This is a genomic window from Mycobacterium sp. M23085, from assembly GCF_045343915.1.
GTDB lineage: Bacteria > Actinomycetota > Actinomycetes > Mycobacteriales > Mycobacteriaceae > Mycobacterium.
In genome coordinates this window covers 748,009-978,694 of record NZ_CP174280.1, presented here as the reverse complement: position 1 = coordinate 978,694, position 230,686 = coordinate 748,009, and the positions used below count along the sequence as shown (strand labels likewise).

Annotated in this window: 167 protein-coding genes, 1 tRNA gene, 11 pseudogenes and 1 riboswitch (2 of these 180 running past the window's edge); of the genes and pseudogenes, 107 read left to right on the top strand and 72 right to left on the bottom strand. The window is 67.1% G+C overall.

The window, feature by feature from the left end:
* On the bottom strand, window positions 1-249 hold the beginning of the coding sequence (gene mptB / locus ACIUM1_RS04000; protein WP_406815984.1) for a polyprenol phosphomannose-dependent alpha 1,6 mannosyltransferase MptB. It extends 1,458 nt beyond the left edge of the window; the window shows 249 of its 1,707 coding nt (coding positions 1-249); its start codon is at window positions 247-249; the stop codon falls past the left edge of the window.
* Window positions 250-329: 80 nt separating this feature from the next.
* On the opposite strand from mptB, the gene ACIUM1_RS03995 reads away from it, so the two are divergent.
* The 7 genes from ACIUM1_RS03995 to ACIUM1_RS03965 are packed head-to-tail and all read left to right on the top strand — an operon-like array spanning window position 330 to window position 6,702.
* Complete coding sequence (locus ACIUM1_RS03995; protein WP_406815983.1) at window positions 330-1,148, top strand: helix-turn-helix transcriptional regulator; 819 nt, start codon at window positions 330-332, stop codon at window positions 1,146-1,148.
* A complete protein-coding gene (sufB, locus tag ACIUM1_RS03990) occupies window positions 1,145-2,593 on the top strand; it encodes a Fe-S cluster assembly protein SufB (protein ID WP_406815982.1) in 1,449 nt (482 codons plus the stop codon). Before ACIUM1_RS03995 ends, sufB begins: the two co-directional genes overlap by 4 nt.
* A complete protein-coding gene (sufD, locus tag ACIUM1_RS03985) occupies window positions 2,593-3,786 on the top strand; it encodes a Fe-S cluster assembly protein SufD (RefSeq protein ID WP_406815981.1) in 1,194 nt (397 codons plus the stop codon). The genes sufB and sufD overlap by 1 nt, the downstream gene beginning before the upstream one ends.
* On the top strand, window positions 3,783-4,565 hold the full coding sequence (gene sufC, locus ACIUM1_RS03980; protein ID WP_406815980.1) for a Fe-S cluster assembly ATPase SufC: 783 nt from the start codon (window positions 3,783-3,785) through the stop codon (window positions 4,563-4,565). The genes sufD and sufC overlap by 4 nt, the downstream gene beginning before the upstream one ends.
* A gap of 1 nt (window position 4,566) precedes the next feature.
* A complete protein-coding gene (locus ACIUM1_RS03975; protein ID WP_406815979.1) occupies window positions 4,567-5,883 on the top strand; it encodes a cysteine desulfurase in 1,317 nt (438 codons plus the stop codon).
* Complete coding sequence (gene sufU / locus ACIUM1_RS03970; RefSeq protein ID WP_406817521.1) at window positions 5,880-6,380, top strand: Fe-S cluster assembly sulfur transfer protein SufU; 501 nt, start codon at window positions 5,880-5,882, stop codon at window positions 6,378-6,380. Before ACIUM1_RS03975 ends, sufU begins: the two co-directional genes overlap by 4 nt.
* Window positions 6,355-6,702 carry a metal-sulfur cluster assembly factor gene (locus ACIUM1_RS03965; RefSeq protein WP_406815978.1) on the top strand — a complete coding sequence of 116 codons (348 nt, stop codon included), beginning with the start codon at window positions 6,355-6,357 and terminating at the stop codon, window positions 6,700-6,702. Before sufU ends, ACIUM1_RS03965 begins: the two co-directional genes overlap by 26 nt.
* 45 nt (window positions 6,703-6,747) lie before the next feature.
* Here the strand turns inward: ACIUM1_RS03965 and ACIUM1_RS03960 are convergent, their stop codons facing one another.
* The 3 genes from ACIUM1_RS03960 to ACIUM1_RS03950 form a co-directional block, all read right to left on the bottom strand.
* The gene (locus ACIUM1_RS03960; protein WP_406817520.1) at window positions 6,748-7,503 is read right to left on the bottom strand and encodes a DUF5666 domain-containing protein; all 756 of its coding nucleotides are present in this window, start codon (window positions 7,501-7,503) and stop codon (window positions 6,748-6,750) included.
* A gap of 128 nt (window positions 7,504-7,631) precedes the next feature.
* Window positions 7,632-8,420 carry a DUF5666 domain-containing protein gene (locus tag ACIUM1_RS03955; protein ID WP_406815977.1) on the bottom strand — a complete coding sequence of 263 codons (789 nt, stop codon included), beginning with the start codon at window positions 8,418-8,420 and terminating at the stop codon, window positions 7,632-7,634.
* 80 nt (window positions 8,421-8,500) lie between these two features.
* Complete coding sequence (locus tag ACIUM1_RS03950) at window positions 8,501-10,327, bottom strand: acyl-CoA dehydrogenase (RefSeq protein ID WP_406815976.1); 1,827 nt, start codon at window positions 10,325-10,327, stop codon at window positions 8,501-8,503.
* 196 nt (window positions 10,328-10,523) lie between these two features.
* Here ACIUM1_RS03950 and trxA point away from each other — a divergent pair, with 196 nt between their 5' ends.
* From trxA to ACIUM1_RS03930, 4 genes are all read left to right on the top strand, one after another.
* Complete coding sequence (gene trxA / locus ACIUM1_RS03945) at window positions 10,524-10,877, top strand: thioredoxin (RefSeq protein ID WP_406815975.1); 354 nt, start codon at window positions 10,524-10,526, stop codon at window positions 10,875-10,877.
* Between the two features lie 55 nt (window positions 10,878-10,932).
* Complete coding sequence (locus ACIUM1_RS03940) at window positions 10,933-11,742, top strand: enoyl-CoA hydratase (protein WP_406815974.1); 810 nt, start codon at window positions 10,933-10,935, stop codon at window positions 11,740-11,742.
* A 36-nt stretch (window positions 11,743-11,778) separates the two neighbouring features.
* Complete coding sequence (locus ACIUM1_RS03935) at window positions 11,779-13,416, top strand: ABC-F family ATP-binding cassette domain-containing protein (RefSeq protein ID WP_406815973.1); 1,638 nt, start codon at window positions 11,779-11,781, stop codon at window positions 13,414-13,416.
* Between the two features lie 220 nt (window positions 13,417-13,636).
* Window positions 13,637-13,846 carry a helix-turn-helix domain-containing protein gene (locus ACIUM1_RS03930; RefSeq protein ID WP_406815972.1) on the top strand — a complete coding sequence of 70 codons (210 nt, stop codon included), beginning with the start codon at window positions 13,637-13,639 and terminating at the stop codon, window positions 13,844-13,846.
* 38 nt (window positions 13,847-13,884) lie between these two features.
* On the opposite strand, the gene ACIUM1_RS03925 is transcribed toward ACIUM1_RS03930, so the two are convergent.
* Together ACIUM1_RS03925 and ACIUM1_RS03920 are read right to left on the bottom strand one after the other, a co-directional pair.
* A complete protein-coding gene (locus ACIUM1_RS03925; RefSeq protein WP_406815971.1) occupies window positions 13,885-14,466 on the bottom strand; it encodes a TetR/AcrR family transcriptional regulator in 582 nt (193 codons plus the stop codon).
* A 23-nt stretch (window positions 14,467-14,489) separates the two neighbouring features.
* The gene (locus ACIUM1_RS03920) at window positions 14,490-17,321 is read right to left on the bottom strand and encodes an aconitate hydratase (RefSeq protein WP_406815970.1); all 2,832 of its coding nucleotides are present in this window, start codon (window positions 17,319-17,321) and stop codon (window positions 14,490-14,492) included.
* A gap of 282 nt (window positions 17,322-17,603) precedes the next feature.
* On the opposite strand from ACIUM1_RS03920, the gene ACIUM1_RS03915 reads away from it, so the two are divergent.
* The 6 genes from ACIUM1_RS03915 to ACIUM1_RS03890 all read left to right on the top strand — a co-directional run bounded on the left by ACIUM1_RS03915 (window position 17,604) and on the right by ACIUM1_RS03890 (window position 23,802).
* Window positions 17,604-18,098: a DUF6676 family protein gene (locus ACIUM1_RS03915; protein WP_406817519.1), complete on the top strand. Its 495-nt coding sequence runs from the start codon at window positions 17,604-17,606 to the stop codon at window positions 18,096-18,098.
* Between the two features lie 238 nt (window positions 18,099-18,336).
* Window positions 18,337-19,785 (top strand): NlpC/P60 family peptidoglycan endopeptidase RipA, encoded by a 1,449-nt coding sequence (ripA, locus tag ACIUM1_RS03910; protein WP_406815969.1) that lies wholly within the window; start codon window positions 18,337-18,339, stop codon window positions 19,783-19,785.
* Between the two features lie 88 nt (window positions 19,786-19,873).
* Entirely contained in the window at window positions 19,874-20,545 is a 672-nt protein-coding gene (gene ripB / locus ACIUM1_RS03905; protein WP_406817518.1) for an NlpC/P60 family peptidoglycan endopeptidase RipB, read from the top strand.
* A 172-nt stretch (window positions 20,546-20,717) separates the two neighbouring features.
* Window positions 20,718-21,848: an AAA family ATPase gene (locus ACIUM1_RS03900; protein WP_406815968.1), complete on the top strand. Its 1,131-nt coding sequence runs from the start codon at window positions 20,718-20,720 to the stop codon at window positions 21,846-21,848.
* A complete protein-coding gene (locus ACIUM1_RS03895; protein ID WP_406815967.1) occupies window positions 21,845-22,798 on the top strand; it encodes a DUF58 domain-containing protein in 954 nt (317 codons plus the stop codon). Before ACIUM1_RS03900 ends, ACIUM1_RS03895 begins: the two co-directional genes overlap by 4 nt.
* Window positions 22,795-23,802 (top strand): VWA domain-containing protein, encoded by a 1,008-nt coding sequence (locus ACIUM1_RS03890; protein ID WP_406815966.1) that lies wholly within the window; start codon window positions 22,795-22,797, stop codon window positions 23,800-23,802. The genes ACIUM1_RS03895 and ACIUM1_RS03890 overlap by 4 nt, the downstream gene beginning before the upstream one ends.
* An 87-nt stretch (window positions 23,803-23,889) precedes the next feature.
* Here ACIUM1_RS03890 and ACIUM1_RS03885 read toward each other — a convergent pair whose 3' ends face one another.
* Entirely contained in the window at window positions 23,890-24,729 is an 840-nt protein-coding gene (locus tag ACIUM1_RS03885) for a DUF559 domain-containing protein (protein WP_406815965.1), read from the bottom strand.
* Window positions 24,730-24,953: 224 nt separating this feature from the next.
* On the opposite strand from ACIUM1_RS03885, the gene fabG1 reads away from it, so the two are divergent.
* The 3 genes from fabG1 to ACIUM1_RS03870 are packed head-to-tail and all read left to right on the top strand — an operon-like array spanning window position 24,954 to window position 27,603.
* The gene (gene fabG1 / locus ACIUM1_RS03880; RefSeq protein WP_406815964.1) at window positions 24,954-25,721 is read left to right on the top strand and encodes a 3-oxoacyl-ACP reductase FabG1; all 768 of its coding nucleotides are present in this window, start codon (window positions 24,954-24,956) and stop codon (window positions 25,719-25,721) included.
* Window positions 25,722-25,755: 34 nt separating this feature from the next.
* On the top strand, window positions 25,756-26,565 hold the full coding sequence (gene inhA / locus ACIUM1_RS03875; RefSeq protein ID WP_406815963.1) for an NADH-dependent enoyl-ACP reductase InhA: 810 nt from the start codon (window positions 25,756-25,758) through the stop codon (window positions 26,563-26,565).
* Window positions 26,566-26,571: 6 nt separating this feature from the next.
* Window positions 26,572-27,603 (top strand): ferrochelatase, encoded by a 1,032-nt coding sequence (locus ACIUM1_RS03870; RefSeq protein ID WP_406815962.1) that lies wholly within the window; start codon window positions 26,572-26,574, stop codon window positions 27,601-27,603.
* Window positions 27,604-27,607: 4 nt separating this feature from the next.
* Here ACIUM1_RS03870 and ACIUM1_RS03865 read toward each other — a convergent pair whose 3' ends face one another.
* A complete protein-coding gene (locus ACIUM1_RS03865; RefSeq protein ID WP_406815961.1) occupies window positions 27,608-28,552 on the bottom strand; it encodes a hypothetical protein in 945 nt (314 codons plus the stop codon).
* 57 nt (window positions 28,553-28,609) lie between these two features.
* Between ACIUM1_RS03865 and ACIUM1_RS03860 the strand changes: the two genes are divergently transcribed.
* The 3 genes from ACIUM1_RS03860 to ACIUM1_RS03850 are packed head-to-tail and all read left to right on the top strand — an operon-like array spanning window position 28,610 to window position 30,584.
* A complete protein-coding gene (locus ACIUM1_RS03860) occupies window positions 28,610-29,047 on the top strand; it encodes an NfeD family protein (protein WP_406815960.1) in 438 nt (145 codons plus the stop codon).
* A gap of 37 nt (window positions 29,048-29,084) precedes the next feature.
* Window positions 29,085-30,218 (top strand): SPFH domain-containing protein, encoded by a 1,134-nt coding sequence (locus tag ACIUM1_RS03855; protein ID WP_406815959.1) that lies wholly within the window; start codon window positions 29,085-29,087, stop codon window positions 30,216-30,218.
* A 9-nt stretch (window positions 30,219-30,227) separates the two neighbouring features.
* Window positions 30,228-30,584 carry a DoxX family protein gene (locus tag ACIUM1_RS03850; RefSeq protein WP_406815958.1) on the top strand — a complete coding sequence of 119 codons (357 nt, stop codon included), beginning with the start codon at window positions 30,228-30,230 and terminating at the stop codon, window positions 30,582-30,584.
* Here the strand turns inward: ACIUM1_RS03850 and ACIUM1_RS03845 are convergent.
* From ACIUM1_RS03845 to ACIUM1_RS03835, 3 genes and pseudogenes are all read right to left on the bottom strand, one after another.
* Window positions 30,581-30,862 (bottom strand): annotated as a pseudogene (locus ACIUM1_RS03845) (nitroreductase family deazaflavin-dependent oxidoreductase); the annotation flags it as partial. The gene ACIUM1_RS03850 and the pseudogene ACIUM1_RS03845 sit on opposite strands and share 4 nt — an antisense overlap.
* Window positions 30,863-30,976: 114 nt before the next feature.
* Entirely contained in the window at window positions 30,977-41,254 is a 10,278-nt protein-coding gene (locus tag ACIUM1_RS03840; RefSeq protein ID WP_406815957.1) for an amino acid adenylation domain-containing protein, read from the bottom strand.
* A 36-nt stretch (window positions 41,255-41,290) separates the two neighbouring features.
* A pseudogene (locus tag ACIUM1_RS03835) lies at window positions 41,291-41,554 on the bottom strand (MbtH family protein).
* A 188-nt stretch (window positions 41,555-41,742) separates the two neighbouring features.
* On the opposite strand from ACIUM1_RS03835, the gene ACIUM1_RS03830 reads away from it, so the two are divergent.
* The 3 genes from ACIUM1_RS03830 (at window position 41,743) to ACIUM1_RS03820 (ending at window position 44,402) form a co-directional block, all read left to right on the top strand.
* A complete protein-coding gene (locus ACIUM1_RS03830) occupies window positions 41,743-42,000 on the top strand; it encodes a hypothetical protein (RefSeq protein WP_406815956.1) in 258 nt (85 codons plus the stop codon).
* A 54-nt stretch (window positions 42,001-42,054) separates the two neighbouring features.
* Entirely contained in the window at window positions 42,055-42,804 is a 750-nt protein-coding gene (locus ACIUM1_RS03825) for a 1-aminocyclopropane-1-carboxylate synthase (RefSeq protein WP_406815955.1), read from the top strand.
* A gap of 602 nt (window positions 42,805-43,406) precedes the next feature.
* Window positions 43,407-44,402, top strand: coding sequence for a fatty acid desaturase (locus tag ACIUM1_RS03820; protein WP_406815954.1), 996 nt, complete (start codon window positions 43,407-43,409; stop codon window positions 44,400-44,402).
* Here ACIUM1_RS03820 and ACIUM1_RS03815 read toward each other — a convergent pair.
* Window positions 44,285-45,274 (bottom strand): endopeptidase, encoded by a 990-nt coding sequence (locus ACIUM1_RS03815; RefSeq protein ID WP_406815953.1) that lies wholly within the window; start codon window positions 45,272-45,274, stop codon window positions 44,285-44,287. The genes ACIUM1_RS03820 and ACIUM1_RS03815 overlap by 118 nt on opposite strands.
* A gap of 48 nt (window positions 45,275-45,322) precedes the next feature.
* Complete coding sequence (locus tag ACIUM1_RS03810; RefSeq protein ID WP_406815952.1) at window positions 45,323-46,090, bottom strand: TVP38/TMEM64 family protein; 768 nt, start codon at window positions 46,088-46,090, stop codon at window positions 45,323-45,325.
* A gap of 180 nt (window positions 46,091-46,270) precedes the next feature.
* On the opposite strand from ACIUM1_RS03810, the gene mutA reads away from it, so the two are divergent.
* From mutA to ACIUM1_RS03750, 12 genes and pseudogenes are all read left to right on the top strand, one after another.
* The gene (mutA, locus tag ACIUM1_RS03805) at window positions 46,271-48,148 is read left to right on the top strand and encodes a methylmalonyl-CoA mutase small subunit (protein WP_406815951.1); all 1,878 of its coding nucleotides are present in this window, start codon (window positions 46,271-46,273) and stop codon (window positions 48,146-48,148) included.
* Window positions 48,149-48,153: 5 nt separating this feature from the next.
* The gene (gene scpA, locus ACIUM1_RS03800) at window positions 48,154-50,415 is read left to right on the top strand and encodes a methylmalonyl-CoA mutase (protein WP_406815950.1); all 2,262 of its coding nucleotides are present in this window, start codon (window positions 48,154-48,156) and stop codon (window positions 50,413-50,415) included.
* A 96-nt stretch (window positions 50,416-50,511) separates the two neighbouring features.
* Window positions 50,512-51,491: pseudogene (meaB, locus tag ACIUM1_RS03795) on the top strand (methylmalonyl Co-A mutase-associated GTPase MeaB).
* A 51-nt stretch (window positions 51,492-51,542) separates the two neighbouring features.
* On the top strand, window positions 51,543-52,829 hold the full coding sequence (locus ACIUM1_RS03790; RefSeq protein WP_406815949.1) for a serine hydrolase domain-containing protein: 1,287 nt from the start codon (window positions 51,543-51,545) through the stop codon (window positions 52,827-52,829).
* Window positions 52,830-53,104: 275 nt separating this feature from the next.
* A complete protein-coding gene (locus ACIUM1_RS03785) occupies window positions 53,105-54,154 on the top strand; it encodes an acyltransferase family protein (RefSeq protein WP_406817517.1) in 1,050 nt (349 codons plus the stop codon).
* A 610-nt stretch (window positions 54,155-54,764) separates the two neighbouring features.
* Window positions 54,765-55,763, top strand: coding sequence for a sulfotransferase family protein (locus ACIUM1_RS03780; RefSeq protein ID WP_406815948.1), 999 nt, complete (start codon window positions 54,765-54,767; stop codon window positions 55,761-55,763).
* Between the two features lie 177 nt (window positions 55,764-55,940).
* Window positions 55,941-57,050 (top strand): NAD-dependent epimerase/dehydratase family protein, encoded by a 1,110-nt coding sequence (locus tag ACIUM1_RS03775; RefSeq protein WP_406817516.1) that lies wholly within the window; start codon window positions 55,941-55,943, stop codon window positions 57,048-57,050.
* 234 nt (window positions 57,051-57,284) lie between these two features.
* Window positions 57,285-58,088 (top strand): TylF/MycF/NovP-related O-methyltransferase, encoded by an 804-nt coding sequence (locus ACIUM1_RS03770; protein WP_406815947.1) that lies wholly within the window; start codon window positions 57,285-57,287, stop codon window positions 58,086-58,088.
* A gap of 123 nt (window positions 58,089-58,211) precedes the next feature.
* A complete protein-coding gene (locus ACIUM1_RS03765; protein WP_406815946.1) occupies window positions 58,212-59,489 on the top strand; it encodes a glycosyltransferase in 1,278 nt (425 codons plus the stop codon).
* Window positions 59,490-59,894: 405 nt separating this feature from the next.
* Window positions 59,895-61,181, top strand: coding sequence for a glycosyltransferase (locus tag ACIUM1_RS03760; RefSeq protein ID WP_406815945.1), 1,287 nt, complete (start codon window positions 59,895-59,897; stop codon window positions 61,179-61,181).
* 92 nt (window positions 61,182-61,273) lie between these two features.
* The gene (locus ACIUM1_RS03755) at window positions 61,274-62,089 is read left to right on the top strand and encodes a TylF/MycF family methyltransferase (RefSeq protein WP_406815944.1); all 816 of its coding nucleotides are present in this window, start codon (window positions 61,274-61,276) and stop codon (window positions 62,087-62,089) included.
* Window positions 62,090-62,237: 148 nt separating this feature from the next.
* A complete protein-coding gene (locus ACIUM1_RS03750) occupies window positions 62,238-62,993 on the top strand; it encodes a class I SAM-dependent methyltransferase (protein WP_406815943.1) in 756 nt (251 codons plus the stop codon).
* A gap of 29 nt (window positions 62,994-63,022) precedes the next feature.
* On the opposite strand, the gene ACIUM1_RS03745 is transcribed toward ACIUM1_RS03750, so the two are convergent.
* The 6 genes and pseudogenes from ACIUM1_RS03745 to ACIUM1_RS03720 all read right to left on the bottom strand — a co-directional run bounded on the left by ACIUM1_RS03745 (window position 63,023) and on the right by ACIUM1_RS03720 (window position 69,741).
* Complete coding sequence (locus tag ACIUM1_RS03745) at window positions 63,023-64,279, bottom strand: glycosyltransferase (RefSeq protein WP_406815942.1); 1,257 nt, start codon at window positions 64,277-64,279, stop codon at window positions 63,023-63,025.
* 112 nt (window positions 64,280-64,391) lie between these two features.
* A complete protein-coding gene (locus ACIUM1_RS03740; RefSeq protein WP_406815941.1) occupies window positions 64,392-65,069 on the bottom strand; it encodes a class I SAM-dependent methyltransferase in 678 nt (225 codons plus the stop codon).
* Window positions 65,066-66,115, bottom strand: a complete 1,050-nt coding sequence (locus ACIUM1_RS03735) for a polysaccharide pyruvyl transferase family protein (RefSeq protein WP_406815940.1) — start codon at window positions 66,113-66,115, stop codon at window positions 65,066-65,068. The genes ACIUM1_RS03740 and ACIUM1_RS03735 overlap by 4 nt, the downstream gene beginning before the upstream one ends.
* 2 nt (window positions 66,116-66,117) lie before the next feature.
* The gene (locus ACIUM1_RS03730) at window positions 66,118-67,182 is read right to left on the bottom strand and encodes a glycosyltransferase (RefSeq protein WP_406815939.1); all 1,065 of its coding nucleotides are present in this window, start codon (window positions 67,180-67,182) and stop codon (window positions 66,118-66,120) included.
* Window positions 67,183-67,514: 332 nt separating this feature from the next.
* A complete protein-coding gene (locus ACIUM1_RS03725) occupies window positions 67,515-68,753 on the bottom strand; it encodes a glycosyltransferase (RefSeq protein ID WP_406815938.1) in 1,239 nt (412 codons plus the stop codon).
* Window positions 68,754-68,908: 155 nt separating this feature from the next.
* A pseudogene (locus ACIUM1_RS03720) lies at window positions 68,909-69,741 on the bottom strand (class I SAM-dependent methyltransferase).
* 461 nt (window positions 69,742-70,202) lie between these two features.
* Here ACIUM1_RS03720 and ACIUM1_RS03715 point away from each other — a divergent pair.
* From ACIUM1_RS03715 to ACIUM1_RS03705, 3 genes are read left to right on the top strand one after another with little or no spacing between them, the layout of a single operon-like run.
* Complete coding sequence (locus ACIUM1_RS03715; RefSeq protein ID WP_406815937.1) at window positions 70,203-70,649, top strand: sugar 3,4-ketoisomerase; 447 nt, start codon at window positions 70,203-70,205, stop codon at window positions 70,647-70,649.
* Window positions 70,646-71,080, top strand: a complete 435-nt coding sequence (locus ACIUM1_RS03710; RefSeq protein ID WP_406815936.1) for a sugar 3,4-ketoisomerase — start codon at window positions 70,646-70,648, stop codon at window positions 71,078-71,080. Before ACIUM1_RS03715 ends, ACIUM1_RS03710 begins: the two co-directional genes overlap by 4 nt.
* A gap of 44 nt (window positions 71,081-71,124) precedes the next feature.
* Window positions 71,125-72,243, top strand: a complete 1,119-nt coding sequence (locus tag ACIUM1_RS03705) for a DegT/DnrJ/EryC1/StrS family aminotransferase (RefSeq protein WP_406815935.1) — start codon at window positions 71,125-71,127, stop codon at window positions 72,241-72,243.
* A 62-nt stretch (window positions 72,244-72,305) separates the two neighbouring features.
* Here the strand turns inward: ACIUM1_RS03705 and ACIUM1_RS03700 are convergent, their stop codons facing one another.
* The 10 genes from ACIUM1_RS03700 to ACIUM1_RS03655 form a co-directional block, all read right to left on the bottom strand.
* Window positions 72,306-73,322, bottom strand: coding sequence for a class I SAM-dependent methyltransferase (locus tag ACIUM1_RS03700; RefSeq protein ID WP_406815934.1), 1,017 nt, complete (start codon window positions 73,320-73,322; stop codon window positions 72,306-72,308).
* 83 nt (window positions 73,323-73,405) lie between these two features.
* Window positions 73,406-73,927 (bottom strand): acyltransferase, encoded by a 522-nt coding sequence (locus ACIUM1_RS03695; RefSeq protein WP_406815933.1) that lies wholly within the window; start codon window positions 73,925-73,927, stop codon window positions 73,406-73,408.
* A gap of 176 nt (window positions 73,928-74,103) precedes the next feature.
* Window positions 74,104-74,979, bottom strand: coding sequence for a glycosyltransferase family 2 protein (locus tag ACIUM1_RS03690; protein WP_406815932.1), 876 nt, complete (start codon window positions 74,977-74,979; stop codon window positions 74,104-74,106).
* A 66-nt stretch (window positions 74,980-75,045) separates the two neighbouring features.
* On the bottom strand, window positions 75,046-75,972 hold the full coding sequence (locus tag ACIUM1_RS03685; protein ID WP_406817515.1) for a glycosyltransferase family 2 protein: 927 nt from the start codon (window positions 75,970-75,972) through the stop codon (window positions 75,046-75,048).
* A gap of 50 nt (window positions 75,973-76,022) precedes the next feature.
* Window positions 76,023-76,814, bottom strand: coding sequence for an ABC transporter permease (locus ACIUM1_RS03680; RefSeq protein WP_406815931.1), 792 nt, complete (start codon window positions 76,812-76,814; stop codon window positions 76,023-76,025).
* Window positions 76,814-77,554: an ABC transporter permease gene (locus ACIUM1_RS03675; protein WP_406815930.1), complete on the bottom strand. Its 741-nt coding sequence runs from the start codon at window positions 77,552-77,554 to the stop codon at window positions 76,814-76,816. Before ACIUM1_RS03675 ends, ACIUM1_RS03680 begins: the two co-directional genes overlap by 1 nt.
* Window positions 77,551-78,498 carry an ATP-binding cassette domain-containing protein gene (locus ACIUM1_RS03670; protein ID WP_406815929.1) on the bottom strand — a complete coding sequence of 316 codons (948 nt, stop codon included), beginning with the start codon at window positions 78,496-78,498 and terminating at the stop codon, window positions 77,551-77,553. The genes ACIUM1_RS03675 and ACIUM1_RS03670 overlap by 4 nt, the downstream gene beginning before the upstream one ends.
* Before the next feature lie 177 nt (window positions 78,499-78,675).
* Complete coding sequence (locus ACIUM1_RS03665) at window positions 78,676-81,594, bottom strand: RND family transporter (protein ID WP_406815928.1); 2,919 nt, start codon at window positions 81,592-81,594, stop codon at window positions 78,676-78,678.
* Between the two features lie 90 nt (window positions 81,595-81,684).
* The gene (locus ACIUM1_RS03660; RefSeq protein ID WP_406815927.1) at window positions 81,685-84,576 is read right to left on the bottom strand and encodes an RND family transporter; all 2,892 of its coding nucleotides are present in this window, start codon (window positions 84,574-84,576) and stop codon (window positions 81,685-81,687) included.
* A complete protein-coding gene (locus ACIUM1_RS03655) occupies window positions 84,573-84,938 on the bottom strand; it encodes an MmpS family protein (RefSeq protein WP_406817514.1) in 366 nt (121 codons plus the stop codon). Before ACIUM1_RS03655 ends, ACIUM1_RS03660 begins: the two co-directional genes overlap by 4 nt.
* Window positions 84,939-85,865: 927 nt before the next feature.
* Here ACIUM1_RS03655 and ACIUM1_RS03650 point away from each other — a divergent pair.
* The 7 genes and pseudogenes from ACIUM1_RS03650 (at window position 85,866) to ileS (ending at window position 111,156) form a co-directional block, all read left to right on the top strand.
* Complete coding sequence (locus ACIUM1_RS03650; protein WP_003877688.1) at window positions 85,866-86,096, top strand: MbtH family protein; 231 nt, start codon at window positions 85,866-85,868, stop codon at window positions 86,094-86,096.
* A gap of 43 nt (window positions 86,097-86,139) precedes the next feature.
* The gene (locus tag ACIUM1_RS03645; protein ID WP_406815926.1) at window positions 86,140-96,399 is read left to right on the top strand and encodes an amino acid adenylation domain-containing protein; all 10,260 of its coding nucleotides are present in this window, start codon (window positions 86,140-86,142) and stop codon (window positions 96,397-96,399) included.
* Window positions 96,396-104,046, top strand: a pseudogene (locus ACIUM1_RS03640) (amino acid adenylation domain-containing protein). Before ACIUM1_RS03645 ends, ACIUM1_RS03640 begins: the two are co-directional and overlap by 4 nt.
* A 1,001-nt stretch (window positions 104,047-105,047) precedes the next feature.
* Window positions 105,048-105,620: a carboxymuconolactone decarboxylase family protein gene (locus ACIUM1_RS03635; protein ID WP_406815925.1), complete on the top strand. Its 573-nt coding sequence runs from the start codon at window positions 105,048-105,050 to the stop codon at window positions 105,618-105,620.
* Between the two features lie 127 nt (window positions 105,621-105,747).
* Window positions 105,748-106,871 (top strand): annotated as a pseudogene (locus ACIUM1_RS03630) (NAD(P)H-dependent flavin oxidoreductase).
* 138 nt (window positions 106,872-107,009) lie between these two features.
* Window positions 107,010-107,196, top strand: a riboswitch (M-box (ykoK) riboswitch).
* Window positions 107,197-107,480: 284 nt separating this feature from the next.
* Window positions 107,481-107,726, top strand: a complete 246-nt coding sequence (locus tag ACIUM1_RS03625) for an Rv1535 family protein (RefSeq protein ID WP_406815924.1) — start codon at window positions 107,481-107,483, stop codon at window positions 107,724-107,726.
* 313 nt (window positions 107,727-108,039) lie between these two features.
* Complete coding sequence (ileS, locus tag ACIUM1_RS03620) at window positions 108,040-111,156, top strand: isoleucine--tRNA ligase (RefSeq protein ID WP_406817513.1); 3,117 nt, start codon at window positions 108,040-108,042, stop codon at window positions 111,154-111,156.
* Window positions 111,157-111,163: 7 nt separating this feature from the next.
* Here the strand turns inward: ileS and ACIUM1_RS03615 are convergent, their stop codons facing one another.
* Complete coding sequence (locus ACIUM1_RS03615; protein WP_406815923.1) at window positions 111,164-111,685, bottom strand: hypothetical protein; 522 nt, start codon at window positions 111,683-111,685, stop codon at window positions 111,164-111,166.
* A 137-nt stretch (window positions 111,686-111,822) separates the two neighbouring features.
* On the opposite strand from ACIUM1_RS03615, the gene ACIUM1_RS03610 reads away from it, so the two are divergent.
* Window positions 111,823-113,217 (top strand): DNA polymerase IV, encoded by a 1,395-nt coding sequence (locus ACIUM1_RS03610; protein ID WP_406817512.1) that lies wholly within the window; start codon window positions 111,823-111,825, stop codon window positions 113,215-113,217.
* Here ACIUM1_RS03610 and ACIUM1_RS03605 read toward each other — a convergent pair.
* Window positions 113,182-114,138: an asparaginase gene (locus ACIUM1_RS03605; protein ID WP_406815922.1), complete on the bottom strand. Its 957-nt coding sequence runs from the start codon at window positions 114,136-114,138 to the stop codon at window positions 113,182-113,184. The genes ACIUM1_RS03610 and ACIUM1_RS03605 overlap by 36 nt on opposite strands.
* A 54-nt stretch (window positions 114,139-114,192) precedes the next feature.
* Here ACIUM1_RS03605 and lspA point away from each other — a divergent pair, with 54 nt between their 5' ends.
* Together lspA and ACIUM1_RS03595 are read left to right on the top strand one after the other, a co-directional pair.
* A complete protein-coding gene (gene lspA / locus ACIUM1_RS03600; protein WP_406815921.1) occupies window positions 114,193-114,843 on the top strand; it encodes a signal peptidase II in 651 nt (216 codons plus the stop codon).
* Window positions 114,836-115,762 (top strand): RluA family pseudouridine synthase, encoded by a 927-nt coding sequence (locus ACIUM1_RS03595; protein ID WP_406815920.1) that lies wholly within the window; start codon window positions 114,836-114,838, stop codon window positions 115,760-115,762. Before lspA ends, ACIUM1_RS03595 begins: the two co-directional genes overlap by 8 nt.
* 1 nt (window position 115,763) lies before the next feature.
* On the opposite strand, the gene ACIUM1_RS03590 is transcribed toward ACIUM1_RS03595, so the two are convergent.
* Both ACIUM1_RS03590 and ACIUM1_RS03585 read right to left on the bottom strand, forming a co-directional pair.
* Window positions 115,764-116,522: a class I SAM-dependent methyltransferase gene (locus ACIUM1_RS03590; RefSeq protein ID WP_406815919.1), complete on the bottom strand. Its 759-nt coding sequence runs from the start codon at window positions 116,520-116,522 to the stop codon at window positions 115,764-115,766.
* Window positions 116,523-116,612: 90 nt separating this feature from the next.
* A pseudogene (locus tag ACIUM1_RS03585) lies at window positions 116,613-116,720 on the bottom strand (group 1 truncated hemoglobin); the annotation flags it as partial.
* 305 nt (window positions 116,721-117,025) lie between these two features.
* Here ACIUM1_RS03585 and ACIUM1_RS03580 point away from each other — a divergent pair.
* From ACIUM1_RS03580 to dnaE, 5 genes are all read left to right on the top strand, one after another.
* On the top strand, window positions 117,026-118,066 hold the full coding sequence (locus tag ACIUM1_RS03580) for an SDR family NAD(P)-dependent oxidoreductase (RefSeq protein WP_406815918.1): 1,041 nt from the start codon (window positions 117,026-117,028) through the stop codon (window positions 118,064-118,066).
* Between the two features lie 4 nt (window positions 118,067-118,070).
* Window positions 118,071-118,874, top strand: coding sequence for an SDR family NAD(P)-dependent oxidoreductase (locus tag ACIUM1_RS03575; RefSeq protein WP_406815917.1), 804 nt, complete (start codon window positions 118,071-118,073; stop codon window positions 118,872-118,874).
* A gap of 26 nt (window positions 118,875-118,900) precedes the next feature.
* Entirely contained in the window at window positions 118,901-121,153 is a 2,253-nt protein-coding gene (locus ACIUM1_RS03570) for an MMPL family transporter (RefSeq protein WP_406815916.1), read from the top strand.
* A gap of 69 nt (window positions 121,154-121,222) precedes the next feature.
* Entirely contained in the window at window positions 121,223-121,654 is a 432-nt protein-coding gene (locus ACIUM1_RS03565; RefSeq protein ID WP_406815915.1) for an SRPBCC family protein, read from the top strand.
* Window positions 121,655-121,777: 123 nt separating this feature from the next.
* On the top strand, window positions 121,778-125,311 hold the full coding sequence (gene dnaE / locus ACIUM1_RS03560) for a DNA polymerase III subunit alpha (RefSeq protein WP_406815914.1): 3,534 nt from the start codon (window positions 121,778-121,780) through the stop codon (window positions 125,309-125,311).
* Between the two features lie 85 nt (window positions 125,312-125,396).
* Here the strand turns inward: dnaE and ACIUM1_RS03555 are convergent, their stop codons facing one another.
* A complete protein-coding gene (locus ACIUM1_RS03555; RefSeq protein WP_406815913.1) occupies window positions 125,397-126,338 on the bottom strand; it encodes an MBL fold metallo-hydrolase in 942 nt (313 codons plus the stop codon).
* Between the two features lie 120 nt (window positions 126,339-126,458).
* Between ACIUM1_RS03555 and ACIUM1_RS03550 the strand changes: the two genes are divergently transcribed.
* The 5 genes from ACIUM1_RS03550 to ACIUM1_RS03530 all read left to right on the top strand — a co-directional run bounded on the left by ACIUM1_RS03550 (window position 126,459) and on the right by ACIUM1_RS03530 (window position 132,044).
* Window positions 126,459-126,860 carry a helix-turn-helix domain-containing protein gene (locus tag ACIUM1_RS03550; protein WP_406815912.1) on the top strand — a complete coding sequence of 134 codons (402 nt, stop codon included), beginning with the start codon at window positions 126,459-126,461 and terminating at the stop codon, window positions 126,858-126,860.
* Window positions 126,857-127,297 carry a VOC family protein gene (locus ACIUM1_RS03545; protein WP_406815911.1) on the top strand — a complete coding sequence of 147 codons (441 nt, stop codon included), beginning with the start codon at window positions 126,857-126,859 and terminating at the stop codon, window positions 127,295-127,297. Before ACIUM1_RS03550 ends, ACIUM1_RS03545 begins: the two co-directional genes overlap by 4 nt.
* 136 nt (window positions 127,298-127,433) lie before the next feature.
* Complete coding sequence (gene fadD11, locus ACIUM1_RS03540; RefSeq protein ID WP_406815910.1) at window positions 127,434-129,260, top strand: fatty acid--CoA ligase FadD11; 1,827 nt, start codon at window positions 127,434-127,436, stop codon at window positions 129,258-129,260.
* Entirely contained in the window at window positions 129,257-131,149 is a 1,893-nt protein-coding gene (locus ACIUM1_RS03535) for a lysophospholipid acyltransferase (RefSeq protein ID WP_406815909.1), read from the top strand. The genes fadD11 and ACIUM1_RS03535 overlap by 4 nt, the downstream gene beginning before the upstream one ends.
* Before the next feature lie 109 nt (window positions 131,150-131,258).
* Window positions 131,259-132,044 carry a DUF6065 family protein gene (locus ACIUM1_RS03530; protein WP_406815908.1) on the top strand — a complete coding sequence of 262 codons (786 nt, stop codon included), beginning with the start codon at window positions 131,259-131,261 and terminating at the stop codon, window positions 132,042-132,044.
* Window positions 132,045-132,051: 7 nt separating this feature from the next.
* On the opposite strand, the gene ACIUM1_RS03525 is transcribed toward ACIUM1_RS03530, so the two are convergent.
* Entirely contained in the window at window positions 132,052-133,515 is a 1,464-nt protein-coding gene (locus ACIUM1_RS03525) for an FAD-dependent oxidoreductase (protein ID WP_406815907.1), read from the bottom strand.
* Window positions 133,516-133,611: 96 nt separating this feature from the next.
* Here ACIUM1_RS03525 and ACIUM1_RS03520 point away from each other — a divergent pair, with 96 nt between their 5' ends.
* From ACIUM1_RS03520 to ilvA, 3 genes are all read left to right on the top strand, one after another.
* The gene (locus ACIUM1_RS03520) at window positions 133,612-134,169 is read left to right on the top strand and encodes a TetR family transcriptional regulator (RefSeq protein ID WP_406815906.1); all 558 of its coding nucleotides are present in this window, start codon (window positions 133,612-133,614) and stop codon (window positions 134,167-134,169) included.
* 76 nt (window positions 134,170-134,245) lie between these two features.
* Window positions 134,246-134,683, top strand: a complete 438-nt coding sequence (locus tag ACIUM1_RS03515; protein ID WP_406815905.1) for a nitroreductase family deazaflavin-dependent oxidoreductase — start codon at window positions 134,246-134,248, stop codon at window positions 134,681-134,683.
* A 38-nt stretch (window positions 134,684-134,721) separates the two neighbouring features.
* Window positions 134,722-136,005, top strand: coding sequence for a threonine ammonia-lyase (ilvA, locus tag ACIUM1_RS03510; protein WP_406815904.1), 1,284 nt, complete (start codon window positions 134,722-134,724; stop codon window positions 136,003-136,005).
* On the opposite strand, the gene ACIUM1_RS03505 is transcribed toward ilvA, so the two are convergent.
* Window positions 136,002-136,664, bottom strand: a complete 663-nt coding sequence (locus ACIUM1_RS03505) for a pyridoxamine 5'-phosphate oxidase family protein (protein ID WP_406815903.1) — start codon at window positions 136,662-136,664, stop codon at window positions 136,002-136,004. The genes ilvA and ACIUM1_RS03505 overlap by 4 nt on opposite strands.
* 40 nt (window positions 136,665-136,704) lie before the next feature.
* Between ACIUM1_RS03505 and ACIUM1_RS03500 the strand changes: the two genes are divergently transcribed.
* A complete protein-coding gene (locus tag ACIUM1_RS03500) occupies window positions 136,705-138,033 on the top strand; it encodes an aminotransferase class I/II-fold pyridoxal phosphate-dependent enzyme (protein WP_406815902.1) in 1,329 nt (442 codons plus the stop codon).
* Window positions 138,034-138,040: 7 nt separating this feature from the next.
* Here ACIUM1_RS03500 and ACIUM1_RS03495 read toward each other — a convergent pair whose 3' ends face one another.
* From ACIUM1_RS03495 to ACIUM1_RS03460, 8 genes and pseudogenes are all read right to left on the bottom strand, one after another.
* Complete coding sequence (locus tag ACIUM1_RS03495) at window positions 138,041-138,229, bottom strand: hypothetical protein (RefSeq protein WP_406815901.1); 189 nt, start codon at window positions 138,227-138,229, stop codon at window positions 138,041-138,043.
* A 73-nt stretch (window positions 138,230-138,302) separates the two neighbouring features.
* On the bottom strand, window positions 138,303-138,911 hold the full coding sequence (gene mug, locus ACIUM1_RS03490; RefSeq protein ID WP_406815900.1) for a G/U mismatch-specific DNA glycosylase: 609 nt from the start codon (window positions 138,909-138,911) through the stop codon (window positions 138,303-138,305).
* Between the two features lie 37 nt (window positions 138,912-138,948).
* Entirely contained in the window at window positions 138,949-140,682 is a 1,734-nt protein-coding gene (gene treZ / locus ACIUM1_RS03485) for a malto-oligosyltrehalose trehalohydrolase (protein WP_406815899.1), read from the bottom strand.
* Window positions 140,675-142,972: a malto-oligosyltrehalose synthase gene (gene treY, locus ACIUM1_RS03480; protein WP_406815898.1), complete on the bottom strand. Its 2,298-nt coding sequence runs from the start codon at window positions 142,970-142,972 to the stop codon at window positions 140,675-140,677. The genes treZ and treY overlap by 8 nt, the downstream gene beginning before the upstream one ends.
* 3 nt (window positions 142,973-142,975) lie before the next feature.
* The gene (gene glgX, locus ACIUM1_RS03475; protein WP_406815897.1) at window positions 142,976-145,177 is read right to left on the bottom strand and encodes a glycogen debranching protein GlgX; all 2,202 of its coding nucleotides are present in this window, start codon (window positions 145,175-145,177) and stop codon (window positions 142,976-142,978) included.
* A 61-nt stretch (window positions 145,178-145,238) separates the two neighbouring features.
* Entirely contained in the window at window positions 145,239-147,416 is a 2,178-nt protein-coding gene (locus ACIUM1_RS03470; RefSeq protein WP_406815896.1) for an acyltransferase family protein, read from the bottom strand.
* Window positions 147,417-147,714: 298 nt separating this feature from the next.
* Window positions 147,715-148,362 (bottom strand): annotated as a pseudogene (gene ripD / locus ACIUM1_RS03465) (NlpC/P60 family peptidoglycan-binding protein RipD); the annotation flags it as partial.
* Between the two features lie 329 nt (window positions 148,363-148,691).
* Window positions 148,692-149,168: a hypothetical protein gene (locus ACIUM1_RS03460; RefSeq protein WP_406815895.1), complete on the bottom strand. Its 477-nt coding sequence runs from the start codon at window positions 149,166-149,168 to the stop codon at window positions 148,692-148,694.
* Between the two features lie 62 nt (window positions 149,169-149,230).
* On the opposite strand from ACIUM1_RS03460, the gene ACIUM1_RS03455 reads away from it, so the two are divergent.
* The 4 genes from ACIUM1_RS03455 (at window position 149,231) to ACIUM1_RS03440 (ending at window position 153,026) form a co-directional block, all read left to right on the top strand.
* The gene (locus tag ACIUM1_RS03455; protein ID WP_406815894.1) at window positions 149,231-150,541 is read left to right on the top strand and encodes an adenosylmethionine--8-amino-7-oxononanoate transaminase; all 1,311 of its coding nucleotides are present in this window, start codon (window positions 149,231-149,233) and stop codon (window positions 150,539-150,541) included.
* A 143-nt stretch (window positions 150,542-150,684) separates the two neighbouring features.
* Complete coding sequence (locus tag ACIUM1_RS03450; protein WP_406815893.1) at window positions 150,685-151,827, top strand: 8-amino-7-oxononanoate synthase; 1,143 nt, start codon at window positions 150,685-150,687, stop codon at window positions 151,825-151,827.
* A gap of 9 nt (window positions 151,828-151,836) precedes the next feature.
* Complete coding sequence (gene bioD / locus ACIUM1_RS03445; protein ID WP_406815892.1) at window positions 151,837-152,517, top strand: dethiobiotin synthase; 681 nt, start codon at window positions 151,837-151,839, stop codon at window positions 152,515-152,517.
* The gene (locus ACIUM1_RS03440; RefSeq protein ID WP_406815891.1) at window positions 152,517-153,026 is read left to right on the top strand and encodes a 2'-5' RNA ligase family protein; all 510 of its coding nucleotides are present in this window, start codon (window positions 152,517-152,519) and stop codon (window positions 153,024-153,026) included. The genes bioD and ACIUM1_RS03440 overlap by 1 nt, the downstream gene beginning before the upstream one ends.
* Window positions 153,027-153,102: 76 nt before the next feature.
* Here the strand turns inward: ACIUM1_RS03440 and ACIUM1_RS03435 are convergent, their stop codons facing one another.
* The 4 genes from ACIUM1_RS03435 to ACIUM1_RS03420 form a co-directional block, all read right to left on the bottom strand.
* Window positions 153,103-154,467, bottom strand: a complete 1,365-nt coding sequence (locus ACIUM1_RS03435; RefSeq protein WP_406815890.1) for a hypothetical protein — start codon at window positions 154,465-154,467, stop codon at window positions 153,103-153,105.
* On the bottom strand, window positions 154,464-154,829 hold the full coding sequence (locus tag ACIUM1_RS03430; protein ID WP_406815889.1) for a hypothetical protein: 366 nt from the start codon (window positions 154,827-154,829) through the stop codon (window positions 154,464-154,466). Before ACIUM1_RS03430 ends, ACIUM1_RS03435 begins: the two co-directional genes overlap by 4 nt.
* A 4-nt stretch (window positions 154,830-154,833) precedes the next feature.
* Window positions 154,834-156,666, bottom strand: a complete 1,833-nt coding sequence (locus ACIUM1_RS03425; protein ID WP_406815888.1) for a hypothetical protein — start codon at window positions 156,664-156,666, stop codon at window positions 154,834-154,836.
* A 112-nt stretch (window positions 156,667-156,778) separates the two neighbouring features.
* A complete protein-coding gene (locus tag ACIUM1_RS03420; protein WP_406815887.1) occupies window positions 156,779-156,967 on the bottom strand; it encodes a hypothetical protein in 189 nt (62 codons plus the stop codon).
* A gap of 148 nt (window positions 156,968-157,115) precedes the next feature.
* Between ACIUM1_RS03420 and bioB the strand changes: the two genes are divergently transcribed.
* Genes bioB through ACIUM1_RS03405 form a run of 3 tightly spaced genes read left to right on the top strand, consistent with a single transcriptional unit; the run spans window position 157,116 to window position 159,068 of the window.
* Complete coding sequence (bioB, locus tag ACIUM1_RS03415) at window positions 157,116-158,153, top strand: biotin synthase BioB (RefSeq protein WP_406815886.1); 1,038 nt, start codon at window positions 157,116-157,118, stop codon at window positions 158,151-158,153.
* Window positions 158,140-158,406, top strand: a complete 267-nt coding sequence (locus ACIUM1_RS03410; protein WP_406815885.1) for a hypothetical protein — start codon at window positions 158,140-158,142, stop codon at window positions 158,404-158,406. Before bioB ends, ACIUM1_RS03410 begins: the two co-directional genes overlap by 14 nt.
* 59 nt (window positions 158,407-158,465) lie before the next feature.
* A complete protein-coding gene (locus ACIUM1_RS03405) occupies window positions 158,466-159,068 on the top strand; it encodes a DUF2567 domain-containing protein (protein ID WP_406817511.1) in 603 nt (200 codons plus the stop codon).
* On the opposite strand, the gene ACIUM1_RS03400 is transcribed toward ACIUM1_RS03405, so the two are convergent.
* Both ACIUM1_RS03400 and ACIUM1_RS03395 read right to left on the bottom strand, forming a co-directional pair.
* Window positions 159,063-160,403 (bottom strand): lipase family protein, encoded by a 1,341-nt coding sequence (locus ACIUM1_RS03400; protein ID WP_406815884.1) that lies wholly within the window; start codon window positions 160,401-160,403, stop codon window positions 159,063-159,065. The genes ACIUM1_RS03405 and ACIUM1_RS03400 overlap by 6 nt on opposite strands.
* Window positions 160,404-160,562: 159 nt before the next feature.
* Window positions 160,563-161,288, bottom strand: coding sequence for an NUDIX domain-containing protein (locus ACIUM1_RS03395; RefSeq protein WP_406815883.1), 726 nt, complete (start codon window positions 161,286-161,288; stop codon window positions 160,563-160,565).
* A 46-nt stretch (window positions 161,289-161,334) separates the two neighbouring features.
* Here ACIUM1_RS03395 and nadA point away from each other — a divergent pair, with 46 nt between their 5' ends.
* The 3 genes from nadA to nadC are packed head-to-tail and all read left to right on the top strand — an operon-like array spanning window position 161,335 to window position 164,818.
* Window positions 161,335-162,384, top strand: coding sequence for a quinolinate synthase NadA (gene nadA / locus ACIUM1_RS03390; RefSeq protein ID WP_406815882.1), 1,050 nt, complete (start codon window positions 161,335-161,337; stop codon window positions 162,382-162,384).
* The gene (locus tag ACIUM1_RS03385; protein WP_406815881.1) at window positions 162,381-163,961 is read left to right on the top strand and encodes an L-aspartate oxidase; all 1,581 of its coding nucleotides are present in this window, start codon (window positions 162,381-162,383) and stop codon (window positions 163,959-163,961) included. Before nadA ends, ACIUM1_RS03385 begins: the two co-directional genes overlap by 4 nt.
* Window positions 163,958-164,818: a carboxylating nicotinate-nucleotide diphosphorylase gene (gene nadC, locus ACIUM1_RS03380; protein WP_406815880.1), complete on the top strand. Its 861-nt coding sequence runs from the start codon at window positions 163,958-163,960 to the stop codon at window positions 164,816-164,818. The genes ACIUM1_RS03385 and nadC overlap by 4 nt, the downstream gene beginning before the upstream one ends.
* Window positions 164,819-164,948: 130 nt before the next feature.
* Here nadC and ACIUM1_RS03375 read toward each other — a convergent pair whose 3' ends face one another.
* Window positions 164,949-165,362 carry a nitroreductase family deazaflavin-dependent oxidoreductase gene (locus ACIUM1_RS03375; protein ID WP_406815879.1) on the bottom strand — a complete coding sequence of 138 codons (414 nt, stop codon included), beginning with the start codon at window positions 165,360-165,362 and terminating at the stop codon, window positions 164,949-164,951.
* A gap of 86 nt (window positions 165,363-165,448) precedes the next feature.
* Between ACIUM1_RS03375 and hisD the strand changes: the two genes are divergently transcribed.
* The 9 genes and pseudogenes from hisD (at window position 165,449) to ACIUM1_RS03330 (ending at window position 173,585) form a co-directional block, all read left to right on the top strand.
* Window positions 165,449-166,795: a histidinol dehydrogenase gene (hisD, locus tag ACIUM1_RS03370; protein ID WP_406815878.1), complete on the top strand. Its 1,347-nt coding sequence runs from the start codon at window positions 165,449-165,451 to the stop codon at window positions 166,793-166,795.
* Window positions 166,792-167,928, top strand: a pseudogene (locus ACIUM1_RS03365) (histidinol-phosphate transaminase); the annotation flags it as partial. The gene hisD and the pseudogene ACIUM1_RS03365, both read left to right, overlap by 4 nt.
* A gap of 434 nt (window positions 167,929-168,362) precedes the next feature.
* Entirely contained in the window at window positions 168,363-168,983 is a 621-nt protein-coding gene (hisB, locus tag ACIUM1_RS03360; protein ID WP_406815877.1) for an imidazoleglycerol-phosphate dehydratase HisB, read from the top strand.
* Window positions 168,980-169,600 carry an imidazole glycerol phosphate synthase subunit HisH gene (gene hisH / locus ACIUM1_RS03355; protein WP_406815876.1) on the top strand — a complete coding sequence of 207 codons (621 nt, stop codon included), beginning with the start codon at window positions 168,980-168,982 and terminating at the stop codon, window positions 169,598-169,600. Before hisB ends, hisH begins: the two co-directional genes overlap by 4 nt.
* An 82-nt stretch (window positions 169,601-169,682) precedes the next feature.
* The gene (gene priA / locus ACIUM1_RS03350; RefSeq protein WP_406815875.1) at window positions 169,683-170,414 is read left to right on the top strand and encodes a bifunctional 1-(5-phosphoribosyl)-5-((5-phosphoribosylamino)methylideneamino)imidazole-4-carboxamide isomerase/phosphoribosylanthranilate isomerase PriA; all 732 of its coding nucleotides are present in this window, start codon (window positions 169,683-169,685) and stop codon (window positions 170,412-170,414) included.
* Window positions 170,415-170,421: 7 nt separating this feature from the next.
* Window positions 170,422-171,222 (top strand): inositol monophosphatase family protein, encoded by an 801-nt coding sequence (locus tag ACIUM1_RS03345; protein WP_406815874.1) that lies wholly within the window; start codon window positions 170,422-170,424, stop codon window positions 171,220-171,222.
* A gap of 1 nt (window position 171,223) precedes the next feature.
* Entirely contained in the window at window positions 171,224-172,012 is a 789-nt protein-coding gene (gene hisF, locus ACIUM1_RS03340) for an imidazole glycerol phosphate synthase subunit HisF (protein WP_406815873.1), read from the top strand.
* Complete coding sequence (gene hisI, locus ACIUM1_RS03335; RefSeq protein WP_406815872.1) at window positions 172,009-172,356, top strand: phosphoribosyl-AMP cyclohydrolase; 348 nt, start codon at window positions 172,009-172,011, stop codon at window positions 172,354-172,356. The genes hisF and hisI overlap by 4 nt, the downstream gene beginning before the upstream one ends.
* Before the next feature lie 137 nt (window positions 172,357-172,493).
* Entirely contained in the window at window positions 172,494-173,585 is a 1,092-nt protein-coding gene (locus ACIUM1_RS03330; protein ID WP_406815871.1) for a calcium:proton antiporter, read from the top strand.
* 3 nt (window positions 173,586-173,588) lie between these two features.
* Here ACIUM1_RS03330 and ACIUM1_RS03325 read toward each other — a convergent pair whose 3' ends face one another.
* On the bottom strand, window positions 173,589-174,047 hold the full coding sequence (locus tag ACIUM1_RS03325) for a peroxiredoxin (protein ID WP_406815870.1): 459 nt from the start codon (window positions 174,045-174,047) through the stop codon (window positions 173,589-173,591).
* Between the two features lie 129 nt (window positions 174,048-174,176).
* On the opposite strand from ACIUM1_RS03325, the gene ACIUM1_RS03320 reads away from it, so the two are divergent.
* The 10 genes from ACIUM1_RS03320 to ACIUM1_RS03275 all read left to right on the top strand — a co-directional run bounded on the left by ACIUM1_RS03320 (window position 174,177) and on the right by ACIUM1_RS03275 (window position 185,690).
* Entirely contained in the window at window positions 174,177-175,715 is a 1,539-nt protein-coding gene (locus tag ACIUM1_RS03320; RefSeq protein ID WP_406815869.1) for an anthranilate synthase component I, read from the top strand.
* Window positions 175,708-176,394, top strand: a complete 687-nt coding sequence (locus ACIUM1_RS03315; protein ID WP_406815868.1) for a TIGR02234 family membrane protein — start codon at window positions 175,708-175,710, stop codon at window positions 176,392-176,394. The genes ACIUM1_RS03320 and ACIUM1_RS03315 overlap by 8 nt, the downstream gene beginning before the upstream one ends.
* 112 nt (window positions 176,395-176,506) lie before the next feature.
* Window positions 176,507-177,325: an indole-3-glycerol phosphate synthase TrpC gene (gene trpC / locus ACIUM1_RS03310; protein ID WP_066989568.1), complete on the top strand. Its 819-nt coding sequence runs from the start codon at window positions 176,507-176,509 to the stop codon at window positions 177,323-177,325.
* A 69-nt stretch (window positions 177,326-177,394) separates the two neighbouring features.
* Window positions 177,395-178,666: a tryptophan synthase subunit beta gene (trpB, locus tag ACIUM1_RS03305; RefSeq protein ID WP_406815867.1), complete on the top strand. Its 1,272-nt coding sequence runs from the start codon at window positions 177,395-177,397 to the stop codon at window positions 178,664-178,666.
* Window positions 178,663-179,478, top strand: a complete 816-nt coding sequence (gene trpA / locus ACIUM1_RS03300; RefSeq protein WP_406815866.1) for a tryptophan synthase subunit alpha — start codon at window positions 178,663-178,665, stop codon at window positions 179,476-179,478. Before trpB ends, trpA begins: the two co-directional genes overlap by 4 nt.
* Window positions 179,475-181,187 (top strand): prolipoprotein diacylglyceryl transferase, encoded by a 1,713-nt coding sequence (locus ACIUM1_RS03295; protein WP_406815865.1) that lies wholly within the window; start codon window positions 179,475-179,477, stop codon window positions 181,185-181,187. Before trpA ends, ACIUM1_RS03295 begins: the two co-directional genes overlap by 4 nt.
* A gap of 177 nt (window positions 181,188-181,364) precedes the next feature.
* The gene (locus tag ACIUM1_RS03290) at window positions 181,365-181,718 is read left to right on the top strand and encodes a DUF2752 domain-containing protein (protein ID WP_406817510.1); all 354 of its coding nucleotides are present in this window, start codon (window positions 181,365-181,367) and stop codon (window positions 181,716-181,718) included.
* Window positions 181,719-181,784: 66 nt separating this feature from the next.
* Entirely contained in the window at window positions 181,785-183,203 is a 1,419-nt protein-coding gene (gene pyk, locus ACIUM1_RS03285; RefSeq protein WP_406815864.1) for a pyruvate kinase, read from the top strand.
* A gap of 50 nt (window positions 183,204-183,253) precedes the next feature.
* Window positions 183,254-184,144: an acyl-CoA thioesterase II gene (locus ACIUM1_RS03280; RefSeq protein ID WP_406817509.1), complete on the top strand. Its 891-nt coding sequence runs from the start codon at window positions 183,254-183,256 to the stop codon at window positions 184,142-184,144.
* A 145-nt stretch (window positions 184,145-184,289) separates the two neighbouring features.
* Entirely contained in the window at window positions 184,290-185,690 is a 1,401-nt protein-coding gene (locus tag ACIUM1_RS03275; RefSeq protein ID WP_406815863.1) for a bifunctional lysylphosphatidylglycerol flippase/synthetase MprF, read from the top strand.
* Here ACIUM1_RS03275 and cydC read toward each other — a convergent pair.
* From cydC to ACIUM1_RS03240, 7 genes and pseudogenes are all read right to left on the bottom strand, one after another.
* A pseudogene (gene cydC, locus ACIUM1_RS03270) lies at window positions 185,603-187,347 on the bottom strand (thiol reductant ABC exporter subunit CydC). The gene ACIUM1_RS03275 and the pseudogene cydC overlap by 88 nt on opposite strands.
* Window positions 187,334-188,947, bottom strand: coding sequence for a thiol reductant ABC exporter subunit CydD (gene cydD / locus ACIUM1_RS03265; protein WP_406815861.1), 1,614 nt, complete (start codon window positions 188,945-188,947; stop codon window positions 187,334-187,336). Before cydD ends, cydC begins: the two are co-directional and overlap by 14 nt.
* Window positions 188,948-189,009: 62 nt before the next feature.
* Complete coding sequence (gene cydB, locus ACIUM1_RS03260) at window positions 189,010-190,050, bottom strand: cytochrome d ubiquinol oxidase subunit II (protein ID WP_406815860.1); 1,041 nt, start codon at window positions 190,048-190,050, stop codon at window positions 189,010-189,012.
* A gap of 35 nt (window positions 190,051-190,085) precedes the next feature.
* Window positions 190,086-191,558, bottom strand: a complete 1,473-nt coding sequence (locus ACIUM1_RS03255) for a cytochrome ubiquinol oxidase subunit I (RefSeq protein WP_406815859.1) — start codon at window positions 191,556-191,558, stop codon at window positions 190,086-190,088.
* 73 nt (window positions 191,559-191,631) lie between these two features.
* On the bottom strand, window positions 191,632-192,234 hold the full coding sequence (locus ACIUM1_RS03250; protein WP_406815858.1) for an HdeD family acid-resistance protein: 603 nt from the start codon (window positions 192,232-192,234) through the stop codon (window positions 191,632-191,634).
* Window positions 192,235-192,279: 45 nt separating this feature from the next.
* Window positions 192,280-193,611 (bottom strand): adenylate/guanylate cyclase domain-containing protein, encoded by a 1,332-nt coding sequence (locus ACIUM1_RS03245; RefSeq protein ID WP_406815857.1) that lies wholly within the window; start codon window positions 193,609-193,611, stop codon window positions 192,280-192,282.
* A 747-nt stretch (window positions 193,612-194,358) separates the two neighbouring features.
* Window positions 194,359-194,435, bottom strand: a tRNA-Leu gene (locus ACIUM1_RS03240).
* 112 nt (window positions 194,436-194,547) lie between these two features.
* Here ACIUM1_RS03240 and ACIUM1_RS03235 point away from each other — a divergent pair.
* Window positions 194,548-195,171, top strand: a complete 624-nt coding sequence (locus ACIUM1_RS03235) for an ANTAR domain-containing response regulator (protein WP_406815856.1) — start codon at window positions 194,548-194,550, stop codon at window positions 195,169-195,171.
* A 58-nt stretch (window positions 195,172-195,229) separates the two neighbouring features.
* Here the strand turns inward: ACIUM1_RS03235 and ACIUM1_RS03230 are convergent, their stop codons facing one another.
* On the bottom strand, window positions 195,230-196,438 hold the full coding sequence (locus ACIUM1_RS03230) for a lipid-transfer protein (RefSeq protein WP_406815855.1): 1,209 nt from the start codon (window positions 196,436-196,438) through the stop codon (window positions 195,230-195,232).
* 10 nt (window positions 196,439-196,448) lie between these two features.
* Window positions 196,449-196,931 carry a Zn-ribbon domain-containing OB-fold protein gene (locus ACIUM1_RS03225; RefSeq protein ID WP_406815854.1) on the bottom strand — a complete coding sequence of 161 codons (483 nt, stop codon included), beginning with the start codon at window positions 196,929-196,931 and terminating at the stop codon, window positions 196,449-196,451.
* A 164-nt stretch (window positions 196,932-197,095) separates the two neighbouring features.
* Here ACIUM1_RS03225 and polA point away from each other — a divergent pair, with 164 nt between their 5' ends.
* From polA to coaE, 4 genes are all read left to right on the top strand, one after another.
* Window positions 197,096-199,756: a DNA polymerase I gene (gene polA / locus ACIUM1_RS03220; RefSeq protein ID WP_406817508.1), complete on the top strand. Its 2,661-nt coding sequence runs from the start codon at window positions 197,096-197,098 to the stop codon at window positions 199,754-199,756.
* Between the two features lie 112 nt (window positions 199,757-199,868).
* Entirely contained in the window at window positions 199,869-200,315 is a 447-nt protein-coding gene (locus tag ACIUM1_RS03215; RefSeq protein ID WP_406815853.1) for a DMT family transporter, read from the top strand.
* Window positions 200,316-200,533: 218 nt separating this feature from the next.
* Window positions 200,534-201,970, top strand: coding sequence for a 30S ribosomal protein S1 (gene rpsA, locus ACIUM1_RS03210; protein ID WP_406815852.1), 1,437 nt, complete (start codon window positions 200,534-200,536; stop codon window positions 201,968-201,970).
* A gap of 18 nt (window positions 201,971-201,988) precedes the next feature.
* Window positions 201,989-203,203, top strand: coding sequence for a dephospho-CoA kinase (gene coaE / locus ACIUM1_RS03205; protein ID WP_406815851.1), 1,215 nt, complete (start codon window positions 201,989-201,991; stop codon window positions 203,201-203,203).
* A gap of 7 nt (window positions 203,204-203,210) precedes the next feature.
* Here the strand turns inward: coaE and ACIUM1_RS03200 are convergent, their stop codons facing one another.
* From ACIUM1_RS03200 to ACIUM1_RS03175, 6 genes are all read right to left on the bottom strand, one after another.
* The gene (locus tag ACIUM1_RS03200; RefSeq protein WP_406815850.1) at window positions 203,211-203,624 is read right to left on the bottom strand and encodes a hypothetical protein; all 414 of its coding nucleotides are present in this window, start codon (window positions 203,622-203,624) and stop codon (window positions 203,211-203,213) included.
* 56 nt (window positions 203,625-203,680) lie between these two features.
* Window positions 203,681-204,457, bottom strand: a complete 777-nt coding sequence (locus ACIUM1_RS03195) for an Fpg/Nei family DNA glycosylase (RefSeq protein ID WP_406815849.1) — start codon at window positions 204,455-204,457, stop codon at window positions 203,681-203,683.
* Window positions 204,450-205,340, bottom strand: a complete 891-nt coding sequence (gene ligD, locus ACIUM1_RS03190; RefSeq protein WP_406815848.1) for a non-homologous end-joining DNA ligase — start codon at window positions 205,338-205,340, stop codon at window positions 204,450-204,452. The genes ACIUM1_RS03195 and ligD (ACIUM1_RS03190) overlap by 8 nt, the downstream gene beginning before the upstream one ends.
* Entirely contained in the window at window positions 205,340-206,350 is a 1,011-nt protein-coding gene (ligD, locus tag ACIUM1_RS03185) for a non-homologous end-joining DNA ligase (RefSeq protein WP_406815847.1), read from the bottom strand. Before ligD (ACIUM1_RS03185) ends, ligD (ACIUM1_RS03190) begins: the two co-directional genes overlap by 1 nt.
* Window positions 206,351-206,423: 73 nt before the next feature.
* Window positions 206,424-206,867 (bottom strand): DUF402 domain-containing protein, encoded by a 444-nt coding sequence (locus ACIUM1_RS03180; protein WP_406815846.1) that lies wholly within the window; start codon window positions 206,865-206,867, stop codon window positions 206,424-206,426.
* Window positions 206,868-206,962: 95 nt separating this feature from the next.
* A complete protein-coding gene (locus tag ACIUM1_RS03175) occupies window positions 206,963-209,719 on the bottom strand; it encodes an ATP-binding cassette domain-containing protein (RefSeq protein WP_406815845.1) in 2,757 nt (918 codons plus the stop codon).
* Between the two features lie 305 nt (window positions 209,720-210,024).
* Here ACIUM1_RS03175 and ACIUM1_RS03170 point away from each other — a divergent pair, with 305 nt between their 5' ends.
* The 3 genes from ACIUM1_RS03170 to ACIUM1_RS03160 all read left to right on the top strand — a co-directional run bounded on the left by ACIUM1_RS03170 (window position 210,025) and on the right by ACIUM1_RS03160 (window position 215,848).
* Window positions 210,025-212,100 carry a serine/threonine-protein kinase gene (locus tag ACIUM1_RS03170; RefSeq protein WP_406815844.1) on the top strand — a complete coding sequence of 692 codons (2,076 nt, stop codon included), beginning with the start codon at window positions 210,025-210,027 and terminating at the stop codon, window positions 212,098-212,100.
* Between the two features lie 104 nt (window positions 212,101-212,204).
* Window positions 212,205-214,364, top strand: a complete 2,160-nt coding sequence (gene uvrB / locus ACIUM1_RS03165; protein WP_406815843.1) for an excinuclease ABC subunit UvrB — start codon at window positions 212,205-212,207, stop codon at window positions 214,362-214,364.
* Between the two features lie 56 nt (window positions 214,365-214,420).
* Entirely contained in the window at window positions 214,421-215,848 is a 1,428-nt protein-coding gene (locus ACIUM1_RS03160; RefSeq protein ID WP_406815842.1) for an MFS transporter, read from the top strand.
* Between the two features lie 122 nt (window positions 215,849-215,970).
* Here the strand turns inward: ACIUM1_RS03160 and ACIUM1_RS03155 are convergent.
* Window positions 215,971-216,192: pseudogene (locus tag ACIUM1_RS03155) on the bottom strand (MgtC/SapB family protein); the annotation flags it as partial.
* Window positions 216,193-216,245: 53 nt separating this feature from the next.
* Window positions 216,246-217,829, bottom strand: a complete 1,584-nt coding sequence (locus ACIUM1_RS03150; protein ID WP_406815841.1) for a hypothetical protein — start codon at window positions 217,827-217,829, stop codon at window positions 216,246-216,248.
* Window positions 217,830-218,113: 284 nt separating this feature from the next.
* Between ACIUM1_RS03150 and ACIUM1_RS03145 the strand changes: the two genes are divergently transcribed.
* Window positions 218,114-218,557, top strand: coding sequence for a universal stress protein (locus tag ACIUM1_RS03145; protein ID WP_406815840.1), 444 nt, complete (start codon window positions 218,114-218,116; stop codon window positions 218,555-218,557).
* A gap of 20 nt (window positions 218,558-218,577) precedes the next feature.
* On the opposite strand, the gene ACIUM1_RS03140 is transcribed toward ACIUM1_RS03145, so the two are convergent.
* Complete coding sequence (locus tag ACIUM1_RS03140) at window positions 218,578-219,255, bottom strand: MBL fold metallo-hydrolase (protein ID WP_406815839.1); 678 nt, start codon at window positions 219,253-219,255, stop codon at window positions 218,578-218,580.
* A 214-nt stretch (window positions 219,256-219,469) separates the two neighbouring features.
* Here ACIUM1_RS03140 and uvrA point away from each other — a divergent pair, with 214 nt between their 5' ends.
* The 4 genes from uvrA to ACIUM1_RS03120 all read left to right on the top strand — a co-directional run bounded on the left by uvrA (window position 219,470) and on the right by ACIUM1_RS03120 (window position 227,465).
* Window positions 219,470-222,385, top strand: coding sequence for an excinuclease ABC subunit UvrA (gene uvrA, locus ACIUM1_RS03135; RefSeq protein ID WP_406815838.1), 2,916 nt, complete (start codon window positions 219,470-219,472; stop codon window positions 222,383-222,385).
* Between the two features lie 344 nt (window positions 222,386-222,729).
* A complete protein-coding gene (locus ACIUM1_RS03130) occupies window positions 222,730-223,446 on the top strand; it encodes a hypothetical protein (RefSeq protein ID WP_406815837.1) in 717 nt (238 codons plus the stop codon).
* 31 nt (window positions 223,447-223,477) lie between these two features.
* Window positions 223,478-225,598, top strand: coding sequence for an Rv1355c family protein (locus ACIUM1_RS03125; protein ID WP_406815836.1), 2,121 nt, complete (start codon window positions 223,478-223,480; stop codon window positions 225,596-225,598).
* Between the two features lie 7 nt (window positions 225,599-225,605).
* On the top strand, window positions 225,606-227,465 hold the full coding sequence (locus tag ACIUM1_RS03120) for a putative bifunctional diguanylate cyclase/phosphodiesterase (RefSeq protein ID WP_406815835.1): 1,860 nt from the start codon (window positions 225,606-225,608) through the stop codon (window positions 227,463-227,465).
* Between the two features lie 59 nt (window positions 227,466-227,524).
* Here ACIUM1_RS03120 and ACIUM1_RS03115 read toward each other — a convergent pair whose 3' ends face one another.
* Together ACIUM1_RS03115 and lysX are read right to left on the bottom strand one after the other, a co-directional pair.
* Window positions 227,525-229,009, bottom strand: coding sequence for an alpha/beta hydrolase (locus tag ACIUM1_RS03115; RefSeq protein WP_406815834.1), 1,485 nt, complete (start codon window positions 229,007-229,009; stop codon window positions 227,525-227,527).
* A 77-nt stretch (window positions 229,010-229,086) separates the two neighbouring features.
* A protein-coding gene (gene lysX / locus ACIUM1_RS03110; RefSeq protein ID WP_406815833.1) for a bifunctional lysylphosphatidylglycerol synthetase/lysine--tRNA ligase LysX crosses the window boundary here: on the bottom strand, window positions 229,087-230,686 show its 3' end. Its footprint extends 1,661 nt past the window's final position; only the last 1,600 of its 3,261 coding nucleotides appear in the window; its start codon lies beyond the right edge, outside the window — the gene reads right to left on this strand; its stop codon occupies window positions 229,087-229,089.

The following is a 230,686-nucleotide window of genomic DNA, read 5'->3' as shown; positions in this document are numbered from 1 at the left end:
GGTCAACGACACGGTCTGGATCCGCGACGGCAGGTTGAGCAGCCGCACCCCGAACGTGGGGTCCTGCACGACGGGCCGGGCGCCGGCCCCGAGCGCGCCGATCGCCATCACCACCGTGCCGGTCGCACCGAACAGGCGGGTGCGGCGCAACGCGGTGAGCTCGGTATCGTTCAGCGGCGAGCCCACTGCTTGCTCGTCGCCGTGCAGACTTGCGATCGATGAGCTCAGCGTGTGGTGGCGGGCTGCCATCACAGCAGCGTAACCGCCGGATGCACCGGCTCACCGCGCCGCCGCTGATGTGAGCAGCGCAACGCCAGGACAGGGGACCCTTGCTAGACCGATCCCCGGAATTGCGTCACACTGGTGTTGTGAAAATCCCAACCAGCCCCGATGGGGCCACTGCGGGCGGCGGCGTCGCTCCCGGCGTGGCGGACGTCGCCGGGTCGGTGCCGGATGGTCACACCCGCCGCGCGATCGTGCGCCTGCTGCTGGAGTCCGGATCGATCACCGCCGGCGAGATCGGTGACCGGCTGGGCCTGGCGGCCGCCGGTGTGCGCCGCCACCTCGACGCCCTGATCGAGGCCGGCGACGCCGAGGCCACGGCGCCCGCCGCGTGGCAGCAGGCGGGGCGCGGGCGTCCCGCCAAGCGCTATCGGCTGACCCCGGCCGGGCGGTCCAAGCTCGACCACGCCTACGACGACCTGGCGGCGGCGGCCATGCGGCAACTCCGCGAGATCGGCGGGGAAGAGGCGGTGCAGGCTTTCGCGCGACGGCGCATCGACGGCATCCTGGCCGATGTCCCCGCGGCCGACAGTGCGGCGGACACGGACGTCGAGGCGGCGGCCGACCGGATCGCCACCGCGCTGACCAAGGCCGGCTACGTCACCACCACCACCCAGGTCGGCGGGCCCATCCACGGCGTGCAGATCTGCCAGCACCACTGCCCGGTGTCGCACGTCGCCGAGGAATTCCCCGAGCTGTGCGACGCCGAACAGCAGGCCATGGCCGAGGTGCTGGGCACCCACGTTCAGCGGTTGGCGACCATCGTCAACGGCGACTGCGCCTGCACCACGCACGTACCCCTGACTCAGGCGCGCAGCCCGCGCCAGATGACCGACACCACGAGCATCAAAGGAGCGTCTCGATGACACTCACACCCGAGGCCAGCAAGACGGCGACCGCGCCGCTGACCCAGGAAGAGGCGATCGCCTCCCTGGGGCGGTACGGCTACGGCTGGTCGGACTCCGACATCGCCGGCGCCAGCGCCCAGCGCGGCCTGTCCGAGGCCGTCGTCCGCGACATCTCGGCGAAGAAGAACGAGCCCGAGTGGATGCTGCAGACCCGGCTGAAGGCGCTGCGCATCTTCGACCGCAAGCCGATGCCGAACTGGGGCTCGAACCTGGAGGGCATCGACTTCGACAACATCAAGTACTTCGTGCGCTCCACCGAGAAGCAGGCCGCCTCATGGGAGGACCTGCCCGAGGACATCCGCAACACCTATGACCGGCTGGGCATCCCGGAGGCCGAGAAGCAGCGGCTGGTCGCCGGGGTCGCGGCTCAGTACGAATCCGAGGTGGTCTACCACCAGATCCGCGAGGACCTGGAGGCCCAGGGCGTCATCTTCCTCGACACCGACACCGGCCTGCGCGAGCACCCGGAGATCTTCCAGCAGTACTTCGGCACCGTGATCCCGGCCGGGGACAACAAGTTCTCCGCGCTGAACACCGCGGTGTGGAGCGGCGGTTCGTTCATCTACGTCCCCAAGGGCGTGCACGTCGACATCCCGCTGCAGGCCTACTTCCGGATCAACACCGAGAACATGGGCCAGTTCGAGCGCACGCTGATCATCGCCGACGAGGGCTCCTACGTGCACTACGTCGAGGGCTGCACCGCGCCCATCTACAAGTCGGACTCGCTGCACTCGGCGGTGGTCGAGATCATCGTGAAACCCAATGCGCGCGTTCGCTACACGACGATCCAGAACTGGTCGAGCAACGTCTACAACCTGGTCACCAAGCGGGCCCGCGCCGAGGCCGGCGCCACCATGGAGTGGATCGACGGCAACATCGGGTCCAAGGTCACCATGAAGTACCCGGCCGTCTGGATGACCGGCGAGCACGCCAAGGGCGAGGTGCTCTCGGTGGCCTTCGCCGGCGAGGACCAGCACCAGGACACCGGCGCGAAGATGCTGCACCTGGCGCCGAACACGTCGAGCAACATCGTGTCCAAGTCGGTGGCCCGCGGCGGCGGCCGCACCTCCTACCGCGGCCTGGTGCAGGTGAACAAGGGCGCGCACGGATCGCGTTCCAGCGTGAAATGCGATGCGCTGCTGGTCGACACGATCAGCCGCAGCGACACCTACCCCTACGTCGACATCCGCGAGGACGACGTCACCATGGGCCACGAGGCCACCGTGTCCAAGGTCAGCGAGAACCAGTTGTTCTACCTGATGAGCCGCGGCCTGACCGAGGACGAGGCGATGGCCATGGTGGTACGCGGCTTCGTCGAGCCGATCGCCAAAGAGCTGCCGATGGAGTACGCGCTGGAGCTCAACCGGCTGATCGAGCTGCAGATGGAAGGTGCGGTCGGCTAGTGACGAATCTGACCGAAGCGGTTGAGGGTTCGGCCCTGGCCGCGGCCAACAAGGGCGAGGTCTTCTCCTCGTTCGATGTGGACGCGTTCGAGGTCCCGCACGGCCGCGACGAAATCTGGCGGTTCACCCCGTTGCGCCGGCTACGCGGCCTGCACGACGGTTCGGCGCGCGCCACCGGCAAGGCCGAGATCAGCGTCAGTGCGCAGCCCGGCCTGCAGGTCGAGACCGTCCGCCGCGGCGACGAGCGGCTCGGTCAGGCTGGAGTACCGACCGATCGGGTTGCCGCCCAAGCATTTTCGTCGTTCAACTCCGCGACCGTACTCACCGTCGAGCGTGACACCCGCATCGCCGAACCGATCGGTATCACCATCGGCGGCCCCGGTGACGGCGCGGTGGCCTACGGGCACCTGCAGATCCGGGTCTCCGAGCTCGCCGAAGCGGTCGTGGTGATCGACCACCGCGGCAGCGGAACCCTGGCCGACAACGTCGAATTCATCGTCGACGACGCCGCCCGGCTCACCGTGGTGTGGCTGGCCGACTGGGCCGACGACGCCGTGCACGTCAGCATGCAGCACGCCAAGCTCGGCAAGGACGCGGTGCTGCGCCACGTCGCCGTCACGCTCGGTGGCGAAGTGGTGCGGATGACCGCCAACGTGCGCTACCTGGGCCCCGGCGGCGACGCCGAGCTGCTCGGCCTGTACTTCGCCGACGACGGGCAGCACCTGGAGTCGCGGCTGCTGGTGGATCACGCCCAGCCCAACTGCAAGTCGAACGTGCTGTACAAGGGTGCGCTGCAAGGTAATCCGGACTCCGCGCTGCCCGACGCGCACACCGTGTGGATCGGTGACGTGCTGATCCGCGCCGACGCCACCGGCACCGACACCTTCGAGGTGAACCGCAACCTGGTGCTCACCGACGGGGCGCGCGCCGACTCGGTGCCCAACCTGGAGATCGAGACGGGCGAGATCGTCGGAGCCGGGCACGCCAGCGCCACCGGGCGCTTCGACGACGAGCAACTGTTCTACCTACGCTCCCGCGGCATCCCCGAGGAGCAGGCGCGCCGCCTGGTGATCCGCGGCTTCTTCGCCGAAATCATCTCCAAGATCGCGGTGCCCGAGATACGGGAACGCCTGACCGCAGCCATCGAACACGAACTGGCCTTCACGGAAAAGACGGAAACAACAGCCTCATGACCACTCTGGAAATCAAAGACCTCCACGTCAGCGTCGTCAACCCGAACGCCGCCGAGTCCGAGCGCGAGATCCCCATCCTCAACGGCGTCGACCTGACGGTGAAATCCGGTGAGACACATGCCCTGATGGGCCCCAACGGGTCGGGCAAGTCGACGCTGTCCTACGCCATCGCCGGTCACCCCAAGTACACGGTGACGTCGGGCTCCATCACGCTGGACGGCCAGGACGTGCTGGCGATGAGCATCGACGAGCGCGCCCGCGCCGGAATCTTCTTGGCCATGCAGTATCCCGTCGAGGTGCCCGGCGTCTCGGTGTCCAACTTCCTGCGCTCGGCGGCGACCTCCGTGCGCGGCGAGGCCCCGAAACTGCGGCACTGGGTCAAAGAGGTCAAGGCGGCCATGGGTTCGCTGGAAATCGACCCCGCGTTCGCCGAGCGCAGCGTCAACGAGGGTTTCTCCGGCGGTGAGAAGAAGCGCCACGAGATCCTGCAGCTGGAACTGCTCAAGCCCAAGATCGCCGTTCTCGACGAGACCGACTCCGGCCTCGACGTCGACGCGCTGCGGGTGGTCAGTGAGGGGGTGAACCGCTACGCCGAGTCCGAGCACGGCGGCATCCTGCTGATCACCCACTACACCCGGATTCTGCGCTACATCCACCCGCAATACGTGCACGTGTTCGTCGGCGGCCGGATCGCCGAGTCCGGCGGTCCGGAGCTGGCCGACGAGCTCGAGCAGAACGGCTACGTCCGCTTCTCTCAAGCGGCGGCAACCGGGGCCTGACATGGCGACACCTTCGGCGGCGGTCTCACCCCTGGATGTCGCGGCCATCCGCGCGGATTTTCCCATCCTCAAGCGGGTCATGCGCAGCGGAAACCCCTTGGCGTACCTGGATTCCGGTGCGACCTCGCAGCGGCCCCTGCAGGTCCTGGACGCCGAGCGGGAATTCCTGCTGACCTCCAACGGTGCGGTGCACCGCGGCGCGCACCAGCTGATGGAGGAGGCCACCGACGCCTACGAGCAGGGGCGCGCCGACGTCGCCGCGTTCGTGGGCGGCGACACCGACGAGCTGGTGTTCACCAAGAACGCCACCGAGGCGCTCAACCTGGTGTCGTATGCGCTGGGGGACAAGCGTTTCGACCGTGCCGTCGGGCCCGGCGACGTCATCGTCACCACCGAGCTCGAACACCACGCCAACCTGGTTCCCTGGCAGGAACTCGCCCGCCGCACCGGGGCGACCCTGCGCTGGTACGGCGTCACGGACGACGGGCGCATCGACCTCGACTCGCTTAAGCTCGACGAGCGCGTCAAAGTCGTCGCCTTCACCCATCATTCGAACGTCACCGGCGCGGTGGCCCCGGTGGCCGAGCTGGTCGCCCGGGCGCGGGCCGTGGGCGCGCTGACCGTGCTGGACGCCTGCCAGTCGGTGCCGCACCAGCCGGTCGACTTCCACGCGCTGGACGTCGACTTCGCCGCGTTCTCGGGGCATAAGATGTTGGGGCCCAACGGCATCGGTGTCCTTTACGGACGCCGCGAGGTGCTGGCGGCCCTGCCGCCGTTTCTGACCGGCGGCTCGATGATCGAGGCCGTGACCATGGAAACATCGACCTATGCGGCGGTGCCGCAGCGCTTCGAGGCCGGCACTCCGATGACATCGCAAGTGGTCGGATTGGGCGCGGCCACCCGCTATCTCGGCGCCATCGGCATGGAAGCCGTGCAGGCCCACGAGCACCAGCTGGTCGCCGCGGCCATCGACGGCCTGTCGGGCATCGATGCCGTGCGCATCGTCGGGCCGCTGACCATGGAGAACCGCGCCTCGCCGGTGTCGTTCGTCGTCGACGGCGTGCACGCGCACGACGTCGGGCAGGTGCTCGACGACGAGGGCGTCGCGGTGCGGGTAGGACATCACTGCGCCATGCCGTTGCACCGCCGGTTCGGCGTCGCGGCCACCGCCCGGGCGTCCTTCGGGGTTTACAACACCACCGAGGAGGTAGAGCGTTTGGTGGCCGGCGTGCGCCGAGCTCTGGAATTCTTCGTCGGCGATCGCAAGCGCGGCGAAGCCGGGCGCAGCGGGTCGCCGTCATGGGTTGGGAGAGGCTGACTTTGCGGCTCGAGCAGATGTATCAGGACGTGATCCTGGACCACTACAAGCACCCGCAGCACCGCGGGCTGCGGGAGCCCTTCGGCGCCGAGGTCTTCCACGTCAACCCGGTCTGCGGTGACGAGGTCACCCTGCGGGTCGCGCTGTCCGAGGACGGCGAGACCGTCGCCGACGTGTCCTATGACGGTCAGGGCTGCTCGATCAGCCAGGCGGCAACCTCGGTGCTCACCCAGCAGGTGATCGGGCAAAGCGTGGGTGACGCGCTGAAGACGGTCACCGCGTTCAGCGAAATGATCTCATCGCGCGGCACTGTCGAGGGCGACGAGGACGTGCTGGGCGACGGCATCGCGTTCGCCGGGGTGGCCAAATACCCGGCGCGGGTGAAATGCGCGCTGTTGGGCTGGATGGCGTTCAAAGATGCTCTGGCGCAGGCTTGTTCGGGCCAGGAAGCAGACTTCGAGGAGGTCACAGATGAGCGAAACCACCGCGCGGGATGAGGAATTCCTCGCCGACCTCGAGGAGGCGATGCGTGACGTCGTCGACCCCGAACTCGGCATCAACGTCGTCGATCTGGGCCTGGTCTACGGGCTGAACGTCGAGGCGGGCGACGAGGGAACGGTCGCCCTGATCGACATGACGCTGACGTCGGCGGCCTGCCCGCTGACCGATGTCATCGAAGACCAGTCACGCAGCGCGCTGGTGGGCGCCGGCCTGGTCGACGACCTGCGGATCAACTGGGTGTGGAACCCGCCGTGGGGTCCGGACAAGATCACCGAGGACGGCCGCGAGCAGCTGCGTGCCCTCGGATTCACCGTCTGAGCCAGGCTTTCGCGCTGCCCAACCGGCGGTCCCCCAAGAGGTGCGCTAAAGGTGGATGTGGGGGAGGTGCGGCAGGTGCAGGTGGGGGTGCGGGCGCCCCATGGGCGGGCACGTCTCCACACTGATCATCGCCGCGTGCAGGACGCCACCGTCTTGAGTTCCTTGTGCCCCAATGCATTTACCATTCGTGATCGCCTGGGTGTCCGACGGCGTCTGTCGCTGATAAGAGGTCGAGTCGGCCACGGTCACGTTGGTCGCGGCGCCCGGACCGCCGGGGCCCAGACCGTTGATGGCGATCGTGTTGCCCGACACCGAGGCGACGGTGCCGTAGAAGCCGGCCGGCGGCGGGCACTTGCCGTCCGCGGATTGGGTGACCGTCACGGCCTGCGCGGTGATCGCGCCCGGCGCTGGAGCCCCTGGAGGCGGTGCGCTCTGCGGGGTGGCTTTGACATTCACACAACTGCCCGGTGTCACATCGGTCAGCTTCGCCGGGGTGACGTCGACGACGCGAGTCTGGGGCGTGTAGTCCACCGTCGCCGACCCGGTCCGCGTCCGTAGCGCGATCGTGCCGTTCGAATTCGACTGCACCATGCCCTCGACATAGTCCTTGCCGACCGGAGGCGGCGGGGGACCCGGGGGTGCCGGTGGCGCCGCGCTGGGCGCCCCACCGGGCGGGATCGCCGTGACAGCGCGGGGCGCGCCGCTGTTCGACGCGTCGTGCGAGGGACCGCACATGGCGACACACAGCGCGACGAAAGCGACTACGACGCCGAGCGCGATCTGCGTCCGCCGGTTTTTCAGCGATATGGCAGGCACAGAACTCATCTCCGATCAAACGTTTCGCCGCCCTGAGCACTCACTCCCGCCGGGCGCGGTTTCGCGCCGCACCCGGCGGGAGTGACGGCAATCTCAGGCAGCCCGAGGCGGGGTCAGTGCCCCTGGCCGGGCTGCTTGGGCTTGCCGCATTTGCCGTCGACGGCCTGTCGTAGGTTGATGCTCGTCGCTTGCAGCGCGCCGCCGTTGTCCTGAGTTCCGCGCGCGGACAGGCATTTGCCCGGCGTGATGGCGTCGGTGTTCGCGGACGACTGCTTGGTGAATTTGGTCTTGTCGTCGACCGTCACGGTCGTTTGCGTGGTGTTGCCGCTGGGATCGGTGTTGGTCAGGTTGATGGTGTTGCCGGACACCGATGCCACCGACCCCCGGATCCAGGCCGGCTTCGCGGGCGCCTGCGACGGCGGAAGGGACGGCGGCGTAGTGGTCGACGCGCCGGGTTCGTTCTGCGGCGGCTTGGGGCAGGCGCCGTTCACGGATTGGCTGATCTTCACCGACGCGGCGGTGACCGACGGCCCGGGCGCCGATCCCTCTGTCGGCTTCACGCTGACGCAGCTGCCCGGGGTGACGTCGGGCAGGCCGGCCGGAACGGCCTCGGTGATCTTGGTGGTGGAGGTGAAGTTGACCGATGCGGTCGCGTTGTCTTCTTTGGTGACCTGAATGGAGTTACCCGCCACTGAGGCGATCAGACCGCTGACCCGCGCTTCGGCGTGAGGGGTGGACGACGTGGTCGTCGAAGTGATGGTGGACGTCGAGGTCGAGGTGGACGTGGACGGGGGATTGGACTTGTTCGAAGAGCCGCAGGCGGACAGGGACAATGCGGTGGCCCCCGCGACGGCGAATACCGCGAAGCGAGTGAGCCGGGGCATGTGACAGCTGGCAGACATCAACGTTTTCTCCATTCGTCGGTTAAAGCCAACGTCATGGTTTACCCGATTAAACTGTGCCTAACCTGTGGATCGGCGGCTCAGAATGCCTCCTCGGCCAGCTTCATGATGTCGTCGTCGATGGTCTCGATGACGCCGCGCAGCGCGGTGAGCCGGGGCAGCATGTTCTTGGCGAAGAACCCCGCGGTCGCGATCTTGCCCCGATAGAACGCTTCGTCGTTGCCCGCGCCGTCGGTCAGCGCGCGCTGCGCGACGTTGGCCTGCACCAGCAACCTCCAGCCGATCAACAGATCGCCGACCGCGAGCAGATAGCGCACCGATCCCAGGCCCACCTTGTAGATCTCCGCCGGATGCTGCGCCGCGGACATCAAGTAACCGGTCAGCGCACCGGTCATCGCGGTGACATCCTCGTAGGCGGTCTGCACCAGCTGGGCGATCGGCTTGAGCGCCTCGTCGCAGTTGTCGATGGTCGCCGTGATCTGAGTCGTCAAGAACTGCAAGGCCTGGCCCCGGTCGCGCACGATCTTGCGGAAGAAGAAGTCGAGCGCCTGGATGGCGGTGGTGCCCTCATAGAGCGAATCGATCTTGGAGTCGCGGATGTACTGCTCGAGCGGATAGTCCTGCAGAAACCCGGAACCGCCCAGCGTCTGCAGCGACTCGGTCAGCACCTCGTAGGCCCGCTCCGAGCTGGCCCCTTTGACGATCGGCAGCAGCAGATCGTCGATCCGGTGCGCCATTTCATGATCGGCACCCGAAACATGTTGCGCCACTGCGTCATCCTGATGGGCCGCGGCATACATGTAGAGCGCGCGCAGGCCCTCCGCGTACGCCTTTTGGGTCATCAGGCTGCGACGCACGTCGGGGTGATGGATGATCGTGACCCGCGGCGCGGTCTTGTCGGACATCTGGGTGAGGTCCGCGCCCTGCACCCGCTCCTTGGCGAAGGCCAGCGCGTTCAGGTAACCCGTGGACAGGGTGCCGGCCGCTTTGACGCCGATCGTCATGCGCGCCTGCTCGATCACGGTGAACATCTGCGCGATACCCCGGTGCACATCGCCGACCAAGTAGCCGACCGCGGGCACATCGGTTGCGCCGAAAGTCAATTCACACGTGGGGGAGGACTTGATGCCCATCTTGTGTTCCACCCCGGTGACGTAAACGCCGTTGCGGGGGCCGAGTTCGAGGGTGTCGGGGTCGAAAAGAAAGTTGGGCACGTAGAACAGGCTCAGCCCCTTGGTGCCCGGTCCCGCACCCTCCGGTCGGGCCAGCACCAGATGGAAGATGTTCTCGGCGGTATCGCCCACGTCACCGCCGGAGATGAAGCGCTTGACGCCCTCGATGTGCCATGTGCCGTCGGGTTGTTCGATGGCTTTGGCGCGGCCGGCGCCGACGTCGGAGCCCGCGTCGGGCTCGGTGAGCACCATGGTGGCAGCCCAGCCCCGCTCCACGCCCTGCGCGGCCCATTGCCGCTGCTGCTCGTTGCCCTCGATGTAGAGCGCCTGCGACATGAACGGGCCCAGGCAATAGAAATTCGCCGAAGGATTGGCGCAGATCAGCATTTCGTTGACCGCCCACGCCAGTGGCGGCGGGGCCGGCATGCCGCCGATCTCTTCGGCCATGCCCAGCCGCCACCAGCCGGCCTCCTTGAGTGCCGCCACCGTCTTGGCCAACTCGTCGGGGACGGTGATCTTGTGCTCGGCCGGGTCGAATACCGGCGGATTGCGGTCGGCGAAGGCGAAGGATTCGGCCACCGGACCTTCGGCGAGGCGCGCCGCTTCGGCCAATATCGTTCGAACCGTGTCCTCGTCGAGGTCGCTGTAGCCGCCGGTGCCCAGGACGGCGCCGACATCGAGAACTTCGAAGAGGTTGAACTCGATGTCACGAACGTTTGCGATGTAGTGGCCCAACGCGATTCCCTCACTGGTCCCTCGAGGTGGCGGATCGTCAGGCCCAGTCTGTCGGACGCGGGAAAACGTACGCAACCGTAACCAGCGACCGCTGGGAGTGCGCCGTGCGGCGGCGGCGGCCCAGGTGCCGATGGCCGCATTCCGAACACCTGGCACATCGGGGAACATCGGGTCGGTGCCGGGCGTTACGGCAAATGTGACAACACTCGATCTCACCGCTGAGAAGTTCAACGAAACCATCGAGGGCAACGACATCGTGCTCGTCGACTTCTGGGCGTCCTGGTGCGGCCCATGCCGCCAGTTCGGTCCTACTTTCCAGGCGTCGTCGGAGAAACATCCCGACATCGTGCACGCCAAGGTCGACACCGAGGCCGAACAGCAACTGGCCGCGGCCGCCCAGATCCGGTCCATCCCCACTCTGATGGCCTTCAAGAAGGGCAAACTGCTGTTCAACCAGCCCGGCGCCCTGCCGCCGGCCGCGCTGGAGGACCTGGTCGCGCAAGTCCGTGCCTTCGACGTCGACGCCGCCGAGGCCGGTCAGGCCGAATAACCCGAACACCGCGCTGCGCGCAAACCCACGGTCAGCAACGCGCTAGGTTGCATGGGTGAGTTTGGTACTGGTAGATCACCCGCGGCCCGGCGTCGCGCTGATAACCCTGAATCGGCCGGAGCGGATGAACTCGATGGCGTTCGACGTCATGCTTCCGCTCAAAGAGGCCCTGGACAAGGTCACCTACGACAATTCGGTGCGCGTGGTGGTGCTGACCGGGGCCGGTCGCGGCTTTTCCTCCGGCGCCGATCACAAGTCGGCGGGTTCGGTGCCGCACGTCGAGGGGCTGACCCGCCCCACCTATGCGCTGCGCTCCATGGAGATTCTCGACGAGGTCATCCTGGCGCTGCGCCGGTTGCACCAACCGGTGATCGCGGCGGTCAACGGCCCCGCCATCGGCGGTGGGTTGTGTCTGGCCCTGGCCGCCGACATCCGGGTGGCCTCGACCAGCGCGTACTTCCGCGCCGCCGGCATCAACAACGGCCTGACCGCCAGCGAACTGGGCCTGTCCTACCTGCTGCCGCGGGCCATCGGCTCGTCACGCGCGTTCGAGATCATGCTGACCGGGCGTGACATCACCGCCGAGGAGGCCGAGCGCATCGGGTTGGTGTCCTGCCAGGTGCCCGACGATCAGCTGTTGGACACCTGCTATGCCATCGCGGCGCGGATCGCGGCCTTCTCGCGGCCGGGCATCGAGTTGACCAAGCGCACGCTGTGGAGTGGACTGGACGCCGGTAGCCTGGAAGGGCACATGCAAGCCGAAGGCTTGGGACAGCTTTTCGTCCGCCTGCTCACCGCCAACTTCGAAGAAGCGGTTGCCGCCCGCGCAGAACGACGACCACCGGTGTTCACCGACGACAAATAAGCGTCTTTTCAAACAAGGCAAACAAGGAGAGCGATCGTGATCACGGCCACGGACCTCGAGGTCCGCGCTGGAGCGCGCATCCTGCTCTCGCCGGACGGTCCCGACCTGCGAATTCAGCCCGGCGACCGCATCGGGCTGGTGGGCCGCAACGGGGCCGGCAAGACGACCACCCTGCGCATCCTGGCCGGGGAGACCGAACCCTACGCGGGCTCGATCAACCGAGTCGGCGAAATCGGTTATCTGCCACAGGATCCCAAAGAGGGTGACCTGGATGTGCTGGCCCGCGACCGGGTGCTGTCCGCCCGTGGGCTCGACGTGTTGCTGACCGATCTGGAAAAGCAGCAGGCGCTGATGGCCGAGGTCGCCGATGACGACGCCCGCGACCGCGCGATCCGCCGGTACGGGCAGCTGGAGGAGCGTTTCGTCGCGCTGGGCGGCTACGGCGCGGAAAGCGAAGCGAGCCGCATCTGCGCCAGTCTCGGCCTGCCGGAACGGGTGCTGACGCAGCAGCTGCGCACCCTGTCCGGCGGGCAGCGCCGCCGGGTGGAACTGGCCCGCATCCTGTTCGCCGCGTCGGAGGGCGGCGCGGGAATGTCGGGTTCGTCGACCACGCTGCTGCTCGACGAGCCGACGAACCACCTGGACGCGGATTCCATCGGCTGGCTGCGGGATTTCCTGCGCGCGCACACCGGCGGGCTGGTGATCATCAGCCACAACGTCGAACTGCTCGCCGACGTCGTCAACCGGGTGTGGTTCCTGGACGCGGTGCGCGGCGAGGTCGACGTCTACAACATGACGTGGCAGAAGTATCTCGACGCGCGGGCCACCGATGAGCAGCGCCGGCGCCGGGAACGCGCGAACGCCGAACGCAAGGCCACCGCGCTGCGTTCACAGGCCGCCAAGCTCGGCGCCAAGGCCACCAAAGCCGTTGCCGCGCAGAACATGTTGCGTCGTGCCGACCGGATGATGGCCGCACTCGACGACGAGCGGGTGGCCGACAAGGTGGCCCGCATCAAGTTTCCCAACCCGGCCGCCTGCGGCCGCACGCCCCTGGTGGCCACCGGGTTGAGCAAGTCCTACGGCTCGCTGGAAGTGTTCACCGGTGTCGATTTGGCGATCGACCGCGGCTCGCGGGTGGTGGTGCTGGGCCTCAACGGCGCCGGAAAGACCACCCTGCTGAGAATCCTGGCCGGCACCGAGGCCCCCGACACCGGAGGGCTCGAACCCGGCCACGGGCTGCGGATCGGCTACTTCGCCCAGGAACACGACACGCTCGACAACGATGCGACCGTGTGGGAGAACATCCGCCACGCCGCACCGGATTCGGGCGAGCAGGATCTGCGCGGCCTGCTGGGCGCGTTCATGTTCAGCGGACCCCAACTCGACCAGCCGGCCGGCACCCTGTCCGGCGGTGAGAAGACCCGGCTCGCGCTGGCCGGTTTGGTGGCCTCCACAGCCAACGTGCTGTTGCTCGACGAGCCGACGAACAACCTCGACCCCGCCTCGCGCGAGCAGGTGCTCGACGCGCTGCGCAGCTATCAGGGCGCGGTGGTCTTGGTGACGCACGACCCCGGTGCCGCCGAGGCGCTCGACCCGCAGCGCGTCGTGCTGTTGCCCGACGGCACCGAGGACTTCTGGTCCGACGAATACCGCGATCTCATCGAACTCGCCTGAGTCGGTGGTGGCGATCGCCACGACTGATGGTGGCGACCCGCTTCGCCCGGCTACGCCGCGCTCGCGATCGCCACGACTGATGGTGGCGACCCGCTTCGCCCGGCTACGCCGCGCTCGCGATCGCCACGAATCGCCGCAAGCGATTTGGCGAAATCGGCCCGCGGCCGACGGCGGCTTCTTACTCTGGGTGCTTGCGATCGTGTCCCGTGTCGGAGGAGCTATGAAGAGAACACCGCAAAGGTCGGCCAAGACACGCGACCAGTTGTTGGACGAGCTACGTCACGCTTATGAAGGCGGCGCCAGCATCCGCAGCCTGGTCGCCAAGACCGGCAGGTCCTACGGGTCGATTCATAGCCTGCTGCGGGAGTCGGGCACCACGATGCGCAGCCGCGGCGGCCCCAACCGGACCGCCAAAACCGTGCGGGCGTAGCGTCACTGCGAAATCACGTCCCCTTGTTCGCAGTGACGCTACGGTCGCTTCTCAGAATCGTTGCGGCGCACGGAATTCTCCACCAGATCGAGGACGGCGGATAAGCGCTGCGGGTCCTCGCCGGACGCCAACCGGGCCACCAACCCGTCGAGCACCAACTCCAGATAGCACTGCAGTACATCGCCGGGCACGTCGTCGCGCACCCGGTGCGCCTCCTTCTGCCGGCGCAACCGATCGGTGGTTGCCGCCGCCAGCTCGGCGGAACGCTCCGCCCAGCCCTGGCTGAACGCCGGATCGTTGCGCAGCTTGCGAGCGATCTCCAATCTGGTTGCCAGCCAATCGAATTGGTCCGGCGCGGCCAGCATGTCGCGCATCACCTGGATCAGCCCGGCGCGGGAAGCCACGTCGGCCATCCGCTCGGCGTCCTCGTGGGCGAGGGCGAAAAACAGCGCGTCCTTGTCCCGGAAGTGATGGAAGATCGCGCCGCGCGACAACCCGATCGCCTTCTCCAACCGGCGCACCGTGGCTTTGTCGTAACCGTATTCGGCAAAGCAACGGCGGGCGCCGTCGAGGATCTGGCGGCGGCGAGCCGCCAGATGGTCCTCGCTGACCTTGGGCACGGGGTGACTGGATGGGGCCGGAGTTAACCCGACTTGAGCATGTTGCGCAGCACGTACTGCAGGATGCCGCCGTTGCGGTAGTAGTCGGCCTCACCGGGGGTGTCGATGCGGACCACCGCATCGAACTCGATGGCGTCCTTTCCATCCTTGCTTGCCTTGACGTGCACCGTCTTTGGCGTCTTGCCGTTGTTGAGCTCTTCGATCCCGGTGATGTCGTACACCTCGGTGCCGTCCAGGCCCAGATCCTTGGCCGATTTGCCGTCCGGGAACTGCAACGGGATCACGCCCATGCCGATCAGGTTGGAGCGGTGAATCCGCTCGAACGACTCGGCGATCACCGCGCGAACGCCCAGCAGCCGCGTCCCCTTGGCTGCCCAGTCTCGTGACGACCCCGACCCGTACTCTTTGCCGCCCAGCACCACCAGCGGAATGTTTTGCGCCGCATAGTTTTGCGCCGCGTCGTAGATGAACGCCTGCGGGCCACCGTCCTGGGTGAAGTCACGGGTGTAACCACCGGACACGTCGTCCAGCAGCAGGTTGCGCAACCTGATGTTGGCGAACGTGCCGCGGATCATCACCTCGTGATTGCCGCGCCGCGAGCCGAAGGAGTTGTAGTCTTTGCGCTCCACGCCGTGCTCATCGAGGTACTGCGCCGCCGGGGTGCCCGGCTTGATGCTGCTGGCCGGGGAGATGTGGTCGGTGGTCACCGAATCGCCCAGCAGCGCCAGCACCCGGGCGCCGGTGATGTCGGCGACCGGCTCGGGCTCGGCCGGCATGCCCTCGAAGTAGGGGGGTTTGCGGACGTACGTCGAATCCGGATTCCACTCAAAGGTGTCGCCGCTCGGGGTGGGCAGGTTGCGCCACCGCTCGTCGCCCTTGAACACGTCGCCGTAGTTCTTGGTGAACATCTCGGAGTTGATCGCCGAGGCGATGGTGTCCGAGACGTCCTTCTGCGACGGCCAGATGTCTTTGAGGTAGACGTCGTTGCCTTCTTTATCCTGGCCCAGCGGCTGCTCTTCGAAGTCGAAGTCCATGGTCCCGGCCAACGCGTAGGCCACCACCAGCGGCGGCGACGCCAGGTAGTTCATCTTGACGTCGGGGTTGATGCGGCCCTCGAAGTTCCGGTTACCCGAGAGCACGGCGGTCACCGAAAGGTCGTTGTCGTTGATGGCCTGTGAGATTTCGTCGGGCAGCGGACCCGAGTTGCCGATGCACGTGGTGCAGCCGTAGCCGACCAGGTAGAAGCCCAGCTTCTCCAGGTACGGCCACAGGCCGGCCTTGTCGTAGTAGTCGTTGACCACCTGCGAGCCGGGCGCCATCGTGGTCTTGACCCACGGCTTGGACTCCAGTCCCTTCTCGACGGCGTTGCGGGCCAGCAGCGCTGCGCCCAGCATCACCTCGGGGTTGGAGGTGTTGGTGCACGAGGTGACCGCGGCGATCACCACCGCGCCGTGGTCGAGCACGAATTCGCCTCGCTCGTCGGACTTCACCGTGACCGGGTTGCTGGGGCGGCCCTTGGCATGTGCGGCGGCCGAATGCACCTCGGGGATGTCGTCGGCATGTCCGTTCGACACCGCGCCGGGATCGCTGGCCGGGAAGGTCTCTTCGACGGACTCGTCGAGCTTCGAGTAGCCCTGCTGGCCGTCCTCGTCGCCATCGACGTAGCTGAGGATCTGCTCGCGGAACGTGGACTTGGCGGCCGACAACGCGATTCGGTCCTGCGGCCGCTTGGGGCCGGCGATCGAGGGCACCACCGTGGAGAGGTCCAGCTCGAGGTACTCCGAGAAGACGGGTTCGTGGTCGGGGTTGTGCCACATCCCCTGTTCTTTGGCGTAGGCCTCCACCAGCGCCAGTTGCCGGTCGGTGCGACCGGTGAACTTCAGGTAGGAGATGGTCTCCTCGTCGATCGGGAAAATGGCTGCGGTGGAACCGAATTCGGGGCTCATGTTGCCCAGCGTGGCGCGGTTGGCCAGCGGCACTTCCGAAACGCCCTTGCCGTAGAACTCGACGAACTTGCCGACCACGCCGTGCTTGCGCAGCATCTCGGTGACGGTCAGCACGACGTCGGTGGCCGTCACTCCCGGCTGGATCTCGCCGGTCAGCTTGAAGCCGACCACCCGCGGGATCAGCATCGACACCGGCTGTCCCAGCATCGCGGCCTCGGCCTCGATACCGCCGACGCCCCAGCCCAGCACGCCCAGGCCGTTGACCATGGTGGTGTGCGAATCGGTGCCCACGCAGGTGTCGGGGTATGCGGTCATATTTCCCGCGTCATCCGCTCGGGACATCACCACGCTGGCCAGGTATTCGATGTTGACCTGGTGCACGATCCCGGTGCCCGGGGGGACCACCTTGAAGTCCTGGAAAGCGCCCTGGCCCCAGCGCAGGAACTGGTACCGCTCGCCGTTGCGCTGATACTCGATCTCGACGTTGCGCTCGAACGCATCGGCGGTGCCGAACAGGTCGGCGATCACCGAGTGGTCGATCACCAGATCGGCGGGAGCGAGCGGATTGACCTTTTCCGCCTTGCCGCCGAGGTCGCCGATGGCCTCGCGCATGGTGGCCAGGTCGACGATGCACGGCACACCGGTGAAGTCCTGCATCACCACGCGGGCGGGGGTGTACTGGATCTCAATGCTGGGCTCTGCCTTGGGATCCCAGTTCGCGATGGCCTCGATGTGGTCCTTGGTGATGTTGGAGCCGTCTTCGTTGCGCAACAGGTTCTCGGCCAGCACCTTGAGGCTGTAGGGGAGTTTCTCGGTGTTGGGGACGGCGTCGAGACGATAGATCTGGTAACTCTGGTCGCCGACCTTGAGGGTGTCGCGGGCTTCGAACGAATTCACAGAATCAGTCACTTCAACTCCAGAGTCTTTAGTTCTCCCACCGCGACGGGCCGTGTCGGCGGTGCGGTACCAACTTTAACAGTACGCTTGTCCTGCATTACGGCGGCACTGCTGACTTCAGTCTTGTCGCCACGGCCGCCGGTTTAAACCCCCGACGATGAAGTCGCGTACCGTGCCTCTAGCACTACCCAGGAGGCGCAGATGACCGGGCACGATTCGTTCGTTGCACCGCTACCGCAGGACACCGTGTTCTCGCATTCGGTGCTGCCGCTCTACATTCCGGTGGACGTCGACATGTCCATGGTCAAGGCCCAGGTCGCCGCCACCGGAGTCAGCGCCCCGCCGGCGGCGATGCCGGGACTGCTCGCCGTGGTCAACCAGGCGCACGCCGAGGGCATCAACCTCAAGATCGTGCTGCTCGACCACAACCCGCCGAACGACACCCCACTGCGCGACATCTCGACGGTGGTCGGCGCGGACTATCACGACGCGACGGTGCTGACGCTCAGTCCGAGCTACGTCGGCAGCTACAGCACGCAGTACCCCCGCGTCACGCTCGAGGCCGGCGAGGACAACGCCAAGACGGGCAACCCGGTGGTCTCCGCGCAACATTTTCTGCATGAGCTGGATACGCCCGAGTTTCCGTGGACCGGCCTGACGATTTTCCTGTTGATCGCGGTCTTCGCCGCGGCGGTCGGCACCCGGTTGTTGCAGTTGCGTAGCAGGCGCTCAGCAACGTCGGATGTCAGCGCGGCGGCCCCGGCCGCCGGCGCCGATACACCCGTCTAACCACCGGTATTCACCTCTTCGGGTTCCCTCGGTGAACCCTCGCGGCCCCCTGCGGCAAACCCGGCAGGTCACCGTTCGGTCACAGTAAACGCACGTAGAGAGTGCGATTTCGGTGGAGCATTTGCACGCCCATCGGTGTGACGTACGGTGCAAATGATGCTGGTGTTGTCTTTGGTGCCTTTCGAGGAACGTGTGGCTGGCGCCGCCCGTCGTGTTGAGCCGTAGGAGACCTAGTCGAATGAGACGCACACGCTGGGGGTCTTCTGCGCGACCGGCCTTGAGGCTGGTGCGGCCCATGGTGCCATCCGTTTTGAGCCTGGCCCTTCTGATTGCGACGCCGGGCCTGGCGGAGGCCGATCCCACCGCCGACAACCTGGCCGCGCTCATCGCCGACGTCGCCAAGGCCAACCAGCGGTTGCAGAACCTGAGCGCCGAAATCCAGACCGAGCAGGAGAGCGTGAACAAAGCTCTGGTCGACGTCGAGACCGCGCGGGACAACGCGGCCACCGCTCAGCACGATCTGGAGAGCACCCAGCGGGCGGTCAAAGACGCCAACATCGCCATCGCGGGAGCGCAGCACCGCTTCGATACGTTCGCCGCGGCCACCTATATGAATGGTCCGTCGAACAGCTACCTGACCGCGAGCAGCCCCGACGACATCATCGCCACCGAAGCCGCCGCCAAGAACCTGACCACCAGCTCGCAGACCGTGATGGCCAAGCTGCAGCAGGCCCGCACCGAACAGGTGAACAAGGAATCGGCGGCGCGGCTGGCCAAGCAGAACGCCGACAAGGCCGCCGCCGACGCCAAGTCCAGCCAGGACGCCGCCGTGGCGGCGCTGACGAACTCCAAGCAGAAGTTCGAGCAGCAGCGCGAAGACATCATTCGCCTTGCCGCCGAACGCGATCAGGCGCAGGCCAAGCTCGAGGCGGCCAAGCGCGAGGCCGCGAAGCAATGGTCCGCGGGTGCCGGCGGCCCCGGAGCGCCGGCATCGGGTGACCGGTGGGAGACCGGATCACCGGGCGCGCCGGCGCCGTCGGCCGGGGGCCGGCAATGGGATGGCGCCTGGGACCCCACGCTGCCGATGATCCCGAGCGCCAACGTTCCCGGCGACCCGATCGCGGTGATCAACCAGGTGCTGGGCATTTCCGCGACCTCGACTCAGGTCACCGCCGGCCTGGGCCGCAACTTCCTGCAGCAGATGGGCATCCTCAAGCCCGACGACACCGGCATCACCAACGCGGCGCCCGGTGGGGTCGGGGCACGCATCCCCCGGGTCTACGGGCGGCAGGCGACCGAATACGTGATCCGGCGCGGCATGTCGCAGATCGGTGTGCCCTACTCCTGGGGCGGCGGCAACGCGGCCGGCCCGAGTAAGGGCATCGACTCCGGTGCGGGCATCACCGGCTTCGACTGTTCGGGCCTGGTGCTGTACTCCTTCGCCGGGGTGGGCATCAAGCTGCCGCACTACTCGGGCTCGCAGTACAACCTGGGCCGCAAGATCCCGTCCTCCCAGATGCGCCGCGGCGACGTCATCTTCTACGGCCCCGGCGGCAGCCAGCACGTGACCATCTACCTCGGTGACGGCCAGATGCTCGAAGCTCCCGACATCGGGTTGAAGGTCCGCGTCGCCCCGGTGCGCACCAGCGGCATGACGCCCTACGTGGTCCGATACATCGAATGGTGATCGAGTGAGTACTGAACGAAAAACCGTGCGCCGCAACCGGTTTCGCCTCGTCAACTTCGCCTGGATCACCGCGGTGGTGGCCGGGCTGATGTTGTCTGTGGCCGGCCCGGCGCCGTTGGCCGGGGCCGACCCCGGCCAATGGGACCCCACCCTGCCGGCCCAGATCAGCGCCGGAGCGCCCGGAGACCCGCTCGCCGTCGCCAACGCCTCGCTGCAGGCCACCGCCCAGGCCACCCAGACCACGATGGATCTGGGCAAGCAATTCCTGAGCGGGTTAGGGATCAACCTCGGTGGCGACGCCCCCGCCGCGGCGGCCACTCCCAGCAACCCCGGCGGCAAGATTCCGCGGGCTAACGGCCGGCAGGCCATCGAGTACGTGATCAAGCGAATGGGATCGCAGATGGGCGTCCCGTATTCGTGGGGCGGCGGGTCGCTGGACGGGCCCAGCAAGGGCGTCGGCGACGGCGCCAACATCACCGGCTTCGACTGCTCGGGGCTGATGCGCTACGGCTTCGCGGGCGTCGGCGTGCTGATTCCGCGGTTCTCCGGCGACCAGTACAACGCCGGGCGCCACATCCCGCCGGATCAGGCCCGGCGCGGCGACCTGATCTTCTACGGCCCGGGCGGCAGCCAGCACGTCACCATGTACCTGGGCAACGGCCAGATGCTCGAGGCATCCGGAAGTGCCGCCAAGGTTACGGTCAGCCCGGTTCGTAAGCCCGGCATGACCCCGTTCCTGACCAGGATCATCGAGTACTGAGCCGGGGCGCGGTTTGGCGGGCGGGTGCCCGCGGCGGGTGCACCAGCGTCGACGGAATTCGGTGGGCCTGGAATAGTTGGACGCGGGCACGTCGCTGGCCCACGACATCGGTCGTGCCAGCAGTCGTGTCCGATTGAGCTTTGTCGGTTTGAGCGGTGGAAGGTAGCAGTTCATGACAGCAGCAGGTGGGCCGCCGCCAGGCGCCAGCGGTTACTCGGGCCCGGGCGGGCAATCCGGCCCGGCTCACGAAGCGCCGGTGGGCGGTGGCAATGGACTGGCCGCCGAGGTGCAGACCCTGGAACGGGCCATCTTCGAGGTCAAACGGATCATCGTCGGCCAGGACCAGCTCGTGGAGCGCATGCTGGTCGGCCTGTTGTCCAAGGGACACGTGCTGCTCGAGGGTGTACCCGGCGTGGCCAAAACGCTGGCCGTCGAGACCTTCGCCAAAGTGGTCGGCGGGTCGTTCGCGCGCATCCAGTTCACGCCCGACCTGGTGCCCACCGACATCATCGGTACCCGCATCTACCGTCAGGGCAAAGAAGAGTTCGACACCGAACTCGGCCCGGTGGTGGTGAACTTCCTGCTCGCCGACGAGATCAACCGCGCGCCGGCCAAGGTGCAATCGGCGCTGCTGGAGGTCATGCAGGAACGCCACGTGTCGATCGGCGGCAAGACCTTCGCGCTGCCCAACCCGTTCCTGGTGATGGCGACGCAGAACCCGATCGAGCACGAGGGCGTCTACCCACTGCCCGAAGCCCAGCGCGACCGGTTCCTGTTCAAGATCAACGTCGGCTACCCGTCGCCGGAGGAGGAGCGGGAGATCATCTACCGGATGGGCGTGCGCCCGCCGGAGCCCAAGCAGATCCTGAACACCGGCGACCTGCTGCGGCTACAGGACATCGCTGCCAACGTCTTCGTCCACCACGCACTGGTGGACTACGTGGTGCGCGTGGTGACGGCCACCCGCCATCCCGAACAGCTCGGCATGAACGACGTCAAGACATGGATTTCGTTCGGGGCCTCACCGCGCGCATCCCTGGGCATCATCGCCGCGTCGCGGTCGCTGGCGCTGGTCCGCGGCCGTGACTACGTGATCCCGCAGGATGTCGTAGACGTCATTCCCGACGTGCTGCGCCACCGGCTGGTGCTCACCTACGACGCGCTGGCCGACGAGATCTCACCGGAGATCGTCATCAACCGGGTGCTGCAGACGGTGGCCCTGCCTCAGGTGAACGCCGTTCCGCAGCAAGGTCATTCGGTGCCCCCGGTGATGCAACCCGCCGGCGCGGCCAGCGGTCGGTGACCGATCCCAAGCGGCCGGCGGTGACCCATCCGCCGTCGATGCAGCGCGGGCAGATCGATGACCCGAAGCTGTCGGCGGCGCTGCGCACCCTTGAGCTCACCGTCAAACGCAAGCTCGACGGTGTGCTGCACGGCGATCACCTCGGCCTGATCCCGGGCCCGGGCTCCGAGCCGGGGGAGTCGCGCGAGTACCAGCCCGGCGACGACGTCCGCCGGATGGACTGGGCCGTCACCGCGCGCACCACGCACCCGCACGTGCGGCAGATGATCGCCGACCGCGAGCTGGAGACCTGGCTGGTGGTCGACATGTCGGCCAGCCTGGACTTCGGCACCACCGTCTGCGAGAAGCGGGACCTGGCCGTCGCGGCCGCGGCCGCCATCACGTTCCTCAACAGCGGCGGCGGCAACCGGCTGGGCGCGATCGTCTCCACCGGCGCCAACATCACTCGGGTGCCGGCCCGCTCAGGGCGTCAGCACGAACAGACGCTGCTGCGCACCATCGCCACCACGCCGCGGGCTCCGGTCGGGGTGCGAGGCGACCTGGCGACCGCGATCGACGCGTTGCGCCGTCCGGAACGCCGTCGCGGCATGGCGGTGATCATCAGCGACTTCCTCGGCCCGATCAACTGGATGCGTCCGCTGCGGGCCGTCGCCGCCCGGCACGAGGTGCTGGCCATCGAGGTGCTCGACCCCCGCGACGTGGAGCTGCCCGACATCGGCGACGTGGTGCTGCAGGACGCCGAGTCCGGCGTCACCCGCGAGTTCACCATCGACGCCCAGTTGCGCGACGATTTCGCCAAGGCCGCCGCGGCGCACCGCGCCGATGTGGCGCGCACCATCCGCAGCTGCGGGGCCCCGATCCTGACGCTGCGCACCGACCGTGACTGGATCGCCGACATCGTGCGGTTTGTCGAATCCCGTCGGCGCGGTGCACTGGCAGGGCGGCAGTGACACTGCCGCTACTCGGCCCAATGTCGTTGTCGGGCTTTGAACATGCGTGGTTCTTCCTGTTTCTGCTCGTCGTCGTCGGGTTGGCCGCGCTGTACGTCTTGATGCAGTTGGCGCGACAGCGGCGCATGCTGCGGTTCGCCAACATGGAACTGCTGGAAAGCGTCGCACCGAAACGGCCGCCCAAGTGGCGGCACCTGCCGGCGATCCTGCTCATCGCGTCGCTGGTGCTGTTGACCATCGCGATGGCGGGGCCGACGAACGACGTGCGGATTCCCCGCAACCGCGCGGTGGTGATGCTGGTGATCGACGTCTCGCAGTCCATGCGCGCCACCGACGTGCAGCCCAACCGGATGGCGGCCGCGCAAGAGGCCGCAAAGCAGTTCGCCGACGAACTGACCCCGGGGATCAACCTCGGGCTGATCGCCTATGCGGGGACCGCGACGGTGTTGGTGTCGCCGACCACCAACCGGGAATCGACCAAGACCGCGCTGGACAAGCTCCAGTTCGCCGACCGCACCGCCACCGGGGAAGGCATCTTCACCGCCCTGCAGGCCATCGCCACGGTCGGCGCGGTGATCGGCGGCGGCGACAAGCCGCCGCCGGCGCGCATCGTGTTGTTCTCCGACGGCAAGGAGACGATGCCGACCAACCCGGACAACCCGAAGGGCGCCTTCACCGCCGCGCGCACCGCCAAGGACCAGGGCGTGCCGATTTCGACCATCTCGTTCGGCACCCCGTACGGCTTCGTCGAGATCAACGACCAGCGCCAGCCGGTGCCCGTCGACGACGAGACGCTGAAGAAGGTGGCGCAACTCTCGGGTGGGAACGCCTACAACGCAGCGTCGTTGGAGGAACTGAAGTCGGTGTACGCGACGCTGCAACAGCAGATCGGCTACGAGACCATCAAGGGCGATGCCAGCGTGGGCTGGGTGCGGCTCGGTGCGCTGGTGCTGGCGCTGGCCGCGCTGACGGCCCTGCTGATCAACCGGCGCCTACCAACGTAGGGCCCCGCGGCCCCGCGGCCCCGGCGCCCCGCTTACACCGCGAGCGTAAGCACACTGCGATTTTCGGGCCGGATTTTCGCGGTGTGCTTACGCTCGCGAAGCGCGCGCCTCCCGCACTCGGCGGATGATGTCGTCGGGGTGATCCTCGGCGATGACCCGGACGACGACCCACCCCCGGCGCTCGAGCATCTCGAGCCGGCGGATGTCCTTGACGTACTGATAGCGACTCGATCGGTGTTGGTCTCCGTCGTATTCGACCGCGACCTTCATGTCCTCCCAGCCCATGTCCAAATAGGCTTCGGCCCAATCCCATTCGTTGCACACCGCGATTTGCGTCTGCGGCCGGGGGAATCCCGCGTTGATCAGCAGCAAACGCAGCCAGGTCTCTTTGGGGGATTGCGCTGCACCGTCGACGAGTTCGAGAGCGACACGAGCGGCCTTCATGCCTCGGCGGCCCCGATATCTCTCGGCCAACAGCTCGGCGTCGGCCACTTTCAGGTTCGTCGCCTGTATGAGGGCATCGATCGCGGCGACCGCGACGTTCAGCCGGTATCGCCTGGCCAAGTCGAGTGCCGTCCGTGCCGCTGTGGTGACCCGCATGTCGTTGACGACCGTGATCTCGTCGTCCTCGATCCGCTCTTCCCACACCTGCACGCCAGCGGTAGGCCAGCGGTTGGTGTCGATGATCGAGGCGGGCAACGCCGGGTCGATCCACTTCGAACCGTGCAGCGCTGAGGCGGACAAGCCGGCGAGTATGCCGCGGCGCCGAGACCGCAGCCAGCAGGCCTGCGCCCGCAATACCGCGGTCAGCTCCGCATCTCTGCGGACGTACACGTCTTTGTGCAGCGCTGTGTATCGACTGCGCAGCTCATGCGGAGTCAGCGCGCCGACGGCCAGGGCTTCGCTGCCCAGGAATGGCCCGGTCATGGCAGAAGTGTGCGCAGTCACACCGACAGAACTTCGCGAGCGTAAGCGCACTGTGAAAATACGGCCCGAAAATCGCAGCCTGCTTACGCTCGCGGTGCTGACAGGACCTGCTCGCGGTGCTGACAGGACCTGCTCGCGGTCCTGACAGGACCCGCCCGCGGTGCTAAGCGGTGCTAAGAGGGGGAGATTTCAACCCCGCCGCATCGAGGCGATAAGTTGGCCGGGTGACTGACGCAGCCACCGAGAACACCTCCAAGCCCGCCACCAACGGTGGCAAACCGGCATTCGTATCCCGTTCAGTCCTGGTCACCGGCGGAAACCGGGGGATCGGGCTGGCGATCGCGCAGCGGCTGGCCGCCGACGGCCACAAGGTAGCCATCACGCACCGCGGATCCGGGGCACCCGAAGGGTTGTTCGGCGTCGTGTGCGACGTCACCGACAACGAAGCGGTCGACCGCGCCTTCAAGGAGGTCGAGGAGCACCAGGGCCCGGTCGAGGTGCTGGTGTCCAACGCCGGCATATCCAAGGATGCGTTCCTCATCCGGATGACCGAGGAGCGGTTCGAGGAGGTCATCAACGCCAACCTCACCGGGGCCTTCCGGGTGGCCCAACGCGCCTCACGCAGCATGCAGCGCAAGCGGTTCGGCCGGATCATCTTCATCGGGTCGGTGTCCGGCAGTTGGGGCATCGGCAACCAGGCCAACTACGCGGCCGCCAAGGCCGGCCTGATCGGCATGGCCCGCTCGATCTCCCGGGAACTGTCCAAGGCCAACGTGACCGCAAACGTGGTGGCGCCGGGCTACATCGACACCGAGATGACCCGCGCGCTGGACGAGCGGATCCAGGAGGGTGCACTGGACTTCATCCCGGCCAAGCGGGTCGGCACTGCCGAGGAGGTCGCCGGGGCGGTCAGTTTCCTGGCGTCCGAGGACGCGAGCTACATCGCCGGTGCGGTCATTCCGGTCGACGGCGGCATGGGCATGGGTCACTGACTTCAACCACGACAGACGGATATTAAGGACGGACATGGCAGGACTGCTCGACGGCAAACGGATTCTGGTCTCGGGGATCATCACCGATTCGTCGATCGCGTTTCACATCGCCAAGGCGGCCCAGGAGGCGGGTGCGCAGTTGGTGCTGACCGGGTTTGACCGGTTGCGCCTGATTCAGCGCATCGCCGACCGGCTGCCGGAGAAGGCGCCGCTGATCGAACTCGACGTGCAGAACGAGGAGCACCTCAACTCGCTCGCCGAGCGGGTAACGGCCGAGATCGGTGAGGGCAACAAGCTCGACGGTGTGGTGCACTCGATCGGCTTCATGCCGCAAACGGGCATGGGCATCAACCCGTTCTTCGACGCGCCGTATGAGGACGTCTCCAAAGGCATTCACATCTCGGCATATTCGTACGCCTCGCTGGCCAAGGCGACCCTGCCGATCATGAACCCCGGCGGCTCCATCGTCGGGATGGACTTCGACCCCAGCCGCGCGATGCCGGCCTACAACTGGATGACGGTAGCCAAGAGCGCGCTGGAATCGGTCAACCGGTTCGTGGCCCGCGAAGCGGGCAAGTACGGCGTGCGCTCCAATCTCGTTGCCGCGGGCCCGATCCGGACGCTGGCTATGAGCGCCATTGTCGGCGGTGCGCTCGGCGAAGAGGCCGGCGCGCAGATGCAGCTGCTCGAAGAGGGCTGGGACCAGCGTGCCCCCATCGGCTGGAACATGAAGGACCCGACGCCGGTCGCCAAGACGGTGTGTGCCGTGCTCTCGGACTGGCTGCCGGCGACGACGGGGACCATCATCTACGCCGACGGTGGCGCAAGCACCCAATTGCTGTAAACCGCAATGGAATTCGACGCCGTCCTGCTGCTGTCCTTCGGCGGGCCGGAAGGCCCCGAGCAGGTTCGGCCGTTTCTGGAGAACGTCACCCGGGGCCGCAACGTCCCGCCGGAACGACTCGATGACGTCGCCGAGCACTACCTGCATTTCGGTGGTGTCTCACCGATCAACGGCATCAATCGCGCGCTGATCGCGCAACTGAAAGCCGAGCTCGAAGGCCGCGGCCTGGACCTGCCGGTGTATTTCGGCAATCGCAACTGGGACCCCTACGTCGAAGACACGGTCGCGACGATGCGGGACAACGGAATTCGTCGGGCCGCAGTATTCACCACGTCGGCGTGGAGCGGCTATTCCAGCTGTACCCAGTACGTCGAGGACATCGCCCGGGCGCGTGAGGCGGCCGGGCCGGACGCGCCCGAATTGGTCAAGCTGCGGCCCTATTTCGACCACCCGGGGTTCGTGCAGATCTTCGCCGACACCATCGGCGCGGCGGCGGGTGGCCTGACCGCGGAACAGCAGGGGGGCGCGCGCCTGGTGTTCACCGCGCATTCCATCCCGGTGGCCGCCGACGACCGGCTGGGCCCGCGGCTGTACAGCCGCCAAGTCGCCTATGCCGCAAGCCTTGTGGCGGCCGCCGCCGGATACCCCGAGTACGACTTGGCGTGGCAGTCCCGGTCGGGACCGCCCCAGGTTCCATGGCTGGAGCCCGACGTCGCCGACCACCTGGCGGCGCTGGCGCAGGCCGGCACCAAGGCCGTCATCGTCTGCCCGGTCGGGTTCGTGGCCGACCACATCGAAGTGGTGTGGGACCTCGATGAAGAACTCCGCGCGCAGGCCGAGACGGCGGGCGTGGCGATGGTGCGGGCGTCGACGCCCAACGCTCACCCGCGTTTCGCGCAGCTGGCCGCCGACCTGATCGACGAACTGCGCTACGACCGCCCGCCCGAGAGGGTGACCGGACCCGACGCGGTGCCCGGTTGCCTCGGCAGCGTCAACGGTGCGCCGTGCCGCCCGCCGCACTGCGCGGCCGGCCGCTGAAAAGTCAGTCGCCCCAGGCCGAATGCAGGATCGCGGTCACGGCCGCCATCCGCGCCGAACGCACCACGGCGGTCAGGGGTCGCAGCGCGTCACTGGCGATGCGCGCCTCCGAGGACGATTGCGTTCCCAACGGCTCCAGGCCGGCGGCGACGGGGGCGGTGAAACGGTCCGGCGAGTCCGATCGATTCAGCCCGGCGCTGACCGCGATGATGGCGTCGACGTGCGCGGCGTTCTCCAGCACCCGCAGCGCGCGCGTCGGCGCATGGTCGGGAATGCGGTGTTGCCGTGCGGATTCCAGCAGTTGCTCGACGAGCCCGCGCGGGTCGTCGACGTCGGCCGCCGCGGATCCCAGCCCGATGGCGCCCAGCGCGTCGGCGGCCGAGCGCACGGCCGACCGCAGCGTGTACTCGGCGTCACCGAGCTCGTAATGATCCAGCACCGGCGCGCCCGGCAGCGAGTACACCGTCCACGTCAGCGCGCACAGTTCCGCCAGCCCTGTCTCGTAGTCCTCGGGCGCGTCCTCGTCGTCCTGGTAGGAGAATTCAGGCACCAAGCCCACGGCGGTGCCGGGGTTGCGGGGATTGGCGATGATGACCGCCTCGCCGGCGGCCAGGGCGTCCCGTTCGAACTGCGTTCCAGGGGCCAGCCCGCGCACGTCGCCCGGGACCGGCAAAATCACGTTGATCGTCCCGCGCAGCAAGCCGTCGCCGCCGGACGACGGGGTGGGCCGCCCGCTAGCGGCGCGCAACGTCTGCAGCAGGGTGACCGTTCCGGCGTCGTGCACGTCGGGCCAGGGCAGGCCGGTGTGGCCCGCGGCGACGGCATCATACGTGGTCACCGATTGCTTTGGCGCCCAAACGGATAACGCGTCCAAGACGTCGTCGGGCGCGGCTTTTCCGGCGAGCCAGGCATTGGCCCACAGGGACAGCGAAACACTGGGACACCACACGAGAACGCAGTCTAGTTGTTTTGCCCGGCAAAGGCGGATCACGCGTATTCTTGCCGCATGCACGCCGGGGTGCTTTGGCTGATATTCGCGCTGGTGCTGGCCGGTGCTGAGGCCCTTACCGGCCATTTGTTTTTGGTGATGCTCGGCGGGGGCGCACTGGCCGCGGCGCTGACCAGTTGGGCGACCGACTTTCCGGTCTGGGCGAACGGGGCGGTGTTCCTGGTCGTCTCGATGCTGCTGCTGGTTCTGGTTCGCCCGCCACTGAAGCGGCGACTGACCCCGGCCGGCGGGCCGCCCCTGGGAATCGCGGCGCTGCAGGGCAAAACCGCGCTGGTGCTCGAACGCGTTGCGCGCGACGCGGGCCAGGTCAGACTCGAGGGCCAGGTGTGGTCCGCGCGCCCGTTCAACGAGGGCGACGTCTACGAGCCCGGCGAGCCGGTCACCGTCATGCAGATCGACGGCGCTACCGCGGTGGTCTTCAAGAGCAGTCTGTAGAGACAACGCTGCCAAGGACTGGGAGAGAGGAAGTCCGATGCAAGGTGCGGTTGCTGGTCTGGTGCTGCTGGCCGTTTTGGTGATCTTCGCGATCGTCCTAGTGGCCAAGTCGGTGGCGCTGATACCTCAGGCAGAGGCCGCGGTGATCGAGCGGCTCGGACGGTACAGCCGCACGGTCAGCGGACAACTGACGTTGTTGGTGCCGTTCATCGACCGGGTTCGCGCTCGGGTGGATCTACGCGAGCGGGTGGTGTCGTTCCCGCCGCAGCCGGTGATCACCGAGGACAACTTGACCCTCAACATCGACACGGTGGTGTACTTCCAGGTCACCGTTCCCCAGGCGGCCGTCTACGAGATCAGCAACTACATCGTCGGCGTCGAGCAGCTCACCACCACCACGCTGCGCAACGTGGTCGGCGGCATGACGCTCGAGCAGACACTGACGTCGCGCGACCAGATCAACGGGCAGCTGCGCGGCGTCCTCGACGAGGCAACCGGGCGCTGGGGGTTGCGGGTCGCCCGGGTCGAATTGCGCAGCATCGATCCGCCGCCGTCGATCCAGGCGTCGATGGAGAAGCAGATGAAGGCCGACCGCGAGAAGCGGGCGATGATCCTGACCGCCGAAGGTATGCGCGAAGCGGCGATCAAGGAGGCGGAGGGCCAGAAGCAGGCGCAGATCCTGGCCGCCGAGGGCGCCAAGCAGGCCGCGATTCTGGCCGCCGAGGCCGACCGGCAGTCCCGGATGCTGCGCGCCCAGGGGGAACGCGCCGCGGCGTACCTGCAGGCGCAGGGCCAGGCCAAGGCGATCGAGAAGACGTTCGCCGCGATCAAAGCCGGCCGGCCCACCCCCGAGATGCTGGCCTACCAGTATCTGCAGACGCTGCCCGAGATGGCGCGCGGTGACGCCAACAAGGTGTGGGTAGTGCCCAGTGACTTCAGTGCGGCATTGCAGGGATTCACCAAGCTGTTGGGCAGTCCGGGCCAGGACGGGGTGTTCCGTTTCCAGCCGTCACCCGTCGAGGACGCGCCGAAGCCCAGTGCCGACGACGACGCCGACGTCGCCGACTGGTTCTCCACCGAAACCGACCCGGCGATCGCCCAGGCGGTGGCCAAGGCCGAGGCGATCGCCCGGCAACCGGCGGATGGTCCGGCGGGGGAGCTGACTCCCTAGGATTGCGGGATGAGTGTGTTGACTTCCCCGAAGACCTATACGGCGCTCGGCATCTTCCACGCCGTCGACGCGGTGGCGTGCGGCGTCCAGGTCGCTCCCATCAAGAAGGTGCTCGATGACGTGGGCGTCCCGGAGAACATCCGGCCCGTGCTGCCGGTGGTGAAAGCGGCCGCCGCGGTGGGTTTGCTGTCCGTCCACCGTTTCCCCGCCCTGGCGCGGGTGACGACGGCGATGCTGACGTTGTACTTCGTGCTGGCGGTCGGTGCGCACGTCCGGGTGCGCGACAAGGTCGTCAATGGCCTTCCGGCCGCGCTGTTTTTGGCGCTGGTCGCCGCGATGACGATCAAGGGGCCGGACCAGAACTAGTCGAGGCGTAACTCGACCAACGGCAGCGGGGTGTCGGTGTCGGTGATCGGGACGCCGAGTGTCTGCTCCAGCACCGGGCGCATCCGCTGCCACGCCTTGGGGTGACGTGTTCGGTAGGCGGCCAGGGCGCGATCGGCCTCCGGTGTGGTCAGTACCCGCGCGACGGCGGTCCTGGGCGCGCGGCTGCCGGCGTAGACCCGCACCCGCGGGTTGGCTTCAATGTTGCGGAACCACTGAGCTTTTCGACCAAAGCCCGAGGCGACGACGTAGGTATCGGGCGGGCTCCGCTGTTGTCCGATGTCATGCGGCTCTCCACGGTCGTCCGTGATGGATTCACTTCTGGCTCAAGGTGTTTGGCAGCTAGCGATGAATCGGCCGTCCCGCACGGACGGTCACGACTCCTCCTCCAGATCTGCGGTCATGGCTACCAGTACGCGCCGGAACCGGTCGACCAGCTTTTCGATTCTGGCTGCAGTGAACACTTCGGTGTCGAATTCGACGCGTAGACCTAGTTCGTGGCCTGGCACGGCCTGGACCGAAAGCGGGTAGTGATTGTATTCGCGACTGGTGAAGTGTTCGATGTTCAGCTCGTTGACGGCCGATAACGCGGCGGTGTCCATCGGGTAGTTCTCGTATACGAACAATGTGTCGAACAACTGGTCGTGCCCCGTGACCCGGTGGATCTCGCTCAGGGCCAGGTGCTGATGGTCAAGCGTCTTGGCGTAGGCGCTTTGCAGCTGCTCAAGCAGGTTGGCGGTGGTCGTCTCCGCGCCGATGGTGGCCCGCACCGGGACCGTGTTGATCAACAGACCGACCATCGATTCCGCGCCCGCCAGGTCGGGTGGCCGCCCCGACACCGCGGTGCCGAACACCACGTCGTGCTGGCCGGTCAACCATGTCAGCAGCAGCGCCCACGCGGCCTGCAAGACGGTGCTGACCGTGGTGCGGTACGCGCGCGCCAACTCGCCCAACGCCTGCGTCGTCTCCGCGGACACCTGGAACGACTCCATACCGCGCACTCCGAGCGCTGGGCGCCCAACGGGCCCCACCAAGCTGGGAGTGTCGAACCCGTCGAGGACCTCGCGCCACGCTGCCCGAGCCGCGCCACGATCTTGTTCGGACAGCCAGGTGACAAAGCTGCGATACGACGGGGCGGCCGGCAACCGCACGCCGTAATAGCTGGCGAAGATTTCCTGCAGCAGGATCGGCTTCGACCAACCGTCGAGCACGATGTGGTGGTTGGTAAGCACGAACCTGTACACATCGCCTGCGGTGCGGATCAAGGCAGCCCGGAAGGGCGGCTGGCCGGCAAGGTCGCAGACCGCGACGCGTTCGGCGGTGCACAGCTGCTGTACCTGTCCCTCGGCGTCAGCACCTGCCGGGCTCAGCTCGACGTACTGCCACGCCAGCGCCGGATCGGCGGGCAAGATCTGCACCGGTTCACCGAAGTCTTCGCAGAAACCGGCCACCAAGTTCGGGTGGCGGGCGACGACGGCGTGCACCGCCTCGCGCAAGCGCTGCGGGTCGAGGGCCCCGGTCACGGTGATGTCGAGCTGCACCGCATACACGTCGGCACTGCCCTGCCCGCTGCCGGTGTAGTACAGCAGGCCCTGCTGCAGCGGGGTGAGCGGCAACACATCGCCGATCCGGTACTGCCGCGCCAGCTTGTCGAGGTCCTGCTGGGTGAGACGGGCCGGCGCGATGTCGGACGGGGTCAAGCCACCCCCGCCGCTGCGCACGTGCGCGCAGATGCCGGCCAGCGCGTCGAACCACAGCTCGCTGAGCCGGCTGATCTGCTCGTCGTTCAGCGCCGAGCGCGCCCAGGTCCAGTTGGCCTGCAGCTGCGGGCCGGCCTCGGTGTCCATGGTGCCGGCATTGAGCTCCACGGTATGCGCCAGCGGCATCTGCACCGCACCCGCGGCGCCGCCCAGCGAGAAACTGTTCTCGCTGAGCCGCCACAACTCACTGGACAGCTCGGCCGCACCACCCAGACGACCCAGATAGTTGAAGCCGATCACCGGCTCGGACCCACCTAGATCAAAGTCAGGGGCGAGGTAGCGCAGCAGCCCGTAGGTCAGACCGTCGGGCAGGGCGCGCAGCTGCTCCTTGGCGTCCTTGATCAGAGCGCCCAGTGGATCCTCACCCGCCGTCACCTGCCTCCAGGACAGGCCGCCGACCGGCCCCCCGAATTTCAGGACCACCGGGTACTTGGTGGTGAACCAGCCCACCGTGCGCGACAAGTCGACGTGCGGAGCCAGCTCCTCCTGGCGGCCGTGGCCCTCCACATCGATGCCGATGGGTGTGCTGGTGCTCAAGAATTGCGTCCACGCCAGGCCGAACGCGATCAGCAAGATGTCTTGAACCCCGGCATGAAACGCCGCCGGGGCCTCGCCCAGCAGCTGGCGGGTCGTCTCGACATCCAGCGACACCGACAGTTGGCCGGCGCTGACGTAGGTGTCCTCCGGCTGCACCGGCGGTAACGCGGCCGGGACTGCCGCGACCTGACGCCACGCCTCGGCCTGGGTCATCACGGCTGCGCTCCGCGCGTACTCGGCCAACAGCGACGACCACCGGGCAAACGACGTCCCGGGCGCCGGCAGCGCCACCGGCTGGCCGCCGCGATGCTGTGCCCACGCAATATTGATGTCTTCCAACATGATTCGCCACGACACGCCATCGACGGACAGGTGGTGAATGATCAACGCCAACTGGTTCGTCGACTCGGCCCACACCGCGCGCAGCATTGCCCCGGCGCCCGGGTCGAGCCGTGACCGGGCCGCCACCAACGCTTCTGCCGACAACGCGTCGACGGTGTCCACGCAGCCGGCGGCATCCACCGTCCCGGCTTCGGACGCCCACAACAACCAGCCGCCGGCGCCGTCATCGTCGACGCGCAGCCGCAACGTGGCGTGCCGGTCCAGCAACGACTGCAGGACCGCCACCGCGTCGGCGCGCGTGACACCCGCGGGAGCTTGCAACACCATCGTCTGGTTGAACTGCTCGACCGCACCTTCGACGCTGTGCAGCCAGCGCATGATCGGGGTGGCCACCACCGACCCGGTGCCTTCGTCGACCACGCCGCCCTCGCCGTCGGCGACCACCGTGGCGACCTGCGCGAGCCGCGCCACCGTCTGCTCGACGAAAACGTCACGCGGACGGCACATTACGCCGGCGGCGCGGGCACGGGCCACGACTTGCATCGACAGGATGCTGTCGCCGCCCAGATCGAAGAACGAGTCATCGATACCGACCCGCTGCACACCCAATACCTGGGCGTAGATGCCGGCCAGGATTTCCTCGACCGCGCTGGACGGAGCCCGGTAGTGGTCGACATCGGAGTATTCGGGTGCCGGCAGGGCGCGGACGTCGAGTTTGCCGTTGACCGTCAATGGCAGCGCCTCGAGCACGACGACCGCGGCCGGCACCATGTAGGTCGGCAACCGTTCACCCAATTGGGTGCGGATCCCAGCCGGGTCGGCGGTCCCGGTGATGTAGCCGACCAGCCGCTTGTCGCCGGGGCGGTCCTCGCGCGCGATTACCGCAGCATGGTCGACCCCGTCCAGTCCGTTGAGGGCCGCCTGGATCTCACCGAGTTCGATGCGATACCCGCGGATTTTGACCTGCTCGTCAGCACGCCCGACGTAACGCAGCTGACCATCGGGGCCCCACGACACCAGATCGCCGGTGCGATACATGCGAGTGCCCGGTTGTCCGAACGGGCACGCGACAAACCGCGTCGAGCTCAACCCGGGCCTGCCCAGGTACCCGGCGGCCAGGCCGGCGCCGGCCACATACAGCTCGCCGACCAACCCGGCGGGGACCTGACGCAACCACCCGTCAAGCACGAAGAAGGCGAGGTGAGCCAACGGCACCCCGATGGGGCTGGCAGTGCTGTCGAGGTCGCTGTCGACGATCTCGCGGAACGAGGCGTGCACCGTCGTCTCGGTGATGCCATACATGTTGATCAGGCGCGGCCGTCCGGGGTGGTGGTTCAGCCAGGTGGCCAGACGGTTGGGTTCGAGCGCCTCGCCACCGAACACCACCGACTGCAACTTCAGCTGCTGTCCCAATTCGGGGGAGAGCCCATCGGCGGCCTGTAGCGCATAAAACGCCGACGGTGTCTGGCTCAACACACTGACCTGTTCACGAACCAGCAAGGGGTGCAACTCTTCTGGCGAACGCACCACAGAGTCGGGCACCACCACCAACCGCCCGCCATACAACAGCGCGCCGAAGATCTCCCACACCGAGAAGTCAAACGCCAACGAATGACACTGCGTCCACACCTGGCCCAACGTCAACTGGGCGTCCAGGGACTCCAGCAGACCGGTGACGTTGTGATGAGGCACTGCAACACCTTTGGGCGTCCCAGTGGTGCCCGAGGTGTAAATGATGTAGGCGATGTTCTCGGGCCCCACCGCCGGCAACGCGGTGTCGGACTGAGTCGTCACCGCGGGGTCGTCGATGTCGATGAGCGGCAAGCCGGATCGCTCCAGCCGTGACCGCACGTCCGCGGTGGTGACCACCGCGACAGGCGCGCAGTCGCCCAACACGAACTCCATTCGCGCCGCGGGCACCGTCGGATCGATCGGCACGTACGCCGCCCCGGTCTTGAGCACCGCCAAGATCGCGATCACCGCTTCGGCCGACCGCGGGATCACCACCGCCACCCGCCGACCAGGGCCCGCGCCCTGCCCGGTAAGCATGTGTCCCAACCGGTTTGCCGATTCCTCGACTTCGCGGTAGGTCCAGGAGCGCTCACCGCAGGTGATTGCGACCGCCTCGGGGGCGCGAGCCACCTGTGCGGCGAACAACTCCGGAATCGATGCCTGCCCGCTTGGCGGCTGGGCCAGCACCGCCCGGTTGGCCCACGCATCGAGCCGCTCATGCTCGGCGACGTCGAGCAGGTCGAGGGAGGCCAACCGCTGTGCGGGATCGGCGATCATGGCCACCAGCACCCGTTGTAACCGGTCGATCAGCGTGTCGATGGCCGCACGGTCAAAAGCGTCCGTGTCGAATTCGACGCGAAGGCTCAGTTCGTGGCCCGGCGTCGCTACCACCGAAAGTGGGTAGTGGTTGAATTCGCGGACGTCAAAGTCGGTGACTGCCAGGTCATTCGCGCCCAACAGGGCGCCGGGGTCGACCGGATAGTTCTCGTACAGGAAGAGTGTGTCGAACAGCTGATCGTGGCCGGTGACGCGGTGGATCTCGGGCAGAGCCAGATACTCGTGTTCGAGCGTGTCGTTGTGGATGCGCTGTAGCTGCTCCAGCAGATCGGCGACTGTGGTCCCCGCGGTGGTGGTGGCCCGCACCGGCACCGTGTTGATCATCAGGCCCACAATGGATTCCGAGCCGATCAGCTCGCTCGGCCTTCCCGAGACCGCGGTGCCGAACGCCACATCGTGCTGACCGGTCAACCACATCAGCAGCTGCGCCCATGCGCCCTGCAGGACGGTGCTCACGGTGGTGTGACAGGAACGGGCCAGCTCGGTCAGGGCCGCTGTGGTGTCGTCGGGCACCCGGAAGGACGCGACGTCTCGCCGCGCTATCCGGCCAGGCGCGCCCACCAATGTCGGGGACTCGAAGCCCGCCATTATGTCGCGCCAAACTCCTTGCGCCACAGCGGGATCCTGCTCATGCAGCCAGGTGACAAAGCTGCGGTACGACGGAGCCGCGGGTAGCCGCTCGCCGTAGTAACTGCCGAACATCTCCTGCATCAGGATCGGCAGCGACCAGCCATCCGCGACGATGTGGTGAATGGTGAGCACGAAGCGGTACCGGTCTGCCGCGGTGCGGATCAACGCCGCCCGGAACGTCGGCTTGTCAGCCAGGTTGCAGACCGCGGCGCGCTCCGCGGCACACAGTCGCTGGATCTGCTGATCCGCGTTGCCGCCCGCACGGTCCAGTTCAACGTCCTGCCACGCGAGCACCGGGTTGGCCGGGATGACCTGCACCGGCTCATCGAAGTTCTGGCAGAACCGGGCCACCAGGTTGGGATGCCGGTTGACGACCGTCTGCACGGCCTCGCGCAGGCGGCGCGCATCGAGGGCGCCGTTGATGGTGATACCGAGCTGCACGGTGTACAGGTCGTCCAGACCCGGCGCGAAACTGGTGTGGAACAGCAGGCCCTGCTGCACCGGGGTCAGCGGCAGCACGTCCAAGACGTCGCCCTGCGAGCAGAGTTCGTCGATCTGTTGTTGGCTGAGACGGGCGGGAGCGATATCGGACGGAGTGAGCCCGCCCCCACCGGTTTTCACGTGGGCGCAGATGCCGGCCAGTGCCTCAAACCACAATCGACTCAGCCGGCTGACCTGCTCGTCGTTCAGCACCGACGGCGCCCACGTCCAGTTCGCCTGCAGCTGCGGCCCGGCCTGGGTGTCGATGGTGCCGGCATTGAGCTCCACCGTGTGCGCCAACCGAAGGGGCACCGCGGCGGCCACGCCCGCAAACGACAGACTGTCCTCGTTGATCCGCCACAACTCGCCGGGCAGGTCGGCACCCGCACCGAGACGGCCCAGGTAGTTGAACCCGATCGTCGGGTCAGACCCACCGAGATCGACCTCGGGGTTCAGGTACCGCAACAGACCATAGGTCACCGGATCGGGCAGGGCGCGCAACTGCTCCTTGGCGTTCTTGATCAGAGCGCCCAGCGCGGCGTCACCGGCGACGACCTGCGCCCACGACAGCCCCCCGACCGTCAGCGCGACCGGGTATTTGGTGGTGAACCAGCCGACCGTGCGCGACAAGTCCACATGGGAAGCCAGTTCCTCGTGGCGCCCGTGGCCCTCGACGGCGATACCGATCGGCGCACCCGCGCCCGTACCGAGAAACTCCGCGAACGCCAGCCCGAAGGCGATCAGCAATATGTCGCCGACCCCGGCGTGGAACGCGGCCGGCACCTCACCCAGCAGCAGGCGGGTTGTCTCGACATCCAGTGACGCCGACTTCTGCCCGGCGGTCACAAACGTGTCCACCTCGGGTCGCGCCGTCGGCAGCGCGGCCGGTATTGCCGCCACCTTTTCCCACGTCTCGGCCTGCGCCACCACCTCGGCGCGGCGCGCATGCCCGGCAAGCAGCGCCGACCACCGCGCAAACGACGTCCCGCCGGCCGGCAATGCCACGGCCTGGCCGGCGTGATGCTGTGCCCAGGCGATGTTGAGGTCCTCCACCAGGATTCGCCACGATACCCCGTCAACGACGAGGTGATGAATGATCAAAGCCAGCTGGCCGGTGGAAGCCGCCCACACCGCGCTGAGCATCAGTCCCGCCGCCGGATTCAAATGCGAGCGCGCCCGCACCAGCGCCTCATCCGACAACACATCGACGCTATGCAGACATGCGCGCGCGTCCACCGACCCGGCTTCGGATATTTCCAGCGACCAGCCGTCGGCGCCGTCATCGTCGATGCGCAGCCGCAACGCAGCATGCCGATCGAGCAACGCCTGCAGGACGACCGCGACGTCGGCCTCGGTCACCCCCGCCGGCGCGGCCACCACCAGGGTCTGGTTGAACTCGTCGATCGCGCCCTCGAGGCTGCGCAACCAACGCATGATCGGGGTGGCCACCACGGGACCGATGCCCTCATCGACGGCGCCGGCCTCACCATCGACCATCGTCGCGACCCGCGCGAGTCGCGCCACCGTCTGTTCGACGAAAACGTCACGCGGGCGGAACATCACGCCGGCCGCCCGGGCGCGGGCCACGACTTGCATCGACAGGATGCTGTCGCCGCCGAGGTCGAGGAACGAGTCATCGACTCCGACTCGCTCCATCCCGAGGACTTGGGCGAAGATGTCGGCCAGGATTTCCTCGACGGCGTCGGCCGGGGCCCGGTACTCACCGGTGTTGTACTCCGGTGCGGGCAAGGCGCGCTTGTCGAGTTTTCCGCTGGCCGTCAACGGGATTGCCGGCAGTACCACCACCGCGGCGGGGACCATGTACGCCGGCAGCCGATCGGCCAGTGCGGTGCGGATCTCGGTCGGGTCGGCGGTCCCGGTGATGTAGCCGACCAGCCGCTTGTCGCCGGGGCGGTCCTCGCGGACGATGACCGCCGCATGCTGCACGCCGTCCAGCGCGGCGAGAGCCGCCTGGATCTCCCCGAGTTCGATGCGGTAGCCGCGGATCTTGACCTGCTCATCGGCACGGCCCATGTGCCGAAGCTGCCCATCCGCACCCCATGACACCAGGTCGCCGGTGCGATACATGCGTGTCCCGGGGGCCCCGAACGGGCACGCCACGAACCGCGACGCGGTCAAACCCGCGCGACCCACATATCCGAGGCCCACGCCGCGGCCCGCCAGATACAGTTCGCCGACCACACCGGCAGGCACCCGCTGTAACCAGTTGTCCAGCACAAACATTGCCGCCCCGGGAATCGGCGACCCGATCGGCACCAGCCCTGGCCCCGGCGTCAGCGGTCTACTCAGCGACGCACACACCGTCGCCTCGGTCGGACCGTAGGCATTGATCATCACCCGCCCGGGTGCCGCCCACCGATCTACCAAGTTGGGCGGGCAGACTTCACCGCCCACCACCAGCGCCGTCGACTCCAGCCCCTCCGGTGACAGCATCGCCACAGCCGACGGCGTTTGAGTCAGCACGCTGACCTGTTCGGCGAGAAGCAGCGCGTGGAAATCTTCCGGGAAGCCCACCACCGACTCGGGGACCACCAACAGTCGTCTGCCCCGCAGCAGCGCGCCCCAGATATCCCACACCGACAAGTCGAAGGCGGAGGAGTGGCACTGCGCCCACACCCCTCCGGGCGGCAGGCGCTCGTCGAGGGCCTCGATCAGCCAGGTGACGTTGTGGTGCGCGATGGCGACGCCTTTGGGTGTCCCGGTGGTGCCCGAGGTGTAGATGATGTAAGCGACGTTTTCGGGGGCCGGCGTGGGAAGCGGGGTGCCGGGTTGGGCCTCGATGGCGGGATCGTGGGCATCGAGGACCAGTAGTTCGGAGCCGTCCAGCCGCGGGCGCAGCTCGGCCGTGGTGATCACCGCGGCCGGTGTGGCGTCGGCAAGCATGAACTCGGTCCGCGACGACGCGTGCGCCGGGTCGATCGGCACATACGCTGCCCCCGTCTTGAGCACCGCCAGCATCGCCACGATCGCGTCCGCACACCGCGGAAAGAGCAGCGCCACACACTGCCCCGGGCCGATCCCATGACCGACCAGAAAGTGCGCCAACCGGTTCGCGGCCTCATCGAGGCCCCGATACGTCAGGGAGCGGTCGTCGAAGGTCACCGCTACCGCGGCGGGGGAGCGCTCGGCGTGCTCGGCGAACACCATTGGTATCGACGCCGGCGCGGTTTGCGGTTGGGTTAACACCGCGCGATGCGACCACCCGTCCAGCCGGGCGTTCGCATCCTCATCAAGGATTTCGATCGACGAGATCGGCCGCTCCGGTTCGGCGGCCATTGCCATCAGCACCTGCTCCAGCCGGGCCGCCAGGTAGGAGACGTCAAAGCTCGCAAACGGTTGTCCGGCACCCGCCGTGCTGAGGTATAGCTGGTCACCGACCCCGAGGAGAAACAGCGCGAAGTGCCCGACGGGGCCGTTGGCGGTGTATGTCGCGGTTGCCGGAACGCCACCGAGCTCCAGGGTCAATCGGGCCGGGATGAAATTGACACCTACCCGATTCGCTGCCTGTCTCAGACCGCGAGCGCCGCCTTCACCGTCGAGCTGGTGCACCGGAAAACGCTGATGCTTCAGCAATTCCCGTATCTGTGTGTCGACGTGCTGACAAAAATCGGCGACCGTGGTATCCGGTGGCGTCCGCAAAACCAGTGGCACAACCCCGGCGAGCATTCCCGGGAGCGTCTTCGACTCGGGACGCACTCGCCGGCTGACCGGGAAATCGAGCGCCACCTCCGAGCCGCCTCCCGACCATGCGTGCACCAAGAGCGCGCATGCCGCTGTGGTGACCGAATAGCGGCGGATGCGCAGCATTTTGGACAGCGCTTGCATGCTGCCGATGGCGGACGGATCCAACTGAACCGAGGCCGACGGCGCACACGGGTCCCGATCGAAGTTAGTTTGGGGCGGCACGTAATCCTGTCCGCCGTCCGGCGGAAGGTTCTTGTTCCAGTAGGCTTCATCTTCCAGATAATCGGTGGATGCTTCGTACCCCGCCTCGAGATCGACCAGATCCTGTATCGAGCCGAAATAGGCGTCAGTAACCGGAGATCCAGCGACGATCGCCGAATAGATGGCTGCCACCCGACGGCTTACCAGCGCCATGCCCAATCCGTCTATGGCGATGTGGTGGCAGCAGGCGAATAAATAGAATTCCTCGGGCTGCGTTCGGAACAGGACGAAGGTGAATAACTGGCCGTTCAACGCCATCGGTGTGCGCTGGACGGAGGAAGCCCTCCGTTGGACTTCCTCCACGGGATCGGGCGATCCGACCAGGTCGTGGAACTCGACCTCGAGATGCAGGCAGTCGATTGGCCTTTGGACTACCCGGCCATCAACCTCGACGAATGTAGCCCTGGCCGGTTCGGCCTCCGTGACCGCTTGGCGGATCGCCTGCTCGAGGACATCACGATGTATGAGGCCCTCGATCTTTATCAACAGGCCGAGCTGCCACTGCGTACCGGCATAGCCCGATTCCTGCGAGAACCAGATGTCTAGTTGTCCGCGTGTCAGCGGCAGCGCCAGGTCATCATGTCCCATCGACTCCACCCACACCCCCCATGCCCCGAGTGGCTACTAGATCACGACCTTGCCTCGTCGCCGGCTGTCGCGCAGGCACTTCGGCGGAATGCCGGCCAATCCTGCTCGATGTAATCCAGGCATGGGGCGGGGTCGGCCTTCCCATCAGCCACCCGCCACCCAGCTGGAGCGTCGGCGAAGGCCGGCCAAAGGCCGTGTTGCTCTTCATCGTTCACCAAGACGAAAGGTGCCGTTCTCGTCGTCGAATGGACTGGAGCTCCAAACGAATCTCCAAGATACTAGTTGACATGCGCCCTCAATTCCGTTTTTGCGACGCGTCGCAGGGGTGAAAATTTGGGTGGGGGTCGCCTGCCGGCGCCGGTGTTTTCGGGTCACCGACGTCCTGAGATTCTCCGGGCACCGCGGCCAACGCCCCACCGCCAGCACGCATCGAGGATGTAATAGGCCTGCTTACCCGCCAGATTGAGCAGCTCGCAACGGTTTTGGGCGTGATCCTGGCCGAGCTCTGGGTCGCCGAGATGAGCGCCGCCATGAGTCGCTTCGCCGGCGCTGCCCACCTGGCGTCGTGGGCCAGGGTCTGCGCCCAAAAAGGCACCAGCTACGGGGCCGAATCAGGCCGGGAAGCAACACCGGCCGCCGAATATCGCTCTTTTGCCAGCGCGCGGCGCGGCGCACGGTTAAACTCGTTTGGATTTGGAGGGGATCACACTGCCAGCTACGCGCATGATCTCGGGCGATCAGCGTAAGCGCCGTGCCGGTAGGACGCAGGTGTCGAGTTTTGCCGTTGGGGAGGTGCGCGAATGAAACGATCGGATTACGTTTTCACTGAACTGAGCCATCACACAGATGACTGTGTGGGGGTAGTGCAACAGTACCTTGATTTCCTTGTTCTAGGGGACGGCCGAAAGGCTCATTGCCCATTCACGGCGACGATGCTGGAAAAGCGCCAGTTCTTTTACGATACAAGCGATGTGCTCCTGGACAAGGAAGAATTCTTCCGGACCATCGCGGAGCTGCGTGAATTTCATGCTCGGCATTCTGACCGTTATTTGGTTGTCGGGGTCGCATATCGGAATGAGGAAAACTTCATAGAAGCGGTCGCCAAGCAAGGCGAAGTGTGGCGCCAGGAATTGCGGCTTGAGCTCATAGCCGCTGGTCTGACGATCGCCTGGACGCATCCGAAAAATCCAATCGGCACCCATACGGATCGCGACAAACCTCTCGAACCTCTCTGGGTAAGCGATATTCCGCTCCTCATGCTCCGAAACCTCGACAAGGGTGATGAGCCTTTCATGCTGAGCACCGACTCCAAGCGGGCGTTCGTGCTGGGTATGAGGTATCACGAAACGATACCAATCGCGATACAACCCGATACGACAAGTCCGCAGCTGGAACCGCACTATAAGCTGAGCGCTCTGGCGAAACTCATGAATGACGTTCGCCTTTCCACCGTCAGATCGGTCACCGCCGACGTGACCGGAAACCTTATGACGGTATTGAAGAACGGAAAAACCTACCAGCATGCGTGGAGTCCCGAACTATCGGTATAGGAGGTAGCGCCAGATGCCCGACCTTCCGAAGCCCGGGCCTGTCGACTGGCGGGGAACGCGGAGTCGATCCGGAGCAACCGTCTGCGGCACTGGGAAGACTCAACAACTTCGTGTCCGGGGGCGCCTCGGGTGAAACAACCATGGCGGACTCAACAGCGAACGCTGCTTTCCGGCGACCACTCACCGGAGTTTATACCGGTGGACATCCCGGTTAATGCGGGAAAACATTTTACGACGTTGCAACTTTCAGGACTAGAGGGGGACCCGACAAGGCCGCGCTGCAAGCGGGTTGAACGCGCACTCAACGCTTAACCGTGTGCATTCACACGCATCGACTTGCGCGCAACGCGTTAATCCGTTTACCTACAGGGCGGGGACCTGGCAAATACTTTTCACGCAGAAATGCGTATTATCAGCACAGGCAAACAGGGGGGTGCCACATGGTTATCCACGGCGTGTTGGCGTCGCGGTCTTGGCTGGGGACCGCGGTGACAACCATCGAGATTCCTGCCGCCACCGAGCCAAGGTCACCGGGCGCCGGCAAGGTGGCCGCAGTCCCGAGAGGCTTCCCAGCTCCCAGGTTCGCGCGGCCGACCATCGCGGTGCCGACGGTGCTGGTCTGGCTTGGATCGCTCGTTGCGTGGTGTGCGGCGACGGCAGCGGTTGTCTGCGGAGTGAGTGCCGGGTGGTTGGTAATCACCATCGTCGTTCAAAGTCTCGTAACGTTTTTCATGTTCAGCGTGCTGCACGAATCGATTCACTACACCGTCGGCCGGCCGAAGTGGATCAACCAGGTCTTCGGCCGCTTGTCGATGCCGTTCGTTTCGCTGTTCGGAACCTTTCCGATGCTCGCGTATGCGCATCTCGCGCACCACCGCAATACCAACGAAAGCATCCACGACGATCCGGACGCGTGGAGTATCACCGGCCCACGTTGGCAGCTTCCGTTGCGCTGGTTGACGATCGACGCCTGGTATTGCCGCTTCTACCTGGTGCGGCTACGGCGGCGTCCGCGCAAGGAGACCGTGGGCTTTGCCATACACCTCACTCTGGCCCTTGCCTTCGTGACAACCCTCTTGATTCTCGGCTATTGGCGAGAGCTGGTGCTCATCTATTTCATCCCACAGCGGATCGGCATGGGCATCCTCGCGTGGTGGTTTGACTGGTTGCCCCATCACGGCCTTCCTCCGGCAAAGACCGACCGATTCCGGGTCACCCGAGTTCGGGTTGGCTGGGAGCGGGTTCTATGTCTGTTGTTGATGTATCAGAACTATCACTTGGTCCACCACATCCATCCGGCGATCCCGTTCTATCTCTACATCAAGGCATGGAAGGCCGGAGAAGCCGGCTATCTGGATCGAAACGTGCCGATCACCACCGCGTGGGGCCGGGAAATGACTCCTTCGGAATACCGTGCATGGCGTGGGGTCTCGTCGCCGCAAACCGAAAGCCGTGCCTCGCAACGCTCACCGAGAACCCGTCAGGGCGGGGAAGCCGGCGCGGTCACGGCGGTCAGGCGCCACTTGTCCAGCCAGGGCCGCACCAACTCGGCGACCGAGAATTTGGCCCGGGTCGCACACCCGGCTTCGCGGGTGTAGGGGTCGCCGCCGCGGATGAGGATGCCGACGGCGCTGACGCTGCCGTCCTTTTCGTACCGATACACCGGGCCGCCCGAATCGCCACACTGGCCGCTCGCCAGGAACACCACCTTGCTGCCGGTGATCGACACGATCTGTCCGCAGGCGTCCGCACCGGACCCCATGCCGAACTTGCACAACTGCTGGCCGAGTCGCAGGTCGGTGGCTACGCCGGTGACCGGCAACGACGAGGCGACCGCCGAGGATTGGGGAATGTTGTCGCCGTCCAGCGTGATCAGGCCGATGTCGTGCTGCTCGTCGTGGACTCCCTCGCTGATCGTCTTGGTGAAGGTGCCGACCGTCGCGTAGGGCAGGACGCCGCCCAGGTTCATCGTCACGTTGCTGGGTTGCCCCGGGCGGTTGCAGTGCCCCGCGGTGAGGATTCCGGCCCTGCCGCCGCTGATATGAACCAAAAACCCTGCGGTACAACCCATTCCGCCGGATCTGTCGGCGTAGTCGACGTAGATTCCGGCGCCCGGGCCCACGGCGCTGGCCGCGGGTAGGTCAATCGGCGCCAGGAAGGGCGGCGGCGTCGGAACTTGCGCCGGCGTGGCGGCCCTGGGGAACAGGCAGACGGCCGCCACCAGGGCGGCGGTGCTGCACACCGCCGCGAGGATGAGCAATGAGGTGTGGATCTTGGCGCGACGTGGCTGCGATGCCAAGCCGGCGAACCACTTCCGCTTCGGCTCGCGGCGTCGCTCGCCCGGACTGGGCAGGAAACCCAGCACCGCAAGTACCGCCAACACCAGAGCGCTCAGCGGCAGCGCGACGGTACGAGCCGGCGAGTACGCCGTCCCCCAGCTCGCGACCTCCACCGCGTACACCCTCTCCATTAGACCGGCCTTCGGCGCACCGCGCGGCGGTCTTGTGGAAGTTGGTGATCAGCTGATGGTGGCCGGCGCGGGGGAGCGCTCGTCGTCGACGGGACGGCGCGTGCGGCGGTGGTGGCGACGTAAGTGGCGAATTTCGATGATCAGCCCCGTCAGTCCCAGCGCGCTGGTGACCGCCGACACCAGATACAGCAGCGCGCTGATGTGACCGGCCAGCGCATCGCCGAGAACCACCACCGCCGTGGTGCCCGGCAGCAACCCGATCAGCGTCGCCACCGCGTAGGGCAGCACCCGCACGCTGGATGCGCCCGCGGCGTAGTTGAGTACCGAGAACGGCACCGCGGGAATCAGCCGCAGCGACAAGATCGCCAGCCATCCCCGTTGTCGCAGGCGCTCTTCCACCGTCTCGATCGATCGGTGACGCACCAGACGGTTCAGCCGCCACCCCGCCGCGCGCACCAACAGCATGGCGATCATCGCGCTCACCGTGCTGGCGACCACCGCGATGGCGACCCCCAGCAGCGGGCCGAACAGCAAGCCGGCCGCCAGGGTGAACGCGGTGCGTGGGATGGGCACCACCGTCGCGACGATGTGGGCGGCCAAGAACGCCAGCGGAAACCACGGTCCGACGGACTGCGCCCAGTCGCGCATCTGCAGCGGCGAGGGCAGCGGAAGCCACGATGCCAGCACCAGCAGCGCTGTGATGCCCACCACTGTCCAGGCGATCCGCGACCGGGACACGCCTCGCGCGGCGACGCCGGCGGCGCAGCCGAGATCGCGAAGCGTTTCGGTGATTTTGCTGGTGGCGGAACCCGTCACGTCTTACCAGGGTACGGGGCGCAGGTGAATAAGCCGTTTCCCGAGGCTGGCGTTTCATCGGGAATCGGGTCCGCTCGCGACACCTGGCGGTTTTTAGCGACGAACGGTCATCAATTAGCCTCAGTGGCTAAGCGGTATCCCCAAAGCTGTAGCCCAAATGCTGGGAAAAGGGAGCAATCGGTGTCCATTGATGTACCCGAGCTGGCCGACCTGGAACAGGTTCGCGGGCGTTGGCGCAGTGCGGTCGCCGGTGTGCTGGCTAAAAGCACCCGGAAGGACCCCGAGCAGTTAGGGGATGCGCCCGAGCGGCTGCTGGAAACCCCGACGTATGACGGGATTGCGATCCGCGCGCTCTACACCGCGCTCGACGAACTGCCGGAACCGCCGCTGCCCGGCGAGTGGCCGTATGTGCGGGGCGGCGACGCGCTGCGCGACGTCCAGTCGGGTTGGAAGGTCGCCGAGGCCTTTCCGGCGACCCCGGTGCCCGGCGTCGCGGCCAAGGACGTCAACTCCGCGGTGCTCGACGCGCTCGGCAACGGGGCCAGCGCGCTGGTGCTGCGGGTGGGGGAGTCGGGCGTGGCGCCCGGCCAACTGGGGGAGACGCTCGAGGGTGTCCACCTGAGCATGGCGCCGCTGATCCTGGAAGCCGGCGCCGATTACCGGGCGGCCAGCGACGTGGTGCTGGCGCTGGCCGACGCGGTGGAGCCAGAACAGCGCGCCACCCTGTCGATCGACCTGGGCGGCGACCCGCTGAGCGCGGCGCTGAGCAAGCGGCCCGCGCCGAACATCGACGACGTGGTCGCCGTGGCCAAGCGGGCCGCCGGGCACACCGGCGTGCGCGCGATCACCGTCGACGGGCCCGCGTTCCACAACCTCGGCGCCAACGCGACGTGGGAGCTCGCGGCCAGTGTCGCGGCCGCGGTGAGTTATCTGCGGGTGCTCACCGAATCGGGGCTGTCGATCGATCAGGCGTTGCGGCAGATCAGCTTCCGATTCGCCGCCGACGACGACCAGTTCATGACCATCGCGAAGTTCCGCGCCGCGCGTAACTTGTGGGCGCGGGTCGCCGAGGTGGTCGGCGACCCCGAGGCCGGCGCGGCCGTCATCCACGCCGAGACGTCGCTGCCGATGATGACCCAGCGCGACCCGTGGGTGAACATGCTGCGCTGCACCCTGGCCGCCTTCGGCGCCGGCGTCGGTGGCGCCGACTCCCTGTTGGTGTTTCCGTTCGACGTGGCGATCGACGGCGGATTCCCGGACATCGCAACGAGTTTCGCCCGTCGCATCGCGCGCAACACGCAGCTGCTGCTTCTCGAAGAGTCACATGTGGGCCGCGTGCTCGATCCCGCCGGTGGCTCCTGGTACGTCGAGGACCTCACCGCCCAGCTGGCGCAGCAGGCCTGGCAGCACTTCCAGGCCATCGAGGCGCGCGGCGGATTCACCGAAGCGCGTGACTTCATCGCCGGCCAGATCGCCGAGGTGGCCGCCCGGCGCACCGACGACATCGCGCACCGCCGGACCGCGATCACCGGTGTCAACGAGTTTCCGAACCTTTCCGAAGTGCCGCTGCCGCAAAGCGATTCGACGTATTCGCCGCTCGCCGCCGGAAGCCTGGTGCGTTACGCCACACAGTTCGAGGCGTTACGGGACCGATCGGACGCGTACCTGGCCCGTACCGGATCGCGCCCGCGGGTGCTGTTGCTGCCGTTGGGCCCATTGGCCGAGAACAACGTCCGCGCCACGTTCGCGTCCAACCTGTTGGCTTCGGGCGGCATCGAGGCGATCAACCCGGGAACGGTCGATGCCGACGGTCTCGCGTCGGCGGTGTCCGACGCCGGGTCACCGACGACGGCGGTCATCTGCGGCACCGACAAGCGCTACCAGGACGAGGCGTCGGACGTGGTGCAGGCGGCCCGCAGCGCCGGCATTTCCCGGGTCTATCTGGCCGGCCCGGAAAAGGCCGTGGCCGACGCCGAGCACCAACCGGACCAATTCCTGACCGCGAAAATCAATGCGGTGGAAGCTCTGTCGGATCTGCTCACGAGGCTGGGGGCCTAGTAACGATGACGACCACTGCACCTGCTGTCGGTAGTTTCGCCGATGTGCCGCTGCACAGCGAGCGGACGGTTACGCCGGCGACCGAAGCCGCCGTCGAGGAACACGTGGCCGCCGCCGCGGCCGCACACCTGCGCACACCGGACCAGCTGCAATGGCAGACGCCGGAAGACATCGACGTCAAACCGGTCTACATCGGCGCAGACCGTGCCGCCGTGGCGGCCGACGGGTATCCGCTGCACAGTTTCCCCGGCGAACCGCCGTTCGTGCGCGGGCCCTACCCGACGATGTACGTCAACCAACCGTGGACCATTCGGCAGTACGCCGGGTTCTCCACCGCTGCCGAATCCAACGCGTTCTACCGGCGCAACCTGGCCGCGGGCCAGAAGGGTCTGTCGGTGGCCTTCGACCTGGCCACCCACCGCGGGTACGACTCCGACCACCCGCGCGTGCAGGGTGATGTGGGAATGGCCGGTGTGGCAATCGATTCCATCCTCGACATGCGGCAACTGTTCGACGGCATCGACCTGTCGACGGTGTCGGTGTCGATGACGATGAACGGCGCGGTGCTGCCGATTCTGGCGCTGTACGTGGTGGCCGCCGAGGAGCAGGGTGTTCCGCCGGAGAAGCTGGCCGGCACCATCCAGAACGACATCCTCAAAGAGTTCATGGTGCGCAACACCTACATCTATCCGCCCAAGCCGTCGATGCGCATCATCTCCGACATCTTCGCCTACACCAGCGCGAAGATGCCGAAGTTCAACTCCATCTCCATTTCCGGCTACCACATCCAGGAAGCCGGTGCCACAGCCGATTTGGAGCTGGCCTACACGCTGGCCGACGGCGTCGACTACATCAAGGCCGGCCTGGACGCCGAGCTGGACATCGACAAGTTCGCGCCGCGGCTGTCCTTCTTCTGGGGCATCGGGATGAACTTCTTCATGGAAGTCGCCAAGCTGCGGGCGGGCCGGCTGTTGTGGAGCGAGCTGGTCTCTCAGTTCCAGCCCAAGAACCCCAAATCTTTGTCGCTACGCACACATTCGCAGACCTCGGGCTGGTCGCTGACCGCGCAGGACGCCTTCAACAATGTCGCGCGCACCTGCATCGAGGCGATGGCCGCGACGCAGGGGCACACCCAGTCGCTGCACACCAACGCGCTCGACGAGGCCCTGGCGCTGCCCACCGACTTCTCGGCGCGCATCGCGCGCAACACCCAGCTGGTGTTGCAGCAGGAATCGGGCACCACACGGCCGATCGACCCGTGGGGGGGCTCGTATTACGTCGAATGGCTGACCCACCAACTCGCGCAGAAGGCCCGCGCGCACATCGCCGAGGTCGCCGAGCACGGCGGCATGGCGCAAGCCATCAGCGACGGCATTCCCAAGCTGCGCATCGAGGAGGCCGCCGCACGCACCCAGGCCCGCATCGACTCCGGGATCCAGCCGGTGATCGGCGTCAACAAGTATCAGGTCGAAGAGGACCAGGAGGTCGAGGTCCTCAAGGTCGAAAACAGCCGGGTGCGCGCCGAACAGCTGGCCAAGCTGAAGGAGCTGCGGGAAAGCCGCGACCAGTCGGCGGTGGACGCCGCGCTGGCGGAACTGACGCGGGCCGCGGCAGCGCACGGTCGCGCCGGCGAAGACGGGCTGGGCAACAACCTGCTGGCGCTGGCCATCGACGCGGCCCGGCACAAGGCCACCGTCGGCGAGATCTCGGACGCGCTGGAGAAGGTGTACGGCCGTCACCAGGCGGAGATCCGTACTATCGCCGGGGTCTACCGCGACGAAGCGCGAGGGGGCGGAAACATGACTTCCTTTTCTGCCGCGACCGAACTCGTCGAGAAGTTCGCGGAAGCCGACGGTCGCCGTCCCCGGATCCTGGTCGCCAAGATGGGTCAGGACGGCCACGACCGCGGTCAGAAGGTGATCGCGACGGCGTTCGCGGACATCGGGTTTGACGTCGACGTCGGGTCGTTGTTCTCCACGCCCGAGGAGGTGGCCCGCCAGGCCGCCGACAACGACGTGCACGTGGTCGGGGTGTCGTCGCTGGCGGCCGGACATCTGACGCTGGTGCCCGCGCTGCGCGAGGCGATGGCCGAGGTGGGGCGGCCCGACATCATGATCGTGGTCGGCGGGGTCATTCCGCCGGGCGACTTCGACGAGCTGTACCAGGCCGGGGCCGCCGCCATCTTCCCGCCCGGGACGGTGATCGCCGACGCCGCAATCGGCTTGCTGCACAAGCTCGCCGACCGGCTGGGTTACAGCCTCGACTAGATGGCTGACGATCTCTACCGCGAGCGTAAGCACACTGCGGATTCAGCCGGGTTTTTTCGCAGTGTGCTTACGCTCGCGGCCCGGGGGAGCTGAAAAATGCGTTCGGATCTGGCCGAGGCGGTCCGCAGCGGTGACCGCGCGGCGTTGCCGCGGGCCATCACGCTGCTGGAGTCCACCCGGGCCGACCATCGCGAGCAGGCGCAGCAGCTGCTGCTGGAGCTGACGCCGGACTCGGGTAGCGCCTACCGGGTGGGCATCACCGGGATCCCCGGGGTGGGGAAGTCCACCAGCATCGAGGCCCTCGGCATGCATCTGATCGAGCTGGGCCATCGAGTCGCGGTGTTGGCCGTCGATCCGTCGTCGACCCGGACCGGCGGCTCCATCCTGGGTGACAAGACCCGGATGGCGCGCCTGGCAATGCATCCGGATGCATACATCCGCCCGTCGCCCACCTCGGGCACCCTGGGCGGGGTGGCCAAGGCCACTCGCGAAACGGTGGTGCTGCTCGAAGCCGCGGGCTTCGACGTGATCCTGATCGAGACCGTCGGGGTCGGTCAGTCCGAGGTGACGGTGGCCAACATGGTCGACACCTTCGTGCTGCTGACGTTGGCGCGCGGCGGCGATCAGCTGCAGGGCATCAAGAAGGGTGTGCTCGAGCTGGCCGACATCGTCGTGGTGAACAAGGCCGACGGGGATCACATCGCGGAGGCCAAGTCGGCGGCGCGTGAGCTGTCCGGGGCCATCAGGTTGATACACCCGCGTGAAACGCTCTGGCGGCCGCCTGTTCTCACGATGAGCGCGGCCGAGGGGACCGGCCTCAAGGAATTGTGGGACACCGTCGAACGTCATCGGCGGGTCCTCAGCGAGGCGGGGGAGTTGGAGGCGCGCCGCCGTGCCCAATTGGTCGACTGGACCTGGCAGATGGTGCGGGACACGGTGCTCGACCGGCTGATGTCCAGCCCCGCGGTGCGCGAGATCCGCGCCGACGTAGAGCGGAAGGTCAAGGCGGGGGAGCTGACTCCCGCGCTGGCCGCCCAGCAAATATTGACGGCCGCGTCGGGCTAACGGATAGGTAAATAATTCTGATTCCGCTCCGCCCGGGTGTGAAATCCACGTAAATTCAAAGTGTGACGGTGGATACCCGAGTCGATCGCCGCGCGGTCCGTGTCCACGATGACCTTGACGCAGGTCATCGTGTGTCCGGCGCGGCGGACTCACACTTCGGTTGCGTTGTTCGTAGTTTCGCCAGCATGTTCCCGGCCCGCCGGCTCGGTGGCGGGGCGCTGGCCGTCTATGTCGACGGCCGGCCCGTCGTCGACGTCTGGACTGGTTGGGCCGACCGGCGCGGCAAGCGGCCGTGGACGGAAAACACCGCCCCGATGGTCTTCTCGGCGACCAAGGGGATGGCCGCCACCGTTATCCATCGGCTCGCCGACCGGGGGCTGATCGATTACGAGGCGCCCGTCGCCGAGTATTGGCCGGAGTTCGCGGCCAACGGCAAGGCCGAGATGACCGTGCGCCAGGTGATGCGACACCAGGCCGGGCTCTCGGGCCTGCGGGGCGCCACCAAGGACGAACTGCTCGACCACATCGTGATGGAGGAGAAGCTGGCCGCGGCGGCTCCCGGACGGCTGCTGGGCAAATCCGCCTATCACGCGCTGACGTTCGGCTGGCTGATGTCGGGCCTGGGCCGCGCCGTGACCGGTAAAGGCATGGCCACGCTGATCCGCGAGGAGCTGGCCGAGCCGCTGGGCACCGACGGCCTGCACCTCGGCCGGCCGCCGGCCGAGGCGCCGACGCGGGTCGCCGAGATCATCTGCCCGCAAAACGTCATCGGTAACCCTCTGGTCAGCTATGTGACTCGCAAGGTCGCCAACGAAATGTCCGGGGCGTACCGGTCGATGTACTTCAAGGGCCTGATCGGCGCCGTGCAAGGCGACATCCCGCTGCTGGACGCGGAGATCCCGGCGGCCAACGGGGTGGCGACGGCGCGCGGGCTGGCCCGGATGTACGGCGCCATCGCCAATGGTGGTGAGGTGGACGGCGTTCGATTCCTCTCGCGGAACCTGGTCGCGAGTCTGACCGGTGAGCGCAGCCTACGCCCGGACCGAAACCTGTACGTGCCCTTGGCTTTCCACCTGGGTTACCACAGTCTCCCGATCGGGAGCGTGATGCCCGGCTTCGGTCACGTCGGCATGGGCGGTTCGCTCGGCTGGGCCGACCCCTCCACGGGGGTGGCGTTCTCGCTGGTGCACAACCGACTGCTGACGCCGCTGGTGATGTCCGATCACGCGGCCTTCGTAGGCATTTACGCGCTGATTCGCAGGGCCGCGGAGAAGGCACGCAGACGCGGATTCCGGTCGGTCACCGAGTTCGGGGCGCCGTTCTACGAGCCGGGTGCCGTCGCCGGCTGACGCCGAACGGCAAAAGGGTGGGGCCCCTGCCGTAGGCTGATCCGGATGTTCTTGGGCGTACTTCAAAATGGGGTGATTTCGCACGCACTGCCGGTGGGCGAACTCCGTTCGGCCGTTCGACCGTGTAGCGGCGGCCTCCGATGAGCGCGGCCCCCAAACTCCCTGACAGGAACTACATTGCGGACCGCCGGCCACAGCAGGCACGGACGGGGAAGCCGAGGCTCGCGCAGGTCTTCGACGCCCGGAACAACGCCCTCAATGTCTGGCGACTGGTGATGGCGTCCGGTGTCATCCTGGAACACTCCTGGGCACTCACCGGCCGCAAGTTGCACCCCCCGGTCGATCAGCTGCTCACGCAAGGGTGGGTCGACGGGTTTTTCGTGGTCTCGGGATTCCTGATCACCTCGAGCTGGGTCCGCAACCCCCAACTCCGCGAGTACTTCGTCGCCCGGGTGCTGCGCATCTTCCCTGGACTATGGGTCTGCCTGGCGCTCGTGGCCTTCGTCATCGCCCCGATCGGTGTGGCGATCCAAGGGGGTCCGGCCCTCAAGTTGCTGCTGTCACCCGCGCCGGTCATCTACTGGCTGAACAACGCAGTGTTGAACGTCTACCACGCCGGCATCGACGGAACGCCGAGACATGTCCCGTTCCCGGGAGTCTGGGACGGGGTCCTGTGGACCCTCATATTCGAGCTGTTCTGCTACATCGGCGTTGCCATCGCCGGCATGGCCGGGCTCTTCAATCGCCGCTGGCCCGCGCCGGTGGTGTTCGCGCTCTTCCTCGCGGCTTCCGTGCTGGTGTCCTATCCGGTATCGACGGTGCCGACGTCTGCCCAGATGATTGTGCGTTTCGCGCTGGTGTTCGCGGCAGGCGTCGTCCTGCACGAGTTCCGGGACGTGATCCCCGCCCGGTGGTCCCTGGTGGCGTTGAGCGCTGTCATCGTCGTGGCGGCCGGTTTGCTGGTGCCCAATTACCGGATACTCGCGGCGCTTCCGCTGGCCTACGCCGTCGTTGTTTCGGGTGCGCTGATCCACAACCAGCGCCTGCGGCTGCGTACCGACCTTTCCTATGGCGTCTACATCTACGCGTGGCCGGTGCAGCAGTTGCTGGTCATCTGCGGGCTCGCCTTTTTGCCGCCGCTGGCGTTCGCGGTCGTCGCGACACTCGCCACCCTCCCGCTGGCCGCGCTCAGCTGGTTCCTGGTGGAAAAGCGCGCCCTGTCGCTCAAATCTCGCTTCAAGCGCAGGTCCCGCGGGTTGGGCGACCCCGGCGTGGATGCACAAGTGGATGCACAACCGGTCGCGGACGCCGCCTCGCCCGAATAGGGCGCTGACGAGCTGCCGCATTTCACCCGCTCGGCTCCCGGCTGGCGGCGTCGCACTGGTCAGCTCCGTCTCCGGCGTGGTTGGTACCCGGTGGACGAGGTTCTTTGTTAGAGTAATCACGCTGCGTTCGGGAAAATGCGCCGCCGGTCTGTCGAAGGCTGGCGTATAAATCTGCGGATATGGCTTGCCGGGTTGCTCCTCCAATTGCGCGCCGGGTATAGGAACTGCTGCTGTCGTGAAGTATCCGCGCGTGGTCATCCAAATATTAAGTATGCGAAACGGATTCGTAGAGTGGTGTCTATTCTGTTGCTCCCGGCTATAGTCTTTAGCGGGCGCAATGATCCGATGGAACTGACACGGGGGGCGAAGTTGGCGGTCGCAGCTTAGACCCGACTCCGCATGAGGAGCTCGGGTAAAAGAGTCTCCTTCGTTTGTCAAAGATATTGGGAGATCTGAAGTTCCGGTCTCTGACTTTTCAGTTTGCGCTCGGGTTGGCTTTGGTGATTGCTAAGCATCCGTCGAGTGGGCCTGCGTCAAGTCGGAAGGGCCTGAATAACAACCGAATTCCTGCAGTCGGCCAGACGTACGAGGAGTGAAAGGTTCCGATGAGATGAGATTGGCCAGGACGAACAAACCCGCCGGACACGCCGCCATCAATTTCGGCATGCGTCCGGTTGTTCTGTTCGTGCTAGGGCCGCAACGGTCGGGAACCTCGGCGCTTACCCGGGTGCTCTCGCTGTGCGGCGGCGCGCTTCCGGCCGCGATGTTGGGCGCCGACGCGAACAATCCGGTGGGCTACTGGGAGCCGCGCGCCGCAATATCGCTCAACGAGACGATCCTGCGCCGGCTCGGAACCAACTGGTATGACCCGTCATTGCGGTTCCTAGACGACGGTGCGATCGCGTGCGAAGAGCGCAAGGCATGCGTCGCGAAGGTTGCCGCCTATCTGTCCACCCTGCCTGCGGTGCCGCTGGTGGTGATCAAGGAGCCCAGGATCACGACTCTGTCCGACCTGTGGTTCGAGGCGGCGCGTCAGGCGGGTTTCGACGTCGCCTCGGTCATCGCCGTGCGTCATCCGCAAGAGGTCATCTCGTCGATTGCGAAGTCCTGGCACGTTTCTCCTGCGCTCGCGAGTGCGTTATGGCTGAAATGCAACTTCCTCGCCGAGCGAAACACTCGCGGCGTCCCGCGCGTATTCGTCGACTACGCCAACCTTCTCGAGGACTGGCGTCGGGAGATCAAGCGAATTTCCACCGAGTTGCCGGTCGAGCTGCACACCCACAACGATGGCGCTGTCGAGGAGTTCCTCAATCCCGGTCTCCATCGCCAACGGCACTGCGGGCCGGTAACGGACCTCTTCGGCACGAATTGGATCTCGGTGGTCTACGAAGCGTTCCGTGAGGCCGCGCAGGACGATCCTCTCGACATGTCAACGTTGGACCGCGTTTTCGCGTCTTACCGGGAAACCGAGCGAGATTTCCGTAAGGCGTTCGAGGACTTTGACGGCCTGTCGAACAGTGTGCTCTTTCGTATCCTCCGCCCCGCCGTCGCGCGGCCGGTGATGGAGGCCTTTGCCATGGCACATCGGCACCGGGGGACTTGGGCCTAGAGCCATTCGCCGGCCTTTCGCGCGTTCCGTGTGATTTCGCCGTGCCTCGCTCCGCTTCGCGTAATCCTCTGATGTCGCGCAGAGTCACCGTTATGATCGACCGGACCGCGGCGATGCGTGCCGGTTGTCTGAGTTCCTCTGCATACGAAAGAAAGGCGTCGATTCTTGTCAGCGTCCGTGCTCATCAGTGGTGGGGCAGGATTCATCGGGTCGGCGCTCTCACACCGTCTCGTCGAGGCCGGATACGACGTCGCGGTGATGGACGTCTTGCACCCGCAGGTGCACGGCGGAGGCCGGCCGATCGAGCTGCCGCCAACCGTGCGGCTGTTCACCGGCGACGTCACCCATGCGCCCGATTGGGACGCCGTGTTGCGGTTGTTCCGCCCGTCCCAAATCGTCCACCTGGCGGCCGAGACCGGAACCGCGCAGTCGCTCTCCGAGGCGACGCGCCACGGCTCGGTGAACGTCGTGGGCACCACTCAACTTCTTGACGCGTTGAGCCGGTCGGGGATCGTCCCCGAGCAACTGGTCCTGGCGTCGTCCAGGGCGGTCTACGGCGAGGGTGCGTGGCAGTCCGGCGCCCACGTCTTCTATCCGAAGCCCCGCAGCCACGCGCAGTTGGTGGCGGGTATCTGGGATCCGCAGGGGCCCGCGGGCGAACAGGCGGTGCCGTTGCCCAGCCGCGCGGACCGGACGGAGCCCCGGCCCACCAACGTGTATGCCGCGACCAAATTGGCCCAGGAGCACCTGTTGGCCGCGTGGACGGCCGCGCACGACACCAATCTCAGCGTGCTGCGCCTGCAGAATGTCTATGGCCCCGGCCAGTCGCTGACCAACTCCTACACCGGGATCGTCGCACTGTTCGCCCGGCTGGCGCGCCAGGGGCTGGCGCTCGAGGTCTACGAGGACGGCCGGATCGTGCGCGACTTCGTGTACATCGACGCCGTCGTCGAAGCGCTGTTCGCGGCCGTGCAGCGGCCCGCAACCCGGCCGCGCTGCCTGGACATCGGGTCCGGCGAGGCGACCACCATTCATGAGCTGGCCAACAAGGTCGCCGCCATGTGTGGCGCGCCCGAACCGGTCGTCGTCGCCAAGTTCCGCGACGGCGACGTGCGTGCGGCGAGTTGCGACATCGAGCCGGCGCGGACCGAGCTCGGCTGGCAGCCGAAGTCCACGCTCGACGAGGGCCTGGGCGCTTTGCTCGAGTGGATCGCCGGGCAACCCGACGCCGCCGGCCTATCGAACGAATCGGGCCGTCCCGTCGTTGAGAATGTCGGGCGCCGCTGAGGGCGGTCGCCCCCGGGTCCGGTGCCGAGGCCACCGCAAATTTACGCTTATGATGGTTGCTACTACTCGGTAGGGCAGGGATGGTCAGCCGGTAGACGGGGGTAGGTCAAGGAGGCGGTCGGGCGTGCTCGTTGGGAATGCGATGCGCGCTGACCGCCTCAGCGCTGTCGAGGCCTCACCGCCGGGTACTTCATTTGAACTAAGGGGCCAGCTTTGACCGTTGCCGATCGTGACATGCGATCTCCTTTCCTCGACACCCGATCCGCATACCTTGACCTGCTGCGACGTAACCTCACCCGGTACGGCAGCGACGAGTTGGTGCCGGTGGGCTGGAATTACTTCGGGCGGCCCCTGTTCAGCACCCGCAACCTGATGCTGGTGCGCAAGCGCCCGTTCAACAAGCAGGCGCGTGATCTCGGTCTGGACTGGCCTGCCGATGCCTTGACGATGATCGGCATGCAGCGGCTGACCAGTTTGCAGAACTGCGTGGAGACGATTCTGAAAGAGGACGTTGCCGGCGACCTGGTCGAGTGCGGCGTGTGGCGCGGTGGCGCGTCGATCTTGATGCGCGCGGTGCTGTCGGCCTACGGCGACGAGAAGCGATCGGTGTGGCTGTGCGATTCGTTCGAAGGGGTGCCACCACCGGACACCGCAAACTATCGGGCGGACAAAGGCATCAGATTGCATACGGCCGCCGTCCTGGCGGTGCCCCAGGAGCAGGTCAGGGCGAACTTCGAGCGCTACGGACTGCTCGATGACCGGGTTCGATTTGTTCCGGGTTGGTTCAAAGACACCCTGCACGACGCCCCGATCGAGCGCATCGCGGTGTTGCGGCTGGACGGCGACCTTTACGAGTCGACGATTCAGGCGCTCGATGCTCTGTACCCGCGGCTGTCGTCCGGGGGCTACTGCATCATCGACGACTACCACGCCATCGATGCCTGTCGCCAGGCGGTGACGGACTACCGTACGCGGCATGGCGTGACCGCAGAGATCGAGGAGATCGACGGCACCGGCGTGCTGTGGCGCAAGCCATGAGGCTCACCTGCGCTTAGTTCGTTCCAGGCGCAGTCGCGCAAAGCGCTGATGTGGAGTTTCGTCGATATTTAGAGTGATGTCGGTGCTTCAAATGATGGCGCAACCGAAGGGCGTGGATTCGCGATGAAATGTGTGCTGGCCAGTTACGGAACGCGCGGTGATATCGAGCCTTCCCTGGTTGTAGCGCGCGAACTGCAACGCCGGGGGCATGACATGGTCATGGCCGTCCCGCCCGACTCGGTCGGCTTCACCGAAGCCGCGGGGTTGACCGCCGTCCCGTACGGGCTGGAATCGCAGGCCTGGCTCGACGTGTACCGCGACTTCTGGACATCGTTCTTCCGCGGCTTCTGGAAGATCCAGGAAATGCGGGGCATGTGGCGCGAGATGTGGGACCTCAGCGACCAGTGCTGGGCGCAGATGAACACCACGCTGATGTCGCTGGCGGACGGAGCCGACCTGGTGTTCGCCGGACAGAGTTACCAGGAGCCGGCCGCCAACGTCGCCGAGTACTACGACCTTCCCTTGGCCACGCTGCACCACGTCCCCATGCGGCCCAACGGCCAGGTCGTCTCGATCCTGCCGCCGCCGCTGGCCCGCTCGGCGATGAGGGCGTTCGACTGGTTCTGCTGGCGCCTGAACAAAAAGGTCGAAGACACCCAGCGCCGCGAACTGGGGCTGCCGAAGGCGAAAAGGCCGTCGCCGCAGCGCATCGCCGCCCGTGAATCGCTGGAAATCCAGGCGTACGACGAGGTTTGCTTTCCCGGTCTGGCCGCCGAGTGGGCGAAATGGAATGGCCTACGGCCCTTCGTCGGCACGCTGACGATGGAGTTGACCACCGAAGCCGACGACGAGGTGATGTCCTGGATTCGCGCCGGGACACCGCCGATCTGTTTCGGGTTCGGCAGCATGCCGGTCGAATCTCCGGCCGACACCGTCGACATGATCAGCTCGGCGTCCGCGCAGTTGGGCGAGCGTGCGTTGATTGCCGCCGGCCGCAGCGACTTCAGCGGCGTTCGGCTGGCCGATCACGTCAAGGTGGTGGGCCCGGTGAACTACGCGACGATATTTCCCGTCTGCCGCGCGGTGGTGCACCACGGGGGTTCGGGAACCACCGCTGCGAGCCTGCGTGCCGGAGTTCCCACGCTGATCTTGTCGATGGACGCCAACCAGACAATTTGGGGAGCTCAGCTCAAACGCCTGAAAGTTGGCACCACACGGCGGTTTTCGGCAACCGACCGGGAATCGTTGGTCGATGATCTGCGTCGGATTCTGGCACCGGACTACGCGCAGCGCGCCCGCGAGATCGCTACCCGGATGACCAAGCCGGCCGAAAGCGTAATCAAGGCCGCCGATGTCGTGGAGAACTTCGTCAGCTCGCGCAGTCGTAGCCGATCGAGCTAGCTCGTTATCGCCGGTGCGCAGGGCGAATCGCCGATCTGGCTATCGGTTTCGGCGGTCGGACCTTCCCGGACCGACTTCCCATCTTTCCGAGACACCATGTCGATCGTCTGGCAGACTTACGTAGGATCAGGCGACGACACCGGGGGTTCAGCCAAACCGCCCAGGATCGTCATATTTCTACGGTCGGGGGGAAAGGCCGATGAGGTTGGGTTTGTCGCACTCGACTGCACCGGTGCATCCCCGGCTGTTCGAGCCTGGTCGCGGGCTGCCAAATCCGTTGCGAAACAACTACAACCAGGACTCTGACCATATCTCGGGGCCAGCGGCGAGCCGCAGATCACCGAGCGGAAACGTCGTAGTCGATGTTGCCCGCGCCGTCGGGGACTGATTAAGGTAACAATCGCGATGAAATTTGCTGTGGCAAGCTATGGAACGCGTGGCGACATCGAGCCTTGCCTCACCATCGGTCGTGAACTGGTGCGACGGGGCCATTCGGTGCGGATGGCCGTCCCGCCCAATCTTGTCGGCCTGGCCGAAGCTGCCGGACTCCCGGCCATCGGTTATGGGCCGGATATGCATGAGTTTTGGAGCGACGAGTTCATTCGGGACTTCTGGAAGAATTTCGTCAAGGGGCCGATCAGCCTGATCCGCGAAGCCTGGGAGCCGGTTCTGCAGAACTGGCAGGAAATGAGCTCGGCGCTGATGTCGGTGGGCGCGGGTGCCGATTTGCTATTTACGGGCCAGCTCTATCAGGACTTGGCCGTCAACGTCGCCGACTACTACGGCATTCCAATGGCCACGCTGCACTACATCCCGATGCGTCCCAACGGTGTGCTCCTTCCGAAGGTGCCGGCCCCCATGGTCCGCAAGGGCATGTCGATCTACGACTGGATCTGTTGGCGGATGAACAAGAAGGCCGAGGATCGGCAGCGCCGTGAACTCGGCCTGCCGACCGCCACGGTTGCCTCACCGCGACGCATCGCCGAACGCGGGTCGCTGGAAATTCAGGCCTACGACGACGTCTGCTTCCCGGGACTGGCCGAAGAATGGGCGAAGTGGGGCACGCAGCGGCCGTTCGTGGGTTCGCTGACGATGGAACTGCCGACGGACTCCGACGACGAGACCTTGTCATGGATTGCCCAGGGAACGCCGCCGATTTGTTTCGGCTTCGGCAGCATGCCGGTCGCCGAGACACCCGCCGACACGGTCCGAATGATCGGCGCCGCCTGCGCTGAGCTGGGAGAGCGGGCGTTGATCTGTTCCGGCTGGAGCGACTTCAGCGACGTCCCTCAGTTGGATCACGTCAAGGTCGTCGGCGTGGTCAACTACACGAAGATCTTCCCTGCGTGCCGCGCCGTCGTGCACCACGGCGGATCGGGCACCACGGCGGCGGGCCTGCGTGCCGGCATCCCCGCGCTGATCCTCTGGACCGCGGGTGACCAGCCGATGTGGGGATCTCGCGTCAAGCGGTTGAAGGTCGGCACGACGCGGCGTTTCTCGGCCACTACGCCCGAGTCGCTGGTCGCGGACCTGCGAAAGATCCTCGCCCCGGACTATCGCACCCGTGCGCGTGAGCTCGCCACCCGGATGAGTAAACCGGCCGAGAGCGCAGGCCGTGCCGTTGACCTGCTGGAAGAGTTCGCCCGCTCGGGGCGTTGTGTCCCTGGTGTTCAAGCAGAGGAAAGTCGCTGAGCGGGTGACGGATAGACTGCGAAACGCATTAACGGCGTCCACGGACGTCTAGGCTCTACCGGTACTACTGGCTTGCGGAGTAAGGGGCAGCTTTGTCTGTGACCGATGACGACACGCGGATTGCATACCTCGATCTGCTCCGGCGTGACCTCACCAGGTACGGCAGCGACGAGCTGGTGCCGGTCGGGCTGTACCGGCTGGGCCGTCCTCTGTTCAGTACCCGCAATTTGCTGCTGGTGAGGAAGCGTCCGTTCAACAAGCAGGCGCGTGATCTCGGGCTGGACTGGCCGGCGGATGCCTTGACAATGATCGGCATGAAGCGGCTGACCAGTTTGCAGCACTGCGTCGAGACGGTGCTAGCAGAGGACGTGCCCGGCGACCTGGTCGAGTGTGGTGTGTGGCGCGGTGGCGCCTCTATCCTGATGCGCGCCGTGCTGGCGGCCCACGGGGAAGAGAAGCGAACGGTGTGGCTATGCGACTCGTTTGCCGGGGTGCCGCCCCCGGACACCGTCAACTACAAGGCGGATAAAGGGATTAGGCTGCACCGCCACGCACGCATCCTGGGTGTGCCGCAGGAGGAGGTCGAAGCGAATTTCGAGCGCTACGGGTTGCTCGATGACCAGGTTCGTTTCGTGCCGGGTTGGTTCAAGGACACCTTGCAGGACGCCCCGATTGAGCGCATTGCGGTGTTGCGGCTGGACGGCGATCTTTACGAGTCGACGATTCAGGCGCTCGATGCGCTCTATCCGCGGCTGTCGCCCGGGGGCTTCTGCATCGTCGACGACTACCATGCGATCCCGGCGTGCGCGCAAGCAGTGACGGACTACCGTGCCCAACACGGCGTGACCTCGGAGATCGTGGAGATCGACGGTACGGGCGTGCTGTGGCGTAAGTCGTGGGATAGCTGAAACTCTAGGTGTACGAAACGGTTTGCCCTCGCACAAGGGATGGTAGAAGCACGACCATGGCGCACTCGTCGCGTTTCGTCGGGGCGCCGTGGGCGATGTTAGGGTTGCCGCCGTGGCAACAGGGCTGACAGCTGGCACCCGCCTCAGGATGTGGTGGGTGCGCACCGAATACTGGCTCGCGCGTACGTTGTTGCCCGATGTGTATGCCAACGACGCGTTGATCACCTTCAACAATTTCCACGGGTTCCTCGACGATCCCGACTTCCAGCGTGCCTATCAGCGGGGTGCCAAATCTCTCGGCAAAGAGGACTGGTACCAGTGGCAATGGCGCGTGCACGTGGGGCTGTGGGCGGCGGCGAGCGCCAGCCAACTCGAGGGTGATTTCGTCGAGTGTGGGGTCAGCTACGGCTTTTTGAGCAGCGCCATCATGGAGTACCTCGACTGGGATCGGCTGGGCAAGACGTTCTACCTGCTCGACACCTTCGCAGGACTAGACCCGCGGTTCGTCAGCGAGAACGAACGCAAGGCAGGGGCGCTGGCGACGAGCGAAGATCACCTGCGCAACGGGATGTACGCCAACGGGGTTGACAGCGTCCGCGCGAATTTCGCGCAGTGGAAGAACCAGCGCATTATCGTTGGCGCGGTCCCGGAGACACTCGAGCAGGTGGATGCGCCGACGGTCGCCTATCTGCACATCGACATGAACTGTGCTCCCCCCGAAGTCGCTGCGCTGCGGTTCTTTTGGCCCCGCCTCACGCCCGGTGCCTTTGTGTTGCTGGACGACTACGCAAACCGTGGGCGCGACGAGCAGCGCATCGCCATGGATGAGGTTGCCGGCGAACTCGGTGTGAAGATCTGCTCATTGCCCACCGGCCAGGGTCTGCTCATCAAGCCGGCGCGCTGAGGCGTCGGCGGTGGCAGCCTAACCCCATCTCATCCGAGCGTCTTTCGTCGGGCGGCGTCTTCCAGCAGGTCGGCGGCGCGCTCGATGCTGGCGGCGGGCTTGGTCATCCGAGCGGCGAACTCCCGGGTCCGGATGGCGTAGTCAGGGGCGAGAATTTGGCGCAGGTCCGCGACCAGTGTTTCTTGGGACGTGGCCGAAAAGCGCCGGGACGCGCCCAACTTCAGGCGTTTGATCGAAGCGGCCCAATACGGTTGATCCGCCGAGCTCCACAGGGCCAGGGTGGGGATGCCCGCACGCAGACTTGCGGCCGTGGTGCCCGAACCGCCGTGATGAACGATGGCACGGCAAAGGGGAAAGATCGTCGCGTAATTCACCGGACCCACGACTTTGACGTGGTCGAAGTGCGGTACGTCGCTGAAGTCGGTGCCGCCGAAGCAAATCAGAGCCCGCTCACCCAAGTGCGCACACGCCGCGGCGATCATGTTGACTGTGTCGGCGGCGGATTCGAGCGCGATGCTGCCGGACCCGAAGCAGATCGGCGGTGTCCCCGAGGCGATCCAGGACGCGACGTCGTCGTCGGCGTCCGTCGGCAGCTGCATCGTCAGTGCCCCGACAAAGGGGCGACGGCCGCCCCAGCGCGCCCATTCGGCCGCCAGTCCGGGGAAGAAGATTTCGTCGTAAGCCTGGATCTCCAGCGACCGGCGGTCGGCGATTCGCCGCTGCGACCGGTGCGTTGCCTTCGGTAGGCCGAGTGCACCGCGCTGCGCATTGTCGACTTCCTTGGTCGACTGCCAAAACAGCCATTCGATCACTGTCATCGTCGAGCGCATCAGCGGCGCCGGTACGCTCGGCACGAGGCGGCCATTGGCCCGCATGGGGAAGTGATGCAGCGCGGCCAGCGGGATGCCGTAATGCTCGGCGACGTTGGCCGCCGCCTGCTCGAAATTCAGCCCGGTGGAGAGCAGATCGGCGCCGTCCGCCAGCGACTTCAACGTCGTGCTGACGTCGCCCCAGTACTTGATCAGCGGATGCCAGACTTTGGGAATCTGCCGGATCGGATTGCGAAAGAAGTCCGTCCACATGTTGCGCAGGAATTCCTCGTCCAAGAATTCCTGCACCTTCGGCCCGTAGGGAACCGCGGCGAGGCCGGCCGACTCGACGAAACTGACCAGCTCGGGCGGGACGGCCAAGCGAACGTCGTGCCCTCGGCGCAGCAGTTCGAGACCGACGGCGGCGGATGGTTCGATGTCGCCGCGAGTCCCGTAACTCGCCAGGGCAAACTTCACGACACATCCTGCCTTTCCAGTTGTCCTGCCTATAGGCAACGCCGGGGCCATTATTGCCGGTCGGATGGGCCGGCCGTCAGGGGATCGCCATGTCGGCCGACAGAGCCAGTGGCTAGGAAGCCAGTTCGACGAGACCCAGCCGTTTAGACACCTCGACCGCCCCCACCACGTGGGAATCGGCGCAGACGTCCAGCCAGGCTTCGCCCATCCCGCGGTTGAAGTCGATGTCGTCGAACAGCACCCAGCCACCCGGCGCCATGCGGGGCTTCAAGATGTGCCATTGCCTGGTCACGAAGTCTCGGGTGTGGATCCCGTCCACCAAGGCCAGATCGACCGGGCCGGGGATGTCGCCGGCGTGGTCTTCGAAGGCACCCCTGGTCAGGGTGTAGCGGTCCGTGACGGATTTGATGTTGCGCTCGGCGATGTCAGCCCAGGAGGGGTTGATCTCGAACGAATACATCCAGCCGTGCCGAAGCGCCGAGGACAGGTACATCCCGGACACTCCGAACGCCGATCCGAATTCCACCACGATGCTGGGGTCCTGCCAGCCCACCAGGTATGCGTACAAGTCGCCCTGCCACGACGCGGCCCGCACCTGTTTGGGTTTCCGGGTTGCTCCCGGCTGCCCATAGGCCTCGGCCAGGGGCAGGGCGCCGATCTTGTTTGTTGCCTGTGCTGTTGCTTCGATCCCGGCTTTGCGCTCCGCGGGCGGCAACCGCCGGGGAAGATCGGTGATCCGCCCGCCGCGTTTGATCCACTTCAACTCCAATGCTTTTCGCAGCGGTATCACGACGCCAAACCTAACTGGCATGCGAGATCCGAGTACTCGCCCTGCAGGCGGCGTCTCAGGGCTGCGACGGCGGTACGTTTGGTGCTCCGAATGCTCGACGAATTCGCGATCGCGTCGAAAACGCGGTCGACCACGGCGGCGCTGTTCACCTGGTCAGTTCGGATCAGCGACCGCTCGTCGTCGATTGCCAGCGCAAAGTCCCGGCACTTCGGTTGATACTCAAGCGAAACGACAGGTGTGTCCGACAAGGACGCCAGGACACTTGCGTGAAGGCGGGTGACGATGGCGACCGAACAGCGGGCCAATTCCCGCGCGGCCGCGCCGGGATTGGCCGGCAGCACCATTTCTGCTCCCGGGACGTCCCGCAGCGCCACTTCGGTCCATCGTCTGTCTTCCGGATTCATCAGCACCCCGACGAAGCGGTAGCCGTGCGATGACAGTCGCTTGACGGCACCGGCTATCTCGTCTGCCAGCTGCTTCGGGTCGTGTCCCCAAAGGTCGTCGCCGAAGCCGAGATTCACGCCGATCAGGCCGTCTTCGGGAGCAACGTCGGGTCGGGGCAGAAGCAGCGCCGGGTCGCCGGATACCTCGACATGCACCCCGATGTCAGACAGCAGTTCGGCGCTGCGCGGGCCCCGCACGGAGACGGTATGGAATTGGTTGAGTATCGGCGCCCACCGTTTCAGCTCGCCTTTGCCCGAGCCGCTGTGGCGTCCGCCGAATACCGGATCTTCAACGCCCACACCAATCGCGTAGCTTCCGTTGTCCTTGGTGAGCGCCAGGCCCCGGTTGACCAACAGCCGCCACTGGCTGCGTCCGACGAGCGTGCCGCCACCCACCACTTGGTGGCTGCGCCGTAGCGATCGGTTCAAACCCATTGCGGCCGTTGCGGTCGCATAGATCAGTTGGTGCGGAAGCCGCGGCAGATCGAGGAACGTTGCGCCACGCAACTGGCCCCGAACGGCGTCGTAAATGGCGTCGTCGCCAAGGTTGCCCAGCCCATGCCAGCCGAGGTAGCCGACGGTCGGGCCGCCGTTCACACCCATCGTTACGCGCTCAGCCGCTCGTCTACTCGGCGTCCTGCACCGTTCTCCCGCGGGGCGACGTAGCGGGCGAGCTTGCCCCGCAACATCTTCAGGCGGCCGCCGAGCGTTTTAGTCCACCGATTCTGCAGCGCCAGCGTCGCGATTCGCGGGTGCTCGGCGGTGGCTTGCACCAGCAGGGCCTGACCCTCAGGATCTGGAACCTGTTTGGCGATCGCGCTGAGCACCCAGTTGGCGTTTTTGGCGACGATCGATTCGCGAAGTGGGTCGCCGGAGACAACATCAAGCATCGCATCCAGCGTCGCCACATGCCCAGGACCTTGCGTCCGCCAGAACGTCGCCGGGTCGGTGATGGACTTGTACCACATGCCGTGCGGATGGCGGCGGTAGACGCCCATCGCCTCTGGCAGCATGGCGATGTCGCCTTCGGCGGCGTGACGGACGTGCAGGTACCAGTCCAGGGGCATGACGTCGGCGGGGATGTCGTCGTAGCGGGGGAGGCGACGATACATCACCGAGTTGGTCTGGATGAAGTTCCGGGAGATCAACGTTTCGAAGCTGAGGTCGCCGGCCCGAAAGGGCGGCGGGAATCTCGGCAGGAAAACCTCTTCGAACTTGCGGTACAAGGTGTGTACCAGCTTCTCGTCCTGGGCACGTTCGCTTGTCCAGACCACCTGGACCGGGTGGAAACACACCGCCGTGCCCGGGTCCGCGTCGAGTAACGCCACTTGCTTGGTCAGTTTGAACGGGTCGACCCAGTAGTCGTCGCCCTCGCACAGCGCGATGTACTCACCGCGTGCGGCGGACAAGGCGTCGGTCAGGTTCGCGTTGAGGCCGACGTTCTTGGACCGCAGGATCGGCCGGAACAGGTGCGGGTGGCGGTCGGCGTAGTCCTGAATTATTCGCGGTGTGGCGTCGGTCGAGGCGTCGTCGGCGACGATGATCTCCACTGGAAAGTCGGTCTGCTGGGCGAGGAAGCCGTCCAACGTGTCGCGGACGTAGGCCTGCTGGTTGTGGGTGGTTGACACGACGCTGACCTTGGGCGGGTCGGTTTCTCTCCTTGCGGTCACTGCGAGGCTCTCCTCTGCGTGGCGGTTGCGACGTGGTCGAGAAGTACTCTGTCACCGACCAGCGAACGAAGTGGTTGCGAAGAGATGCGGTTCCCCCAACAGCGGTTGCGTACCGGCGACCCTAGGGTGCGCCGAAAGTACGGTTGCTGACACTTTGGTCAATTATAGCCAACGCGGAACCCGATTTCCTGTCGAGCAGCCGGTAGGACCTGCGGATTTGCAAGGTGGACAGGGCGCGCAGCAAACGATGTCGAGCGTCTATCGGCGCTCAGAATGCCTGGTGAACCTAAGCGTCACTATTCGTGACGATGTGAGCGGCAAGCACGAGCATTTCACGAGGAGAACTTCTCCAGCAGGTTGGCGGTGGTCGCGATGCTTTCGGCAGGTTTGGTCATTCGCGCCGCGATCGCGCGGGCGCGGATGGTGTACTCCGGAGTCAGGATCTGGCCCAGGTCAGCAACCAACGAATCTTCTGTGGTGCTCGGAAAGTGCCGTGCCAGGCCAACTTTCAACCGTTCGATCTGGCCGGCCCATATCTTTTGATCGCTCAAGCTCCAGAGGCTCAATGTGGGGACTCCCGCGCGCAACCCGGCGGCCGTGGTGCCCGCGCCACTGTGGTGCACCACAGCGCGGCAGGCGGGAAAGACCGCTGCGTAATTCACCGGCCCCACCACCTTGACGTGGTCGAACTGCACGGTGTCACTGAAATCGGTTTTGCCGGAGCACACCAGCGCTCGCTCACCCAACTGCGCACAGGCCTTAGCAATCATGTTGATCGTATTGGCCGGGGAGTCGACCGACGTGCTGCCGAAGCCGAAGCAGATCGGGGGAGTGCCCGCGGCGATCCAGGACGCGACGTCGTCGTCGGCGTCCGTCGTCAGCTCCATCGTCAGCGTGCCGACGAACGGCCGCCGGCCACTGCATTTGGCCCATTCGGCGGCGAGCCCCGGAAAACACACCTCGTCGTAGGCCTGGATCTCCAATGCCCCCCGGGCGGCCATCCGTTGTGGCGCAGGGCCTTTCGTCTTCGGCAGCCCGAGCTCGCGGCGCTGGGCGTCCTCGGCCTTCTTCGTCACCCGCCACTGCGTCCAGTCCAACGCCGTCATCGCGGAGCGCACCAGCGGGGCCGGCAGATTCGGTGCGAGCTGCCCGTTGGGCCGCATGGGGAAGTAGTGCATCGTGGCTAACGGAAGCCCGAGGCATTCGGCCACGTTCGCCGCCACCCCGGGAAACCCCGGACCGGTGAACACCAGGTCCGCCCCTTCGGACAGCGACATCAGGGTTGCGCTCATTTCCGCCCAGGACTGGACAAGCAGGTCCTGGACTTCCCGCCACCGCCTCCTCACCTCCGGCAAGTTCCAGATCTTGCCGAGGAAGTCGGTGTCCCAGAAGCCGTCCTGCTGATCCGGCCCGTAGCCGGCCGCCGCCAAACCGGCCGACTCGACGAGCGGGACCAAATTGGGCGGGACGGCCATGCGGACCTCGTGCCCGCGGCGCTGCAGTTCGCGACCCACGGCCGTGCAGGGCTCGACATCGCCGCGAGTTCCATAGCTGGCCACGGCAATCTTCACGACGGGTCCTTTCGGGGGTCGTGCGGTCCGGCGACGGCAGAGCCCATTATTTCTGGTTGTCCACTTGTCGGGGTGGTGTTTGGCGAGGCAGGGGCCACCTGCCGTGGCCGAAGGCGCCTCGCAGGTGGCCATGAACGAATGCAAGCGTGGCCGGGTCAAGCCGGGGAAGCGGTCTTGATGCCGATGAATGTTCCTCGAAGATTCGCTTGATAGGCCCCGCCGAGCAAGCTTTCTGCGATGTTCGGTTCTAAATTATCGTATTCTTCCATCACCAAGTCAAAACCAACATCATGGATTGTCTGCAGTAAATGCTCGCGCTGAATCCAGAAAGATTGGCGATTATTCCAGGCGGCCCATTTTGCGGTTTCTCTCCTATCGAAGGATTTATTATCGCGGAATTCTGTATACCATCGCCCGGCGAGGCCTTCGTTTTCGGTAGGCGCAGAGAGGATGAACTTTGTCGGCTCCGACTTTCTCAATAGCCTATCAGTGAACCATCGTGCACGTGTCGATAATCCAAACGTCCTGTCGTTGCGCCCGATAACCGAGAATGCGTCTGCAGGATAAAAAGTTTCTTGGTCACGGCTGAGATCGTTTCCAAATATTGCTTCGGACGATCGAGGTGGTACAGAAGACCGCAGCAGAATACGGCATCGAATACCCCGTGGTCGGCGATGTTCAGCGCATCGTCCTGTACAAACTCCAGATTTGGCAAATCTGCCTTGGATTTGACATAGTTGCATGCGGCGATATTAGACTCACGCACTTCGATCCCGAGGACTTGGAAACCCATGCGTGCGAATTCCACGGCGTATCCACCTTCCAGGCAGCCCACGTCGGCCACACGAATGTGGCTTTTATCGCCGGGAAAAACTGTTTCGAGGAATCCACGCGCTGATATAAACCACGGGTTATCCACTAATCGAGCGGAATTGGGCATAGTGTACATGCCGTCGTCGAGACGAATGTTGTGAGCGGTAAATTCCAATGCCTCTTCTCCCCACGAGCATGGTGCGCTTCTGCTTTTCGTCGCATTGCTCGACCAGCGGAACCAGATGTACGGCGAGCCGCGTTTAACGCCCACGTATGAACTTGCGGGCACGGATAGGTTAATACAGGTGACCTGCTCTTCGTGCGCAAACCACGAGGTATGCTCCACTGTAATTCTCTCGGTTCGCGACGACCGGTCCAGGGCCTCTAGCCTGCTGGGCACTTGCGTCGGCACGCCGTGGCGCCTTGAACTCTCGGTGCGGCCGGATCGCACGGCGCACGCTCGAGCTGACTTCGCCCTTCCTGCGTACTAACGGCGCGCCCGGTGGAATACTGGCCGAGCACGGAATGCGGTCGTGGATATCGCCGACATGCCGAGGTCTGCGGGCGGCCAGTTCGATATGCCTGGAAGGATCTTCCTATGCCTGGTTACAGCCCAGCCCCAGTACCCGCGCCACCATGCAGAGCGAGACGGCAGCAGCCAGGCCGCGCATGATCAGCACCCATGACTGCAGATTGATTGATCTGCCCAAGATTCACGACCCTCGAGGGAACCTGACCTTCATCGAATCGGGTAGGCATGCGCCGTTTGAGGTGGAAAGGGCCTTTTGGATTTATGACGTCCCAGGTGGTTCCCTGCGCGGCGGGCACGCGTATCGAACAGGTCAGGAGCTGATCGTTGCGCTATCCGGGAGCTTCGAAGTCATGTTGGACGACGGGTCCCACCAGGTCCGCTATATCCTGAACCGCTCATACCACGCTCTTTTGGTGCCCAATCTCATCTGGCGGGAGATGATTAACTTTTCAACGAATTCGGTCGCACTCGTCCTTGCCTCGGTCCCGTTCGAGCCCGAGGATTATGTGCGCGATTACGAGGATTTCCTGCGGCTCAGGAACACGCAATGAGCCGTGTTGATGAGTGCAAATTGGTCGACCTTGACAGGATCGAAAGCCCCAGTGGCAACTTGTCGCCGCTATATGGCGGAGTCCACATACCGTTCGCAATCAAGCGGGTCTACTACCTGTACGACGTCCCCGGCGGCGCCGAGCGTGGCGGCCACGCGCATCGAGAGCTTCAACAATTGATCGTCGCAGCCTCGGGTTCTTTTGCGGTCACCCTCGACGACGGGCAGAACCAGCGAACGGTGTCGCTCGACCGTTCGTACTACGGGCTCTATCTGCCCAGCATGATCTGGAGAGAGATCACCGGTTTCTGCACGGGAGCCATCTGCCTGGTGTTCGCCTCGCTGCCCTACGACGAAGGCGACTACATCCGCGACTATCAGGACTTTTTAGCGACGGTACGCAGCCCGATCGCAGGGGACGGTGTCGGTTGAGCGGACTACCGTTGCGGCCCGACTCGTCAAAGCGAGGAAGTCCCATGTCTGATTCTCCTGCTGCAGTGCCGTTTCTCGATGTTCGCGCGGCCACGCGGGAGCTCGAAGTGCCTCTGCGGGAAGCGATCGAGCGGGTCGTGCGCGGCGGGTGGTACGTGCTCGGCGAAGAAACAACAGCGTTCGAACGAGAATTCGCCGAGTTCACCGGCGCCCAACATGCGATTGGCGTGGGTAATGGACTGGACGCTATTGCCCTTGCGTTACAGGCACTCGGAATTGGCCCCGGCGACGAAGTCATCGTGCCAGCACACACTTTCATCGCAACCTGGATCGCGGTGGCGCGCACTGGTGCGCGCCCCGTGGGCGTAGAGCCCATCGTTGGTCAGTGGAACCTGGATCCCGGTCGGTTGGCGGACGCAATTACTCCGCGCACCCGCGCCGTCGTTCCCGTCCACCTCTTCGGCCAGCCGGCAGAGCTCGAAGAGATACTGACCGTGGCAAAGGAACACGGGCTGGCAGTAGTAGAGGATGCCGCGCAGGCACATGGGGCACGCTATGGTGGCCAGCGCATTGGCGCTCACAGCGATGCCGTGGCCTGGAGTTTTTATCCTGGGAAAAACCTTGGGGCTCTTGGTGACGGGGGTGCCGTGACCACGGACGATGCAGCACTTGCTGCTCGTGTGCGGTCACTTGGCAACTATGGCAGCAGCAAGAAGTACGTACATGACCTCATTGGCGCGAACTCGCGACTCGACGAGATTCAGTCAGCGGTCTTACGAATCAAGCTGCAGCATCTCGACACTTGGAATTCTCGCCGTCAAGCGATCGCAAAGCGTTACACCGACGAACTTGTTGCCGTCGACGGACTCAAGTTGCCGGTAGTCTCGCCCGACCGGGAACACGTGTGGCATCTGTACGTCGTTGACCATGAGTCGCGCGATGAATTGCAAAAGCACCTTGCTACTAAACGGATCCAGACTTTGGTGCATTACCCGATCCCGCCACATAGGTCAGGTGCGTTTGAACCTCTGGGACTCGTCGAGGGCACATTTCCTATTACAGAACAGGCGGCCCGGACCCACCTTAGCCTGCCCATTGGTCCTCACCTTTCGGACGAAGATGTCACCCGCGTGATTGATGCCTGTCGGTCGTTTACGTCGTAACAAAAGAAGGTCCACGATTTCAAGCAGACACTGACGCGTCGCGTACGCGCTTCCATCGAGTCTCAAATTTTGTCAGCAAGTCTCAGCGAGTTCGTATCGTGAAGGAAATGGGCAGCCTCGACTGGTTTCGTCTGGCTGAGACGTTCTTGTATGTCGATGGTCTCATCTCCGTTACGGTAGCCGATCTTTGATCGGCTTTGGCCATCGATCATTTTCTGGTCGCAGAGGAAATACTCCCAGGACTCCGAGACGGATGCGTTCAACCATCTGTCGCCAAAGGAGGCCCCTTTGTCGTCAACGGCTCGGCAGACAACCGACAGATAGCCAGCGCTTGAGTCTTTGACCCAACGAACCGTGTCTTGAGGCGGGTATCTGTGGTAAAGGCAATCGATCGGGGCAAGCTGGAAGTAGCGCAGCATGTAATCCAACATCGGAATGGTGAGGTACCAGAATGTATTCGATTCCGATTGAAATCTGCCGCTGTTATTGAACTCCATGGCAAAACCATCATGATCGACCACGTTGGTGGATACGATAATCAAGCCGTTTTTTTTGAGAAGCGGCCGTACACCGGCGAGGACGTGAAAAGGTGAGAAGACGTGGTACAGCACACCGGACAAATTTATCAGATCGAAGCCCGGCCACTGGCGACTTGCAATCTTGTTTGACAGTTCGTAAAGATGGCCAATTTGCTTGAATGAAAAATCGACGTCGTAATAGTGCATCAATGCGCGCATCTTGAGATAACAGTGAAGCATGAAATCCGTCGCCAGAACACGGCTTGCGCCTTGGCGGCACATCAAGACCGGGATCAACCCCTCCATGCTGCCAATGTCTAAACAATCGGCTCCATTGAGATCGCAATTGCGCAGTAGCATTCGAGGAAGTAGCGGCGTTGTCTGCGGATACTGCCCCTTGGTGATGACATCCGGTATCAACTCAGCGTCGTAGTACCAGAAGCTGTTGTAAAGCTTCGATCTCAATATCGCCTTGCGGGATTTTGGGTATCTGCGGACCGTTGCCCATTGGGCATAGGCTAGAGAGAGACCCTTTTCAAGAGCAAAATTTGTGATCTGCATGGCGCCTCTCCTTTTGGAGTCTAAGCGGGGTCGGCCCGACCGGTCCTGCTGCCTCCGGACTGCTGGGCCGCTCTACTTTTTTGTCAGGAATTTCCGTCGGGCTCTAGCGACGTATCGTCATCGGCTTCGTGTATGTCCGCGTAGCCGGTGATCACGGCGGGGTTGCCCATGACGATCGCCGAAGGCGGTACGTCGCGCGTTACTACAGCTCCTGCACCGATCATCGCCCGCGCTCCGACGGATACACCACAGAGAATCGTTGCGTTGGCTCCTATCGATGCGCCTCGCTGGACAAGTGTTCGCATATACTCTGGAGGGCGCTTCCTGCTGCGCGGAAACAGATCGTTGGTAAATGTCGCATTCGGTCCCACGAACACGTCGTCTTCCAGCGTGACCCCATCCCACAACTGCACGCCGCATTTGACTGTTACCCGATCACCAACAACCGCGCCCCCCTCAATGAAGGTGTGATCACAAATATTGCAATCGGAACCGATTCGCGCTCCCGCGAGCACATGCGAAAAGGCCCAAATGCGCGTTCCCGGTCCGACGTCGTTTGTCTCTACACGGCTGTCCGGATGCGCAAAAAACGGCTCAGTCGACATGCTAACCCCTGCTGCTCTTCTTTGATCCAATCGTGGCCGTCGATGCCCGGCACTTCGCGGCGGACACGATTCGGCGTGAGTGAACGGCACCGTACCAATCGGGCCGAAAACGGGCAAAGAACACCGAACGCGCGGCGAACAAAGCGGTTCAGTCCGCCCTCTGCGGCTGGCGGTGCTCACAGGCGATCGCGTAGTTGCCGGGCACGTGCGAACTGACGATAAGGTGCGACCGCCAAGGTTTTCATGCGCGACCACCGATCCGGCCCATAGATCAGGACTTCCAAGCCTCGTAGCAGCCATATGGGCAGCCACCAAATTGCCGCCGTGACCCGGATAAGTGTAGGGGATGCGGGATCTACGATCATCCAAGTCAGAAGGTGCAGTCGATCGAGCCACCAGGGTCGCGAGACGAAGTCATCTGCCGTAAAAGCTGTGTGATGACGGACCGACATTTCCTGTGGGACAAAGCAGGCCGCCGACCTGAGCAATAAACGCAACCAGAGGTCCATGTCGGCGAGATGGGCAATGTCCTGGCGAAGACCCCCTATATCCATAGCCAGCTGTCGTCGAAACATCACGGAGGTTGGTTCACCTATCCAATTGGTGCCCAGACCTTGCACCACCATCTGCATGACTAAGGAGGGGCCATGGTTGTATTGTTCAAGCTTTCTAAAGCGAGTATGCAGAGTGCCGCATCGCTTTAGCCACAACTGGTCGTCAGTGAGCACACGCCGGGGGGCAAAAGCCAGTCCGACGGCGGGGTTGTCAAAACTTCGAACCAGTGTTTGCAGGGCGCCGGGGAGCAGCCAGTCGTCGCCGTGTACGAACTGAATGTAGCTACCACGCGCGAGTTCAATGCATTTGTTGTGGTTTTGGTTGGCCCCAAGACGAGACTTGTTGCGTATTAATCGGTCTCCTGCCCTCAGCATGGTTCTCGCAATAGGCACGCTATCGTCCGACGAACCGTCGTCAACGACGAGGATCTCGAAGTCGCCGTCCTGATCGAGGACGCTACGCAGGCACCGCTCGATCGTCGCGCCGTTGTTGTACATCGGTACGCACACCGATATGAGGGGGGCCGTTGGACCTTCGACGTCGGAATTCGCGGTTGCCAAGCGCTATGCACCACCTTCCGTCAGCGACCCGTGTGTCATTCGATCGCGGAACTGTCTCGCTTGGGTGAACTCGCGAACGGGCGCCGCTAGTATGGTCCTGAGGCGCGGCCAACGCTGAGGCCCAAACATCGCAACCCTCAAAAGCTGCCCCATCCAGGCAAGTAACCACCACGGCATCGCAGCAGCGCGGACCAGACGGGTAGACGCCGGATCCATGATCATCCAGGTCAGGATGCGCAGCTGGTCGAGCCAGTGGCGGTGGGCCTTGGTGATATTGGCCGACTCCGTGGTCGCGGTGTGATGCCGCACCGAAAGCTCCTGCGGCACAAAGCAAACCGCGCCTCGGAGCATGAGGCGCAACCAGAAATCCAAGTCGACGGTCTGATAGACGTCGTCACGTAGGCCACCGGCGTCTAGTGCCAGCCGGCGCCGGAACATCACGCAACTTGGTTCGCCGATCAGATTGGCGCTCGCTCCCCACAAGGCCACCAACTGCAGCACCAGTGACGACCCGCGGTTGTGTTCTCGCAGCTTCGCGAAATAGACGTGCAGCTTGCTCGGTGCACGTCGTCGCTCGCTCCAGGGAAGGTCGTCGGTCTGCACCCGCCGGGGCGCGAACGTGAGTCCGACGCCGGGATCGTCAAACCGGCGGGCCAGGGTCTGCAGGGCTCCGGGAAGTAACCAGTCGTCGCCGTGCAGGAATTGAATGTATTCGCCGCGGGCGAGTTCCAGGCACTTGTTGTGGTTTCCGTTCAGGCCAAGGCGAGACTCGTTGCGTACCAGGCGGTCTCCCTCGCGGAGCAGCGATGCGGCAATGCTCGCGCCGTCATCCGACGACTGGTCGTCAACGATGAGGATCTCGAAGTCGACGCCATCCTGATCCAGGACGCTCCGCAGGCAGCGCTCGATGGTGGCACTGTTGTTGTACATCGGTACGCAAACCGAGACCAGCGGGTTCGCCGGTACATGCTCGGCGTGCGTCACGCGTTGGCCTCGGCGGCCAACCGGTAGCCGCGCACAGCGACCGGGATGGACACCGCGAGCAGCACGACGGCCCAGGTGACGGTTATCGCCATGGGTTGCGCCAACGGGCCGCCGTGGGCCAGCGACCGCATCGCCTCGATGGGCGGCGAAATCGGTTGCATGCGGATCAAAACTCGAACCCACTCGGGGAACTGTGCCATTGGGGTGGCACCCGGATTGACGAACGCCATCGAAAAGGTAAGGCCCACCAGCCAATTCATCGCGGCGCGGCCCTTGTCGCGGATTGCCAGCGTCATCACCAGTGCGGTGAATCCGGTCACCACGATCGACGGAATCAGAATGTACAGCACTATCGTGGGCCAGCCATGGATGAAGCGCAGACCCATCGCCACGCCAATTGCGGTGATCAGGGTCGTGCCGAACAGGGCGCGCACGAACTCGGCGGTCAAACACCCGGTGAGCGCGCTCGCCCGGTGTATCGGCAAGGTCCACATTCGACTGAGCAGGCGCGACTGGCGGTCCATCATGATGCCGACAGAACCGCCAAGGGCGCCGAACAGCGCGGATATCACCGCGCACATCGGCACAATGCCGTAAACACTGTCGATGCCGGTGGCCTTACGCACCTGCTCGCCCAGCACGACTTGGTAGCAGAACAACAGGAAGACCGGCAGCAGCAGCGATCCCATGAGCACCGCTTGATCACGTCGCCAACGGATGAGCAGACGGCTGGCCTGCACCCAGCTCTCGGTCAGCAGGGATGCTCGCGTCTCAAGCCGATGGGTCACTAGCCGCGCCTCTGCATCCGCAAGGAGATCGCACCGAAGACCACCACCATGCCCAGAGCCCAGGCCAGGGTGGTGGCCAGGTTGGTCAGCAGCAGATGGCCGGTGGCCAAGCCGCGCAGCGTTTCAGCGAACTGCGAGAAAGGCTGGTTGCGGACGTACGGGCGCAACCAGCCGGGAAAGGTCTTCTCGGGGGCGATTCCGGTGGAGAGCATGAATAGCAGGAGCTGAGGCACAAAGAGAAGGTGGGTAGCCCCTTGGACGGTTTTTGCGCTCGATCCCAGGGCGTCGGAGCCGAGCGTTACCGCCAGGCACAGCAGCAGTGCGACAGCCACGAAAGCGATGGCATTGCCCGTGCCGCCGGTCATCCGAAAACCGAAGGCAAAGCCGGCAACCATCGCCACTATCAGCGAGAGCACACCCCGCAGCAGGGTGGCCGCCGTCCGGGCCGTAACGGTGGCCGCCGCCGGGACCGGAAGCGTCCGTATCCGCTCGCCGAACCCGAAAATGTGGTCGCGGACCGCGCGGTCTGCAGTCAGCATCCCGACGAAGGTCATCGACTGGACCACTACGGCCGGCAGCAGATACTGCGAATAACTGACGGGGCCGGTGTCGATCAGCCCATGCAGCGCGACGCTGAAGCCCGCCAGATACACGGCTGGTGCGAAGACCTCGAAAACCATCTCGCCATCGCGTGCCGCGGACACCAGCGAACGTTCGGTGAGGGCGGTCAGGGCGCTCATGACCGGGCGGCGGTCCGTTCGGTGATGTGCAGGAAGGCTTCGTCGAGTGATGGCTTGCGCAGCGAGATGTCGGCAAGTTCCAGCCCCAGCGCATCGACTCGGCGGAACACCTCGACGAGCGTCGCCACCCCGTCCGGTGCGAACACCGACACCGAACCCGCATCGCTGTCGATATCGACCCCCTCGAGGCCGGTCAGCGCCGCCGCGACCCGGGTCAGCTCCGCAGGGTTCACCGGCGTCACCTGGCAGTAGCTGGTCCCCACCGCGCGCTTGAGTTCCTCGGAGGTGCCGCTGGCGATCACCCGTCCGTGATCGATGACGACGATCGAGTCGCTGAGCACGTCGGCCTCTTCCAGGTACTGCGTGGTCAGCAGCGCGGTGATGCCCTGCAGGGTCAGCGAACTCACCAGGGCCCACACGTCGCGTCGGCTGCGCGGGTCCAGCCCGGTGGTCGGCTCGTCGAGAAAGAGCACTTGCGGCGGTACCACCAGGGCGCTGGCCAAATCCACGCGCCGGAACATGCCTCCGGAGTAAGTCGACAGCCGACGGTCGGCCGCATCGACGAGGTCGAACTGTTGGAGCAGTTCATCGGCGCGGGCCTTCGCCCGCTTGCGATTCAGGCCGCGCAGCCTGCCGAACAACACCAGGTTCTCCCGGCCGGTCAGCATGGGGTCCATCCCGGTGAACTGCCCGGCCATCCCGATGCTGGCACGAACCTTCGCGGGTTGGTGGACGACGTCGTATCCGGCGACGCTGGCGCGGCCCGAGCTGGGGCGGATCAGCGTGGAGAGGATGTTGATGGTAGTGGTCTTGCCGGCGCCGTTATGGCCGAGCACCCCGCACACCGTCCCGGCCGGGACTGAGAAGTCGATGCCGTTCAGCGCGACCGTGTCTCGCCCGAATGTCTTTGTGAGGCCTTCGACCTCGATCGCCAGAGCGCTCACGATAGGAGTATTTCACGGTGCGAAGGGGTGTGCGGACGGTATAGGCAGATAGCAGTAGGGGAGATGGCGCAGGCCTTTCCGTCGGGCAAAATCATTGCCGTGCAACCTTTCTCGCCGCGCCTTTCGCCGAGGGCGTTGACGGCCTCGCTATGCGGGCGATGAACCGACCAAGACCACCTAGACGGTGGGCCTGGCGATCGGGATCTCGGCTGTGGGGGCGTCCATGTCGACGTCTTCGTGGTGGAGCAAGGTGCGCACCGACTGGCGCGTTCCCACGGAGCGAAGCAGCAGACTGGCCGGCCGCGGCCGAACCAACTGCGGCCACCAGAACCAGCGTCCGAGCAGCGCGGCGATGGTCGGCGTCATGAACGAACGCACGATCAAGGTGTCGAACATCAGGCCCAGGCCGATCGTCGTACCGACCTGACCGATGATGCGCAAATCGCTGACCACCATGGACGCCATGGTGAACGCGAACACCAGCCCGGCGTTCGTCACCACCTTGCCGGTGCCGCCCATCGCGCGAATGATGCCCGTATTGATGCCGCCGGCGAGTTCCTCTTTCATACGGGACACCAACAGCAGGTTGTAGTCGGACCCGACCGCCAGCAACACGATCACCGACATCGGCAGCACCATCCAGTACAACTTGATGCCAAAGATGTATTGCCAGATCAGCACCGAGAGCCCGAACGATGCGCCCAACGACAGCGTCACCGTGCCCACGATGACCAGGGCGGCCACAAAACTTCGGGTCAGGATGAGCATGATGATGAAAATCAGGCACAGAGCACCGATGCCCGCGATGAACAGGTCGTAGGTGGAGCCGTCCCGGAAGTCCTTGAACGTCGACGCGGTACCCGCGATGTAGATCTTGGCGTTTTCCATCGGCGTGTTCTTGAGCGCCTCCTCGGCAGCCAGCCGGATCTTGTCGATGCGGTTGACGCTTTCCGACGTCGCGGGGTCGCCCCGGTGCGAAATGATGAAGCGAGCGGCCTTTCCGTCTGGCGACAAGAATTGGGCCATCGCTTTCTTGAAGTCCGTATTGTCGAAGATTTCGGGCGGCAGGTAGAACGAGTCGTCGTTCTTGGAATCGTCGAACGCCTGCCCCATGGCGGTGGCGTCCTTGTCGTTGTTGGACATCTGGCCGAGGATGCCGGACATGGTGCTGTGGTTCGTCAGCATCATGTTCCGCATGTCCTCGGACATCGCGATCATCGGCGGGTACTGCTCGAGCAGCTGAGGCATCAGCTTGTCCATATTGTCGAGATCTTGGAGCAGACCCACCATCTTGTCGCTTAGCGTGTCGACGCCGTCGAGCGTTTCGAAGATGTTCCTTAACGACCAGCAGATCGGGATGTCGTAGCAGTGCTTTTCCCAGTAGAAGTAGCTACGCAGCGGCCGAAAGAAATCCTCGAAATCTGACATCTTGTCGCGAAGTTCCCAAAGAACCGCGGCCATTTCATGGGTCTTCTGGATCGAATCGTGCGTGATGTCGTTGAGGCGCTTCTGCAGTTCGTAGATGCGCTTCATGATCTCGATCTGCTTGGCCATCATGTCGGCCTGGACAAGCATGTCGTCCATGCGTGCCCTCATGTATTTGAGGTCTTGACCCATTATCGACTGTTGCATGCTCAGCAGGAACGGAATCGAGGTGTGCTGGATCGGTGTTCCCTCGGGCCGCGTAATGCCCTGCACACGCGAGATCCCGTGAACTGCGAAGATTGCCTTGGCCAGTCGATGCAGGACCAAGAAATCCGCCGAGTTCCGCATGTCGTGATCGGATTCGATCATCAGGATCTCGGGCATCATCCGCGACTGGTTGAAGTGACGATCCGCGGCCGCGTAACCGACATTGGCGGGAACGTTGTCGGGCATGTAGAGCCGGTTGTTGTAACTCGTCTGGTAGCCGGGCAACGTCACCAGGCCGACCAGGGCGACCGCGATGGTCGCGCACAGAATGGGCGCGGGCCAACGGACGATCGCCGTGCCGATCCGCCGCCACCGACCGAACCCGATCGCGCGCCTCGGATCGAACAACCCGAAGCCACTGCCGACGGTGAGCACCGCCGGAACCAACGTCAGGGCGATCAGCACCGAGATAAGCATGCCCACGGAGCACGGCATGCCCATGGTCTGGAAGATGGGCATGCGGGTGAAGCTCAGGCACAACATCGCTCCGGCGATGGTCAGACCGGAACCCAAGACGACGGGGGCGACGCTGCGATAGGTGGTGAAGTACGCCGTTTGCCGGTCTTCGCCCGCCTGGCGCGCCTCCTGATAGCGGCCGAAGAAGAAGATCGCATAGTCCGTGCCGGCGGCCATTGCCAGCGCCACCAGCAGGTTGACGGCAAATGTGGAGAGCGCCATCCAATTGTTATTGGCGATGAAGGCGATGACACCGCGAGCGGCGAACACCTCGATCCCGACGGTGATCAACAACAGCACGACCGTCGTGATGGAGCGGTACACCATGAGCAGCACCACGAAGATGATCAAGGCGCCGATCATGGTCATTTTCAGAATGGATCGGTCGCCGGCGAGTTGCATATCGGAGAACAGCGCCGACGGGCCCGTGACGTAGGCCTTGACCCCCGGGGGCGGGGGTGTTCGCGCGATGACGTCGCGCACGGAGGCCACGGATTCCTGGCCCAGGGTGGTGCCTTGGTTGCCCGCCAGATTCAACTGCACATAGACGGCCTTGCCGTCGGGGCTCTGGGCGCCCGCGGCGGTGAGTCGATCGCCCCACAGATCCTGCACATGCTCGATATGCTTTGTGTCGCTTTTTAATTCGCTGACCAGCTTGTCGTAGTAGGCGTGTGCCTCGTCGCCAAGCGGCTGCTGACCCTCCAGGACCAGCATCGCGAAGCTGTCCGAGTCGGACTCCTTGAAGTCGCGGCCCATGCGTTGCATGGCCTGCACCGCCGGTGCGTCTTGAGGGGCCAGCGGCACCGAATGCTGTTGGCCCACAACCTCGAGCCGCGGCACCCCGAACGTCACCAGCAGCGTTAGGGCCACCCAGGCGATGATGATAAACACCGCGAGGTGACGGATGGACCGGGCAAAGCGCGACGGCCGGGTGTGATGCGTGGTCATAAAGCCCTCGACAGGCCGACGACGCTATTGCCCTGTGTCACAGTGGTCCCCACGGTTGCTGTTTCCATCCTGAAGTGGAAGCCACCACTATTACGGCTGCTTCAGGAGCAGTGAACGAACCAGGGGACGCGGGCCGGTGGGCCGCAGCATGGTGCTGGCCGGGCGGGGGCGCACCAGCTGTGGCCACCAGAACCAGCGGCCGAGCAGTGCGGCGACGGACGGCGTCATGAATGCCCGCACGATCAGCGTGTCGAATATCAAGCCGATGCCGATCGTCGTGCCCACCTGGCCGATGCTGCGCAGGTCGCTCACCGCCATGGAGGCCATGGTGAAGGCGAACACCAAGCCGGCGTTCGTCACGACCTTTCCGGTACCGGCCATGGCGCGGATGATGCCCGTGTGGATCCCGGCAGCCAGTTCCTCCTTCATTCGGGAGACCAATAGCAAGTTGTAGTCAGAACCCACCGCCAACAGCACGATCACGGAGGTGGACAGCACGCTCCAGTGCAGTTGCATGTGCAGCAGGTACTGCCAGACCAGCACGGACAACCCGAAGGACGCACCGAGCGAGAGCAGAACCGTGCCGACGATCACCATTGCGCCGACGAAGCTTCGCGTCATTATCAGCATGATGATGAAAATGAGGCAGATCGCGGATACACCGGCGATCAAGAGGTCGAACATGGATCCGTCCACCAGATCTTTGGTAATCGCCGCGGTACCGGTCAAATAGATCTTGGCGTTTTCCAGGGGAGTGCCCTTGAGCGATTCCTCGGCCGCCGTCTTGATCTGTTCGACCCGATTGAGGCCATCGGGCGTCGACGGGTCGCCCCGCTGGGAGATCAGCAGACGGACGTCCTTGCCGTCCGGCGACATGAACACCTTCTCGATCCGCTTGAACGAGTCGGATCCGTTGATGATGCCCGGCGGCAGGTAGAAGGAATCATCGTTCTTGGAGGCATCGAACGCCTGCCCCATGGCACTGGGATCCTTTGCGCTCGAATCCATTTGGCCCATCACGCCGGACATGGTGCTGTGCATGGTCAGCATCATGTTGCGCATGCCCGACATGGTTTCGATCATGGGCGGGATCTGCATGACCAGCTGCGGCAACAGCGCATCCAGCTCATCCAGGTTCTTCACCAGGTCGCCCAACTTGTCGCTGATCTCGTCAACGCCGTCGATCGCATCGAAGATGGATCGCAGCGAGAAGCAGATCGGAATGTCGTAGCAGTGCTTTTCCCAGTAGAAGTAGCTGCGGAGCGGGCGCCAGAAATCCTCGAAGTCCGAAACGCGATCGCGCAACTCGTCCGTGATCTCCTGCATTTCATGCGTCGTCTTGACCATGTGGTGCGTTGTGGCGACGAGTTCTTTCATCAGGTCCAGCATGTGCTGCATGATGCCGATCATCTTCCCCAGCTCATTGGCCTGGGTGAGCATGTCGTTCATGCGATCTTTTTGGAAAGCCATGTTCTGCATCTGACTCGCCTGGCCCATGCTGATGATCCAGGGAATCGTGGTGTGCTGCAGGGGAACTCCCTCGGGACGGGTCACGGTCTGCACCGTCGCAATCCCGGGGACCGCCAGCACGCCCTTGGCGAGTTTGTTGATGACCAGCATGTCCGTCGGGTTACGCAAATCATGATCGGTCTCGATCAAAAGAATTTCGGGCATCGACATGCGCTGGCCTGGAAAGTGCCGGGCCGCGGCCGCATATCCCACGTTGGCGGGAATGCGGTCCGGAATGAATTTCTGGTCGTCGTAGCTCGGCTTGTAATTCGGCAGCGTCAACAGCCCGATCAGTGAGACGGCCAACGAGGCGATGAGGATGGGTGCCGGCCACCGGACGATAGCCGTACCGATCCGTCGCCACCTGCGGGTCGAGAGTGCACGGCGTGGGTCGAACAGACCGAACCGGGCCCCGGCGGCCAGAAGGGCCGGGCCAAGCGTTATCGCGACCAGGACCGCGATGGAGATACCGACGGCACAGGGGATACCCAGCGGCTGGAAATAGGGCAGCCGGGTGAAGCTCAGGCATAGCACCGCGCCGGCGATGGTCAAACCGGAAGCCAGAACAACCTTGGCGACACCGTTGAACGTGGTGTAAAACGCCTCTTCTCGGCTTTCGCCCGCATTCCGCGCCTCTTGATATCGGCCGACGAAGAAAATGCCGTAGTCGGTACCCGTCGCAATGACCGCGGCGACCAGGAGGTTGACGGCAAAGGTGGTAAGGCCGACCAGCCCGAGATGGCCGAGCAGCGCGACCATTCCGCGGGCGATCTGCAATTCAAGGCCGACGATCAGCAACAAAAGAACGACCGTGACAATCGACCGGTACACGAGCAGCAACGTCAGGAAAATCACGCCGAGGCTGACCAGCGTAACCAGCATGATGCTCTGCTGACCGGCGATATTCATGTCCGCGATGATGGGTGCGGGTCCGGTCACGTAGACCTTTAATCCCGGTGGGGGCGAAGCCTCCTGCACGATCTTTCGAACGGCCTTTACCGACTCGTCACCCGCGGCCGCGCCCTGGTTACCATTCAGGTTCACCTGGACGTATGCGGCCTTACCGTCCTGGCTCTGCGCGGCGCCGCGGGTAAGCGGATCGCCCCAGAAATTCTGGACGTGCTGCACATGCGCGTGATCGGACTCTAAGAGCTTGACCAAGCGGTCGTAATACTTGTGCGCGTCGTCGCCGAGTTGCTGCTGGCCCTCCAGCAGGATCATCGCCAGGGCGCCGGAGTTGGTCTCATGGAAGTCTTGGCCAAGCCGCTCCATGGCCTTGAAGGACGGTGCACCCAACGGGCTCAGCGAGACCGCATTCTCCGCCTCGACCTTGTCCAGCGAAGGGACGCTGATGCTGAGCAGGACAGCGATCGCCAGCCAGCCCAAGATAATGGGGACCGACAGGCGATGGATGATCCGCGCAATACGTGGTCGCGCGGCCGGCCGGGTTTCCAGATAGTGCTGGGTACTCATGTGGCCGTCAGGACGCAGTAAGTGAATGCATTCAATTCGTGCGAGATCCTCTCGGCTTTGACGACGCCGTCGACCACGATGCGGCACCCGAGGCTATCGCTATTGCCCTGCGCGACCACATTTCCCACGATCGACGGCAGCGTCGTCGAGATGTCGAACGCCCACGGCAGCTCGATACCGTTGATGTGGTTCGGCTCGCCATTGGCGTCAAAGTAACTGATGTCGGCCATCGTTCCAGCAGGCCCGAAGACCTCGTACTTCACGTGCTTGGGGTTGAACGGCTTGGTGTCTTGCTGCCTGGATTCGGCGTAGGTCGGCCGCTTCTCGGAGCCGAAGACGCCGTGCAACCGAGACACCGTCATACCGCCGGCGACGACGACGGCCACGATCACCAGCGGGATCCACAGCCGACCGAGGAAGCCGAAGATGCCAGGTCCCCTCTTCGGACGAGGAGCCTGCGGGCGGCTTTGCTGTGCCGGGGCAGTTGAAGATCGACGACCAAAGCCTAGGAACCGACGTTGGCTAATCTCTCGTCCTTCCGCGATGGTGTCGTCAGGCCAGGCCCGGACGTCCGATTCGACCATTGCACCCCCTTCAGCAGCCGTGTCCATGCCCGCGCCGTTACCAACGTTCGCACATGCAACTACACACTGGTCGCGACACGCCAGACTGCAGCGCTGCGGATGTGGTGCGCGTGGCCGGCCAGTCGTGCCTCGGACACCTCATGCAAGCCCCGCCCCGGGGAGCGCGACCAGATCTTGATGAGTAAACCACGCCAGTCGCTTCCGTATCAGTGCTTTGACAACGCGATACGGGATCGTAATGCCGACCATGCGTAACCGGCATTTGCTGAGCGACGAATGTTCTTCGGTTGTTCTTCGTTACTTCTCTACTTCGGCACGGCCGCCCACCTACCTAAGCACAGCGGATGGACGGTGTCACCGGGAGGGCGACCCCCAGGTCTCTTGCCAGGACCTTGCCAGGTTTCGCGTCTGGGTGAATTTCCCGCCCCCTACGACTTCGGCTAAGCTCAAGGGCGCTAAGCACAATAACTTCATCGGCCTGAAGGACGTGCCTGCCCCAATAGCGGATATCTCGCAGCCAACGCCATTGACGCAGGTCACTGCACGGAATTCTCGGGGCATCGGGGCCCCGCGCACACCATCACTGGACGGCGTCAACGCCTTCTGGGTCACCAGTAACTTTGTCCAAATCTCGGACGAGCGATCTAGGGCTCAACTATGGTTTGGACCTGTTCCACTCATGTCGACTACGCATCCTGGAGAATTGTGAGCATCAATCCCTTCGACGACGACAACGGCAGCTTTTTCGTCCTGGTGAACGACGAGGAGCAACACAGCTTGTGGCCTGCCTTCGCCGATGTTCCAGCTGGCTGGCGAGTGGTCCACGGGGAAGCCGACCGAGCTGCGTGCTTGGAGTACATCGAGCAGCATTGGCCCGACATTCGGCCAAAGAGCCTGCGCGACAAGCTCGCAACGGGTCGGGGTTTTGACCAGTAACGAGTCGGGGTACGGGGCGGGTGGCGAAGACTTGGGGGCGTCGATGGAGAGGGAAGCTCGGGCACTTCCGTTAACGCGGGGGCAGCTCGACATCTGGCTGTCCCAGGAAGCCGGCTTCGCCGGCACGCAGTGGCAGCTCGGTCTCCTGGTCAAAATCGACGGCATCGTCCATCGTGACTCCCTCGAACAGGCAATCACGCAGGCGGTCTCCGAGGCCGAGCCGGGCAGGGTCTCGGTTTTCGAGGTCGATGGCCAAGTCGTGCAGAAGCCGATCGAGTACCCGCACATCGAGCTGGAGTTCGACGACCTGAGGGGCGCGTCGGACCCGGTGCAGGAAGCCCGCGAGCGAGCCTCCTCCATTCAGCGCACGCCGATGGCGTTGAACGGCCAGCTGTTCAAATTCGTGCTATTTCAAACAGGGCACGAGGAATTCTATTTGTTCGGTTGCTGCCACCACATAGCCATCGACGGCTTGGGAATGGCGCTTGTTTGTCGGCGGGTGGCGACCATTTACTCCGCAATGGTGGCCGGAAAGCCGATCCCCGACGCCTACTTCGGTTCGGTGCAGGACTTGGTCGACCTCGAGTCGGCCTACGAAGCCTCCGACGATTACGTCGAAGACAAGGCCTATTGGAGCGAGCACCTGCCGCCGGAGAGCGGACCGGTTGATCGCCTGCCGTCCGCCGCGGGGGAGCAGGACCACTATTCGCCATCCGCGTCGGTGCAGTTGGACCCCTCGGTCGCCAACCGGATCAAAGAGCTGTCCAAAAAGCTTGCCATTCGCCGGTTTTCGGTCACCACCGCCGCGTGCGCACTGCTGGTGCGCGCGTGGTCCGGTAGCGGCTCGGAGGTGGCGCTCGACTTCCCGGTCAGCCGGCGGGTGAGCCCGGAGTCGAAAACCCTTCCAGCGATGCTCGCCGGCGTGGTGCCGCTGGTGCTCACGACGGAGCCGCAGTCGACCGTCGCCGATTTCTGCAAACACGTCGACACCCGAATCCGCGAGCTCCTGCGCCATCAGCGCTTCCCGGCGCACACCCTCGAGGGCGACGGGCTGCGGCAAGCGCCGAACCGGGTCGGCATCAATTTCCTGCCGATGAGGCTGACTCTGGACCTGGCCGGCTCTCCGGCGACGGCGACATACACGAACCACGGCCCGGTTGGGCACTTCGGTCTGTTCTTCCTGGGCGCCGGTGACCAGATGTTCCTCAGCACCGCAGGCCCGGGCCAACCGTTCGCGAGCTTCGGCGTGGCCGACCTGGCCGGCCGGCTGCAGCGGATCCTCGACGAGATGATGGCCGACCCGGAACGGCCGCTGTCGTCGATCGACCTCTTGGCCCCCGACGAGCCCGCCCGCCTGGACGAGTGGAGCAACCGGCCGGCACTGCACGAGCCCGTGCCCGCGCCGGTGTCGATCCCCAAGGCGTTCGCCGAGCACGTGCAAAGCACGCCCGAGGCGGTCGCGGTGACGTTCGGCGCCCACTCCTTGACCTACGCGGAACTCGATGAGGCGTCCAACCGGTTGGGCCATCTGCTCGCCGATCGCGGAGTCGGGCCCGGCGACTGCGTGGCGGTGCTGTTCCCCCGCTGCGCCGACGCCATCGTCTCGATGCTGGCGGTGCTCAAGACCGGGGCGGCCTACGTGCCGATCGACCCGGCGCACGCGTCATCGCGGATGGATTTCGTCCTCGAAGACGCGGCACCCAGTGCGGTGATCACCACAGCGGAGCTCCGCTCGCGGCTGGATGACCACGACGTCCTGGTCATCGATGTGCACGACCCCGCCATCGACAACCAGCCCAGCACGGCCCTGCCGCTGCCGGCACCCGAGAACGTCGCCTACATCATCTACACCTCAGGAACCACCGGCACCCCGAAAGGCGTTGCCATTCCCCATCTCAACGTGACGTGGCTGATCGAGTCGCTCGACGCCGGGTTGCCCAAGGGGAACGTGTGGACGCAATGCCACTCCTCGGCCTTCGACTTCTCGGTGTGGGAGATCTTCGGTGCCCTGCTGCGCGGCAGGCGGCTGCTGGTGGTGCCCGAATCGGTGGCGTCGTCTCCGGCGGATCTGCACGACCTGCTGGTCGCGGAGAAAGTCAGCGTGCTGACCCAAACCCCGTCGGCGGTGGCGATGCTGCCGGCCGAGGGCCTGGAGGCCACCGCGTTGGTGGTGGCCGGCGAGGCCTGCCCGACCGACGTGGTCGACCGGTGGGCGGCCCCCGGACGGGTGATGCTTGACGCCTACGGCCCGACCGAGACCACGGTCTGCGCGTCGATCAGCACACCGCTGACGCCCGGGTCGCCGGTGGTGCCAATCGGTTCCCCGATAGCCGGCGCGGCGATGTTCGTGCTCGACAAGTGGCTGCAGCCGGTGCCCGCCGGTGTGGTCGGCGAGTTGTACCTGGCGGGGCGCGGCGTGGGGCACGGCTACGTGCGTCGGGCGGGACTGACCGCATCGCGGTTCGTTGCCAACCCTTTTGGCGGTCCGGGTGCACGTATGTACCGCACCGGCGACCTGGTGTGCTGGGGCCCGGACGGGCAGCTGCAGTACCTGGGCCGCGCCGATGAGCAGGTCAAGATCCGCGGCTACCGCATCGAACTCGGTGAGATCCAGGCCGTTTTGGCCGGACTCGACGGAGTGGACCAGGCCGCGGTGATCGCACGCGAGGACCGCCCCGGCGACAAGCGGCTGGTCGGCTACATCACCGGAACCGCCGACCCGGGCGCGCTGCGCGCTGCCCTGGCCGACAAGCTTCCGCCGTACATGGTCCCCACCGCGGTGATGGTGTTGGACACCTTGCCGCTGACCGGCAACGGCAAGCTCGACAAGCGCGCCCTGCCCTCGCCCGAATACGCCGCGAGCGAGTACCGGGCCCCGGCCGACGCGATCGAGGAGATCCTGGCCGACATCTACGCCCAGGTGCTGGGCGTTGAGCGGGTCGGCGTCGACGACTCCTTCTTCGACCTCGGCGGTGACAGCATCCTGTCGATGCAGGTGGTGTCCCGCGCCCGCGCGGCCGGCCTGATCTGCCGCCCGCGAGACATTTTCGTGGAGCAGACGGTCGCTCGCCTGGCGCGAGTGGCCGAGGTGGCGGGCGACGGCGAGTTCGGTGCGGCCGACGAGGGGATCGGGCCCGTGGTGGCCACCCCGATCATGCGGTGGCTGCAGACCATCGACGGCCCGATCGACGAGTTCAACCAGACCATGGTTCTGACGGCCCCCGTCGGCGTGGGCGAAGCGGATGTGGCTGCGGTGCTGCAGGCGTTGCTGGATCGCCATCCCATGTTGCGGCTGCGCGTGCAGGACGACGGCGCCGGCGGCTGGTCCCTGGAGGCGCCGGAGGTCGGCTCGGTACAGGCCGGCGACCGCCTGCGGGTGGTCGACGAGTTGTCCGACTCGGCGCTGATCGAGGCACGCGGACGGCTCAATGTGGCCGACGGCGCGCTGCTGAGCGCGGTATGGGCAAGTGCGACAAACCAATTGGCGTTGGTCATTCACCACCTGGCCGTCGACGGCGTCTCGTGGCGGACGCTGATCGAAGACCTCAACATCGCCTGGGCCCAGCATCACAACGCCCAGCCGGTGGCCTTGCCGGCGCCCGGAACATCTTTTGCCCGGTGGTCTTCGCTGTTGGCCGAGTACGCGCAGAGTCCCGCGGTCACCGCGCAGGCCGACGCGTGGCGACAGGTGGCCGCCACCCCGGCGGCGCTGCCGGCGGTCCAGGCCGGGGACACCTATGCGAGCGCCGGGCAGTTGACGGCCTCACTGGACGTCGACACGACCCGACTGCTGTTGGGAGAGGTGCCCGCGGCGTTTCGCGCTGGGGTGCAAGACATTCTGTTGATCGCGTTCGGGCTGGCCTTCACCGAATTCCTGGGTGAGGCCGCGCCGATCGGTATCGACATCGAAGGACACGGCCGTCACGAAGAGGTGGCGCCCCGCGTGGACCTGTCCCGCACGGTGGGCTGGTTCACCACCAAATACCCTGCGGCGCTGCGAATTAACGGTTCGCTGAAGTGGTCGCAAGTGGTGGCGGGGGAGGCCGCGCTGGGTGCGGTGATCAAGGACGCCAAGGAGCAACTGCGCGCCCTGCCCGACGGCCTGACCTACGGGCTGTTGCGTTACCTGAACACCGACGTCGACCTGGGCGCAGACCCGGTGATCGGGTTCAACTACCTGGGTCGGTTGGCCGCCGGGGCCGATCTCTCCGACGATTTGTGGCGCGTGAGCGAGGACAGCCTGGCGTCGGCGGCCGTGGCCACCGCGGTGGCAATGCCCTTGGCGCACACCGTGGAACTCAACGCCGGCACCATGGACACCGAGGCCGGACCGAACCTGCACGCCAACTGGCGGTGGGCGCCGTCCGCGCTGACCGACGAGCAAGTAAACCGGTTGAGCCAGCTCTGGTTTGAGGCCCTCTCCGGTATCTGCGCGCACGTGCGCAGCGGTGGCGGCGGGTTGACCCCGTCCGATATCGCCCCCGCCCGCCTGGACCAGCAGCAGATCGACGAGCTCTGCCAGCAGCACCAGATTGCCGACGTGCTGCCGCTCAGCCCCGTCCAGCAGGGCCTGCTTTTCCACACCAGCTTCGCGCAAGAACTCGAAGACCTCTACGCGGTGCAGCTCGGCATCACCGTGAGCGGTTCCCTTGATCCACAACGGCTTCGGGACGCGGTGCAGACCGTCGTCAACCGCCATCCCAACCTGGCGGCCCGGTTCATCGACGAATTCGGTGAGCCGGTGCAGATCATTTCCGCCGAGCCGGTGATTGCATGGAACTACGTCGACTTGACCGGCGGCGACTCGGTCCCACAAGACGAACAGCTCGAGGCGCTCTCCGCGGCCGAACGCACCGCTGTCTGCGACCTGGCCGGCCAGCCCGCCTTCCGGGCCGCGCTGATCCGCACCGCACCCGATCGGCACCGGTTCCTGCTCACCATCCACCACATCGTCATCGACGGTTGGTCGCTGCCCGTCCTGATGCGCGAAGTGTTCGCCGGCTACTACGGCGAGCGGCTGCCCGCGCCCCCGTCGTACCGCAGCTACCTGATGTGGCTGGCCGCTCAGGATCGGGCCGGCGCCCAAGCCGCCTGGGGTGAGGCGCTCGCCGGATTCGAGACGCCCACGCTGGTCGCGCCGCCGGGCAAAGTCGGCCCCCGGGCCGTCGCAAGCTACACGGTTTCGGCGGACACCACGCGCGCCCTGAGCGAATTGGCCCGCTCCAGCCGCACCACCGTCAGCACCGTGCTGCAGGGCGCCTGGGCGCAACTGCTGACCTGGCTGACCGGCCAGCACGACGTGGCATTCGGCACCGCCGTTTCGGGCCGGCCCACCGAACTGGCCGGCGCGGACGCCATGGTCGGCTTGTTGATCAACACCGTGCCGGTGCGGGCCAGCATCACCGCCGCGACCACGGTCGCCGATCTGCTGGAGCAGCTGCAACGCGTCCACGCCGAGACACTTGAGCATGAACACTTGGCGCTCAACGAGATTCACCGCGCCACCGGGCACGACCAGCTGTTCGACACCCTCTTCTTGTATGAGAACTACCCGATCGATGCCGGTGCATTGCTGGGTGTTCAGGAGTTGGCCGTCACCGAATTCAGCAGCCGCGAATTCAACCACTACCCGCTCTCCGTGGTGGCCACGCCCGGACACGAATTGAGCCTGCGTGTCGAGTACGACACCGAGGTCTTCGACGCGGCCGGCATCGAGGCGCTGATCGAGCGGTTGCGCCAGGTGATGGCGGCGATGACGGCCGACCCGGCGCAACGGCTCTCGTCGATCGATCTGCTCGACGCCGCCGAGCGTGAGCGGCTCGACTCCTGGGGTAACCGGGCGGTGCTGGCTCAGCGGGCGCAAGCGCAGGCGTCGATTCCGGCGTTGTTCGCCGCGCAGGTGGCCCGCGCCGCCGATGCGGTGGCGATCACCTGCGGCGAGCGGTCATGGACCTACGGCGAGGTCGAAGAATCGGCAAACCGGTTGGCGCACTTGCTGATTGAGCGGGGAGCGGGGCCCGGCCAGCGGGTCGCGGTGGTGATCCCGCGGTCGGCCGAAGCGGTGATCGCGATCTTCGCCGTGCTCAAGACCGGGGCGGCGTATGTACCGATCGACCCGGGGGTGCCGGCGGCGCGCCTGGAGTTCGTGCTCGGTGATGCCGCGCCGATCGCGGCGGTGACCACCGCCGAGGTGCGCCCGCGGCTGGACGGGTTCGACGGGCTGATCGTCGACATCGACGACCCCGCCGTGCGCACGCAACCGACGACGGCCCTGCCGGCGCCGGAACCCGAGAACATCGCGTACATCATCTACACCTCGGGTACCACCGGCACCCCCAAGGGCGTGGCCATCCCGCACCGTAACGTGACGTTGTTGCTGGAGACACTCGATGCTCAGCTGGGGTTAGGCCAGGCGTGGACGCAATGTCACTCGCTGGCGTTTGACTTTTCGGTGTGGGAGGTCTTCGGTTCGTTGCTCTACGGCGGGCGTCTGGTGATCGTGCCGGATGCCGTCGTGCGCTCCGCTGAAGACTTGCACGCGCTATTGGTTCGTGAGCAGGTCAGTGTGTTGAGTCAGACCCCGTCGGCGTTTTATGCGTTGCAGAGTGCTGACGCGCTGGCGCCCGAGTTGGGTGAGCAGCTGAAGCTGCAGACGGTGGTCTTCGGTGGCGAGGCGCTGGAACCGCACCGGTTGGCGACGTGGCTGCACCGGCACCCGGGGTTGCCCCGAATGATCAATATGTACGGCATCACCGAGACGACCGTGCACGCGTCATTCCGGGAGATCGTCGACGGCGACGTCGACAGCAATGTCAGCCCGATCGGTGTGCCGCTCGCCAATCTGGCGTTCTTCGTGCTCGACGGCTGGCTGCGCCAGGTTCCCGTCGGCGTGGTCGGTGAGCTGTACGTCGCCGGCGGCGGCCTGGCGACCGGTTATGTGGGTCGCCCGGGCCTGTCGTCCACGCGGTTCGTCGCCTGCCCGTACGGGGCGCCCGGCGCGCGGATGTATCGCACCGGTGACCTGGTCCGGTGGGGCGCCGACGGGCAGCTGCAGTACATGGGCCGCGCCGACGAGCAGGTCAAGATCCGCGGCTACCGCATCGAACTCGGCGAGATCCAGGCAGCCCTCGCCTCGCTGCCCGGGGTTGAGCACGCGGCGGTGATCGCCCGCGAGGACCGCCCCGGCGACAAGCGCCTGGTGGGCTACGTGACGGGCACGGCCGACCCCGCCGAGGTTCGCGCCCAGCTCGGCGAGCGGTTGCCGAGCTACATGGTGCCGTCGGCGGTGGTGGTGCTCGAGGCGCTGCCGCTGACGGTCAACGGCAAGCTGGACACCCGCGCGCTGCCGGCGCCCGAATACCAGGATGCCGAGCGTTATCGGGCTCCGGTCAGTGCCGTCGAAGAGATCCTGGCCGGCGTCTACGCCCAGGTGCTCGGTGTCGAGCGCGTCGGTGTCGACGACTCCTTCTTCGACCTCGGCGGCGACAGCATCCTGTCGATGCAGGTGGTGGCGCGCGCCCGGGCGGCCGGAGTGGTGTGCCGCCCGCGGGACGTCTTCGTCGAGCAGACGGTGGCCCGGCTGGCCCGGGTCGCCACGATGGCCAGCGGCGAGGACGATGTGGTCGACGAGGGGCTGGGGCCGGTGGTGGCCACCCCGATCATGCGCTGGCTGCAGGACATGGACGGCCCGGTCGAGCAGTTCAACCAGACCATGGTGCTGGCGGCGCCGGCGGAGGTCAGCTTCGACGACGTGCCGGTGGTGCTGCAGGCGCTGCTGGATCGGCACGCGATGTTGCGGCTGCGCGTCGAGGACGACGGCATCGGCGGCTGGTCGCTGGAGGTCCCCGAGGCGGGCTCGGTGCAGGCCGGTGACTGCGTCGAATCGGTCGACGTGTTGTCCGAAGCGGCGCTGGTCGACGCCCGGTCGCGGCTGAACCTCGCCGACGGGGTGCTGGTGCGCTCCGTATGGGCCAGTGCGACAAACCAATTGGCGTTGATCATCCATCACCTGGCCGTCGACGGTGTGTCGTGGCGGACCCTGATCGAGGACCTCAACATCGCCTGGGCGCAGCACCACAGCGGCCAGCCGGTGGCATTGCCGGTCGGCGGCACCTCGTTCGCGCGGTGGTCGTCGCTGCTGGACGAGTACGCGCGCCGCCCCGAGGTGGTCGAGCAGCTGGAGAAGTGGCAGCAGGTGGCCGCCGTCCCGGCGGTATTGCCCCAGGCGCAGCCCGAAGACACCTACGTGACGGCCGGGCAGTTCTCGGCGTCGCTGGACGTCGAGACAACCCGGCTGCTGCTGGGCGAGGTGCCCGCGGCGTTCCACGCCGGGGTACAGGACATCCTGCTGATCGCGTTCGGCCTGGCGTGGACCCAGTTCATGGGCACCGGCGCGCCGATCGCCATCGACGTGGAAGGCCACGGACGCAACGAAGAGCTGGGCCCGCAGGTGGACCTGTCGCGCACGGTCGGCTGGTTCACCGCCAAGTACCCGGTGTCGCTGCGGGTCGGTGGTCTGTCCTGGGGCCAGGTGGTCGGCGGTGACGCGGCCCTGGGCGGCCTGGTCAAGGACGCCAAGGAGCAGCTGCGTGCGCTGCCCGACGGGCTGACCTACGGCTTGCTGCGTTACCTGAACACCGAAGCCGAACTCGACGGTGCGGATCCGGTCATCGGGTTCAACTACCTGGGTCGGCTCGGCGGCGGCGCCGCCGATTTGTCGGCCGATCTGTGGCAGCTGGACCCGGACAGCTTCGCGCTGGCCGGTGCGGCCGGCGCGGTGGCGCTCCCGCTGCCGCACACGGTCGAGCTCAACGCCGGCACCATGGACACCGCCGACGGTCCGCACCTCCAGGCGAACTGGACGTGGGCGCTCTCGGCGCTGGACGAAAAGCAGATCAGCCGGCTCAGCGAACTGTGGTTCGACGCCCTGGCCGGCATCTGCGCGCACGTGCGCAACGGCGGCGGCGGCCTGACCCCGTCCGACGTCACGCCCGCCCGCCTGAGCCAGCGGGACCTGGACGAACTGCAGCAGCGGTACCAGGTCGCAGACGTGTTGCCGCTGACCCCGCTGCAGCAGGGGCTGCTGTTCCACACCGGCACCGCACAGGGCGGCGAAGACTCCGAAGACCTGTATGCGGTGCAGCTCGACATCTCCGTCACCGGCGCCGTTGATCCGGAGCGGCTACGCGAGGCGGTGCACACCGTCGTCACCCGACACCCCAACGTGGTGGCCAGCTTCGTCGAGGACTTCGGCGAGCCGGTGCAGGTCATGACGACCGATCCCACGCTGGCGTGGCAATACGTCGAACTGAACGCCACCGACGGCGACCTCGAGGAGCAGGTCCAGCGGTTGTCCACCGCCGAACGCGTCGCCGTCTGCGACCTGGCCGGCCAGCCGCCGTTCCGGGGCACGTTGATCCGGACGGCGGAGAACAGCTACCGATTCGTGCTGACCAACCACCACATCGTGCTCGACGGCTGGTCCAAACCGGTCCTGCTGCAAGAGATCTTCGCCAGCTATTTCGGGGTGCGACTACCCGCGCCGGTGCCGTACCGCAGCTTCATCACCTGGCTGTCCGAGCAGGATCGGGCTGCCGCTCAGGCGGCCTGGCGCGAGGTGCTCGAGGGCTTCGACACCCCGACGCTGGTGGGCCCGACGGGCCGCATGGGACTTGGCCCGCGCGGTGTCGCCGAATTCCACGTGTCTGCGGAGACCAGCCGCCTGCTCGGCGAACTGGCCCGTTCGTGCCGCACCACCGTCAGCACGGTATTGCAGGCCGCCTGGGCGCAGCTGTTGATGTGGTTGACCGGCCAGCACGATGTGGTGTTTGGCACAGCAGTTTCGGGCCGCCCGACCGAATTGGCCGGATCCGAGGCCATGGTCGGCCTTTTGATCAACACCGTTCCGGTACGGGCGACTATTGGCGCCGAAACCACCATCGCCGACCTGCTTGAGCAGCTGCAACGGACCTACACCAACACCCTGGACTACCAGCATTTAGCACTGAATGACATCCATCGTGTAACGGGACATGACCTAATTTTCGACACAATGTTCGTGTACGAGAACTATCCCATCGATACTGCCGCGCTATCGGCCGTGGACGAGTTAACTATTACTGGATTCACGAATCGGGAATACAACCACTACCCGCTTTCGGTACAAGCCGTGCCTGGCCACGAAATAGGCCTTCGCGTCGAGTTCGATACAGACGTATTTGGCGAGGCAAGGATCGAAAAGCTTGTAGAGCGATTTAAGCGGGTGCTGGAAGCCATGACCGTGGACTTGGAGGAGCAGTCATGACCGTCGGTGCGGGACGGCGATTGTTGTCGATCGATCTGCTGGATGGCGGGGAACACGATCGACTCGACGAGTGGGGCAACCGCGCGGTACTGACCAAGCCGGTCAAGGCCCCCGCGTCGATCCCTGACATGTTCGCCACCCAGGTGGCGCGCGCCCCGCAGGCCGTCGCGCTGACCTTCGGGGACCGCTCGCTCACCTACGGCGAGCTCGACGAGGCGGCGAACCGGCTGGCGAACGTGTTGGCCGAGCGCGGGGCACGCCCGGGCGAATGCGTTGCGTTGCTGTTCTCCCGCTCGGCCGAGGCGATCATCTCGATCCTGGCGGTGCTGAAGACCGGGGCTGCCTACCTGCCGATCGATCCGGCGCTGCCGGCTGCGCGGATGGAATTCATGCTCGGTGACGCCACGCCGATCGCCGTGGTGACCACGGCCGGCCTGCGCAACCGGCTGGACGGGTTCGACCTGCCGGTGATCGATGTCGAGGAAGCCGCTGCCGAGGGCGAGCCGAGCGGCGCGCTGGCGGGGCCTTCGCCGGACGACATTGCGTACCTGATCTACACCTCGGGCACCACCGGGACGCCCAAGGGTGTGGCGGTCACGCACCGCAATGTGACCGAGTTTCTGCGGACGTTGCACGCTCATCTTCCGGCCGGCCCGGGGAAGGTCTGGTCGCAGTGGCACTCGCTGGTCTTCGACGTATCGGTGTGGGAGATCTGTGGTGCGCTGCTGCACGGCGGGCGGCTGGTGGTGGTGCCGGAATCTGTGGCGGGTTCGCCCGACGAGCTGCACGCGCTGCTGGTCGCTGAGAAGGTCGACGTGTTGAGTCAGACCCCGTCGGCGGTGGGGATGCTCTCGCCGGAGGGTCTGGACTCCACGGCGTTGGTGGTCGCCGGTGAGGCCTGCCCGGCCGAGGTGGTCGATCGGTGGGCGCCGGGGCGGGTGATGATCAACGCCTACGGGCCGACCGAGGCCACCGTGTATGCGGCGATGAGCACTCCGCTGACGGGGGATTCGGGAGCACCGCCGATCGGATCGCCGGTTCCCGGTGCGGCGTTGTTCGTGCTGGACAAGTGGTTGCGGCCGGCGCCGGAAGGCGTGGTCGGTGAGCTGTATGTGGCCGGCCGTGGTGTTGCCGCCGGGTATGCGCGCCGGGCCGGACTGACCGCGTCGCGTTTCGTGGCCTGCCCGTTCGGTGGGCCGGGCGCGCGGATGTATCGCACCGGTGACCTGGTGCGCTGGGGTGCCGACGGGCAGCTGCAGTACCTGGGCCGCGCCGACGAGCAGGTCAAGATCCGCGGATACCGCATCGAGCTGGGGGAGATCCAGTCCACCCTCGCCGCGCTGGAGGGCGTCGAGCAGGCCGCGGTGATCGCCCGCGAGGACCGCCCCGGCGACAAGCGGCTGGTCGGTTACATCACCGGTACCGCCGACCCGGCCGAGCTGCGCACCCAGCTGGGCAAGCGGCTGCCGGCCTACATGGTGCCGGCGGCGATCGTCGTCCTGGAGACCCTGCCGCTGACCGTCAACGGCAAGCTGGACAAGCGCGCCCTGCCCGCGCCCGAATACCAAAAGCGCGGCGGCCAATACCGTGCGCCCAGCAACCACACCGAGGAGATCCTGGCCGGCATCTACGCCCAGGTGCTTGGTGTGGAGCGGGTCGGCGTGGACGACTCGTTCTTCGACCTCGGCGGCGACAGCATCCTGTCGATGCAGGTGGTGGCCCGGGCCCGGGCGGCCGGCGTGGTGTGCCGCCCCCGCGACGTGTTCGTCGAACAGACCGTCGCCCGGCTGGCGCGGGTGGCCACCGACGGCGCCAACCAGGACGACGTGGTCGACGAGGGGATCGGGCCGGTGTTGGCCACCCCGATCATGCGCTGGCTGCAAACCGTCCAGGGTCCGATCGACGACTTCAACCAGACGATGGTGCTGGCCGCACCGGCGGGCGTCACCGCCGACGACGTGGTCGTGGTGCTGCAGGCCCTGCTGGACCGGCACCCCATGCTGCGGCTGCGCGTGGAGGACGACGGCAACGGCGGCTGGTCGCTGACCGCGCCCGAACCGGGCACCGTGCAGGCCGGCGACTGCCTGCAGTCGGTCGACGAGCTGTCCGACGCGACCCTGGTGGCGGCCCGGTCGCGGCTGAACCCGGGCGCCGGTGTGATGGTGAGCGCCGTCTGGGCAAGCGCGACAAGCCAATTGGCGTTGATCATCCACCACGTGGCCGTCGACGGCGTGTCGTGGCGGACCCTGATCGAGGACCTCAACATCGCGTGGGCGCAGCACCACAGCGGCCAGCCGGTGGCGCTGCCCGTGGGCGGCACCTCGTTCGCCCGCTGGTCGGCACTGCTGGCCGAGCACGCGCAGAGCCCGGCGGTGGTCGAGCAGGCCGACGCCTGGCGCGAGGTGGTGGCAACCCCGGCCCTGCTGCCGGCGGTGCGTCCGGAGGAGGACACCTACCAGACCGCCGAGCAGTTGTCGGTGTCGTTGGACGTCGAGACAACCCGGCTGCTGCTGAGTGAGGTGCCCGCGGCGTTCCACGCCGGGGTGCAGGACATCCTGTTGATCGCGTTCGGGATGGCCTGGACGCAGTTCCTGGGTAGCGGCACGCCGATCGGCATCGACGTCGAGGGCCACGGTCGCCAGGAGGAGCTGGGCCCGCACGTCGACCTGTCCCGCACCGTGGGCTGGTTCACCACCAAATACCCGGTGTCGCTGACCGTCGACGGCCTGGACTGGGCGAACGTGGTCGCCGGCGACGACGCGCTGGGCGCGGTGGTCAAGGCCACCAAGGAGCAGCTGCGCGCCCTGCCGGACGGCCTGACCTACGGCCTGCTGCGCTACCTGAACCCCGACATCGACCTGGGTGGATCCGACCCGGTGATCGGATTCAACTACCTGGGACGGCTGGGTGCCGCCGCCGACCTGCCCGGCGAACTGTGGCGGTTGAGCCCCGACAGTCTGTCGCTGAGCGGCGCGGCCGCGGCCGTGGCGATGCCGCTAATGCACACCGTCGACCTCAACGCCGGCACCATGGACACCGAGGAAGGCCCCCACCTGCACGCCAACTGGACGTGGGCCGCCTCCGCGATGGACCGCGAGCAGATCAGCCGGCTGAGCCAGCTGTGGTTCGAGGCGCTGACCGGTATCTGCGCCCACGTGCAGGCCGGCGGCGGCGGGTTGACCCCGTCCGACATCGCGCCCGCACGGCTGAACCAGCGGCAGATCGACGAGCTGGGCAAGCAGCACCAGATCGCCGACATCCTGCCGCTGACCCCGCTGCAGCAGGGGCTGTTGTTCCACGCCAGCTTCGCGCAGGACCCGGGCGACGACGTCTATGCGGTGCAGCTGGGCATCACGGTGACCGGTGAGCTGGACTCGCATCGGCTGCACGACGCCGTCCACACGGTGGTCAACCGTCACCCCAACCTGGCGGCCCGGTTCTGCCCGCAGTTCGGTGAGCCCGTCCAGGTCATCCCGGCCGATCCGGTCATGGCGTGGCGGTACATCCAGCTGGGCGCCGAGGATCTCGACCCCGAGCAACGGGTGGAGGAGCTCTGCGCCGCCGAACGTGCCGCGGTGAGCGACCTGGCCAACCGTCCGGCGTTCCGGGCGGCGCTGATCCGCACCGCGGACAAGAGGTACCGGTTCGTGCTCACCAACCACCACATCGTGATGGATGGCTGGTCGCTGCCGATTCTGCTGCGCGAGATCCTCGCCATCTACTACGGCGACCAGTTGCCGGCTCCGGCGACCTACCGCAGCTACCTGACCTGGCTGGCCGGCCAGGACCGCACCGCCGCACAAGCGGCGTGGCGCCAGGTGCTGGACGGATTCGACAACCCCACCCTGGTGGGCCCGGCCGGCCGGATGCGGCTGGGCCGGCGGGCGGTGGAGTCCTACCGGCTGTCCGCGGAGACCACACGCGCCCTGGGCGAGTTGGCCCGCACGTGCCACACCACCGTCAACACCGTGCTGCAGGCCGCCTGGGCGCAGCTGCTGATGCGGCTCACCGGCCAGCATGACGTGGCCTTCGGTACCGCGGTATCGGGCCGGCCGGCCGACCTGATCGGCGCCGAGTCCATGGTGGGCCTGCTGATCAACACCGTGCCGGTGCGGGCCAGCATCACCTCCGAGACCACCGTCGCCGACGTGCTGGAGCAGCTGCAGCAACACCACAACGACACGCTGGAACACGAGCACCTGGCGCTGAGCGACATCCACCACCTGACGGGTCACGACGCGCTGTTCGACACCTTGTTCCTGTACGAGAACTACCCGATCGACACCAGCGTGCCGCTGGGCTTCCACGAATTGGCCATCACCGACGTCACCAACCGCGAGTACAACCACTACCCGCTGTCGGTGATGGCGCTCCCGGGCCGCGAACTCGGCCTGCGGGTCGAATTCGACACCGACGTGTTCGACGCGAGGGGCATCGAGAAGCTGACCGAAAGGTTCCAGCGGGTGCTGTCGGAGATGACGGCCGACCCCACCCGACGGCTGATGTCGCTGGACGTCGTCGACGAGGAAGAGCACGCGTGGCTCGACGAGCGGGGCAACCGCGCCGTGTTGAGCCAGCCGGCGACCCGCACGTCGATCCCGGCCATGTTCGCCGCGCAGGTGGCCCGGATCCCGGACGCGGCGGCGCTCACCTTCGACGGCCGCTCGATGACGTATCGGGAACTCGACGAGGCCGCCAACCGGCTGGCGCACCTGCTGACCGAAGAGGGCGCCGGCCCGGGCGAGTTGGTCGCGCTGCTGTTCTCGCGGTCGGCCGACGCGATCATCTCGATCCTCGCGGTGCTGAAGACCGGGGCGGCGTACCTGCCGATCGACCCGGCGCTGCCGGCCGCCCGGATCGAGTTCCTGCTCAACGACGCCGAGCCGGTCGCCGTGGTCACCACCGCGGCGCTGCGGGAGCGCGTGGCGGGCTGCGGTCCGACGGTCATCGATGTCGAAGACCCGGCGCTGGCCACCCAGCCCAGCACGGCGCTGCCGGCACCGTCGGCGGACAACATCGCCTACGTCATCTACACGTCGGGAACCACCGGTGTGCCCAAGGGCGTGGCGGTCACCCACCAGAACGTCGCACAGCTGGTGGAGACGCTGCACGCGGACCTGCCGAAGGCGGGGGTGTGGGCGCAGTGGCACTCACTGGTGTTCGACGTGTCGGTGCACGAGATCTGGGGCGCGCTGCTGCACGGCGGCCGCCTCGTGGTGGTGCCCGAGTCGGTCGCGGCGTCGCCCGACGACCTGCACGCGCTGCTGGTCTCCGAACAGGTCACCGTGTTGAGTCAGACCCCGTCGGCGGTGGGCCATGCTCTCGCCGGAGGGTCTGGAGTCGACGGCGTTGGTGGTGGCCGGCGAAGCCTGCCCGGTCGAGGTTGTCGAGCGATGGGCGCCCGGACGGGTGATGATCAACGCCTACGGCCCGACCGAGGCCACGGTGTACGCGGCCATGAGCGCGCCGCTGAAGAGCGGAACGGGATCGGCACCGATCGGTTCGCCGGTGCCGCGGGCCGCGTTGTTCGTGCTGGACCGGTGGCTGCGCCCGGCGCCCGAGGGTGTCGTCGGCGAGTTGTACATCGCGGGTCACGGTGTGGCCGCGGGGTATTCGCGCCGCCCGGCCCTGACGGCGGGGCGCTTCGTCGCCTGCCCGTTCGGCGCCCCGGGCTCGCGGATGTACCGCACCGGCGACCTGGTCCGGTGGGGCCGCGACGGCCAGCTCGAGTACCTCGGGCGCGCCGACGAGCAGGTCAAGCTGCGCGGCTACCGCATCGAGCTCGGTGAAGTGCAGGCGGCCCTGGCCGCCCTGGACGGCGTCGAGCAGGCCGCGGTGATCGCCCGCGAGGACCGCCCCGGCGACAAGCGGCTGGTCGGCTACATCACCGGAACCGCCGACCCGGTGGGGATCCGCATTCAGCTGGCCGACCGGCTGCCGGCCTACATGGTGCCGGCCGCGGTGGTGGTGCTGGACGCGCTGCCGTTGACCGTCAACGGCAAGCTGGACAAGCGCGCCCTGCCCGCGCCGGAGTACCAGAAGCGCGGCGGCGAGTACGTGGCGCCGTCCGACCCGACCGAGGAGATCGTGGCCGACATCTTCGCCCGCGTCCTCGGCATGGAGCGGGTCTCGGTCGAGGACTCCTTCTTCGAGCTGGGCGGCGATTCGTTGTCCGCGATGCGGGTGATCGCCGAGATCAACACCGCCGTCGACGGCGCCCTGTCGGTGCGCACCCTGTTCGACTCGCAGTCGGTGCGCTCCCTGGCCCACCGGATCACCAGCGGTGCCGACACCGAGGGCGCCGCGGGGCCCGGCTTTGCGGCGGTGCACGGCGCCGACGCCAAGGAGGTGTTCGCTCGCGACCTCACCCTGGACAAGTTCATCGACGCGACGACGTTGTCGAACGCGCCGACGTTGCCCGGTCCGAGTGCCGAGATCCGGACGGTCCTGCTGACCGGGGCGACCGGTTTCCTGGGTCGCTACCTGGCGCTGGAATGGCTCGAACAGCTGGAACAGGTTGACGGCAAGCTGATCTGCCTGGTGCGGGCCAAGTCCGACGAGGACGCCTACCGGCGCCTGGAGAAGACCTTCAACAGCGGTGACCCCGAACTGCTGCGGCACTTCCAGGAACTCGCCGAGGAGCACCTGCAGGTCGTCGCCGGCGACAAGGGTCAGGCCAACCTCGGCCTGGACAAGGAGACGTGGCAGCGGCTGGCCGACACGGTCGACCTGATCGTCGACTCCGCGGCCGTCGTCAACGGTGTCCTGCCCTACAACGAGCTCTTCACCCCCAATGTCGGGGGCACCGCGGAGCTGATCCGGTTGGCGCTCACCACAAAGAAGAAGCCGTACGCGTACGTGTCGACGTCCGACGTGGGCCGCCAGATCGAGCCGTCGGAGTTCACCGAGGACGCCGACATCCGGGTGATCAGCGCCAGACGTGTGATCGACGGCGGCTACGCCAACGGATACGGCAACAGCAAGTGGGCGGGCGAGGTTCTGCTGCGCGAAGCCAACGACCTGTGCGGGCTGCCGGTGTCGGTGTTCCGCTCCGACATGATCCTGGCCGACACCAGCTACGCCGGCCAGCTCAACGTGGCGGACATCTTCACCCGGATGATCCTGAGCATCGTGGCCACCGGCACCGCGCCGAAGTCCTTCTACCAGCTGGACGCCGACGGCAACCGGCAGAGCGCGCACTTCGACGGCCTGCCCGTCGAGTTCGTCGCCGAGGCGATCGCCAAACTGGGCGCCCAAGTGATGGACGGGTTCGAGACGTACCACGTGATGAACCCGCACGACGACGGCATCGGGCTCGACGAGTACGTCGACTGGCTGATCGAGGCCGGCTATCCGATCGAGCGCGTCGGCGACTTCGGCGAGTGGCTGCAGCGCTTCGAGACCGGCCTGCGCGGCCTGCCGGAACGGCAGCGGCAGAACTCGGTGCTGCAGATGTTGACGTTGCTGCTGCGGGATCCGAAGAACCTGCAGCCCGCCGAGCCCGCCCGGGGTGCCTTCGCATCGACGGATCGGTTCCGCGCCGCGGTGCGGGAAGCGAAAGTCGGTTCCGACAACGACATCCCGCATGTCACCGCGACGGTGATCGTCAAGTACGTCACCGACCTGCAACTGCTCGGTTTGCTGTAGCACCTTCGAGTTGTCTGAAAGCGGCGTGGTCCATCCGGGCCACGCCGCTTTTGCGTTACCAGCAAATTGATGCGATGGCCGACTACGGCCGTCGGGGGTCTGGCCGCCTATAACTGGGCGATAACGGTCAACGCCGCAGCGCGTGGCGACCAACGCGTAGCCCTCCCCAGCCATCCCATACCGTATGTTGCTGGGATCATCCTAGCTAGTACTAGAGGTATGCATCAAGGCAGTTCGCCTGGGTGAAATCTACTGTTTAAGTGATTCACAAGACATGTAGTTTGAATAACCCTAGACTTACGGGGTGGTCCCCTTTACAGTTGCTAGCTGTTGCACTCATGTTGACTGCGGGGTCCTCGGAGCGGGTGAGCGACCGTTCGGGTGGCGCACGCCTTCCAATTTCGTCGTCGGGCCAACGACGAGGAGTAACGACAATTGCGGTCAGTCTTTGCCGACCGGGGATCCCGTCTGATCAACCGGATACCCAAGGCAAACGGTGTCGACGTGGACGCCTGCTGGCCCCAATATGCAGCAGAGCGAGGGAAGCACCGATGACCGAAGTGCAATGCGAACGATGCACCAGAACTGTCATGGCATCCAATGGGCCACCGTCACGGTCGGCCCTGCAGTCGCTGGGGTGGACCGTCATCGACGGTGACCGGTATTACTGCCCCGTCCACAGCGGAGAAGAGTACGCAGCCAGGGCTATGTGAAGACGGCCCCTGCGGCATGGCGCGGCGTCTCGTCCACGTGACCGGAGCCACTGACCCGGCCGACATTCGGGCCCGGCTGGGTCAGCGGCTCCTCACGTATGTCGTGCCACCTGGGGCCTGACGTCGCACACGCGCCGCGTCAGTCCGGCTGATGGCGCACCGGGGGTCGAATTCCTTTGAGCGCGTTGGCAGATCTCCCACTGCCGAGCTGACCGCCGAGCCCCCTGTGCCTGACTACCATGACGGTAGAACGCGACGGTACCGCCCGCACGGAGGAGTGCTCATCCGATGACAACAGCGCGCCTGCCTCGACTACCGCTCGACGAAGCCAAGGCCGCCGCCGACGAAGCGGCCGTCCCCAACTACATGGCCGAACTCAGCATCTTCCAGGTGCTGCTCAACCATCCGCCACTGGCGCGCGGCATCAACGACCTGCTGGCCACCATGCTCTGGCATGGAACCCTCGACTCGCGGTTGCGCGAGCTGGTGATCATGCGGATCGGCTGGCTCACCGCCTGTGACTACGAATGGACGCAGCACTGGCGGGTCGCATCACGGCTCGGTGTTCCGGCCGACGATCTGCTGGGCGTGCGGGACTGGCCGAACCACGCCGGTTTTGGCTCCATCGAGCGCGCCGTGCTCGCGGCCACCGACGACGTGGTGCGCGACGGTGCGGTCAGCGCCGCCAACTGGGCGGCGTGCGAGCGCGAATTCAACGGTGACACAACGATTCTCGTCGAGCTGGTCACCGTGATCGGTGCCTGGCGGATGGTGGCGTCGATCCTGCAGAGCTTGGAGGTGCCGTTGGAGGAAGGCGTGTCGAGCTGGCCGCCGGACGGCCGGTCGCCCCATCGGCCCTAGGGGCGATCGCGAGCGCGGCGCAGCCGGGCGAAGCGGGTCGCCCCATCCGCCCTAGGGGCGCCCGCACTGAATTGCCCAGGCCCCGTGGCCGATTGACTTGGCAATGGATAACTCTTAGCGTCGGGCAATGAGAACCAGGGTCGCCGAGATGCTCGGAGTGGAATTCCCGATCTGCGCCTTCAGCCACTGCCGCGACGTGGTGGCCGCCGTGACCACGCGGGCGGGTTCGGGATCCTGGGCGCCACCGCCCACAGTCCCAAACGCCTGCAGAACGAGCTGACCTGGATCGAGGAGCAGACCGGGGGCAAACCCTACGGGGTCGACCTGCTGCTGCCGCCCAAATACATCGGTGTCGAGCAAGGCGGCATCGACACCACCCAGGCCCGCACCCTGCTGCCCGAGGAGCACCGCGCGTTCGTCGAGGATCTGCTGGCGCGCTACGGAATCACGGCGACCGCCGAGGAGCCGCGCGGATCGATCGGTGGCCTGAACATCTCGCCCAAGACCTATGAGCCGCTGCTCGACGTGGCCTTCTCCCACAACATCCGGCTGATCGCCAGCGCGCTCGGCCCGCCCCCGGCGGACCTCGTCGACCGCGCGCACGACCACGACGTGCTGGTGGCCGCGCTGGCCGGGACCACCCGGCACGCACAACGGCACGCCGCCGCGGGCGTCGACCTGATCGTCGCGCAGGGCACCGAGGCGGGCGGTCACACCGGCGAAGTGGCGACCATGGTCCTGGTCCCCGAGGTCGTCGATGCCGTGGCCCCGGTGCCCGTCCTGGCCGCCGGCGGAATCGCCCGCGGCCGCCAGATCGCCGCGGCGCTGGCCCTGGGCGCCGAGGGAGTGTGGTGCGGCTCGGTCTGGCTGACCACCGAAGAGGCCGAGACGGTGCCGGTGGTCAAGGAGAAATTCCTGGCCGCCAGCTCGTCGGACACGGTGCGGTCGCGCTCGATGACGGGCAAGCCGGCGCGGATGCTGCGCACCGCCTGGACCGACGAGTGGGAGCGCCCGGAAAACCCGGATCCGCTGGGCATGCCGTTGCAGACCGCGCTGATCACCGAGCCGCAGGTGCGCATCAACCAGGCCGCCGCCCACCAGGGCGCCAAGGCGCGTGAGCTGGCCACCTATTTTGTCGGGCAGGTGGTGGGCTCGCTCGATCGCGTTCGTTCCACCCGCTCGGTTGTGCTCGACATGGTCGACGAGTTCATCGACACCATCGGCCGGCTCGACGGCCTGATCGACAAGTGATCCGACGGGTCATCTGCCCAGGTCAGGGCCCTGAACCTGGCCGAATGCTGTGGGCCTCCCGCGCGATTGCGTAGAGAATCCCCGACACGCTATCCAGGGATTTGACCCGGCCAAACCCGTCGTGCATCATCGGTCCGGTAAGCACCTCGTTAGGTGAGGCGTCTACACGAATACAGGCCACTGACCCCGAACGTCGAAAGACGCCCCGGGTCAGGACAGCTCCTCCCGGCTTAAGGGTTGAGCCCAGGTGGCTTCCGGCTCGGATTTGTTCTTCCAGGCCAGGACACGTCGTGTGGTGCCAAAGCTCTGACGAGAGGGGTGCGGATCTCCGACGGTCGTCGGGTTCTGCTCCTCTGCTGCGCATAGATTGCATGCGACCGCGCATGCGTCGTGACCGCGAGGAGGTGAGGGACAGATGCGTTCTAGCGACAGTCCGGACCGAAGTCCGAACTGTGTTTCGTCCCGATCCGGTCTCCGGCGCGACCTTCTCGGCTGAGTCGTCGCAACGCTACGTCGTTATCGGCCAAGCGTTCTGAGATCGGAACCAACGCGGGATGGGACACATCAGTCCAATCAGTCCCCGTTGGTTCTCCCCTCTAGGAGGCGATAATGACCGCAGCTTTCTACGACGTAGCCGAAGCGCCCACCCGCACACTGACCGTGGTGCGCGACCCCGACACCTTTCCGGCCCCCGCCCCGGCTCCCGAGGCCAAGCGCCGCCGCCGCTCCGGCAACGCGGCTTTCGGCGCCGGTGGCGACCCGCTGGTGGACGGCGCCGCTCGCCTGCTGAGCGTTCCGCTGCGTCACGTGTACGCCGCGCTGTGGCGCGTCGGTGTCCTCGAAGTCCGGGCCTGAAAGCAATTCCGATGAACGTCGGGCAAAACGCGGATTTGCGGGCCTTCGTAGAATCGTCTTACTGGCATCGATCCGGCCATCACCGGGGAGCCTTCGGAAGAACCGCCGTCCTGGCATGCCGGGCCGGCTCAGTAGAACCGAACGGGTAGGCCCGTCACAGCCGTCATCGAGTGGCCACGCGAAAGCGCGGCAAGCGGGGTGGTACCGCGGCGCTCGCGCAGCCAGCGCGTCGTCGTCCCCGGTTTGCACCGTGGCACAGGAGACAACGCGCAACGTGACCGACCATTCCGAAGCTGACCTCGAGGCTCAGCCGGTGGACTCCGTCCAGGCCTACCCGAGGCCGGCCGGCGGGGCGCCCGACTTTCCGGCGCTCGAGCTCGAGGTGCTGGACTACTGGGCCCGCGACGACACCTTCCGGGCCAGCATCGCGCGGCGTGCCGACGCCCCGGAATACGTGTTTTACGACGGCCCGCCGTTCGCCAACGGGCTGCCGCACTACGGGCACCTGCTGACCGGCTACGTCAAAGACATCGTGCCGCGCTACCGCACCATGCGCGGCTACCGGGTGGAGCGCCGCTTCGGCTGGGACACCCACGGCCTGCCGGCCGAACTCGAGGTCGAGCGCCAGCTCGGCATCACCGACAAATCGCAGATCGACGACATGGGCATCGCCGCGTTCAACGACGCGTGCCGGGCCTCGGTTTTGCGCTACACCGACGAATGGCGGGCCTACGTCACCCGCCAGGCGCGCTGGGTGGACTTCGACAACGACTACAAGACGCTGGACCTGCCCTACATGGAGTCGGTGATCTGGGCGTTCAAACGACTGTGGGACAAGGGCCTCACCTACGAGGGCTACCGGGTGCTGCCGTACTGCTGGCGCGACGAAACCCCGTTGTCCAACCACGAATTGCGGATGGACGACGACGTCTACCAGAGCCGCCAGGACCCCGCCCTGACGGTGGGGTTCAGGGTGGTCGGCGGTCCGCTGGACGGGGCCCACCTGCTGGTGTGGACGACCACACCGTGGACCCTGCCCTCGAACCTCGCCGTCGCCGTCAATCCCGACGTGACGTACGTGCAGGTGCGGGTGGGGGACCGGCGCTTCGTGCTGGCCGAACCGCGGCTGGCCGGCTACGCCCGCGAGCTGGGGGAAGAACCCGAGATCCTGTCCACCCATCTGGGCGCCGACCTGCTCGGCACCCGCTACCTGCCGCCGTTTCCGTATTTCATGGATACGGCCAACGCCTTTCAGGTACTGCCCGGTGAGTTCGTCACCACCGAGGACGGTACCGGCATCGTGCACATGGCGCCGGCCTACGGCGAGGACGACATGGCGGTTTCAGAGGCGGCCGGCATCGTGCCGGTCACCCCCGTCGACTCCAAGGGCCGATTCGATGCCACCGTCCCGGATTACCAGGGGCAGCACGTGTTTGACGCCAACCCGCACATCATCCGCGACCTGAAGAACGGCACCGGTCCGGCCGCGGCCAACGGGGCGGTGCTGCTGCGCCACGAAACCTACGAGCACCCCTACCCGCACTGCTGGCGCTGCCGCAACCCGCTGATCTATCGGGCGGTGTCGTCGTGGTTCGTCGCGGTCACCGAATTCCGGGACCGCATGGTCGAACTCAACCAGGAGATCACCTGGTATCCCGAGCATGTCAAGGAGGGCCAGTTCGGCAAGTGGCTGCAGGGCGCCCGCGATTGGTCGATATCCCGAAACCGCTACTGGGGCACCCCGATTCCGGTGTGGAAATCCGACGACCCCGCGTACCCGCGCATCGACGTCTACGGCAGCCTCGACGAACTCGAACGCGACTTCGGGGTGCGGCCCACCAACCTCCACCGGCCCTTCATCGACGAGCTGACTAGGCCCAACCCCGACGACCCGACCGGGGCCAGCACGATGCGGCGGATCCCCGACGTGCTCGACGTGTGGTTCGACTCGGGCTCGATGCCGTATGCCCAGGTGCACTTCCCTTTCGAGAACGAGCAGTGGTTCGACACCCACTATCCCGGTGACTTCATCGTCGAGTACATCGGGCAGACCCGCGGCTGGTTCTACACCCTGCACGTGCTGGCCACCGCGCTGTTCGACCGGCCCGCTTTCAAAACCTGTGTGGCACATGGCATCGTGCTGGGCTCCGACGGCCAGAAGATGAGCAAGTCGCTGCGCAACTATCCCGATGTCAGCGAGGTGTTCGACCGGGACGGCTCCGACGCCATGCGCTGGTTCCTGATGGCCTCGCCGATCCTGCGTGGCGGCAACCTGATCGTCACCGAGCAGGCCATCCGCGAGGGCGTGCGCCAGGTGCTGCTGCCGTTCTGGAACGCCTACAGCTTCCTGGCCCTCTACGCGCCCAAAGTCGGCACCTGGCGCACCGATTCGACGCAGGTGCTGGACCGCTACATCCTGGCCAAGCTCGCCGAGCTGCGCGACGACCTGACCCACGAGATGGACACCTGCGACATCTCCCGGGCCTGCGAGCAGCTGCGCCAGTTCACCGAGGCGCTGACGAACTGGTATGTGCGACGGTCGCGTTCGCGGTTCTGGGAGGAGGATGTCGACGCCATCGACACCCTGCACACCGTGCTGGAGGTGACGGCGCGGCTGGCCGCGCCGCTGCTGCCGTCGGTGACCGAGATCGTCTGGCGCAGCCTGACTTCGCAGCGGTCGGTGCACCTGACCGATTGGCCGCAAGCCGGTGACCTGCCCGCCGACCCCGACCTGGTCGCCGCGATGGACCAGGTCCGCGAGGTCTGCTCGGCCGCGTCCTCGCTGCGCAAGGCCAAGAAGCTGCGGGTGCGGCTGCCGCTGCCGAAACTGACTGTGGCGGTGCAGGATCCGCAACGGCTGGAGCCGTTCGTCGACCTGATCGCCGACGAGCTCAACGTCAAGAGCGTCGAGCTGACCGATGCGATCGACACCTACGGCCGCTTCGAACTCACCGTCAACGCCCGGGTGGCCGGGCCGCGGCTGGGTAAGGACGTGCAGGCGGCGATCAAGGCGGTCAAGGCCGGGGAGGGCGTCGTCAACCCGGACGGCACCCTGACCGCCGGGCCCGCGGTCCTGCAACCCGAGGAATACAGTTCACGGCTGGTGGCGGCCGACCCGGAATTCACCGCGGCCCTGCCCGACGGGGCGGGCCTGGTGGTGCTGGACGGCACGGTGACCCCGGAGCTCGAGGCCGAAGGCTGGGCCAAGGACCGGATCCGCGAGCTGCAGGAGCTGCGCAAGTCGACGGGTTTGGATGTCTCCGACCGGATTTCGGTGGTGATGGCGGTGCCCGCCGAGCGTGCCGACTGGGCGCGCGCCCACCGCGACCTCATCGCGGGCGAAATCCTGGCCACCAGTTTCGAATTCGGCGAGCCGGCCGACGGGGCCGAAATCGGTGACGGCGTGCGGGTGAGCATCGCCAAGGCGTAGGCGGCGGTCAGGCCCGAGAACGCAGCGCCCGGTGGGCATGCGGCCAGAACGGCATTCCCGCCACCACGGTCGCGCCGGCGGCGATCAGGCCGACCGCGACGTCGACGCTCTCACGGCCCTCCGATGCCCAGTAGACATCCTTGAGGTCCAACAGCAGCGCCAGCTCGTCGACGATCATGGCGTTGGCGGCGCCGTAGGCCACCGCCGCCGCCGGGTGCCGCCGTTGCCTGTCGCTGCCGCGCAGCCCCACACCGGCCACCGTCGCCAGCATCCCGATGCCGATGTTGTAGTGATGAAAATGCCTGCCGCCCAAAGATATACCGCCGCCGGAAGGTCCATGGCCGGCGCGTATCCAGTGCGTGAGGCCGCGCAACCCGGCGAAGGTGAGGGTGAACGACGCCCAGGCCAGCACCGTGGTCTGCTCCCCGGGTTGCAGGCGCTGGTTCCATTGATGGCGCAACCGAGCCCATCGCGTGGCGGGCGCTGCTGTCTCGGGCGACGCCGCCGCGTTGCCGGGCCCGGCGGTCACCAGGCGGCCTCGGCGGCCTCGGCCCAGCGGTCCGGGCTGACGATCCGGCGGTGCGCAAGGTTGATGGCCATGCAAAAACGGTAGTCCAACTGGCGCTTCGGGTGGGCCCTAGCATCGATCGTGTGGAGTCGCGGTGGGTGCTGCACCTGGACATGGATGCGTTCTTCGCCTCCGTCGAGCAACTCACCCGTCCGACGCTGCGCGGTCGCCCGGTGTTGGTCGGCGGGGTGGGCGGGCGCGGCGTGGTGGCCGGGGCCAGCTACGAGGCGCGCGTGTTCGGGGCGCGCTCGGCCATGCCGATGCATCAGGCCCGCCGGCTGGTCGGGGTGAATGCGGTGGTGCTGCCGCCGCGCGGTGTGGTGTACGGGCTGGCCAGCCGGCGCGTCTTCGACACCATCCGCGCGGTGGTGCCCGTAGTCGAGCAGTTGTCCTTCGACGAGGGATTCGGCGAGCCCGCCCAGCTGGTCGGGGCGTCCGCCGAGGATGTCGAGGCGTTCTGCGAGGACCTGCGGCGACGGGTCCGCGACACCACCGGCCTGATCGCTTCGGTGGGCGCGGGCTCCGGCAAGCAGATCGCCAAGATCGCCTCCGGACTGGCCAAGCCCGACGGGGTCCGGGTGGTGCGTCGCGCCGAAGAGCGGGTGTTGCTCGGCGGCCTGCCGGTGCGCCGGCTGTGGGGGATCGGCCCGGTCGCCGAGGAGAGGCTGCATCGGCTCGGCATCGAGACCGTCGGCGAGCTGGCCGCCCTCACCGAAGCCGAGGCGGCCAACATCTTGGGCGCCACGATCGGGCCGGCGCTGCACCGGCTGGCCCGCGGGATCGACGACCGCCCGGTCGCCGAGCGCGCCGAGGCCAAGCAGATCAGCTCCGAATCGACCTTCGCCGCCGACCTGACCAGCCTGGAGCAGTTGCGGGAGGCCATCGAGCCGATCGCCGAGCACGCCCATCACCGCCTGCTGCGCGACGGCCGCGGCGCCCGCACCGTGACCGTCAAGCTGAAGAAATCCGACATGAGCACGCTGACCCGGTCCGCGACGCTGCCCTACGCCACCACCGAGGTCGCGGCCCTGCTGGGCATGGCCCGGCGGCTGCTGCTCGATCCGCGCGAGATCGGGCCGATTCGCCTTCTCGGCGTGGGCTTTTCGGGGCTGAGCGACGTGCGCCAGGAATCGCTGTTCCCGGACCTGGAACTGCCGGATCCGCAACCGGATGCACCATCCGTCGAAACCGCGACCGAGGCCATGTTCGCCCCGGGACCCGACGATGCCGGGTGGCGGATCGGCGACGACGTCGCCCATCGCGAGCTCGGGCACGGCTGGGTGCAGGGCGCGGGACACGGCGTGGTCACCGCCCGATTCGAAACCCGCAGCTCCGGCCCCGGACCGGCCCGGACCTTTCCCGCCGACGGCGGCGACCTGGTGCGCGCCAACCCGATCGATTCGCTGGACTGGCCCGACTACGCCGGCGGGCTGCAGGCCTCCGAAGTCAGAGCGCTGTCAGCCCCAGCGGGCGAGGACGTCGGCGACCGGTAGCCCGGCGGCCAGCGCGGCGATCAGCAGGACCCGCGCCTGAGGCGGACGCAGCCGCGGCACCAGCACCGCCCCGGCGGCCGCCATGGCGTGCCCGGGACCATAGCTGGCGCCGACCCGCCCGCCGGGGACGCGGGTGGACACCGCGACGACGACCCCGTCGCCGCAGTGCCGGCGCACCGCGTCAACCACCGCGGGCCCGGCGTTGCCCGAACCGAGCGCCTCGAGCACCACGCCCCGCGCCCCGGCGGCCACGCACGCATCGAGCGCTACCGCGTCGCTGCCCAGGTACGCCGTGACGATGTCGACGCGCGGCGCCGCGGCGGCCCGCAGCTCGCCGACGTAGGGCCGCGTCTTGGGCCCGGTCAGCTTCACCTCACCGGCCACGGCGCCGACCAGCTGACCCGCGAAGCCGCTCAAATCCTCGGTGGCCACCTTGCTGATGCCCAGCGGTTGCAGCACCCGGCCGGCGAAACACAGCACCACACCCAGGTCGCGGGCGGCCGGGCTGGCCGCCACGGCCAGGGCGTCGCGCAGATTGCCCGGGCCGTCCGCGTCGGGGGCGTCGGCGCTGCGCATGGCGCCGGTCAGCACGACCGGGGCCTGGCCCGAATAGGTGAGATCGAGCCACAGCGCGCTTTCTTCCATGGTGTCGGTGCCGTGCAGCACCACCACGCCGTCGGCGCCGCCGTCGACCGCGGCCGTCACCGCATCGCGGATCCGGTCCCAGTCGGCCAGCGTCAGCTCCGAGCTGTCGACGGCCAGCAGGTCAACGACCTCCACATCGTGCTGGTCGCGGAAGGGCGCCGTCAGATCCGCCCCGCTATAGGAAGGTCGGTGCACCCCGTCGGCGCCGGTGCCGGTCGATATCGTGCCGCCGGTGGCGATAACGGTGAGCCGGGCCATGGTGGCATCATTGCGCATCGGCGCTGGGCGAACATGGCTAGCCTGCGCGGGGCAGTAGGGGATGATGGGCAGGTGCCTGAAGAACCAACGAACTCGACTGAGCCGGTGACCTCAGCCGAAGAGGCGGGTGACGCCGCCCCGGTCGAGCGGGACGCGGAACCCGAAACCGTCGCGGCACCCGAACCCGCGCCCCGGCGGCTGCGGCTGCTGCTGTCGATCGCGGCGATAGTCCTGGCCCTCGATGTCGTCACCAAGGTGCTCGCCGTCAAACTGCTGCCGCCCGGTCAGCCGGTGCCGATCATCGGCGACACGGTGACCTGGACCCTGGTGCGCAATTCGGGCGCGGCCTTCTCGATGGCGACCGGATACACCTGGTTGCTGACCCTGATCGCCACCGGCGTGGTGGTCGGCATCTTCTGGATGGGGCGGCGGCTGGTGTCGCCCTGGTGGGCGGTGGGACTGGGCATGATTCTCGGCGGCGCCATGGGCAACCTGGTCGATCGCTTCTTCCGCGCCCCCGGACCGCTGCGCGGCCACGTGGTGGACTTCTTGTCGGTCGGCTGGTGGCCGGTGTTCAACGTGGCGGACCCGTCGGTGGTCGGCGGCGCCATCTTGCTGGTGGTGCTGTCGATTTTCGGATTCGACTTCGATTCGCCTGGGCGGCGCACCGCCAACGACCGGCGCAACGACGAGGGCGACGGCGGAGACCGCACGGGTGACTGACCGCTCGATGCCCGTCCCGGAGGGCCTGGCGGGCATGCGTGTCGACGCCGGGCTGGCGCGGCTGCTGGGGCTGTCGCGCAGCGCGGCGGCGGCGATCGCCGAAGACGGCGGCGTCGAACTCGACGGCGTCCAGGCCGGCAAGTCCGACCGGCTGACCGGCGGTGCCTGGCTGCAGGTGCGGCTGCCCGAGGCGCCGGCGCCGCTGCAGAACACGCCGGTCGACATCGAGGGCATGACGATCCTGTATTCCGACGACGACATCGTCGCGGTCGACAAGCCGGCGGCGGTGGCCGCGCACGCCTCGGTCGGCTGGACCGGACCCACGGTGCTCGGCGGGCTGGCCGCCGCCGGCTACCGGATCACCACCTCGGGGGTGCCAGAGCGGCAGGGCATCGTGCACCGCCTCGATGTCGGCACGTCGGGGGTGATGGTGGTGGCGCTGTCCGAGCGCGCCTACACCGTGCTCAAGCGGGCGTTCAAGCAGCGCACCGTGGACAAGCGCTATCACGCGCTGGTGCAGGGGTATCTGGACCCGTCCAGCGGCACCATCGATGCGCCGATCGGACGTCACCGTGGCGGCGAGTGGAAGTTCGCGGTCACCAAGGACGGCCGGCACAGCCTGACCCACTACGACACCGTGGAGGCCTTCGTCGCGGCCAGCCTTCTGGACGTGCATCTGGAAACCGGCCGCACCCACCAGATCCGGGTGCATTTCTCCGCGCTGCATCACCCGTGCTGCGGTGACCTGGTCTACGGCGCCGACCCCAAGCTGGCGAAAAGGCTTGGCCTGGAACGCCAATGGCTGCACGCCCGTTCGCTGTCGTTCGCCCACCCGGCCGACGGCAGGCGGATCGAGATCGTCAGTCCGTATCCGGCTGATCTGCAGCACGCGCTGGACGTGTTGCGCGCCGAGGGCTGACTCAGCCGGGCTTGCGTGCCTCGACGAGGACCCTGGTCGAGTACGTGACGAACGGGCCGTCGGCGCCGATCCGCTCGTGCAGCTCCCGCAGCTTCTCCCGGTAGCGCTGCACGCTGAAGTCCGGCACGGACCAGATCACCTTGCGCAGGAAGTACACGACGGCGCCGACGTCGAAGAACTCGGCCCGCATCCGCTCCATTCGCAGGTCGACGACCTGCAGCCCCACCTCCTCGACCTGCGCGCGCACGGCGTCCGGGTGGAATTCGGCCCACTTCTCCGGCTGCGGCCCGATGAAGTATTCAACCAGTTCGCCCATGGTGGCCGGGCCGATGTGCTGGGCGAAGTAGGTGCCGCCCGGCCGCAGCACCCGACGGATCTCGGTCCACCAGACGGAGATCGGGTGACGCGTGGTGACCAGGTCGAACGCGTCGTCGCCGAACGGCAGCGGCGGCTCATCGCGAGTCGCGACGACCACCACGCCGAGCGGGTGCAGGCGCTGGGTGGCCAGCGCCGCGTTCGGCGGCCAGGTCTCGATGGCGGCCATGGTGGGCGGGAACGGTGCCGCACCCGACAGCACCTCACCGCCGCCGGTGTGGATGTCCAGCGCGGCCGACACCGTCGCGAACCGGCCGCTCAACAGGCGCTGGTAGCCCCACGACGGGCGTTCCTCGGTGGCCCGCCCGTCCAGCCACGAGAAATCCCAGCCGTCCACCGGGGCGGCCTCCGCCTCGGCTATCAGGTCGTCGAATGTGCGGTTCATGACAGACATTGTTCGCCCGGCGGGGCGCCGCCGTGCCGAGATTGCCGTCATGGTCGTGCCCGGGCGTTGAGTCACAGCCCTGACCGCAATCTCGGTGCGCTCCCCGGCGGCGGTCAGCGCGCCGGCCAAATGCCCGGCCACCAAACTGAAGTGGCGCATGGTGATCCCGCGGCCCTGGTGGGCCTGCTTCCTCGGAGCCTATCTGCCCAGAATTTTCATAAGCAGGATTGGAACATTTCGGCGTTGCTCGTCGGTTAGTCCGCAATCACGCCCGGATTGCCTTGTGTAACAAGCGGATTGCCGACAGCTGGCGGCTGTTCCCGGCGAACCGTGAGCGGGGGCGGCGCGCCATATGACGGCAATCTGCACCGGGGTGACAGACTGATGTCCTAGGTTGGCTTAATGACGCACGTCACATCACTCGCGCAGCCCCGTAAGGCGGTCATGGTCAACGGGCAGGCCAGTTGGGGTCGGGGGGCTTACATCATCAGGAGCGAAGGTCGATGAATCTCGGTGACATAACGAGTCTGGTGGAGAACTCGATCGGGAGCCTGGTGGAGAAGCCACTGGCCGCGGTGTCTCACATCGTCAACACGCCGAACTCGGCCGGACGGTACCGACCGTTCTATCTGAGGAACCTGCTGGACGCGGTGCAGGGCCGCACGCTCGAGGACGCCGTCGAGGGCAAGACCGCCCTGATCACCGGGGGCTCCTCGGGCATCGGGGAGGCCGCGGCCAAGAAGATCGCGGAAGCCGGTGCTGCGGTGGCGCTGGTGGCGCGCACCCGGGAGAACCTCGAAAAGGTCGCCGACGAGATCCGCGGGGCCGGCGGGGACGCCCACGTCTACCCGTGCGACCTGTCCGACATGGACGCCATCGCCGCGATGGCCGACCAGGTGCTCGACGAGCTGGGCGGCGTCGACATCCTGATCAACAACGCGGGACGATCGATCCGCCGCTCGCTGGAGCTGTCCTACGACCGGATCCACGACTATCAGCGGACCATGCAGCTCAACTACCTGGGCGCGGTCCAGCTGATCCTCAAGTTCGTCCCCGGCATGCGGGAACGCGGCTTCGGGCACATCGTCAACGTCTCCTCGGTCGGCGTGCAGACCCGCGCCCCACGCTTCGGCGCCTACATCGCCAGCAAGGCCGCGCTGGACAGCCTGTGCGACTCGTTGCAGGCCGAGACCGTCAACGACGGCGTGCGGTTCACCACGGTGCACATGGCGCTGGTGCGCACCCCGATGATCAGCCCGACCACGCTCTACGACAAGTTCCCGGCGCTCACCCCCGAGCAGGCGGCCGGGGTGATCGCGGACGCGATCGTGCACCGGCCCCGCCGGGCCAGCTCGCCGTTCGGGCAGTTCGCCGCGCTCGCCGATGCGGTCAACCCGGCGGTGATGGACCGGGTGCGCAACCGGGCGTTTGAAATGTTCGGCGACTCCGATGCCGCGAAGGGCGATGAATCCTCAACCGAGGCAACGAAATTCGATAAGAGAAGCGAGACGTTTGTGCGGGCGACCCGAGGGATACATTGGTAACACCATGAGCCTTCCAAAACCTGACATTCAGACCACCGTCGTCATCACCGGCGCCTCGTCCGGCATCGGCGCCGAACTGGCTCGCGGGTTGGCCCGTCGCGGCTTCCCGCTGTTGCTGGTGGCGCGGCGCCGGGAGCGCCTCGACGAGCTGGCCAACGAGGTCGGCCAGGAGTACTCGGTCGCCGTCGAGGTGCTGCCGCTGGATCTCAGCGACGGAAAGGCTCGCGCCAAACTGGCGAACCGGCTGCGCAGCGAGCCGATCGCCGGCCTGTGCAACAGCGCCGGTTTCGGCACCAGCGGGGTGTTCCACGAATTGCCGGTGGACCGCGAGAGCGAAGAGGTCACCCTCAACGCGCTCGCGTTGATGGAACTCACCCACGCGACGCTGCCCGGCATGGTCGAGCGCGGCGCCGGCGCGGTGATGAACATCGCGTCGATCGCGGGATTTCAACCGGTTCCCTTCATGGCGGTGTATTCGGCCACCAAGGCCTTCGTGCAGACGTTCTCCGAAGCGGTGCACGAGGAGCTGCACGGGACGGGGGTGTCGGTCACCTGCCTGTGCCCGGGGCCGGTGCCGACGGAGTGGGCCGAGATCGCCAACGCCGAGCGATTCAGCATCCCCATCGCGCAGGTATCGCCGCGCGACGTGGCCGAGGCGGCCATCGGCGGCATGCTGGCCGGCCGGCGCACGGTGGTGCCCGGCGTGGTGCCCAAGGTGGTCAGCACCGGCGGCCGATTCGCGCCGCGCAGCCTGCTGTTGCCGGGCATCCGGATCGGCAACCGATTCCGCGGCGGCCCCAAGAACTGAGGCGGGGCGCACAGGGAGGGCACCAGGTGTTACGGGGAGCCGCTCGACTCGCCATCATCGCGCCGCGCAGGATCGTCGCCGCGGCTTTCCTGGTCATGGTCGCGGCCGGAATTTTCGGCTTCTCCGCCCTTGACATGCTGTCGGCGGGCGGCTATCAGGATCCGTCGTCGCAGTCTGCACGGGCGCAGCGGGTGCTCGCGGAGAAGTTTGACTACGGCGACCAACAGATGGTTTTCGAAGTGACCACCGAGGCGGGCGCCCACAGCGAGTCCGCCCGAAAGGTGGCCACCGACATCGTCGCGCAGCTGAAAATGTCGCCGGACGTTGCGCAGGTCAGCTCGGCGTGGACCGTGCCGCCGCCCGTCGCGGCGAGCTTGATCAGCAAGGACGGTAAGACCGGGTTGATCGTCGCCGGCATTCGCGGCGGCGAGACCGGCGCCCAGAAGAACGCCGCGGCACTGGCGAAGAAACTCGCGCGCGATCGTGACGGAGTCACGGTGAAGGCGGGCGGCGAGGCACTGACGTATGCGCAGATCAACAGGCAGAGCGAAAAAGACCTGTTCGTCATGGAATCCATTGCGCTTCCATTGAGCTTCGTTGTGTTGGTGTGGGTGTTCGGCGGCATGCTCGCCGCGGCGATTCCGATGGCAGTGGGCGGCTTTGCCATCGTTTGCACCTTGGCGACGCTGCGAGCGATCACGCTCTTCGCCGACGTGTCGATATTCGCGCTCAACCTGACGGTGGCCATGGGACTGGCGTTGGCCATCGACTACACCCTGTTGATCATCAGCCGATACCGCGACGAGCTCGCCGACGGCATGCGGCGCGAGGATGCGCTGGTTCGCACCATGTGCACGGCCGGACGAACCGTGCTGTTCTCGGCGACGACCGTCGCACTGTCCATGGCCACGATGGTGCTGTTTCCGATGTACTTCCTGAAGTCGTTCGCCTACGCGGGCGTCGCGGTGGTCGCCTTGGCGGCCATTGCTGCGGTGGTGATTACGCCTGCCCTGATCGTGCTGCTCGGCGACCGGCTGGACTCGTTCAACGTGCGGCGGCTGATTCGCCGGGTGGGCGGGCGTCCCGAGCCGGTGTCAGGCCCGATCGAAGAGAGCTTCTTGTACCGCTCCACGAAAGCCGTGATGCGACGGCCGATTGTGATCGGCGTGGCGGTCATCGCGTTCCTGCTGGTGCTGGGGGCGCCTTTTCTCGGGGCGAATTGGGGCTTCTCCGACGACCGAGTGCTGCCGACATCGGCGTCGGCGCGGCAGGTCGGCGACGACATGCGCAGAAATTTCGCGATCAACACGGACAGGGACGTGACCGTCGTGATCCCCGATGCGTCCGGGTTGGCGCCCGGTGAGATCGAGCGCTATGCCGCCCAACTTTCGCAGGTGGCCGACGTCGTGTCCGTGTCGACGCCGGGCGGGACCTTCCAGAACGGCGCGCCGGTCGGGCCGCCTTCCGCACCCACCGGCGCGCAGGACGGCAGCGTCTTCCTCACGGTGCGCAGTGCCGCCGCGTTGTTCTCCACCGCATCGGAAAGACAGCTGGATCGTCTTCGGGCCATCGCCCGACCCGGCGGCCACGACGTCCTATTCACCGGCAGGCCGGAGATAAACCGCGACAGCGCGGGAGCGGTGACGTCGCGGCTGCCGCTTGTCTTGTCGATCATCGCGGTGATCACCTTCGTGCTGTTGTTCTTGTTGACCGGCAGTCTTGTAATGCCGCTGAAAGCCTTGGTGCTGAACGTCTTTTCGCTGACCGCTGCATTCGGCGCGCTGGTATGGATCTTCCAGGAAGGCCACCTGGGCGCTCTGGGTACCACGGCCAACGGCACCCTGATGGTCCACATGCCGGTGCTGCTGTTCTGCATCGCGTTCGGTCTCTCTATGGATTACGAGGTCTTCTTGGTGTCTCGGATCCGCGAACACTGGTTGGCCTCCGACCGAACGCCAGAGGATAACGACGAGGCCGTCGCGCAAGGCTTGGCTCGCTCGGGTCGGGTGGTGACTGCGGCGGCGCTGTTGATGTCGATCTCGTTCGCCGCGTTGATAGCCGCGCGGGTGTCGTTCATGAGGATGTTCGGTCTGGGACTCACTCTGGCGGTGGTGGTCGATGCGACGCTCGTTCGTATGCTGCTGCTTCCGGCGTTCATGCGCTTGATGGGCCGCGCCAACTGGTGGGCGCCCAAACCGTTGGTCAAGCTGCACGAGCGCATCGGCATCGACGAAGGAGAAGGCGAGGTTCGGCCTCGCGCCCTCAGTCCCGAACAGTGATTCGAGATTCGGCAGGCGCGCACTGCCGAACGGCGCCCGTCGTCGGTCGACACACTCTAGGCTCGGGCGATGGCTGCCGTGGACCTGACCGCCGATGTCCCGATGACCCCGCAGGACATGTGGGACCACGTCTCCGACCTGTCGGAGTTGGGCAACTGGCTGGTCATGCACGAGGCCTGGCGCAGCGACCTGCCCGACGAGATCGGCGAGGGGACCCAGATCGTCGGCGTGGCTCGGGCCAAGGGCCTGCGCAACCGGGTGACCTGGACGGTGACCACGTGGGACCCGCCGCACCGGGTGGCGATGGAGGGATCCGGCAAAGGCGGGGCCAAGTACGCCGTCACGCTCACCGTGCGGTCCACCGACGAGGGATCGACGCTGGGTTTGCGCCTCGAACTGGGCGGACGGCCGTTGTTCGGTCCGGTGGGCTCGGCGGCGGCGCGGGCCGTCAAGGGCGACGTGCAGAAGTCGCTGCAGAACTTCGTCGAGTTGTACGGGTAAACCCGCTCGCGGCGATCGCCGGCGTGGCAAGAGCCGGGCGCCGCGGATCGTCACGGACTCATAAAGACACACGCGGCGACACGCCGAACTCGTGTCGGTCCGCGGTCATAGACTGGCGTCCCTATGAACCATTCGTCCTTCGTGCACCTGCATAACCACACCGAGTATTCGATGTTGGACGGTGCCGCGAAGATCGCGCCGATGCTGGCCGAGGTGCAGCGGCTGCAGATGCCCGCGGTCGGGATGACCGACCACGGAAACATGTTCGGCGCCAGCGAGTTCTACAACGCGGCCGCCAAGGCCGGGATCAAGCCGATCATCGGCGTCGAGGCCTACATCGCGCCGGCGTCGCGCTTCGACACCCGCCGGATCCTGTGGGGCGACCCCGGCCAGAAGTCCGACGACGTGTCGGGCAGCGGCTCCTACACGCACATGACGATGGTGGCCGAGAACGCCACCGGGTTGCGCAACCTGTTCAAGCTGTCCTCGCTGGCCTCGTTCGAGGGCCAGCTCGGCAAGTGGTCGCGGATGGACGCCGAGATCATCGCCGAGCACGCCGAGGGCATCATCGCCACCACCGGCTGCCCGTCGGGCGAGGTGCAGACCCGGCTGCGGCTGGGGCACGAGCGCGAGGCGCTGGAGTCGGCCGCCAAGTGGCGCGAGATCTTCGGCGCCGACAACTACTTCCTGGAGCTGATGGACCACGGCCTGTCCATCGAACAACGGGTCCGCGACGGGCTGCTCGAGATCGGTCGCAAGCTGGACATTCCGCCGCTGGCCACCAACGACTGCCACTACGTCACCCGCGACGCCGCCCACAACCACGAGGCGCTGCTGTGCGTGCAGACCGGCAAGACCCTGTCGGACCCCAACCGGTTCAAGTTCGACGGCGACGGCTACTACCTGAAGTCGGCCGCCGAGATGCGCCAGATCTGGGACGACGAGGTTCCCGGCGCCTGCGACTCCACCCTGCTGATCGCCGAGCGGGTGCAGTCGTACGACGAGGTGTGGGCGCCGCGGGACCGGATGCCGATCTTCCCGGTGCCCGAGGGACACGACCAGGCGACCTGGCTGCACCACGAGGTGATGGCCGGCCTGCAGCGCCGCTTTCCGTCCGGTGTCGGACAGGACTACATCGACCGGGCCGAATACGAGATCAAGGTCATCTGCGACAAGGGATTCCCGTCGTACTTCCTCATCGTCGCCGACCTGATCAACTACGCACGGTCGGTCGACATCCGGGTGGGTCCGGGGCGTGGCTCGGCGGCCGGGTCGCTGGTGGCCTACGCGCTGGGCATCACCAACATCGACCCGATCCCGCACGGTCTGCTGTTCGAGCGGTTCCTCAACCCGGAGCGACCGTCGGCACCCGACATCGATATCGACTTCGACGACCGTCGTCGCGGCGAGATGGTGCGCTACGCCGCCGAGAAGTGGGGCTCCGACCGCGTCGCCCAGGTCATCACCTTCGGCACCATCAAAACCAAAGCGGCGCTGAAGGACTCGGCGCGCATCCACTACGGCCAGCCCGGCTTTGCGATCGCCGACCGGATCACCAAGGCGTTGCCCCCGCCGATCATGGCCAAAGACATTCCGCTGTCGGGCATCACCGACCCGGGCCATGAGCGCTACAAGGAGGCCGCCGAGGTCCGCGGTCTGATCGAAACCGACCCGGACGTGCGCACCATCTACCAGACCGCGCGCGGCCTGGAGGGTCTGATCCGCAACGCCGGCGTGCACGCGTGCGCGGTGATCATGAGCAGCGAGCCGCTGACCGAGGCCATCCCGCTGTGGAAGCGGCCCCAGGACGGGGCCATCATCACCGGCTGGGACTACCCGTCGTGTGAGGCCATCGGCCTGCTGAAGATGGACTTCCTGGGCCTGCGGAACCTGACGATCATCGGTGACGCGCTGGAAAACATCAAGAGCAACAGGGGAATTGACCTCGACCTGGAATCGGTGCCGCTCGACGACAAGCCCACCTACGAGTTGCTGGGCCGCGGCGACACACTGGGCGTGTTCCAGCTCGACGGTGGCCCGATGCGAGATCTGTTGCGCCGCATGCAGCCCACCGAATTCAACGACATCGTCGCGGTGCTGGCGCTGTACCGGCCCGGGCCGATGGGCATGAACGCCCACAACGACTACGCCGACCGCAAGAACGGTCGTCAGGCCGTCAAGCCGATCCACCCGGAGCTCGAGGAGCCGCTGCGCGAGATCCTCGCCGAGACGCACGGCCTGATCGTCTATCAAGAGCAGATCATGTTCATCGCCCAAAAGGTCGCCTCCTACACGATGGGCAAGGCCGACGCGTTGCGTAAGGCGATGGGTAAGAAGAAGCTCGAGGTGCTCGAGGCCGAGTACAAGGGCTTCTACGACGGCATGACCGCCAACGGCTTCTCCGAAAAAGCGGTGAAAGCGTTGTGGGACACCATCCTTCCGTTCGCCGGGTATGCGTTCAACAAGTCGCACGCGGCGGGCTACGGCCTGGTCTCCTATTGGACCGCCTACCTGAAGGCCAACTATCCGGCCGAATACATGGCCGGCCTGCTGACGTCGGTGGGCGACGACAAGGACAAGGCGGCGGTGTATCTGGCCGACTGCCGCAAGCTGGGCATCACGGTGCTGCCGCCGGACGTCAACGAGTCCCTGGTGAACTTCGCCTCGGTCGGGAAGGACATCCGCTTCGGGCTGGGCGCGGTGCGCAACGTCGGCGCCAACGTGGTCGGCTCGCTGATCAGCACCCGCAACGGCAAGGGCAAGTTCACCGACTTCTCGGATTATCTGAACAAGATCGACGTCGCGGCCTGCAACAAGAAGGTCACCGAGTCGTTGATCAAGGCGGGTGCCTTCGACTCGCTGGGTCACGCCCGCAAGGGCCTGTTCCTGGTGCACACCGACGCGGTCGACTCGGTGCTGGGCACCAAGAAGGCCGAGGCGATGGGTCAGTTCGACCTGTTCGGCGGCGACGACGGGTGCACCGAATCGGTGTTCAACATCAAGGTGCCCGACGACGAGTGGGAGGACAAGCACAAGCTCGCTCTGGAGCGAGAAATGCTGGGCCTGTACGTGTCCGGGCATCCGCTCAACCAGGTGGCGCACCTGCTGACCGCGCAGGTCGACACCCAGATCCCTGCCATCCTCGACGGCGATGTGCCCAACGACACCCAGGTGCGGGTGGGCGGCATCCTCGCATCGGTCAACCGGCGGGTCAACAAGAACGGAATGCCTTGGGCATCAGCCCAATTGGAAGACCTCACCGGTGGCATCGAGGTGATGTTCTTCCCGCAGGCGTACTCCGTGTACGGTGCCGACATCGCCGACGACGTCGTGGTGCTGATCAAGGCGAAGGTGTCGCTGCGCGACGACCGGGTCGCGCTGATCGCCAACGAGCTGGTGGTGCCCGACTTCTCCAGCGCCCAGCCGAACCGGCCGCTGGCGGTCAGCCTGCCGACGCGGCAGTGCACCATCGACAAGGTCACAGCGCTCAAGCAGGTCTTGGCCCGCCACCCCGGCACCTCGCAGGTGCATCTGCGGCTGATCAGCGGCGACCGGATCACCACGCTGGAACTGGATGCCTCCCTTCGGGTTACGCCGTCACCGGCGCTGATGGGCGATCTCAAGGCGCTGCTCGGCCCCGGCTGCCTGGGCGGCTAGGCGGCTCGCCAAACCTCGCGAGTGTGAAGCTGGCCGCACGCTCGTGCCCGAACGTGAAGCGGGTTTCACGTTCGGGCGCGAACCGCTAGGTGGTGGCCAATCGCAGCGCCGCCTGGTGGTCGTGGGTGGGGATGATGGTGACCGCGTACCGCGCCAGGTGCAGGCGCTGCAGGGTCTTGAAGGTCTCGACACGATCCTCGTCCACCAAATTGCCTGGGTAGCTTGACTTCTGCCGAATCTTGTCGATCTGTAGATGGTGCCAGGCGGCGTCGCCGGCGATGAGGATCCATCCCCGCTCGGTGTTGATCAACACCCCGACGCTGCCCGGGGTGTGGCCGGCCAGATCCACCAGGATGACCGAATTGTCACCGAACAGATCGTGGCTTGCGGTGAAGGTCAGCACCGGCGGCCCGTCCAGGTCGTATTGATTCACGGGCCGGCCGCGCAGCGAATCGCGCACGCCGCCGACGGGAGCGATGGAACCGGTGCCGATCCAGTCGTGTTCGCGGCGGTGCAAGTGCACGGGAAGCTCCGGCCAATCCAGCAGACCCGACACGTGATCCCAGTGCGCGTGGGTGGGGAGCGCGAAATCGAGGCGCGGCGCGTCGGGCAGTCGGTGCAGAGCCGTGCGGGTGGGGATGGTGTCGGCCGGCGGGCGGACCGCGACCCGCAACACGGCGGGAAGTTGGGTGATCGCACGTTTTTCGACGTCGACGCACACCGCGGGGTCGACGATGAAGGCCGCCTCCGGGTGGGTGACCAGGAATGACGTCAGCGAGTTCTGGACCCGGCCGGGGGTGAAGGTGCCCTCGACGATGGCGGCGGTGGGCACCGGCCGCGGCACCTGGGGCAGCGCGGTCACCGTCACGGTGCGGCCGGGAGTCGGCAGGCCCGCGTCGACGACACTGCGGATGAACCGTTCGTCGGGACGCTTCGGGCGCACCAGGCCGATTGCCAATCCGACTGCCGCACTGCAGCATTGGCGCAGGCTGGGAGAGCGAACCGGGTCGGGTGCCGTTGCCGTCACGGCAGTTCCACCCACACAGGGCGGGATCCGTTGAATTCGGCGTATCGGAGGATGGTCATCACCACAGTCAAGGACTTAGAGTTGGCTCGAAGTCAAGCGTCGAGGTCTCGGGAGGCTGTGATGGCGCCAAGCCTGACGATCGGGGAGGTCGCGCGCCGGGCCGGGGTGGCCGCGACGGCGCTGCGCTACTACGAGCAGATCGGCCTGGTGCCGGAGCCGGCGCGGCTGGGCGGTCAGCGCCGCTATGACGACTCGATTCTGGCCCGCCTCGAGGTGATCGCGCTGTGCAAGGCCGCCGGATTCTCGCTGGACGAGATCCAGCTGCTGTTTGCCGACGACGCGCCCGGGCGGCCGGTCAGCCGCGCGCTGGCCGAGGCCAAGCTCGCCGAGATCGACGCGCAAATGGATTCGCTGGCCCGCGCCCGGGCCGTCATCGAGTGGGGGATGCGCTGCACGTGTCCCTCGATTGACGCCTGCGCCTGCGGAATTCACCCGCCCCACGCCGGTAAGGAGCCCGCATGACCGAGCAGCACCACATCGCCGTGCAGAACTTCTCGCATGTCTGCATCGGCGTCTCCGACATCGCCGCGTCGCTGGCCTTCTACACCGCGGTGCTGGGCATGGACGTGGTGTTCGACGTCGAGCTCGAGGGCGCCGGACTGGATACGGTCACCGGCGGTGCGGCCCAGCGGGGCCGCATGGTCGGCGGGCTGATCGGGGCGGCGATGGTGGAGTTGTTGTCGCTGGGCACGGTGCCCGAGTGCCCGAGCGGCCCGCACCTGGGCTACACCAACATGTCGTTTCGCGTCGATGATCTCGACGCCACCTTCGAGACCGTCACCCGCCACCACCCCGGCGTCCGGGCCGACCCGCCCGTCGATATCGGGGGGTGCGGATGTTCTTCATCTACGACCCCGATGGGACGCCGATCGAGCTGGTCGAACTGCCCGGCGGCGTGACGAGCACGGTGCAGCTGTGGCGACCCGAGTCATGACCCCGCCGCAGCGGCGAAGCCAGGCGATATGGTCCCCGCCGCCCGGTGCTCGGACGTAGGCTCACGAAGGCAGTGCTGATGTGGCGCCGAGGAGGACGGAAATGACGACCGCGCAGGATCCGGCCACTTTGTGCGAGGCGTTTCAGCGCACCGCGTCGATCGACCCGGAGGCCGTCGCGCTGCGGACGCCCGGTGGCGCGCAGGCGTTGAGCTGGCGAGAGCTCGCGGCGCAGGTGCGCACGGTCGCCGCCGGGTTGGCGGGGCTGGGGGTCCGGCGCGGTGACACGGTGTCGCTGATGATGGCCAACCGGATCGAGTTCTACCCATTCGAGATCGGCGCCCAACACGTCGGGGCCACATCGTTTTCGGTGTACAACACGTTGCCCGCCGAGCAGCTGACCTACCTGTTCGACAACGCCGGCACCAAGGTCGCGATCTGCGAGGAGCAGTACGTGGACCGCATTCGCGCCAGCGGGGCACCCATCGAGCACATCGTCTGCATCGACGGTTCGCCGCCCGGCACCATCTCGGTGGACGACCTGTATGCCGCGGCCGCGGACGATTTCGATTTCGAATCAACTTGGCGGGCCGTGCAACCCGACGACGTCGCCACGCTCATCTACACCTCCGGAACCACCGGAAACCCCAAGGGCGTCGAGATGACGCACGCCAGCCTGCTGTTCGAGGCGTACGGGCTCGACGCGGTGCTCGGCAGCCGGTTCGGCGATCGGACCACGTCGTACCTGCCGTCGGCGCACATCGCCGACCGGATGGTGGCGCTGTATCCGCTGGAGGTGTTCGGCACCCAGGTGACCGCCGTGGGTGACCCGCGCGCCGTTGCCGCGGCGCTGCCCGACGCGCGGCCCACGGTTTGGGCGGCGGTGCCGCGCGTGTGGGAGAAGCTCAAGGCCGCAATCGAATTCGTTGTCGCCAGCGAAACCGACGAAGCGAGGCGGCACGGCTTGCAGTGGGGCTTGTCGGTAGCGGCCAGGCGCGCCGCCGCGCTGGTGTCCGGCGAGCCGGAGCCCGCCGAGCTGACCGCCGAGTGGGCCAAGGCCGACGAGCTGGTGCTGTCCAAGCTGCGCGAGCGGCTCGGGTTCGCCGAACTGCGATGGGCCGTGTCCGGCGCCGCCCCGATCCCCAAAGAGACGCTGGCGTTCTTCGCGGGCATCGGCATCCCGATCAGCGAGGTCTGGGGCATGTCGGAGCTGAGTTGCGCTGCCAGCGTGGCACACCCGGATGTCACCCGGCTGGGCACCGTCGGCAAGCTGCTTCCCGGTCTGGAGGGCAAGGTCGCCGAGGACGGCGAATATCTGGTCCGCGGTCCGCTGGTGATGAGGGGCTACCGCAAGGAACCGGCGAAGACCGCCGAGGCGATCGACGCCGACGGCTGGCTGCACACCGGCGACATCATCGAGGTCGACGCCGAGGGATACCTGCGAATCGTCGACCGCAAGAAGGAGCTGATCATCAATGCGGCCGGAAAGAACATGTCGCCGGCTAACATTGAGAACGCCATCCTGGCCGCGTGTCCCATGGTCGGGGTGATGATCACCATCGGCGAGGGACGACCGTACAACACCGCGCTGATGGTTTTCGACGCCGACTCGGTCGGCCCGTACGCGGCCCAGCGCGGGCTGTCCGACGCTTCGCCCGCCGCCCTGGCGGCCGACCCGGAGGTCATCGCGCAGATCGCCGCGGGGGTGGCCGCGGGCAACGCCAAACTATCCCGGGTGGAGCAGATCAAGCGGTTCCGCATTCTGCCCACCTTGTGGGAACCCGGCGGTGACGAGATCACGCAGACGATGAAGCTCAAACGCAAGCCGATCATGGCCAAATACGCCCGCGAGATCGAGGAACTCTATGCGCCCGGATCGCATCCGGACGTGCACGAGCCCGCCCTAGCCGCCGCGGTGCAGCCAGCATGAGCGGGGGACCGGCGGGGACCGCCCGCGAAGTCGGCCGCGCTGGGGTGCGAAAGTTGTTGCAGCGCACCGGTCTGGTCACCGAAGCGACCTCACCGTTGCCGACCGACCCGGCCGAGGTCGCCGAATTGTTGTGCGCGCCATGGTATGAGCAGCGGCTCAACAAGCTGGCCCACGAACTGGGCCGCGACCCGGACAGCGTGCGCGCCGAGGCCGCCTGTTATCTACGCGAGATGGCGCCCACGCTGGACCAGCGGGCGATAAAGGCCTGGCGCAGCTTCAGTTGCTGGCTGATGCGCGCCTATGACGTGCTGACCGACGAGGACCAGATCGCTGCGCTGCGCAAGCTGGATCGCAAAGCCACACTGGCGTTCGCATTTTCGCACCGCTCCTACCTGGACGGCCTGCTGCTGCCCGAGGTGATCCAGGCCCACCGGCTCTCACCCGCGCTTACCTTCGGCGGCGCCAACCTCAACTTCTTCCCGATGGGCGTCTGGGCCAAGCGCACCGGGACCATCTTCATCCGCCGGCACACCAAGGACATTCCGGTCTACCGCTTCGTCCTGCGCGCCTACGCCGCCCAGCTGGTGCAAAACCACGCCAACCTGGCCTGGTCCATCGAGGGGGGCCGGACCAGGACCGGCAAGCTGCGTCCCCCGGTTTTCGGAATCCTGCGCTACATCGCCGACGCGGTGGACGAAATCGATGGCCCCGAAGTGTATTTGGTGCCGACGTCGATCGTCTACGACCAGCTGCACGAGGTGGAAGCCATGACCACCGAGGCCTATGGTGCGACGAAGCGGCCCGAAGACTTTCGGTTCCTGATCCGGCTGGCACGCCAGCAGGGTGAGCGGCTCGGCCGCGCCTACCTCGACTTCGGTGAACCGCTGCCGCTGCGCAAGCGCCTGGAGGAGTTGCGCGCCGAGGAGTCCGGCACGGGCACCGAAATAGAGCGCATCGCGCTGGATGTCGAGCACCGTATCAATCGCGCGACGCCGGTCACCCCGACCGCGGTGGTCAGCCTTGCCCTGTTGGGGGCCGACCGCTCGCTGTCCATCAGCGAGGTGTTGGCCACCGTGCGGCCGCTGGCGAGCTACATCGCCGCGCACAACTGGGCTGTCGCCGGAGCCGCCGATCTGACGAATCGCTCGACCATCCGCTGGACCCTGCACCAAATGGTCGCCTCCGGCGTCGTCAGCGTCTACGACGCCGGCACGGAACCGGTCTGGGGCATCGGCGCGGAGCAGCACCTGGTTGCCGCGTTCTACCGGAACACCGCCATTCACATCGTGGTCGACCGTGCGATCGCCGAGACGGCATTGCTGGCCGCCGCGGAAGACGCCAAGGACTCGGTGGACGCCCTGGTGCACCCGACGGCGGTGCTCGATGAGGCGTTACGCCTGCGCGAGTTGCTGAAATTCGAGTTCCTGTTCTCGGCGCGCGCCCAGTTCGAGAAGGAGCTTGCCGACGAGGTGCGCCTGATCGGGCGGGTGGAAGACACCAGCAAGGCAGCCGACCCGGCCGACGTGCTGGGCCTGCTGGAAAAGGCCGACCTGTTGCTGGCGCACCTGGTGCTGCGCCCCTTCCTGGACGCCTACCACGTCGTCGCGGACCGGCTGGCCGCCTACGAGGACGAATCGTTCGAAGAGGACGCGTTTCTGGTCGAGTGCCTCGAGGTGGGCAAGCAGTGGGAGCTGCAACGCAAGATCGCCAGCGCCGAGTCGAGGTCGATGGAACTGTTCAAGACGGCGCTGCGGCTGGCCCGACACCGGGAACTCGTGGACGGCTCCGGCGACCCGGACATCGCCCGGCGGCGCCGCGAGTTCGCCGCCGAGATCGCCACCGCGGTCCGGCGGGTGAATACCATTGCGGAGCTGGCCAGAACCCACTGATCGCCGGCTCTTGAGGGGCGCTGCGGTTCACGGACCGTTAACGTTTGGTCGCGATAGTGCGTTGGCGACGTCGGTGATGGTCGGCATCGTCCGGTGAAGCGAGGATTCGATGAGTGAGCAATCCAGTGGGCGGTCTCGCCCGCTGATCGGGTACGTCACCCATGACATCGCCCCGCCGATCAGCCCCGCGCCGATCGGCCGGCAGTGGATGTCGGAGATCCGCCAAGGGTGGCCGCACCGGTGTCTGCCGATGCTGATCGCCAATCAGAGCGGCTGGGAGGTGCGCAACCGCAACGCGTTCACCGCGACCTGGATGGGCGGCAATGACCGCACCAACCTGATGATCGCGCCCGACACCCGCGACAGCGGTCAATTCCTGCCGTCCAGCCACTTCGGCTACGGCATCCTGACCTGGCACCTGCCCATCCTGTTCCGCACCCCGCCCGGTTACAACCTGCTGGTCCGCGGGCCGGCCAACCATCCCAAGGATGCCATCTCCCCGCTGGAGGGCATCGTCGAAACCGATTGGTCCAGCTCGAGTTTCAGCATGAACTGGAAATTCACCCGGGAGTTCATGCCGGTGCGATTCGAGGTCGACGAGCCGATCTGCATGATCGTGCCGCAACGCCGGGCAGAGCTGGAGGAGTTCACCCCCGAACTTCTGCCCATCGAATCCGACGAAGAGCTGCACCGCAAGCACGAGCACTTCCTCGGTTCGCGTGGGGCGCTGGGCCGCGAGCAGGAAGCCGCCGGCGCCGCGGCCAACGAGAAGGTGCCGTGGCAGGGCGATTACACCCGAGGCCGGCACAGCGACGGCGAGCCCGGCGCAAAAGACCACCAGACCCGCCGTCGTCTCCGGTCGTTCGTCGTCCACCAACCCGAGAACGTGGACTAGAACGGAATCACCGCGCCAGCAACCGGATTGCTGCGGGCGCTGCCGCGTTCGTGATCTCGTCGGGCGCCTGCGCCGATGCGCCGGCCCACCCGATGTACCCGTCGGGGCGCACCAGCACGGCCGGCCCGCGGTCGGCACGCTCGGCCTGCGGCATCCCGGGTGTCTCGACCGGGGCGGCGCCGTATTCGCGGATGAAGACGAAGCCACCGCCGCGCTGCAGGTGCGTCAGCCGTCCCTGGACGAGCGGGATCGCGGCGGCGCGGGTGCCGACCAGTCCGCGCCGGCCGTACCGCAACGTGGTGCCCGCGAAACTGCCGGCCACGAAATCCTGCACGGCAGGTATCCGAAGCAGGTTGGGAGCCAACAGGTTCCGTAGCCAGATCGCGGGCCGCCGGTGCAGCGTCGCGGCGCGGGCGATCATCCCGGACTGCAGCAGCACCCGCTTGCCGATCGGGTGGCGTTCGTCGTGGTAGGTGTCCAGCAGTGCGCCGTCGGCGCCGCCGAGCACGGCGTCGAGCTTCCAGGCCAGATTGGCGGCGTCCTGGATGCCGGTGTTCATGCCCTGGCCGCCCATCGGGGAGTGCACGTGCGCGGCGTCGCCGGCCAGGAACACCCGTCCGTGCCGGTAGCGCGCGACTTGCCGCTCGTCGCAGTGGAATCGCGACTTCCAGCCGATCTCCGTCACACCGAAGTCGGTGCCCATGGCGCGGGCCAGGACGTCGATGATCTCCGCGTCGTCCACGGGCGCGGTGTCGGGCAGCTGGTGGGCGCGGTCCCATACCAGGGCCCGGTACCACGAGCCGTCCTCGCGGTTGTAGGGCGCCAAGAACCCGAGCACCTCCCGGGTGGTGCCCACCACCAGCCCGCCGCGGGCGGGGCCGTGGGCCAGCTTGACGTCGGCCAGCATGAGGGAGGTCAGCACCGTCTTGCCGGGAAAATCGATACCCAGCAGCGTTCGCACCGTGCTGTGCGCGCCGTCGGCGCCGATCACGTACCGCGCCCGCCAGGTCTGCCGGTGTGCGGGATCGGTGTCGCCCTTGGGGCGGGCGGTGACGGTGACGGCGTCGGCATCCTGCTCGATCGCGACCACCTCGACGCCGCGCCGGATGTCGGCCCCCTCGGCCATCGCGTAGCGGCAGAGCGCCGCGTCGACGTTGGTCTGCGGGGTGACCAGGACGAACGGATAGGCCGAGTCGAGGCGGGTCAGGTCGAGGCGGGCCTTGGCGAACAGCGTCACGTCCGGTCCGCGCTGGCCTTGGGCCAGCAGCTCGTCGGCCGCGTCGCGCGCGTCCAGAATCTCCAGCGTCCGGGGCATGACGGCGAACGCGCGGCTGGTCGGGTTTTCGGCCGGCCAGCGCTCCAGCACCGTCACCGCGCGTCCGGCGCGGGCCAGGTCGCCCGCGGCCGTCAGGCCCGTGGGGCCGGCCCCCACCACCAGGACGTCGACGTCGTGCACAGCGGTTGTCGTCATCGGATCGCTCCTTCCGGTTGCGGGTTCAACAACTGTTGAAATCAACGTAAGCCCGGCTGGTAGCGATGTCAACACTTGTTGAACTAGAATTTCACCATGCCCGGTAAAGCCCGCGACGGCAAAGCCACCCGCGCCACGATCCTCAGCGCCGCGCGCAGCCTTTTCTCCACCCATGGCTTCGAGCGGACCACCATTCGCGCGATTGCGGCCCAGGCCGGCGTCGATCCGGCGCTCGTCATGCACTACTTCGGCAACAAGGCCGACCTGTTCGCCACGGTCTCCCGGCTCGAGATCACCTTTCCCGACCTCACCGGCGTCGCCCCGGAACGCGTCGCCGACGTGCTGGTGCCGTTTCTCATCCGGGTGTGGGATCCGGCCGGGTCGTTTCTGCCGCTGCTGCGCGCGGCCGCGACCAACCGCGCCGCCGCGGACGCGCTACTGGAGGTGTTCGTCGAAAAGGTGGCGCCGGCCCTGAGCGCGATCACCCCCGACCGCGCCGCCGAGCGGACCGCGATGGTGGGATCGCAGGTGCTGGGAATCGCCATGGCGCGCAACGTCGTCGGGCTGCCCGCGCTGACCGCGATGGACGACGCGACGCTGACCGAATGGCTGCGCCCGGTGCTCGCTCATTACCTCACGGGTACCGCGCCGTGAGTGCCGCGTGACCACCGGGGCGGGCGCGATGCGGTGAAGCGACGCGACCCCGACGCGCACGCCTAGAGTTGAGGTCATGCCGCTTACCGGAGAGTACGAACCGTCACCGTTGGATTGGTCTCGCGAACAAGCTGACAAATACGCCGAGTCGGGCGGCGCCGAGGCCAACGACATGAAGGGCAAGCCGATCATTCTGCTGACCACCGTCGGCGCCAAGACCGGCAAACTCCGCAAGACGCCGCTGATGCGCGTCGAGCACGACGGCCAGTACGCGGTCGTCGCCTCGCTGGGCGGGGCGCCGAAGCACCCGGTCTGGTACCACAACATCAAGAAGAACCCGCGCGTCGAGTTGCAGGACGGCGCGGTGACCCGTGACTACGACGCCCGCGAGGTCTTCGGCGACGAGAAGGCCACCTGGTGGGAGCGTGCCGTCGAGGCGTGGCCGGACTACGCCGAGTATCAGACCAAGACCGACCGCCAGATCCCGGTATTCGTGCTGACCCCGGTCGACTGAATTCCGGAGTTGGTCGGCTGCCATGGCACCATTAACCAGTGTCCGCCGAATTGAGCCATCACCCGAGCGTCTCGCCGCTATCCGCGGCTGACATCGACGGCGCGGCCAAGCGGATCGCCCCGGTGATCACGCCGACCCCGTTGCAGTTCAGCGACCGGCTGTCGGCGATCACCGGCGCGCAGGTCTACCTCAAGCGTGAGGACCTGCAGATCGTGCGCTCCTATAAGCTGCGTGGCGCCTACAACCTGCTGGTCCAGCTGTCGGATGCGGAGCTGGCCGCTGGCGTGGTGTGCTCCTCGGCGGGCAATCACGCGCAGGGCTTCGCCTACGCGTGCCGGATGTTGCAGGTGCACGGCCGCGTCTATGTGCCGGCCAAGACGCCCATGCAAAAGCGCGACCGGATCCGCTACCACGGCGGCGACTTCATCGACCTGATCGTCGGCGGCACCACCTACGATCTCGCCGCCGAGGCGGCGCTGGCCGACGTGCAAAGCACCGGCGCCACCCTGATCCCGCCCTACGACGATCCGCGCACCATGGCGGGCCAGGGCACCATCGCCGCCGAACTGCTCGATCAGCTCGACACAGAGCCGGATCTGGTGATCGTCCCGGTGGGCGGCGGCGGCTGCATCGCCGGCATCACCACGTATCTCGCCGAGCGCACCGACAACACGTCGGTGCTGGGCGTCGAGCCGGCCGGGGCCGCGGCGATGATGGCCGCGCTGTCCGCCGGCGAGCCGGTGACGCTGGACCACGTCGACCAGTTCGTCGACGGCGCCGCGGTGCGCCGGGCCGGCGACCTGACCTATGCCGCGCTGGCGGCGGCCGGCGACATGGTCTCGATCACCGCGGTCGACGAGGGAGCGGTGTGCACCGCCATGCTCGACCTCTATCAGAACGAGGGGATCATCGCCGAGCCCGCGGGCGCGCTGTCGGTCGCCGGATTGCTGGACGCCGACATCGAGCCCGGATCCACTGTGGTGTGCCTGATTTCGGGCGGCAACAACGACGTGTCGCGCTACGGCGAAGTGCTCGAGCGCTCACTGGTCCACCTCGGCCTCAAGCACTACTTCCTGGTGGATTTTCCGCAGGAGCCCGGCGCGCTGCGCCGCTTCCTGGACACGGTGCTCGGACCCAACGACGACATCACGCTGTTCGAGTACGTCAAGCGCAACAACCGGGAGACCGGCGAGGCGCTGGTCGGCATCCAGCTGGGATCGTCCGCAGACCTGGACGGCCTGCTGGCCCGGATGCGCGCTACGGAGCTACACGTCGAGAGCCTGAAGCCGGGCTCGCCGGCCTACCGCTACCTGCTGCTCTAACCCGCCAGATAGCGCGGCAGCGCAACCGCGGGGTCGAGGTCGTCGGCCGGCACCGGCGTTCCGGCCGTCAGGCGCAGCGGCACCACGCCCGCCCAATGAGGCAACGGAACGTCCTGCGGATCGTCGGCCGGCGGACCGCTGCGCACCTTCGCCGACACCTCGACGAGGTCGAGCGCGAGCACCCCGGTCGCGGCGAGCTCGCGGGCATCGGGCGCCCTGCAGTCGGCGGCGCGCCCCGGTGCGATGTGGTTGAGCAGGCAGTTCAGCGCCCGCGCCTTCTCCGCCGGGTCGTCCACGACGCGCGCATCGCCCAGCACGACCACCGAGCGGAAGTTCACCGAGTGGTGCATCGCCGAGCGGGCCAGCACCAGGCCGTCGACCAGGGTGACGGTGACGCAGACCGGCAGGGCCGACCCCGCCGCCGTGGCCGCCCTGGCCGCCAGCACCGGGCCGCTGCCCGTCGAACCGTGCAGGTAGAGCGTTTCGTCGAGCCGGGCGTGCGTCGTGGGTAACACCACAGGCCGACCAGCGTTGGAGTAGCCCAGGTGGCAGATCAGCCCCGCGTCCAGGACGTCATGAACGGTGCGGCGGTCATAGCGGGCGCGCTCCCGATAGCGGGTCGGGGTGGTGCGTGCCGTCGGCTGGTATGCGGTGTCCACGACGTTGCCCTCAACTTTGTTCTAGTACATAATCTATTGCGTGCCAGTACAAAACAGCATAACCGGAACGGGGGCGGAATCGATAGCCGCCAGCATCGAAGCGGCGATCTCGGCCGGCGCCCTGGAACCCGGCGACGCGCTGCCGCCGGTGCGTGAGCTGGCCGCGCAGCTCGGCGTGAACGCCAACACCACCGCCGCCGCCTACCGCCTGCTGCGTCATCGCGGTGCCGTCGAGACCGGTGGCCGCCGCGGCACCCGCGTGCGCCATCGCCCGGCGACCACCCCGCGCTCGCTGCTCGGCCTCGACGTGCCCGCGGGCGTGCGCGACCTGTCGACCGGCAATCCGCACCCGGCCCTGTTGCCCATTGCGGGCGCGGCGCCGGCCGGGTCGGGCGCGGGCCACCCGGTGCTCTACGGCGAGCCGGCCGTCTCGCCGGCGCTGGGGGAGTTCGCCCGCCGCGCGCTGGCCGCGGACGGGATCCCCGCCGATCACCTGGCCGTGACCAGCGGTGCGCTGGACGGCATCGAGCGCGCGCTCACCGCACACCTGCGCCCCGGCGATCGCGTCGCCGTCGAGGATCCGGGCTGGGCCAATCTCCTCGATCTCCTTGCGGCACTGGGGCTTTCGGCCGACCCGATTCGGGTCGACGACGACGGCCCGCTGGCCGAAGACCTGGCCCGGGCGTTGGGCAGCGGTGTGCGTGCGCTGGTGCTCACCAACCGCGCGCAAAACCCCACGGGCGCCGCGCTTTCGGCGGATCGCGCCGATTCGCTGCGGCAACTGCTGGTGTCGCGCGCCGACGATCTGCTGCTGGTCGAAGACGACCACTGCGCGAGCATCTCCGGGGCACCGCTGCACACCCTGGCAGGCTGCACCGCCCATTGGGCGTTCGTTCGCTCGGCATCCAAGGCGTACGGCCCCGACTTGCGGGTGGCGGTCGTCGCCGGCGACCACCGCACCATCGAGCGGGTCCGTGGCCGGCTGCGGCTCGGGCCCGGCTGGGTGAGCCACATCCTGCAGCGGCTCGCCGTCGACCTGTGGTCGGACCCGGTGGCGGTGCAGCTGGTGCACACGGCCGAGCAACACTACGCCGGCAACCGGCAACGGCTCTGCCAAGCCTTGGCCGAACGCGGTCTAGCGGCTCATGGGCGCTCGGGTCTCAACGTGTGGGTGCCGGTTCCCGACGAGGCGGTCGCGATTTCCCGGTTGCTCGGCGCGGGCTGGGCGGCGGCACCGGGCAACAGGTTCCGGATCAACACGCCGGCGGGCATCCGCATCACGATCTCCGAGCTGACTGCCGATGAGATCGATCCACTCGCCGATGCGGTTGCGCGGGCGGTGCATCCCGCCGGCCGGGCCATCGTGTAACCGCAGCTCAAGCGTCCCCGTCGTGGTCCGTGGCGCCGGGCCCGGGACCGCTCCACAACATCTCGACGCTGGGATACGGCGGCACGTCGTGGCGCACGGTGTGCCGGCCCGACGCCGGCTTGGGGTTCGCGGCGCGCCGGCTCGACTTGCGCAGGCAGATCCGTCGCAGTGGGTGACCGAATTCAGATTGACTCATGGCGGCATCATCGGGGGTCGGCCCGCCGCGCCGCTATTCAGTCATCCACAGCCCGGTTCCGCGGAGAGCCGGGTCAGGTCGGGTTCGGGACCCGAGCGGAAGCACCTGCTGCAAGGATTCCGGCGGCGCGGGCGACTTCGCGGTACGCGGCCGTCAGGCTCGACACCGACGCATGAGCGTTGCGGCCACTCGGGTTGGGGACCACCCAGAGTTCGGTTGCGCGGTAAGGCGATGCTTGCTTGCCGGCCTGCGCTCGGCGCTGGCCGAACGCGTCTCGATATGCGGTAATCCCAAGGACTGCGACAACACGCGGGGAGAAGTGTTCGACCATCCGGTCCAATTTCCGCCTGCCGTCGATCAGTTCGGCAGCGGTGAGCTCGTCCGCGCCGGCGGTCGCCCTCTCCACCAGGTTGGTGATGCCGATTCCGCGGCGCAGCAAGTATTGCCGGTCCGCGGGCGCAAAGCCCGACGAGGCGTCGATCAAGTGATCGGTGATGCCGGCGCGGTACAGCGCCGGCCAGAACCGGTTGCCGCGCGGCGCGAAATGCGCCTGCACCGCAGCGGTTCTCAGGCCGGGATTGATCCCCACGAACAGCAGTCGGACCTGATCGGAGATCAGGTCGGGAACGGTGCTGCCGTTGAACCGCTGCAGCTCGGCACGGGTGAACCGGAGCTCATCCATAGCGCATCGAAGCCGCGATCAACCGGGGCCGCCCCCGCTATCCGCACCGCAGTATCGCGAATGAATGCCCAGGCAGCTCGGTCCGGTCGGCGTGAACCGTCGGCTCGTCCCAGGCCAACAGCACCTCGCCGGTGACCGGGACCCGCACCGGCGCGGCGCCCAGATTGCACGCGATGCGCAACCGGCCGCGGGAGACGATGATCCAGCGCTCGTCCTCGTCGTAGTCGACGGTCAGGTGTTCCAACCAAGGGTCGGCCATGTCGGGGTGGTCGCGCCGCAGCGCGATCAGATCGCGGTACAGCCGGTGTAGCCGGGCGTGCTCGCCGGTGCCGACCTCGTCCCAGTCGAGTTTGGAGCGCGCGAACGTCTGGGGATCCTGCGGGTCGGGGATGTCGTCGGCGTCCCAGCCGTGCTCGGCGAATTCGGCCTTGCGGCCTTCGGCGGTGGCCTTCGCCAGCTCCGGTTCGGGGTGCGAGCTGAAGAACTGGAACGGGGTCGAGGCGCCGTATTCCTCTCCCATGAAAAGCATGGTGGTATAGGGAGATCCGAGTGCCAGCGCGGCCTTGATGGCCAGCTGGCCACCGGTCAGGTTCTGCGAGGGGCGATCTCCCAGCGCGCGATTGCCGACCTGATCGTGGGTGCAGGTGTAGGCGACCAGCCGGGTGGCGGGGATGCCCGATCCCTCGCTGGTGTCCAGTGGCCGCCCATGGCGGCGACGCCGGAACGACGAATAGGTGGCGGCGTGGAAGAAGCCGTGCCGCAGCGTCTGCGCCAGGGTGGCCAGGCTGCCGAAGTCGGCGTAGTAGCCTTGGCGTTCGCCGGAAACGGCGGTGTGGATGGCGTGATGAATGTCGTCGGCCCATTGCCCGGTGAGGCCATAGCCGCCACGATCGCGCCGGGTGATCAACCGCGGGTCGTTGAGGTCGCTCTCGGCGATCAGCGACAGCGGGCGCCCCAATTGCTGTGCCAGCCAATCTGTTTCGGTGGCGAGTTCCTCGAGGATGTGGATCGCCGTGGTGTCCACCAGGGCGTGGACGGCGTCCAGCCGCAGGCCGTCGGCGTGGAAGTCGCGCATCCAGCGCAGCGCGCACCCGATGATGTAGCGGCGGACCTCGTCGGAATCGGCGTCGGCGATGTTGATGCCCTCGCCCCACGGGTTGCTCGCCGAGGACAGGTAGGGCCCGAACTTAGGCAGATAATTTCCCGACGGGCCGAGGTGGTTGAAGACCGCGTCGATCAGCACCCCCAAACCCTTGGCGTGGCAGGCGTCGACGAAGCGCACCAGACCGTCCGGGCCGCCATAGGGCTCGTGCACGCTGTACCACAGCACGCCGTCATATCCCCAACCATGAGTGCCGGCAAACGAATTCACCGGCATCAGCTCGACGAAGTCGACGCCGAGATCGACCAGATAGTCCAGCTTCTCGATCGCGGAGTCGAAGGTGCCGGCCTCGGTGAAGGTGCCCAGGTGAAGCTCGTAGATCACCGCGCCCTCGACCGCGCGGCCGGCCCATGCGGAATCGGTCCACGTCGCGGCGGCCGGATCCCACAACTGCGAGCGGGCGTGCACTCCCTCGGGCTGACGGGGTGAGCGCGGGTCGGGCAACACGGTGGGGTCGTCGTCGAGCAAATAGCCGTAGCGGGCGTCCGGCGCGGTGTCCACGTCCGCATGCCACCAACCGTCAGCGGAACGCGTCATGGCGTGCGTCTGCCCGTCGACGTCGAGCCGAACCAACGCGGGTTTGGGCGCCCAGACCCGGAATTCAGTCATGGTGGCGCTCCAGCAGGACCACCGGCAGGTCGGCGAACAATTGGGCGGCCGACGTCGGGCCGTCGGCGATCACCCCGGTGAGCGCATCCTTCCAGGTTCCATCGGGGAGCGGCAAGACCGTGTTGCCCCAGCCGGTTTCGGCCAGCCGGACCGTCCAGCGGGTCACCGCCACCACGATGTCCTCGCCGCGTTGGAAGGCCAACACGTGATCGCCGGCGTCGCCGTCGGCCAGTATCGGGACGTAGTCGCCGTGCAGGAAGGTGTCCCGATGCTCACGGCGCACCCGAAGTGCTGTGGTGACAACCCGGATTTTCGGATGCTCCAACGCCTGCAGGGCGGCACGCCGGGCGGCATAGTCGACCGCACGGCGATTGTCCGGGTCGACCAGGCTGTCGTCCCACAGCTCGGTGCCCTGGTACACGTCCGGAATGCCAGGCACGGTCAGCGCCAGCAGCTTCTGGGCCAGCGCGTCACTGGCGGCATGCGGATTGAGTTGCGCGACAAGCTCGGTCAGCTGGCCGGCCACCGGCCCGTCGAGCACGGTGTCCAGCCACCGGTGCACCGCGTCCTCGAACTCGGCGTCCGGGTCGTCCCAGGAGGTGTGCCAGGCCGCTTCGCGGATGGCCTTCTCGGTGTAGCCGTGCAGCCGCTCGCGCAACGTCTCGGTGACCTGCCCGTCGACGGGCCATACGCCGAAGATGTTCTGCCACAGGAATTGTCCGGTCGCCGGATCGGGGGAGGGTGCGGCGACCTCCCAGCGGGCGAGGAACTCGGTCCACAGCGAGGGCACCTGGGACAGCACCGATATCCGGGCCCGCACGTCTTCGCCGCGCTTGGTGTCGTGGGTGGTCAGCGTCGTCATGGTGTGCGGCCACAGCCGGGCCCGGGTGGCGGCGCTGTGATGGAATTCGGCCGCACCGACACCGAAGCGGTGCGGCTCGCCGCCCACTTCGTTCAGCGACACCAGCCGGGCGTCCCGGTAGAACAAGCAGTCCTCGACCGCCTTGGCCGTGACGGCGCCGCACAGCTGCTGCAGCCGGGTCGCCGGCTCGCCGCCGCGGGCCAGCGCCGCGGCCAGCACCTGCAGCGCGGAACCCAACTGTGGTGCGCCCGCTTCGGTTTCGGCCAGTGCGGTGGGCAGCAGCGCGACCAAGCCGGGGTAGTCGCTCCGGTAAACCCCGATGTGGGTGAGCAGCGCGGCCACCGCCTCGGGCAGCAACGGATGGTCGGCGCCGGCGGCGGCCACGATGGCGCGCCGCAACCGGCGCAGCTCGCTCGCCAAAGTCTTGGTGGCCGAGCGAATCTTGAGGTCCGCCAGCATGTCCGGCATCGCCTGGTAGTCCACGCCGGCGGATTCCACCAGCGCGGTCAGCGCCGGGGCGCCCTCGGGATCCACCAGCACGCCGCCGGTTTCGCGCAACACGTCGTAGCCGGTGGTGCCGGCGACCGGCAGGGTGGGCTCGAGCGCCTCGTCGACGGCCAGGATCTTCTCGATCACGATCCAGGCCTCCGGGCCGGTCAATTCGCGCAGCCACGCCAGGTATCCGCACGGGTCGGACAGGCCATCGGGGTGGTCGATGCGGACGCCGTCGACCAACCCCTCGGCGAACCACCGACCGACCTCGGCGTGCGTGGCGTCGAAGACCGCGCGATCCTCCTGACGCAACCCCGCGAGCGAGGTGATCGAGAAGAACCGGCGGTAGCCGCACACGCCGTTGCGCCAGCCGACCAGCCGATAATGCTGGCGATCGTGCACCTCGGGGCCGGTGCCCTCCGCGGTGCCGGGCGCGATCGGGAACGCCAGATCGCCCAGCCGCAACAGGTCCCCGTCGACGGTGAGGTCGGCGACGTCGTCGTCGGAACCGAGCACCGGCAGCACGATGCGGCCGTCGTCGAGGTCCCAGTCGATGTCGAAATACGTTGCGTAGGGCGAAGAACGGCCGTTGCGCAGGACATCCCACCACCACGGGTTCTGCTGGGGCGGGTCGATGCCCACATGGTTGGGCACGATGTCCACGATCAAGCCCATTCCGCGCGCGCGGGCCGCCGCCGACAACCGCGCCAGGCCGTCGCGGCCGCCGATCTCGGGGGACACCGTTGTGGGGTCGGTGACGTCGTAACCATGGCTCGATCCCGTGGTCGCGGTCATGATCGGAGACAGGTACAGGTGCGAAACCCCGAGGTCGTCCAGGTAGTCCAGCAGGTTCTCCGCGTCGGCGAAGGTGAACGCGAAACCGCTGGATTCACCACGCAGTTGCAGGCGGTAGGTAGAGATGACGGGTAAAGCCATGCGTCACTGCGTCTTACGCAGTACGAGCAGTGAGCGCGAGGGCAACGACACCTTCTCCTCAGCGGTCACCACCTGATCGGCTCCTTCTTTGCGGCCAGTCGGTTCGTTGGTGTCCAGTTCCACGGTCCACTCTTTCGCATAGTCGCTGTTCGGCGTCACAAAATCCACCGGATCTTCTCCGGCGTTGAAACACAACAGGAATGAGTCGTCGACCACCCGCTCGCCGCGGGCGTTCGGCGCGCTGATGGCCTCGCCGTTGAGGAACACCGCCACACACTTGTGAATGCTTTCGCCCCAGTCCTCGTGCGTCATCTCGCGGCTGCTCGGATTGAGCCAGGCGATATCGCGCACCTCGTCGCCGGTTCGGATCGGCTCACCCTCGAAAAACCGGCTCCGCCGGAACACCGGATGCCGCTTGCGCAGCTCGCTCACCTTGCGGGCGAACGCCAGCAGGTCGGCATTCTTGTCGACCAAAGACCAGTCCATCCAAGACAATTCGGAGTCCTGGCAGTACACGTTGTTGTTGCCGTTCTGCGTGCGGCCGAACTCGTCACCGTGGGCGATCATCGGCGTGCCCTGGCTGAGCATCAGCGTCGCCCAGAAGTTGCGCATCTGGCGGTAGCGCAGCTCGGTGATGTCGGGGTCGTCGGTGGGGCCTTCGACGCCGCAGTTCCAGGAGCGGTTGTGGCTTTCCCCGTCCCGGTTGTCCTCCCCGTTGGCCATGTTGTGCTTTTCGTTGTAGGACACCAGGTCATTGAGGGTGAATCCGTCGTGCGCGGTGACGAAGTTGATGCTGGCGCTGGGACGCCGACCGGTCGCCTCATACAGGTCCGACGACCCGGTCAGCCGGGAAGCGAACTCGCCGAGGGTTGCGGGCTCGCCCCGCCAGTAATCGCGCACAGTATCGCGATACTTCCCGTTCCACTCGGTCCACAAACCCGGGAAGTTTCCGACTTGGTAACCACCCTCGCCGACGTCCCACGGTTCGGCGATCAGTTTGACCTGGCTGACGATCGGATCCTGCTGTACCAAATCGAAGAACGCGCTCAACCGGTCGACGTCGTGCAGTTCGCGGGCCAGCGTGGCGGCCAGGTCGAAGCGGAACCCGTCCACGTGCATCTCGGTCACCCAGTAGCGCAGCGAGTCCATGATCAGCTGCAGCACGTGCGGGTGGCGGGGGTTCAAGCTGTTGCCGGTGCCGGTGTAGTCCTTGTACAGCCGCAGGTCGGTGTCGACCAGCCGGTAGTACGCGGCGTTGTCGATACCGCGGAAATTGATGGTCGGTCCGAGGTGGTTGCCCTCGGCGGTGTGGTTGTAGACCACGTCGAGGATCACCTCGATGCCGGCCTCATGGAAACTGCGCACCATGGATTTGAACTCGGGCACGCTGGACGTGCGGTTGGCCGCGTACTCGTTGTTCGGTGCGAAGAATCCGAAAGTGTTGTATCCCCAGTAGTTTCGCAGACCGAGGTCGAGCAGCCGCGAGTCGTGCATGAACTGGTGAACGGGCATCAGCTCGATGGCGGTGACGTTAAGCGACTTGAGATGGTCGATGACCACCGGATGAGCCAGCCCGGCGTAGGTGCCCCGAAGCTCCTCGGGGACGCCCGGATGGGTCTGGGTCATACCCTTGACGTGGGCTTCGTAGATGACGGTCTCGTGATACGGGGTCAGCGGTGCGCGGTCGGATCCCCAGTCGAAGAACGGGTTGGTCACCACGCTGGTCATGGTGTGGCCGAGCGAGTCGACCATCGGGGGAGTCCCGGGGTCGGCGCCGTCGGCGTTGGGGCCGCCCGGGGTGACCGCCTTCAGGTCGTAGGAGAACAGCGCCTGGCCGAATTTGAAGTCGCCGTGGAAGGCCTTGCCGTACGGGTCGAGAAGGAGCTTGCTGGGGTCACAGCGGTGGCCGGCGGCCGGGTCGAAGGGGCCGTACACGCGGTAGCCGTAGCGCTGGCCGGGGGTGATGTTCGGCAGATAGGCATGCCAGACGAATCCGTCCACCTCTTCCAGGGCGATCCGCGTTTCGCTGCCGTCATGGTCGATCAGGCACAACTCGACTTTCTCGGCGATTTCGGAGAACAACGAAAAGTTGGTCCCCGCGCCGTCGTAGGCGGCGCCGAGCGGATACGGATTTCCCGGCCACACGGTGGCCAGCTTGGGTTGGTGGTTACCGCCTGCTGCTGAAGCGGGACTGTTGGTTGGCACCTATCGACCTTATCCGCGCGTGGTTGCGCTCACCCCGGTAAGTGGCCAGGAGTAAGGCGGGTCACCACCAGCCGGTGGCCTCGGCGATCTGGCGGCCCAACTCGGGAACCATCGTCCGCACGTAGGTGGGGGTCAGGTGGTGCGCACCGTGGTAGATCAGGATGTTTCCCTCGACCGGACGGCACACGTCCGTGCGGCAGATCGCGTCCGACATGTCGAGCACCTTGAGTAGCGGGAACTGTCCGGTGAAGTCGAGCGTCTGGTTGCGGTCGGAGAGCAAATCGGCACGCTTGATCGCGCATGATTGGGCGGTGCCGCCCCGTTTGGCGAGGCAGTCCGCCGGGTCGAACGGTTGGCCGTTCTTCACCAACCACGGCGTGTCTCGCATTCCCAGAATGGGAATGTTGTTGTCCGACAACGTCTGCCAGATCCCGATGTAGGTAGCGGGCATCACGTCGCCGGTTTTGATGTTCCACGGCCGGGTGGTGGTGGTGAACACAAAGTCCGGCCGGTCGGTGACCAATTTGGTCATCGTTCCTTGCACCCATTCCCGGCACTGTGGGTAGGGGGCGTTGTTGCCCATGATCAGCGGGACCTGCTCGGTCGACAGCGGGCAGCCCATCTTCAGATACGTCACGACCTTGAACCGGTGCATCTTGCCCAGGATGTCCAGCGCCGGCAGCCAGTGCTCGGCATGTGACCCGCCCGCCAGCGCGACCGTCCGGTCGGCGGCCACGTCGCCGTAGGTGCAGGTGACCACCGCGGGGTTGACGAAGTCGCTGATGCACCCGTCCCGGGTCGAGGCGGGCAGGTCCTGTTTGACCTCCAAGACGGTGGGCCGCATCGGTAGTGCGGGCACGCGCACGCGTTCGGTCAGCGCGCGAGCGCCGGGGTAGTCCTGCGGGTTGAGGACGCTGAGCTCCCTGCCCGCCGACCGCAAGACGGTGACGTGCTGGCGCCAGGTGAAGGACGTCGCGGTCAGCGTCACGCCCAGCAGCACGATGGCGGATCCGAGCGCCATCGTCGGCCGGGCCAGGCGCGTGTGCCACGGGCTGCTCGGCGCCGCCACTGGCGCCGCGGCCGTTGCTTTGGAGGACGCCCGGTAGCGCAACGGGTCCTCGACGAGCCGATTGGTCAGATAGGCGAGCGCGCCGGCCACCAGCAGCAGCGCCGCGCCTTCGGTGAAGTTGGCGTGCTTGTGACCGCTGTAGGACAACCAGAAGATCAGCAACGGCCAGTGCCACAGGTACAGCGCATACGCCATCGCGCCCAACTCGACCAGCGGGCGTGTCGCCAGCAGCCGATTGGGCAGCGGCAACCGGTCGGCGGCGCCGCCTTGCAGGTTGGCCCCGACGAGGATGAGCAGCATGGCGGCGCCGACCGGCACCAGCGCCCATGGACCGGGGAATTGCTGCACGCCGTCGATCAGCGCCCCGCAGCACAGCACCGTACCCAGCGCGACGGTGGCCACCGCCGTCCGCAACCACATCGGCCAGCGGATCCGGGTCACCAGGGCGCCGACCAGGGCGCCCAGCAACAACTCCCAACCCCGCGCGAAGGTGTTGTAGTAGGCGGCCGGCTGGTCCTGTTGATGCGCGATGATCGCGTAAACGAAGGAGGCCACCGTCAGCGCGGTCAGCACCACCAGGAACAAGGTGCGCAGCCGGGCGCCCAGGGGGCGCCGGAACAGGTAGGCCAAGCCGGCGATCAACACCAGGAAGCTGACGTAGAACTGGCCCTGCACCGACATCGACCAGATGTGCTGCAAGGGGCTGACGGCTTCGCCGGCCCGCAGGTAGTCGGAGGCGGTGTTGGCCAGCTCCCAGTTCTGGTAGTAGCCCAGGCTGGCAAGGCTTTGGTCGGCGAACGTCTCCCAGCGGGTCTCCGGCTGCACCAGGATGGTCAGCACCGCGCAGCCGGCCAGCACCACGACGAGGGCGGGAACCAGGCGCCGGATGAGCCGGACCACCTCGGCCACCGGCGACAGCGTTGCGGCCGGGTTCAGCGCGGCGCGAATGATCTTGCCGCCGAAGAAGAATCCGGACAGCGCCAGGAACACGTCCACGCCGCCGGAGACGCGGCCGAACCAGATATGGAAGACGGCGACCAACGCAATCGCAATGCCGCGCAGGCCGTCGAGGTCGTAGCGATAGAAGCCCTGAGGACCCGCCTTGCGCGCCTCCGCGGCCCCCGGAACAGCGGTGGCGTCTGGCGTGGGAGACGGTGGCGGGGTCTGCATGATCGACAGTTAATTTACCGAAAACCCGCCCCCACTCCCGACACCTCGCGGCGGGGAGGCTGCTCAGCCTGGCCGGGAGAGCAGCCGCGCCGGGTGGCGGGGGAGCAGGGGCGGGCGTCGGGCGGCCGGGAACCGGCCGGGGCAATTACCTGCCGATGCCGGCGCCGGCCGGTTGCAGCGGCGACTGCTGGGCCGGCAACTGCTGCACGGGCGCCTGCTGGAACGGCGACTGCTGCAGCGGGGCCTGCTGGGTCGGGACCTGCTGCGTCGGGATCTGCTGCAACGGCGCCTGCTGGGTGGGCAGCTGCTGCGGCGTCTGCTGGTACGGCGACTGTTGCAGCGGAGCCTGCTGGGTCGGGGCCTGTTGCGTCGGAGCCTGCTGCAGCGGGGCCTGTTGGGTGGGCAGCTGCTGCGGGGCCTGTTGCAGCGGCGCCTGCTGGGCCGGCGCGGACGCGCCGAGAACGCGGACCATGTAGGGCGTCATGCCGTTGGTGCGCACCGGCGAGACCTGCACGACGTCTCCGACCTCGAGCATCTGGTTGTTGCCCAGGTACATCGCGACGCTCTGGGTGCCTTCGGGGCCGTAGAAGATCAGGTCACCCTTGCGGGCCTGCTGCGGCAGGATCTTCTGGCCGACCCGGTAGATCGCGCCCGACGACCGCGGCAGCTTGATGCCGGCGCCTGCATAGGCGTACTGCATCAGACCGGAGGCGTCGAAACCGACGGTGTTGATGCCGGTACCGGTGCCACGGGTGGGGCCGTTGATCCCCCCGCCGGCCCAGGAGAACGGCACACCGCGCTGCGACAGACCGCGGGCGATCACCACGTCGGTGGCCTGCTGGTAGTCCATCGATCTGGCGCCCGGGTCGGCGGTCGCGATGGTGGGAACCACCATCGGCGCCCCGAGCAGGGCCAAACCGATCGCAAAGGCGTAGATGCGTTTCATTTTTGCTGGCCTCTCAGGCGCTCAATGGCCTCGGCGCGGTGACCTCGCGCGTCCGCCCCCGGTTCATGGACCAGGCGAGGGCCCCCACGCTGGGGCCCAACGCCGTCCATGGCACTTGCGAAGTGAACCAGCGGTCAGGCCGCTGTATTCACATCAGTCACACAAGCCACTTTGACAACAGATGGTGTTAGCCGCCAGCTCCACGCAAGATTTTTTGTCGTACCGTGACCGGACGGTGACTGGCTCGCCCAATCCCCTATGCGCAGTTGTGATTTCGGTCTCAGTCGGCAACGAAACGGCACGCCCGCAGCGCCGCCGCGGCGCGGCGATCAGACCCAGTAGCGTTCGCTGAACATGGTCAGCAGCGTTCCGGCGACGGAGCTCACCATGACCAGCGCCAGCGCCAGCACCGGCCAGAAGGACATGTACCAGCCCTTGAGCAGGGAAACCACCGGTCCGACGACGGCCGCGGTCAGGGCCGCGCCGATGCCGCCCCACACCACCGGGTGGATGTACAGATCCAGCCCGTAGGGCACCGGCCCGCAGGTTTCGTCTTCGCAGACATTCGCCAGGAAGCCGAACAGCCGCGTCGGCCAGGTCGTCGCCGTGGCCAGCACCGCCAGCAGGATCAGCAGCACGACGGTGCAGACGACGTCCCAGGGCGCCAGCCGCACCCGGATCACCCGGGGCGCTTCCTCGTCGTAGTCCACCAGCGGGTGATGCGTGTCCCTGGACCAGCCGGGCCCCGGTACCGGCCCGGCCTCGGGTCCCGGCGGTGCACTGTCGGGGTGCTGCGGGGTGGCCATGATGATCCATGCTTCCCGACGTCGGAGTTTTGCGCGAATCGGCTGCTTTACCCTCGATCACTATGCCCGCGGCCAAGGCCGGGCTGACGCCCGAGCAGATCAGCGCGATCGACGCCGCGCACCTGTGGCACCCCTACAGCACCATCGGCGCCGAATCCGTCGCCCCCGTGGTGGCGGTCGGCGCCCGCGGCGCCTGGCTGTCCCTGATCCGCGACGGCAAGCCCGTCGAGGCGCTCGACGCCATGAGCTCCTGGTGGACCGCGATCCACGGGCACGGCCACCCGGCGCTGGATGCCGCGCTAAAGGCGCAGCTCGACGCCATGAACCACGTGATGTTCGGCGGGCTGACCCACGAACCCGCGGCGCGGCTGGCCCAGCTGCTGGTAGACATCACGCCGGCGGGACTGGAGACGGTGTTCTTCAGCGACTCCGGATCGGTGTCGGTGGAGGTGGCGGTCAAGATGGCGCTGCAGTACTGGCGCAGCCGCGACCGCCCCGGCAAGCACCGGCTGATGACCTGGCGCGGCGGCTACCACGGCGACACCTTCACGCCGATGAGCATCTGCGACCCCGACGGCGGCATGCACTCGCTGTGGACCGACATCCTGGCCCGACAGCTGTTCGCCCCGCAGGTGCCCCGCGAGTACGACCCCGGCTACAGCGCGGCGTTCGCCGACCAGCTGGCCCGGCACGCCGCCGAGCTGGCCGCCGTCGTCGTGGAGCCCGTCGTGCAGGGTGCCGGCGGCATGCGCTTCCACGACCCGCAATACCTACGCGACCTGCGCGACATCTGCAGCCGGCACGACGTGCTGCTGATCTTCGACGAGATCGCCACCGGCTTCGGGCGCACCGGCGAGCTCTTCGCCGCCGACCACGCCGGCGTGAGCCCGGACATCATGTGCGTCGGCAAGGCGCTGACCGGTGGATATCTGACCCTGGCCGCCACCTTGTGCAGCACCGACATCGCCCACACCATCAGCGCGGGACAGGCCGGAGCGCTGATGCACGGCCCCACGTTCATGGCCAACGCGCTGGCCTGCGCAGTGTCGGTGGCCAGCGTCGAGGTGCTGCTCGGGCAGGACTGGCGGTCGCGGGTCGCCGCGATCGGCGCCGGCCTGGCGGCCGGGCTCGAGCCGGCCCGGGCGCTGCCAGGGGTGAGCGACGTGCGAGTGTGCGGCGCCATCGGCGTCATCGAATGCGCGCGCCCGGTCGACCTGGCCGTCGCCACTCCGGCGGCCCTGACCCATGGCGTCTGGCTGCGCCCGTTTCGCAACCTGATCTACGCGATGCCGCCCTACATCTGCACGCCCGACGAGATCGCCCAGATCACTTCGGCGATGGTGCAGGTCGCCAACGTCGTGGGCAGTCAGTGACGGCCCCAGCGCCCTGGCTAAGCCGGGTGATGGCGACCCGCAGCGCCCGGCTTCGCCGCGCTCGCGGTCGCCACGGGGCTAACGGTGGCGACCCGCAGCGCCCGGCTTCGCCGCGCTCGCGGTCGCCACTAGGCTGAACGCCGATGAAGGCACCGATCGAGGTTTCCCCGCTGGCCTGGCTGGAGGCGGTGGAACAGCAGCGCCGCGAGGCAGGGCTGCGCCGCGCACTGCGGCCGCGTCCCGCCGTGGCCACCGAGCTGGACCTGGCCTCCAACGACTACCTCGGCCTGTCGCAACATCCGGACGTGATCGACGGGGGAGTCGCCGCGCTGCGGATGTGGGGTGCCGGCGCGACCGGGTCCCGCCTGGTCACCGGTGACACCGAGTTGCACCAGCAGTTCGAATCGGAGCTGGCCGACTACGTCGGCGCCGCAGCGGGGCTGCTGTTCTCCTCCGGATACGCGGCCAACCTGGGCGCCGTCGTGGGCCTGTCGGGCCGGGGTGCGCTGCTGGTCTCCGACGAGTACTCGCACGCGTCGCTGGTGGACGCCTGCCGGCTGTCGCGGGCACGGGTGGCGGTGACCCCGCACCGCGACGTCGGGGCCGTCGAGGCGGCGCTGCAGACACGCGACGAGGAGCGCGCGGTCGTCATCACCGAGTCGGTGTTCTCCACCGACGGCGCGCTGGCGCCGCTGCGGGAATTGCACGAAGCGTGTCGGCGGCACCGCGCCGTGCTCGTCGTCGACGAGGCGCACGGTCTGGGGGTGCGCGGCGGCGGGCGCGGGCTGCTGCACGAGGCCGGGCTGGCCGGGGCTCCCGACGTGGTCATGACCACCACGCTGTCCAAGGCGCTGGGCAGCCAGGGCGGCGCGGTCCTGGGGCCGGCGTCGGTGCGAGCGCATCTGATCGACGCGGCGCGCACGTTCATCTTCGACACCGGCCTGGCCCCGGCGGCGGTGGGCGCCGCGCGGGCGGCGCTGGCCGTGCTGCGGTCCGAACCCTGGCGGGCGGACGCGGTGCTGCGCCACGCCGCCTTCCTGGCCGAGGTCTGCGGCGTGCCCGGGGTGCCGCAGTCGGCGGTGGTGTCGGTGATCCTGGGCGACCCGGACGTGGCGGTGGCCGCAGCGACCGCCTGCCTGGATGCCGGCGTTCGGGTGGGATGTTTCCGGCCCCCGACCGTGCCCGCCGGGACGTCGCGGCTGCGGCTGACCGCGCGCGCGTCGCTGGACGACGCCGAGCTGGAGGTCGCGCGCCGGGTGCTGACCGATGTGCTCGCCAAGGGTTGAGACGCCCCGGTGACGGTTCTGGTTATCACCGGCACCGACACCGGGGTCGGCAAGACGGTCGTCACCGCGGCGCTGGCCTGTCATGCCCGTCAGGCCGGCCTCGATGTCGCCGTGTGCAAGCCGGTCCAGACCGGCATCGACGCCGGCGACGACGACCTCGCCGAGGTGACCCGGCTGTCCGGAGTGACCGAGCTGGCCGGGTTCGGCCGGTATCCACAACCACTGGCGCCGGTGGCCGCCGCCGAAGCGGCCGGCATGCCGTTGCCCAGCCGAGAGCAGCTGCTCGAGCTCATTCGGGAGCTGGACCGGCCAGGGCGGCTGACGTTGGTCGAGGGCGCCGGGGGACTGCTGGTCGAGCTCGGCGAAAATGGTGTCACCGCACGCGATCTCGCCGTCGCGCTGGCCGCCTCGGTGCTGGTTGTGGTCAGGCCGTCGCTGGGTACCCTCAATCACACCGCGCTGACTCTGGAATCGCTTGCCGCCCATAACATTTCGTGTGCGGGCCTGGTCATCGGCAGTTGGCCGCAGCGGCCCGGGTTGGTGGAGACGACGAACTTGTTCGCGCTGGCCCGGCTGGCCGCGGTGCGCGCCGCCCTGCCGCAAGGCGCTGCCACGCTGGACGCCGCCGGGTTCGCGACGCTGTGCGCTGAGGCGTTCGACCGCGACTGGGTCACCTCGCTGGTCAGCTGATGGTCCACTCCATCGAGCTGATCTTCGACCGCGATACCGAGGCGGCCATCCGGCACATCTGGGAAGCGTTGGCCGGGGCCGGAATTCCCAGTCAGGCGCCCGCCAGCCGGCCACACGTGACGCTGGCCGTGGCCGAAGGCATCTCCCCCGACGTCGACGAGCTGCTGAGCCCGCTGAGCGAGCGGCTGCCGCCGTGTCTGATCGGTGCGCCGGTGTTATTCGGCCGCACCAGCGCGGTATTCGCGCGGCTGATGGTGCCGAGCAGTGAGCTGCTGGACCTGCACGCCCGGGTGCACCAGGTGTGCGGCCCACATCTGCACCCCGGTCCGATGCCCAACAGCATGCCCGGGCAGTGGACCGCGCACGTCACGATGGCCCGCCGGGTAGGCGGCGTCCACCTCGGCCGCGCCCTACGCATCGCGGGCCGGCCCGCCCAGATCGAGGGCAGCTTCGCGGGTTTGCGCCGCTGGGACGGCGACAAGAAGGTCGAGCATCTGATCGGTACCTAACTGATGGTGGCGACCCGCCCCCCGGCAAGCGGGAGGTGCCCCCAGCGCCCGGCTCCGGCCGCGGTTGCGATCGCCACTACCCACCGAAGAGCAGATACAAACCGGTGAAGGTGTAGCCGACCATCACCAGCATCATCGTCAGCTGTCCGGTGAGCTGATGGCCGGCGGGCAGCAGCCGAAGGGCTTCGTCGTGGGCCGCGATCACCGCCACGATGTGCCCGGTGACCACACAGGTCACCTTGACCGCGGCCAGCACCGGCGGGTGCATGGACAACACGTAGGCCACGTGCAGATGCGCCAAGCCGAAAAGGTTCCACCCGTGGCCGAACGGGTCGGCCAGCGCGAACACCGCCTGCTGTCCGCGTTCCACCAGGTACGACAGGTAATGCGCGAAGATGTAGCCCACCACGATCGGGATCAGCGAATGCGCCATTTCGCCGGGCAATTCGCGGCGCTGCTCGGCATCGACGCCGCCGGTCGCGCGTGCCGCGAAGGAAAACGTCAGTGCGACAACGCAAATGAAGACGATCAGCCCGAGGGTGCGCAGTACCGACGACGCCAATGTCGGGGGCGCGCCGAACTCGCGGGTGAGCTGATCGGAGAAGCCGCGCCACGTCGGCGACGACGAGAAACTGTCGAAGGCGGTGGAACCGAGCAGCACCGCCAGCAGCACCACGACGCCCGGCCGCACCGGCAACGACGGCAGATGATCGAGCGGATTTCCCACCACGATCTTTCCGGTCTCCGGATTGCGGCGAAACGCCGAGAGCCGGGAGACGGCCATGCTGTACACGCCGAACGGGTCGGCGCGCGCCAGCCAGCGCTGCCCGCACAGCCACGCGCCGACAAGCATCAGCGCCGCGTAGCCGGCGATCCACGCCCGGACCAATGCCAACGACGCCGAGTTGGGGCTGGCCAACTCCATCCAGACGAACGCGAACAGGCCGAGCGCGGCCGGCCGATAACCCCAGCCTTCGGGATAGCTCAGCCGCGGCCGGCCGAACCGCTCCGGGGTGATGCGCCGCAACAGCAGATACACCGTGCGGATGGGCGAAATCACCCGCCACACCGGCCCGACGACCAGCGACAGCGCCACCAGCCCGACCCACAGCAGCACGTAGAACACGCCGAGCAGCGCGTTGCTCTCCGATTCGGGACCCCACACCCCGGCGGCCACCGCCCACGCCGCGAACACCAGGGCCAGCGCGGCGACGAACCACCGGGTCACCGGCGAGTCGACGAACGTCGTCACCGCGGTCGGCAACGGCCGGCCCGGCTTGAGCGGGTCGAACCTCGGCCGTCGCCAGGCGAACGCCACCAAGGCGAAGGTGAAGGTCAGCGCCCATGCCGCCCCGACCATCGCGTAGGCGTAGGGCACCGGAAGGTCACCCGACCCACCCAGACCGTGCGCGAGCACCACCGCCGCGGCGGCGGGGCTCACGACTGCACTTGGATGGTTGCGATGGTGCGGTCCAGATGGTGCAGCTCCACCGCGACGTTGCCGGGTACGTCGACGGCGAATCCGAACGTCTGGTTGGGTGCGGCCGCGACCTGGAACTTGTGATCGGGCGTCGAATGCACGTGCAGTTCGTCGGTGGCGTCGCTGGTGACGTGCAGGGTGATCTGCTGATGCACCTTGGCCTGCAGCGTGGCGTTGGTCGGTGTCACCTGCCCGTGGGCGATGGTCACGTCGATCGTCAGCGGTGCGGCCGGAGACTTGCTGGTGGAGCCGCCGCCGCAGGCCACCAGGCCGCAGGCCAACGCCGCCACCCATGCCACGTTGAGGGTGCCTCGAATTGTCATGGGCTCACGCCGCCCGCGGCAGCGGCTGCTTGTCCTCCACCGGTTCGGGCTCGGCGAGGGAGTTGTTGAGCCGGCCGGCCCCCCAGGTCAAGCCGGCGATCACCATAAGCGTGAAGAACAGCACCACGATGCCGCCCGCGGTGAACAACCAGGCCGGCGCGCTTTGGTCGCGTTCACGCTGCAGGATGGTGACTTCCAGGACGAACGGCCGCGTGCTCGATGCCAGCGCGGGGACCTCGGGAGCCGGAATGGCGGCGTCCGCCGGCTCCCAGATCGGCACGGCCGTCATCGTGCGGCCGTCCTGGACCCGGAGCAGGGTCTTCCATTCCCCCCAGACCGGAACCGGCTGGGTGGAGCGGTAGTGCCCCGGCCCGACTTTGGCGAGCCGGTCGACGACCAGGCCGCGCTGGTTGTTCATCCGCCCCTGCCAGGACAGGATCGTCAGCCAGTCCGGATTGTCGCTGACCATGTCGGCGGGTAGCAGTTGGACGTCGGCCGACACCATGCGCTGCCCCGGGGCACTGGGCAGATCCGTCAACGTGATGCTGGCGTTGTCCTGGCCCGGCACGACGATGTGCAAGCCGTTGGCCACCGCGCCGCCGATCACCAGCACGGTGGCCACCACCACGGAGATGCCGACGGCGCGCCCCGGCAGGCGCTGTCCGGTGAGCACCATGCCGAACATGGCCCCGCACATACCCATCAGCACCGCTACCGGCACGGCCATGGCCAGGGCCTCGCCCCACATGGTGATCGGCCAGGGGTAGTGGTACACCGTCGCGATCCACAGCGACTCCAGCCACAGCCCGACCGTGCCCACTCCCAGCCCGGCGACGGCGCCAAACACTATGGGGCGCTTGAGGAGTGGAGTCAGGGCGATCAACTCGACCGCCAGTGCGGGGCCGAGATACAGCGGGAACCAGTTGATCGGGGCCCCGAATACCGGTCCGACCAGCAGGGCGACACCACCACGCAGGGCGATGGCGAAGATGGCGGCGATCAGCGCCGCGCCTCGCCCCATGGTGATACGGGCCGCGACCGCTGCCAGGGCTGCTGCCCCGGCGATCAGCATGGGTTGGAACACCAGGCGGAATTGCGGGACGCCGAAATCGAATTCGATCTGGTAGACCGACAAACCGATGAACAACCCACCGAAGGAGAGGTAGCGCAGGAACGTGATGAAGGCCCCGTGGTAGACGTCTTCGCCTTCTGCGGCCTCACCCTCGCGCTCCAGCATCAACACCGCGAACAGCGAAAAACAGGCGCCGCCGATCATCATCAAATGCGTTGGGCCCCATAGGGTTACGTCTTGGCCGAAGATGCGGTGCCAGATGTCGTCGAGCGGGAAACCGATCATGGCGTACAGGCCGCAACCCGCCATCAGCACGCCGCCGACCGGTGCGTACCAGTTTTGCGTGATGCGCACCGCCGCCGGGCCGGGCTTGTCGAACGGCAGCACGACCGCGGTCATGCCCCCCAGGAAGATGCCGAACAGTCCGATGATGATGAAATAGTGCGCCGGGTTGGCCAACGGCCCGGGGTCGCGGCCGTTGCCGATATGCCAGCTGACGTCCCAGATGAAACCGAACAGCGCGCAGATGATGGACGTGGTGAATACCAGAACCGGCAGGGCCACCCAGCCGGGCCGGTGAAATTTGTTGCCCACCCGGTCCGCGACGCCGGTCAACCAGTGAATGCGATGGGTGCGATGGGCGTGGCCCACCCACAGCAACAGCAGGGTGATCACCACCGCGGCGATGGATAGGCCGATCACCTGATTCAGCCCCGCGCCGCGTGCCGGTGCCTCAGCAACAATCGTCAGTTCATTCGACCGCATCGTCGTGCCTCCCAACCGCGCCGGGCTGCCCCGGAGGATCCGATTCCGTCAACCGCTTGTTACTGCGAAGTAGGGTCGTGATTGTTTGTTTAATGCCCCGATGCCGGGCTCGTCAATCACGCTTTTTGTCCGGCGTGTCGGATTGGGAGGCGTCGGTTACCGAACGGGTGGCGTTGCGGGCCTCCCGGCGGTCGCGCAGCGCGATGTACAGGATCACCCCCACCACGATCACCGCAGGCAGAAACGCCGGCGCCGCCAATAGCAGGTAGTGGTGCGCCAGGATTTCGACGTGGGAAGTCACCGTGGTCGTATACCCATAGGTAGGTCTTGCACTTCGGCCGTTACCCTACTTTGAACACCTTTTCATTCGGGCTGCCATCACCACGTGGCAGATGTGTCCCCACGCAGCGGACACGTGAAACACGAGAAACAAGCAAGGGGAGTACCTGGTGACTCAAGCGGCGACTCGACCGACGGCCGAAACGGGCAACGACGAGGACATCCTGGCGGGAGCCCGGCAGCAGGTGCTGGAGGGCGGCCAGGGACTGAGCCAAGACCAGGTGCTGCGGGTGCTGCAGCTGCCCGACGACCGGCTCGATGAACTGCTGGCGCTGGCACACGAGGTGCGGATGCGCTGGTGCGGCCCCGAGGTCGAGGTGGAGGGCATCATCAGCCTGAAGACCGGCGGCTGCCCCGAGGACTGTCACTTCTGCTCGCAGTCGGGGCTGTTCGCCTCGCCGGTGCGCAGCGCCCGGCTCGACATTCCCAGCCTGGTCGAGGCGGCCAAGCAGACCGCCAAGTCCGGCGCCACCGAATTCTGCATCGTGGCCGCGGTGCGCGGCCCCGACGAGCGGCTGCTGGCCCAGGTCGCGGCGGGCATCGAAGCGATCCGCAACGAGGTCGAGATCAACATCGCGTGCTCGCTGGGGATGTTGACGGCCGAGCAGGTCGAGCAGCTCTCCGAAATGGGTGTGCACCGCTACAACCACAACCTCGAGACCGCCCGGTCGTTCTTCACCAACGTCGTCACCACCCACAGCTGGGAAGAACGCTGGGAGACGTTGTCGATGGTCCGTGACGCCGGCATGGAGGTCTGCTGCGGCGGCATCCTCGGCATGGGCGAGACCCTGGAACAGCGCGCGGAGTTCGCCGCCGAACTGGCCGAACTCGGGCCCGACGAGGTGCCGCTGAACTTCCTTAACCCGCGGCCCGGGACGCCGTTCGGCGACCTGGAGGTGATGCCGGCGAGCGAGGCGCTGAAGTCGGTGGCCGCTTTCCGCCTGGCGCTGCCGCGCACCATGCTGCGTTTCGCCGGCGGCCGGGAGATCACCCTGGGCGACCTGGGCGCCAAGAAGGGCATCCTGGGCGGCATCAACGCCGTGATCGTCGGCAACTACCTGACCACCCTGGGTCGTCCCGCCGAATCCGACCTGGAATTGCTGGACGATCTGCAGATGCCCCTCAAGGGGCTCAATGCCAGTTTGTAGCTCGCCGCGGCTAGGTTGGGAACTTGTGGTTGGCGATCTGGGCGCTGCGGTCGGTGCCGGCGTCTACAACGTCTACACCGGGGAATTAGGGGGCACCTCAGTGCCGACCGCGGCTCAGTTGGGTCTCGAGCCTCCCCGGTTCTGCGCGGCATGCGGTCGCCGGATGGTGGTGCAGGTCCGCCCCGACGGCTGGCGGGCGCGCTGCTCGAGGCACGGTGAAGCCGATTCCGCCGACCTGGAGACGCGACGGTGAGTGAGCAACCCGGGACGGCTGCCGCGGACGTCTCCGCGGCCGGTTTCCGCCGGGCGCGGCTGCGCGCGCTGCTGATCGTGGCCGCGGCGTCGGCGGCGACCGGGCCAGCCATCGGCGGGCTGTGGGCGTGGATCGCCCCGCCGATTCGCGCGGTGGTGGCGCTGACCCGCTCGGGCGAGCGGGTCCACGACTATCTGGGCAACGAGTCCGAGCACTTCTTCGTCGCGCCGGCCCTGATGCTGGGGCTGTTGACCGTGCTGGCGGTGGTGGCCTCGGTGGGGGTGTGGCAGTGGCGCGAGCACCGCGGGCCGGCGATGGTCATCGCCCTGTCGAGCGGCATGGTGGCCGCTGCGGCGCTCGCCGCGGCGGTCGGGGCCGGTCTGGTGCGGCTGCGCTACGGCGCCCTGAACTTCGATGCCGTACCGCTGACGAAGAGTCCGTCGGTCGCCTACGTCACGCAGGCGCCGCCGGTGTTCTTCTCGGACGGTCCGCTGCAGATCGCGGTGACCCTGCTGTGGCCGGCCGGTATCGCGGCCCTGGTCTACGCGGTGCGTGCGGCCGCGGACGCCCGCGACGACCTGGGTGCGCTGCCGTCGGGGCCCCGCGCTACCGACGCGCTGCCGGTGGGAGGGGCAGGCGGCGCGGAAGCGCCCGTGTCATAGCGGACGGCGGCGAATCTTGCGGCCGGTGACCACCTTTGCGGCGATCTTCACCAGCCGGGCCATGCCGACGTAGGTCATCGGGTTGAACATCGTCGGCCACGTGGTCCGCACCAGGTGATCGGTCAGTGGGCGGCCGTCGAAGCGATCCGTCAGCCAGCGCAGCGTCATCGGCGCCGACAGCGGATGCAGCATAATGTGCTCGTTGAAGGCGTCGCGGTGGTAGGTGACCCGGGCGCCGCCGGCCGAATACGCGTCGGCGAGCGCGTCGATGTCATGGACGTCGATCAGGTAGTCGTGCACGGCCTGCACGATCAACACCGGGGGTGTCGGGACGGCCGCACCGAGCTTGATGTGGTCGAAGACGTGCGTGATTTCCGGGGTCGACAGGATTTGCTCGAGCGGTTCGTCGAGGTAGTCGCCCATGTCCTTGCCGGCCATCCGCACCACGGCTTCCACCGTCGTCATCTTCTCCAGCGAGTCGAGCAGGGCGCGTCCCTCCTCGTTGGTGTGCTCCCGGATCACCCGATCCAGATCGGGATAGATGTGCGCGAGGGCGGCCACCACCAGCGCCGGCAACCCCGACAGGAAGCTGCCGTTGAGCCGGCGGAAGGTGTTGCCCAGGTCTCCGACGGGGGAGCCCAGCACGGCCCCGACGATGTCGAGTTCGGGCGCGTACTCCGCGCACATTTCAGCGGCCCACGCGCTGGCCAGGCCGCCGCCGGAGTACCCCCACAACCCGATGGGCGCCTCCGCAGACAGTCCGAGGCGCTCCGAGCTCAGCGCGGCCCGGATGCCGTCCAGCACCCGGTAGCCGGGTTCGTACGGCGCGCCCCACAGGCCGCGCAGCCCTTCGTGGTCGGGTACCGAAACGGCCCACCCTTCGGCGACGGCGGCGGCGATCAGGAAAAGCTCGAACTGGCCGATCGACCCCAGCGCCTTCGCCCTGCGCCGCAGCGCGTAGGACGGGAAGCACCGTGACGAGACGGCGTCGATGGCGCACTGGTACGACAGCAGCGGGCAGGGACGCCCCGGGGCGAGGTCGGCGGGGACGATCACCGTGGTGGCGGTGGCTTCCGGCTCGCCGTTCATGTCCATGGTCCGGTACAGCAGCTGGACGGCCTTGATGGGCTGCGGGATCAGGCCCAGGAACGCCAGCTCGACGTCACGCGAGCGCAGCACCGTGCCGGGCTCGGCGTGCTGGAAGCCCAGTGGCGGCTGGTAGAACGGGTCGTCCGAGGGCAGCAGCGGACGCACCTTGTGCTGCAGTTCCTCGTGCGGCGGGCGGGCGATCCATTCGGCGCCGTGCGTGCCTGCCAGGTTGCCGAGCTCAGCCATTGAGGCTCCCTTCGTGGCCACCCGGCATTGTCGCGTACGAACAGCAGGTAACCAAAACGTAATCGCCGCAGTGTGAGCGACTTCTTGCACTCCGGCCAGCTCAGAGCGCTGCCGGAGTCGAATACCCCCGCATCGGCCGGATGAAGCTTTTCCGTCAGCCTAGCCTGGCAGCCCCGGCGGCCTGAGCGCGGCGAACTCGTCGGTGACCCGCAGCGCCGCGTCGGTGAACCGGTACAGCGCCGCCGGACGCCCGCCGCTGCGCCCGGATTGCGCGATGGTGCCGGTCGCCGTGATCACGCCGCGCCGCGCCAGCACCCGCTGCAGGTTGGTCGCGTCGACCTGATAGCCCAGCGCCGCCCCGTAGATGTCGCGCAGCGTCGACAACGCGAATTCCCTTGGCGCCAACGCGAAGCCGAGGTTGGTGTAGGACAGCTTGGCGTTCAGCCGGGTGCGGGCGTTCTCCACCATCTGGCCGTGGTCGAAGGCCATCGGCGGCAGCGAGTTCACCGGATGCCAGCGGGTGTCCGGCGGGAGCTCGGGACTGGCGGGGGAGGGCACCAGGCCGAGGAAGGTTGAGGCGATCACGCGGGTACCAGGCACCCGGTGTGGATCGGAGAACACCGCGAGCTGTTCCAGATGGGCCAGCTCCTTGAGGTCGACCTTCTCGGCGAGTTGGCGGCGAACCGAGGTGGTCATGTCCTCGTCGTTGCGCAGCTGGCCGCCCGGCAGCGACCACTTGCCCTGTTGCGGATCCTTGGCGCGCTGCCATAACAGCACGTTCAGCTGCGGTTTCTCCGGGTGGCGTCCCGTCGTCACCTGTCCGGTCACCTTGCGAACCTGGAACACGACCGCGAGCACTTCGTGGGCGGTGCTACCATGGGCCATGTTTTCGATTATAAGTCGAAAACCTCCTGGGCTGAAAGGAGCCGCCATGACGGTTATCAATCGCATGGACACGCTCGCCGAAAGCATGATCGCCGAGATCACCGATTCACCCACCGGATACGGCGGTGTCGCCGGTGATCAGCAATGGGCCGCCGAGGTTCGCCGCCTGGCCAAGCTGCGCGGCGCCACGGTGCTGGCGCACAACTATCAGCTGCCCGAGATCCAGGAAGTCGCCGATCACGTGGGCGACTCACTGGCGCTGTCGCGGATCGCCGCCGAGGCGCCCGAGGACACCATCGTGTTCTGCGGCGTGCACTTCATGGCCGAGACCGCCAAGATCCTCAGCCCGGACAAGACCGTGCTCATCCCGGACCAGCGCGCGGGCTGCTCGCTGGCCGATTCCATCACCGCCGACGAGTTGCGCGCCTGGAAGGACGAGCACCCCGGCGCGGTCGTCGTCTCCTACGTCAACACGACGGCGGCGGTCAAGGCGCTCACCGACATCTGCTGCACCTCGTCCAACGCGGTCGAGGTCGTCGAATCCATCGACCCCGACCGCGAGGTGTTGTTCTGCCCGGACCAATTCCTGGGCGCCCATGTCCGCCGGATGACCGGTCGCGAGAATCTGCACGTGTGGGCGGGCGAATGCCACGTGCACGCCGGGATCAACGGCGACGAACTCAACGACCAGGCCCGCGCCAATCCTGACGCCGAGCTGTTTGTGCACCCCGAATGTGGTTGCGCCACTTCGGCCCTGTATCTCGCCGGGGAAGGCGCCTTCCCGCCGGACCGGGTGAAGATCCTGTCCACCGGCGGCATGCTGGAGGCCGCCAACCAGACCAACGCCCGCAAGGTGCTGGTCGCCACCGAGGTCGGCATGCTGTACCAATTACGCCGGGCCGCACCGCAAGTCGACTTCCGCGCGGTCAATGACCGGGCCTCCTGCAAGTTCATGAAAATGATCACCCCGGCGGCGCTGCTGCGCTGCCTGGTCGAGGGGGCCGACGAAGTCGATGTCGATCCCGACGTCGCCGCCGCCGGCCGGCGCAGCGTGCAGCGGATGATCGAAATCGGGCAGCCGGGCGGTGGCGAGTGACCGCCGGACCCCAATGGAGGCACAGCGCCGACGTCGTGGTCATCGGCACCGGCGTCGCGGGGTTGGCCGCCGCGCTGGCGGCCCACCGCGCCGGCCGCAGCGTCGTCGTGCTGAGCAAGGCCGAGCAGGCTCGCGGGGCCACCGCGACGCACTACGCGCAGGGCGGCATCGCGGTGGTGCTGCCCGACAACGACGACTCGGTCGAGGCGCATGTCGCCGACACCGTGGTCGCCGGCGCGGGTCTGTGCGACCCCCAGGCCGTCTACTCGATTGTCGCCGACGGGTACGCGGCGGTGGCCGAATTGGTCGGCGACGGAGCACGATTCGACGAATCAGCGCCGGGCAAGTGGGCGCTGACGCGCGAGGGTGGACACTCCCGCCGGCGCATCGTGCATGCCGGCGGCGACGCCACCGGCGCGGAGGTGCAGCGTGCCCTCGATCACGCCGCTCGCAGGCTGGACATTCGCACCGGACATGTGGCGCTGCGGGTTCTGCACGACGGCGCCGCGGTGACCGGTGTGCTGGTGGGCACCACGGACGGGTGCGGAATCATCAGCGCGCCCGCGGTGGTCCTGGCCTCCGGCGGCCTCGGGCAGCTGTACGGGGCGACCACCAACCCTGAGGGCTCCACCGGCGACGGCATCGCGTTGGGCTTGTGGGCCGGCGTCGCGGTCAGTGATCTCGAGTTCATCCAGTTCCACCCGACCATGCTCTTCGCCCCCGGGGCCGCCACCGGGCGGCGCCCGCTGGTGACCGAGGCGATCCGCGGTGAAGGCGCGAAACTGATTGACCGGCAAGGTGATTCGGTGACTTCCGGTGTTCATCCGATGGGCGATCTGGCCCCCCGCGACGTCGTCGCCGGGGCCATCGACGCGCGCCTGAAGGCCACCGGCGATGCCTGCGTCTTCCTCGATGCGCGCCACATCGGCGACTTCGCCAACCGGTTCCCGACGGTGACGGCCGCCTGCCGGGCCGCCGGGATCGATCCCGTCCGGCAACCGATTCCCGTTGTGCCCGGGGCACATTACAGCTGCGGCGGCATCGTCACTGATGTGTACGGCCAAACCGAACTGCCCGGGTTATTCGCCGCGGGCGAAGTGGCGCGCACCGGACTGCACGGTGCCAACCGGCTGGCGTCCAACAGCCTGCTGGAAGGTTTGGTGGTCGGCGGGCGGGCCGGCAAGCTGGCGGCCGCGCATGCGGCGGCGACCGGGCGGGTGCGCGCGGTCGCGCCCGAGCCGGTCGTCCACACCGCCCCCGGCCGCACCGAACTGCAGCGCGCGATGAGCCGGGACGCGTCGGTGGTGCGCGACGCCGCCGGGCTCATCGGGCTGTCCACCAAGCTGTCGCAGGCGCCGATCCGCCCGGTCTCCGGCCGCCGCGACTTCGAGGACGTCGCGCTGGCCGTGGCCGCCCGCGCGGTGACGGCCGCCGCCCTGGCCCGCACCGAGAGTCGTGGCTGCCACCATCGCGAGGAATATCCGCAGACCGCATCGGAACTGGGGCGCAGCAACGTGCTGCGCCTGGCCGACGACCAGAGCGCGGTGCTGGTGGAGGCGTTGGCGGCGGTCGTATGACCACGATGTCCGACTGCGAGCTGACCGCCGCGCGCGAGACCATCAAGCGCGGCCTGGTCGAGGACCTGCGCTACGGACCCGACATCACCACCCTGGCGACCGTGCCCGCCGAGGCGGTGGCGACGGCGTCCATGGTGCCGCGCCAGCCCGGCGTGATCGCCGGCGTCGACATCGCCCTGCTGGTGCTCGACGAGGTGCTCGGTGCCCGGGGCTACGAGGTGCTCGACCGCGTCGAGGACGGCGCCCACCTGCAGCCGGGCCAGCCGGTGCTGACGCTGCGCGCCGAGACCCGCGGCCTGTTGACCGCCGAGCGGACCATGCTGAACCTGATCTGCCACCTGTCCGGGATCGCCACCGCGACGGCGCACTGGGTGGACGCCGTGCACGGCACCAAAGCGCGGGTGCGCGATACCCGCAAGACGCTGCCCGGCCTGCGCGTCTTGCAGAAATACGCGGTCCGGGTCGGCGGCGGGGTGAACCACCGCCTGGGGCTCGGCGATGCGGCGCTGATCAAGGACAACCACGTGGTGGCCGCGGGATCGGTGGTCGACGCGCTGCGGGCCGTGCGCGAGGCGGCCCCGGACCTGCCGTGCGAGGTGGAAGTGGATTCACTCGAGCAACTGGATGAGGTGTTGCCCGAGAAGCCCGAGCTGGTGCTGCTGGACAACTTCCCGGTGTGGCAGACGCAGATGGCCGTGCAGCGCCGCGACGCGCGCGCACCCGCCGTGCTGCTCGAGTCCTCGGGCGGGCTCAGCCTGGAGAATGCGGCCGCTTACGCCGCGACCGGGGTGGACTACCTGGCCGTCGGCGCGCTGACCCATTCGGTCGGTGTGCTCGACATCGGACTCGATATGTAGCCGGCCCCGCCTGCGCCTTGGTGTTGAGTGTGAAGCCACGGCCTTCGGTGTGCATCGTGGGCTGGAAACCGCCCGGCGTGTCGCCGCCGTGGAGGCACACCTGGCGCCACGGGTGCACACTCAACGCGCCTCAGGCGATGTCGGCGACGAAAACCCCGATCCGGCGCAGCTGCAGGCGAGCCATCGCCGGCAGACCGTCGCCGTCGGACCCCGCCGGCAGAATCCGCGGGTTGATCAGATGCGCCGTCCGGTTACGGCTGAACTCCACGTCCGCCTCGCCGGCGGCCAGCACGTTCTTCACCCAGTTCGTCTTACCGTGGCCCAGCGCGATCGCCAGGGTGTTGCCCTTGCGGTAGGTGGTCACGATGGTCTCGTAGGGCTTACCGGAGGTGCGGCCACGATGCTTGATGGTCGCGGTCCCGGGCAGGTATCGCACGATCGGTTTGAGCGCCGGGTTGAAGTACTTGATCTGAAAACGCTCAAACCAGGGCGGGAAGACCATCGGGACGCCCGGGGCGTTGTTGGGGTGATCCTTGGTGGACATGGCGACTCCCTGGGTCGACAACACGGGGTAGGGCCTCGATACCGGCACTGTACCGGTCGAATATCGACTTGAGTTCCTCTGGGACAATGGACACCGTGAGCACCACCGAACCGTCGCCGATGGCCCGTATCGACCTGCGGGGCGCCGAGCTGACGGCTGCCCGATTGCGGGCGGCGCTGCCCCGCGGCGGCGCCGACGTCGAGACGGTGCTGCCCAAGGTCCGGCCGATCGTGCAGGCCGTTGCCGAGCGCGGCGCCGAGGCCGCCTTGGAGTTCGGCGCCGCGTTCGACGGGGTGCGCCCCCCGGCCGTCCGGGTTCCCGCTGCGGCGCTCGAGAAGGCCCTGGCCGAACTGGACGCAGGAGTTGCCGACGCGCTGCGGGTGATGATCGAACGCACCCGCGCCGTGCACGCCGACCAGCGTCGCACCGACGTCACGACCACTCTCGGCCCGGGCGCGACCGTCACCGAGCGATGGGTTCCCGTCGACCGGGTGGGCCTCTATGTGCCCGGCGGCAACGCCGTCTACCCGTCCAGCGTGGTGATGAACGTCGTGCCGGCCCAGGCCGCCGGCGTCGCGTCGCTGGTGGTGGCGAGCCCGCCGCAGGCCCAGTTCGACGGCCTGCCGCACCCGACCATCCTGGCCGCCGCCCGGCTGCTGGGGGTCGAGGAGGTGTGGGCCGTGGGCGGCGCGCAGGCGGTGGCGTTGCTGGCCTACGGCGGCACCGACCTCGACGGCGGCGAGCTGGCGCCCGTCGACATGATCACCGGGCCCGGCAACATCTACGTCACCGCCGCCAAGCGGCTGTGCCGGTCGCGGGTCGGGATCGACGCCGAGGCTGGCCCGACCGAGATCGCGATCCTGGCCGACCACACCGCGGACCCGGCGCACGTGGCGGCCGACCTGATTAGCCAGGCCGAGCACGACGAGATGGCGGGCAGCGTGCTGGTCACCCCCAGCGCGGACCTGGCCGCCGCCACCGACGCGGAGCTGGCCGCCCAGCTGCGCACGACCGTGCACCGCGAACGGGTGACGGCGGCGCTCGGCGGCCGTCAATCCGCGATCATCCTGGTCGACGACCTGGACGCCGGGGTCGAGGTCGTCAACGCCTACGCCGCCGAACACCTGGAGATCCAGACCGTCGACGCTGCCGCCGTGGCGGGCCGAATTTGTTCGGCCGGAGCCATTTTCGTCGGCCCGTATGCGCCGGTGAGCCTGGGCGACTACTGCGCCGGATCCAATCACGTGCTGCCGACCGCGGGCAGCGCCCGGCATTCCAGCGGCCTGTCCGTGCAGACGTTCCTGCGCGGCATCCACGTCGTCGACTACACCGAGGCGGCGCTGAAAGACGTGTCCGGGCACGTGATCGCGCTGGCCGAGGCCGAAGACCTGCCGTCGCACGGCGAAGCGGTACGGCGGAGGTTCGAGCGATGACCGGACAGTCCGAGCCCACGCTGGACGACCTGCCGCTGCGCGACGATCTGCGCGGCAAATCGCCTTATGGCGCACCGCAATTGGACGTTCCGGTGCGGCTGAACACCAACGAGAACCCGCACCCGCCCACCCACGCCCTGGTGGACGACGTGGTGCGGTCGGTGGGCGAGGCGGCCGCCGACCTGCATCGCTACCCCGACCGCGACGCAGTGGCCCTGCGAACCGACCTGGCCGCCTACCTGCGTGCCCAGACCGGCGTTCGGCTCGGAGTCGAAAACATCTGGGCGGCAAACGGTTCCAACGAGATTCTGCAGCAGCTACTGCAGGCGTTCGGGGGTCCGGGGCGTAGCGCGATCGGGTTTGTCCCGTCCTACTCGATGCACCCGATCATCTCCGACGGCACCCGCACCGAATGGCTGCAGGCCGCTCGAGCCGGCGACTTCAGCCTGGACGTCGACGCCGCCGTGGCCGCCATCACCGACCGCCGGCCCGATGTGGTGTTCGTCGCCAGCCCCAACAACCCGTCCGGGCAGAGTGTTCCGCTGTCCGACCTGCGCCGGCTGCTCGACGTGGTGCCCGGCATCTTGATCGTCGACGAGGCCTACGGCGAATTCTCGTCACAACCCAGCGCGGTCGAGCTGGTGGCGGAGTATCCCAGGCGGCTCATCGTCTCGCGCACCATGAGCAAGGCGTTCGCCTTCGCCGGCGGCCGGTTAGGCTACCTGATCGCCACCCCGGCGCTGATCGACGCGATGCTGCTGGTGCGGTTGCCGTATCACCTGTCCTCGCTCACCCAGGCCGCCGCGCGCGCCGCGCTGCGCCACGCCGATGACACCCTGGGCAGTGTGGCGACACTGATCGCCGAACGCGAACGCGTGTCAACCACGTTGACGGGCATGGGTTTTCGGGTGATTCCCAGCGACGCGAACTTCGTGCTGTTCGGGGAGTTCGCCGATGCGCCGGCCACCTGGCAACGCTATCTGGACGCCGGCGTGCTGATCCGCGACGTCGGGATCCCCGGCTACCTGCGCGCCACCACCGGGCTGGCCGAGGAGAACGACGCCTTCCTGCGCGCCAGCGCCCAGATCGCCGCCACCGAACTGGCACCAGTTACTTCCGCCCCTTTAGGAGCGATCGCGAGTGCGGCGAAGCCGGGCGAAGCGGGTCGCGACAATGGTTTAGGAGCGATCGCGAGTGCGGCGAAGCCGGGCGAAGCGGGTCGCGACAATGGTTTAGGAGCGATCGCGAGTGCGGCGAAGCCGGGCGAAGCGGGTCGCGACAATGGTTTAGGAGCGATCGCGAGTGCGGCGAAGCCGGGCGAAGCGGGTCGCGACAATGGTTTAGGAGCGATCGCGAGTGCGGCGGAGCCGGGCGAAGCGGGTCGCGACAATGGTTTAGGAGCGATCGCGAGTGCGGCGGAGCCGGGCGAAGCGGGTCGCGACAATGGTTTAGGAGCGATCGCGAGTGCGGCGGAGCCGGGCGAAGCGGGTCGCGACAATGGTTTAGGAGCGATCGCGAGTGCGGCGGAGCCGGGCGAAGCGGGTCGCGACAATGGTTTAGGAGCACCGTGACAGCGACCGCGACCCGCCGAGCGCGAATCGAGCGCCGCACCAAGGAATCCGACATCGTCATCGAACTCGACCTCGATGGCACCGGCCAGGTCGACATCGACACCGGTGTGCCGTTCTATGACCACATGCTCACGGCCCTGGGCAGTCATGCCAGCTTCGACCTGACCGTGCGCACCAAGGGCGACGTCGAAATCGAGGGTCACCACACCATCGAGGACACGGCCATCGTGCTGGGGCAGGCGCTGGGGCAGGCCCTGGGCGACAAACGGGGCATCCGCCGGTTCGGCGACGCCTTCATCCCGATGGACGAAACGCTGGCGCACGCAGCGGTCGACGTGTCCGGCCGGCCCTACTGCGTGCACAGCGGAGAGCCGGATCACTTGCAGCACACCACTATTGCCGGCAACTCGGTGCCGTACCACACCGTGATCAACCGGCACGTGTTCGAGTCGCTGGCCATGAACGCGCGCATCGCGCTGCACGTGCGCGTCTTGTACGGGCGCGACCCGCACCACATCACCGAAGCGCAGTACAAGGCGGTGGCCCGTGCGCTGCGGCAGGCGGTCGAGTCCGACCCGCGAGTCTCGGACGTGCCGTCCACCAAAGGGGTTCTGTGACGCCGAAAAAAGTAGTTGTCCTCGACTACGGCTCGGGCAACCTGCGGTCGGCGCAGCGTGCGCTCGAGCGGGTCGGTGCGTCGGTCGAGGTGACCGGCGACGCCGATGCCGCGGCCGCGGCCGACGGACTGGTGGTGCCCGGCGTCGGTGCCTACGAGGCCTGCATGACCGGGCTGCGCAACATCGGCGGCGAACGCATCATCGCCGGTCGGATCGCCGCCGGTCGGCCGGTACTGGGCGTCTGTGTCGGCATGCAGATCCTGTTCGCCCGCGGCGTTGAATTCAGTGTGGAGACCGAGGGATGCGGGCAGTGGCCCGGCTATGTCACGCGGCTGCAGGCGCCGGTCATCCCACACATGGGCTGGAACGTCGTCGAATCCGGGCCCGGCACGGTGTTGTTCAAGGGACTCGACGCCGACACCCGGTTCTACTTCGTGCACTCCTACGCCGCGCAGCAGTGGGAGGGTTCGCCCGACGCGGTGCTGACGTGGGCCACTCACGAGGGCCCGTTCCTGGCCGCGGTCGAGGACGGACCGCTGTCCGCCACCCAGTTTCATCCGGAGAAGAGCGGGGACGCCGGCGCGGCCGTGTTGAGCAATTGGGTCCGCGGACTGTGAAGGACCTCGCGGAAACGCTTTCTACCAAGCAACGACCGGGGATGCGGGTAACTCGTTGCACTCTCGGCACACAGGAGGGAATGTGTTGATCTTGTTGCCCGCGGTCGACGTGGTCGACGGCCGCGCCGTGCGTCTGGTGCAGGGCAAGGCGGGCAGTGAAACCGAATACGGCTCGGCGCTGGATGCCGCGCTGACCTGGCAGCGCGATGGCGCCGAATGGATCCATCTGGTCGACCTGGACGCGGCGTTCGGGCGCGGCTCCAACCGCGAGCTGCTGGCCGAGGTGGTCGGCAAGCTGGACGTGCAGGTGGAGCTGTCCGGCGGGATCCGCGACGACGATTCCCTGGCCGCCGCCCTGGCCACCGGCTGCGCCCGGGTGAACCTGGGCACGGCCGCCCTGGAAAACCCGCAGTGGTGCGCCCGCGCGATCAGCGAGCATGGCGACAAGGTCGCCGTGGGTCTGGACGTGCAGATCGTCGATGGTGAACACCGGCTGCGGGGCCGGGGTTGGGAAACCGACGGGGGCGACCTGTGGGAGGTGCTGGAACGCCTTGACACGCAAGGGTGTTCGCGGTTCGTCGTGACCGACGTGACCAAGGACGGCACGCTGGGTGGCCCGAACCTGGACCTGCTGGCGGCCGTCGCCGGCCGCACCGACGCCCCGGTGATCGCCTCCGGCGGCGTGTCCAGCCTGGACGACCTGCGGGCGATCGCCACCCTCACCGACCGTGGGGTCGAGGGCGCCATCGTCGGGAAGGCCCTCTACGCGGGGCGGTTCACCTTGCCGCAGGCGCTGGCCGCGGTGGCGGAGTAGCCCCGGTATGGACGTGCACGGGTTGGTGGCGCAGGCGTCGGCGATCCTCGACGATGCGGTCGAACCGTTCCTTGCCGGTCACCGCGCCGACTCCGCGGTCCGCAAGAAGGGCAACGACTTTGCCACCGACGTCGACCTGGCGATCGAGCGGCAGGTGGTGGCCGCGCTCGGCGAGGCCACCGGGATCGGGGTGCACGGCGAGGAATTCGGCGGTTCGGCCGTCGACTCCGCATGGGTGTGGGTACTGGATCCCGTCGACGGCACGTTCAACTACGCGGCGGGATCACCGATGGCGGGCATCCTGCTGGGCCTGCTGCATCACGGTGATCCGGTGGCCGGATTGACCTGGCTGCCGTTCATGAACCAGCGCTATACGGCGGTGGCGGGCGGTCCGCTGCTCAAGAACGGGGTGTCGCAGCCGCCGCTGACTTCCATCGACCTGGCCGACGCCCTGGTCGGCGTCGGGTCGTTCAGCGCGGACGCGCGCGGCCGCTTCCCGGGACGCTATCGGATCGCGCTGCTGGAGAACCTCAGCCGGGTCTCGTCGCGGCTGCGCATGCACGGCTCCACCGGCCTCGACCTCGCCTTCGTCGCTGACGGAATACTTGGTGCGGCAATAAGTTTCGGCGGCCACGTGTGGGACCACGCCGCCGGGGTCGCTTTGGTCCAAGCGGCCGGCGGGGTCGTCACCGACCTGGCCGGTGAGCCGTGGACCCCCGCGTCGGATTCCGCGGTGGCGGCGGGTCCGGCCGCGCACGCCGAGATCCTGAAGATCCTGCGTGCCACCGGCCGACCGGAGGATTACTGAGATGCCCCCGAATCCCAACAGCCTTGCGGTGCGTGTGATCCCGTGCCTGGACGTCGACGGCGGCCGGGTGGTCAAGGGTGTCAACTTCGAAAACCTGCGGGACGCGGGCGATCCGGTGGAACTCGCGGCCGCCTACGACGCCGAAGGCGCGGACGAGCTGACCTTCCTCGATGTGACCGCATCGTCGTCGGGACGGGCCACCATGCTCGATGTGGTGCGCCGCACCGCCGAGCAGGTCTTCATTCCGCTCACCGTCGGCGGCGGGGTGCGTACCGTGGCCGACGTCGACGTGTTGCTGCGTGCGGGGGCCGACAAGGTCTCCATCAACACCGCCGCGATCGCCCGGCCCGAGCTGCTCGCCGAGATGGCGCGGCAGTTCGGCTCTCAGTGCATCGTGCTGTCCGTCGACGCCCGCACCGTGCCGCCGGGCGCGGTGCCGACACCGTCCGGGTGGGAGGTCACCACCCATGGCGGGCGGCGCGGCACCGGGCTGGACGCGGTCGAGTGGGCTTCGCGCGGAGCCGATTTGGGGGTAGGGGAGATCCTGCTGAACTCGATGGATGCCGACGGCACCAAGGCTGGATTCGACCTGGAGATGCTGCAGGCGGTGCGGTCGGCGGTGACGGTGCCGGTCATCGCCAGCGGCGGCGCCGGGGCGGCCGAACACTTCGCGCCCGCGATCGCGGCCGGCGCCGACGCGGTGCTGGCGGCCAGCGTGTTCCACTTCCGGGAGCTGACCATCGGTCAGGTGAAGGCCGCCATGGCCGCGGAAGGGATCACCGTACGGTGACACTGGACCCGCGGATCGCCGCGCGACTGAAGCGCAATGCCGACGGACTGTTCACCGCCGTCGTGCAGGAGCGCGGCAGCGGTGACGTGCTGATGGTCGCCTGGATGGACGACGCGGCGCTGGCCCGAACCCTGGAAACCCGTGAGGCGACCTATTATTCGCGGTCCCGCGGGGAGCAGTGGATCAAGGGGGCGACGTCCGGACACACCCAATACGTCCACTCGGTGCGGCTGGACTGCGACGGCGACACCGTGCTGCTGACGGTCGACCAGGTTGGCGGCGCCTGCCACACCGGCGACCACAGCTGCTTCGACGCCGACGTGCTGCTGGCACCGGAGCGCTGACCCGTCACGGCCGCAACCGGTTATCGCCCGCCTAGTCGGTCCGGGCAGCGGCGCTGGGTGACCGGGCAAGCGTGGCCGGGCGTGTCCAGGGTCACTTCACACCCGTAGCCGCACCACTTCGACAAGAATGGCGGTCAATGTCGAAATGGTTGTCCTGGAACGTCGTTGTGCCGGTGCTTGCCCTGGTCGTGCTGGCATTGATCTGGGGCGAGCGGCTGGGGCCGGTACTGGTCGGGCTGGCCGCGGTGTTTCTCGTCGGCGCGGTGGTGGCCGCGGTGCATCACGCCGAGGTGGTCGCGCACCGGGTCGGCGAGCCGTTCGGGTCGCTGGTGCTCGCGGCGGCGGTGACCGTCATCGAGCTGGCCCTGATCGTCGAGCTGATGGCGACCGGGGGCAACGAGGCGGCGACGCTGGCCAGGGACACCGCCTTCGCGGCGGTGATGATCACCACCAACGGCATCGCCGGGTTGTCGCTGCTGCTCGGTTCGCGGCGCTACGGCGTGACGCTGTTCAACGCCGAGGGCAGCGGTGCCGCGCTGGCCACGCTGACCACCCTGGCGACGTTGAGCCTGGTGCTACCCACGTTCACCACCAGCCAGCCGGGCAATGAGTTCTCGCCCGGCCAGCTCGCCTTCGCCGCGGTCGCCTCGCTGCTGCTGTATCTGCTTTTCGTGTTCACCCAGACGGTGCGGCATCGCGACTTCTTTCTGCCGATCGCCCAGAAGGGCCAAAAACGCCTCTTCGAGGACGAAAGCCACGCCGACCCGCCCACCGGCCGGGCGGCGCTGATCAGCCTGGGGCTGATGCTGGGCGCGCTGGTGGCGGTGGTCGGCCTGGCCGAGGAGGAAGCGCCGGCCGTCGAGCACGCGGTCACCGCGGCGGGCTTGCCGCAGACCTTCGTCGGTGTGGTGATCGCCGCACTGGTGCTGCTGCCCGAGACCCTCGCGGCGGTGCGCGCCGCGCGGCAGGGCCACATCCAGATCAGCCTGAACCTGGCCTACGGCTCCGCGCTGGCCAGCATCGGGCTGACCATCCCGGCGATCGCGCTGGCGTCGGTGTGGCTCAAGGGGCCGCTGGCGCTGGGTCTCGGCCCCACCCAGCTGGTGCTGCTCGCCCTGACCGTGGTGATCAGCATGCTGACGGTGGTGCCCGGCCGGGCCACCCGGTTGCAGGGCGAGGTGCATCTGGTGCTGCTGGCCGCTTATGTGTTCCTGGCCATCAGCCCCTGACGGTCACGCCCGGGCGCGCAGCGTCGCCAGCGCCTTGTCGGCGTGGCTGTCCATGTTGAACTCGCTGGAGATCACGTCGAGCACCGTGCGGTCGGTGTCGATGACGAACGTCGTGCGCTTGACCGGCATCAGCTTGCCGAGCAGGCCGCGCTTGACGCCGAATTGGGTGGCGACGGTGCCGTCGGAGTCCGACAGCAGCGGGTAGTCGAAGTTCTGCAGGTCGGCGAACTTGGCCTGCTTCGGCACGGCGTCGGCGCTGATACCGACCCGGTTGGCCCCGACCGCCGCGAATTCGGCGGCCAGATCGCGAAAGTGGCATGCTTCCTTGGTGCAGCCGGGGGTCATCGCGGCCGGGTAGAAGAACAACACCACCGGCCCGCCGGAAAGCAGTTCGCTGAGCTTGCGCGGGGTCCCGGTCTGATCGGGCAGTTCGAAATCCGCGACGGTGTCACCACGTTTCATGGCGGACACGCTACGCCGGAAGGCCCAGCACGAAGTCGCCGAGCGCAACCTCGCGGCGAATTTCCGGACCGAGAATCGTCGTGGCGTTACGCTCGCGGCTGGGTTCAACGCGTCTGGGAGGATGATTCGGTGCACGCCCACCTCGCCGCGACGACCTCACGAGAGGAATTCCGCCAGCTGGCAGCCGAGCACCGTGTGGTGCCGGTGACCCGCAAGGTGCTGGCCGACAGTGAGACGCCGTTGTCGGCCTACCGCAAACTCGCCGGCAACCGGCCGGGAACATTCCTGCTGGAGTCGGCCGAGCACGGCCGTTCCTGGTCGCGGTGGTCGTTCATCGGCGCGGGGGCGCCGTCGGCGCTGACCGTGCGCGACGGTGAAGCAGTCTGGCTGGGCGTGGTGCCGCAGGACGCGCCGACCGGGGGCGACCCGCTGCAAGCGCTGCGCGCCACCCTGGAACTGCTGGCCACCGGCCCGCTGCCGGGGCTGCCGCCGCTGTCGGGTGGCATGGTCGGGTTCTTCGCCTACGACATGGTCCGGCGCCTGGAACGGCTGCCCGAACTGGCCGTCGACGACCTCAAGCTGCCCGACATGTTGCTGCTGCTGGCCACCGACCTCGCCGCGGTCGATCATCACGAGGGCACCATCACGCTGATCGCCAACGCGGTGAACTGGAACGGGACCGACGAGCGGGTCGACGAGGCCTACGACGACGCGATCGCCCGCCTGGACGTGATGACCGCGGCGCTGGGCCAGCCGTTGCGGTCCACAATCGGCACGTTCGAGCGGCCGGAACCGCGTTACCGCGCGCAACGCAGCGTCGAGGAGTACGGCAAGATCGTCGACTACCTGGTCGAGCAGATCGCCGCGGGTGAGGCCTTCCAGGTGGTGCCCTCGCAACGGTTCGAGATGGACACCCATGTCGATCCGCTCGACGTGTACCGGATGTTGCGGGTCACCAACCCGAGCCCCTATATGTATCTATTGCGTGTGCCGAATGACGCTGGGGGAACTGACTTTTCGATCGTCGGGTCCAGTCCGGAGGCGCTGGTCACCGTCGCCGACGGCACCGCGACCACCCATCCGATCGCCGGAACGCGGTGGCGCGGAGACACCGACGAAGAGGACCAGCTGCTGGAAAAGGAGCTGTTGGCCGACGACAAGGAGCGCGCCGAGCACCTGATGCTGGTCGACCTGGGCCGCAACGATCTGGGTCGGGTCTGCGCGCCGGGCACGGTGCGGGTGGAGGACTACAGCCACATCGAACGCTATAGCCACGTGATGCACCTGGTGTCGACGGTGACCGGCGTGCTCGCCGACGGCCACACCGCGCTCGATGCGGTGACGGCCTGCTTTCCGGCCGGCACGCTGTCGGGTGCGCCCAAGGTCCGCGCCATGGAGCTGATCGAAGAGGTGGAGAAGACCCGCCGCGGCCTGTACGGCGGCGTGGTCGGCTACCTGGACTTCGCCGGCAACGCCGACTTCGCGATCGCCATCCGCACCGCGGTGATGCGCGACGGCACCGCCTACGTGCAATCCGGCGGTGGGGTGGTGGCGGATTCCAACGGCCCCTACGAGTACACCGAGGCCACCAATAAGGCGCGTGCCGTGCTCAGCGCGATCGCCGCCGCCGAGACGCTGACCGAACCCGGTCCCAGCGGCGATGAGTGAGGCCGGCGCGGACACCCGCCGGCCGACCGGCCGGTGGCTGATCCGGATTGCCCAGCTGCTGCTGGTGGTGGCTGCAGGGACGTTGTGGGCGGCCTCGCGCCTGCCGTGGGTGGTCATCCGGTCGTTCGACGGGCTGGGACCACCCAAACAGGTGACCTTGGCCGGGGCGGCGTGGTCGACGGCGCTGCTGCCGTTGGCGTTGCTCCTGCTGGCCGGGGCCGTCGCCGCCCTCGCCGTGCGGGGCTGGCGGCTGCGCGTGCTGGCGGGTCTGCTGGCGCTGGTCAGCCTGGCGGTCGGCTACCTCGGGATCAGCCTGTGGGCGCTGCCCGATGTGGCGTTCCGCGGCGCCGAGCTGGCGCACATCTCGGTGATGTCGCTGGTGGGCAGCGAGCGGCGGTACTGGGGTGCGGGCGTCACGGTGGCCGGCGCGGCGTGCACGCTGATCGCCGCCGTCCTGCTGATGCGGTCCGCGTCGGACTCGGGGTCGGCCCGGTCCAGCGCAATAAAGTACTCGGCGCCGGCGACGCGCCGGTCGATTGTGCGACGCGAAGCGGCCGATGGGGCGATGCTGGAGGAGCCGGAGACGCCGGGAATGTCGGAGCGGATGATCTGGGACGCGCTTGACGAGGGACGCGACCCGACCGATCGGCCCAGCGAGTCTGACACCGAGGGTCGGTGACGGGTCGCAAGCCGTGTGCCGCTACCCTTCATTCACGTCGTCGCAATCGGTTCGGGACAACGCAGTGGCCGTGGGATGACAGCGGACGACAGGGCGAAGGGAAACGACAGGCATGAGTCCGGCAACCGTGCTTGACTCCATCCTCGAGGGAGTCCGGGCCGACGTTGCCGCGCGCGAAGCGCTCATCAGCCTGTCCGAGATCAAAGCCGCCGCGGCGGCCGCGCCGCCGCCACGCGATGTGATGGCCGCCCTGCGCGAGCCCGGAATCGGCGTGATTGCGGAAGTCAAGCGCGCCAGCCCGTCGGCGGGTTCCCTGGCGACCATTGCCGATCCGGCCAAACTCGCCCGGGCCTACGAAGACGGTGGCGCCCGCATCATCAGCGTGTTGACCGAGGAGCGACGTTTCCACGGCTCGCTCGACGACCTGGACGCGGTGCGCGCGGCGGTCTCGATTCCGATTCTGCGCAAAGACTTTGTGGTGCAGCCCTATCAGATCCACGAAGCGCGTGCGCACGGCGCCGACATGCTGCTGCTCATCGTCGCCGCGCTGGAGCAGTCGGCGTTGGTGTCGATGCTGGACCGCACCGAATCGCTGGGCATGACGGCGCTCGTCGAGGTGCACACCGAAGAAGAGGCCGACCGGGCACTCAAGGCCGGGGCCAAGGTAATCGGCGTCAACGCCCGCGATCTGGCGACACTGGAGGTGGACCGGGATTGCTTCGCGCGCATCGCCCCCGGGCTGCCCAGCAACGTGATCAGGATCGCCGAATCCGGTGTGCGCGGTACCGGCGACCTGCTGGCGTACGCCGGTGCGGGCGCCGACGCCGTGTTGGTCGGCGAAGGCCTGGTCAAAAGTGGTGACCCCCGCGCCGCGGTTGCCGACCTGGTCACCGCGGGCACCCATCCGTCCTGTCCGAAACCGGCTCGCTAGTCACTACGTCACTGAAGATCCCCAGCGCTGAAACGGTGAACCCATGAGCCATCCCCGTTTAGAGTCTTGGTGATGGTGGACCTCTCCTCCCGGTCCCGCCCGGATCTGCCGCTCCCCAGCGCAGCCATCGCCGAACCCACCCGTCACGAACCCGATGCCGGTGGCCACTTCGGCGTGTACGGCGGCCGCTATGTCGCCGAGGCCTTGATGGCCGTGATCGAAGAGGTCACCGCCGCGTACGAGAAGGAACGCGTCAACCAGGATTTCCTGGACACCCTGGATCATCTGCAAGCGAACTACGCCGGCCGCCCGTCGCCCCTGTACGAGGCCCGGCGCCTGTCCGAACAGGCCGGCGCGCGCGTCTTTCTCAAACGAGAAGACTTGAACCACACCGGTTCTCACAAGATCAACAATGTGCTCGGTCAGGCGCTGCTGGCCCGCCGGATGGGCAAGAAGCGGGTGATCGCCGAGACCGGGGCCGGTCAGCACGGCGTGGCGACCGCCACCGCGTGTGCCTTGCTCGGCCTGGAGTGCGTGATCTACATGGGCGCGGTGGACACCGAGCGCCAGGCGCTCAATGTGGCGCGGATGCGCCTTCTGGGAGCGACGGTCGTCTCGGTAGAAAGCGGCTCGAAGACCCTCAAGGATGCCATCAACGAGGCGTTTCGGGATTGGGTTACCAACGCGGACAACACGTTCTACTGCTTCGGCACCGCGGCCGGCCCGCATCCCTTTCCCGCCATGGTGCGCGACTTTCAGCGGATCATCGGGCTCGAGGCGCGCGCCCAGATCCAGGCCCAGGCGGGCCGGTTACCCGACGCGGTGGTGGCCTGTATCGGCGGCGGTTCCAACGCCATCGGCATCTTCCATCCGTTCATCGATGATCCGGGCGTGCGGCTGGTCGGATTCGAGGCGGCCGGCGACGGTGTCGAAACCGGAAGGCACGCCGCGACCTTCACCGGCGGCTCCCCGGGTGCGTTTCAGGGATCGTTCTCGTATCTGCTGCAGGACGAGGACGGTCAGACCATCGAATCTCATTCCATCTCAGCGGGTCTCGATTACCCGGGGGTGGGTCCAGAGCATGCGTATCTGCGCGAGACCGGGCGTGCCGAATACCGGCCGATCACGGACTCGGAGGCGATGGATGCGTTTCGCGTACTGTGTCGGACGGAGGGCATCATCCCGGCCATCGAATCCGCGCACGCCGTGGCCGGTGCGCTGAAACTGGGCCCCGAACTGGGGCAGGGCGCGATCATCGTGGTGAACCTGTCCGGGCGCGGCGATAAGGACGTCGAGACGGCCGCGAAGTGGTTCGGGCTGATGGGGTCCAGCGATCAATGACGGTCAAACACATCGAAGCGGGCAGGCTCGAGTCGATCTTCAGTGGCTGTCGCGCAGACAATCGCGCGGCGCTGATCGGATATCTGCCCACCGGTTACCCCGACGTGCCGACGTCGGTCAACGGCATGATCGCATTGGTGGAATCGGGTTGCGACATCATCGAGGTCGGGGTTCCTTATTCGGATCCCGGCATGGATGGCCCGACCATCGCCAAGGCCACCGAGACCGCCCTGCACGGCGGAGTTCGCGTCCGGGACACGCTGGCCGCGGTTGAGGCGATCAGCGCCGCCGGGGGGCACGCGGTGGTGATGACCTACTGGAACCCCGTGTTGCGCTACGGGGTTGACGCGTTCGCTCGCGATCTGGCATCGGCGGGCGGGTTCGGTCTGATCACGCCCGATCTCATCCCCGATGAAGCCGGTCAGTGGTTGGCGGCGTCCGACGAGCATTGGCTGGACCGGATCTTTCTGGTGGCCCCGTCCTCGACGCCGCAGCGGTTGGCAATGACCGTCGAGGCGTCGCGCGGATTCGTCTACGCGGCTTCCACGATGGGCGTGACGGGGGCGCGTGACGTCGTGTCCAACGCCGCGCCCGAGTTGGTCAGCAGGGTCAAGGAGGTAGCCGACATACCCGTCGGTGTGGGTCTGGGGGTGCGGTCGCGAGAGCAGGCCGCCCAGATCGGCAGCTACGCCGACGGTGTCATTGTCGGGTCCGCGCTGGTGTCGGCACTTGGGGACGGGGGGTTGACTGCATTGCGTGCGCTCACTGAGGAACTCGCCGCCGGCGTTCGTCAGAGGGCGGCCGCCTCGTGACGACGCTGCTGGCCTATTTTCCGAGTCCGCCGCAGGGCGTGTGGCACCTCGGGCCGCTGCCCATCCGGGCCTACGCGCTGTGCATCATCGCCGGCATCGTGGCCGCACTGCTGATCGGTGACCGGCGCTGGGAAGCCCGCGGCGGCGAGCGCGGCGTGATCTACGACATCGCGCTGTGGACGGTGCCGTTCGGGTTGATCGGCGGCCGGCTCTACCATCTGGCCACCGACTGGCGAACCTATTGGGGTCCCGGCGGCGCGGGACTCGGGGCGGCTCTGCGGATCTGGGACGGCGGCCTGGGCATCTGGGGCGCGGTGGCGCTCGGTGGCGTCGGCGCCTGGATCGGCTGCCGCCGGCACGGGATTCCCCTGCCGGCCTTCGCCGACGCGCTGGCCCCCGGAATCATTCTGGCGCAGGCCATCGGTCGGCTCGGCAACTACTTCAACCAGGAACTCTACGGCCGCGAGACCACGCTGCCGTGGGGCCTGGAGATCTTCTACCGCCGAGACCCCTCGGGATACATCGACCCGCATTCCCTGGACGGCATCTCGACGGGTCAGATCGCATTCGTGGTGCAGCCGACGTTTCTGTACGAATTGATCTGGAATGTCCTGATTTTCGTCGCACTGATCTATGCCGACCGTCGCTTCACGCTGGGCCACGGTCGGCTGTTCGCTCTGTACGTGGCGGGCTACTGCGTGGGGCGGTTCTGTGTCGAGCTGCTGCGCGACGACACCGCCACCCACATCGCCGGCATCCGGATCAACTCGTTCACATCGACTTTCGTGTTCATCGGGGCCGTGGTGTATCTGATGGCGGCGCCCAAGGGCCGCGAAGACCCCGAGAGCCTGCGCGGCAACCGATACCTCGACGAGGAAGCGGCCGAAGACGAGTCGCAGGAGGAGCCCGCGACGGTGGCCGCAGCGACGGCAGCGGCGGGCGCGGCCGCCCCCGCCGCGGATGCGCCGACGGGCTTTGCGGAGACGACGGAGGCTTCCGACACCACCACCACCGCCGACGCGGAAGCCGACGAATCGGAAGCGGACGCGGCGCAGCCGGCCGCCGCGGCTCAGCCCGGCGAGGCCGAGGAGCCCGAGGGTTCCGAGGTTGAATCCGAAACCGAAGAGCCCGAAGCCGAAGAACCGGAACCCGAGGCGGAAGCCGAAACCGAAGAGCCCCAAGCCGAAACCAAAGAGCCCGAAGCCGAATCGGAAGAAGCGGAAGCCGAGGAGCCCCAAGCCGAATCGGAAGAACCGGAAGCCGGGGAGCCGGAAGCCGAATCGGAAGAACCGGAAGCCGGGGAGTCGGAAACCGAGGCCACAGAACAGGATTCGGAAGCCGAGGAACCCGAGGCGGACGCGCTCGAGGCCGAGCCGGTGGCCGACACGGAAGAGGCCGAGCCGGAAGCGGAAGCGGTGACGCAAGACGAGCCCGCCGCCGAGGATTCGGAAGACGAGCCCGCCGCCGAGGATTCGGGAGACGAACCCGCCGCCGAAACCGCCGAAACAGCCGAAACAGCCGAAACAGGCGAAACAGGCGAAATAGCCGAACCGGCAGAAGCCGAAGCGGCCGACGCCGACTCGACGGCGGTCACCGAGGCCGACTCAGGAGAACCGACCGCCGAGGGGTCCGCCGAAACGACCCCGGCGCAGCCGGAAACGCGTCGGCGATGGGGTTCGCGACTCAGGAACCGGCTGCCGGGCCGCTAACCGCTGACGTACCGAGATCGCCCGGCGGGGCGCGACGGATCTGGCATGCTGAGTAGCGTGACCAACGCAACGTCAGCCATGTAGCGGATGCAACCCCACGCACCCGCGCACGCTCTAAGGCAACCCGATCCGCACGGCCTGCGGCGCCATCGCCTGCCCATCGCGGCCGGGACCGGGATGGCGCTGGGCGGCGCCCTCGGCTACGTCGCGCTGGTCGACCCGCACAGCCCGAGTTCGATCTACCCGCCGTGCCCGTTCAAGTGGCTCACGGGCTGGAATTGCCCCTTTTGCGGCGGCCTGCGGATGACCCATGACCTGTTGCACGGTGACCTGATGGCCGGCATTCACGACAACGTTTACGTGCTGGTAGGAATACCGCTGCTGGCGGCGTGGGTGCTGGCGCGGCGCTCCCGCTGCAAGGCGTTGCCGCCCAGAGCGGCGTTGTTGACGGTCGTGGCCGCGACCATCGCATGGACGGTGCTGCGTAACCTGCCCGCCTTCCCGCTGTCTCCCACCGTTCTTGGTGGGTAAAAGCACACTCCGCGGCGACGGCAATCTGCGGGCCGTGGGGGAGACACACGACTATGCTGGGTCGGCGTGAGTAGACGCGGAAAGATCGTCTGCACCCTTGGCCCTGCGACCAGTTCGGACGAATCGATCCTGGCCCTGGTTGAGGCCGGAATGGACGTCGCCCGGCTGAACTTCAGCCACGGCGACTACTCCGATCACAAAGCCGCCTACGAGCGGGTCCGGTCCGCGTCCGACGCCACCGGCCGCGCCGTCGGAGTGCTCGCCGACCTGCAGGGCCCCAAGATCAGGCTGGGCCGTTTCGCCACCGGGCCCACCTACTGGGCCGACGGTGAAACGGTGCGGATCACCGTCGCCGACTGCGAGGGCGACCACGACCGCGTGTCGACCACCTACAAGAAGCTGGCCGAGGACGCCGCCGTCGGTGACCGGATCCTGGTCGACGACGGCAAGGTCGGCCTGGTGATCGACGGCATCGAGGGTGACGACGTCATCTGCACGGTCGTCGAGGGCGGCCCGGTCAGCAACAACAAGGGCATCTCGCTGCCCGGGATGAACGTGTCCGCACCGGCCCTGTCGGAGAAGGACATCGAGGATCTCACCTTCGCGCTGGAACTCGGCGTCGACCTGGTCGCGCTGTCCTTCGTGCGGTCGCCGTCCGACGTCGAGTTGGTGCACGAAGTGATGGACCGGGTCGGCCGGCGGGTGCCGGTGATCGCGAAGCTGGAGAAGCCGGAGGCCGTCGACAATCTCGAAGCCATCGTGCTGGCGTTCGACGCGATCATGGTGGCCCGCGGCGACCTGGGCGTTGAGCTGCCCCTGGAAGAGGTTCCACTGGTGCAGAAGCGGGCCATCCAGATGGCCCGGGAGAATGCGAAACCCGTGATCGTGGCGACCCAGATGCTCGATTCGATGATCGAGAGCTCACGGCCGACCCGGGCCGAGGCCTCCGACGTCGCCAACGCCGTCCTGGACGGCGCCGACGCGGTGATGCTGTCCGGGGAAACGTCGGTGGGGAAGTATCCGCTGGCGGCCGTTCGCACCATGGCGCGCATCATCTGCGCGGTCGAGGACAATTCCACGGCCGCGCCGCCGCTGACGCACGTGCCGCGCACCAAACGCGGGGTGATCTCGTATGCGGCCCGCGACATCGGCGAGCGGCTCGACGCCAAGGCACTGGTCGCATTCACCCAGTCCGGTGACACGGTCAAGCGCCTCGCCCGCCTGCACACCCCGCTGCCGCTGCTCGCCTTCACCGCGTGGCCGGAGGTGCGCAGCCAGCTGGCCATGACCTGGGGCACCGAAACATTCATCGTCCCGATGATGACCTCCACCGACGGCATGATCCGCCAGGTCGACAAGTCGCTGCTGGAACTCGGTCGCTACAAGCGCGGCGACCTGGTGGTCATCGTCGCCGGCGCGCCACCTGGCACAGTAGGGTCAACCAACCTCATCCATGTGCACCGGATCGGGGAGGACGACGTCTAACTAGAGGAGAGCGTGTGCCGGCCGGCTGTGAGTCTCAAGAGCCGAACGCGGTGGCAAAAGCCGCGACTCAGACCCATTCGGACTTCACCGAACTGCTGGCCACACTCGACCTCGACCGTGTCGACGACGACCTGTTCATCGGCTCGCATCCCAGCAAGAATCCGATGCGCACCTTCGGCGGCCAGCTGATGTCGCAATCGTTCGTCGCGAGCAGTCGCAGCCTGGTTCGCCACGAGCTGCCGCCGAGCGCGCTGTCGGTGCACTTCATCAACGGGGGAGACACCGCCAAGGACATCGAATTCCGGGTGACCAGGCTGCGTGACGAGCGCCGCTTCGCCAACCGGCGCGTCGATGCGATGCAGGACGGCACGTTGCTGTGCTCGGCGCTGATCTCCTACATGGCCGGCGGCCGCGGCCTGGAACACGGCATCGAGCCGCCGGAGGTGGCCGACCCGCACACCCAGCCCACCATCGGCGAACTGCTGCGCGGCTACGAGGAGACCGTTCCGCACTTCGTCAACGCCCTGCAGCCCATCGAATGGCGTTACACCAACGACCCGGCCTGGGTGATGCGCACGAAAGGCGATCGGCTGCCGCACAACCGGGTCTGGGTGAAGGCCTTGGGAGAACTTCCGGACGACCCCGTATTGCACACGGCGACAATGGTGTATTCATCGGACACCACGGTTTTGGACTCGGTTATCACCACGCACGGTCTTTCCTGGGGATTCGACCGCATATTCGCCGCTTCGGCCAATCATTCCATTTGGTTTCACCGGCAGGTCAACTTCAACGACTGGGTGTTGTACTCCACATCGTCGCCGGTGGCGGCGGATTCGCGCGGTCTCGGTACCGGGCACTTCTTCGATCGGGCCGGGCAACCGCTGGCCACCGTCGTGCAAGAGGGCGTGCTGAAATACTTCCCCTCTTCCGGCCGCTGAAACGTGACCTAATTGCAGCAAAATCTCCGCGCGAATTCGCCCTTGAAACGACCGTCATCGGGCGTAGCTTTGACCTAGCCGGGTATTCGGTGCAGAGGCGGCGATCAAGCCGCCCAGCTGTTGTTCAGCGCATCGGGAGGTGAGTGTGAACGGACCGGTAGTGGACGTCGCGGCAGCGAGACCCCGCGCGCGCGAACGCGTTGTGGTGTCGGTCGATTCGCTCGCGGCCCGCCTGATCGGCGCCCTGGCGCTGTTCGGCGCGGCGTGCTGGTTCATCGAGATACTGGCTCGGCACCACACCCATCCGAGTTGGCACTACACCGACCGGCTGGCCTGGTCGCTGACTGTGCTGGTGGCGGTGGCCTGGATGGCGCGCGGCATCTTCCTGGGCCGGCCGGTGACCACGATGCATGCAGTCGCCGCCGCCTTTTTCGTGCTGGCCGGACTGGGCCTGCACGTGCTGTCCTTCGATCTGCTGGGCGACGTGGTGATGGCCAGCTCGGGCATGGTGTTGATGTGGCCGACCACCTCGTATCCGCGGCCCGCTGACCTGCCGCGGGTGTGGAAGTTGATCGACGCGACCAGCGGCGACGCGCTCGCGCCGTTCACCATGCAGACCGGCAAGAGCTATCACTTCACCGCCGACGGCACGGCGGCACTCGCCTACCGGACGCGGATGGGAATCGCGGTGGTCAGTGGTGACCCGATCGGTGACGAGGCGCACTTCGCCGAACTGGTCGCCGATTTCGCGGCTACCTGCCACGCCCACGGATGGCGCATCGCGGTGGTGGGGTGCAGCGAGCGACGGCTGGAGCTGTGGAAAGATCCGGCGGTCTTGGGACAGTCGTTGCGGCCCATACCGATTGGCCGCGATGTGGTGGTCGACGTGGCCAACTTCGACATGGTGGGCCGCAAATTCCGCAACCTGCGACAAGCGGTGCAGCGCACCCACAATTGCGGTGTGACAACCCAAATCGTGTCCGAGCAGGAGCTCGACGACAAACTGCTGGCCGAGCTCACCGAGGTGGTGCGGGACTCGTCCAAGGGCGCCCACGCCGACCGTGGATTCCACATGAACCTCGACGGCGTGCTGGAAGGTCGATTCCCCGGAATACAGCTGATCATCGCCAGGGACAAAACGGGGAAAGTTCAGGCATTCCACCGGTACGCCACCGCGGGCGGAGGCAGCGAGATCACCCTCGACGTGCCGTGGCGGCGACGCAACGCCCCGAACGGGCTCGACGAGCGGCTCAGCGTCGACATGATCATGGCAGGCAAAGAGACAGGCGCACAGCGGGTATCGCTCGCGTTCGCGGCATTCCCCGAAATCTTCGACGACAAGAACCGGGGCTGGACCCAGGCCATCCTCTACCGGTTGACCCACGTTCTGGATCCGCTGATCGCCCTCGAGTCGCTGTACCGGTATGTGCGGAAGTGGCACGCCCTCGACGCCCGGCGCTACGCAGTGATCTCGGTGACGCAGCTCATCCCGTTGCTGTTCGTGCTGTTGACGCTGGAGTTCATGCCGCGTCGGCGACACCTCTGACGCGTAGTTCGGGGCAGTCAAGGCCCTTGGGCAGGTGGTGAGTCGCCACCACCACCGTCCGCTGCGCGGACATCAGCGCCGAACTCGGGGCCAACAGGTCGCGCAGGATCTGTCCGGCGTCGGTGACGTCGAGGTGTTCGGTCGGCTCGTCGAGCAGCACGATCCGGGCAGGCGAGATCACCGCCCGCGCCAGCAGTAGCCTCCTGCGCTGGCCGGCCGAAAGAGCCTGCGCCCCACCGGCAAGCACCGTGGCCAAACCGTCGGGCAGCCCGGATAGCCAGCGGCCCAGGCCGACCGCGTCCAGAGCCGCCGTCAATTCGTCGTCGGGGCAGTCACCGCGCGCGACCAACAGGTTGTCTCGGACGGTGGTGGCGAATACGTGGGCATCCTCGGCGAAAAACCCGATCGCGTCGCGCAAGTCGGCTTCACCGATTTCATCCACGGCGGCACCGTCCAGCCGCACCCGCCCAGCCAGCGGCGGCAGCAGTCCAGCGAGAGTCATCAGCAGCGTGGTCTTCCCCGAACCGCTGGCGCCGGTGACGGCCAGCCGAGCACCCGGCGGCAGATCCACCGCTATCCGCCTCGAGTGCGCCGCGTCGTCGTGACCGGCCCGCACGTCGGCCGACAACCGTCCGGTGCCGACCGGGGTGCACGCGCTCGCCGCGGCGTTCTCCGCGGGCTCGGGCGGGGTCAGTTCGAGCAGCCGGCGCGCGGCGATCCGCGACCTCGTCAGTTGCACGGCGGCGGCCGGTAACGGCGTCATCGCTTCGAAGGCGGACAGCGGCAGCAGCATCAGCACGGCCAGCGTGGTGGGTGCGACCGCCTGCGCCAGCCCGATCGCGGCCACCACCGCGCCCAGCACGCTCGCGCCGATCGCCGCGGTCGGCATCGCCTCGGCAATGGCGGCCGGTTTGGCGGCGGCGTCCAAGGCGTCGCCCCAAGCGCGTTGACGGCGTTGCGATTCGGCGATGACATCCGGGAGCAGGCCGGCCACCCGAAGCTCCGGAGCGTGTTCGAGGGCGATCATCGCCGATGTGTCGCGCTGCGAACGATGTTGGCGTGCAACGTCTTCCTGGGCCGCGGCGGCCCGGCCCGCAAGCCGGGGAGCGACAAACCCGGCGACCAGCAGGCAGATGGCCAGCACGACGGCCGCCGCAGGTGAAATGGCCGCGACGACCACAGTTGCCGCCAGCGCCAGCACCACCGCGACGCCGATCGGCACCAGGCCGCGCACCAGGACGTTGGCCAGCTCGTCGACGTCCGCACCCACCCCGGCCACCAATTCGCCGCTGTGCAGCCGAACGGCGGCCGCCGCCGGGCCGCGGGCCAGCCGTTGGTAGATCCGTACTCGCGCGGTACCGGCCGCGCGCAAGGCCGTGTCGTGGGTGGCCAGTCGCTCGCAGTAGTGCAGCACGCCGCGCGAGATCGCGAACATGCGAACCGCCACCGCCGCAACCGACAGGTCCAGCACGGGCGGCATCTGCCAGGCGCGCGTGATCAGCCACGCTGAAACACCGGCCAAGGCGAGCGCGCTACCCAGCGAGAGCACCCCGAGCGCAATCGCCGCCAGGATGCGAGGCAGCCGCGGGCGCAGCAGGTCGACGGCAGCGAACAGGGGCTCGTGGCGGCGGCCCGTCGCGCAGTCAGGCCCGGGCACAGCACACCCCCCGGTCGGCGACGACTTCGATGACCTGGTCGCCGATGGCCAGGACCGGCGCGCGGTGGCCGACGACGATCACGGTCGCGCCGGCGCGGGCCCGCTCGGCGATGGCCCGCAACACGCGCTGCTCGGTGTCCGCGTCCAGGTGGGCGGTCGGCTCGTCGAGCAACAGCACGGCGGCCGACGAGCCGAGCGCTCGGGCCAGGCCCAGCCGTTGGCGCTGCCCCAGCGACAACCCGGCACCGCCGCGCCCGAGCTCGGTGCTGCCCCCGTCGGGCAGCTCGGCCAGCACCGCGTCGAATCCTGAATGGGCACAAGCCCTTTCGACGTCCTCGAGGTTCCCGAGCAGCGCCAGGTTGTCGTTGACGGTGCCGGGCACGAGCACCGGGCGCTGCGGCAGCCAGGACAGCTGCGCCCACCACCCGGTCGGTTCCAGGTCGGCGACATCGATGCCGTCCACCAGAACCCGGCCCGACGAGGGCACGCTGATGCCGGCTACCACCTGCAGGGCGGTGCTCTTGCCCGTGCCGTTACGCCCGGTCAGCACCGTCACCGAGCCGGGCTCGATGACCGCACTCAGATCGCGCGGCGCCCGGCCGTCGCGACCGTCCACGGTCAAATGGTCGAGGCGAATCCGTGCGCCCCGCGCGGTAACCGTTTGAATGCTGGCCGTCGACGCGGTCGGCTCGCCGATGAGGGCGAACGCCGCACCGGCGGCGGTCCTGCCGTCTTGGGCGGCATGGTATTCCACGCCGATGCGGCGCAGCGGCAAGTAGACGTCCGGTGCCAGCAGCAGGACCGTCAAGCCGGTGGTCAGGGTCATCTCACCGAACACCAACCGGAAGCCTATTCCGACGGCGATCAACGCCACCCCGAGGGTGGCCAACAGCTCCAGCACCAAGGCCGACAAGAATGCGATCCGCAATGTCGCCATGGCCGAGCGGCGGTGCGCGGCAGCAAGTTCGGCGATGCGACGTTCGGGGCCCGAGCTGCGTCCGAGCGCCCGCAGGGTGGGGATGCCGGCAATCAAATCCAGCAACCGGGCCTGCAGCGTCGTCATCGCGGCCAGGGCCGCGGCTGAACGGTCAGCGGTTGCCAGTCCGATCAGCACCATGAAGATCGGTATCAGTGGCAGCGTAATCGCCACGACCGCGGCCGATTTCAGGTCATAGGCCGCGATCACGGCGACGGTGGCCGGGGTCAGGAGCGCGGCGAGCAGCAGCGTCGGCAGGTAGCCGGTGAAGTAGGGGCGCAAGCCGTCCAGCCCGCGGGTGACCACGACGGCGGCGCTGTCGCGTTGGGCTGCCAGTTCGCTCGGTTGTCTGGCGGTCACCGCGGCGAGCACCTGCCCGGACAGATCGGCGATGATCGCGCTGGCGCCCCGTTGCCCCAGCCGGGCCTGCAGCCAGTGCGTCACCGTGCGGACCGCCCACAGCGACAACAGGATTGACAGCGGTACCAGCCAGGCGTGCGGACTGCGCGCGGAGGGATCACCGACGACGCCGGCGACGATGCGCGCCAGCACGATCGCCGAGCCGATCGCGCACACCGAGATCAGCACGCCGCAAACCACCGCGGCGACCAGGTAGCGGCGCACCGCCGCCGACGCTCGCCACAGTCTCGGGTCGAGCGGCGCCCGGCTCGCAGGGTCCGTTCCGCTCAGGATGCGCGCCTTGCCAGGCCGATGGACGCCGGTATCCGGTCGGCCGAGATCCGTTGCCGGAAGACCCAATACGACCAGGCCTGGTAGATCACCGTCAACGGGGCCATCAAGGCCGTCACCCACGTCATGACCTTGAGGGTGTAATGGGTGGAGGAGGCGTTGTAGATGGTCAGGCTCCATTGCTTGTTCAGCGTCGAGGGCACCAAATTCGGATACAGCGAGCCGAAGAGCAGGATCACCACGGCCGCGACCACCAGCGCCACGCAGGCGAAGGCCCAGCCGTCGGACGCGCGCCGCCACACCAACAGCACCGCCGCCAGCTGCGCCAGCACCGCCACCAACAGCACCAGCCAGGTCCAGTCCTTGCCGTGCGCCAGTTGCGTCCAAAGCCCGAATGCCGCAACCAGTCCGGTGACCGGCAGCGATAACCAGACGCCGAATCGGTACGCGTCCTCGCGGATGGCGCCGGAGGTCTTCAGCGCCACGAACGTCGCTCCATAGAACAGAAACAACCCGGCGGTGGCCAGGCCGCCCAGCAGCGTGTAGGCGTTGAGCACATCGGTGATCGACAGGTGGATGCGGCCGTCGGCTTCGACCGGGAGGCCGCGCACCAGAATGGCGAACGCGACGCCCCACAAGACGGCTGGCAGCCACGACCCGGCCGCGATGCCGGCGTCGGCCCACCCGCGCCATTTGGTGTCATCGATCTTGCCGCGCCATTCGATCGCCACCGCTCGCACGATCATGCCGAACAGGATCGCCAACAGCGGCAGGTACAGCGTGGAGAACACGGTGGCGTACCAGGCGGGGAACGCGGCGAACATCGCGGCGCCGCCGACGATCAGCCAAACCTCGTTACCGTCCCACACCGGTCCGATGGTGTTGAGCGCCGTGCGGCGCAGCGGTTCGGGTTCACCGACGCCGACGCGCGCGAACGGCTCCATCAGCATGCCCACCCCGAAGTCGAACCCCTCGAGGATGAAGAAACCCAGGAACAGCACCCCGATGATGCCGAACCACACTTCCTGCAGTCCCATGGTCTCAACTCCTTTGGGCGTCGGGTGGGCCCTCGTCAGTAGGCGAAGGACAGAGGTGCCACCTCGTCATCGCTGGGAGCCTGGGCGGGAGCGGGCTCCGCGTCGTGTTCCAGCGGCCCTTCGACGGTGTAGCGCTTGAGCAGGAAGAACCAGAGGACGGCGAGCAGCCCGTAGACGAGGGTGAACGTCACCAGGGATGTGATGACCATGCCGGGCACGTGATGCGAGACCCCTTCGCGGACCGTCATCCGAACCGATTGGTCCCCAGTGGGATTCGGTGCCACCACCCACGGCTGGCGGCCCATCTCGGTGAACACCCACCCCGAGATGTTGGCCAGGAACGGGGTGGGGATGGTGAGCAGGGCGAACCAGGACATCCAACGGCTGCTGGGTGTCCGCCCCCGGCGGGTCACCCACAGCACGGTCAGCGCGAACAACACAGGGATCGCCAGGAATCCGACCATCGCGCGGAAGGACCAGTAGGTGACGAACAGGTTCGGCCGGTAGTCGTCGGGTCCGAAACGCTGCTGGTACTCCTGCTGCAACTCGTCCACCCCGCGCAGTGTCACGCCGCTGAATTTGCCCTCAGCCAGGAACGGCAGCACGTAATGCACCTTGATGACCTCGGAGACGCTGCCGCAGTTGTTGTGCGTTCCGATCGTCAGCACCGAGAAGTCGGGGTCGGTCTGGGAGTGGCACAACGACTCCGCCGACGCCATCTTCATCGGCTGCTGGACGAACATCAGCTTGCCCTGCCGGTCACCGGTGAAGAACAGGACGACGGTGGCGAGCAACACCACCCCGCAGCCCAGCAGGGCCGCCGGGCGAAACATGTTGCGGGCCTCGGTTTGTGCCTCGGGCGCGGTGGATCCCGACTTGGGTGACCGCACCATCCACCATGTGCTGACGGCGGCGACAAACGTGCCGGCAACCAGCAGCGCGCCGGTCACGGTGTGTGAAAACGCCGCTTGCGCAGTGTTGTTCGACAGCAGGGCGAAGATGTCGTCCAGCTCGGCGCGTCGCTTAGCCGGGTTGTAATGCGCACCGACCGGGTGCTGCATGAACGAGTTCGCCGCGATGATGAAGAACGCCGACGCGTTGACCCCGAAGGCGACGATCCAGATGCAGGCCAGGTGGATCAGCTTGGGCAGTCGGCTCCAGCCGAAGATCCACAACCCGATGAACGTGGACTCGAAGAAGAAGGCGAACAAACCCTCCATCGCCAGTGGCGCACCGAAGATGTCGCCGACGAACTTCGAGTACTCCGACCAATTCATGCCGAACTGAAATTCTTGGACGATCCCCGTCGCCACGCCGATGGCGAAGTTGATCAGGAACAGCTTGCCGAAGAACTTGGTCAGTCGGTACCAGGCGGTGTTACCGGTGGCCACCCACACCGTCTGCATGATGGCGAGCAGCGGCGCCAAACCGATGGTGAGCGGCACAAAGATGAAGTGGTAGACGGTCGTGATACCGAACTGCCACCGCGAAATGTCGACGACATTCATCTGTCATCTCCCGAGACTGCGGAGGGCCGACCAACGGCTACGACAGAGTGTAGTAGACGAGTCGGCGCCTCCGCTACCGGACCTGCTCAGCTGGGGCGAGGGTCCTGGAGGCCTTGCGGATCCCGAACGACGAGATGATCTCGAACACGCCGATGACGATGAACCAGGCGCCGACCACGATCGCCAGCGTGACGATGGATGCGAACGGTGAGGCCAGCACGACGAGGCCGGCGAGCAGGCTGATCACGCCGACGAAGATGTTCCACCCCCGACCGGGCAGGTGCGGGTCACTGATGGCCGAAACCGTTGTGGCGACACCGCGGAAGATGAACCCGATGCCAATCCAGATGGCCAGCAGCAGGATTGCGTACCCCTGACCGAAATGACGGAATGCCAACACCGCCAGGATCAACGACGCCGCGCCACTGATGAAGAGCAGGATCCGGCTGCCCGCCGAGACATGCAGCGAGAACGCGAAGACGACCTGCGCGACACCGGTAATCAACAGATAAATGCCGAAGGCGACGGAGGCGACCAGAATGGAAATTCCCGGCCAGGCCAGCACCAGGACGCCGAGGACAAGAGACAGAATTCCCGACAGCAGAGCGGATTTCCACAGATGTGGCAGCAAGCTCGGAACGGGGTGGGTTCCAGGAGCGCCAGGGGAGATAGTCATGGCCGAAGTCTGGCACAAACGCGAGCTGTGGTACAGGGACTTTGATCAGACGTGGACCGTGCTCGGGTGCTCGGCGCGCAGGTCGGTGGGTTCTTCGCCGGCCCGTCGGCCGATTAGATACCAGGTGCGCATAACGCCCTTGCCCTTGACCTCGATCCGGCCGCGCTCCTGCAGCACGAAGTCGTGTTTCAGGCGTTCGTACATCGCTTCGGGCACTTGGATTCGTCCCACCGAATCGGTGGATTCCATCCGCGACGCGACGTTGACGGCGTCGCCCCACACGTCGTAGAAGAACCGGCGCGAACCCACGACGCCGGCGACGACGGGTCCGCAGGCCATGCCCATCCGCAACGGGACCGCCTGATCGTGCGGATCACGCAGTGCCGCAGCAACATTGGCCATATCGAGGGCAAAATCGGCCAGGGCGAAAGCGTGATCCGGCCGCGCCCGCGGGACCCCGCTGACCACCATGTAGGAGTCGCCGCTGACCTTGATCTTCTCCAGCCCGTGCTTGTCCACCAATTCGTCGAAGGCGCTGTACAGCCGGTCCAGGAACCGCACCAGGTCGGCGGGTGCAGTGCTGCTGGCGCGTTCGGTGAAGCCGACGATGTCGGCGAACAGGACGGAGGCCTCGTCGTACTTGTCGGCGATGACGTTGCGGTCGGCGCTCTTGAGCCGCTCAGCGATGCTGCCCGGCAACATGTTGGCCAGCAGCGCCTCCGACCGCTGGTACTCCGACTCCATCACCGTCTCGGCGCGCTGCGTGTCGCGCAGCGCGTACCAGACCGTGATGAACACCATGACGCAGGCGGAGACGATCGTGACGACGAACATCATGGACTGCGCCCAGCCCGGGACCAGGCCGGTATCGCGGGGGACGAGAAATTCCAGCGCGATGACCAGGCCGGCGGCGATCGCCGCCAGGATCCCGGCCAACACGATGTGGTCAAGCCCCAGTACCAGGACCACCAAACAGGCGCCCACCACCAAGAAGTACTGCGCACCCGAGGCGGTGCCCGCATCCCAACAGCTGGCAAAGACCGCGACGTAGGCCGCGCCGATGAAAGTGAGCGGTGCCACCAGGTCGCCGAAGCGGTGCAGCCACGGCACGCTCGCGAAGATCAACGCCGAGACGGCGTTGAGCACGAGCATCTGCCATATCCAGGCACCGGTGACCACTTGCAGCACCACGAAATTGGTGCTGACGACCACGGCCAGCCAGGCCGCGATGGTGAGCACTCGATACTGGCGTGCGGCGCTGTCGGCATAGTGCTGGTTGCGGTCGCGTGACTGGGCCCGCGCCGCGGCCACGCAGTCCGGGCGCTCCGAGGAGCCGTCGAGGCGTCTTGGTGGGCCACCACAATGCTTGGCCGCCACGGGTGCAAGCGTAGCCGCTGAGCAGCGAGGTCGCCGGGCCTCTTCAAGAAAATCAGCGTTTTCGCCCCCGCAACTTTCCGATTCTGATAACAGTTCTTGTTATCGGGTTGTGATCGGGTTTGCGAATGGATCGTTATGGTTATTTAACACGTGTTCGACCGGGCGGTCAGACACGTGTTCGCCTCGACTAAGGGGTGCCTGATGGCGGGTCTCAAGAGATTCGTTTTTGCGTTGACCCTGGCTCTCACCGCAGTGCTCCTGGACGGCTGTAGTGCCGCCTGTAGCGAACCGAGTTGGCTTCTCCGGGTCGCCGGCGACTCCATCGGCAACGACACACCGGGGCTGAATGTCTCTGCGTCAGACCAGGTCTGCATCACCCGATCGTTCGGCGACTGAACCGGCCGCACCTCTCGGTCGGTGGGCCTCGGCGAGGGGCGAGGCCCACCTAGGTCGGTTCCGAACGGGCCGTCGGGGCCGTCACCCCGGCAACGGAAGTGCTGCTGTGGCTTTTCGACGCGAGGGTCGCAAACGCCGGAAAATAGTATGAATTCATTGCGTTTTCCCACGCGTTCCCGCCGAATACATTGACCGCCTAAATTAATTGCATCCAGTTGGATAAACCGGGCAATTTCATACCGTTGGAACGTACTCGACGGTAATTGCAAACCGGTGGGTGTGGAGAGGCGGACTGAGCGACCGCTTCGGTACCGAAAATGCGGCCCGCCGTCCGGTGCGTCGCGGCGTCGATGGTGCCCTCGGTGAGATTCGAACTCACACTGGACGGGTTTTGAATCCGTTTCCTCTGCCAGTTGGGATACGAGGGCGTGCGGCCTCTTACCTTAGAGGCAGCCTCCCACCATAGAGGATCAGGAGTGCTCACCCGTCTCTCTGCCCCCGCCCTCGCTGGTCTGAGGCGTTCGCGCCACAATATCCGTCATGACAGGCCCCACGACCGACACCGACACCGACGCCGCCGTGCCGCGCCGGGTCCTGATCGCCGAAGACGAAGCGCTCATCCGGATGGATCTCGCCGAGATGCTCCGAGAGGAGGGTTACGAGATCGTCGGAGAGGCCGGTGACGGACAGGAGGCCGTGGAACTGGCCGAGCGTCATCAGCCGGACCTGGTGATCATGGATGTGAAGATGCCGCGCCGCGACGGCATCGACGCGGCCTCGGAGATAGCCAGCAAGCGCATCGCCCCGATCGTGGTGTTGACCGCGTTCAGCCAGCGCGACTTGGTGGAGCGGGCGCGGGACGCCGGGGCGATGGCCTATCTGGTGAAGCCGTTCACCATCAGCGACCTCATTCCGGCCATCGAATTGGCCGTCAGCCGCTTCAGCGAGATCGCCGAACTCGAACGCGAGGTGGCCTCGCTGTCCGACCGGCTGGAGACCCGCAAGCTGGTGGAGCGCGCGAAGGGGCTGCTGCAGAGCGAACAGGGCATGACCGAGCCCGAGGCATTCAAATGGATTCAGCGGGCCGCCATGGACCGCAGGACCACGATGAAGCGGGTGGCCGAAGTCGTCCTGGAGACCCTGGATCCGTCCAAAAACGCCTGAGCGTCAATCCACGGCTCGGGTGTGCGCTTTTGGCGACGATCGCCGGCGGCCGTAGACCCTAGCGGGCGACGATCACCGACGAGCCGTGCCCGAACAGCCCCTGGTTGGCGGTGACGCCGACGGTGGCGTTCTCCACCTGCCGGCCGGTGGCCTGGCCGCGCAGCTGCCAGGTCAGCTCGCAGACCTGGGCGATCGCCTGGGCCGGGATGGCCTCGCCGAAGCAGGCCAGCCCGCCCGACGGGTTGACCGGCACCCGGCCGCCGATCGTGGTGGCGCCGCTGCGCAGCAGCTGCTCGGCCTCGCCCTTGGCGCACAACCCCAGGTGCTCGTACCAGTCCAGTTCCAGGGCCGTGGACAGGTCATAGACCTCGGCCAGGCTCACGTCCTCGGGCCCGATGCCCGCCTCGGCGTAGGCCGCATCGAGGATCTGGTCCTTGAACACCCGCTCCGGTGCGGCCACCGCGGCGGTGGAATCCGTTGCTATATCCGGCAATTCGGGAAGATGCTGCGGGTATCGTGGCGTGACCGTGCTGACCGCGCGCACCGACGGCACGCCGTCGAGCGAGCCGAGGTGCTTGCGGGCGAACTCGGCGCTGGCCACGATCAGCGCCGCGGCGCCGTCGGAGGTGGCGCAGATGTCGAGCTGACGCAGCGGGTCGGAGACCACCGGGCTGGCCAGCACGTCCTCGACCGAAGATTCCTTGCGGTAGCGGGCATTCGGGTTCTGCAGCCCGTGCTGGGAGTTCTTCACCTTCACCCGGGCGAAGTCCTCGGACGTCGCGCCGTAGAGGTCCATCCGGCGCCGCGCCAGCAGTGCGAAGTACACCGGGTTCATCGCGCCGATGAGGTGGAAGCGCTGCCAGTCGGGGTCGTTCTTGCGCTCGCCGCCGACCGGGGCGAACGCTCCCTTGGGAGTGGTGTCGGCGCCGATGACCAGAGCGACGTCGCAGAAGCCGGCCAGGATGTGGGCGCGGGCGCTCTGCAGCGCCTGCGAACCGCTGGCGCAGGCGGCGTAGCTGGAGCTCACCGGCACGCCGTTCCAGCCGAGCTTCTGCGCGAACGTCGACCCCGCGATGAAGCCCGGGTAGCCGTTGCGGATGGTGTCGGCGCCGGCGACCAGCTGGATCTGCTGCCAGTCCAGCCCGGCCTCGGCCAGCGCGGCGCGCGCGGCGACCACGCCGTATTCGGTGAAGTCGCGGCCCCACTTGCCCCACGGGTGCATGCCGGCGCCGAGGATGTAGAGCGGTTCGGGAGTGCTCATGGTCACGCCACTTTCCTCATTTGCGCCGCTCCTCCTCATCGCTTCGCTCTGCATCGTCGTCGGCGCGCTTCCAGGCGTGCACGAGCCGTTCGACGCCGTCGGCATCGGTGAACAGGGTCATGGTGGTCAGCTCCATCTCCATGCCGACCTTCAGATCGGCGGCCAGCGTGCCCTCGACCACCTTGCCCAGCACGATGATCCCCTCGTCGGCCAGCTCCACCGCGGCGATGGCGAACGGCTCAAACGGGTCCGCCGCCGGGTAGGGGGCGGGCGGCGGGTACCGGTTTTCGGTGTAGCTCCACAGCGTTCCCCGGGGCGACAAAGCGACGGTCTCTAGTGTGTCGCTCGCGCAGCCCGGGTTGGGGCAGTTATTCTCCCGCGGCGGGAACACATAGGTGCCGCACTCGGGGCACTTGCTGCCGATCAGATGGGGGCTACCGGCGTCATCGGTGGCGAACCACCCGTCGATCGCGGGTTCTTGGCTGGTGACCTCTGGCACGGGGCCAGACTACCCAGCCCGGTCCCAAAACTGAAACGTGTTGCAGTTCTACCGGTGGCACGGTCGGGGCGCCCAGCTCGTCGCACCGGGTGCCTAGAGTGAGACCCGTGCCCGCCACGAAAACCACCACCAAGGCCAGCGAGGAACAGACCACGCCGACGCTGATGCTGCTGGACGGCAACTCGCTGGCGTTCCGGGCGTTCTATGCGCTGCCCGCCGAAAACTTCAAGACCCGCGGCGGGCTGACCACCAACGCGGTCTACGGCTTCACCGCCATGCTGATCAACCTGCTGCGCGACGAGGCCCCCACCCATATCGCCGCGGCGTTCGACGTATCACGGCAGACGTTCCGCTCCGAGCGCTACCCGGAGTACAAGGCCAACCGGTCGGCGACGCCCGACGAGTTTCGCGGCCAGATCGACATCACCAAGGAGGTGCTCGCGGCGTTGGGCATCACGGTGCTCGCCGAGGAGGGGTTCGAGGCAGACGACCTGATCGCGACCCTGGCCACGCAGGCCGAAAAGGACGGCTACCGGGTGCTGGTGGTCACCGGCGACCGCGACTCGCTGCAGTTGGTCAGCGACAACGTGACCGTGCTGTACCCACGCAAGGGCGTCAGCGAACTGACCCGCTTCACCCCGGACGCCGTTGTCGAGAAGTACGGGCTGACGCCCCAGCAGTACCCCGACTTCGCCGCCCTGCGCGGCGACCCGAGCGACAACCTGCCCGGCATTCCCGGGGTGGGGGAGAAGACCGCCTCGAAATGGATAGCCGAGTACGGCTCGCTGCAGGGGCTGGTCGACAACGTCGACTCGGTGCGCGGCAAGGTGGGCGACGCGTTGCGCGAACACCTGGCCAGCGTCATCCGCAACCGCGAGCTGACCGATCTGGTCAAAGACGTGCCGCTGGCCCAGACTCCGGACACGCTGCGGCTGCAGCCGTGGGATCGCGACCAGATTCACCGGCTGTTCGACGACCTGGAGTTCCGGGTGCTGCGGGACCGCTTGTTCGAAACCCTGGCCGCGGTGGAACCCGAGGTCGACGAGGGCTTCGACGTGCGCGGCGGTGCGCTGGAACGCGGCGAGCTGGCCGGATGGCTGGCCGAGCACAGCTCGGGCAAGCGGTTCGGCCTGGCCGTCGTCGGTACCCATCTGGCCTACGACGCCGACGCCACCGCGCTGGCCATCGTCTCCGCCGACGGCGAGGGCCGCTACATCGACACCGCGACGCTGGATCCTGAAGACGAAGCGGCGCTGGCGTCTTGGCTGGCCGACCCCGGGCCGCCCAAGGCGCTGCACGAAGCCAAGCTGGCGATGCACGACCTGGCCGGGCGGGGCTGGACCCTGGCCGGTGTCACCAGCGACACCGCGCTGGCGGCCTACCTGGTGCGCCCCGGGCAACGCAGCTTCTCTCTCGACGACCTTTCGCTGCGCTACCTGCGTCGTGAGCTACGCGCCGAAAACCCTGAACAGCAACAACTTTCGCTGCTCGACGATACCGACGGCGTCGACGACCAGGCGGTGCAGACGCTGATCCTGCGCGCTGTGGCGGTGCTCGATCTGGCCGACGCGCTCGACGAGGAGTTGGCCCGCATCAACTCCACGTCGCTGTTGAGCGGCATGGAACTACCCGTGCAGGCGGTGCTGGCCGGCATGGAAAACGCCGGCATCGCAGTCGATTTGGACCTGCTCACCGAGCTGCAAAGCGATTTCGCCCATCAGATCCGCGACGCGGCCGAGGCGGCGTACGCGGTGATAGGCAAGCAGATCAACCTGGGTTCGCCAAAACAATTGCAGACGGTGCTCTTCGACGAGCTGGAGATGCCGAAGACCAAGCGCACCAAGACCGGATACACCACCGACGCCGATGCCTTGCAATCGCTGTTCGACAAGACCGGCCATCCGTTCCTGCAGCATCTGCTGGCCCACCGCGACGCCACCCGGCTCAAGGTCACCGTGGACGGCCTGCTGAACTCGGTTGCCTCGGACGGGCGCATCCACACCACGTTCAATCAGACCATCGCCGCGACGGGCAGGTTGTCGTCGACCGAGCCGAATCTGCAGAACATACCCATCCGCACCGAGGCGGGCCGGCGGATCCGCGACGCGTTCGTGGTCGGCGACGGCTACAGCGAGTTGATGACGGCCGACTACAGCCAGATCGAGATGCGGATCATGGCCCACCTGTCCAAGGACGCCGGCCTGATCGAGGCGTTCAACACCGGAGAGGATCTGCACTCGTTCGTCGCCTCCCGGGCATTCGGCGTGCCGATCGAGGAGGTCACCGCCGAGCTGCGCCGCCGGGTCAAGGCGATGTCGTACGGCCTGGCCTACGGGTTGAGCGCCTACGGGCTGTCCGCCCAGCTGAAAATCTCCACCGAAGAAGCCAAAGACCAGATGGAGCAATACTTCGCCCGGTTCGGCGGGGTGCGCGATTACTTGATGGACGTCGTGGAGCAGGCCCGCAAGGACGGCTTCACCTCGACGGTCTTCGGGCGCCGTCGCTATCTGCCCGAACTCGACAGCAGCAACCGCCAGGTGCGCGAGGCCGCCGAGCGGGCGGCGCTCAACGCGCCGATCCAGGGCAGCGCGGCCGACATCATCAAGGTGGCGATGCTCGAAGTCGACAGGGCGATCAAAGCCGCCGGGCTTTCGTCCCGGATCCTGCTGCAGGTGCATGACGAACTGCTGTTTGAGGTCGCGCCCGGCGAGCGAGAACAGCTGGAGGCGCTGGTACGTGACAAGATGGGCGGCGCCTATCCGCTCGACGTACCGCTGGAGGTTTCGGTGGGCTACGGCCGGTCTTGGGACGCCGCGGCGCATTGACGCGGTCAGCCGGCCGACGTGGCCGCGCACTGAGCGAACGTCGACACCGGCGTTTGTCGCGAGCGAATCGGCTCACACCGCAGACGACGAGCGCGCCGAACCGGGGAGTGTCATGAACGCAGGCTGGATCATCCCGTTCATCGTCTTGGGCGGCGCGCTGCAGACCTGCGGAGCCGCCATGAACGGCCAGCTTTACCAGCACCTGATCAACCCGTGGCTGGCGTCGGCGATCTCCTTCGCGGTAATCACCGTTTTCTTCATCGCCGCATTCCTGTTGATGCCGAAACCGCTGCCCACCGCCAGGGACGTCGCGTCGATGCCGTGGTGGGCGGTGGTCGGTGGCCTGGTCGGGGCCGTCCAGGTCTATGCCGGCCTCACCCTGGTCAACCGGGTCGGGGCCGGCACATTCATGGGCATCACGGTCACGTCAGCGCTCATCATGTCGCTGGTGATCGACCATTTTGGCTGGTTGCGGCTGGATCCCCACCCGATCACGCTGCTCAGGGCTGCCGGCGGCGTCCTGATGGTGTGCGGAGTGGTGCTGATCGCCAGATTTTGACGGGTGGTTCGGCTCTGCAATCTCGCGAGCGGAACACCACGTAACGCCGGGGAACGCCGCGGTGCAGAGCGGCCGAAAGTTTGCCCGCAGGTCATGTCCGCGTCAGATATGCAGAGGTAAGAGGGGCTGGGTTTGGCCAGCGTGTCCACAGTCGAGTAGCCTCGACAGGTAAATCCCAATTGTCCCTACGACCCAACCTGTCCGGAGCAACCCACCACATGCCGAGTCCCACCGTCACCTCGCCCCAAGTAGCCGTCAACGACATCGGCTCCAGCGAGGATTTTCTCGCCGCAATAGACAAAACGATCAAGTACTTCAACGATGGCGACATCGTCGAAGGGACGATCGTCAAAGTGGACCGGGACGAGGTGCTCCTCGACATCGGCTACAAGACCGAGGGCGTCATCCCCGCCCGCGAGCTCTCCATCAAGCACGATGTCGACCCCAACGAGGTCGTTTCCGTCGGTGATGAGGTCGAAGCCCTGGTCCTCACCAAGGAGGACAAAGAGGGTCGCCTGATTCTGTCCAAGAAGCGCGCCCAGTACGAGCGCGCCTGGGGGACCATCGAGGCGCTCAAGGAGAAGGACGAGGCCGTCAAGGGCACCGTCATCGAGGTGGTCAAGGGTGGCCTGATCCTCGACATCGGGTTGCGTGGCTTCCTGCCCGCCTCGCTGGTCGAGATGCGCCGGGTCCGCGATCTGCAGCCGTACATCGGCAAGGAGATCGAGGCCAAGATCATCGAGCTGGACAAGAACCGCAACAACGTGGTGCTGAGCCGTCGGGCCTGGCTGGAACAGACCCAGTCCGAGGTGCGCAGCGAGTTCCTCAACCAGCTGCAGAAGGGCGCCATCCGCAAGGGTGTCGTCTCCTCCATCGTCAACTTCGGCGCCTTCGTCGACCTGGGCGGTGTGGACGGTCTGGTGCACGTCTCCGAGCTGAGTTGGAAGCACATCGACCATCCGTCCGAGGTGGTCCAGGTCGGCGACGAGGTCACCGTCGAGGTGCTCGACGTCGACATGGACCGCGAGCGGGTTTCGTTGTCGCTCAAGGCGACTCAGGAAGACCCGTGGCGCCACTTCGCCCGCACCCACGCCATCGGCCAGATCGTGCCCGGCAAGGTCACCAAGCTGGTTCCGTTCGGTGCGTTCGTCCGGGTAGAGGAGGGCATCGAGGGCCTGGTGCACATCTCCGAGCTGGCCGAGCGCCACGTCGAGGTGCCCGACCAGGTGGTTGCCGTCGGCGACGACGCGATGGTCAAGGTCATCGACATCGACCTGGAGCGCCGCCGGATCTCGTTGTCGCTCAAGCAGGCCAACGAGGACTACACCGACGAGTTCGACCCGGCGAAGTACGGCATGGCCGACAGCTACGACGAGCAGGGCAACTACATCTTCCCCGAGGGCTTCGACTCCGAGACCAACGAATGGCTCGAGGGATTCGAGAAGCAGCGCAACGAGTGGGAGGCCCGCTACGCCGAGGCCGAGCGCCGGCACAAGATGCACACCGCCCAGATGGAGAAGTTCGCCGCCGCCGAGGCTGCCGGCCACGCCGAGCAGTCGCCGGGCAACGGTGCCCCTCCGGAGAAGGCGGGCGGATCGCTGGCCAGCGACGCCCAATTGGCCGCGCTGCGGGAGAAACTCGCCGGCAACGCGTGACGCTCTGCTGAGCACGCCATGCTGCGGATCGGGTTGACCGGCGGCATTGGCGCCGGCAAGTCGGCGCTGTCGTCCACCTTCGCGCAGTGCGGTGCCGTCATCGTCGACGGGGACGTCATCGCGCGCGAGGTGGTCCAGCCGGGAACCCAAGGCCTGGCCTCGCTGGTCGAGGCGTTCGGAAGTGACATCTTGCTTCCGGACGGATCGCTGGATCGACCCGCATTGGCGGCCAAGGCCTTTCGCGACGACGAGGCACGCAAGACGCTGAATGGGATTGTCCATCCGCTGGTGGGCAATCGCCGTTCGGAGATCATCGCCTCGGTGCCCTCGGATTCCGTTGTCGTCGAGGACATTCCGCTGTTGGTGGAGTCGGGGATGGCACCGCTGTTCCCGCTCGTCGTCATCGTCCACGCCGATGTCGAGGTGCGGCTGCGGCGCCTGGTCGACCAGCGCGGCATGTTGGAGGACGACGCCCGTGCCCGGATCGCCGCGCAGGCCAGCGACGAGCAGCGCCGCGCGGTCGCCGACATCTGGCTGGACAACTCGGGCAGCCCCGAGGATTTGGTGCGGCGGGCCCACGACGTGTGGAACAACCGCATCGTCCCGTTCGCGCACAATCTGAGCGCCCGTCAGATAGCCCGGGCCCCGGCCCGGTTGGTGCCGCCCGACCCGAGTTGGGCGGAGCAGGCGCAACGGATTGTGAACCGCCTGAAGACCAGCTGCGGTCACCGGGCGCTGCGCGTCGATCACATCGGCTCGACCGCCGTGCCCGACTTTCCGGCCAAGGACGTCATCGACGTTCAGATCACCGTCGAATCCCTGGCCGCCGCCGACGAACTCGTCGAGCCGCTGTTGTCCGCGGGGTACCCGCGCGTCGAGCGGATCACCGAGGATGTGGCCAAGAACGACGCCCGCAGTACCGCGCAAAATTACGACCACACCGACGACCCGGCGTTGTGGTCCAAGCGATTTCACGCCTCAGCGGATCCCGGCCGGCCCACCAATGTGCACATCCGGGTGGACGGCTGGCCGAACCAGCAGTTCGCCCTGCTGTTCGTGGACTGGCTGGCGGCCAACCCGGATGCCCGCGCCGACTACCTCAATGTCAAGCGCGCCGCCGAAAAGGGCGGCGGCGGAGACGGTGCGGCCTATGTCGAGCTCAAAGAGCCGTGGTTCCGCGACGCCTACCGGCGGGCCTGGGAGTGGGCCGATTCGACGAGCTGGAAGCCCTGACGTGTAGCTAGGGCAATGGGGCGCCGCACTGCAGCGCGCCGTTGTTCGGATCGTTGTTACCCGCCGTCGGCCTCACCATCTGGTCGGTCTGGGTGAAAACGTTGTCGTCGGCGTCGATCTCGCAGTGCACGTTGGCCGCGTAGGGAAAACGCAGCACAATCCGCAGGCCGGCCTGTGCCGGGTCGGGAAGCACGGTGTTGGCCTCGAATACGTTGCCGGGCATGGACGGAAGGCCGGTGGTGCTGGTCTGGCCGCCGTTGGTCACGAACGTGGCCTGGCTTCCCGTCGTCAAAGCGTCGATCCTGGCCCGATAAGTGATGTTGTGCAGCTCCGCTCGTGCGATTGCCGGATTCGGTTGCGCGCCGGCGGCGATGACCGTCACCGCGACGATCGGCAGGAGCCTGCGGCAAGGAGAGCTCATAGCAGCTGAGATTACGCCCAACGTCGCCCGGTCCACCAGGCTGTTCGACCTGGTGGCTAGGGCTGGCAATGGGGACACCAGAAGGACATCCGGCCGCCGATCCGGTCATGGCGAAGGTGAGTGCCGCAGCGTGGGCAGCGCGGGTCGGGATCGTCGCGGGCGCCGGTAAGCCAGCGCGGCAAGCCAGGGACCCGGCCGTGTCGCACCGAAGTGTGCAGCACTTGCGTCATCGCCCGATGCAACGCCTTGACCTCGTCGTCATCCAACTCCGCAACCGCACGGGTGGGCCGTATTCTGGCCCGCCAGCAGATTTCGTCGACGAGCAGGTTGCCCAGGCCCGCGATCACCGACTGGTCCATCAGCGTCGGTTTCAGCCGGCCGCGTCGCCCCGCCAGCACGTCGCGAAACTCGCGCAGGCCCATGCCCAGCGCGTCGGGCCCCTGCGGGCCCAGTACGTCCGCGAGGTCTTCGTCACCGTCGGCCAGCCAGACGCCGCGCAGCTTGCGCAGGTCGGCATAGCGCAGTTCGCCTCGGTCGAGCGATACCACCAGTCGCTCAAACCTTTCCGGCTCGGCGCCGGATCTGGCGTAGTAGGGGTGTCCGGTCATGCCACTGTGGATCAGCAGCGTCGGACCGTCGGTCGGCAGTATCAGCCATTTGCCGTGCCGGCGCGGCGCACCGAAGCGGTGCCCGGCCAGTCGCCCGGCGAGCGCGTCGGGGGAGGCGTTACGGACGATGCCGGGGTCGCGGACGTCTACGCGTTCGATCCTGCGGCGGGGCAACGTTTTAGCGAGCTCGCGCCGGAACCCTTCGACATCCGGCAGTTCAGGCACGAAGTTTCGCCAATCGTTCGAGCGGCCCGGTCAGCGAGCGGGCGTGCCGGAACATGTCCGCCCATGGGTCACCGTGTGCGGCGAGCCGTTCGGGAACATCGCGGATGCTGAACCGATCCGGCCGCAGGCCGCGCGTGTCCAGTTCGTCCCACCGCAGCGGGGTGGCGACCGGCGCCCCGGCGCGGGCCCGCACCGAGTACGGCGCGACGGCGGTCTGCGCGTAGGCGTTGCGCATCACGTCCAGGTAGATGCGGCCATCGCGCTTGTCTTTGCGGGCTTCCACGGTGCGGTGCGCGGCGTCGTCGGCGGCGACGACTTCGGCGACCGCACGGGCGAATTGCCGTACCGTATCGAAATCGGCCTCGGCGCGTAACGGCACCACCACATGCAGTCCGCGAGATCCGGTGGTCTGCACGTAGCGCGCCAGCCCCAGGTCGTCGAGCACGTCGGCCACCGTGCGCGCGGTCGCCCGCACCACCGCGAAGTCGGCGTCGGACGGGTCGAGATCGAAGACCAACCGGTCGGGTTTGTGCAAGTTGGATTGCCGCGACTGCCAGACATGCAGGGTTATGCAGTTCTGGTTGGCCAACCAGCGCAGCGCCTCCGGACGTTCGGCCAGCGGATGCACCAGTGTGCCACCCTCTTTGTCGACCTCGATCCCGCTCATCCAATCCGGTAGCGCATCGTCGAAATCCTGTTGCACGAAACCTTTTTCGCCGATGCCACGCGGGAAGCGCTGCACGGTCAGTGCGCGGCCCTTCAGGTGTGGCAGCATGGCGCCGGCCACTTGGCTGTAGTAGTCGGCCAGCTCCCGCTTGGTGATCCCGTCCGTCGGGAACATCACCCGGTCCGGGTGGGTGATCTCGACCTGGATCCTCGGCATCAGCGTGTTTCCCGTACCACGTCTGCGGCGTCTTTGTCGGTGCGCAGGCCCTGGTAGCGCGGATGGCGGAGCTTGCCGTCGCGGGTCCACTCGGTAAACCCGATCTGTACCACCAACTCCGGGCGAACCCAGCGAGCACCCTTCTCGCGCACCAGCCCCCGGGTGAACGGCGGTGCCTCCTGCTCGATCGGAAAGAGTCGCTCGTGCAGGCTGCGCAGCGTGGCCTCGTCGAACCCGGTGCCGACCTTGCCGGCGTAGACCAGGTCACGACCTTCCCCGTGGCCGTCGTAGTAGCCGAGTAACAACGCGCCCAACTCGATTCGGCTGCCCTTCGGGTTGGTGTAGCCGCCGACGACGAACTCCTGGTCGCGGACGCATTTGAACTTCAGCCAGTTCTTCGACCGGCCGCTGTCGTAGGTGGAATCCGCCAGCTTGGCGATCACGCCCTCGTCGCCGCGCTCGCAGGCTGCGCGGTAGGCGGCAAGGCCGTCCTCGACGCGGTGCGCGGTGTTGCGCAGCGGATCGTCGAAGCTGATCGCTTCGCGTAACAGTCGCTTGCGCCACCGCAGCGGCAGCCCGGTGGTATCCCTACCGTCAAGGTGCAGCAGATCGAAAAGGTAGTAGTACACCCGGATTCGCGAGGCGCGGGCCACCTCCGGATCGGTGATGCCCAGGCGTCCCTGCAGCCGGGCGAAGCTGGTGCGGCGTCCCTCGAACGCGACGACCTCACCGTCCACCACGAATCGGGTGCTGTGCTGCCGGGCAAGTGCATCCACCAACTCCGGATAGGTCCCGTTGAGCGGCTTGCGGTTTCGGGAAAGCAGACGAATCTCGTCGCCGTCACGGAAGGCGAGGCAACGCATGCCGTCGAATTTGCGTTCGAAAATCCAGTGCGGGTCACAGAACCGCTGATCGGTCAGGGTGGCCAGCGTGGGATCTCGCCAGGCGGGCACCGGCTCGGCGCGCAGCGCCTCGCGCACCGCATCGGGCAGACCGGCGAACTGCGTCATGACGAGTCATCCCTCAAGCTCTGGTGGTCCACAGTGGTATTCGGTGCATACCCGCCGTCGCACCTGGAAACGGTTACGGCGACCCGCGCCACGTCAGTGCCATCCCGTGCTGTGCCAGCCACCGCGACAGGTCATAGCCGTTGCGGGCCAACCCATCGACGGCGACCACGGCGCGTCGCACCGCCCGCTCGGCGGCCTCGGGAGTGAGCAGCCCGTGCCGGACGGCATCCACCAGCTCGTCGATGTCGGTGAGTTCGGCTCTGGCGCCGGTGCGCACCGCGATGTCCAGGTAGTGGTCTTCGGAATGCCACACGGTGGGCCCGGGCAGGTATTCGCCCACATCCAGGTAGAAGTCCTGGTCGCGTTCATGCCCGGGATTGAAGTGAAACACGGTGGCGCGCAAGCCCAACGACGGCAGCAGCCACGACTCCAGGTAGTGGAATTGGGCGCGCCCGGGTGTGGGGCGGGCGAGGTAGAGGCCCCACGGCTGCACCGCGTACTCGTCGACGGCCCGCACGATGCCCTTGGGATCGGTGTTGGTGCGGGCCAGCAGGTCGAACGTCTCGTGCTTTGGCGGGTGAATGGTGTCACCCTACCGCGGTAGGCGATTGGCTACCGGCGCAACCGGATCTTCCATCGCACGAAGCCGGCGTAGAAGAGCGACAAGGCGGCCAGCATGCCCATGTCCAGCAGCCAGACCTTCGGCGTGTGTTGCCAGAACCGATCCTGGGACAGCAGCGAATCGGGCACCAGGTGGCGCAGATCCACCGTCGACGCTGCCGCGGCGTAGCCCCAGCGCGCCGGCATCGCCCACGACAGCTGGTTCAGGCCGAGCCGTCCGGTCACCGGGACCATCCCGCCGCACAGCACCAGCTGCGCCATCACCGTCACCACGAACAGCGGCATGATCTGCTCGCTGGACCGGACCAGCGACGAAATCGCCAGGCCCAGAATGGCCGAGGCGACACAGGTCGCCGCCACGGTGGCGAACAATTCGAAGGTGGCCCCGACGGTCGAGTGGCCGAACAGCACCGCGCCCCGCGTCGGGGCGCTCTTGCCGATCACGACGATCGCCGTGACGATCGCCGACTGCAGTATCGCGAAGCCGCAGAACACCGCCGTCTTGGCGAGCAGATAGGCGGTGGTCGACAACCCCACCGCCTGCTCACGCTGGAAGATGGCGCGTTCGCCGACCAGGTCGCGAATCGTCAAGGCGGTGCCCATGAATGCCGCCGCCGGCATCAGCAGGGCCAGGATCTGCGCGGCCTCGTCGGGTGTCCCGGCGTTGGGCGATGGAAGGTGAAATCCGTTGTTGCCCGGGACCGTCAGGGACAGCGAACCGAGGATGAACGGCAGCAGCGCCAGGAAGATGAAATAGGCGCGGTCGGCGATCACCAGGCGGACCTGCCGGCGGGCGATGGTCGAGATTTGGCGCCGCACGCTGGTGTGCACCGGTTCGCCGAGGCTGCTCGGCTCGTCGGTCTTGTCCGGCAGGTACTTCTGGGGCCGTTTCTGGGCCTCGTTCTGTTCCAGGAAGCGGCGGTTGGCTTCCTCGGGGTCGGCACCGACCTGGGTGAAGATCTTCGCCCAGTTGGTGGTGCCCATCGCCCCGCCGATTTGGTCGGGCGCGCCGCAATACGCCGTCTTGCCGCCGGGAGCCATCAGCAACACCTGGTCGCACACGTCGAGGTAGGACAGCGAGTGGGTCACCACCAGCACCACGCGTCCGGCATCGGCCAACTGCCGCAGCATCGTCATGACCTGCAGGTCCAGCGCGGGGTCCAGACCCGAGGTCGGCTCGTCGAGGATCAGCAACGACGGCCCGGTCAGCAGCTCGAGGGCCACCGAGGCGCGTTTGCGTTGGCCGCCGGACAGCTTCTCGACGCGGGTGTCGGCGTGCTTGGTGAGGTCGAGTTCCTCGAGCACCTGGGCGACGACCCTGGCGCGGTCGGCTTTGCTGGTGTCGGGCGGCAGCCGTAGTTCGGCGGCGTAGCCGAGCGCCTGGTTGATGGTCAGCTGGCGGTGCACCACGTCGTCCTGCGGGACCATGCCGATCCTGCTGCGCAGCGAGGCGTACTCGGCGTGAATGTTGTGGCCCTCGAACGTCACCGAGCCGGAGGTCGGCGTGGTGTAGCCGGCGATGAGCCGGGCCAGGGTGCTCTTCCCGGCGCCCGAACCGCCGATCACGGCGGTCAGCGTGCCGGGACGGGCGGTCAGCGAGATGTCGTCCAGCAGTTGTTTGCCGTTGTCGACCACGTATCTGACGTTGCGCACTTCGAGGCCGCCGGTGCGGGCGGCGCCGCCGCTGTGTTCGGTCAGGGTGCCGTCGCGGAATACCAGGTCGACGTTGCCGATGGTGACGACGTCGTCTTCGGTCAGGATTGCCGACCCCACCCGGGTGCCGTTGACGAACGTTCCGTTGACGCTGTTGTCCCGGATCTCCGTGCCCAGCTGGGTGGGCACCAAGGTGGCATGCTGACGTGACGCCAGGACGTCGGAGACGACGATGTCGTTCTCGGGGGCGCGGCCGATCGTCAGGGCGCCGGCCGTGCCCGCGGCCGACGACGCGCGCGGCGAGAGCAATTTCACAAAACGCGTCGCCAGGTTGGACACATCCGCCGTCTTGGCGTCGATCACGGTGAATTCCGCCGCGGGCGTGGCTGACGGAGCGGGCGGTGCCCCGCTTGCGTTCGCGACGGGGGGGTTGACCTGCGATCTCGCCGGCGAACCGGGGTCGATGACGGTCAGTTCCTCGGGAGGCGTGCCGCGCGGCGCCGGTGCCGCAGGCATCCGGGGTGGCGCCGCCTGGCGGGGCGGCACCGCCGGCTGCCGGGGTGGGGCGGTGGGCGGTCTCGCCGGCTGCCGGGGCGGCGCGGGGCGCGACGGCGCACCCTGCGGACCGCCGCGGGCCGGGCTGCGGATCGGCCCGGCGGGCCGGCCCTGCGGGGGCCGCGGCGGGTGTGTCGGACTCGTTTGCTCGGCAAGGGCGGACCACGGCAGGGTCGGCGGTCCGGAATCGTGGCTCGGCCGGGTCCGGGGCGGGTGGCCGGCATGACCCTGCTGCGGTCCGATGGCGAAGGTCAGGCGGGGGCCTTGCGGGTTTCCGACGTGAATGCTCTGGCCGTCGTGGATATCGACCACCGGCATCCGGTAGCCGTTCAGGTAGGTCCCGTTCAGCGAGCCGTTGTCGATTGCCAGCCAGCGGCCTTGATCGAACCGCAGGATCAGATGCGCGCGCGAGATGCGCGGGTCGGCGATGCGCACATCGGCCTGCACGTCGCGTCCGACGACCACCTCGTGGCCGGCCGCGAAGGATCGTTGGGACCCGTCATGCCGAATTGTCAGGATGGGCGGGGCGGGTCGAGTCACTACTCAAGTATCGGCCCGTGTCGGTAGTGCGCTCTATGGGACCCGGCTGTGACTTCGCTTTGTTTCGATTCGGCCACTCATAGGGCTTTCATAGCCCGCTGCGACGAATCGCCTACGGCGGTGGGGCATTATTCGAACGGGAGGGGTAGCAATCGTTGATTGTGTCCGCGCGCCGAGCCCGATGTTGTGCCGGCAGACAGACGGAATAGAGGCCCAATCGCTATGCGCATGCCCATGGTGTGCGATCCGCATCACATCGCGGTGACACCTGAGGCGGTGCCGGGGAACGAGGGGGCAAGGCATTGATGAACGAACACAAGGGAACTACCCGGCGCATCGGCGCCGGGCGACGACTGCTGAACAACCCGCGACAAGCCGGTGCGGCCTTGCGCGCGGGCTTTCACTCGTTGCCCGCCATGCCCATCGGGCAGCTGTTCCGCCGGATACCCCCGGTGGATTCCGCGCCGAACGTGGAACCCGTGGTGGCGCAACAGCCCGACGGGGCGTCGGGGTCGCGGGTCGCGGTGGTTAACGGCGCGTCGTTCGCGGGCTACACGATTCTGCGTCAGCTGGGCGCGGGCGGCATGGCCGAGGTCTACCTCGCGCTACACCCCAGGCTGCCCCGCCGCGACGTGATCAAGGTCCTCGCCGAGGCGGTGACCGCCGATCCCGAGTTTCGCGAAAGGTTCAACCGGGAGGCCGATCTGGCGGCGACGCTGTGGCATCCCCACATCGTCGGTGTGCACGACCGCGGCGAATTCAACGGGCATCTGTGGATTTCGATGGACTACGTCGAGGGCACCGATGCCTCGCGGCTGGTCAAGGAGAACTACGCCGACGGGATGCCGATCCGCGAAGTGTGTGCCATCGTCCAGGCGGTCGCGGGGGCGCTGGACTACGCACACGACCGTGGGCTGCTGCACCGCGACGTCAAGCCCGCCAACATCCTGCTCACCCATCCCGATGAGGGGGAACGCCGAATCCTGTTGGCGGACTTCGGTGTCGCGCGTCACCTGGGCGACATCAGCGGGATTACCGAAACCAACGTCGCGGTCGGAACGGTGGCCTACGCCGCGCCCGAGCAGCTGACGGGTTCCCCCATCGACGGCAGGGCAGACCAATATGCTTTGGCCGCAACGGCTTTCCATCTTCTCACCGGGGCGCCTCCGTTCCAGCACTCCAACCCGATCGCGGTGATCAGCCAGCACCTGCACGAGGATCCACCGCGGCTCAGCGATTTCCGTCCCGATCTGGCCGAGCTCGACGAGGTGTTCTTCCGCGCCCTCGCCAAGCAACCCGAGGACCGGTTCGAGCGGTGCCGCGCATTCGCCGCCGCCGTCAGCGAGTCGTTGGACGGTATGCCCCCGGCCGGCGGTGCCGGCCGGTCACGCGCCGCGGTGTCGACGCCGCATCGCCGGCGCGGACCCGCCGGCGTCGTTGCCGGGCTGAGTCACCGGTTTTCGTCGAAAACGCGGTGGGCGACCGCGCTGGTGTGTGCGGTACTGATCGCCGTCGCGGCGACCTGGTCGCTGCTCTACTCGTTTCAGCCGGACACGTCGCCGACCAACCCCGCGCTCGCGTCGAGACCGTCGGCCCCGGCCGCCAGCACCGCGCCCACCCCGGGCGGGCCCGTGCTGAACGGGACGTACCGGCTGGACTACGACCAGAGCAAGCGCACCACCAACGGCATCTCGATCCGGCACGACGGGGCCGCCACCGGCTGGTGGGCATTCCGGTCGGTGTGCACCACCCACGGATGTGCGGCCACCGGGACCCAGCTGGACGATGCCACCCATCAGGTGGCCAACACCACCGATGGGGGGCAGACCGACACCCTGCGCTTCGTCGGGGGCTACTGGCAGGGCGCCCCGGTGCAGCAGCGGGTGGGCTGCACCCAGCCCAACGGGCAGGTCCGGGCCACTCAGCAGGAAACCATCGCCTGGTCGCTGGCACCGCAGGCCGACGGCACGCTGCGCGGCACGTTGACCGAGACCGTGCTGAGCAACGAGTGCGGCGCCCAGGGCGCGGTGGTGCGGGTGCCCGTGGTGGCCACCCGGACCGGCGACGTGCCCGCGAAGCTGACGTTGGGTGACCCCGCCCAGGTCATCAACGCCTCGACCACCGCGTCCGCCCCGGCGCCGCCGGTCCTCGGCGGGCTGTGCGGCGACGTCGGCAAGGTCGCCTACGACCCGACCAACAACGAGCAGATCGTCTGCGAGGGCAGCAGCTGGGCCAAGGCGCCGATCACGATGGGCGTGCACGCAGCCGGCAGCTCATGCGACCGGCCGGGCACGTCGGTGTTCGCCATGAGCACCTCCAGCGACGGCTACCTGCTGCAATGCGATCCGGTCACCCGGACGTGGACCCGTCCGGCGGGATAGCTCATCGGGGCGGTCGGCCTCGGAGGTGCCGCGCCTAGCGTGGGCCCTGACCTGGGCGGACCAGCCCCGCGGCACTTGTCGGTGATCGGTTCTACCCTGGTGGCATGGCCTTCGCCACGGAACATCCCGTAGTCGCGCATTCGGAGTATCGCGCTGTCGACGACGTCGTGCGCGTCGGCGGCGACTTCCGGGTGGTCAGCCCGCACGATCCCGCCGGCGACCAGCCGGCCGCCATCGACGAGCTGGAACGCCGGATCAGGGCGGGGGAGCGCGACGTCGTGCTGCTGGGCGCCACCGGTACCGGGAAGTCGGCCACCACCGCCTGGCTCATCGAGCGGCTGCAGCGGCCCACCCTGGTGATGGCGCCCAACAAGACGCTGGCCGCCCAGCTTGCCAATGAGCTGCGAGAGATGTTGCCGCACAACGCGGTTGAATACTTCGTCTCGTACTACGACTACTACCAGCCCGAGGCGTACATCGCGCAGACCGACACCTACATCGAGAAGGACAGCTCGATCAACGACGACGTGGAGCGGCTACGGCACTCCGCGACGTCCTCGCTGCTGTCGCGCCGCGACGTGGTGGTGGTGGCGTCGGTGTCCTGCATCTACGGCCTGGGAACGCCGCAGTCCTACCTGGACCGCTCGGTCGAGGTGCGGGTGGGCGCCGAGGTGCCGCGGGATGCGCTGCTGCGGCTGCTGGTCGACGTCCAGTACACCCGCAACGACCTGTCGTTCACCCGCGGCTCGTTCCGGGTGCGCGGCGACACGGTGGAAATCATCCCCTCCTACGAGGAGCTGGCGGTGCGCATCGAGTTCTTCGGCGACGAGGTCGAGGCGCTGTACTACCTGCACCCGCTGACGGGTGACGTGATCCGCCAGGTGGACTCGCTGCGGATCTTTCCCGCCACCCACTACGTGGCCGGCCCGGAGCGGATGGCCCACGCGATCTCGACGATCGAAGCGGAGCTGGCCGAGCGGCTGGCCGAGCTGGAGGGCCAGGGCAAGCTGCTCGAGGCGCAGCGGTTGCGGATGCGCACCAACTACGACATCGAAATGATGCGCCAGGTCGGGTTCTGTTCGGGCATCGAGAACTACTCCCGCCACATCGACGGCCGCGGCCCGGGCTCGCCGCCGGCGACCCTGCTGGACTACTTCCCGGAAGACTTCCTGCTGGTCATCGACGAATCCCACGTGACCGTCCCGCAGATCGGCGGCATGTACGAGGGCGACATGTCCCGGAAACGCAACTTGGTCGAATACGGGTTCCGGCTGCCGTCGGCGTGCGATAACCGCCCGCTGACCTGGGAGGAGTTCGCCGACCGGATCGGGCAGACGGTCTACCTGTCGGCCACCCCCGGCCCGTACGAGCTCAGCCAGTCCGGCGGCGAGTTCGTCGAGCAGGTGATCCGCCCTACCGGCCTGGTGGACCCGAAAGTGGTGGTCAAGCCGACCAAGGGACAGATCGACGACCTGATCGGCGAGATCCGCAAGCGCACCGAGGCCGACCAGCGGGTGCTGGTCACGACGCTGACCAAGAAGATGGCCGAGGACCTCACCGACTACCTGCTCGAGATGGGCATCCGGGTGCGCTATCTGCACTCGGAGGTCGACACGCTGCGCCGGGTGGAGTTGCTGCGCCAGCTGCGGCTGGGCGAGTACGACGTGCTGGTCGGCATCAACCTGCTACGCGAGGGCCTGGACCTGCCGGAAGTGTCACTCGTGGCGATCCTGGACGCCGACAAAGAGGGCTTCCTGCGGTCATCCCGCAGCCTGATTCAGACCATCGGCCGCGCCGCCCGCAACGTCTCCGGCGAGGTGCACATGTACGCCGACACCATCACCGATTCGATGAAAGAGGCCATCGACGAGACCGAACGGCGCCGGGCCAAGCAGATCGCGTACAACGAGGAGCACGGCATCGACCCGCAGCCGCTGCGCAAGAAGATCGCCGACATCCTCGATCAGGTCTACCGCGAGGCGGACGACACCGAGACGGTGGAAGTCGGCGGGTCGGGACGCAATGCGTCCCGCGGCCGGCGCGCACAGGGCGAGCCGGGTCGCGCGGTCAGCGCGGGCGTGTTCGAAGGCCGCGATACGGCCAGCATGCCGCGCGCCGAACTGGCCGACCTGATCAAGGACCTCACCGCCCAGATGATGGCCGCCGCTCGTGACTTGCAGTTCGAGCTGGCGGCGCGGTTCCGCGATGAGATCGCCGATCTGAAGAAGGAACTGCGTGGGATGGACGCCGCCGGCCTGAAATGACGCCGCACACCTGAAGTGACAGTAGCGAATACGCGCCAACCCCATACGGTGGAGGGGTGACCGACACTCCCAGCGGCGCCGGAAGCTGGCGCGATCTGCTCGGCGGCCGGTACCTGCGCACCTCGGTCGTGCTGGCCGGCGGCGTAGCCCTCTACGCCACCAACGAGTTCCTGACCAGCAGCCTGCTGCCCAACACCATCGCCGCGATCGGCGGAAACCGGTTGTACGCCTGGGTGACGACGCTCTACCTGGTGGCGTCGGTCATGGCGGCGGCCCTGGTCAATCCGGTTCTGGTACGCATCGGCGCCCGCGTGTCGTACCTGCTGGGGCTGGCCGTATTCGGTGTCGCCAGCTTGGTGTGCGCTGCCGCCCCGAGCATGGAGGTGCTCATCGCGGGACGCGCTCTGCAGGGGGTGGCCGGCGGCCTGCTCGCGGGCCTGGGTTACGCGGTCATCAACGCCGCCCTTCCCGTCTCCCTGTGGACGCGGGGCACAGCGCTGGTCTCGGCGATGTGGGGCGTCGCCACGGTGGTCGGTCCGGCGACGGGTGGGCTGTTCGCGCAGTTCGGCGCGTGGCGGTGGGCGTTCGTCATGATGGCGGTCCTGACCGCCCTGATGGCCGTGCTGGTCCCCGTCGCGTTGAACGCCGGCCGGGTCGAGCCGGATCCGGCGACGGCGAAGAGCAGGGTTCCGGTGTGGTCGCTGGCGTTGATCGGCGCCGCCGCGCTCGCGGTCAGCGTCGCCGAGATCCCGCGCAACAGCTTTGCGACCGTCGGCCTGTTGGCCGCCGGCGTCGTGTTGGGCGGTTTGTTCCTGCGCGTCGACTCGCGCAACCGGGCGGCCGTGCTGCCGCCCAGTGCGTTCGGGCCGGGGCCGCTGAAATGGATCTACCTGATGATGGGCATCCTGATGGCCGCCGCCATGGTGACCACGTACGTGCCGCTGTTCGGGCAGCGGTTGGCGCACCTGAACCCCATCGCGGCCGGTTTCCTGGGCGCGGCGTTGGCGCTTGGCTGGACGGTCAGTGAGATCGTCAGCGCGTCGTTGACGGCCCCCCGGACGATCAGGCGCGTGATCGCCGGCGCCCCGATCGTGGTGGCCTTCGGGCTCGCGCTGGGGGTTGCGGCGCGGCACACCGAATCGTCGGTGTGGACCCCCGCGTTCTGGTCGGTGGCGTTGTTGGTCGCCGGGATCGGCATCGGGATGGCGTGGCCGCACCTGTCCGTGCTGGCGATGGCCTCGGTGCGCAATCCCGTCGAGGGGGGCGCCGCGGCCGCGGCGATCAACACCGTGCAGCTGGTCTCCGCGGCGTTCGGTGCGGGGCTGGCGGGGGTCGTGGTCAACTCCGCCATGGGTGACGACATCCTCGCGGCCCGCTGGTTGTTCACCGCGTTCAGCGCGGTGAGCATCGTCGGGATGTACTGCGGCTACGAGGCCGCCTACAGCGCGAGCCGCCGCGCCGAGCGGGTTGCGGGACTGCTCTGAGTGAGTCGAGGCCGCGCGGCCGGGGTGGCGGTGTCGTACGCTGCGACGCGCGCCACCCGGCAAGCCCAGCCGGTCGGCGGTGGGGGGTGAGCTCAGTCGCTGTCCTCGTCGGCCTCGAGGACGGCGGCCAGCACGTCGCTGAAGCCGTACTTGCTGACCAGCATGATCAACGCCGACGAGGTGCCCACGATCGTCTGGGTCCGCAGGCCCGCGCTCTTCCCCTGGATCGTTCGCTCCAGGCCGACCAGCGCCGTCAGCCCGAACGCGACGAGAAGTTCGATGACATGCCGGGCTCCCTGCACGCCGCCGCCCAGCAGCGGCGGCGCGGCCAGCAGGATTTGCATGCGGACAAGCTAACCAGCTCCTGGCAGGTCACGCTGGCCGGCGACCGCCGGCGTCACCGGGTGGACTTCACCACCTGCGAGTAGTGGAACTGCCACCGCTCGACGATGTGAAAGCCGAGGTAGCCCGGGAATATATACGCGGGGGCGCGCCCGAAAGCGCTTCCGGGCGGTAGCGAGCGCCCGGATTGATGGTCGGGCAGCGAATTGTCCTTATTGGTGATGGTCCAGATCGCCGGGCATTTGTTGATCTTGGCCGTCGTCAGCCACACGGCGACGTGTCCGTCCCACAGCGATCCGACCTTCGGGCCGTACGCGCCGCGTTCGACGTCGATCAACGAGCGGAAGGCCGCCGGCCGGGTGGCCAGCAGCGCCCGGATCGGCCCTGGCTTCCACGGCACGGTGTTGTCCACCAGCAGACAGTCGCCCGGGGCGGCGTGCGTACTGATCAGATCGGCGACCTGGCTGTAGTCCCACCCCTCTTTGGCATACGGCCAGCGTTGGACGAAGAGGTAATTCGGCACCGCGGCGACGGCGAACACCAGCACCGCGGCGGCGATGGGCCAGGGCCGCCGGGCCAGGGTGACGATGCAGACGGCAAGGACGACGGCCATCGCGGGGGCGGTGAAGATCAGGTAGCGCGGGTAGTAGATCGGCTCGTTGACGGCGGAATAGATGACAACCAGGGCGGTGGGAATCACCATCCAGACGACCGCGATGATCGCCAACCGGCGCGGGTCGCCGGCCGGGGCCGGCGCGCCGGCCAGCCGAGCCACCACCGCCGCGACGATCAGGACCGCGCTCGCGATCGCGAAGGCCGCGCTGTGGTCGAAATACTGGCGCAGGATGATGTCGAACGCGTAATGCCAGCTGACCGGGTAGATCCAGTTGACCTGCCATACCTGGTTGTGCGCGAACACGATGAACGGCGTCATGGCCGCCACCGCGCCGGCCGAGCCGGCGGCCCACCCCAGCACCGCAGGTCTGCGGGAGCCTTTGGGTGCGAGCATCGGCAGCATCGCGCCGTAGACCGGCACCATCAGCAACAGGTTCAGGTTGAGCAGGATGGACAGCATCAATCCCAGCGCGTACCAGACCCACCCACGCCGCCGGTTGCGCCGGATGGTGGCGACGAACAACACCGTCAGCCAGACGCCCGCGGCGGCCACGAAGGCATACGGACGCGCTTCCATGCCCGCCCACGTCGTGCGCGGCAGGATTGCGAAGATGGCGCCCGCGCACACCGCCGCGGGGCGCGTCGAGAACTGCCTGGTGAACACCGTGACCCCGGCGGCGGCGGCTCCGACCGCCAGGGAGCTGGGCAACCGCGACCAGAATTCGGTGGGCGGGAACAGCGCGAACCAACCGTGCATGAGCAGGTAGTAGGCGCCGTGAACGGCGTCGATGTGACCCAGCAGCCGCCACAGCTCCGGCAAAGTCCGGCTGGCCGAGGCCGATATCGTCGCCCCCTCGTCGAACCAGAGCGACGGCCGACAGGCCCAGGCGGCGCTGACCACGGTGGCGAGCAGGGCGATTGCCCACGGATCGAGCAACCTGCCGCGCGCACCCCCTGAGGTGGGCTCGGCGTCGACATCCCCGGCACGCGGCTCGAGGGCGGGCTCGAGGGTGGGCATGGACATGATGCTTGTTACTGTAAGGCGCCGCTGAGGAAACGGGTCATAAGCGCCGTCCGGCGCATTCACTTGTAGTGCCCACTTTCCCGAAAAGCGGCGTAATGCAATATGTTCCACGTTGGTCGCGTGTATTTGATTGTTTCGTCATTGCCATTAATGGTCGTTGCCGCAGCCAGAGGCCGCAAATTGGCGACACGCCACGCCACGCGGTGTGGTTAATCTGTCTCCTGCACATCGAGCAAACGCGCTACTGTCTTGGGTTGGCTGACCAACCGGAACTGGGAGGGTAAATGGGCGCCTATCGGACTGTGGTGGTAGGAACCGATGGCTCGGATTCGTCGCTGCGGGCGGTGGAAAAGGCCGCGCAAATCGCGGGTGAGGACGCCAAGCTGATTGTGGCATCGGCGTATCTGCCCCAACATGAGGACGCCCGGGCCGCCGACGCCCTGCGGGACGAGAGCTACAAGGTTTCTGGCACCGCGCCCATTTACGCGATTCTGCGCGACGCCAAGGACCGCGCCCACGCCGCCGGGGCGAAGAACATCGACGAGCGACCGATCGTCGGTGCGCCGGTCGACGCGCTGGTGCACCTCGCCGAGGAGGAGCAGGCGGATCTACTCGTGGTCGGCAACGTCGGTTTGAGCACGATCGCCGGCCGGTTGCTGGGGTCGGTGCCGGCCAACGTCTCGCGTCGGGCCAAGACCGACGTGTTGATCGTGCACACCACGACGTAATGCCGGGCTGAACCGCCCGGCTACCAGCCCCGCTCGCGCCATTCGCTGACGTGGGGGCGCTCGGCGCCCAACACCGTGTCGTCGCCGTGGCCCGGGTAGATGACGGTGGAGTCGTCATACACGTCGAACACCCGGGTGCAGACGTCGTCGATCAGCTGGGTGAAATCGCCCGGTTGCCAGGTCTTTCCGACCCCGCCGGGGAACAGGCAGTCGCCGGTGAACAACTGGGTGACCCCGCCGGTCGCTGGTCCGTCCAGGGCCAGCGCGATCGATCCCGGGGTGTGCCCGCGCAGGTGGATGACGTCGAACGTCAGCTCGCCGACCTGCACGCTGTCACCGTTGGCCAGCAAACGGTCCGGTTTGACCGGCAGCGGGTCGGCGTCGATCTCGTTGGCGGCGGTCGGCGCCCCGGTGGCGGCGGCCACCGCCTCCAGCGCCTGCCAGTGATCGAAGTGCTGGTGGCTGGTCACGATCAGCGACACCTTCGGCGCGTTCTGCCGGATCAGGTCGATCAGCACGTCCGCGTCGTTGGCGGCGTCGATCAACAACGTTTCGCCGGTAGCGGAACAAGTGACCAGATATGCGTTGTTGTCCATAGGGCCGACCGAAACCTTTAGGATCGTGGCGCCGGGTAGGGTCCGGCGGGCCGCGGTACCGGGATCGACGTGTCCGGTGTAGTTGTCGTCCACTGCAGTCATGTGCACCACTCCTTGATCCCGCAGGGGCGCCGCCCGAGCCGGGAACACGTCGTCGGCGCCAGTCGCTGACGGCCACGTTACTGGTCGCACGTTGCTTGTCGGTATGGGCACATAGCATGGAATGCGCCATGCGCAATTCCGGTTCGGATTCCGCATCACCGCTACGAGAAGCGGCTACAGAGAAGTCGCCAGATAGTTCCTGAGAGGGGCAGCGTTGGCTGACCGTCTGATCGTCAAGGGCGCCCGCGAGCACAACCTGCGCGGCGTCGACCTCGACCTGCCCCGCGACGCGATGATCGTCTTCACCGGGTTGTCGGGTTCGGGTAAGTCGTCGCTGGCCTTCGACACGATCTTCGCCGAGGGGCAGCGCCGCTACGTCGAGTCCCTGTCCGCCTACGCCCGCCAGTTCCTGGGGCAGATGGACAAGCCGGACGTCGACTTCATCGAGGGCCTGTCCCCGGCGGTGTCCATCGACCAGAAATCCACCAACCGCAACCCGCGGTCGACCGTCGGAACCATCACCGAGGTCTACGACTACCTGCGGCTGCTCTACGCGCGGGCGGGTACGCCGCACTGCCCGATCTGTGGCGAGCGGATCGCCCGGCAGACCCCGCAGCAGATCGTGGACCAGGTGCTTGCGATGCCGGAGGGCACCCGATTCCTGGTGCTCGCGCCGGTGGTGCGCACCCGCAAGGGCGAATTCGCCGACCTCTTCGAGAAGCTCAACGCCCAGGGCTACAGCCGGGTGCGGGTCGACGGCGTGGTGCACCCGCTCACCGACCCGCCGAAGCTGAAGAAGCAGGAGAAGCACGACATCGAGGTGGTGGTGGACCGCCTGACCGTCAAAGCATCCGCCAAGCAGCGGCTCACCGATTCGGTGGAGACCGCGCTGAACCTCGCCGACGGCATCGTGGTGCTCGAGTTCGTCGACCACGAGCACGACGCCCACAACCGCGAGCAGCGGTTCTCCGAGAAGCTGGCCTGTCCCAACGGCCACGCGCTGGCGGTCGACGACCTGGAACCGCGGTCCTTCTCGTTCAACTCGCCCTACGGCGCCTGCCCCGAGTGCAGCGGCCTGGGCATCCGCAAGGAAGTCGACCCCGACCTGGTCATCCCGGACCCCGACCGCACCCTTGCCGAGGGCGCGGTGGCGCCGTGGTCGACGGGGCATACCGCCGAGTACTTCACCCGGATGATGGCCGGGCTCGGCGACGAGCTGGGCTTCGATGTCAACACTCCGTGGCGCAAACTGCCGGCCAAGGCCCGCAAGGCGATTCTCGAGGGCTCTGACCACCAGGTGCATGTGCGGTACCGCAACCGGTACGGCCGGACCCGGTCCTACTACGCCGATTTCGAAGGCGTGCTGGCCTTCCTGCAGCGCAAGATGGCGCAGACCGAGTCCGAGCAGATGAAGGAACGCTACGAAGGCTTCATGCGGGACGTGCCCTGCCCGAAGTGTCAGGGCACCCGGCTCAAGCCGGAGATTCTGGCCGTCACACTGACCGCGGGGGACCGGGGTGCGAAGTCCATCGCCGAGGTCTGTGAACTGTCCATCTCGGACTGCGCGGACTTCCTGAACGGGCTCACCCTCGGCCATCGCGAGAAGGCAATCGCCGGTCAAGTGCTCAAGGAAATCCAGTCACGGCTGGGCTTTTTGCTCGACGTCGGGCTGGAATACCTGTCGCTGGCCCGCGCCGCGGCCACGCTGTCCGGCGGTGAGGCGCAACGCATCCGGCTGGCCACCCAGATCGGGTCCGGTCTGGTCGGAGTGCTCTACGTGCTCGACGAGCCGTCCATCGGGCTGCACCAGCGCGACAACCGCCGGCTCATCGAAACCCTCACGCGGCTAAGGGGTTTGGGTAACACGCTGATCGTCGTCGAGCATGACGAGGACACCATCGCGCACGCCGACTGGATCGTCGACATCGGTCCGCGCGCCGGTGAGCACGGCGGCGAGATCGTGCACAGCGGCACCTACCGCGAGCTGCTGGCGAACGAGCGTTCGATCACCGGCGCCTACCTGTCGGGCAGGGAACGCATCGAGATGCCGGCGAAGCGGCGCGCGATAGATCGCAAGCGCCAGCTCACCGTCGTCGGTGCGCGCGAACACAACCTGCGCGGCATCGACGTCTCATTCCCGCTCGGCGTGCTCACCTCCGTGACCGGCGTCTCCGGTTCCGGCAAGTCGACGCTGGTCAACGACATTCTGGCGGCGGTGCTGGCCAACCGGCTCAACGGCGCCCGGCAGGTTCCGGGCCGTCATACCCGGGTCACCGGGCTCGATCACCTGGACAAGCTGGTGCGGGTGGACCAGTCGCCCATCGGCCGCACGCCGCGATCCAACCCGGCCACCTACACCGGCGTGTTCGACAAGATCCGCACGCTGTTCGCCGCCACCACCGAAGCCAAAGTTCGTGGCTACCAACCGGGTCGGTTCTCGTTCAACGTCAAGGGTGGCCGCTGCGAGGCGTGCACCGGCGACGGCACCATCAAGATCGAGATGAACTTCTTGCCCGACGTGTACGTGCCGTGCGAGGTCTGCCACGGCGCCCGCTACAACCGCGAAACCCTGGAGGTGCACTACAAGGGCAAGACCATCTCCGAAGTGCTGGACATGTCCATCGAGGAAGCGGCCGAGTTCTTCGAGCCGATCACCGGAATCCACCGCTACCTGCGCACCCTGGTCGACGTGGGGCTGGGCTACGTGCGGCTCGGTCAACCCGCACCGACGCTGTCCGGCGGTGAGGCGCAGCGCGTCAAACTGGCTGCGGAACTGCAGAAGCGGTCGACCGGGCGCACCGTGTACATCCTCGACGAGCCCACCACGGGGCTGCACTTCGACGACATCCGCAAGCTGCTGAAGGTCATCAACGGCCTTGTCGATAAAGGCAATACGGTCATCGTCATCGAACACAACCTGGACGTGATCAAGACCTCGGACTGGATTGTCGACATGGGGCCCGAGGGCGGTGCCGAGGGCGGAACCGTTGTCGCGGAAGGCACTCCGGAGGACGTCGCCGCCGTGCCGGAGAGCTACACCGGCAAGTTCCTCGCCGAGGTGATCGGCCGTACCCCGGCGGCTTCCAGTGCTCCGCCACGATCGAGCCGGCGTCGCAAAGTCACTGCCTGAGCAGGGCCAACCCCCGACCGGCCTTCGGGTACCCCCCGTCGAGTTCGGCGCCGCCCTGGGCCCTCGCGTACCGCGACCCAATCTGGTCTTGGCCGAACGCCGCGACGTCGTTTTGACTACAGCAGCGTAATTATCGATCCCGCGGCACCATGGCGCCCGACGGCCGCCAAAACAAATGCGAGACAAGACTGCTCCCGCAATCAATTGCCCTCGCGCAGCGGTCGAATTTGTCCTTTTATGTCACAATCCCTTTGGTCAATTTGTTGCGAATCGAATAGCCCTTCGATGTCGGGACGCGTTCAAAAAAATACTCGTTGGTAACAGAGAATAAGCGGAGGTCACGTATGGAAGCGGCGGAACTCACCCGGCTCGAGTTTGACGGACCGTGGTCGGATTCGGGGTTTGGCTGGCGCGATCACGCGACGGGGTGCTGGGTCACCGCGTCCACGCCGGCCGCCGAGCCTGATCTGTGGAATCAGTACCTGGAAGGCGCGCTGAACAGCTATCGGCGGCACGGGCTGGATTGGGTGCTCGATTTCGACCAGATCCAGGACGGCGCCGACACGTCCCTGTTTTTCGCCGCACTCGACCCGCAGGGGCGGGTGGTCGGAGGGACGCGTGTCGTCGGGCCCTTGCGCTCGCCGGAGGACTCCCACGCGCTCGAGGAATGGAAAGGCAACCCCGGGCTTCCGTTGCTGCGCCAGATGATTTCCAACCGGCTTCCGTTCGGCGTCGTGGAGGTGAAAAGCGCGTGGACCAATTCCCGCGAATATGGCAATCGCGCGCTCTCCACCGTGCTGGCCCGAACTGCGCTTCCGATGATGACGCTGCTGGGCGTTCAGTTCGTGATGGCGACCGCGGCGGCGCACGTGCTGGAGCAGTGGCAGTCCTCCGGAGGCGTCGTGGCCAACCGCGTCCCCGCGGCGGCCTATCCCAACGACGACTACCGCACCAAGGTGATGTGGTGGGATCGTCGCACCATTGCCACACATGCCGAGCCGGCACAATTTAAGCTGATGTGCGCCGAGAACGCCGAAATCCTCAGCCGCATCTCGGCGTAGGTGAACGGGGGTCTACGCCGTTGGGAGTTGGATGGGCTACAGCTATGAGCGCCACGAGGCCGGCGGCGCGGTGGTTCTCGATGACCATATCGCCGCGGACCGCGACATATTGGAACGGCTCAGAGCTACCCCGGATGTCGACTTCATCGACCGGTTGGACCGCGATTCGGCGGACCCTGATGACGGTGGGCGGTGGGCGTACTACCCGTGGCGCAAAGCCGTTGTGCGAATCGCCGGCCCGCGTGCGTTCGCTGCCGGCCGGCTGGACCGCAACCGGCACCTGATCACCTCCGCCGAGCAGGAGCGGCTGCAACGGCTGCGCATCGGCATCGTGGGGCTGAGCTCCGGTCACGCGATCGCCTACTGCCTGGCGGCGCAAGGACTATGCGGCACATTGCGGTTGGCCGATGGTGACACTCTGGATCTGTCCAACCTCAATCGCGTTCCCGCGACGGTGCTCGATATCGGCCTCAACAAGGCCACGGTCGCCGCCCGGCGAATCGCGGAACTCGATCCATATCTGAGCCTGGAGGTGTTCACCTCCGAGGTGACCGCCGATTTCGTCGATTCGTTCCTGGACGGCTTGGATGTGGTGATCGACCAAGCCGATTCGCTGGACATCAAGCTCTTGCTGCGCGAGGCGGCCCGCGACCGTGGCATCCCCGTACTCATGGCCACCAGCGATCGGGGTCTTATCGATGTCGAGCGCTTCGACCTGCGGCCGCAACCCGAGGTGATGCACGGGCTGCTGGGGGACATGGACACGACGGCGCTGAGCGGATTGTCGACCCGGGACAAGCTGCCATACCTGTTGCGCCTGTTGGACGCTCGGCAACTGTCCGCCCGCGGGGCGGCCTCCCTGGTCGAGGTCGGTCAGACGTTGGGCGGGTGGCCACAACTGGCCGGCGACATCTGGGTGGGAGCCGCCGCGGTGGCCGAAGCGGTGCGCCGGATCGGGCTGGGCGAGCCGCTGGAATCCGGTCGGGTGCAGGTCGACATCGCGGGCGCTCTCGACGGCCTCGTCCAGCCCGGCACGCAGGACGTCCCGCTGCCCCTACCGACCGATGACGTGACAGGAGCCGCCGGCGCGGACGCAACCAAAGCCCGGATCGCCGAAATCGTTGCGGGTGCGGCCATCCGCGCACCTTCCGGCGGCAACGCACAGCCTTGGCGGATCGCCATGGACGACACCTCGATCCAGCTGCTGCTGGCCGCCGAGGACTCCGCCACCATGGACGTCGAATTCCGGGCCAGCGCGGTCGCACTCGGCGCGGCCATGTTCAACGCGCGCGTCGCGGCGGCCGCACACGGCGCGCTGGGCCCCGTCACCTTCCGGGATGACCACCCGCAGACCGCGCTTCACGGTGAGATGCGCTGGGGCGAGGGTGATGACCCCGAACTGGCGCAGCTGTACCGGGCGGTGCTGGCCCGGCAAACCAATCGTCACCCGGGTCGTGCGGTAGCGGTTCCACCGGCCACCGCCGAACATTTGGCGGCCGTCACGGCCGGTGAGGGTGCACGGCTGCGGTTGATCACCGATCGCGACCAAATCATCGCCGTCTCGGGCATACTGGCCGAAGCCGACCGCATCCGTTATCTCACCCCTCGCTTGCACGCGGAAATGGTGTCGGAGCTGCGTTTTCCGGCTGACCCGTCACCGGAGACAGGAATCGATGTCCGTGCCCTGGAACTGGATGCCGGTGAGTTGGCGGCGCTGGAACTGGTCCGGCGTCCCGATGTCATGGTCGAACTGGCGCGCTGGGATGCCGGTGGGGTGCTGGGTGACGTCACCCGCCAACGAGTCGCGGCCAGCGCCGCCGTGGCGGTGGTCGCGGTGACGGATTCGGCGCTCACCGATTACGCCCGCGGGGGCGCGGCGCTGGAGGCCTTGTGGATTGCGGCCGAACGCAGCGGGTTCGGCGTGCATCCGGTGTCGCCGGTGTTCCTGTACGCGCATGACGACAACGACTTCCAGACCCTGTCGCCCGCGTACGCCGAGGCGCTGAAGAGGCTGCAACAGGACTTCCGGGCCTGCACCGGACTCAACGCCGGCGAACACGAGATCCTGGTGCTGCGGCTCGTGTCCGGTCCGCCGCCGTCGGTGCCGGCGCGACGCCGTTCACTCAGCGCGAGTCTGTGTGCGCAGAGGTAGCCCGGACGTGAAAAGTAACGCTGCGCCAAAGACTCTGGCCAACATCGTCACGTCCGTGGCAACCAAGCTGATGGGCGCAACCGCCGCCACCGCGGCAGACATCAGCACGGAGATACTCGCCGAGCTGGTGGCGATCCTGGACGTGGACGTCAGCTTTCTGCGCTACAACGACCACAACATCCACGCCACGGTCCTGGTGGCCGAATGGCCACCGCGGCCCGACATCCCGGACCCCGACCCGCTGCATACGATCTACTTCGCCGACGCTGACCCGATCTTCGCGATGTGCGAACACGCCAAAGAACCGATCGTGCTGCGCCCCGAATCCGCGAACGAGGACTACCAGCGCACCATTTCCGAGGCGAGCGGCGTTCCGGCGATTTCCCTGTCGTCGGTGCCGCTGTTGTCCGGTGACGTCACCACCGGAGTGCTTGGTTTCGTGAAGTTCGGCGACCGCGCGTGGAGTCAGGACGAGCTCAACACGCTCACGGTGGTCGCCACGATGTTCGCCCAGGTGCAGGCCCGTTTGATCGTGGAGGACCGGCTGCATTACCAGGCCGAGCACGATGATCTGACGGCACTGCCCAACCGTCGAACCCTGTTGGCGCATCTGGACTCCCGCGTCGCCGACGGGCAACCGGGCCCGGTCGCGGTGCTGGTCTTCAATCTCGACCGGCTCAAGGCGATCAACGATTACCTCGGCCATGCCGCCGGTGACCAGTTCATCTGCGACTTCGCCGCCCGGACTACCGAAGCCATGCAGAGCAAAGGCATGATCGCCCGGCTCGGCGGCGACAAGTTCGTCGTCGTTCCCGCAGCCGCCATGGACCTCGGGGCCGCGCAACGGCTCGCCGAGACGTTGCGGGCCCAGGTGAAGGACCACGTGACCATCGACGGTGTGGTCCTCAACCGCACCGTGAGCGTCGGCGTCGCGACCGGCGTCCCCGGCACGGACTCGAGCCTGGATCTGCTGCGGCGCGCGGATGAGGCGTTGATCGCCGCCAAGGGAAGTGGGGGCGACAGTATCGGCGTGTTCTCCGCCGAGATGCTCACCCGGCGCGAACTGCGCAACGACATCGAGCTGCACCTGCAGGCGGGTATCGAATCGGACGCGCTCACCGTCGCATACCTGCCCGAGGTCGACATGCCGACGGGCAAGATCTTGGCGGTCGAGGCACTGGTGCGCTGGCAGCATCCCACTCGGGGCCTGCTGCATCCGGACGAATTCGTGCCGGTGGCCGAATCCATCAATCTCGCGGCCGAACTCGGCAACTGGATGCTGAATGCGGCGTGTGCTCATCTGGCGCAGTGGCGGGCGCAGGGCCTGGGGCGCGACATCATGCTGCGCGTCAACGTATCGCCGGCCCAGCTCGTCGCGCACGACCTGGTCAACACGGTCGCGCGGACGCTGGAAAAGTTCGGGCTCGACGGCTCGTCGATCGGGCTGGAAGTCACCGAGAGTTTGCTCATCCAGGACCTGGTGAACACTCGCAGCACGTTGTTGGGGCTGACCGAGCTCGGGATCAACATCGCCATCGACGATTTCGGCACCGGGTTCAGCGGGATGGGTCTGCTGCGGACCCTGCCGGTCGGAACCCTGAAAATCGACCGCGGGTTCGTCCTGGATCTGGCCACTTCCGCCGACGACCGCGCCATCGTGCGGGCCATCGTCGGACTGGCCCAGGCGCTCGGCCTCGACGTGGTCGCCGAAGGCGTCGAGTCCGAATGCGCGGCGCGGGTGCTGCTCGACGAGGGATGTTCGCGCGCACAAGGATTCCTGTTCTGCCAACCCATCCCCGCCGAGCAGGCTCAGCGGCTGCTGGCCGCGGGCTCGGTCCCGGTCCGGATCGGCGCCACGCCGTCCTGAGCAGCGCGATGGCGGAACCCGCAAGCCGATCAGCGCGGGCCGCGGCGGATGCCGGCGCGCTATCGCCTGGCGGGGTTGGAACGCTCGGCCGGGACGACCACCGGGGTGCCGGCGGTGGGCGCCGACGCGGCCGGCAACGACGTCCGCGGAATGCCCGGAGTGCCCAGTTGCCCGGCGAGCCAGGGCAGCGAGGCCGCGAACGCGCGGTCGGCGAATGGCCAGTCGTGCTTGCCGGGCTGCGGCACCACCGCGCAGTCGATTCCGTTAAACCGGCCCAGCGCGCACAGCGAATAGGCCGCGGCGGTCTGATTGCCGGGATTGGCAGCCGCGTCGCGTGCGGCGAGGCGGATGGCGCCGCTGTCGGTCAGCTGGAGGTCACGGCGCGGTGCCGGTGGGCCGTCCGACGAAATCGCGAACCAGCCGGCCACGTCGCGGTACGGACCGTGCCGGTTGATCACCGTGGTCGGATCGAACGCCGCCCAGGCGGCGGCGTCTCCGCCGAACAGCCGGGCGATGGTTTGCGCCTTGGTGCCGGCGTTCGGGAAGAAATCGCCGGCGACGTCGACGAACGCACTGAACAGGTCGGGGTGCATGACGGTCAGATCCACGGCGCATGTTCCGCCCATGGACCAGCCGGCGACGCCCCAGTTGGCCCGGTGCGCGCTGACCCCGAAAGTTGAAACCATAAACCGCACAACATCTTTGGTCAGGTGGTCGGCCGCGTTGCCCCGAACCCCGTTGACGCATTCGGTGTCGTTGTTGAACGCGCCGCCGGAGTCCACGAACACCAGCACCGGCGCTTTGCCGTCATGCACGGCCGCGAAGTCGTCGATCGTCTTGACCGCGTTGCCCGCCCGTGTCCAGTCGGCCGGCGTGTTGAACTGCCCACCGATCATCATCACGGTCGGCAGCGCCGGAGGCGGGGTGGTGGTGAACCATTGGGGCGGCAGGTAGACCAGCTCGCCGCGATGTTTGAAGTGCGATCCGTCCGACGGAATTGCCACCGGGACGACGGTGCCGTGCGGTGGCCGGGTTCGGCTGGCGGCCATTGCGGTAACGGTGGCCTGGTCGGTCTGATCGGGCAGCGGGCCCGACGTCAGCTGGCTCCACGCCGACTGCACGGTGGGGAAGTAGCCCACCCAGAGGTTGAGCACCAACGCCGTGCTGAGCAGGCACAGCGGCACGGCCAGCGCCGCGGCGCCACGCCGCCAGCGGCGCGCGGTGCGCCAGCCCAGGATCAGCACCGCTGCCGCCATGCCGGTCAGGGTGATCCACAACCACAGCGCCGCCGGGGCGGGGTCGTCGGAGAGCCCGCGGTCGACGATGTACCAATGCGTCAGGTAGGCGACGACGCCGCCGGCCAGCGCGGCCGCCGGCAACCACACCGTGCGCCAGCGGCGCGACCGCCAGCCGACCGCCAACGCCAGCACCACCGCGGCGAGCACCTGGATCGTCGTCGGCACCCAGCCGTGCATCAGCGAGGTGTGGCTACTTGCCAGGAACTGCGCGTCGGCGCTGTCCATCGGGGCTGTCACGTGACTCATTGTGATCTGTTGGTAACAGGGCTGGAACATATTCACCGAATGTTCGCTCCCGGGTCTCCGGTTCGTCGGGGACCCCGCTAATGCGGTTTGGCCAGCGGAAATGGCAATGTCTCACGGATGCTGCGGCCGGTTATGAGCATGACGAGCCGATCGATGCCCATGCCCAGCCCGCCGGTGGGCGGCATCGCGTATTCCATCGCCTGCAGGAAGTCTTCGTCGAGCTCCATCGCCTCGGGGTCCCCGCCGGCAGCTAACAGCGACTGCTCCTGCAGGCGGCGGCGCTGCTCGACCGGATCGGTCAGTTCGCTGTAGGCGGTGGCCAGCTCGACACCCCACGCCACCAGGTCCCACCGCTCGGCGACGCCCGGTTTGGTGCGGTGCGGCCGGGTGAGCGGCGACACCGAGGTCGGGAAGTCGATGTAGAACGTCGGCTCCTCGGTCCGATCTTCGACCAGGTGCTCGTACAGCTCGAGCACCACCGCACCGGCATCCCAGTGCGCCCGGTAGGGGATGCGGGCGGCGTCGGACAGCTTGCGCAGGGTGGACAGCGGCGTGGCGGGGTCGATGTGCTCGCCGAGCGCCTCGGACACCGCGTCGTGGACGGTCTTGACCGCCCACACCCCGGAGATGTCGACGGGTTCCAGCCGGCCGTCGGCCCCGGGCCGCAGCACGATCTGCTCGCCGTGCGCGGCCTGGGCGGCGTTCTGGATGAGCTCGCGGCACCCGTCGATCCATACCTTGTAGTCGGCGTGCGCCTGGTAGGCCTCCAGCAGGGTGAATTCCGGGTTGTGGCTGAAGTCGACGCCCTCGTTGCGGAAGGCCCGGCCCAGTTCGAAGACGCGCTCCACGCCGCCGACGCACAGCCGCTTGAGGTAGAGCTCCGGCGCGATGCGCAAAAACAGGTCCAGGTCGTAGGTGTTGATGTGCGTGACGAACGGCCGAGCGGTGGCGCCGCCGTGGATCTGCTGCAGGATCGGGGTCTCGACCTCGATGAAGTCCTTGGCGAACAGCGTCTGCCTGACCGAGCGCAACACCTCGCTGCGCGCCTTGACCAACTCACGCGACTCGGGATTGATGGCCAGGTCGACATAGCGGGTCCGCACCCGCGCCTCCGGGTCGGTCAGCCCCTTCCACTTGTTCGGCAACGGCCGCAGGCACTTACCGATCATCCGCCAGTCCGCGACGATCAGCGAACGGGTGCCCTTCTTGGAAAAGCCCATGTGCCCGGACACTTCGACCAGATCGCCCAGGTCAATGGCCGCGGTGAAGTCGGCGGTCCGTCCCCGTTGCAGCTGCGAATTGTCCAGCAGCAGTTGCATTTCCCCCGACCAGTCGCGCAGCTGGGCGAACAGCACCCCGCCATAGTCACGAATCCGCAGCACCCTGCCCGCGACGGTGATGTCGTCCCGGTCGTCCGCGTCCAGCGCCGTCGCGACGGTGTGGCTGGGCGGAGATCCCACCGGATAGGCGTCGACGCCGTTGCCCTGCAATGTCTTCAGCTTGGCCAGTCGCACCCGAACCTGTTCGGGCAGGCGCGACCTGGACTCCTCCTCGTCGGCGGTGTCACGGCGTTCCCGCAGCTCGCTGACGTCCGGGGCGCTGCCGTCGTGGTGCAGCAGTCCGGATTCGGCCAGTCGCGGCGGGACGGCGGGGTAGTGGCCGGTGTGCGTCTTGCGC

Bases quoted from the DNA above. Each gene is read 5' to 3' on its own strand.
- trpC (WP_066989568.1), top strand. From the start codon at position 176,507: ATGAGTCCGGCAACCGTGCTTGACTCCATCCTCGAGGGAGTCCGGGCC.
- inhA (WP_406815963.1), top strand. From the start codon at position 25,756: ATGGCAGGACTGCTCGACGGCAAACGGATTCTGGTCTCGGGGATCATC.
- ACIUM1_RS03735 (WP_406815940.1), bottom strand. From the start codon at position 66,115: ATGGGTGTGAACGGCGGCCCGACCGTCGGCTACCTCGGCTGGCATGGG.
- rpsA (WP_406815852.1), top strand. From the start codon at position 200,534: ATGCCGAGTCCCACCGTCACCTCGCCCCAAGTAGCCGTCAACGACATC.
- ACIUM1_RS03885 (WP_406815965.1), bottom strand. From the start codon at position 24,729: ATGACCGGGCCATTCCTGGGCAGCGAAGCCCTGGCCGTCGGCGCGCTG.
- ACIUM1_RS03535 (WP_406815909.1), top strand. From the start codon at position 129,257: ATGAGCGGGGGACCGGCGGGGACCGCCCGCGAAGTCGGCCGCGCTGGG.
- cydB (WP_406815860.1), bottom strand. From the start codon at position 190,050: ATGGGACTGCAGGAAGTGTGGTTCGGCATCATCGGGGTGCTGTTCCTG.
- ACIUM1_RS03965 (WP_406815978.1), top strand. From the start codon at position 6,355: ATGAGCGAAACCACCGCGCGGGATGAGGAATTCCTCGCCGACCTCGAG.
- ACIUM1_RS03785 (WP_406817517.1), top strand. From the start codon at position 53,105: ATGGCGTCCGGTGTCATCCTGGAACACTCCTGGGCACTCACCGGCCGC.
- ACIUM1_RS03565 (WP_406815915.1), top strand. From the start codon at position 121,223: ATGGCTGCCGTGGACCTGACCGCCGATGTCCCGATGACCCCGCAGGAC.
- ACIUM1_RS03635 (WP_406815925.1), top strand. From the start codon at position 105,048: ATGACAACAGCGCGCCTGCCTCGACTACCGCTCGACGAAGCCAAGGCC.
- ACIUM1_RS03145 (WP_406815840.1), top strand. From the start codon at position 218,114: ATGGGCGCCTATCGGACTGTGGTGGTAGGAACCGATGGCTCGGATTCG.
- ACIUM1_RS03495 (WP_406815901.1), bottom strand. From the start codon at position 138,229: ATGAGTCAATCTGAATTCGGTCACCCACTGCGACGGATCTGCCTGCGC.
- ACIUM1_RS03645 (WP_406815926.1), top strand. From the start codon at position 86,140: ATGGAGAGGGAAGCTCGGGCACTTCCGTTAACGCGGGGGCAGCTCGAC.
- ACIUM1_RS03710 (WP_406815936.1), top strand. From the start codon at position 70,646: ATGAGCCGTGTTGATGAGTGCAAATTGGTCGACCTTGACAGGATCGAA.
- ACIUM1_RS03825 (WP_406815955.1), top strand. From the start codon at position 42,055: ATGAAACGATCGGATTACGTTTTCACTGAACTGAGCCATCACACAGAT.
- ACIUM1_RS03870 (WP_406815962.1), top strand. From the start codon at position 26,572: ATGGAATTCGACGCCGTCCTGCTGCTGTCCTTCGGCGGGCCGGAAGGC.
- ACIUM1_RS03915 (WP_406817519.1), top strand. From the start codon at position 17,604: ATGTCCATGGTCAAGGCCCAGGTCGCCGCCACCGGAGTCAGCGCCCCG.
- ACIUM1_RS03255 (WP_406815859.1), bottom strand. From the start codon at position 191,558: ATGAATGTCGTCGACATTTCGCGGTGGCAGTTCGGTATCACGACCGTC.
- ACIUM1_RS03530 (WP_406815908.1), top strand. From the start codon at position 131,259: ATGAGTGAGCAATCCAGTGGGCGGTCTCGCCCGCTGATCGGGTACGTC.
- sufC (WP_406815980.1), top strand. From the start codon at position 3,783: ATGACCACTCTGGAAATCAAAGACCTCCACGTCAGCGTCGTCAACCCG.
- trpA (WP_406815866.1), top strand. From the start codon at position 178,663: ATGACGGTCAAACACATCGAAGCGGGCAGGCTCGAGTCGATCTTCAGT.
- ACIUM1_RS03770 (WP_406815947.1), top strand. From the start codon at position 57,285: ATGCGATCTCCTTTCCTCGACACCCGATCCGCATACCTTGACCTGCTG.
- hisD (WP_406815878.1), top strand. From the start codon at position 165,449: ATGGACACCGTGAGCACCACCGAACCGTCGCCGATGGCCCGTATCGAC.
- ACIUM1_RS03760 (WP_406815945.1), top strand. From the start codon at position 59,895: ATGAAATTTGCTGTGGCAAGCTATGGAACGCGTGGCGACATCGAGCCT.
- ACIUM1_RS03125 (WP_406815836.1), top strand. From the start codon at position 223,478: ATGGGCTACAGCTATGAGCGCCACGAGGCCGGCGGCGCGGTGGTTCTC.
- ACIUM1_RS03460 (WP_406815895.1), bottom strand. From the start codon at position 149,168: ATGGCCACCCCGCAGCACCCCGACAGTGCACCGCCGGGACCCGAGGCC.
- ACIUM1_RS03575 (WP_406815917.1), top strand. From the start codon at position 118,071: ATGAGCCTTCCAAAACCTGACATTCAGACCACCGTCGTCATCACCGGC.
- ripB (WP_406817518.1), top strand. From the start codon at position 19,874: ATGTTGTCTGTGGCCGGCCCGGCGCCGTTGGCCGGGGCCGACCCCGGC.
- ACIUM1_RS03470 (WP_406815896.1), bottom strand. From the start codon at position 147,416: ATGCAGACCCCGCCACCGTCTCCCACGCCAGACGCCACCGCTGTTCCG.
- ACIUM1_RS03215 (WP_406815853.1), top strand. From the start codon at position 199,869: ATGAACGCAGGCTGGATCATCCCGTTCATCGTCTTGGGCGGCGCGCTG.
- ACIUM1_RS03550 (WP_406815912.1), top strand. From the start codon at position 126,459: ATGGCGCCAAGCCTGACGATCGGGGAGGTCGCGCGCCGGGCCGGGGTG.
- ACIUM1_RS03955 (WP_406815977.1), bottom strand. From the start codon at position 8,420: ATGTCTGCCAGCTGTCACATGCCCCGGCTCACTCGCTTCGCGGTATTC.
- dnaE (WP_406815914.1), top strand. From the start codon at position 121,778: ATGAACCATTCGTCCTTCGTGCACCTGCATAACCACACCGAGTATTCG.
- ACIUM1_RS03290 (WP_406817510.1), top strand. From the start codon at position 181,365: ATGGCGCTGGGCGGCGCCCTCGGCTACGTCGCGCTGGTCGACCCGCAC.
- polA (WP_406817508.1), top strand. From the start codon at position 197,096: ATGCTGCTGGACGGCAACTCGCTGGCGTTCCGGGCGTTCTATGCGCTG.
- ACIUM1_RS03690 (WP_406815932.1), bottom strand. From the start codon at position 74,979: ATGTACAACAACGGCGCGACGATCGAGCGGTGCCTGCGTAGCGTCCTC.
- ACIUM1_RS03330 (WP_406815871.1), top strand. From the start codon at position 172,494: ATGTCGAAATGGTTGTCCTGGAACGTCGTTGTGCCGGTGCTTGCCCTG.
- ripA (WP_406815969.1), top strand. From the start codon at position 18,337: ATGAGACGCACACGCTGGGGGTCTTCTGCGCGACCGGCCTTGAGGCTG.
- ACIUM1_RS03345 (WP_406815874.1), top strand. From the start codon at position 170,422: ATGGACGTGCACGGGTTGGTGGCGCAGGCGTCGGCGATCCTCGACGAT.
- ACIUM1_RS03655 (WP_406817514.1), bottom strand. From the start codon at position 84,938: ATGACGGTGTCTCGGTTGCACGGCGTCTTCGGCTCCGAGAAGCGGCCG.
- ACIUM1_RS03450 (WP_406815893.1), top strand. From the start codon at position 150,685: ATGAAGGCACCGATCGAGGTTTCCCCGCTGGCCTGGCTGGAGGCGGTG.
- fadD11 (WP_406815910.1), top strand. From the start codon at position 127,434: ATGACGACCGCGCAGGATCCGGCCACTTTGTGCGAGGCGTTTCAGCGC.
- ACIUM1_RS03815 (WP_406815953.1), bottom strand. From the start codon at position 45,274: ATGGAGAGGGTGTACGCGGTGGAGGTCGCGAGCTGGGGGACGGCGTAC.
- ACIUM1_RS03750 (WP_406815943.1), top strand. From the start codon at position 62,238: ATGTGGTGGGTGCGCACCGAATACTGGCTCGCGCGTACGTTGTTGCCC.
- treY (WP_406815898.1), bottom strand. From the start codon at position 142,972: ATGGCTTTACCCGTCATCTCTACCTACCGCCTGCAACTGCGTGGTGAA.
- ACIUM1_RS03400 (WP_406815884.1), bottom strand. From the start codon at position 160,403: ATGGCTGAGCTCGGCAACCTGGCAGGCACGCACGGCGCCGAATGGATC.
- hisF (WP_406815873.1), top strand. From the start codon at position 171,224: ATGCCCCCGAATCCCAACAGCCTTGCGGTGCGTGTGATCCCGTGCCTG.
- ACIUM1_RS03430 (WP_406815889.1), bottom strand. From the start codon at position 154,829: ATGACAATTCGAGGCACCCTCAACGTGGCATGGGTGGCGGCGTTGGCC.
- nadC (WP_406815880.1), top strand. From the start codon at position 163,958: ATGACCACGATGTCCGACTGCGAGCTGACCGCCGCGCGCGAGACCATC.
- ligD (WP_406815848.1), bottom strand. From the start codon at position 205,340: ATGCCGAGGATCCAGGTCGAGATCACCCACCCGGACCGGGTGATGTTC.
- ACIUM1_RS03425 (WP_406815888.1), bottom strand. From the start codon at position 156,666: ATGCGGTCGAATGAACTGACGATTGTTGCTGAGGCACCGGCACGCGGC.
- ACIUM1_RS03520 (WP_406815906.1), top strand. From the start codon at position 133,612: ATGCCCGGTAAAGCCCGCGACGGCAAAGCCACCCGCGCCACGATCCTC.
- nadA (WP_406815882.1), top strand. From the start codon at position 161,335: ATGACGGTTATCAATCGCATGGACACGCTCGCCGAAAGCATGATCGCC.
- ACIUM1_RS03375 (WP_406815879.1), bottom strand. From the start codon at position 165,362: ATGTCCACCAAGGATCACCCCAACAACGCCCCGGGCGTCCCGATGGTC.
- ACIUM1_RS03455 (WP_406815894.1), top strand. From the start codon at position 149,231: ATGCCCGCGGCCAAGGCCGGGCTGACGCCCGAGCAGATCAGCGCGATC.
- ACIUM1_RS03765 (WP_406815946.1), top strand. From the start codon at position 58,212: ATGAAATGTGTGCTGGCCAGTTACGGAACGCGCGGTGATATCGAGCCT.
- ACIUM1_RS03200 (WP_406815850.1), bottom strand. From the start codon at position 203,624: ATGAGCTCTCCTTGCCGCAGGCTCCTGCCGATCGTCGCGGTGACGGTC.
- ACIUM1_RS03140 (WP_406815839.1), bottom strand. From the start codon at position 219,255: ATGACTGCAGTGGACGACAACTACACCGGACACGTCGATCCCGGTACC.
- ACIUM1_RS03695 (WP_406815933.1), bottom strand. From the start codon at position 73,927: ATGTCGACTGAGCCGTTTTTTGCGCATCCGGACAGCCGTGTAGAGACA.
- ACIUM1_RS03715 (WP_406815937.1), top strand. From the start codon at position 70,203: ATGCAGAGCGAGACGGCAGCAGCCAGGCCGCGCATGATCAGCACCCAT.
- ACIUM1_RS03625 (WP_406815924.1), top strand. From the start codon at position 107,481: ATGACCGCAGCTTTCTACGACGTAGCCGAAGCGCCCACCCGCACACTG.
- ACIUM1_RS03605 (WP_406815922.1), bottom strand. From the start codon at position 114,138: ATGCGCAATGATGCCACCATGGCCCGGCTCACCGTTATCGCCACCGGC.
- ACIUM1_RS03580 (WP_406815918.1), top strand. From the start codon at position 117,026: ATGAATCTCGGTGACATAACGAGTCTGGTGGAGAACTCGATCGGGAGC.
- ligD (WP_406815847.1), bottom strand. From the start codon at position 206,350: ATGACGCAGTTCGCCGGTCTGCCCGATGCGGTGCGCGAGGCGCTGCGC.
- ACIUM1_RS03975 (WP_406815979.1), top strand. From the start codon at position 4,567: ATGGCGACACCTTCGGCGGCGGTCTCACCCCTGGATGTCGCGGCCATC.
- treZ (WP_406815899.1), bottom strand. From the start codon at position 140,682: ATGACTGAATTCCGGGTCTGGGCGCCCAAACCCGCGTTGGTTCGGCTC.
- ACIUM1_RS03900 (WP_406815968.1), top strand. From the start codon at position 20,718: ATGACAGCAGCAGGTGGGCCGCCGCCAGGCGCCAGCGGTTACTCGGGC.
- ACIUM1_RS03705 (WP_406815935.1), top strand. From the start codon at position 71,125: ATGTCTGATTCTCCTGCTGCAGTGCCGTTTCTCGATGTTCGCGCGGCC.
- sufB (WP_406815982.1), top strand. From the start codon at position 1,145: ATGACACTCACACCCGAGGCCAGCAAGACGGCGACCGCGCCGCTGACC.
- ACIUM1_RS03130 (WP_406815837.1), top strand. From the start codon at position 222,730: ATGGAAGCGGCGGAACTCACCCGGCTCGAGTTTGACGGACCGTGGTCG.
- ACIUM1_RS03115 (WP_406815834.1), bottom strand. From the start codon at position 229,009: ATGAGTCACGTGACAGCCCCGATGGACAGCGCCGACGCGCAGTTCCTG.
- ACIUM1_RS03235 (WP_406815856.1), top strand. From the start codon at position 194,548: ATGACAGGCCCCACGACCGACACCGACACCGACGCCGCCGTGCCGCGC.
- ACIUM1_RS03545 (WP_406815911.1), top strand. From the start codon at position 126,857: ATGACCGAGCAGCACCACATCGCCGTGCAGAACTTCTCGCATGTCTGC.
- ACIUM1_RS03410 (WP_406815885.1), top strand. From the start codon at position 158,140: ATGCCAGTTTGTAGCTCGCCGCGGCTAGGTTGGGAACTTGTGGTTGGC.
- scpA (WP_406815950.1), top strand. From the start codon at position 48,154: ATGACGACCACTGCACCTGCTGTCGGTAGTTTCGCCGATGTGCCGCTG.
- ACIUM1_RS03850 (WP_406815958.1), top strand. From the start codon at position 30,228: ATGAGTGTGTTGACTTCCCCGAAGACCTATACGGCGCTCGGCATCTTC.
- ACIUM1_RS03840 (WP_406815957.1), bottom strand. From the start codon at position 41,254: ATGGGACATGATGACCTGGCGCTGCCGCTGACACGCGGACAACTAGAC.
- ACIUM1_RS03665 (WP_406815928.1), bottom strand. From the start codon at position 81,594: ATGACCACGCATCACACCCGGCCGTCGCGCTTTGCCCGGTCCATCCGT.
- ACIUM1_RS03325 (WP_406815870.1), bottom strand. From the start codon at position 174,047: ATGAAACGTGGTGACACCGTCGCGGATTTCGAACTGCCCGATCAGACC.
- ACIUM1_RS03150 (WP_406815841.1), bottom strand. From the start codon at position 217,829: ATGTCCATGCCCACCCTCGAGCCCGCCCTCGAGCCGCGTGCCGGGGAT.
- ACIUM1_RS03440 (WP_406815891.1), top strand. From the start codon at position 152,517: ATGGTCCACTCCATCGAGCTGATCTTCGACCGCGATACCGAGGCGGCC.
- mug (WP_406815900.1), bottom strand. From the start codon at position 138,911: ATGGATGAGCTCCGGTTCACCCGTGCCGAGCTGCAGCGGTTCAACGGC.
- ACIUM1_RS03525 (WP_406815907.1), bottom strand. From the start codon at position 133,515: ATGACGACAACCGCTGTGCACGACGTCGACGTCCTGGTGGTGGGGGCC.
- ACIUM1_RS03660 (WP_406815927.1), bottom strand. From the start codon at position 84,576: ATGAGTACCCAGCACTATCTGGAAACCCGGCCGGCCGCGCGACCACGT.
- ACIUM1_RS03855 (WP_406815959.1), top strand. From the start codon at position 29,085: ATGCAAGGTGCGGTTGCTGGTCTGGTGCTGCTGGCCGTTTTGGTGATC.
- uvrB (WP_406815843.1), top strand. From the start codon at position 212,205: ATGGCCTTCGCCACGGAACATCCCGTAGTCGCGCATTCGGAGTATCGC.
- ACIUM1_RS03170 (WP_406815844.1), top strand. From the start codon at position 210,025: ATGAACGAACACAAGGGAACTACCCGGCGCATCGGCGCCGGGCGACGA.
- ACIUM1_RS03700 (WP_406815934.1), bottom strand. From the start codon at position 73,322: ATGCAGATCACAAATTTTGCTCTTGAAAAGGGTCTCTCTCTAGCCTAT.
- ACIUM1_RS03315 (WP_406815868.1), top strand. From the start codon at position 175,708: ATGAGTGAGGCCGGCGCGGACACCCGCCGGCCGACCGGCCGGTGGCTG.
- ACIUM1_RS03685 (WP_406817515.1), bottom strand. From the start codon at position 75,972: ATGTACAACAACAGTGCCACCATCGAGCGCTGCCTGCGGAGCGTCCTG.
- ACIUM1_RS03590 (WP_406815919.1), bottom strand. From the start codon at position 116,522: ATGAACCGCACATTCGACGACCTGATAGCCGAGGCGGAGGCCGCCCCG.
- ACIUM1_RS03930 (WP_406815972.1), top strand. From the start codon at position 13,637: ATGAAGAGAACACCGCAAAGGTCGGCCAAGACACGCGACCAGTTGTTG.
- ACIUM1_RS03860 (WP_406815960.1), top strand. From the start codon at position 28,610: ATGCACGCCGGGGTGCTTTGGCTGATATTCGCGCTGGTGCTGGCCGGT.
- ACIUM1_RS03515 (WP_406815905.1), top strand. From the start codon at position 134,246: ATGCCGCTTACCGGAGAGTACGAACCGTCACCGTTGGATTGGTCTCGC.
- ACIUM1_RS03780 (WP_406815948.1), top strand. From the start codon at position 54,765: ATGAGATTGGCCAGGACGAACAAACCCGCCGGACACGCCGCCATCAAT.
- ACIUM1_RS03250 (WP_406815858.1), bottom strand. From the start codon at position 192,234: ATGACTATCTCCCCTGGCGCTCCTGGAACCCACCCCGTTCCGAGCTTG.
- coaE (WP_406815851.1), top strand. From the start codon at position 201,989: ATGCTGCGGATCGGGTTGACCGGCGGCATTGGCGCCGGCAAGTCGGCG.
- ACIUM1_RS03675 (WP_406815930.1), bottom strand. From the start codon at position 77,554: ATGAGCGCCCTGACCGCCCTCACCGAACGTTCGCTGGTGTCCGCGGCA.
- ACIUM1_RS03395 (WP_406815883.1), bottom strand. From the start codon at position 161,288: ATGGCCCATGGTAGCACCGCCCACGAAGTGCTCGCGGTCGTGTTCCAG.